General features: G+C 66.1%; 183 protein-coding genes, 2 tRNA genes and 2 pseudogenes (1 of these 187 running past the window's edge). 105 read left to right on the forward strand and 82 right to left on the reverse strand.

What is annotated here, in order from left to right:
- Positions 1-59 precede the first annotated feature (59 nt).
- The 8 genes from F5544_RS31325 to F5544_RS31360 all read left to right on the forward strand — a co-directional run bounded on the left by F5544_RS31325 (position 60) and on the right by F5544_RS31360 (position 8,386).
- Positions 60-1,760 carry an enoyl-CoA hydratase-related protein gene (locus F5544_RS31325; RefSeq protein ID WP_167476516.1) on the forward strand — a complete coding sequence of 567 codons (1,701 nt, stop codon included), beginning with the start codon at positions 60-62 and terminating at the stop codon, positions 1,758-1,760.
- 511 nt (positions 1,761-2,271) lie between these two features.
- Positions 2,272-4,722, forward strand: coding sequence for an ATP-binding protein (locus F5544_RS31330; protein WP_167476517.1), 2,451 nt, complete (start codon positions 2,272-2,274; stop codon positions 4,720-4,722).
- Positions 4,719-5,123, forward strand: coding sequence for a roadblock/LC7 domain-containing protein (locus tag F5544_RS31335; protein WP_167476518.1), 405 nt, complete (start codon positions 4,719-4,721; stop codon positions 5,121-5,123). The genes F5544_RS31330 and F5544_RS31335 overlap by 4 nt, the downstream gene beginning before the upstream one ends.
- Positions 5,124-5,125: 2 nt before the next feature.
- A complete protein-coding gene (locus F5544_RS31340) occupies positions 5,126-5,482 on the forward strand; it encodes a DUF742 domain-containing protein (RefSeq protein ID WP_238846760.1) in 357 nt (118 codons plus the stop codon).
- On the forward strand, positions 5,463-6,056 hold the full coding sequence (locus F5544_RS31345; protein WP_167476520.1) for a GTP-binding protein: 594 nt from the start codon (positions 5,463-5,465) through the stop codon (positions 6,054-6,056). Before F5544_RS31340 ends, F5544_RS31345 begins: the two co-directional genes overlap by 20 nt.
- A 13-nt stretch (positions 6,057-6,069) precedes the next feature.
- On the forward strand, positions 6,070-6,867 hold the full coding sequence (locus F5544_RS31350; RefSeq protein WP_167476521.1) for an MHYT domain-containing protein: 798 nt from the start codon (positions 6,070-6,072) through the stop codon (positions 6,865-6,867).
- Positions 6,868-7,268: 401 nt separating this feature from the next.
- Positions 7,269-7,475: a hypothetical protein gene (locus tag F5544_RS31355; RefSeq protein ID WP_167476522.1), complete on the forward strand. Its 207-nt coding sequence runs from the start codon at positions 7,269-7,271 to the stop codon at positions 7,473-7,475.
- Positions 7,472-8,386, forward strand: coding sequence for a thioesterase domain-containing protein (locus tag F5544_RS31360; protein WP_167476523.1), 915 nt, complete (start codon positions 7,472-7,474; stop codon positions 8,384-8,386). Before F5544_RS31355 ends, F5544_RS31360 begins: the two co-directional genes overlap by 4 nt.
- A gap of 98 nt (positions 8,387-8,484) precedes the next feature.
- Here F5544_RS31360 and F5544_RS31365 read toward each other — a convergent pair whose 3' ends face one another.
- Entirely contained in the window at positions 8,485-9,369 is an 885-nt protein-coding gene (locus tag F5544_RS31365) for a helix-turn-helix domain-containing protein (RefSeq protein ID WP_167476524.1), read from the reverse strand.
- A 595-nt stretch (positions 9,370-9,964) separates the two neighbouring features.
- Between F5544_RS31365 and F5544_RS31370 the strand changes: the two genes are divergently transcribed.
- Positions 9,965-10,993 (forward strand): AraC family transcriptional regulator, encoded by a 1,029-nt coding sequence (locus F5544_RS31370; protein ID WP_167476525.1) that lies wholly within the window; start codon positions 9,965-9,967, stop codon positions 10,991-10,993.
- Between the two features lie 634 nt (positions 10,994-11,627).
- Here F5544_RS31370 and F5544_RS31375 read toward each other — a convergent pair.
- The 8 genes from F5544_RS31375 to F5544_RS31410 form a co-directional block, all read right to left on the reverse strand.
- A complete protein-coding gene (locus F5544_RS31375) occupies positions 11,628-12,314 on the reverse strand; it encodes a hypothetical protein (RefSeq protein WP_428847189.1) in 687 nt (228 codons plus the stop codon).
- A 276-nt stretch (positions 12,315-12,590) separates the two neighbouring features.
- Positions 12,591-13,940 carry a glutamine synthetase family protein gene (locus F5544_RS31380; RefSeq protein ID WP_167476527.1) on the reverse strand — a complete coding sequence of 450 codons (1,350 nt, stop codon included), beginning with the start codon at positions 13,938-13,940 and terminating at the stop codon, positions 12,591-12,593.
- 11 nt (positions 13,941-13,951) lie between these two features.
- Positions 13,952-15,808 (reverse strand): IucA/IucC family protein, encoded by a 1,857-nt coding sequence (locus tag F5544_RS31385; RefSeq protein ID WP_203217383.1) that lies wholly within the window; start codon positions 15,806-15,808, stop codon positions 13,952-13,954.
- A complete protein-coding gene (locus tag F5544_RS31390) occupies positions 15,798-17,015 on the reverse strand; it encodes a hypothetical protein (protein ID WP_167476528.1) in 1,218 nt (405 codons plus the stop codon). The genes F5544_RS31385 and F5544_RS31390 overlap by 11 nt, the downstream gene beginning before the upstream one ends.
- Positions 17,015-18,376 (reverse strand): lysine N(6)-hydroxylase/L-ornithine N(5)-oxygenase family protein, encoded by a 1,362-nt coding sequence (locus F5544_RS31395; protein ID WP_167476529.1) that lies wholly within the window; start codon positions 18,374-18,376, stop codon positions 17,015-17,017. Before F5544_RS31395 ends, F5544_RS31390 begins: the two co-directional genes overlap by 1 nt.
- Positions 18,377-18,393: 17 nt before the next feature.
- A complete protein-coding gene (locus tag F5544_RS31400; protein ID WP_167476530.1) occupies positions 18,394-20,298 on the reverse strand; it encodes an IucA/IucC family protein in 1,905 nt (634 codons plus the stop codon).
- 77 nt (positions 20,299-20,375) lie between these two features.
- Positions 20,376-21,908: a pyridoxal phosphate-dependent decarboxylase family protein gene (locus F5544_RS31405; protein WP_203217385.1), complete on the reverse strand. Its 1,533-nt coding sequence runs from the start codon at positions 21,906-21,908 to the stop codon at positions 20,376-20,378.
- Entirely contained in the window at positions 21,901-23,325 is a 1,425-nt protein-coding gene (locus F5544_RS31410; RefSeq protein ID WP_167476531.1) for a diaminobutyrate--2-oxoglutarate transaminase family protein, read from the reverse strand. Before F5544_RS31410 ends, F5544_RS31405 begins: the two co-directional genes overlap by 8 nt.
- Positions 23,326-23,499: 174 nt before the next feature.
- On the opposite strand from F5544_RS31410, the gene F5544_RS31415 reads away from it, so the two are divergent.
- The 5 genes from F5544_RS31415 (at position 23,500) to F5544_RS31435 (ending at position 28,652) form a co-directional block, all read left to right on the forward strand.
- A complete protein-coding gene (locus F5544_RS31415; protein WP_167476532.1) occupies positions 23,500-24,504 on the forward strand; it encodes a FecCD family ABC transporter permease in 1,005 nt (334 codons plus the stop codon).
- Between the two features lie 101 nt (positions 24,505-24,605).
- Positions 24,606-25,625 (forward strand): FecCD family ABC transporter permease, encoded by a 1,020-nt coding sequence (locus F5544_RS31420; protein WP_167476533.1) that lies wholly within the window; start codon positions 24,606-24,608, stop codon positions 25,623-25,625.
- Complete coding sequence (locus F5544_RS31425) at positions 25,622-26,443, forward strand: ABC transporter ATP-binding protein (RefSeq protein WP_167476534.1); 822 nt, start codon at positions 25,622-25,624, stop codon at positions 26,441-26,443. The genes F5544_RS31420 and F5544_RS31425 overlap by 4 nt, the downstream gene beginning before the upstream one ends.
- 2 nt (positions 26,444-26,445) lie before the next feature.
- A complete protein-coding gene (locus tag F5544_RS31430) occupies positions 26,446-27,420 on the forward strand; it encodes an ABC transporter substrate-binding protein (protein ID WP_167476535.1) in 975 nt (324 codons plus the stop codon).
- A complete protein-coding gene (locus F5544_RS31435; RefSeq protein ID WP_167476536.1) occupies positions 27,420-28,652 on the forward strand; it encodes an alanine racemase in 1,233 nt (410 codons plus the stop codon). Before F5544_RS31430 ends, F5544_RS31435 begins: the two co-directional genes overlap by 1 nt.
- A gap of 94 nt (positions 28,653-28,746) precedes the next feature.
- Here F5544_RS31435 and F5544_RS31440 read toward each other — a convergent pair whose 3' ends face one another.
- Positions 28,747-29,571, reverse strand: a complete 825-nt coding sequence (locus tag F5544_RS31440) for a siderophore-interacting protein (RefSeq protein WP_167476537.1) — start codon at positions 29,569-29,571, stop codon at positions 28,747-28,749.
- Positions 29,572-30,401: 830 nt separating this feature from the next.
- Between F5544_RS31440 and F5544_RS31445 the strand changes: the two genes are divergently transcribed.
- The 7 genes from F5544_RS31445 to F5544_RS31475 all read left to right on the forward strand — a co-directional run bounded on the left by F5544_RS31445 (position 30,402) and on the right by F5544_RS31475 (position 38,032).
- Positions 30,402-31,424: a haloalkane dehalogenase gene (locus F5544_RS31445; protein ID WP_275106979.1), complete on the forward strand. Its 1,023-nt coding sequence runs from the start codon at positions 30,402-30,404 to the stop codon at positions 31,422-31,424.
- 153 nt (positions 31,425-31,577) lie between these two features.
- On the forward strand, positions 31,578-31,982 hold the full coding sequence (locus F5544_RS31450) for a hypothetical protein (protein WP_167476539.1): 405 nt from the start codon (positions 31,578-31,580) through the stop codon (positions 31,980-31,982).
- Between the two features lie 924 nt (positions 31,983-32,906).
- On the forward strand, positions 32,907-33,182 hold the full coding sequence (locus F5544_RS31455) for a hypothetical protein (RefSeq protein WP_167476540.1): 276 nt from the start codon (positions 32,907-32,909) through the stop codon (positions 33,180-33,182).
- A gap of 435 nt (positions 33,183-33,617) precedes the next feature.
- The gene (locus F5544_RS31460; protein ID WP_067578176.1) at positions 33,618-33,821 is read left to right on the forward strand and encodes a cold-shock protein; all 204 of its coding nucleotides are present in this window, start codon (positions 33,618-33,620) and stop codon (positions 33,819-33,821) included.
- 542 nt (positions 33,822-34,363) lie between these two features.
- On the forward strand, positions 34,364-35,290 hold the full coding sequence (locus tag F5544_RS31465) for an alpha/beta fold hydrolase (RefSeq protein WP_238846761.1): 927 nt from the start codon (positions 34,364-34,366) through the stop codon (positions 35,288-35,290).
- Between the two features lie 320 nt (positions 35,291-35,610).
- Entirely contained in the window at positions 35,611-36,579 is a 969-nt protein-coding gene (locus F5544_RS31470; protein ID WP_167476541.1) for an amidohydrolase family protein, read from the forward strand.
- 25 nt (positions 36,580-36,604) lie between these two features.
- Positions 36,605-38,032, forward strand: coding sequence for a glutamate decarboxylase (locus F5544_RS31475; protein WP_167476542.1), 1,428 nt, complete (start codon positions 36,605-36,607; stop codon positions 38,030-38,032).
- Positions 38,033-38,113: 81 nt separating this feature from the next.
- On the opposite strand, the gene F5544_RS31480 is transcribed toward F5544_RS31475, so the two are convergent.
- The 3 genes from F5544_RS31480 to F5544_RS31490 all read right to left on the reverse strand — a co-directional run bounded on the left by F5544_RS31480 (position 38,114) and on the right by F5544_RS31490 (position 42,733).
- Positions 38,114-39,154 (reverse strand): AraC family transcriptional regulator, encoded by a 1,041-nt coding sequence (locus tag F5544_RS31480; protein WP_167476543.1) that lies wholly within the window; start codon positions 39,152-39,154, stop codon positions 38,114-38,116.
- A gap of 232 nt (positions 39,155-39,386) precedes the next feature.
- The gene (locus tag F5544_RS31485; protein ID WP_167476544.1) at positions 39,387-40,931 is read right to left on the reverse strand and encodes an acyl-CoA carboxylase subunit beta; all 1,545 of its coding nucleotides are present in this window, start codon (positions 40,929-40,931) and stop codon (positions 39,387-39,389) included.
- A 278-nt stretch (positions 40,932-41,209) separates the two neighbouring features.
- Positions 41,210-42,733 carry a cellulase family glycosylhydrolase gene (locus tag F5544_RS31490; RefSeq protein WP_167476545.1) on the reverse strand — a complete coding sequence of 508 codons (1,524 nt, stop codon included), beginning with the start codon at positions 42,731-42,733 and terminating at the stop codon, positions 41,210-41,212.
- A gap of 318 nt (positions 42,734-43,051) precedes the next feature.
- On the opposite strand from F5544_RS31490, the gene F5544_RS31495 reads away from it, so the two are divergent.
- The 4 genes from F5544_RS31495 (at position 43,052) to F5544_RS31510 (ending at position 47,969) form a co-directional block, all read left to right on the forward strand.
- Complete coding sequence (locus F5544_RS31495) at positions 43,052-44,335, forward strand: glycosyltransferase (RefSeq protein WP_167476546.1); 1,284 nt, start codon at positions 43,052-43,054, stop codon at positions 44,333-44,335.
- 127 nt (positions 44,336-44,462) lie between these two features.
- A complete protein-coding gene (locus tag F5544_RS31500; protein WP_167476547.1) occupies positions 44,463-46,028 on the forward strand; it encodes an MFS transporter in 1,566 nt (521 codons plus the stop codon).
- Between the two features lie 2 nt (positions 46,029-46,030).
- Positions 46,031-46,966: a UTP--glucose-1-phosphate uridylyltransferase gene (locus F5544_RS31505; protein WP_167476548.1), complete on the forward strand. Its 936-nt coding sequence runs from the start codon at positions 46,031-46,033 to the stop codon at positions 46,964-46,966.
- A 52-nt stretch (positions 46,967-47,018) separates the two neighbouring features.
- Complete coding sequence (locus tag F5544_RS31510; protein WP_167476549.1) at positions 47,019-47,969, forward strand: alpha/beta hydrolase family esterase; 951 nt, start codon at positions 47,019-47,021, stop codon at positions 47,967-47,969.
- A gap of 14 nt (positions 47,970-47,983) precedes the next feature.
- On the opposite strand, the gene F5544_RS31515 is transcribed toward F5544_RS31510, so the two are convergent.
- The gene (locus F5544_RS31515; RefSeq protein WP_167476550.1) at positions 47,984-48,802 is read right to left on the reverse strand and encodes an acyl-CoA thioesterase; all 819 of its coding nucleotides are present in this window, start codon (positions 48,800-48,802) and stop codon (positions 47,984-47,986) included.
- A gap of 411 nt (positions 48,803-49,213) precedes the next feature.
- Positions 49,214-50,218 (reverse strand): Lrp/AsnC family transcriptional regulator, encoded by a 1,005-nt coding sequence (locus tag F5544_RS31520; protein ID WP_167476551.1) that lies wholly within the window; start codon positions 50,216-50,218, stop codon positions 49,214-49,216.
- A 596-nt stretch (positions 50,219-50,814) separates the two neighbouring features.
- Here F5544_RS31520 and F5544_RS31525 point away from each other — a divergent pair.
- On the forward strand, positions 50,815-51,015 hold the full coding sequence (locus tag F5544_RS31525) for a hypothetical protein (protein WP_167476552.1): 201 nt from the start codon (positions 50,815-50,817) through the stop codon (positions 51,013-51,015).
- 38 nt (positions 51,016-51,053) lie between these two features.
- On the opposite strand, the gene F5544_RS31530 is transcribed toward F5544_RS31525, so the two are convergent.
- Together F5544_RS31530 and F5544_RS31535 are read right to left on the reverse strand one after the other, a co-directional pair.
- Positions 51,054-52,271, reverse strand: coding sequence for an FG-GAP repeat domain-containing protein (locus F5544_RS31530; protein ID WP_167476553.1), 1,218 nt, complete (start codon positions 52,269-52,271; stop codon positions 51,054-51,056).
- Positions 52,272-52,308: 37 nt separating this feature from the next.
- Entirely contained in the window at positions 52,309-54,024 is a 1,716-nt protein-coding gene (locus F5544_RS31535; protein WP_167476554.1) for a hypothetical protein, read from the reverse strand.
- A 369-nt stretch (positions 54,025-54,393) separates the two neighbouring features.
- On the opposite strand from F5544_RS31535, the gene F5544_RS31540 reads away from it, so the two are divergent.
- The 3 genes from F5544_RS31540 (at position 54,394) to F5544_RS31550 (ending at position 57,039) form a co-directional block, all read left to right on the forward strand.
- Positions 54,394-56,055 carry a hypothetical protein gene (locus F5544_RS31540; protein ID WP_167476555.1) on the forward strand — a complete coding sequence of 554 codons (1,662 nt, stop codon included), beginning with the start codon at positions 54,394-54,396 and terminating at the stop codon, positions 56,053-56,055.
- A gap of 171 nt (positions 56,056-56,226) precedes the next feature.
- Positions 56,227-56,409 (forward strand): hypothetical protein, encoded by a 183-nt coding sequence (locus tag F5544_RS31545; RefSeq protein WP_167476556.1) that lies wholly within the window; start codon positions 56,227-56,229, stop codon positions 56,407-56,409.
- Between the two features lie 84 nt (positions 56,410-56,493).
- Positions 56,494-57,039: a hypothetical protein gene (locus F5544_RS31550; protein WP_203217387.1), complete on the forward strand. Its 546-nt coding sequence runs from the start codon at positions 56,494-56,496 to the stop codon at positions 57,037-57,039.
- Between the two features lie 502 nt (positions 57,040-57,541).
- On the opposite strand, the gene F5544_RS31555 is transcribed toward F5544_RS31550, so the two are convergent.
- On the reverse strand, positions 57,542-58,471 hold the full coding sequence (locus F5544_RS31555) for an esterase/lipase family protein (RefSeq protein WP_428847082.1): 930 nt from the start codon (positions 58,469-58,471) through the stop codon (positions 57,542-57,544).
- 445 nt (positions 58,472-58,916) lie between these two features.
- On the opposite strand from F5544_RS31555, the gene F5544_RS31560 reads away from it, so the two are divergent.
- From F5544_RS31560 to F5544_RS31575, 5 genes and pseudogenes are all read left to right on the forward strand, one after another.
- Positions 58,917-60,665 (forward strand): hypothetical protein, encoded by a 1,749-nt coding sequence (locus F5544_RS31560; RefSeq protein WP_167476558.1) that lies wholly within the window; start codon positions 58,917-58,919, stop codon positions 60,663-60,665.
- 234 nt (positions 60,666-60,899) lie between these two features.
- Positions 60,900-61,916, forward strand: a complete 1,017-nt coding sequence (locus F5544_RS31565; protein ID WP_167476559.1) for a nitroreductase family deazaflavin-dependent oxidoreductase — start codon at positions 60,900-60,902, stop codon at positions 61,914-61,916.
- A pseudogene (locus F5544_RS47350) lies at positions 61,916-62,323 on the forward strand (alpha/beta fold hydrolase); the annotation flags it as partial. The gene F5544_RS31565 and the pseudogene F5544_RS47350, both read left to right, overlap by 1 nt.
- Before the next feature lie 447 nt (positions 62,324-62,770).
- Positions 62,771-64,303 carry a flavin-containing monooxygenase gene (locus tag F5544_RS46670; protein ID WP_238847506.1) on the forward strand — a complete coding sequence of 511 codons (1,533 nt, stop codon included), beginning with the start codon at positions 62,771-62,773 and terminating at the stop codon, positions 64,301-64,303.
- Positions 64,300-65,817 (forward strand): flavin-containing monooxygenase, encoded by a 1,518-nt coding sequence (locus F5544_RS31575; RefSeq protein WP_203217388.1) that lies wholly within the window; start codon positions 64,300-64,302, stop codon positions 65,815-65,817. Before F5544_RS46670 ends, F5544_RS31575 begins: the two co-directional genes overlap by 4 nt.
- A 190-nt stretch (positions 65,818-66,007) precedes the next feature.
- On the opposite strand, the gene F5544_RS31580 is transcribed toward F5544_RS31575, so the two are convergent.
- Positions 66,008-67,045, reverse strand: coding sequence for an AraC family transcriptional regulator (locus F5544_RS31580; RefSeq protein WP_167476561.1), 1,038 nt, complete (start codon positions 67,043-67,045; stop codon positions 66,008-66,010).
- Between the two features lie 264 nt (positions 67,046-67,309).
- On the opposite strand from F5544_RS31580, the gene F5544_RS31585 reads away from it, so the two are divergent.
- Positions 67,310-68,962, forward strand: coding sequence for a GMC family oxidoreductase (locus F5544_RS31585; protein WP_167476562.1), 1,653 nt, complete (start codon positions 67,310-67,312; stop codon positions 68,960-68,962).
- Between the two features lie 268 nt (positions 68,963-69,230).
- On the opposite strand, the gene F5544_RS31590 is transcribed toward F5544_RS31585, so the two are convergent.
- Positions 69,231-70,181 carry a carboxymuconolactone decarboxylase family protein gene (locus F5544_RS31590; RefSeq protein WP_167476563.1) on the reverse strand — a complete coding sequence of 317 codons (951 nt, stop codon included), beginning with the start codon at positions 70,179-70,181 and terminating at the stop codon, positions 69,231-69,233.
- A 670-nt stretch (positions 70,182-70,851) separates the two neighbouring features.
- Between F5544_RS31590 and F5544_RS47660 the strand changes: the two genes are divergently transcribed.
- The 8 genes from F5544_RS47660 (at position 70,852) to F5544_RS31630 (ending at position 87,028) form a co-directional block, all read left to right on the forward strand.
- The gene (locus F5544_RS47660) at positions 70,852-71,106 is read left to right on the forward strand and encodes an arabinosyltransferase C-terminal domain-containing protein (protein WP_167479603.1); all 255 of its coding nucleotides are present in this window, start codon (positions 70,852-70,854) and stop codon (positions 71,104-71,106) included.
- Between the two features lie 329 nt (positions 71,107-71,435).
- Entirely contained in the window at positions 71,436-72,770 is a 1,335-nt protein-coding gene (gene ccrA, locus F5544_RS31600; RefSeq protein WP_167476564.1) for a crotonyl-CoA carboxylase/reductase, read from the forward strand.
- A gap of 54 nt (positions 72,771-72,824) precedes the next feature.
- Positions 72,825-73,595 (forward strand): maleylpyruvate isomerase family mycothiol-dependent enzyme, encoded by a 771-nt coding sequence (locus tag F5544_RS31605; RefSeq protein WP_167476565.1) that lies wholly within the window; start codon positions 72,825-72,827, stop codon positions 73,593-73,595.
- Between the two features lie 48 nt (positions 73,596-73,643).
- Entirely contained in the window at positions 73,644-75,281 is a 1,638-nt protein-coding gene (locus F5544_RS31610; RefSeq protein ID WP_167476566.1) for a fatty acyl-AMP ligase, read from the forward strand.
- Between the two features lie 64 nt (positions 75,282-75,345).
- The gene (locus F5544_RS31615) at positions 75,346-83,304 is read left to right on the forward strand and encodes a non-ribosomal peptide synthetase/type I polyketide synthase (RefSeq protein ID WP_167476567.1); all 7,959 of its coding nucleotides are present in this window, start codon (positions 75,346-75,348) and stop codon (positions 83,302-83,304) included.
- Positions 83,301-83,849, forward strand: a complete 549-nt coding sequence (locus tag F5544_RS31620; protein ID WP_167476568.1) for a cupin domain-containing protein — start codon at positions 83,301-83,303, stop codon at positions 83,847-83,849. Before F5544_RS31615 ends, F5544_RS31620 begins: the two co-directional genes overlap by 4 nt.
- A gap of 38 nt (positions 83,850-83,887) precedes the next feature.
- Positions 83,888-86,098 (forward strand): MMPL family transporter, encoded by a 2,211-nt coding sequence (locus F5544_RS31625; RefSeq protein ID WP_167476569.1) that lies wholly within the window; start codon positions 83,888-83,890, stop codon positions 86,096-86,098.
- Between the two features lie 15 nt (positions 86,099-86,113).
- Positions 86,114-87,028 (forward strand): nitroreductase family deazaflavin-dependent oxidoreductase, encoded by a 915-nt coding sequence (locus tag F5544_RS31630; RefSeq protein WP_167476570.1) that lies wholly within the window; start codon positions 86,114-86,116, stop codon positions 87,026-87,028.
- A gap of 39 nt (positions 87,029-87,067) precedes the next feature.
- On the opposite strand, the gene F5544_RS31635 is transcribed toward F5544_RS31630, so the two are convergent.
- Together F5544_RS31635 and F5544_RS31640 are read right to left on the reverse strand one after the other, a co-directional pair.
- Positions 87,068-88,189, reverse strand: a complete 1,122-nt coding sequence (locus F5544_RS31635) for a serine hydrolase domain-containing protein (RefSeq protein ID WP_238846763.1) — start codon at positions 88,187-88,189, stop codon at positions 87,068-87,070.
- 154 nt (positions 88,190-88,343) lie between these two features.
- Positions 88,344-88,790, reverse strand: coding sequence for a MarR family winged helix-turn-helix transcriptional regulator (locus F5544_RS31640; protein ID WP_167476571.1), 447 nt, complete (start codon positions 88,788-88,790; stop codon positions 88,344-88,346).
- Between the two features lie 89 nt (positions 88,791-88,879).
- Between F5544_RS31640 and F5544_RS31645 the strand changes: the two genes are divergently transcribed.
- Positions 88,880-89,266, forward strand: coding sequence for a nuclear transport factor 2 family protein (locus F5544_RS31645; protein WP_167476572.1), 387 nt, complete (start codon positions 88,880-88,882; stop codon positions 89,264-89,266).
- 40 nt (positions 89,267-89,306) lie between these two features.
- On the forward strand, positions 89,307-90,848 hold the full coding sequence (locus F5544_RS31650) for an FAD-dependent monooxygenase (protein WP_167476573.1): 1,542 nt from the start codon (positions 89,307-89,309) through the stop codon (positions 90,846-90,848).
- Positions 90,849-90,942: 94 nt separating this feature from the next.
- Here the strand turns inward: F5544_RS31650 and F5544_RS31655 are convergent, their stop codons facing one another.
- Together F5544_RS31655 and F5544_RS31660 are read right to left on the reverse strand one after the other, a co-directional pair.
- Positions 90,943-91,926, reverse strand: a complete 984-nt coding sequence (locus F5544_RS31655) for an aldo/keto reductase (protein WP_167476574.1) — start codon at positions 91,924-91,926, stop codon at positions 90,943-90,945.
- A gap of 35 nt (positions 91,927-91,961) precedes the next feature.
- Positions 91,962-92,330 carry a hypothetical protein gene (locus tag F5544_RS31660; RefSeq protein ID WP_167476575.1) on the reverse strand — a complete coding sequence of 123 codons (369 nt, stop codon included), beginning with the start codon at positions 92,328-92,330 and terminating at the stop codon, positions 91,962-91,964.
- Positions 92,331-92,356: 26 nt separating this feature from the next.
- Here F5544_RS31660 and F5544_RS31665 point away from each other — a divergent pair, with 26 nt between their 5' ends.
- Together F5544_RS31665 and F5544_RS31670 are read left to right on the forward strand one after the other, a co-directional pair.
- Positions 92,357-92,752 carry a hypothetical protein gene (locus F5544_RS31665; RefSeq protein ID WP_167476576.1) on the forward strand — a complete coding sequence of 132 codons (396 nt, stop codon included), beginning with the start codon at positions 92,357-92,359 and terminating at the stop codon, positions 92,750-92,752.
- A 175-nt stretch (positions 92,753-92,927) separates the two neighbouring features.
- Complete coding sequence (locus tag F5544_RS31670) at positions 92,928-93,560, forward strand: DUF4232 domain-containing protein (RefSeq protein ID WP_167476577.1); 633 nt, start codon at positions 92,928-92,930, stop codon at positions 93,558-93,560.
- Here F5544_RS31670 and F5544_RS31675 read toward each other — a convergent pair.
- Complete coding sequence (locus F5544_RS31675; RefSeq protein WP_167476578.1) at positions 93,527-93,892, reverse strand: ArsR/SmtB family transcription factor; 366 nt, start codon at positions 93,890-93,892, stop codon at positions 93,527-93,529. The genes F5544_RS31670 and F5544_RS31675 overlap by 34 nt on opposite strands.
- Positions 93,893-93,973: 81 nt before the next feature.
- On the opposite strand from F5544_RS31675, the gene F5544_RS31680 reads away from it, so the two are divergent.
- From F5544_RS31680 to F5544_RS31690, 3 genes are all read left to right on the forward strand, one after another.
- Entirely contained in the window at positions 93,974-94,360 is a 387-nt protein-coding gene (locus tag F5544_RS31680; RefSeq protein ID WP_167476579.1) for a nuclear transport factor 2 family protein, read from the forward strand.
- Positions 94,361-94,459: 99 nt separating this feature from the next.
- Positions 94,460-95,389 carry an ADP-ribosylglycohydrolase family protein gene (locus F5544_RS31685; RefSeq protein WP_238846764.1) on the forward strand — a complete coding sequence of 310 codons (930 nt, stop codon included), beginning with the start codon at positions 94,460-94,462 and terminating at the stop codon, positions 95,387-95,389.
- Positions 95,390-95,482: 93 nt separating this feature from the next.
- A complete protein-coding gene (locus tag F5544_RS31690; RefSeq protein ID WP_203217389.1) occupies positions 95,483-97,381 on the forward strand; it encodes a beta-galactosidase in 1,899 nt (632 codons plus the stop codon).
- Here the strand turns inward: F5544_RS31690 and F5544_RS31695 are convergent.
- Positions 97,356-99,557 (reverse strand): TIM-barrel domain-containing protein, encoded by a 2,202-nt coding sequence (locus F5544_RS31695; protein ID WP_238846765.1) that lies wholly within the window; start codon positions 99,555-99,557, stop codon positions 97,356-97,358. The genes F5544_RS31690 and F5544_RS31695 overlap by 26 nt on opposite strands.
- Positions 99,558-99,840: 283 nt before the next feature.
- Complete coding sequence (locus tag F5544_RS31700; protein WP_167476581.1) at positions 99,841-100,308, reverse strand: flavodoxin family protein; 468 nt, start codon at positions 100,306-100,308, stop codon at positions 99,841-99,843.
- Between the two features lie 215 nt (positions 100,309-100,523).
- On the opposite strand from F5544_RS31700, the gene F5544_RS31705 reads away from it, so the two are divergent.
- Entirely contained in the window at positions 100,524-101,552 is a 1,029-nt protein-coding gene (locus F5544_RS31705) for an FAD-dependent oxidoreductase (RefSeq protein ID WP_167476582.1), read from the forward strand.
- Positions 101,553-101,711: 159 nt separating this feature from the next.
- Here F5544_RS31705 and F5544_RS31710 read toward each other — a convergent pair whose 3' ends face one another.
- Entirely contained in the window at positions 101,712-103,148 is a 1,437-nt protein-coding gene (locus tag F5544_RS31710; protein ID WP_342760391.1) for a cellulase family glycosylhydrolase, read from the reverse strand.
- Between the two features lie 186 nt (positions 103,149-103,334).
- On the opposite strand from F5544_RS31710, the gene F5544_RS31715 reads away from it, so the two are divergent.
- From F5544_RS31715 to F5544_RS31725, 3 genes are read left to right on the forward strand one after another with little or no spacing between them, the layout of a single operon-like run.
- Positions 103,335-103,961, forward strand: coding sequence for a TetR/AcrR family transcriptional regulator (locus F5544_RS31715; protein ID WP_167476583.1), 627 nt, complete (start codon positions 103,335-103,337; stop codon positions 103,959-103,961).
- Positions 103,962-103,989: 28 nt separating this feature from the next.
- Complete coding sequence (locus tag F5544_RS31720; protein WP_167476584.1) at positions 103,990-104,883, forward strand: ABC transporter ATP-binding protein; 894 nt, start codon at positions 103,990-103,992, stop codon at positions 104,881-104,883.
- A complete protein-coding gene (locus F5544_RS31725) occupies positions 104,883-106,475 on the forward strand; it encodes an ABC transporter permease (protein WP_167476585.1) in 1,593 nt (530 codons plus the stop codon). The genes F5544_RS31720 and F5544_RS31725 overlap by 1 nt, the downstream gene beginning before the upstream one ends.
- Positions 106,476-106,549: 74 nt before the next feature.
- Here the strand turns inward: F5544_RS31725 and F5544_RS31730 are convergent, their stop codons facing one another.
- Positions 106,550-107,239, reverse strand: a complete 690-nt coding sequence (locus tag F5544_RS31730) for a methyltransferase domain-containing protein (protein ID WP_167476586.1) — start codon at positions 107,237-107,239, stop codon at positions 106,550-106,552.
- 28 nt (positions 107,240-107,267) lie between these two features.
- Between F5544_RS31730 and F5544_RS31735 the strand changes: the two genes are divergently transcribed.
- The 4 genes from F5544_RS31735 (at position 107,268) to F5544_RS31750 (ending at position 108,709) form a co-directional block, all read left to right on the forward strand.
- Positions 107,268-107,708: a MerR family transcriptional regulator gene (locus tag F5544_RS31735; protein WP_167476587.1), complete on the forward strand. Its 441-nt coding sequence runs from the start codon at positions 107,268-107,270 to the stop codon at positions 107,706-107,708.
- 67 nt (positions 107,709-107,775) lie between these two features.
- A complete protein-coding gene (locus F5544_RS31740; protein ID WP_167476588.1) occupies positions 107,776-107,928 on the forward strand; it encodes a lasso RiPP family leader peptide-containing protein in 153 nt (50 codons plus the stop codon).
- A gap of 104 nt (positions 107,929-108,032) precedes the next feature.
- Positions 108,033-108,290 (forward strand): lasso peptide biosynthesis PqqD family chaperone, encoded by a 258-nt coding sequence (locus F5544_RS31745; protein WP_167476589.1) that lies wholly within the window; start codon positions 108,033-108,035, stop codon positions 108,288-108,290.
- The gene (locus tag F5544_RS31750; RefSeq protein ID WP_203217392.1) at positions 108,287-108,709 is read left to right on the forward strand and encodes a lasso peptide biosynthesis B2 protein; all 423 of its coding nucleotides are present in this window, start codon (positions 108,287-108,289) and stop codon (positions 108,707-108,709) included. The genes F5544_RS31745 and F5544_RS31750 overlap by 4 nt, the downstream gene beginning before the upstream one ends.
- Here F5544_RS31750 and F5544_RS31755 read toward each other — a convergent pair.
- The 6 genes from F5544_RS31755 to F5544_RS31780 all read right to left on the reverse strand — a co-directional run bounded on the left by F5544_RS31755 (position 108,670) and on the right by F5544_RS31780 (position 114,641).
- Entirely contained in the window at positions 108,670-110,229 is a 1,560-nt protein-coding gene (locus F5544_RS31755) for an asparagine synthase (protein WP_167476590.1), read from the reverse strand. The two genes, F5544_RS31750 and F5544_RS31755, sit on opposite strands and share 40 nt — an antisense overlap.
- Before the next feature lie 343 nt (positions 110,230-110,572).
- On the reverse strand, positions 110,573-111,355 hold the full coding sequence (locus F5544_RS31760) for an FHA domain-containing protein (RefSeq protein ID WP_167476591.1): 783 nt from the start codon (positions 111,353-111,355) through the stop codon (positions 110,573-110,575).
- 106 nt (positions 111,356-111,461) lie between these two features.
- Positions 111,462-113,240 (reverse strand): serine/threonine-protein kinase, encoded by a 1,779-nt coding sequence (locus F5544_RS31765; protein ID WP_167476592.1) that lies wholly within the window; start codon positions 113,238-113,240, stop codon positions 111,462-111,464.
- Positions 113,241-113,460: 220 nt separating this feature from the next.
- The gene (locus F5544_RS31770; protein ID WP_167476593.1) at positions 113,461-113,724 is read right to left on the reverse strand and encodes a hypothetical protein; all 264 of its coding nucleotides are present in this window, start codon (positions 113,722-113,724) and stop codon (positions 113,461-113,463) included.
- Positions 113,725-113,825: 101 nt separating this feature from the next.
- Positions 113,826-114,275 (reverse strand): putative glycolipid-binding domain-containing protein, encoded by a 450-nt coding sequence (locus F5544_RS31775; protein ID WP_167476594.1) that lies wholly within the window; start codon positions 114,273-114,275, stop codon positions 113,826-113,828.
- Between the two features lie 99 nt (positions 114,276-114,374).
- Complete coding sequence (locus tag F5544_RS31780; RefSeq protein ID WP_167476595.1) at positions 114,375-114,641, reverse strand: Clp protease N-terminal domain-containing protein; 267 nt, start codon at positions 114,639-114,641, stop codon at positions 114,375-114,377.
- Between the two features lie 104 nt (positions 114,642-114,745).
- Between F5544_RS31780 and F5544_RS31785 the strand changes: the two genes are divergently transcribed.
- The gene (locus tag F5544_RS31785) at positions 114,746-114,955 is read left to right on the forward strand and encodes a hypothetical protein (protein ID WP_167476596.1); all 210 of its coding nucleotides are present in this window, start codon (positions 114,746-114,748) and stop codon (positions 114,953-114,955) included.
- Between the two features lie 140 nt (positions 114,956-115,095).
- The gene (locus tag F5544_RS31790) at positions 115,096-116,079 is read left to right on the forward strand and encodes a hypothetical protein (protein ID WP_167476597.1); all 984 of its coding nucleotides are present in this window, start codon (positions 115,096-115,098) and stop codon (positions 116,077-116,079) included.
- 43 nt (positions 116,080-116,122) lie between these two features.
- Here the strand turns inward: F5544_RS31790 and pspM are convergent, their stop codons facing one another.
- The 5 genes from pspM to pgsA form a co-directional block, all read right to left on the reverse strand.
- Positions 116,123-116,998: a phage shock envelope stress response protein PspM gene (gene pspM / locus F5544_RS31795; protein ID WP_167476598.1), complete on the reverse strand. Its 876-nt coding sequence runs from the start codon at positions 116,996-116,998 to the stop codon at positions 116,123-116,125.
- Between the two features lie 139 nt (positions 116,999-117,137).
- The gene (locus F5544_RS31800; RefSeq protein ID WP_167476599.1) at positions 117,138-117,962 is read right to left on the reverse strand and encodes a PspA/IM30 family protein; all 825 of its coding nucleotides are present in this window, start codon (positions 117,960-117,962) and stop codon (positions 117,138-117,140) included.
- A 197-nt stretch (positions 117,963-118,159) separates the two neighbouring features.
- Positions 118,160-118,618, reverse strand: a complete 459-nt coding sequence (locus F5544_RS31805; RefSeq protein WP_167476600.1) for a helix-turn-helix domain-containing protein — start codon at positions 118,616-118,618, stop codon at positions 118,160-118,162.
- 119 nt (positions 118,619-118,737) lie between these two features.
- Positions 118,738-119,232: a CinA family protein gene (locus F5544_RS31810; protein ID WP_167476601.1), complete on the reverse strand. Its 495-nt coding sequence runs from the start codon at positions 119,230-119,232 to the stop codon at positions 118,738-118,740.
- Positions 119,229-119,885, reverse strand: coding sequence for a CDP-diacylglycerol--glycerol-3-phosphate 3-phosphatidyltransferase (pgsA, locus tag F5544_RS31815; protein ID WP_167476602.1), 657 nt, complete (start codon positions 119,883-119,885; stop codon positions 119,229-119,231). Before pgsA ends, F5544_RS31810 begins: the two co-directional genes overlap by 4 nt.
- Positions 119,886-120,147: 262 nt before the next feature.
- Between pgsA and F5544_RS31820 the strand changes: the two genes are divergently transcribed.
- The 3 genes from F5544_RS31820 (at position 120,148) to F5544_RS31830 (ending at position 121,622) form a co-directional block, all read left to right on the forward strand.
- Positions 120,148-120,702, forward strand: a complete 555-nt coding sequence (locus tag F5544_RS31820) for an amino-acid N-acetyltransferase (RefSeq protein WP_167476603.1) — start codon at positions 120,148-120,150, stop codon at positions 120,700-120,702.
- A 16-nt stretch (positions 120,703-120,718) separates the two neighbouring features.
- The gene (locus F5544_RS31825; protein ID WP_167476604.1) at positions 120,719-121,003 is read left to right on the forward strand and encodes a YciI family protein; all 285 of its coding nucleotides are present in this window, start codon (positions 120,719-120,721) and stop codon (positions 121,001-121,003) included.
- A gap of 79 nt (positions 121,004-121,082) precedes the next feature.
- Complete coding sequence (locus F5544_RS31830; RefSeq protein ID WP_167476605.1) at positions 121,083-121,622, forward strand: hypothetical protein; 540 nt, start codon at positions 121,083-121,085, stop codon at positions 121,620-121,622.
- Here the strand turns inward: F5544_RS31830 and F5544_RS31835 are convergent.
- Positions 121,616-122,593: a TerC family protein gene (locus F5544_RS31835; RefSeq protein ID WP_167476606.1), complete on the reverse strand. Its 978-nt coding sequence runs from the start codon at positions 122,591-122,593 to the stop codon at positions 121,616-121,618. The genes F5544_RS31830 and F5544_RS31835 overlap by 7 nt on opposite strands.
- Positions 122,594-122,697: 104 nt before the next feature.
- On the opposite strand from F5544_RS31835, the gene F5544_RS31840 reads away from it, so the two are divergent.
- The 3 genes from F5544_RS31840 to F5544_RS31850 all read left to right on the forward strand — a co-directional run bounded on the left by F5544_RS31840 (position 122,698) and on the right by F5544_RS31850 (position 124,060).
- Positions 122,698-123,522 (forward strand): class I SAM-dependent methyltransferase, encoded by an 825-nt coding sequence (locus F5544_RS31840; protein WP_203217393.1) that lies wholly within the window; start codon positions 122,698-122,700, stop codon positions 123,520-123,522.
- Positions 123,523-123,837: 315 nt separating this feature from the next.
- Positions 123,838-123,910: transfer RNA gene (locus F5544_RS31845), tRNA-Trp, on the forward strand.
- Positions 123,911-123,986: 76 nt separating this feature from the next.
- Positions 123,987-124,060 (forward strand) — tRNA-Leu (locus F5544_RS31850).
- A 47-nt stretch (positions 124,061-124,107) separates the two neighbouring features.
- On the opposite strand, the gene F5544_RS31855 is transcribed toward F5544_RS31850, so the two are convergent.
- The 4 genes from F5544_RS31855 to F5544_RS31870 all read right to left on the reverse strand — a co-directional run bounded on the left by F5544_RS31855 (position 124,108) and on the right by F5544_RS31870 (position 128,321).
- Complete coding sequence (locus F5544_RS31855; RefSeq protein WP_167476608.1) at positions 124,108-125,574, reverse strand: GMC family oxidoreductase; 1,467 nt, start codon at positions 125,572-125,574, stop codon at positions 124,108-124,110.
- A 174-nt stretch (positions 125,575-125,748) separates the two neighbouring features.
- Positions 125,749-126,705 carry an alpha/beta hydrolase gene (locus F5544_RS31860; RefSeq protein ID WP_167476609.1) on the reverse strand — a complete coding sequence of 319 codons (957 nt, stop codon included), beginning with the start codon at positions 126,703-126,705 and terminating at the stop codon, positions 125,749-125,751.
- An 85-nt stretch (positions 126,706-126,790) separates the two neighbouring features.
- Complete coding sequence (locus F5544_RS31865; RefSeq protein ID WP_167476610.1) at positions 126,791-127,750, reverse strand: glycoside hydrolase family 5 protein; 960 nt, start codon at positions 127,748-127,750, stop codon at positions 126,791-126,793.
- Complete coding sequence (locus tag F5544_RS31870; protein ID WP_167476611.1) at positions 127,740-128,321, reverse strand: PadR family transcriptional regulator; 582 nt, start codon at positions 128,319-128,321, stop codon at positions 127,740-127,742. The genes F5544_RS31865 and F5544_RS31870 overlap by 11 nt, the downstream gene beginning before the upstream one ends.
- Before the next feature lie 105 nt (positions 128,322-128,426).
- Between F5544_RS31870 and F5544_RS31875 the strand changes: the two genes are divergently transcribed.
- On the forward strand, positions 128,427-128,744 hold the full coding sequence (locus tag F5544_RS31875) for an antibiotic biosynthesis monooxygenase family protein (RefSeq protein WP_203217394.1): 318 nt from the start codon (positions 128,427-128,429) through the stop codon (positions 128,742-128,744).
- 53 nt (positions 128,745-128,797) lie between these two features.
- Here the strand turns inward: F5544_RS31875 and F5544_RS31880 are convergent, their stop codons facing one another.
- Complete coding sequence (locus tag F5544_RS31880; protein ID WP_275106980.1) at positions 128,798-129,238, reverse strand: Lrp/AsnC family transcriptional regulator; 441 nt, start codon at positions 129,236-129,238, stop codon at positions 128,798-128,800.
- Positions 129,239-129,367: 129 nt separating this feature from the next.
- On the opposite strand from F5544_RS31880, the gene F5544_RS31885 reads away from it, so the two are divergent.
- Genes F5544_RS31885 through F5544_RS31895 form a run of 3 tightly spaced genes read left to right on the forward strand, consistent with a single transcriptional unit; the run spans position 129,368 to position 131,696 of the window.
- Positions 129,368-130,249 carry an EamA family transporter gene (locus F5544_RS31885; RefSeq protein ID WP_167476614.1) on the forward strand — a complete coding sequence of 294 codons (882 nt, stop codon included), beginning with the start codon at positions 129,368-129,370 and terminating at the stop codon, positions 130,247-130,249.
- Between the two features lie 9 nt (positions 130,250-130,258).
- Positions 130,259-131,239 (forward strand): aldo/keto reductase, encoded by a 981-nt coding sequence (locus F5544_RS31890; protein ID WP_167476615.1) that lies wholly within the window; start codon positions 130,259-130,261, stop codon positions 131,237-131,239.
- A gap of 37 nt (positions 131,240-131,276) precedes the next feature.
- On the forward strand, positions 131,277-131,696 hold the full coding sequence (locus tag F5544_RS31895) for a nuclear transport factor 2 family protein (protein WP_167476616.1): 420 nt from the start codon (positions 131,277-131,279) through the stop codon (positions 131,694-131,696).
- Positions 131,697-132,007: 311 nt separating this feature from the next.
- Here F5544_RS31895 and F5544_RS31900 read toward each other — a convergent pair whose 3' ends face one another.
- The 7 genes from F5544_RS31900 to F5544_RS31930 all read right to left on the reverse strand — a co-directional run bounded on the left by F5544_RS31900 (position 132,008) and on the right by F5544_RS31930 (position 152,228).
- Positions 132,008-132,661, reverse strand: a complete 654-nt coding sequence (locus F5544_RS31900; protein ID WP_167476617.1) for a response regulator — start codon at positions 132,659-132,661, stop codon at positions 132,008-132,010.
- Between the two features lies 1 nt (position 132,662).
- On the reverse strand, positions 132,663-133,829 hold the full coding sequence (locus tag F5544_RS31905; RefSeq protein ID WP_167476618.1) for a sensor histidine kinase: 1,167 nt from the start codon (positions 133,827-133,829) through the stop codon (positions 132,663-132,665).
- Between the two features lie 5 nt (positions 133,830-133,834).
- The gene (locus F5544_RS31910) at positions 133,835-136,012 is read right to left on the reverse strand and encodes an MMPL family transporter (protein ID WP_167476619.1); all 2,178 of its coding nucleotides are present in this window, start codon (positions 136,010-136,012) and stop codon (positions 133,835-133,837) included.
- A 711-nt stretch (positions 136,013-136,723) separates the two neighbouring features.
- The gene (locus tag F5544_RS31915; RefSeq protein ID WP_167476620.1) at positions 136,724-144,454 is read right to left on the reverse strand and encodes a non-ribosomal peptide synthetase; all 7,731 of its coding nucleotides are present in this window, start codon (positions 144,452-144,454) and stop codon (positions 136,724-136,726) included.
- Positions 144,451-149,919 carry a type I polyketide synthase gene (locus F5544_RS31920; protein ID WP_167476621.1) on the reverse strand — a complete coding sequence of 1,823 codons (5,469 nt, stop codon included), beginning with the start codon at positions 149,917-149,919 and terminating at the stop codon, positions 144,451-144,453. Before F5544_RS31920 ends, F5544_RS31915 begins: the two co-directional genes overlap by 4 nt.
- Positions 149,916-151,955, reverse strand: a complete 2,040-nt coding sequence (locus F5544_RS31925) for an AMP-binding protein (RefSeq protein WP_167476622.1) — start codon at positions 151,953-151,955, stop codon at positions 149,916-149,918. Before F5544_RS31925 ends, F5544_RS31920 begins: the two co-directional genes overlap by 4 nt.
- A gap of 30 nt (positions 151,956-151,985) precedes the next feature.
- A complete protein-coding gene (locus F5544_RS31930; RefSeq protein WP_167476623.1) occupies positions 151,986-152,228 on the reverse strand; it encodes a hypothetical protein in 243 nt (80 codons plus the stop codon).
- Between the two features lie 102 nt (positions 152,229-152,330).
- Here F5544_RS31930 and F5544_RS31935 point away from each other — a divergent pair, with 102 nt between their 5' ends.
- Positions 152,331-152,492 (forward strand): hypothetical protein, encoded by a 162-nt coding sequence (locus F5544_RS31935; RefSeq protein WP_167476624.1) that lies wholly within the window; start codon positions 152,331-152,333, stop codon positions 152,490-152,492.
- Positions 152,493-152,504: 12 nt separating this feature from the next.
- Here F5544_RS31935 and F5544_RS31940 read toward each other — a convergent pair whose 3' ends face one another.
- Entirely contained in the window at positions 152,505-152,828 is a 324-nt protein-coding gene (locus tag F5544_RS31940) for a type IV toxin-antitoxin system AbiEi family antitoxin (protein ID WP_167476625.1), read from the reverse strand.
- A gap of 185 nt (positions 152,829-153,013) precedes the next feature.
- The gene (locus F5544_RS31945; protein ID WP_167476626.1) at positions 153,014-153,970 is read right to left on the reverse strand and encodes a helix-turn-helix transcriptional regulator; all 957 of its coding nucleotides are present in this window, start codon (positions 153,968-153,970) and stop codon (positions 153,014-153,016) included.
- A 152-nt stretch (positions 153,971-154,122) separates the two neighbouring features.
- Between F5544_RS31945 and F5544_RS31950 the strand changes: the two genes are divergently transcribed.
- From F5544_RS31950 to F5544_RS31965, 4 genes are read left to right on the forward strand one after another with little or no spacing between them, the layout of a single operon-like run.
- Complete coding sequence (locus F5544_RS31950) at positions 154,123-154,263, forward strand: hypothetical protein (protein ID WP_167476627.1); 141 nt, start codon at positions 154,123-154,125, stop codon at positions 154,261-154,263.
- A complete protein-coding gene (locus F5544_RS31955; RefSeq protein WP_167476628.1) occupies positions 154,260-155,231 on the forward strand; it encodes a DNA-3-methyladenine glycosylase family protein in 972 nt (323 codons plus the stop codon). Before F5544_RS31950 ends, F5544_RS31955 begins: the two co-directional genes overlap by 4 nt.
- A gap of 31 nt (positions 155,232-155,262) precedes the next feature.
- On the forward strand, positions 155,263-156,204 hold the full coding sequence (locus tag F5544_RS31960; RefSeq protein WP_167476629.1) for a Gfo/Idh/MocA family protein: 942 nt from the start codon (positions 155,263-155,265) through the stop codon (positions 156,202-156,204).
- A 47-nt stretch (positions 156,205-156,251) separates the two neighbouring features.
- Complete coding sequence (locus F5544_RS31965) at positions 156,252-157,061, forward strand: VOC family protein (protein WP_167476630.1); 810 nt, start codon at positions 156,252-156,254, stop codon at positions 157,059-157,061.
- 123 nt (positions 157,062-157,184) lie between these two features.
- Here F5544_RS31965 and F5544_RS31970 read toward each other — a convergent pair whose 3' ends face one another.
- Positions 157,185-158,333: a winged helix DNA-binding domain-containing protein gene (locus tag F5544_RS31970; RefSeq protein WP_167479609.1), complete on the reverse strand. Its 1,149-nt coding sequence runs from the start codon at positions 158,331-158,333 to the stop codon at positions 157,185-157,187.
- A 5-nt stretch (positions 158,334-158,338) separates the two neighbouring features.
- Positions 158,339-158,926, reverse strand: a complete 588-nt coding sequence (locus F5544_RS31975) for a TetR/AcrR family transcriptional regulator (protein WP_167476631.1) — start codon at positions 158,924-158,926, stop codon at positions 158,339-158,341.
- Positions 158,927-159,035: 109 nt separating this feature from the next.
- On the opposite strand from F5544_RS31975, the gene F5544_RS31980 reads away from it, so the two are divergent.
- The 5 genes from F5544_RS31980 to F5544_RS32000 all read left to right on the forward strand — a co-directional run bounded on the left by F5544_RS31980 (position 159,036) and on the right by F5544_RS32000 (position 162,603).
- Positions 159,036-159,425, forward strand: coding sequence for a VOC family protein (locus F5544_RS31980; protein WP_167476632.1), 390 nt, complete (start codon positions 159,036-159,038; stop codon positions 159,423-159,425).
- Positions 159,422-159,820 carry a nuclear transport factor 2 family protein gene (locus F5544_RS31985; protein WP_167476633.1) on the forward strand — a complete coding sequence of 133 codons (399 nt, stop codon included), beginning with the start codon at positions 159,422-159,424 and terminating at the stop codon, positions 159,818-159,820. The genes F5544_RS31980 and F5544_RS31985 overlap by 4 nt, the downstream gene beginning before the upstream one ends.
- Positions 159,821-159,832: 12 nt before the next feature.
- Positions 159,833-160,534: an NADPH-dependent F420 reductase gene (locus F5544_RS31990; protein ID WP_167476634.1), complete on the forward strand. Its 702-nt coding sequence runs from the start codon at positions 159,833-159,835 to the stop codon at positions 160,532-160,534.
- Positions 160,535-160,569: 35 nt separating this feature from the next.
- Positions 160,570-160,959, forward strand: coding sequence for a VOC family protein (locus F5544_RS31995; protein ID WP_167476635.1), 390 nt, complete (start codon positions 160,570-160,572; stop codon positions 160,957-160,959).
- A gap of 294 nt (positions 160,960-161,253) precedes the next feature.
- Positions 161,254-162,603 (forward strand): cytochrome P450, encoded by a 1,350-nt coding sequence (locus F5544_RS32000; RefSeq protein ID WP_238846767.1) that lies wholly within the window; start codon positions 161,254-161,256, stop codon positions 162,601-162,603.
- A 30-nt stretch (positions 162,604-162,633) separates the two neighbouring features.
- Here the strand turns inward: F5544_RS32000 and F5544_RS32005 are convergent, their stop codons facing one another.
- The gene (locus tag F5544_RS32005; RefSeq protein WP_167476636.1) at positions 162,634-163,539 is read right to left on the reverse strand and encodes an LLM class flavin-dependent oxidoreductase; all 906 of its coding nucleotides are present in this window, start codon (positions 163,537-163,539) and stop codon (positions 162,634-162,636) included.
- 136 nt (positions 163,540-163,675) lie between these two features.
- Between F5544_RS32005 and F5544_RS32010 the strand changes: the two genes are divergently transcribed.
- Entirely contained in the window at positions 163,676-165,970 is a 2,295-nt protein-coding gene (locus F5544_RS32010) for an ATP-binding cassette domain-containing protein (protein ID WP_167476637.1), read from the forward strand.
- A 5-nt stretch (positions 165,971-165,975) separates the two neighbouring features.
- Here F5544_RS32010 and F5544_RS32015 read toward each other — a convergent pair whose 3' ends face one another.
- Complete coding sequence (locus F5544_RS32015) at positions 165,976-167,169, reverse strand: phthiocerol/phthiodiolone dimycocerosyl transferase family protein (RefSeq protein ID WP_167476638.1); 1,194 nt, start codon at positions 167,167-167,169, stop codon at positions 165,976-165,978.
- 259 nt (positions 167,170-167,428) lie between these two features.
- Between F5544_RS32015 and F5544_RS32020 the strand changes: the two genes are divergently transcribed.
- A complete protein-coding gene (locus tag F5544_RS32020) occupies positions 167,429-168,160 on the forward strand; it encodes a VOC family protein (RefSeq protein WP_167476639.1) in 732 nt (243 codons plus the stop codon).
- Positions 168,161-168,253: 93 nt separating this feature from the next.
- Positions 168,254-169,252, forward strand: a complete 999-nt coding sequence (locus F5544_RS32025; RefSeq protein ID WP_167476640.1) for a radical SAM protein — start codon at positions 168,254-168,256, stop codon at positions 169,250-169,252.
- Here F5544_RS32025 and F5544_RS32030 read toward each other — a convergent pair.
- On the reverse strand, positions 169,231-169,647 hold the full coding sequence (locus tag F5544_RS32030) for a VOC family protein (RefSeq protein WP_167476641.1): 417 nt from the start codon (positions 169,645-169,647) through the stop codon (positions 169,231-169,233). The genes F5544_RS32025 and F5544_RS32030 overlap by 22 nt on opposite strands.
- Before the next feature lie 108 nt (positions 169,648-169,755).
- Here F5544_RS32030 and F5544_RS32035 point away from each other — a divergent pair, with 108 nt between their 5' ends.
- From F5544_RS32035 to F5544_RS32065, 7 genes are all read left to right on the forward strand, one after another.
- Positions 169,756-170,322 (forward strand): TetR/AcrR family transcriptional regulator, encoded by a 567-nt coding sequence (locus tag F5544_RS32035; RefSeq protein WP_203217395.1) that lies wholly within the window; start codon positions 169,756-169,758, stop codon positions 170,320-170,322.
- Positions 170,323-170,412: 90 nt separating this feature from the next.
- On the forward strand, positions 170,413-171,864 hold the full coding sequence (locus F5544_RS32040; protein WP_167476642.1) for an MFS transporter: 1,452 nt from the start codon (positions 170,413-170,415) through the stop codon (positions 171,862-171,864).
- Between the two features lie 84 nt (positions 171,865-171,948).
- Positions 171,949-173,454: a flavin-containing monooxygenase gene (locus tag F5544_RS32045; protein WP_167479612.1), complete on the forward strand. Its 1,506-nt coding sequence runs from the start codon at positions 171,949-171,951 to the stop codon at positions 173,452-173,454.
- Between the two features lie 28 nt (positions 173,455-173,482).
- On the forward strand, positions 173,483-174,913 hold the full coding sequence (locus F5544_RS32050; protein WP_167476643.1) for an aspartate ammonia-lyase: 1,431 nt from the start codon (positions 173,483-173,485) through the stop codon (positions 174,911-174,913).
- Positions 174,910-175,875 carry an esterase/lipase family protein gene (locus F5544_RS32055; RefSeq protein WP_167476644.1) on the forward strand — a complete coding sequence of 322 codons (966 nt, stop codon included), beginning with the start codon at positions 174,910-174,912 and terminating at the stop codon, positions 175,873-175,875. The genes F5544_RS32050 and F5544_RS32055 overlap by 4 nt, the downstream gene beginning before the upstream one ends.
- 281 nt (positions 175,876-176,156) lie before the next feature.
- The gene (locus tag F5544_RS32060) at positions 176,157-176,573 is read left to right on the forward strand and encodes a VOC family protein (RefSeq protein ID WP_167476645.1); all 417 of its coding nucleotides are present in this window, start codon (positions 176,157-176,159) and stop codon (positions 176,571-176,573) included.
- Between the two features lie 26 nt (positions 176,574-176,599).
- A complete protein-coding gene (locus tag F5544_RS32065) occupies positions 176,600-177,010 on the forward strand; it encodes a VOC family protein (RefSeq protein WP_167476646.1) in 411 nt (136 codons plus the stop codon).
- 47 nt (positions 177,011-177,057) lie between these two features.
- Here F5544_RS32065 and F5544_RS32070 read toward each other — a convergent pair whose 3' ends face one another.
- The 7 genes from F5544_RS32070 to F5544_RS32100 form a co-directional block, all read right to left on the reverse strand.
- On the reverse strand, positions 177,058-177,492 hold the full coding sequence (locus F5544_RS32070; RefSeq protein ID WP_167476647.1) for a cupin: 435 nt from the start codon (positions 177,490-177,492) through the stop codon (positions 177,058-177,060).
- A 65-nt stretch (positions 177,493-177,557) separates the two neighbouring features.
- A complete protein-coding gene (locus F5544_RS32075) occupies positions 177,558-178,751 on the reverse strand; it encodes an FAS1-like dehydratase domain-containing protein (RefSeq protein WP_167476648.1) in 1,194 nt (397 codons plus the stop codon).
- Complete coding sequence (locus tag F5544_RS32080) at positions 178,748-179,860, reverse strand: type III polyketide synthase (protein WP_167476649.1); 1,113 nt, start codon at positions 179,858-179,860, stop codon at positions 178,748-178,750. Before F5544_RS32080 ends, F5544_RS32075 begins: the two co-directional genes overlap by 4 nt.
- Before the next feature lie 14 nt (positions 179,861-179,874).
- A complete protein-coding gene (locus F5544_RS32085) occupies positions 179,875-180,795 on the reverse strand; it encodes a VOC family protein (protein ID WP_167476650.1) in 921 nt (306 codons plus the stop codon).
- A 22-nt stretch (positions 180,796-180,817) separates the two neighbouring features.
- Complete coding sequence (locus F5544_RS32090; protein ID WP_167476651.1) at positions 180,818-181,663, reverse strand: fumarylacetoacetate hydrolase family protein; 846 nt, start codon at positions 181,661-181,663, stop codon at positions 180,818-180,820.
- Between the two features lie 160 nt (positions 181,664-181,823).
- The gene (locus F5544_RS32095) at positions 181,824-182,282 is read right to left on the reverse strand and encodes a MarR family winged helix-turn-helix transcriptional regulator (RefSeq protein ID WP_167476652.1); all 459 of its coding nucleotides are present in this window, start codon (positions 182,280-182,282) and stop codon (positions 181,824-181,826) included.
- Positions 182,283-182,371: 89 nt separating this feature from the next.
- Positions 182,372-183,502, reverse strand: a complete 1,131-nt coding sequence (locus tag F5544_RS32100) for a PucR family transcriptional regulator (RefSeq protein WP_167476653.1) — start codon at positions 183,500-183,502, stop codon at positions 182,372-182,374.
- Between the two features lie 348 nt (positions 183,503-183,850).
- Between F5544_RS32100 and F5544_RS32105 the strand changes: the two genes are divergently transcribed.
- Both F5544_RS32105 and F5544_RS32110 read left to right on the forward strand, forming a co-directional pair.
- The gene (locus tag F5544_RS32105) at positions 183,851-185,344 is read left to right on the forward strand and encodes a long-chain-fatty-acid--CoA ligase (RefSeq protein WP_167476654.1); all 1,494 of its coding nucleotides are present in this window, start codon (positions 183,851-183,853) and stop codon (positions 185,342-185,344) included.
- A gap of 3 nt (positions 185,345-185,347) precedes the next feature.
- The gene (locus tag F5544_RS32110; protein ID WP_167476655.1) at positions 185,348-186,616 is read left to right on the forward strand and encodes an MFS transporter; all 1,269 of its coding nucleotides are present in this window, start codon (positions 185,348-185,350) and stop codon (positions 186,614-186,616) included.
- Here the strand turns inward: F5544_RS32110 and F5544_RS32115 are convergent.
- Positions 186,562-187,152, reverse strand: coding sequence for a TetR/AcrR family transcriptional regulator (locus tag F5544_RS32115; protein ID WP_167476656.1), 591 nt, complete (start codon positions 187,150-187,152; stop codon positions 186,562-186,564). The genes F5544_RS32110 and F5544_RS32115 overlap by 55 nt on opposite strands.
- A gap of 88 nt (positions 187,153-187,240) precedes the next feature.
- Here F5544_RS32115 and F5544_RS32120 point away from each other — a divergent pair, with 88 nt between their 5' ends.
- The 7 genes from F5544_RS32120 (at position 187,241) to F5544_RS32145 (ending at position 194,135) form a co-directional block, all read left to right on the forward strand.
- Complete coding sequence (locus tag F5544_RS32120; protein ID WP_167476657.1) at positions 187,241-188,482, forward strand: alpha/beta hydrolase; 1,242 nt, start codon at positions 187,241-187,243, stop codon at positions 188,480-188,482.
- Positions 188,483-188,552: 70 nt separating this feature from the next.
- Positions 188,553-189,833, forward strand: a complete 1,281-nt coding sequence (locus F5544_RS32125; RefSeq protein ID WP_167476658.1) for a M20 metallopeptidase family protein — start codon at positions 188,553-188,555, stop codon at positions 189,831-189,833.
- Positions 189,834-189,878: 45 nt separating this feature from the next.
- The gene (locus F5544_RS32130; RefSeq protein WP_167476659.1) at positions 189,879-191,237 is read left to right on the forward strand and encodes an aldehyde dehydrogenase family protein; all 1,359 of its coding nucleotides are present in this window, start codon (positions 189,879-189,881) and stop codon (positions 191,235-191,237) included.
- Positions 191,238-191,389: 152 nt separating this feature from the next.
- A complete protein-coding gene (locus tag F5544_RS32135; RefSeq protein ID WP_238846768.1) occupies positions 191,390-192,178 on the forward strand; it encodes a class II aldolase/adducin family protein in 789 nt (262 codons plus the stop codon).
- A 131-nt stretch (positions 192,179-192,309) separates the two neighbouring features.
- Complete coding sequence (locus tag F5544_RS32140; protein ID WP_167476660.1) at positions 192,310-192,600, forward strand: hypothetical protein; 291 nt, start codon at positions 192,310-192,312, stop codon at positions 192,598-192,600.
- 184 nt (positions 192,601-192,784) lie between these two features.
- Positions 192,785-193,138: a hypothetical protein gene (locus tag F5544_RS46680; RefSeq protein ID WP_238846769.1), complete on the forward strand. Its 354-nt coding sequence runs from the start codon at positions 192,785-192,787 to the stop codon at positions 193,136-193,138.
- A 46-nt stretch (positions 193,139-193,184) separates the two neighbouring features.
- The gene (locus F5544_RS32145; RefSeq protein WP_238846770.1) at positions 193,185-194,135 is read left to right on the forward strand and encodes a M23 family metallopeptidase; all 951 of its coding nucleotides are present in this window, start codon (positions 193,185-193,187) and stop codon (positions 194,133-194,135) included.
- A gap of 127 nt (positions 194,136-194,262) precedes the next feature.
- Here F5544_RS32145 and F5544_RS32150 read toward each other — a convergent pair whose 3' ends face one another.
- The 5 genes from F5544_RS32150 to F5544_RS32170 are packed head-to-tail and all read right to left on the reverse strand — an operon-like array spanning position 194,263 to position 199,834.
- A complete protein-coding gene (locus F5544_RS32150; protein WP_167476661.1) occupies positions 194,263-197,772 on the reverse strand; it encodes a phage tail tip lysozyme in 3,510 nt (1,169 codons plus the stop codon).
- A 10-nt stretch (positions 197,773-197,782) separates the two neighbouring features.
- The gene (locus F5544_RS32155) at positions 197,783-198,082 is read right to left on the reverse strand and encodes a hypothetical protein (protein WP_167476662.1); all 300 of its coding nucleotides are present in this window, start codon (positions 198,080-198,082) and stop codon (positions 197,783-197,785) included.
- A complete protein-coding gene (locus tag F5544_RS32160; protein ID WP_167476663.1) occupies positions 198,079-198,609 on the reverse strand; it encodes a hypothetical protein in 531 nt (176 codons plus the stop codon). Before F5544_RS32160 ends, F5544_RS32155 begins: the two co-directional genes overlap by 4 nt.
- Before the next feature lie 35 nt (positions 198,610-198,644).
- Entirely contained in the window at positions 198,645-199,148 is a 504-nt protein-coding gene (locus F5544_RS32165) for a hypothetical protein (protein WP_167476664.1), read from the reverse strand.
- 35 nt (positions 199,149-199,183) lie between these two features.
- Positions 199,184-199,834 (reverse strand): hypothetical protein, encoded by a 651-nt coding sequence (locus F5544_RS32170; protein ID WP_167476665.1) that lies wholly within the window; start codon positions 199,832-199,834, stop codon positions 199,184-199,186.
- A 225-nt stretch (positions 199,835-200,059) separates the two neighbouring features.
- On the opposite strand from F5544_RS32170, the gene F5544_RS47160 reads away from it, so the two are divergent.
- Positions 200,060-200,917 carry a helix-turn-helix transcriptional regulator gene (locus tag F5544_RS47160; RefSeq protein WP_275106981.1) on the forward strand — a complete coding sequence of 286 codons (858 nt, stop codon included), beginning with the start codon at positions 200,060-200,062 and terminating at the stop codon, positions 200,915-200,917.
- A 31-nt stretch (positions 200,918-200,948) separates the two neighbouring features.
- On the opposite strand, the gene F5544_RS32180 is transcribed toward F5544_RS47160, so the two are convergent.
- Entirely contained in the window at positions 200,949-204,605 is a 3,657-nt protein-coding gene (locus F5544_RS32180) for a hypothetical protein (protein WP_167476666.1), read from the reverse strand.
- 10 nt (positions 204,606-204,615) lie between these two features.
- On the opposite strand from F5544_RS32180, the gene F5544_RS32185 reads away from it, so the two are divergent.
- The 3 genes from F5544_RS32185 to gntA all read left to right on the forward strand — a co-directional run bounded on the left by F5544_RS32185 (position 204,616) and on the right by gntA (position 207,219).
- Positions 204,616-204,915 (forward strand): hypothetical protein, encoded by a 300-nt coding sequence (locus F5544_RS32185; RefSeq protein ID WP_167476667.1) that lies wholly within the window; start codon positions 204,616-204,618, stop codon positions 204,913-204,915.
- A gap of 265 nt (positions 204,916-205,180) precedes the next feature.
- The gene (locus tag F5544_RS32190; protein WP_167476668.1) at positions 205,181-206,380 is read left to right on the forward strand and encodes a DUF418 domain-containing protein; all 1,200 of its coding nucleotides are present in this window, start codon (positions 205,181-205,183) and stop codon (positions 206,378-206,380) included.
- 173 nt (positions 206,381-206,553) lie between these two features.
- Positions 206,554-207,219, forward strand: a complete 666-nt coding sequence (gene gntA / locus F5544_RS32195) for a guanitoxin biosynthesis heme-dependent pre-guanitoxin N-hydroxylase GntA (RefSeq protein WP_167476669.1) — start codon at positions 206,554-206,556, stop codon at positions 207,217-207,219.
- Between the two features lie 19 nt (positions 207,220-207,238).
- Here the strand turns inward: gntA and F5544_RS32200 are convergent, their stop codons facing one another.
- The 5 genes from F5544_RS32200 to hemA are packed head-to-tail and all read right to left on the reverse strand — an operon-like array spanning position 207,239 to position 212,831.
- Positions 207,239-208,900, reverse strand: a complete 1,662-nt coding sequence (locus tag F5544_RS32200; RefSeq protein WP_167476670.1) for an MDR family MFS transporter — start codon at positions 208,898-208,900, stop codon at positions 207,239-207,241.
- A 20-nt stretch (positions 208,901-208,920) separates the two neighbouring features.
- Positions 208,921-209,694: a thioesterase II family protein gene (locus tag F5544_RS32205; protein ID WP_167476671.1), complete on the reverse strand. Its 774-nt coding sequence runs from the start codon at positions 209,692-209,694 to the stop codon at positions 208,921-208,923.
- A 21-nt stretch (positions 209,695-209,715) separates the two neighbouring features.
- Entirely contained in the window at positions 209,716-210,051 is a 336-nt protein-coding gene (locus F5544_RS47665; RefSeq protein WP_428847083.1) for a DUF5988 family protein, read from the reverse strand.
- A gap of 5 nt (positions 210,052-210,056) precedes the next feature.
- A complete protein-coding gene (locus tag F5544_RS32210) occupies positions 210,057-211,607 on the reverse strand; it encodes a long-chain-fatty-acid--CoA ligase (protein WP_167476672.1) in 1,551 nt (516 codons plus the stop codon).
- Positions 211,608-211,616: 9 nt separating this feature from the next.
- Positions 211,617-212,831, reverse strand: a complete 1,215-nt coding sequence (gene hemA / locus F5544_RS32215) for a 5-aminolevulinate synthase (RefSeq protein ID WP_167476673.1) — start codon at positions 212,829-212,831, stop codon at positions 211,617-211,619.
- A gap of 388 nt (positions 212,832-213,219) precedes the next feature.
- Between hemA and F5544_RS32220 the strand changes: the two genes are divergently transcribed.
- Positions 213,220-214,290 carry a glycosyltransferase family 4 protein gene (locus F5544_RS32220; RefSeq protein ID WP_167476674.1) on the forward strand — a complete coding sequence of 357 codons (1,071 nt, stop codon included), beginning with the start codon at positions 213,220-213,222 and terminating at the stop codon, positions 214,288-214,290.
- 60 nt (positions 214,291-214,350) lie between these two features.
- Positions 214,351-215,280, forward strand: a complete 930-nt coding sequence (locus F5544_RS32225) for an ACP S-malonyltransferase (protein WP_167476675.1) — start codon at positions 214,351-214,353, stop codon at positions 215,278-215,280.
- Positions 215,281-215,393: 113 nt separating this feature from the next.
- Here F5544_RS32225 and F5544_RS45860 read toward each other — a convergent pair whose 3' ends face one another.
- The 3 genes and pseudogenes from F5544_RS45860 to F5544_RS46695 form a co-directional block, all read right to left on the reverse strand.
- Positions 215,394-221,498 (reverse strand): type I polyketide synthase, encoded by a 6,105-nt coding sequence (locus tag F5544_RS45860; protein ID WP_194252443.1) that lies wholly within the window; start codon positions 221,496-221,498, stop codon positions 215,394-215,396.
- On the reverse strand, positions 221,495-229,390 hold the full coding sequence (locus F5544_RS46690; protein WP_428847190.1) for an SDR family NAD(P)-dependent oxidoreductase: 7,896 nt from the start codon (positions 229,388-229,390) through the stop codon (positions 221,495-221,497). Before F5544_RS46690 ends, F5544_RS45860 begins: the two co-directional genes overlap by 4 nt.
- Positions 229,391-229,408: 18 nt before the next feature.
- Positions 229,409-230,686: pseudogene (locus tag F5544_RS46695) on the reverse strand (type I polyketide synthase) (its annotated part continues 1,235 nt past the right edge of the window); the annotation flags it as partial.

Below are 230,686 nucleotides of genomic sequence, written 5' to 3' on the forward strand. Positions count from 1 at the left end.
GCGACGGCCGCCATCTCATTCGCAACTTATTTCGGCGAATCGCCGGCGGAGAGGTCGCTATGCACCAAAATATCCTGCTTCTCAGCGACGCCGAGAACGGCCTGACAAAGCGAATAGCCCTGGCTTTGCGGCGCGCGGGCCATTCGGTGCGAACCGCCGTCGTGAACGACGGCACGGACATGCACGCCGCCGTTCGAGAGTCGGTGCCGGATCTGATCCTGTGCCCGTATCTGACCAAGCGCATTCCACAAGCGATCTACGACAGAATTCCGACCGTGGTGATCCATCCGGGTCCAGTGGGCGACCGTGGTGGCTCGAGCTTGGATTGGGCCATCAGTCGTGCGGAATCGATCGGGGGTGTTACCGCGCTCGGCGCGGTGGCCGAGTTGGATGCGGGTCCGATCTGGGCCTGGCGGACGTTCACCCTGCCCGAAGCACGGAAATCGGATATATACAACTCCGTCGTCGCGGACGCGGCGGTGGAGTGCGCCCTGGAAACCGCCGGCAAAGTGGGCGATCCGGCGTTCCGGCCGATCGACCAGGCTGTCGCGTATCGACCGGTGGCACACGCTACCGCACGACCGTTGATGCGCCAACGGGACCGCGCCTTCACCTGGTGGGACGGAGCGGAGACGATCCTGCGGCGAATTCGCGCGGCCGACGGTTCACCCGGCGTGCTGTCGGTGATCGCCGATCGCGCCGCGTACTTGTTCGACGCGCACCCCGGCCGCGCCGGCTTGTCCGGCGCCGAACCGGGCCAGTTGCTCGGCCGCCGCCACCATGCGGTCGAAATTGCTTGCGGCGCAGGTGAAAGCATCTGGATCGGGCACATACGGGTCGAGCTCGAGAATGGGTTCTCAGATAAGGCGCCCGCGACGGCAGCGCTGGCGCGTGCGGGCATTCCGCTGAGCACGGTCCCCGTCCGTGCCGCGCTACAGGACTCGTCCTGCCCCGATGTCACCTACCACCGAGACGGGCCCGTCGGCACGATCACCTTCACGGCATACAACGGCGCGATGACAACCGGCCTGTGCCACAGGCTGGCCGCCGCCATCCGCGCCGCGGCCCGGCAGCACACCCGCGTCCTGGTACTTCGCGGACAGACCGGCTCCCCGTTCTCGAATGGCCTACATCTCGGCGCGATCGAACTCGACAAGCGACCGGCGTGGGAGGCCTGGCGCAATCTTCGCGCCATCAACACGGTGTGCCGGGAGATCCTGATGTGTCGATCCCAGCTGACAATCGGGGCATTCTCCGGGTCGGCGGGCGCCGGTGGGGTGATGCTCCCGCTAGGGGCCGATGTTGTCGTCGCCATCGATCGTGCGGTGTTCGACCCGCATTACGCCACAATGGGTTTGACAGGGTCGGAGCTGCACACCTATACGTTGCCCCGACGGGTCGGCGCGGCGACGGCGCGGCGGTTGCTGATCGCCTGCGAACCGATCGATGCGATGGCGGCGCACGAGATCGGCCTCATCGATCAGATCGGCCCGGCAGCCGGTTTCGACGGCTGGCTCGCCGAGTTCGCTCGCGAGTACGCGGAACCCGGCCGGTGGGATACGACCATGCGGCGTAAGCGTGTCCGCCTGAGCCGGGACTTCGCGCGAGTACCGCTGGATGCGTACGAGATTCAGGAGCTCGCCACCATGGCGCAGTGCGTGTTCGACGACCGGTACGACTTCGCAAGGCGACGGCAGTCGTTCCTCGACAAGACCGCCTACTCGGGTTCCCGAGCCGATATCGCACAAAGCGGCGCCTGATCGTTTTCGGCGACATACCCAACTCGGTAAATCGGCCATAATCTATGTGATATAAACCTCGAAAATAAGGTCGATTACAATCGTAGCTACTTAATAGCTATCATCTTAACCATCCGTTCGCCGCCGCACTTATCCAAAATACGCAGCCGCACTTGGCCAGATGCTTGCCTATCCGGAAAAATCGAGCGTTTACCCATCGAATAAGCATGGATCCGAGCTCTTGTGATATAGCACTCACCGGCCTGTTTCACCACTTCCGCATTGCGCTACTTCTGCCACAATCAAATCAATCCATGCAGTAGCGAACTCGCCGCAATAAAGTGATCCCGATGCCTCACACGTTCGACGAGACGCTGACGAACATCGCAACAGGTACACAGCTCGTGATTTTCGAACTCGAAGACGTGGCCGCCGGATGATGACGGATTCCCGAGGAGGCCACGTAAACGTGCCGAAGCGAAGGAATACAGCACCAACACGGCGCCGGGCGTGGTCGCTATCCCACTGGCCGGTGCGCACGAAGATCGCCGCCGCGCTCGCACTGCCGGTGCTGGTCGCGGCGACGCTGGCGGCCGCCAGAGTGCAGACCCAATTGGCCGACGCGGCGCGGTTCACCTCGACCGCCGACCATGTCGGCGTGCTGCCCGCGGCGGTGGACCTCGGCGCGGCGGTCGACGCCTTGGGCGCCACCCGAATCGCCGGGACCGACCCGGCGGCATCCGCTCGAGGGGTGGACGATGCCGCGCACCGGCTCGCCGATCAGATCGCCGATCTCGGCCGCGCCACCGGTCCGCTCGGCGATGCGATCGCCTCGGCCCGGATGCTCACCGATCGACTCAGCTCGGACGCGCACACCGCCGACATCGCCGATCGAGTGGACACCATCAACGCCACACTCCAGCGCGGGGTAGCCGATGCCGTACCGACAGCGGGATCGGAATATCTGAGCCGGTTGAGTGACCGATTCGTCGACGCATGGGACGCGCGCCGCGCCTTCGCGAGTCAGCGAATCCTCTCGGCCGGCACCGACCGTGGCCCGCATTCACAAACCCGGCTCGTCTTCTCGGCCGGCGTCGAAGCCACCGCACTCGGCGAACTCGCCACAGGGGAACCCGCTTCGAGCCCGATCGACACGACACTGCGGGCCAACCGGGCACGGCTGGACGCGCTGTCCAACGGCGCCGATATCGACACACTCGCCGATACCTTCACCGCGGGCGAGGCGAGCTACCGCCAGATCATGGCCGATGCCACCGCGGCGCTGCGGCAAGGGATCACTGATCGAGCCACCGAGTCCAGCACCTCGGCACTGCGCGACACCGCCATCGTCATCGCGGCACTGCTCGGCGCGCTCACGGTTGCCCTGCTGATCGCGCAATCGCTGGTGATCCCGATCCGCCGTCTGCGCGACGGCGCGCTGCGTGCGGCGCGCCACGATCTGCCCAAGATGATCGCGCGTATCCGGGCCGCGGACCCGGATACGCGGCTCCCCGCACCGGTACGCCTTGCCCATAACACCGGCGAGGAGCTCGGCGAGCTCGGCGAAGCCATCGACGACCTGCACCGCCAGGCCATCAAACTGGCCGGCGAGCAGGCCACGATCCGGCGCCAGGTCAACGATATGTTCGAAACGCTGTCACGCCGCAACAAAGCGCTGATCGATCAGCAACTGGGCTTGATCGAGGCACTGGAGCGGGACGAGGAGAACCCGGCCCGGCTACGCAGCCTGTTCCGACTGGACCATCTGGTGACTCGCATGCGCCGAAACGGCAACAACCTGCTGGTGCTCGCCGGAACCACGGCGCGACGCAACCGGACCGGCCCGGTGACCATGACCGAGGTGATCCAGGCCGCGATATCGGAGGTCGAGGAGTATCGAAGGGTCGCGCCGAACGGGGAACTCGACGTCACCGTCGCCGGTGCCATCGCGCCGGATCTCGCGCACATCCTCGCCGAGCTACTCGATAACGCGCTGCGCTTCTCCCCACCGGACAGCCCGGTACGGCTGACCCTCGCATCGGCGATCGATGGCGGTGTGCTCATCGACATCGCCGACGCCGGGCTCGGCATGGCGCCGGACGAGATCGCCGAGATCAACCGGGATCTGGTGACCGGCGGTTCGATCAGCGCCGATACCGCGCGGCGAATGGGCCTGTTCGTTGTCGGGCGGCTGGCGCACCGGCACGATATCGCGGTTCGACTGCGGCCGACCCGTGGCGTCGGCGATCGCACCGGCATTACCGTCGGGGTGCATGTGCCCGCGGCGGCGCTGGTCGAATCGGCTCCGCGACCCGGTCCGGAGATCGGCGCCGCGATCGTCTCCCGGCGGACACCACAGCCTGCTCCGTCACCGGTCGCCATCGCGGCCACGGCTTCGGCCCGAGTGGCGGACCCGCCCGGCCCGGCGACCGCAGCCCGGCACCCAGGCGCCCGCCTGCCCAAAAGGCGCCCCGGGGCGAACGGATTCCCGGTCAGCTCGCCCGAGGCCGTTCCGACGAATTCCACGGAACCACCGCCACCACGCCACCACCGCGAACCGCGGCCCCGCGCAGCCGCTACCACGGCCTTCTTTACCGCCCGGCTATCGGATACCGTTGCGCCGCAACAGGATTCCGACAACGAGCCGACGCCGATCTACCAGCGGCTCGTCTCCGAATGGCTGGCCGACCCGAACGTCCCGCCGGAAGTCCGCAGCACGCGGTGGTCATCGGCCAGCGCCGACGCCGGGTGGGATGCGGCGCGCCAGGCCGCATCCCACCCGGTCGAACGGACGACCGCGGCCGGACTGCCGATCCGCCAGCCCGGCGCCCGCCTGATCCCCGGTTCCGCGGCCGCCGATGATGCGCCATCCACCCGCGATCCCGAACGGATTCGCGCCGGACTCACCGGGCTGCGATCCGGTATCGAGCGAGCCCGCGAGCAGACCGGGGCCACTACCGATGACCCTAGGGAGACCCGATGAACAGCACCGTGCGTGACCTCGACTGGCTGCTGACCAAATTCGTCGCCGAGGTGCCCTCGGTCCGGCACGCCGCCGTCGTATCGGCCGACGGACTGATCACCGCGGCGAGCGCGGACCTGCCGACCGAACAGGCAGACCGGCTCGCCGCCGTCACGGCAGGGCTGGCAAGTCTCGCCACCGGCGTATCGAACCTGTTCGGCGGTGGTGTCGTGCAGCAATCGATCATCGAGATGCAGTACGGCTATCTCCTGCTGATGAGCGCGGGCAGCGGCGCCTTCCTCGCCACGCTCACCACCGGTGGCAGCGATATCGGCCAAGTCGGCTACGACATGGCGTTGCTGGTCGACAGCGTCGGTACCGCGCTCCAGGTGACCGAACGATCCCGCTCGGCCGGTGGATGACCGTGACCGACGAATCGACTCACCCGCCCGACGAACCGCGCCTGGCGCGGCCCTATGCCGTCACCGGCGGCAGAACCGAAGCGGCCGTGGACCTTCCGCTCGAGGCGCTGATCGAAACCATCGCCGCCGGTCCGACGAGCGGATTGCCCGGCACGATCGCCGACCTGTGCGACACCCCGCTGTCGGTCGCCGAGATCGCCACCGCGATCGGGCTGCCCATCGGGGTCACCCGGGTGCTCATCGCCGATCTGATCCTCGCCGGAATCCTGCGCCGACACGACACCCTGGCCGCCGACGCCACGCTGTTCGAGCGTCGCGCTCTGTTGGAAAGGACGCTCGGTGGTCTTCGCGCACTCTGACCGGCCGCGACCCACCGGCCCGGCCCGATCGACCAAGATCGCCGTGGCCGGCGGATTCGGCACCGGCAAAACCACCTTCGTCGGGGCCATCTCCGAAATCGTGCCGGTCCGCACCGAGGCGCTGGTCACCGAGGCCAGCGCCGGAATCGATTCGCTCGCCGGACTTCCGGGCAAGGAATCCACCACGGTGGCCATGGATTTCGGTCGGATCACCATGTCCGACGAGCTCACCCTCTACCTGTTCGGCACGCCCGGCCAGCACCGCTTCTGGTTCATGTGGGACGACATCATCCGCGGCGCGATCGGCGCCGTCGTACTCGTCGATCTGCGGCGAATCGACGAAAGCTTCGCCGCCATCGACTATTTCGAGATGCGTGAACTTCCGTTCATCATCGCGGAGAACGTCTTCCCCGACTCGCCCGAGGTCGACATCGGCGACATCCGGGAGGCGCTCACCGTGTCGAACCAGGTGCCGATTCTGCGAATCGACGCGCGCGACCGCGAATCCGTCAAGCGCGCCCTCATCACTCTTACCCAACACGCACTGAACCGCCTCGCCACTGACCCGATGTGACAGGAGTCCGCCGATGCACCACGACATACACCACTTCGCGATGGGCAGATGGTTACTGCTGCTGGCATATGTGGTCTCGGTAGCCGGGTCCTTCACCGGTCTCGCCTGCACCCGCCGCGCGGTCGCCGCGGGCGATGGCCCCCACCGAACCCGTTGGCTGCTGATCGCCGCCATCTCGATCGGCGGGGTGGGCATCTGGCTCATGCACTTCATCGCGATGCTCGGTTTCACCGTTCCGGGCGTAGCGCTGCGCTACGACCTCTGGTGGACGGCCGGCTCGGCCGCACTGTCGATCTCCGCGGTATTCATCGGGCTGCTCGTACTCGGCCCGACGGTGCGAGCAGGCCGACTGCTCATCGGCGGCCTCATCACCGGGCTGGCCGTCAACCTCATGCACTACACCGGGATGCGGGCCATCCGATTCCAGGGGCGGATCCACTACGACACCCGGCTCGTCGCCCTCTCTGTGCTGATCGCCGTCGTCGCCGCGACAGCCGCGCTGCTGTTCACCCTCATTCTCGAATCGACGCCGCTGCGCTTGATCGGCGGTGCCGTCATGGGTGTCGCCGTGGTCGGCATGCATTACACCGGTATGGCCGCCGTCCGCGTCGAAGTCGATCCGGCGCTCCCGGCACCCGTCGGCATGGCCGTCTTCTCGTTCCTCTTCCCGGTGTTCGTCCTCGGCCTGCTCGGCCTCGCGGTCCCCATCACCGCCCTGCTCACCACGACGCCCGCCGCACCGTCGGCTCGGCCACGTTCGACCGCCCCATCTCGGCGGACATCGCGGGCGCGTTTGCCGAAATCCGCTTGAAAGTCGGCGGCCACCGATGTGACGAAGGTCATCTATCCGACCTTCGGATGGGCGACAATACGGTCGGCCGCCCGTGCGATGTCCGTCTTCGGCTCGCCGGGCTCGATCGAATGTCCGCTCTTTGCGCACATACCGCCCATTCCATGTCCGCATTCCGCTATCGGCCATCGAATCCGGTAAGCACGATGTCTTTACTACGGGCCGCTATTCGGACATTTCCGGCCTCTTTATTCGTTGCCTGTGCAGTTGCCCGGGTATAGCGTGAGTTACACGTCTCCTACATTCGACGATTCTCGATATTGTCGCGGGTTTCACCCTCCGAGGCTCAGCGTTCGGCAAATCGTGCAGGTCCGGAAGTCCCGTTTCGATTTGCCCCGAGATATCGATTGGGGTGAGCCTCCATGAGTAATGCACTCGACGTAAGCGATGCCGTCGACGCAGCATCTCTCACCACGGCGCGAGTACGAGATCGGCCGACCCACGAGATTGCCCGTCAATTGGACCTGCACCCGTCGGAAATCGACGCAGACAAGCCGTTCGATCAATTCGGCTCCGCCGCCATCGACCAGCCGGCTCGGTACCTCGCCGGCGATCGGGAGGCACGGTGAACCTGCCCACCGATCTGCTCCTGCCGCTGACAAGCGATTTCGCGTCACGCACGACAAGTCGACATCCAGCGCCGACAACAGCGCCGATGATGCTGGTGCAGCCCGGCGGATTTCCGGCGAATTCCTTTCGGCGACTCGCACAAAAACTGGCGCCCCGGATCAGCTTGACCGTGGTGGATCTGGACGGAATTCCGGAACACCGCATGGCCACCCTCACCGGGCGGCCATGCCCGCTCACGGTCGACGAAGTGGCCGAGCGGATCCGCGCGGCCCTGGCGAACCGCGGTCTGTTCGCGGCGCCGATGTGGTTGCTTTCCGGCTGGTCGTTCGGCGGCGTGATCGCTTACGCGTTGTACACCGCCCTGCCGATCGGTGAACGACCTCGCGGGCTGCTGCTGCTCGACAGCGTGGCACCGGTTCCGCCGTACCTGCCAGCCGGCGATCGATTGCCGTTCGCGCTGATCCTGCCGTGGTTCGCGTCCTACCTGGGCGCGAGAAGCGGTCGCGCGCTCGACCTGCCCGCGCAGCTGTTCGTCCGCGCCGACGGTGAATCGGGACTCCGGATCGTACTGGACGCCGCGTTGGCGGCCGAGGCGCTGCCACCGGAAACCACGCTGCCGGGGTTGCGGAAGCTCTTCCACGCCTATGTCGACAATGTGCTTCGCCACGTGCGCATGAGTCGAATGTGGCAGCCGCGACCGACATCGGGTCCGATCACCGTAGTGCGACCCGATCGGGGCCTTTTCGGCACCCGCGACGCACTCGGGTGGGAGCGACTCGGCGACAACGTCCAGGTGCGGTGGACATCAGCGAATCACTATTCGCTCCTGAGCGATCGGGTTGCCATCGACGCGATTGCCGATACCGCGCTCGCGTGTTTGTGCGGTATCCGGGCCCGAATGCCGTCGTAGGAGTAAGTGAGCGGCTACCGCAGGATCCGGCATGCGCACCCAGTTCGGAAGACGATCTTGATGCGCCGACTTCCTATGGCGCACAACAGTATCCGATTTCAGCGGCGCAACGTCGCGGATGGCGGCTCACCGTATCGCCGCCGATACAGCGTAGCGAACCGGCCGAGATGAGCGAAGCCGCACTCGGTGGCGATCTCGGAAACCGTTGTGACGCGGTCGTCGGCGGCCAGCAGCACGGAATGTGCCCGCCGCAATCGTATTTCGCGGAGGTACGCGATGGGCGTGGTGTGCAGATACCGGCGAAATCCGGCCTGAATTGTCCGCGTTCCGACGCCGACCGCCTCCGCGATGTCCGCGATGGTCAGTGGTTCGGCGGAGTGCTTCTCGATGAGTTCGGCGGCGCGCCGAATGCTCCTCGGCGCCATCGTGATCGACCGTCTCGACGGTTCGGCCGGACGATCGCGCGGCGGACTGAGCATCAGATGAGCCGTCAGCAACCGTTCCGCTCCCCCGGTGCCGGACTCCGGGCGCTCAGCTCGGGTGGTCATCACCAGACGAACCAGCGTCGGCCACGACTCCGTCCCGCTGTGCTCGATCAGGACTTCGAGGTAGAACAACAGCGGTTCGGCCGGGATTCTGCCGAACCTGCTCAGGAGATAACTCCGCATCAGCTCCGGCGCGAAGCGGACGATCACCACATCCTCCCCGGGGTCCCAGCACATCGAGACCGGTAAGCCGACGCGCGGCACCGAGCTGACGATCGCCGCACAGCGGGGCTCGGCAACTCTCGCGGACTCGCGCAACGGAATTCGCACGCGGTACCAGCACTCGACGCCGCTATGCACCCACTCGGCCGGTTCCAGCGACGCGGACGTGCCGTGGCCTGCGCTCATCGACACCATGCGTAGGCCGCCGAACTCGACCCGGGGAGCCGACGGTCCCGGCGGATAATCCCACAGCACGCTATCGAATATCGTGTCCATTCAAGGGTTCCTGATCGATGGGCCCAGTTATCTACCGGCATCCCCACTTACCACGATCTGCCACAAATCTGCTCTATAGCAATATCTATAAAGTCACACCACCACGCCGCGTCCGGTGGATATCGGTCGCGCCGAACGGATAGTGGTATAAGGAGCGACCACATAGTGTGGTTCGGACTCGGCCCGGTCGCGGCCTTGTCGAAAACGTCCGAGCGCCTGTCGATTATCCGGTCGACAGGCGCTCAGTAGAGGTACACCACCGTTGGCGGCTCTCCAGGAGAAGTCGCCGCCCACTCAACCCGCAGGCACCGGTGCGACCACAGCGGCGACTGCGAAGGGTTTGCACATGGATCCGCGCATCTTCACATTCTCATCGGAGTACGACGAACTCGGTGGCGAAATGCCCACTACTGGTGCGGACAGTGAAACATGATCGCGTGCAGTACACCACTTTTCGTAAGCACCGCCATTTCCCGAGCGTTTCCCGGAGAAAGATCCGACCTGCTCAGCGACTACGATGGCCGGAAGTGCCACATCCGTGTCCGATACGGCCAATTGACAAATCCACTGTCGCACAGAACAATCCGCTCCGGAAATGTCTACTGAAATCCCAGCACCCCTCGCGCAGCTACCGCAGCACCGCTCCGGCAATGGTACGGCGATCCTGGTCGAGGTCGGCGCCGAACGCGGCGTGCCCACCGAACGAATCCTGCGTGGTACCGGTTTGACCGAGTGGGATCTGCGCGATACGACCGTCGACATCGAGCCATGGCAGGAGTTCTCGGCCGGCCGCAATCTTGTTGCGGCAGCGGGCGAACCGGGCCTCGGCCTCATCGCAGGCACTCGCCATCACATCAATTCGTATGGCGTATGGGGTTTCGCGCTTATCAGCAGTCCGACGGTCCGCGATGCCATTCGGGTCGGCTTGCGTTATCTGGCGTTGACCAGTGCCTTCTGCCGGATGACACTGGAAGAGGATGCGGTCGAGGCCCGATTCTGTTTCGATCCGGCCGCGATTCCCGCGGATGTCCGTACGCTCTTCGTCGAGCGCGATACGGCCGCCGCGTTCACCCTGTTTCAGGAAATGCTGCCCGGCGCCGAACCACTGCGCTGGGATTTCGCCTACCCGGCTCCGCGATGCGTCCAGCGTTATCAGGAGACATTCGGCGTGCCAACCGAATTCGAGGTGGCACGCACCTACGCGGTATTGGATCCCGGCCTGCTGGCTTCACCGCTCCCGCGCGCCAACGAACGTATCGCGCGCCGGTACGAGGAGCGGTGCAGACAGCTTCTCGACCGCCGCAATCCCGGCTCTCCGCTACTGAATCGCATCCGAATCCTGCTGCTGCGCACGCCCGATCGCCTTCCGTCCATGGATGACGTCGCCGCACAACTGAACATGGGCACCCGCACGCTGCGTCGCAGGCTCACCGAGGAGGGAACGAGCTTTCGCGGCGTACTCGCCGACTTCCGCATGGAGCTGGCGGAGGAATTACTGCGCACCGGTGTCACCGTCAAGGACGTCGGGCAGCGACTTGGCTACTCCGATCCTGCCAGCTTTCACCGCGCGTTCCGTAGCAGGACGGGGATGGCACCAGGACAGTATGCGCGCCGAATACGGTAAGCCACACTCTGCATCCACTCGGCATGCTCTTCCACGGTTATGCCGCCGACTGATTCGACTGCAACATGGCAAAAAGTAGCAGCGGATTGGCGTCCATTCGCGCGATTTCTCCAAAATTCTGTCGCCTTTCTGTCGAATTCACCCGCGTTCTCCGCCGCTACGGAATCGCCTCCTATCGTCGCAACGTCAGCAATTAGACAGTTCGCGCATCGTGGCATTTACACACTATGGACCCTGTCCGACAAATTCCCATAACGAGGGCGAGAATGTCAGCTTTTCTGCGCACGCAGGGTGACGTTTATCACCGCCGAAATCAGTGACCTACTCGACCGTGGCAAAGCTTCGAAGGCCGACCCGACCGGCTGGAACCCGGAAGGTTGCGACGCACCATGTCAGAACTCTCAGATGCGTCTACGCAAACGCCCAGTACCGCGCAGGTCCGGGTGCTACAGGTTTTCTTGTGAGGCGAAATCGAGGTGGTTACGGACACCGGAAACGAAGCCGGAAGTCATGACAACGAGAAACGTCCGGCGCGGCCACTGCGGAAATGGTAGGGCTGATGCCTTGGTGGCCGGAAGGCCGCAACGCGACTCCGATCCTGGTAGGGACCGGAGTCGACGCTGGGGATTCCGAGTCAGCCGGCCTGCTTGCCCAGTGCGTCGGCGAACAGCAGTGCTGATGCCACTGCGACCGGCCCGCCGACCACTACCGTGCCGACAACGGCGCCGATCGCTCCCAGTGCGGCAGCGGTGACAAGGCATCCGCCCAGAAAGCCAGGAACCGCTAATGTCCCGATCGTGAGACCCGCCAACGCCGCGCCACCGAAGAGCCCGCCGCCGAGACAACCCACCGTTGCCCCGACGACCGTGCCCAACAGCGCGCCGATCGAGACGCCGAGTCCCGATTGGGTGCTGAAGTTCGAGACCGCGTCATTGAACTTGTCCGACTGCGGATCAATGGCAATGTCACGCAAGGCAACCGGGCGGTGCTCCCCCGGTGTCGCGCCGGCCCGGTCCGTGCTGGGCGTCAACAACGCTGTGCCGCCGTTGATTTCGGCCGCGATGGGGTATTTCAGGCCATCCCGCTGATAGGACATCGGAAAGGTGGCGACCAGCCGGCCGTCCGATGTGGTGACCCGCAGCGTGTCATCGACCACGGACAGCGAACCCGAGTCGGTTGTCAGCGCAACCGACTTTCCTTCGATCCTCGCCCGGTAGCCGATGACGTCCGTCCTCAGCTTGTTATCGACCACGCCGACCGGTCCCGCATCACGCGACGGTGCGGCATTGGCACCGGCCGCCGCGACGGTCACCGTGCACATCACCGACGCACACAGGATTGCTGCGGTCCTGTTCCTCATCTATTCCTTCTCCTTATCGGGGGTGCAGGGGCGCTCGGATACGCCCACTGATCGACCGGCCCCAGCGGCCGTTGCCGCTGAGATGCCCTGCCGAAGCTGTCACCGGCGGGACCGGATCGGACGGGCCCGCGAAGCTGGTTCCGCTCGAATCCGCGACGGCGTTCCCGGTCGTGACCGTGGTCCCGGACATCGCCGACTACGGCCGCATGACCGGCGCGAATTGTGTGGGGCGAGTTGTCAGTTCCGCTCGAAACCGCGGACGCGTTCCCAATCGGTAACCGCCGCGTCGAAGGTGGCCAGTTCCAGGCGAGCGGAATTCGCGTAGTGGGCGACGATGTCGTCGCCGAACAGCGTGTGCGCCACCGGACTCGACTCCCACCGGTCGAGCGCCGCGCGCAGCGTGGACGGTAACCGCTCGCCGCCCTCGGACGGCGGCGGCAATTCGAGTTCGTGTTCGATGCCGTACAGTCCAGCGGCGATCATTGCCGCGACCGCCAGATAAGGATTGGCATCGCCTCCGGGCACCCGGTGCTCGAGGCGCAGGCTGTGGCCCGCGCCGAGGACGCGGACCGGGGCGGTGCGGTCGTCACGCCCCCACGAACACGTCACCGGCGCGAACGATCCCGGTTGTAATCGCTTGTAGGAGTTCACGTTCGGAGCGAACAGCAGCATGAGGTCGGCCATGCAGGCCAGCTGTCCGGCGACGAAATGGTCCATCAGCCGCGACATTCCGCCGTCCCGGTCCGGATCGGCGAACACCGCGGCGCCGTCCTCGGCGCGCAGGCTCAGATGCACGTGGCAGGAATTGCCTTCGCCGGCATCGTATTTCGCCATGAACGTGAGTGCCGCCCCGCGCTGCGCGGCGAGTTGCTTGGCGCCGACCTTGTAGAGCACGTGATTATCGCAGGTGGTGAGCGGGTCGTCGTAGCGGAAGACGATCTCGTACTGACCGGGATGGCATTCCGCGCGCGCGGTCTCCACCCGCATCCCCGCGGCGGTCATGGCGCGGGTGATGTCGCGAACCAGCGGAGTCACGCCATCGAGCCCGGTCAGCGCGTAGTCGGCGTTGTAGCGGGTCGCCGGGCGTAGCTCCCGGTAGCCGTGATCGTGGGCATCTTGGTAGGAGTCCCGGAAGACCAAGAACTCCAGTTCGGTACCTGCGAAGGCCCGCAGGCCCATTCCGGCCAGCCGGTCGAGTTGATCGCGCAGGATCCGGCGCGGCGCGACCGGCACCACGGTGCCGTCACGCCAGGTGGCATCGGCCAGCACATAGGCGGTGGCGTCGTCCCAGGGCAGCCGCCGCACCGTGGCGAGATCCGGCCGTAACACGAAATCGCCGAAACCCGCACCGGCCACGTCGATCGCGTAGCCGGGGCCGGTCCGCATATCGATATCGGCGGCGAGCAGATACACGCAGGCGCCGAGACCGTTGTCGATCACCTCGGTCAGGAAGTGATCGGCGGCGATCCGCTGTCCCTTCGGATCGCCGTGCAGCACCGGCAGCGCGAGCACAACCTCCTCCACGCTGCCCGCGATGATGTCGCGGCGCAGCTGATCGATGCTGTATCGAGGTATCTGAACCGACATCGCCGTGCCCCTCATGCTCGCTGATGCAGCGGGTTGTCGACTACGCCGTGGCTGAGGTCGAATTCGCCGTCGCGCTCGGGCCGGTCGTGATCGCCGAAGGCGCGCAACTGTTCCCGGTTGAGCGCGATCCGCTCGAAGGTCGGGGTGAACAGATCGAACAGCGCGAACCGATCGGCCAGTTCCGGAAAACGCCGCTGGTAGGCGAGGACCTCCGTGCGCACCAGATCCCAGAACCGTGCCTCCGGTACGCCGAGGTGGCGGTCGGTGATATCGGCGAGGTAGCGGAAGTGGCCGGTGAAGATCGCGCTCTGGATCGAGTGCAGCAGATCCGGGGCCGCCCACCGATGCAGCACCGCATCGGCAGCAGGCGGCAGATCCGCGTATTCGGGCAGGTCCTCGGTGAGCAGGTTGATGTCCTCGGCGAAATCCTTCACCGCCACCCGCACCGGAATCTCGTTGTCGTCGTACACGATCACGGTGTTCTCGCCGTGCGGGCAGAATGCGATCCCGTATCGGCACAGGTAGTGCAGCAGACCTGGCAGCAGGGCGTGCAAGAAACGGTCCAGCCAAGCGGTCGCCGACAGGCCCGAACGCCGGACGAGTTCCGCGACCAACGCGCCACCGTGTGGATCCTCGTACAACAGAGCGGCCATCGTGCGGGCGCGCTGTCCCGGTTCGAGATACCACGAGACCGGTTCCCGCCACACCGCACCGAGTAGCTCGTGGTACCGATAAGGCGCGCCGGGCACCTGGCCGAACATCGGGTGTGCCACCGCGACCGAGGCCACCTCACCGAGCAGGATGATCCCGCTCTCCGCGTGCAAGAAGGGGTCGGCGGCCCGGATGCGCTGCACCCAGGCAGTGATCACCGGGGCGGCTCGGGTCGGCTCCGCGGCGATGCCGCGCCAAACCAGCGTGTTGCGAATAAGCAAGGCCAGCTTGGTATTTCGCCGCCTCGGCTGATCGACATTGGTGAGCGTGCGGATCGATTGCAGCGGCCGCAACCGATCTTCGGCCTCGCCGAGCGCGATGATCCGCCGGTCGGCCAGGTACGGCGCGAACAGGGTCTGGACCACCTCGTCCCAGTGCCAGGGATGCACCGGCAGCCACACGTAGTCGCCCGGGTCGGTCCGGTCCGCGACCTCGGCCAGGCGTGCGGTCAGCACGGCGCGGAACCGGGCGATCTGCTCGACGCCCAACTCCTCCTCCAGCAGCCGCCGCATGGTCAGCCCCCCGACATCGGCGTAGGTGGCCAGCTCTGGATGCACGGCTATCCAGCGCAATCGCAGCGAACGGCCGGATTCCGGTGTGTAGTGGGCGATATCGGCGGCCGAGAAACCCAGCCGTCCCTTGTTGAGGATCAGGCACGGATGTCCCGTCTGGTATGCCTCCAACTCCTCATAGGGCAGCTCCGCCAACTCGGCGACCGGCAGCACATCGCGCAGCAGCCGGGAGTCGGCGGCCTGGGTGGCGATGAGTTCGCCGACCGCCTCGCACAGGACGGCGCCGTCGAGCCCGAGGATTTCGCGCAGATCCAGCAACAGCTGCTGTGGATCGTCGGCCGTGACGGTATCGCCCCCGAATTCACGTGATACCGAACCGGATTCGATGCGCCAGCTACCGAAGCAGCCGCGCCGGGCGCGGAATCGGTACACCGCGCCGCCGGGGAGGCACAGCCGGTACCCCGCGTCGTCGGAGACCGGGGCGACGACCTGTTCGTAGGCCAGTTCGGCGAGCATCTTGACCACAAGCGCGCGCCCGGCACGCCGCCACAGGGCGGGAGCGAGATTCGGGTATTCCATGGATGGTTCGTGCGGCAGCGGCCGTTCGGCGAGCGCGTCGGAGGGCAGTGAGATTTCAGGAAGCACTGGGTATCTTTCGATCGGTATCGAACTCGGCGGCGCGGCCGGGTGGCCGCCCGCCGAGGCACGGAACAACAAGTGCGGCAGCGAGATACAGCACGCACGCCACGGCGATCGGCAGGCCGAGCCGATGGGAGGCGGCTGTGGCGGCCGCTATAGGAGCAACGAACAGCGCGCCGACCCGGGCGGTTTCGACCACCGTGTATACCGGCCCCGCCGTGCCGGTGGCCGAGAACATCCGCAGATCCAGCGCGACCTGGCCGAGCCCGAGCCCGACGCCGAAGATCAACCGGCCTACCGTCAGCGTGATCGGCTCGGTGGCCAGCGCCTGCACGGCCAGACCGACCGCGGCGGTCACGAAGGTGGCGGGCAGCAGCCGGCCGCCGAGCACCCGATGGGCGCGCCGGGTCCAGGGCATGGCGGCCAGCGCCGCGGCATGCGGGAGCAGGAACAGCAGGGCCGCAATGGCCGTCGTGGCGCCGAGGGTTACCGCGTAGTCGACGAAGAACGGGCGGATCATGCTCCCGGCGATCTCGAAGACCACCGCGAGCGCGGCCACAGTCACGACCGCGCCCAACGTTGCGCTCCGCCGGACCGGTGCCTGCTCGGCGTCGGTGCGCACCGCACCCGTCCGGGTGAGCAGCCGGTAGCACAGCAGCGCCAGCGCACCGTCCAGTAGCGCGAAGGCCGAGATCCCCCACCGGGGATCCGGTAGCGCCAGGACCGCCGCACCGACCAGGGTCGAGGCGACCATCGCGGCGTGGAATACCGCGACATACGCACGCACACCACGGATTCGGTCGCCGCCGTCATAGGTAGAGATCAGCGCCGGATAGGCGAGCAGCAGCGCACTGTTGGTCGCGACCACCGCCGCCGAGACGGCGGTGAAGGTCGCAAGATTCGGTGCGAGGCCGAGTGCCGCGTCGAATATCGCCGAGGCGCACAATCCGGCGAACACCAGCCGGTGCAGCGGCCAGCGCCGGGCCGCCAGTCCCCACAGGGGCAGCGCCGCGAAGCCGATCACGCGGCAGACCCACAGATACGTGCCGGTGGCGGCGAGGTCGTCGGTGGCGAACAGGGCGCGAAACAGCTCCGGATAAAACGGTGTCAGCGCGGTTTCGCCGATCAAGTGCAGGCCGACCACACCGATCAGCACCCGCCGTCCCGCCGCCCGCGTATCGTCCGGCGGCGCAACCACTTCCGGTGCGGCCATCACCGCGCCGAATCGGGCCGGGCACTCGGGGACGGCAGCCGACCGAATCCACCGGACGGGTGAGCACCGGCCCGCGGCGGCCCGAAGGTGGTGAACGCGGTCGTGGCGGGCACCGGTGCGACCGGACGCCCCGCCACCGAGTTGAGAATGGTCGCGGCCCGCCACGCCCCCAGCGTCAGATCGGGCGCGCCCACCCCGTGCGTGTGCATATCCGAGTTCTGCGCGTACAACCCCCCGGTCACACTCGGATCGGTCGTCACCCGATAGTCGCCATCGATGCGGTAGCGGCCCTGAGCGTCCCAATCCACCAGCGCCGCAAGCGGTTCGAGGAAATCCGGGCGGCGCGGTGCATACCCGGCGGCCAGCAGCACCCGGTCGGTGACCACCTCGAATGTCTCCCCGAGCTGAATGTGCTTGCAGCTCAGCGCATATCCGTCAGCCGTGCGCGCGGCCGCGGTGACCTCCATACCCGGGCACATCATGGCATCCGCCCACCCGCCGCCGATCCGCCGGTCGTACAACTCGTCGTAGATGTCGGCGATGGTCTGCGCGCTCATTCCCTTGTACAACTGCCACTGCTGGGGAATCAGCCGCTCGCGCACCGCATCCGGCAGACCGCGGAAGTAGTGGATGTAGTCCGGGGTGAAGTGTTCCAGCCCCAGCTTGGAGTACTCCATCGGCGCGAACGCCGGGGTCCGGGTCAGCCAGCGCAGTCGCCATCCGGTATCCCGTTGTGCCCGCAACAGATCGAGGAATACCTCACCGCCCGACTGTCCCGACCCGATCACCGTCACATCCGTTGCTCCACAGAGACTTTCGCGTCGCATCCGGTACTCGGCCGTGTGAAATACCCGCTCCCCCACCAGATCCGCGAACGGAGCCGGAATCACCGGTTCGGTACCGACCCCGAGCACCACATTGCGGGCCAGTACCCGGCCGCCCGCATGCTCGACCACGAACACCCGCCGCGCACCGTCCCACTCGCACGAGGTCACCCGAGCGTCGAACCGGCACGACGGGAGGGATTCGGCGACCCAGCGGCAGTAGTCGTCGTACTCGGTGCGCGGCACATGCCAGCGCTCGGCGAAGACGAACGGGAACAACCGGTCCCGGGTGCGCAGGTAGTTGAGGAACGACCAGCGACTGGTCGGATCGGCCAGCGTGACCAGGTCGGCGAGAAAGGGCACCTGGAGCGTCGTACCGTCGATCAACATGCCCTCGTGCCACGCGAATCGCGGTCTGCCGTCGAGGAACAACGTGCGCAGCCCGGTGGGCTCGGCGAGTGCGGCCAGCGCCAGGTTGAACGGACCGATGCCGACGCCGACCAGGTCGTAGACGTCGTCGGGTACTGCGGAGGTCATCTCGGGTGATTCGCCTTTCATCCGCGAATATCCGCGACCGGGTTCGGGATTCGCAGATAGATCGACTGGTTGTGGACCGGGCCGTCGAGTTCGTCGCGGCCGTCGACACTGGTCAGAAAGTTGGCTTTGCACGGCAGTTCCGGGGCGTCGAGCCATGACTCGACCACTGCGGGACCGGTTGCCGCAGTGAGGGTTTCGCGCAGCCGCGCCAGTAGGGCGCGCTCGTCGGCCAGCCGCAGCGCGCCGAAGGCTCCGATCAGGCCGAGCAAATTGTTCACCAGCAAGTAGTAGGTGATCCGCTCGTCGACCAGGGCATCATCGAAAACGATAGGCGCGCAGTCGAATCCGGGCAGGATTGCCGCGGTCCGGTCGGCGTGCGACGCGGCCACATAATAGCCCTGGCTGTCGCGATACCATCCGCCGACTGGCCAGCCATCGGTGTCGAGTTCGACCAGCGTGTTCTGATGGTGGGCCTCCAGCGCCAGCCCGTGCCGGGCATACAGCCACAACAGCGGGGTCGCCACGACATCCAGGTAGCGGCCGAACCATTCGATACTGGCCTGCGCCACCGTCTTTCCGCCGCGGGCGGCCAACGCGCCGATGATGTCGGCGAGCCGCGCCGCGCCGATGCCCGGCTGTTCGGCGACGAGTCCGGCAATACAGACCGCGCGGCCGAATCGGCCGGAAGGGTTGTCGCGCACCGCGATCTCGAAACCGCTCTCCCCCGGCACGCCCGGTACGTCGACGGAGATCCACGCCGGATCCCGCAGGATGTGGAAATCCGGATGTGCCCGGCGCAGATCCGCGCTCAACCCGGCATCCAAGAGCCGGGCCGCGGTCACGCCGAGGGCGAGTTCGTCACGCTTGTTATTGCGGCGGGAATTGGTGATGCGCATGCCCAGCGAGAGTTTGAGCATGGCTACGGCCCCGTCCCGATACACCGTGCGCACCGACGAGGTCGGATACCAGTGCGCCCCTACCGGTCCCAGGTCGCACAGCATGCCGCTGTCGAGCAGGCGCCCGACGGCCGGGGTGCCGAGCAGCTGCCGCGCCTGCCACGGATGTGCCGGAACCGGAACGAAATTCGCGGGCACCTCCCCTGCCCCGAACAACCGCCGCACCGTCTGCCACACCGGCTCCGAAGTGGCGCTGTCGCCGATCACGAGATCGGCGTGCGCGGCGAACCAGTGCAGCGCGAACGAGCCGCGCAGTTCGGGTGAGTACGCGGCCAGCTCGGCCTGCGACGCCTCCGGCCTGCTCTTGGCGACCGGATGGAACGGATGCCCCAGCAGCAGAGCCTGTTCCACGGTGAGGAACTCCGGCTGCCCGGCCGATGCGCCGGGCCGCGCCCGGCGCTCGGACAGGTGGGCGGCGATCCGCTGCGCCGAATCCAGCACGCGCGCAACCGCCGCCGCACCGGTGTGCGGCGCACCGCCCAGCCGCCGAGTGGCTTCCCGGATCACCGCCGCCGCGACCAGCGCGACATCGGCGCGCTGCCCGTCGGCGAGCCGGACCACCCCGAACCGATGCCAACCGGTGGCCGACCGGTACAGCACCGGAACACACAGCCGCAACCCGGTCGCAGCCAGCTCCAGTTCGAGCCGGCCCGCCGACGGCACGGCGACCCCGAATTCCCGGACGTAGCAACGAAGTAGCGCCTCGGTCGCCGCGGCATCGGCGGCGCGGACCGGATCGGGATCGTCGAGCGGATCGGCCGCGGTTTCGCGGTCGATGGTCCGGTCACCGACGGCTCCACCGTGCGCGACGCGCCCCGAGCCATCGGTTCGCTCACCTGTCTGCTCCCCGCTTGCGCGCGGCTCCGGTATCACCGGGCAATGCCCCGCCGGCCCGATTGTTCGCTCGACTCCGGCATGACCGAGCGGCTCGGCTGCGCCTTTTGATCGCCCGCTGCGCTCGCTCATACCTCCGCCTCGCAGGCGCTCAGCTCCGGCATGACCGAGCGGCTCGGCTGTGTCTATTGGTCGCTCGCTGCGCTCGCTCACCGGCCCGCCTCCCGGTCGCCTGCGGCGACGACCGCGGCGATGAGGGTGTCGACGTCGGCTCGCGTGGTGTGCGGATTGAGCAGCGTGAATTTCAGTCGCACACCGCCGGATTCGGCGCCGAGGTCGGTGCGTCCGATGATCGCCGTTCCCGTGGCGAGCAGTTCGCGTCGCAGGGCCGCGTTGATCGCGTCGATGGCCGCGGCGTCGGGGTACCGCGGTCCGCGGTATCGGAAGACCACCGTCGAGAGCACCGGCGAAGCGGTCAGCTCGAGCCGGTCGTGTGCGTCGATGCGGTCGGCGGCGTAGCGGGCCAGCTCGTGGCAGGCATCGACGAGCTCCCCGATTCCGTTGCGGCCCAGCGCCGAGAGCGTGACAGCCACCTTGAGCATGTCGGGGCGGCGGGAGGTACGCAGCGAGCGATGCAGCAGGCTCGTGTATCCGGCGTCCTCGTCGTCGGCCGGATTGAGGTATGCGACCTGGCGGGCCAGCGGAGCCAGATCGGCGGATCGCCCGGCCAGGAAGAGGCCCGCGGCGATCGGCTGCCAGCCGAACTTGTGGAAGTCGAGGGCGATCGAATCGGCGCGGGCGATGCCATCGAGCAGGCCGGCCAGGCGCGTGGAGAACAGCGCACCGCCGCCATAGGCGGCATCGACGTGCAACCGGGTTCGGTGCTGCCGGGCCAGTTCGGCGAGTTCCGGCAGCGGATCGATCGAGCCGAAATCGGTGGTGCCCGCCGTCGCGGCGATGACCAGCGGGACGGTGTCGCCGCGGCCCAGCTCCCGCCGCAACACCGACAGGTCCATCCGCTGCCGGTGATCGACCGGTATCGCGACTACCGCCGACTCACCGAGACCCAGCAGGGCGACCGACCGCTGCATCGAAAAGTGCGCCGCCGCCGACGTATACACGCGCATGCGTCCGAGCACCACCGCGGGCAGACCGTCGCGCACGGTATCAACGCCGAATCGCTCGGCCAGCACCGCCTCCCTGGCCAGCAGCAGGCCCATCAAATTCGATTCCGTTCCGCCGGAGGTGAATACGCCACCGGCGGTGTTCGGGTCATAGCCGACCAGTCCGGCCAGCTCGGCGACCAGCCGCGATTCCAGCACGGTCGCCGCGGGCGCCTGATCCCACGAATCGAGGGAGGGATTCAGCACTGAGGCCACCGCGTCCGCGGCCACCGCGACAGCCAAGGGCGGGCAGTGCAGATGCGCCTGGCAGGCAGGGTCGGTGGGATCCACCGATTCGGCAGCCATCACCCGCGCGAACCGGGTCAGTGCCGCGATCTCACCGATGCCCTCGGCGGGGACGAGATCATCCACGGCCGTTCGGATTCGCCGTGCCACCGCGTCCGGGCCGCCTGCGGGCAGCGGTCCCGCGCGCAGGACCGCTGACTCGTCGAGCGCCGTAAGCGCCGCCTCGAGCAGCTGACGCAGCCGGGCCGTATCCGATACTCCACCGGTCAACCGCACGGCCGACCGCGCGAGACCTGTTCGCCGACCTTCGAGGATCGCCGCCTGGTTATCCACGCCGCACCCCGCGTTCGTCGGCGATCGGCCGGTAGCGGCGGTCGGCGGCGGCGACGGCCTCGGCTGTCCGCTCGAAGACGGTGTCGAGTTCAGCCTCGCTGACAGTCAGTGGCGGCAGCAATCGCAGCACCGCGTCGTGGCGGCCGCCGAGCTCCACGATGACGCCGCGCGCCAGGCATTCCGCGCGCACGGCCGCGGCGAGTGCGGAGGCGGCGGGGCGCGCGCCGCAGGCGTCGGCGGCGCCGTCCGGATCGACGAATTCGAGACCGATCATCAGCCCGCGCCCCCGGACGTCGCCGATGCACGCGAATTCGGTTGCCAGCGCACGAAACCGGTCCAGCATGCGCGCGCCGAGCACCGCGGCCCGGCGGTCGAGGCCCTCCGCCGCGACGAACCGCAGGGTCGCGGCGCCCGCGGCCATCGCGAGGGTGTTGCCGCGGAAGGTGCCGATATGCGCACCCGGCGCCCAGCCGTCGTAGTGCCCCCGATAGGCCAGCACCGCCAGCGGCTGACTGCCGCCGATCGCCTTCGACAGCACCATCATGTCCGGGACGACGCCGCTGTGCTGGACCGCCCAATACGTGCCGGTTCGGCCGACGCCGGTCTGCACCTCGTCGGCGATGAGCAGAATGCCGTGGTCGTCGGTGATGCGGCGAATCCGGCGCAACCACTCCGAATCGGCGACGACGACCCCGCCCTCGCCCTGCACCACCTCGAGGATCATCGCCGCAGGCGAGACGACGCCGCCCGCCGGATCGCCCAGCAGCCGCTCGATGTATTCGGCTGAGATCCGGGCGGATTCGGCCCCACCGACGCCGAACGGGCAGCGGTACGGGTCGGGATAGGGCAGGCGCACGACATCGCTGGCGATCCCGGCCACGCGCTCCTTCGGCGCGACGTTCCCGGTCACGGCGAGGGCGCCCGCGGTCATCCCGTGGTAACCGCCGGTGAAGGTGAGCACGGTGCGCCTGCCGGTCACCGTCCGGGCCAGCTTGAGCGCGGCCTCGACGGCGTCGGCACCGGACGGGCCGCAGAAATGGACCCGGGCGTCGCGGGCGAAATCCCCAGGGAGGACGTCGTAGAGCGCGGTGGTGAAGTCGTCCTTCTCGGCTGTCGCCAGGTCCAGAATGTGCAGGGGCGCACCGGAATCCAGGATGCGGCGCAGAGCTTGCACGACCACCGGATGGTTGTGCCCGAGCGCGAGCGTACCCGCCCCGGACAGACAGTCCAGATAGTGGCGGCCGTCCGCGCCTTCGATGTGAATTCCCTTGGCACGCACGGGGACCACTGGGAACGATCGAGCATAGGTGCGCGCCGACGACTCTCTGCGGTCCTGCCGATCGAGAATTTCCGCCATCTCCGGCGATGTGGTAAATGGTTGCACTGTCGAAACAGACAAAATGGACCTTTCCGGCATTTCGGATTAGGTTAGCCTAACTTCGGTGGCGAAGCTAGCGCATGACACGAGCGTTCGCAACAAGGTGAATTCCAGCTTCACCAAGTTGGTTCCAACCGGAACTACCGCTATCCTCTCGACCCCGTGACCCCTCAGCAACCGCTGGGATGTCCTGTGCAGGAAGGTCTTTCATCGATGTCGCGCATGCCGTACCGCACCGTGGCGGTGCTCACCGCACTCGTGGCCTGCCTCGGTGTCGCGGTATTGCTCAGTCTGTTGATCGGGGCACGCGCGATCGATCCCGCAGCGGCGCTCGAGGCGTTGGTCCGCGGCGACGGCTCGCGGGAGGGTCTCGTGATCCGCGATATCCGACTGCCGCGCACCGCGCTCGGGGTGCTGGCCGGAGCCGGTCTGGCGGTCGCCGGGGCCCTGCTGCAGGGACTGACTCGCAATCCGCTGGCCGAACCCGGTGTGCTGGGCGTGAGTTCGGGGGCGGCGTTCGCGGTGGTGCTCGCGATCTACGTCGCGGGAGTCGGCACGCCGCTCGGCACCGCCGGAAGCGCACTGCTCGGCGCCGGGGTCGCGTCGGCTGTGGTCTACGCCGGGTACGCGGGCCGCGGCGCGGTCACGCCGATCCGGCTCGCGCTGATCGGTGCGGCGTTGTCGGTGATGTTGTCGTCGTGGAGCTACACCCTGATGTCGCTCGACAAGCGCACCGCCGACGAGGCCCGGTTCTGGCTGACCGGTTCACTGGCCGGGCGGCCGATGACGGTATCGCTGGCCGTGGCGCCGTTCATCGTCGCCGGGCTGGTGCTGGCCATCGCGCTGGCGCGCCCGCTCAACCTGCTCGCCCTCGGCGACGACGCCGCCACCGCACTCGGAGCACGGCCGGTCCCGGTCCGGGTGATCGGCGGAATCGCGGTGGCGCTACTGGCCGGTGGCGCGGTCGCCGGAGCGGGCCCCATCGCCTTCGTCGGCCTCGCCGTGCCCCATCTGATGCGGCTGCTCCTCGGCCGCGACCATCGAATACTGCTGGCCGGATGTGCGCTGGCCGGGCCGGTATTGCTGCTGGGCGCCGATATCGTCGGGCGGATTCTATTGCGCCCCATGGAGATCGAGGCCGGTATCGTGACCGCGCTGATGGGGGCGCCGGTACTGATCGGACTGGCGATCCGGGCGCGGGCGGGCCGAACGGCGTGACCGCACCACACGACGATCCCGCCGCCGCACCCCGCACATCGGACGCTCCCCATACATCGGACGCCCCGATAAGCCGGATAACCGCCTTGCGCCGTCGTCCGGTGAGTACTCAGGGCAACGCGGTACGCCGACCACGCGTCCTGCGTCGCTATGCCGCGGTCGCAGTGTGCATCGCGCTGCCGCTGGTCGCGATCTGGGCGTTGACGCTTGGCGATATCCCGATCCCGGTGCCCGACGCCGCCGCCGCGGCGCTCGGGCGGGGTGCGCCCGGCGATGTGCTGGTGGTGCAGCAGTGGCGGGCACCTCGGGTGCTCGCCGCCTTGGTGGTGGGCGCGGCGCTGGCCCTGTCCGGTGCGCTACTGCAAGCGCTGCTGCGCAATCCGCTCGCCGCACCCGATGTCCTCGGCGTCACCGATGCCGCGGCGCTGTGCCTGGTGCTCGCCACCGTGGCCGGGCTGCCCGCCGTCGCACTGCCGCCCGCCGCCTTCGCCGGCGCCCTGCTCGCCGCCGGTGCGCTCGTCCTGCTCACCCACCGGCGCGGGCTGGCCGAGGAGACGACGGTGCTCGTCGGTATCGGATTGCACGCCGTATTCGCCGCCGCCACACTGTTTCTCGTCGTCCGCTTCCCCGTCGAGGTGGCCCAGCAGACGGTGCGCTGGACGGTGGGCACACTCTACGCCAGCGCTTGGCCGCAGGCCGGGATCGGACTTGCCGTCCTCGCCGTGCTGACACCGGTCGCGCTGCTGCTGACCCGGCGGCTGGCGGTGCTGCAGTTGGGTGTCGATCTGGCCACCGGGCTGGGGCTTTCGGTGCGTCGCACCCGGTTGGCGGTGACGGCGGTCGCGGTGGCCCTCGCCGCCGTCGCCGTGGCGATCGGCGGCCCCGTCTCCTTCGTCGCGCTGGCCGTGCCGCAGGCAGCACGTCGCCTCGCCGGACCGCTCGGGGTGCACACGCTGCTCCTCAGCGCCGGGCTCGGGGCACTGGTCGTACTCGCCGCCGATATCGCGGCCCAGCACGCGTTCGCGGTCGTGCTGCCGGTCGGCGCGATCACCGCCACCGTCGGCGCACCGATATTTCTCTGGCTGCTCTTGCGGTCACCGCGTCGAAGGGGTGCGAAATGACAAATGTCCGAGACGATCCGAACCGCGCACTGCGTACCGATGGACTCACGCTCGCTTACGACGGCCGCGAGGTGGTGCGCGAACTGAACGCCGCGCTGCCCGATGGTGGATTCACCGCCATCATCGGCCCCAACGGCTGCGGGAAATCCACACTGCTGCGCGGCCTGGCCCGGCTGCTGATGCCGCGGCGCGGCGCGGCCTATCTCGACGGACAACCGATCCATCGATTACCGACCCGGACGGTGGCGCGACGCATCGGACTGCTGCCGCAATCACCGATCGCGCCGGAGGCCATCACCGTCGAGGATCTGGTATGGCGGGGTCGCTACCCGCATCGCCGGCTGCTGCGTGCCGCCGACACCGCCGACCGTGCGGCGGTCGAGGCGGCGCTCACCAGCACCGGACTGCTCGAGCTGCGCGGCCGTCCGGTCGACGAGCTGTCCGGCGGCCAGCGCCAGCGAGCCTGGATCGCCCTTGCTCTGGCCCAGCAGACACCGCTGCTGCTGCTCGACGAGCCAACCACCTACCTGGATCTGCGACACCAACTCGACGTGCTGGACCTGCTCGCACACCTGCATCGAGACGCGGGCCGCACCGTCGTCGCCGTACTGCACGACCTCGATCAGGCCTGCCGCTACGCCACCCACCTGGTCGTACTCGCCGATGGCCGACTCGTCGCCGCGGGCGAACCGGCGCGGATCATGACGGCCGAACTGGTGGAACAGGTATTCGACGTGCCGTGCGAGATCATTCCCGATCCGTTCACCGGCACCCCGATGGTCGTGCCGCGTCCGCGCGGTGCACGAGGAAAGGAATAACCATGGCGCGGTTGCGCTTAGGACGCCGCCGATTCGGGTTGGCGCTGGCCGGTGTGCTCACTGCCGGACTTCTCACCGGATGCGCTGAGGCGCAACAGAATCCGTCAGGACCCTCGGTCACCGTCGAGCATGCGATGGGCCGGACCGTCGTCCCGGCCCATCCGGCACGGGTCGTCGTGCTGGACACCCCGGAACTCGACGCCGTGACCGCACTCGGTGTGCGGCCGGTGGGCGCCGCCGTCGTCGATCCGGGCACACTCGATCTGCCCGGATATCTACGGGCGGAACTGCAGGGCACCGAACGCGTCGGGTCGATGGACGAACCGAGCCTGGAGAAGATCGCGACACTGAAACCGGACTTGATCCTGTCGTCGAAGACCCGGCACGAGCAGATCTACCCGCAGCTGGCGCGGATCGCGCCGACGGTATTCGCCGAAACACCCGGCTATTCGTGGAAGGACAATTTCCGGCTGTACGCCAAGGCGCTCGGCAAGGACAGCGAGGCCGATGCGCTCCTGGCCACTTATCAGCGCAGGGCTACCGGCCTCGGTTCGGCGTTCGCCGCGGCGAACGGCGGTGTGCCGCCGACGGTTTCGGTCGTCCGGTTCATCGACGGACCTACCCGGCTGTATCAGAAGAAGACCTTCAGCGGAGTCGTGCTCTCCGATCTCGGCGTCCGCCGCCCACCCGCCGAAGACGTGGACGACTTCTCCCTCGACGTGGGTCCCGAATTGGCCGACAAGGCCGATGCCGACTACGTGTTCACGATGTCCTACGGAGATCCGGCCAAGTCCCAGCAGCAATCGTTCACCGCGAGCCCGCTCTGGCACACCCTGAATGCCGTCCGCACGCATCGGGTGTTCCCGGTGTCCGACGAGGTGTGGATGCTCGGCATCGGTGTGCAGGGCGCGAACCTGGTCCTCGACGACATCGCGCGTGCCGCGGCCGTCGATCCGATGCGAGGACCGATCCGCTGATGACTATCGAACTGCCCCGCTCGGCCGCGCCGCTGCGCGCGCTGCCCGCGACCACCCTGGCCGCCGCGGTCGTCGAACGCCTGTGCGCCGCCGACCGTCCCGTCAACGCCTATCTTTACGACACCGAACGCGCGGCCGAACGCGCTCGGCGCCTGCGCGCCTGCCTGCCGGACTGGGCGGAGATCTTCTACGCGGTCAAGGCCAACTCCTTCGAGCCGATGCTCACCGCACTCGCCGCGGAGGTCGACGGGTTCGAGGTGGCTTCGGTCCGCGAGATCGAGCTGGCGGGCAAGGCCGCGACCGCCGCGGGCCGCACCGCCCGACTGGTCGCGGCGGGTCCCGCGAAAACCGCCCCGGTGCTGTCCGCGCTGGTGGCCGCGGGCGCCGAGGCGGTCAACGTGGAAAGCGTCGCGGAGCTGTACCGGCTCGACGAGGCGGCGGTCCAGGCCGGGGTGCGGATGCCGGTGGCGCTGCGCGTCAACCCCGACCGGGTACCGGTGACCGGCTCGCTGACCATGGGCGGCGCGGCCACCGTGTTCGGAACACCCGAATCCGATGTGCCCGAGGTACTTTCGGTAGCGGCGACACTGCCGAGCGTGCAGGTGGTCGGCTTCCACATCCACGCCGTCTGCAACAATCTCGACGCTGCCGCGCACGCGGCCTACGTCCGCTGGTGTCTGGACTACAGCACCCGTACCGCCGCCGTGCACGGCATCGAGCTGCGACTGGTCGACACCGGTGGCGGCATCGGCGTCGCCTTCGGTGACGAACAGCCATTCGATCTGGATCGCTTCGGCGACGAGCTCAGCGGCATCCGACCACCGGACGGCGTCCGGGTGCTTTTCGAACCCGGCCGCTGGCCGGTGACCGAATGTGGTTACTACGCAGCCGAAGTCGTCGACATCAAACATGCCTACGGCACCTGGTTCGCTGTATTGCGCGGCGGTATCAACCATTTTCAGCTGCCCACCTCATGGGACATCGTGCACAACTTCACGGTCGTCCCGATCGAACCGTGGACACATCGCTGGCCGCGCCGTGAGCTGATCGACACGCCCGTGACCGTGGTCGGCGAGTTGTGCACGCCCGAGGACACTTTGGCCAGGGACATCACGGTCGACCGAATCCGCATCGGCGACATCGTGGTCTTCCCGAACGCGGGCTCCTACGGCTGGGAATTCGCCATGCCCGAATTCCTCGGCCACCCACCCGCCCCGCGCTGGGTGCTCTGATCCACCGCTCCGATGGCGGGATCGTCTATGTCCCAGGCTGATTCGCGGCCCGTTCCGGTCGATTCGGAACGGGCCGCACGCCCGCCGCGGGAGGTCAGTCCACCGAGCGGCCGAAGCGCCAGTAGCCGGTGAAGGTCACATCCGCCTTGGGGATTCCGCGATCGGCGACGAGATGGCGGCGAACGCCGCCGGCGAGTTTCTGCTCGCCCGCCACGAAGCCGTAGACACCCTGCGAGGGGAGATCCGCCGCACGCACCACGTCGAGGGCCATGCTGCCCACCGGTGCGTGCGGATCGTCGCGCACCAGCCAATTCACCTGCACGCCTTCGGGTTCGCCCAGATCTTGACTGTCATCGGGGTGCGCGATCTCGATGTATGCCGCCCCGTGCTGATCCCGCGGCGCCGATCGCAGCGCACCGGCGATAGCCGCCAGCGCACTCTCGTCACCGGCCAGCAGCGACCACGAACAATGTTGCGGCACTTGGTACATGATGCCCTCATCGAGCAGCCCTACCGGCGCGCCCGGGGTAGCGCCGCTCGCCCAGCCGCAGGCCGGGGTGTGCTCACCGTGCATGGCGAAGTCGATATCGATCTCGGCTGTCTCGCCGAATTGCCCCGCACCGGCGGGCCGGTGCTCGCGCACGGTGTAGTTGCGCACCACCGGCCGCTGCTCCTCGCTCATCATCCGGCACTGCGCCCACCAGAGATCGCCGACCGCCGAGGACGGCAACCGCAGGCCGTGCCTACCCGGCAGGAACAGCCGGAACCATTGATCGAACCCCATCGGAGTGAAGCAGGCCAGACCGGTGCCACCGAGCGTGACACGAACGAAATTCGGGCTGATCCGTTTACTCGCCACCACCTCGGCGGTCAGAATCTGCCGCTCCTCGGGCTTGACGTACTTGGTGCACCTAGCCATGAAGGTTAGGCTAGCAAAACCTAAGTTTTATGCCAGATTCACGATTGTCGCAACGTCGGGGTCATCCCAGGCCCTGCAGCGCCATAGCGCAATATTTTCCTGACCACGCCGCTGCCGATGTCCAGGATCGTGTAGACGGGTGCGCCGATCTGCGCGTTCCACGGTCCCCGCAGGCCACTGGTCTGCCCATTGTCCCAGGTGATGCAGGGCTCGATCGGGCCGTTGACCGAGGTCCAGTTGATCTTGCCCCACAGCTACCGGAGATCGGCGCCGCCGAGACGGTGCCGGAGCGAAAGACGGCGCGGTCACGACGGCGGCCTTGGCAAGCGCGGCGACGGCCTTCCGGCGAACGGACATGTCAGCCACCTTTCACGTTGCGGAAACCGTATGGATGACGCCGATCCGAATAGCGCGCCAGGATGTTTGCCAAGAATTTCCAAACCGTCGACAAAGTATTCAAGACATTCACCGAGCGACGGCTGCCGATTGTGCGCCAACAAGAGTGCCACATTTACCCTCAACGGCCGCGGACGTGCGGCCACCCCCACCCCTCGGCAGGTAGCGACCTCTTGTCGCCTTTCTGCACAACGCGATACCCGACTGGCGTCCATTCGCCGCACCCCCTGAAGGCCCTGTCCACTATTCGGTCATGCTGGACTGCATCGTCGACAAATCGGCAGGGTGAGCCCTATATTTAAAATATTTGCTAATAAATTGCCATGAATGTCAGAGGGTGATATCGCTCGACATCCGCTGAGAGGAGATCTGGTCGATGTTCGCGTCCGTTGCGATTGCCTTGGGTTGCGAGAAAAACGACCATCCTCGAAAAGGTGGGGGAAATCACCGCAACTCCACGGAGACCGACAATTGTTCCTGGAGTTACAGCGGCTGAGACAACACTGGCAGACAGAAAGGCCACAATGGCAGCCGTCGCTGTTCTCGACTCGTTTATGCATTACACCGATACCGGGTTCGGTGATACACCGGTGGTGTTCCTGCACGGAAATCCCACCTCGTCGTATCTCTGGCGGAACGTGATCCCGTATATCGCCGATCACACTCGCTGCCTCGCGCCCGACCTGATCGGTATGGGCGCCTCCGGTAAGCCCGACATCGAGTATCGCTTCGCCGACCACGCCCGGTACCTGGACGCCTGGTTCGAAGGGCTCGGCATCGACCGAGCGGTGATCGTCGGCCACGACTGGGGCGGTGCACTCGGAATGGACTGGGCCGCACGCCATCCCGGCCGGGTTCGGGGAGTCGCGCTGGTCGAGACCTTCCTGCGGCCGATGCACAGTGACGACCTCTCAGCGCCGATGGCCCGGATCTTCGGGCGGCTGCGCGGACCGGAGGGCGAGCGAATGGTGTTGGCGGACAACATGTTCATCGAGTCCGATCTCGCGGCAGTCCCCGGACTTTCGGCAGCCGACCTCGAGATCTATCGGGCACCCTACCCAACGCCGGAATCGCGCAGGCCGATGCTCGCATGGGCCCGCGAATACCCGTTGGACGGCGAACCCGCAGACGTCGTCCAGCGCGTATTCGATTACGACTACTGGATGGACCGAACCCCCGAGGTACCCAAGCTCGTGCTGGCCGGCATGAACAGCGCGACCGACCTGGGCTCACCCAAAGTAATCGGTTGGGCGCGAGCGTACTTCGCCAATGTGGAAGTCGAGTCGATCGGCCCCGCGGGCCATCATGCCCCCGAATACCAGCCCGACGCGATCGGCTCCGTACTCGCACGCTGGCTTCATCGGCACGCACTCACCCCCGCTGGCATCGATCTCGGTAGCTGGATGAACGGGTTTGGGCCGCTAACCTACTCCAACCTCGATCTTCCTCCTTGTTGACGGGCTTGCCCGATCGGTTTCGGCCGATGTTTCCGGCCAGCCGCTCCCGATCCTGCCCACGCCCCGACCCGGTCGATATGTCGGTACATGGTGCCAGCCGACGACCTTGTTCGCCGCGACTACCGTGGTCTGGGACACATCGAATGTTCGTGCGTGGACGTCGAATTCGCGGATGTGCGGGGCCGGACCGAGTGTCCGGCCAGTTACGGCGTGCGGACGCGGCAGGGCGCGTTCACGATCTGGAATCAGCAGCAGGGTCCGGAGTCATTGCTCACCACCAGGATTCGCGGTCTGTCGATCGGGCGTGCGGATCGGCCCGCGCGCGGATCCGGCGTTTTCATCTCCGGCGGCGGCGACGAACGATTCGGTACCCGCGGCCGCGTCGAGGCGGACCTCGTCGAGCTGGGTGAGATCTATATCGACGGCGGAATCGCCACTGGTGCACGGAATCTCATCACATCGGTCGCATCGTTACGACCGGAATCGTGGCCGGTCCGCCTTCCGGGCGCGGGCCAGGGAAGGCATCCGGGCGGCGGACTTCGGACCGCTCACTTATAAGAGCTGGCCTGTCCGGTTCGGGAGCGCGGCATGGGGAAACGGGCCGGATAAACACCAGCACCGCGCCCCATGCCGACGTTCATCACCGGCGGCGGCCGGATGGTGTTCGGCCCGTTGATCTTCCGGCGACCGCCGCCAGGCCATCTCGAATGACCGGAATGCGGTGTACCCGACTCACACCCATATGGAAACTATTCGGTGCGAAACCGGCCAGGGACTGCTGTGCTGATCCTGGCGCTTGTCTGAACTACCCGATCTCCCGAATCCCGGCTGAGACTTGCCATCGCGATGTCAGTGGTCGAAGCTGGCTTCGCCGCTGATGGGCGTATGCCAGGTCGCGCTGCCGCCCCAGAACGGTGCCACGTGCTCGCCCGTGCGGTCGGGTGTGTGTCGGCGCAGTCCTCGCCGGTGGTTTCGGAGAGCAGTTCCCACAACGAGTTCGCGGTGGGTTTGTGGCGGCTGGTCTGCCAGGGGTAGCCGGGGATCTGGTCGCGGAGGTGTGCCAGGGCGCTGGTGTCGATGGTGATGTGTTGACCGATCAGCTGCGAGCAGTCCAGGCCGGGCGGGTGCGGCTTGTGGAGGAAGCAGGGTGATGGCGGCCTCGTCGCTTCTGAGTTGTTCTCCAATCGTGACAAGCGCGTGGTAGAGCGCGGCGATGCCGGGGTTGGTACGCGTGCGCGTCGCCGCGGCCTCGGCGTTGTGGTGATCGGGCCATTGCAGGAGTGGTTCCGGCGCTGCACACACTCGGATTGAGATCGAATGTTGCTGAAGCGGAAAGCGCCGGGTGTAGCACGCTGCGCTGCGGGTGATCGGGGCGTGTCGTGGTCATTGTGGCTATCACCAGTTCGGTGTGCTTTCACCCTGCTCGGGCGTTATTCGGTGGCAGGGTGGGATCGCGGGCAAAATTCCGGTAACACATCAAGTGTGAGCTACGACACTAAGACACAGGGCTATCGCGCACCCAGCACCAGCCCCATCGGTAAGGAATTCATCATGTCCGCATTGTTCAAGGTGGCCGCAGCTACCATGCTCACCGCCGGCGCTCTGGCAGTCATCAGCCCGGTCGCTACCGCGCAGACCGCCGACACCAGCACCACCGTCGACACCAGCACCAGCATCAGCGCCGATTTGTTCTCCGGCCAGGTCGCTACTGACGCCGGCCTCAAAGCCGTCCTCGGCGCCTCAACCGACATCGAATAAGGCCCGGTGGGCCGAGGACGGGTGGCAGCGGAACTGCCCGGCCGAGAGGGCTTGTCCGTCGAGGCAACCCGCTCGGTTGGCAGTTCCGCTTCTGCCTCGGCGCCCGGCCGTCGTGGTCGATGTGGTCGAAAACCGCAGGGTTCAGGGTGGCGGGCTGCTGTGCCATGTCCGGTGGTGGAACCGGTTGACCGCGTGGCGATAGCGGAGCGTGCACCTCGCGCCTTGTATCGGGAGGTACCGACTACCGCAACGGCGCGGTGGTCGTGGGCGCCACGCCCTTGAAGTTCCTGCGGACATGGATGGCACAAGCCATTTCATCTCTGCGCGCTGGCCGAATCGGTGACAATGACACCGTCGGTTCCACCGTCGGCCGGGATCACGCACCAACCGAGCCAGGGCAGACTCGTCCGAACGTAGACAACCGAGGAGAGCAGCATGGCCACCGGAACCGTGAAGTGGTTCAACGCCGAGAAGGGATTCGGCTTCATCGCCCAGGATGGCGGTGGCCCCGACGTCTTCGTGCACTACTCCGCCGTCCAGTCGGCCGGCTTCCGCTCACTGGAGGAAGGCCAACAGGTCACCTTCGACGTCGCCCAAGGGCCCAAGGGTCCGCAGGCCGAGAACGTCACTCCCCAATAAGAAGTTCGCCAGCAGCACTCGGTCGCCTCGACCTGGCGTTAGCACCATCCCCGCGGACAGGCCGAGCCGCCCGGACACCAGCAGCCAGACTCGCCCAGGAAACCGGCGGCGCCGGGGACCGTTCGGTAGCCGCTGCGCCACCGCCGAGGCCACCGTGCCGACGAGGCCGCCGAAGAAGCCGCTGGGTATCGGTCGTCTACCGCGGCCCTTATCTCGATGGCGCCGCACTCCGATCCTCCGGCACATCGTCAATGCGAACCGGATGTATCGGACCGTGGTGCGAGCACACGCCGATTGGCCGAGTCTCGGCGATTCGCCCGGGGTGATGTGGCGTACTTACATTGTTCTGCGGGGATTGTTGTCTTTTGCTCGCGCTGATCGAGATGGTTCGCATCTGTGCGGGCGTTAATTGTCGAATGGAGATGCGTCAGCATCCGAGTCCCGCGAGTATCTGATCTCGAAGAACGCATCGCCGAATTGCACACAGGTACAGGCGAATCGACTCTGCGACGGAGGCATGCATTGACGAAAGAAACCCGATCGTGACCGCAACCCTGCACAGTGTCCGCAGCACAGACGGGACCGAGATCGCATACCAGGTCGCCGGCCCCACCGACGGCCGGGCGCTGGTAATGCTGCACGGCCTGGCAGCGAGTATGGCCGCCTGGGGCTCGGTGATCGACCGGTTCGCGCAGCGATACCGCGTGGTGACGCCGGATCTGCGCGGGCACGGCTACTCGGGTAAGCCGGTGTCCGGCTACGACAATCCGGCCAACTGGGCGGGCGATGTCGCGTCCGTACTGGCGGCGGAGAACATCGCGTCCGGTGCGGTGCTGCTGGGATGGTCCTACGGCGGATTCGTGCTCACAGATTATCTGGCAGAGCGAGGAACCGGCGTGGCGGACGGAGTAGTGTATGTCGATGCCGTCACCGGCACCCCTGGGCATGATATCCAAGGGGCACAGCTCGGTCCGGCAATGCTCGCCGCGGCGCCCGCCATTTTCGACGAGGGCGGCGTGCACCAAATCCGCGCCTATCTCGAGGCTGCCGAGGCCGGTTTCTACGGCGACGTGCCCGGGCCCGACCTGCAACGCCTCGTCGGCTTGAACCTGGTCACCCCACCGCGCGTTCGCGAAGCACTGCTGACTCGACCTCCCCGCGACAACGACGCCACGCTGCGCGCACTTGACGTACCCGCGCTGGTCATCCACGGTCTCGACGACGCGGCGGTTTCGGCGGATACGGCCCGCTATATCGCCGGCAAGGCGATTTCCGATGCGCGCCTGTCCCTCTGGGAGCACACCACACACGCGCCGTTCCTCGAGGCTCCCACCCGCTTCGTCGACGAAGTCACCCACTTCATCGAGAGCCTGCCCGCAAAGGGTCCGGCAGCGACCGTGACATCGGTCACGATGACGACGAACGTCCGTAGTGCGTCACCCCCCGGCGGTCGGACTGCTCAGAGATAGCCGCTGCGCCACCGCCGAGGCCACCGTGGCGACGAGGGGCCGCCGAAGAAGCCGCTGGGTATCGGGCGCGGGATTGTCGTCGCATCGGCCTTGCCGACGTCGCAGTTCTTTTCGAACACCGGGAGCGTGTCTCGCATGCCGGCATGACCTGAGAACTATGCGGTGGATCTGTCCTACATCGTGCTCGGTGCGCGGTCGGATGTCGTATTTCCGGCAGAGCTGGGATCTGCGGCTGCTCGTTCGGGTTCGGGGAGGTAGACCGGAAGGCGATAGTTCGCTGTGTCTTCTTGAACCCGACTACTTGTAGATGGAGTGTGAGAATGACTGTGAATCCGGCGAGTGAACCCCGATACAAGCTCAGCGATGCGCATTTTCATTTGCTCAACTTCATTCAGGCTGACGACGGTCCGGAACGACTCATCGAGGTAATGGATGAGGCCGGGGTCGAAAATATTATGGTCAATGGGATGGGTCTCTGCAAGAAATGGTCGGAGTGGGACCCGGTGGAGCCTTCGTACTATCTCGACGATGATTCGCGGGTTTATCCGTATTCCGTGACCGATGTGCTCGTGCACGAGCGTCTCACCTCGGTAGATGAAGAGCAGCAGAAGCGCTTCCACCCCTTCATCTGCGGTTTCGACGCAACGGACCGTAACGCGGTCGACCACATAAAGCGAATGATCCAGCTTTATCCGGGATTCTGGCAGGGTATCGGCGAGGTGTTCGCACGACACGACGACCTCACCGCGCTGAAGTACGGGGAGCCGGGGCGCGCGGACCATATCGCTCTACATCCGGTATACGACTTCGCCGCGGAGCATGGCATGCCCGTCTCGGTCCACCACGACATCACTTCCGTCTGGCATCACGAGGGCGTGATCTACCTCGGCGAGCTTCGTCGGGCCCTGGAACCGCATCCGCACACCACGTTCATCTGGTGTCATGCCGGGGTCAGTCGGCGTCTCACGGTCTCCCGGCTCCCGGATGTGGTGCGAGAGTTGCTCGGGGAGTTTCCGCAACTTCATCTCGATCTGTCTTGGGTGGTATATGACATCCAATTGGTTCGGCACGGTCGGCCGAATGAGGAATGGCTGAGGCTTATCGAGGATTTCCCCGACCGCTTCATGATCGGTTCGGATACCGTGTCGGACACATCCCAGTACGTGCCGACGATGACACGCTATTACCTCATCCTGGACAGCCTGCGCCCCGAGACCGCCAAAAAAGTTGGCCGAGACAACTTCCTGAGGCTGTTGCCGTCCAGCCGAGTAAAGCTCGATGTGGTATGAATCAACCTATAGCGGAGGAATTCTTATGACCGACACTCGAATGATCGATGATGTATTCGCTTCGAATGAGCTACGGCACGACGCGCCGAAGGTCGGGTGCCCGGAGCACGAAATGCGCCCGGAGGCCGCCTATCAGCTCGTCCATGATGAATTGATGCTCGATGGCGTATCGCGGATGAATCTGGCCACATTCTGTACCACATGGGTGGACGAATTCGCGCGTCGATTGATGTCCGAGACTCTCGATAAGAACATCGTCGACAAGGACGAGTACCCGCAGACGGCGGAACTGGAACAGCGCTGCGTGCACATGCTGGCCGACCTGTGGCACGCGCCGGATCCGTCGACGACCCGAGGCACATCGACGATCGGTTCCAGCGAGGCGGCGATGCTCGGCGGTCTGGCGGCCAAGTTCCGCTGGCGCAAACGCATGCACCAATCGGGGAAGCAGGCCGGTAGGCCGAACATCGTGTGCGGGCCCGTCCAGGTCTGCTGGGAGAAGTTCGCCCGCTACTTCGACGTGGAGCTGCGCCAGATCCCGCTGCGTGCCGGCAAATACCACATGACCGGCGCGGACGCCGCGGCGCACTGTGACGAGAACACGATCATGGTGGTGTCCACGTTCGGTGTCACCTTCACCGGACTCTACGAGAACGTCGAGGAGATCAGCCAGGCGCTGGACCGGCTCGAACGGGATCGCGGCTTGGACATCCCGATCCACGTCGACGCCGCCGGTGGCGGGTTCCTGGCACCGTTCGTGGCACCGAGCGTGATCTGGGACTTCCGGCTGCCACGAGTGAAATCGATCAATTCGTCCGGGCACAAGAATGGGCTGGCGCCGCTCGGCTCGGGCTGGGCGATCTGGCGCGAAGCCGAGGATTTGCCGGAAGAGTTGATCTTCAACGTCGACTATCTGGGTGGCAACATGGCCACCTTCAACCTGAACTTCTCCCGCCCTGGCGGACCGGCCATCACCCAGTACTACGAGCTGATCCGGCTGGGCCGCGAGGGCTACACCCGGCTACAGACGGCGATCTACGAGGTCTGCCGACATTTGGCCCGAGGCATCGCGGACATCGGACCCTTCGAAATGATCCACTCAGGTGATCCCATGCGAGGCATCACCGCGATCTCGTGGCGGCTGCGCGGCATCCAGCCGTTCAATCTCTACGATCTTTCGGACCGTCTCCGCGCCCGTGGCTGGCTGATCGCCGCCTACCCGCTGCCCGCCGATCGTCAAGACGAGGTCATCATGCGTGCGGTGATCCGCCACGGGTTCAGCTTCGACATGGCCGATCTGCTGCTCGAAGACATACGCCGCAGCATCGACCAACTGACCGAACACCCGTGGACCACATCGTTGACGCGGAAAGAGGCAGGATCCTTCACGCACAACGCGGTCGCAAGCGTGCCGACGCCCGATAGCGTCCGGCATAAGGGAAATAGCCGATGACAGCGACCGAAGTGCATGCCACCGAACAGGGGATAGATCGGCACGCACACGGCGGTTGCCGCGAACAGTACGGCTCGCCGGCTATCGTCGGGCCATGGCCACGGGCACCGACGGTCGGTGCTGCCGGAACTCCTGGGGTGGACAACCATTCCAGCGGCGAAAGGCGCGAATGAACGATGCCCCGTCCGCGTAACCCAACCGCAGCGCGACCTGCTCGCTGGTCATATCGGTATGAGCGAGCAATTCCTCGGCCAACAGCTGCCGCACCTCGTCGACGAGTGCACGGAAGGACGTACCTTCCTCGCTGAGCCTGCGAGCCAGCGTACGTGGACTGATGAACAGTTCGGCGGCAACGGCCGCCTGATCGGGTAGTGCTGCGGGGTTGCGCGCCAACACATCTCGCACCGCGCCCGCTGTCCCCTGCCGGGCTCGGCGACGTTCGAGCATGTCGTGGCAGAGCTGCTCGCATGTAGTGCGGGTCCATTCGTCGGCTTGCGGCAACGGGAAGTCCAGATAGGCGCTGGCGAAGGCGATAGCATCCTCGTCGGCATCGAAATCCGGTTCGACACCGAAAATTTCGCGATAGCGGACGACCTCTGCGGGCGCGGAATGCCGATACGTCACCCGTTCAGCGGGCACACCTGCGGCGAACAACTCACGACCGATGGTCTGGATGCCGGATGTGATTCGTTCGGCCAGAAACGGCCGGACATCCAGCGGCACCTCGGCGCCGTCGAATACAAGCTTGCTCTGCTGCGGCCCTTCTTCGAAACGCAGGTGCCCGAATACGAACGCCAAATCCAGATATCCCAGCGCCACCTCGATCACCTGGCGCACAGTCCCGCTGGACAGCAGCGCCAGCCCCCACGGCCCGTACAGCGCGATGTGATATCGCCGTCCGGCCTCGGCGCCGAGGCCTGGCTCGTCGCCGAATCGGCGGAGCAGGTTCCGGATGACCGCCACTTCTTGCCGCGCCGTCACCACCGCGTCACCGTCACGCACCAGCTCGGGTGTCAGGCTCGTCCCGGCGAACAGCTCGGTGGCGCTCATGCCGCGTTCGGCCGCCAGCTGCGCCATGACATGCACGCTGGAGGTGTTCCGCACCAAATCCCAGTCGAACATCAAAACAATCCTGCCTTCCGTACCCCGGACGAACAAATACCGCCACGCGCGAAAACGTCTCGACCGCAAGTGCCGCGGCTCCCGCCGAGGCAACCTTCGATGGACGCTTCAGCGGCTGCCGGAACCGGTCCAACAGCGAGGTCGATCAGGTGTCCGAGCAGTGGCCGGCGCATAGGCGCCGGACCGGCAACGGCACCTCGCTCAACCGCCGTTCGCATCGGACGGTCCGGGCTCACAGCGGCTGAATGAACCGTTTGCGCGGGCTCGGCGCAAATGTCTTGTCCCGCAACAGATCAAGTGCCCTACGAAGCTCTAGTCGAGTCTGCGACGGCTCGATGACGGCATCGATGTAGCCGCGTTCGGCGGCGACCCACGGGGTGGCGACGGTCCGGTTGTAGACGTCGATCATCTCCTGCCGCACCGCGGGGGCGTTCTCGCCCGCCGCCGCGAGTTGTTTACGGCCGATGATGGCGACCGCGCTCTCCGCGCCCATGACCGCGATGCGTGCCGTCGGCCAGGCCAGGTTGATGTCGGCGCCGAGTTGTTTGCACCCCATCACCGCGTACGCGCCGCCGTACGCCTTCCGGATCACGACGGTCGCGATCGGCACGGTGGCCGACATCAAGGCGAAGAAGAACCGCCCACCCCGCTTGATCACGCCGATCTTCTCCTCCTCGACTCCCGGCAGCACTCCGGGCGTGTCGACAACGAAGACCAACGGCAGCCCGAACGCGTCGCACACCTGAATGAAGTGAGCGGCTTTGTCCGAGGCACGAGCGTCGATCGCACCGGACAGGACCAGCGGCTGGTTCGCGACCACGCCGACGGGCCGCCCATTGATCCGGGTGAAGCCGGTGATGATGTTGCGTGCTCGCTGCGCGCCGATCTCATGGAATTCGCCGTCGTCGAAGAGGCGCAGCAGCACGTCGTACATGTCGTAAACCGTGTTGTCCCCGTCGGGGATGATGCGATCGAGCTCACGGTCGGATTCGGTGATTTCCGGTTCCAGCCCCGGGTTGACCAGAGGCGCGTGCTCCGTGCAACTGGACGGCATATAGGAAAGGTAGTCGCGGACCCACTGGAACGCGGCCTGCTCGTCCACGGCCACGTGATGGAGATTGCCGTACTGGGCCTGGTTGTATGCGCCGCCCAGCTCGTCGATGCTCACCTCTTCGCCGGTGGCCTCACGGATCACGTCCGGACCGGTGACGAACATATAGGACTGCTCCGTGGCGACCAGCACGTCGGTGTTGATCGGCGCGTACACCGCGCCCGCGGCGCATTTGCCGAGCATCACCGACACCCGCGGCACCACACCGGACAGCGGTATCTGCGCCTTCGCGATCTGGGCGTACCACGACAGCGAAGTCACGGACTCCTGGATGCGGGCGCCGCCGGAGTCGTTGATCCACACCACCGGACAGCCGACGCGGAGCGCGAACTCCAAGACCCGCACCACCTTTCGGCCGAACATCTCACCGACGGTGCCACCGTGCACGGTCTGATCGTGCGCGACGACCACCACCGGTCTGCCATCGATCCTCCCGTGCCCGGTGACGACGCCGTCGCCGTATAGCGCGTCCGGATTTCCCGGCTGCCGCACGAGCGCGCCGATTTCGACGAACGATCCGCGGTCCAGCAGCATGTCGATGCGGTCGCGGACGCTGGTAATTCCCTTAGCCCGGCGCTTGCTCAGTCCCGCCTCACCGGCCGGCTCGTGCGCGAGTTCGAGGAGCTTGGTCAATTCGGCCAGACGCTCTGCCGTCGTACCTGTCATCGCAGCCCTTTCCCCGTGTGCCGTAGCGTTCCCGGGACCAGCGACATCGATCGCTGGATCTCGACGATCGGCAATCCGCGCGAAACCGTCTGCGGAATTTGATCGTCAGACCAGTTCAACATGGACAGCTGACATACGGCTGAGAAAATTGGGTGAGATAAATTATACTGGCAGTTAACTGTCCAGCCCAGACAACAACCTGTCAGTTAACTGTCCATTCCAGGCAATAATCTGTCCGAATACGCAAATTCGACCGACCAATAATTCCGCCGCAGAATTCAACAGCCCGATTGGTCCGGTCCACCGCCCGCCATGATCGTCACCGACACCTGACCGGCACCGGGGCATGCGGCAATCCGTAGGTCCGCGGCGTTCTGTCCCGATACCTGACGTCCACCGGCGATCCGCACGTGATATCCACCCGGATACGGACGGTGCGGGGCGCTGATGACGGTGATCGCGCCGTCGGGGAATCGTCCGCCGCCGTCGGCTCGCCCGGTATCCCACCGGTAGGTGAACTCCTGCGTGGCGACGTTGTAGTTCCACTCGATCGGGGTGCCGGAGGTCAGCTTCGGATACGGCCGCACCAGCGCGTCCAGATTCGATTCGCGCACGTTGCCCGGCGTGCGCGGCAGGTGCGCGTCCACCACGATCGCCTGGTCGTCCGGATTCTTCGCGACGGTAGCCGGATCGCCGCCGAGATAGGTCCAGTTGAACCAGCCGAGTCGGCCCTGATCGAACAAATCGAGGTTGCCCACCAGCGCGCCCCGATCGCCGGTGGCGCCGAATTCGGTGACCACCGGCGGGATACCGACCGCACCGGAGTAGACCTCGGCCTGGTTGACATCCGATTTCCACTGCGGATCGCAGCCACCGCTTCCGCCGCCCTGCAGCGCCTGGACCACGCAGTACACATTGAATCCGTACACGGTGTTCCCGACCGGGGGCGCGCCGAGATCCGCGGTGGTGCCGTAGTTCGTGGTGATGATGCCGGACAACCAGATCGGAGTATCCGGGTCGGTGGACCGGATCGCGTCGCTGACATTGCGGTTGAAGGCGCGCAGCGAATCCATGATCGGCGGCGGACACACATTCGCCAGACAGGGCAGGAAGGCCGGACCCGCGGGCGGCTGGTTGAGCGGGCCGTAGCCGACAACGCCCGGCTTGCCCTTGAAATACGCCGCTACATGCTGCCACATCCGCAGAAAGCGGGTCTGAATGCCGATGCCGTCCGGACCGGGGGCGTTGGCGAAGAAGTTCTCGGTCGCGTTCCAGAACGCGGGATTGCCCAGGTTGGCCGCCACCAGGTCGTGGGACGTATCGGGTGCGCCGTTGGTCAGCGTCGCCCAGGGCGGTGCGCCCTCACCGCCGATCGCACTCGACCACAGGTCTTGGTGAAACTCGATTTCGACACCGATGCCGTGGTCGTGCAGCACACCGACGGTGCTCGCGATGTCGGCGAGGTATCCGTCGTCGTAGCGGCCGGGCTGGGGTTCGACGGCCTCCCACATGATGGGCATCCGTACCGCGTTGAAGCCCTCGTCGGCGAGCAGCTGGGCGTCGGGTGCGCCGAATCCGGTGGCCGATGGCAGATAGGGCGGCCTTTTGTTCGCCACGTTCTCGCCGTGGAATACGACCACACGACCGGAACTGTCGGTGAACCACTTCCCGGCCCCGCGGATCGGCGTGGCCGCGGTCGTGGTCTGCGGATCCGCGACTCCGTAACCGTTCGGCAGAAATACCATTACTGCCGCGATGGCGACGCCGAGCACAGCCCTTCGGACCACGTGGAGTTGCGGCATGGTGACAACCTAACATCGCGCATTTGCCGGAATGAGCCCACCACACCATCGATCAGGCCTCGATCCGACGCACTCGAAACCGGACCCGGGCCGCAAGTTCGGAGCTGGCCGAGTTAGGCAATTCCCGCGTCAGGCAATCCCGCATCGAAACATACCTTCGGTACGGTTTACCGCTCCATATCCGACGAACGACGATCAATAAACCGAAAGAAATACAACTGAGAAATTCTATTCGACATCCAAGAATTCTCCCAGGTTTTCAGTGAAATGGATTACATCACAAGCCATTTAGATAGCTGGCGATTAGCCTAAGTCGATATGAGCCAAATACTCGTCTTCACGAGACCATCCAAGGGTCACCTTTATCCACTAGTTCCCGTACTGGGTGAATTGTCGGCTCGGGGGCACCGGATCACCGCGGAAACCCTCCCCGGCAGTCAAAATGTCCTGAACCCACTCGGCATCACCGTCCGGGAACTGCCCGAGTCGCTGACCCGGGACGATCTCGACGACGGCGCGCAATCGTCCCCGCAGGCCGCGCTCAGCGCCGCCATGCACGCCCTGGTGCGCCACATCCCGGACGAAATCACGGCCATCGAGGCGGCGGTCGATGCGGTACGACCCGACGCGCTGATCGTCGACATGACATCGATCGGCGCCCAAATTTACGCGGCCGCAAGCGGTTTGCCGTGGGCGTCGTGGTCACCCATGCTGCTGCCGATACCGTCGCGGTGCGTTCCGCCGTTCGGGCCGGGGTTGACGCCGATGCGCGGCCCGCTCGGCCGGATCCGCGACGCGGTCGTGCAGACGAAGATGGATCGGTTGTGGGACGAGGTGCTCCCCCAGATCAATGCCGCACGACTCGACCACCGGCTGCCACCGCTGCGGCACACCTTCGACTATCTGGCGCAACCTCCGCTGATGCTGAACTTCACCGCGCAGCCCTTCGACGACCCGCGCGACGACTGGCCCACTGAAGTCCAGCAAATCGGCCCGGGTCTCTGGGCGCCACCCGCGACCAGGCCGGCTTGGCTCGACGAAATCGATCGGCCGCTGGCCATCGTCACCTGCTCCACCGAATTCCAGGACGACGGCGCCCTGGCACAGATTGCCATGGACGCGCTCTCCGACAGCGGGATGTACACGGTGGTGACCGCGGGCGCGGTGGATCCGTCCTCGTTCTCGGTACCGGCAAACGCCCGCGTCGAGGCGTTCCTGCCGCACCACCTGCTGCTGGACCGCACGGCCGTAGTGGTATCCCACGGCGGTATGGGCATCACCCAAAAGGCTTTGGCCGCAGGCGTTCCCGTATGTGTCGTGCCGTTCGGGCGGGACCAGCGCGAGGTCGCCCGCCGAGTGGTCACCAACAAGGCGGGCGTCTGGGTGCCGAAGAAGAAGCTCACCGTCACGGGGTTACGTGCCGGTATAGAGCGAGCGCAGCGGTGCGCGCCGGGAGCGCGACGGGTAGCGGCCGGATTCGCGGCCGCGGGCGGACCGACCCGGGGCGCGGATCTGCTCGAATACCACTTCGCCGGACGGCTGCGCACGCATCGGCAACCGGAGCCCGAATCACGATCCGTCCCGGATCGAAACGTCGCGTAAGGGTAAGCAGCCGAATCGCTCTTCATCCAATGTGTTGATACACAGCACTATTCGAGCATCGAGTGCCGAATCCGCGGCCCGCCGTGGCCGATTCGGCATGTTCGGCGAACAGAGAGGGGAGGCCGCGATGATCGGCCAACAAAGTCGGCGCCGATGGTGGATCCTCGGGGCAGTCTGCCTCGCCGCACTGCTCATCGGGGTTGCCAACAACATTGTCAATGTCGGACTGCCCGCCATGAGCGCGCAACTCGGCACCACCACCGCGACACTGCAGTGGGTGGTCGACGCCTACATCATGTGCCTGGCCGGACTCCTACTGGTCGGCGGCTATCTCGCGGACCGGTACGGCCGCCGCCGCATGCTGATCATCGGCCTGCTGCTGTTCGCGGCGGCGTCGGCCGGGGCCGCCGCCGCCCACGGTTTCGACGGGCTGGTGGCCGCGCGTGCGGCGATGGGTGTCGCGGCCGCGCTGATCTACCCCGCCACCTTGGCCATCATCGCCTCGGTGTTCACCGACCGCTCGGAGAAGGCGTTCGCCGTCGGGCTGTGGTCGGCGATATCCGGGATAGCGGTCGCCTCCGGTCCGCTGATCGGTGGTCTGCTCCTCGCTCATTTCTGGTGGGGCTCGGTATTTCTGGTCAATCTCCCGCTCGTCGCGATCACCTTGGCCGCAACGGTTTTCGCGGTGCCCGAGTCGCGCAGCGCTACCCGGACACCGCTCGATCTGGTCGGCGCGGGTGCGGCGATAACCGGGATCGCACTGCTGCTGTGGGCGATCATCAGCGGACCGCAGCGCGGCTGGTCCGATCCCCTGGTCGTGGCGGCCTTCCTCGCCGCGAGCATCGTGCTGATCGGCTTCTACTATCGGGAGCGGCGAAACCGGTTCCCGCTCTTGGATGTCCGGCTGTTCGCCAATCCACGTTTCACCGTCGCGAGCTGGTCCATCACGACCGCGTTCTTCGGTCTGGTCGGTTTCAGCTTCATGATCACCTTCTATTTCCAGACCATCCGCGGCTACAGCCCGTTACAGGCGGGGCTCGCCATCGTGCCGTACGCGCTCGTCGTCGCGGCAATGGCGCCGCTCGCCCTTGCGCTCACCCGCCGCATCGGTACGAAATATGTTGTGGTCGCCGGACTTTCGTCGATGAGCGCGGGATTTCTGGTAGCCACTCGAATCGAGCTCGATACACCGTACGACGGTCCGATCCTGCTCGCCATCTGTTTGATGGCCGTCGGGCTGGCGTTCACCACCGGTCCGGCGACGGACGCATTGCTGAACACGGTGCCCCCGGAACGCGCGGGGGTGGCTTCTTCGGTCAACGACACCACCCGTGAGCTCGGCGCCGCACTCGGCGTCGCGGTCCTCGGTTCGCTGCTGAGCTGGACCTTCCGTGCCGATCTCGGTCGCGCCTGGTCGAAACTCGGTGTCCCGCAAGCGGTTATCGAACACGGTCAGACCTCGGCGACCGCGGCGCTGGCACAGGCCGTCGGCGCGCCCGCGACGCACACTGCCCAGCTCGCCTTCATCCACGGTCTGCACGTCGGCGCGTACACCGCCGCCGCCATCGCGGCGGCGGGCGCGGTGCTGGCTCTCGTCATGCTGCCGCATTTCGATCGAATCGAGCGCGGTGCAACAGAATTCGCGGTCTCCGGCGCTCCCGTATCCGCCGAGCCCATCAAATCAGCGAGGTGATCATGTCCACTGTAATCCGCAAGGCCGTCATCCCCGCCGCCGGTGTCGGTTCGCGGCTGCTGCCGTTGACCAAGGCGATCCCCAAGGAAATGCTGCCGGTGGGTGACAAACCGGTCATCGAACACACCGTCCGGGAGCTGATCGACTCCGGCATCACCGATATCACCATCGTTGTCTCCGGCGGAAAGTCGTTGATACAAGAGCACTTCCGGCCCAACGACGCCTTGGTGGAACAGCTGCGGACCGATCGCAAATACGAGCTGGCCGACCTGGTGGAACAGACCGCGGACCTGTCTCGCCGCGGTCACATCACCTATCTCTACCAGCACGGGCCGTACGGCAACGGCACACCGGTGTTGAACGCCGCCCAAGACATCGGCGACGAACCGGTGCTGGTGCTGTGGCCCGACGACGTGTTCGTCGCCGAGGTGCCGCGGGCGCAGCAATTGATCGCCGCCTATGAAGCGACCGGCTGCCCAGTGCTCGCCCTCATGCCGATGCATCCCCTCGACTCCCGGCGCTACGGCGTCCCGATGGTGCGCGAGGACCTGGGCGACGGCCTGTTGCGGATAGACGGTCTGATCGAGAAGCCCGAGCCGCAGTTGGCGCCGTCGGCGTACGCCGCGATCGGCGGCTATGTCCTCACCCCCGGGATCATCGACGAATTGCGGGTGCAGACCGAGCAGTGGCACACCCACCGCACCGGCGAGATCTACCTGACCCACGCCATCAACGCCTACGCGGCACACCACGCCGTCTACGGTCAGGTCATCCGGGGTGCGTGGTATGACACCGGCAACCCCGCCGACTACCTCGTCGCGCAGGTCGCGGCCGCCCTCACGCACCCCGAATACGGACCGCTGCTGCGAAAACTCGTCGGCGATTCCGCGGATGTGCTCGACACCGAGCAATACGCGGGCAATACTGCTGCACAGTGAGGTGATCAGCCAGCGACATCCCGCCTCGGCCCCGATCGTAAGGAGATGTTTCGTGCGCGCCACCGGCCATCGAATCGTCCTCGGCCTCGCCGCTACCGTATTCGCCTCCGCAATGGTGGGATCGACCGCGCCGCGGGCGAATGCGGACGCGTATGTCGAACGCGTCTATACCAATCCGGCGGGCACTCGGCACTATTATCTGCACCTGCCGCCCGGCGATGTCGCCCACAAACCACTCATGATCTTCTTGCCCGGCTGTATCGACCCCGTCGAAGAGAATCGCCCCGCAGTGCTGCCATTGATTCCGCAGTCGGATCGGATGGGTTTCGTCCTCGCGTATCCACTACAGGATCAAGCCGCGAATCCAGGATGGTGCTGGAATCCCTGGAACCCGGACGACAATCAGCGTGATCGGGGCGAACCATCGATCATCGCCGGAATAACCACCTCGCTCATCGACGAATTCAAACTCGATAAAGCCCGCGTCTATATCGGCGGATATTCCGCGGGCGGGGCCATGACGACCGTGATGGCCGCCGCCTATCCCGATCTATACGCGGCCATGGCACCGATGGCGGCCACCCCCTACCGACTCACCGGCGACGGCGAGGCGATCGTCAGCGAGATGGGCCCGCGTGCACGGGCGGTACCCGGTTTCTTCATGCAGAACCTGTTCGACGAGGCGAGCATCTATCCGGTCGGCCGGGTGAATCTGTCCCAATGGCTGCAAGCCGACAACCTGGCCGACCCGGGATCGGTTCCGCCGCAACCGACCTCGACCCAACTGATCGGCCCACCGCAGGGGATCCCCATTCCGACCGTCGTCGAGCACTACCAGAGCCCGGCGGGTTGTGAAATGGCCCAGTTCTGGACGCTGACCCTGTCCGAGCATCAGATCGGCGCGCTGCTGGTGCAGCAACCATGGGGCGATCAGATGCGCGACGACATGATGAATTTCCTGCTGTCGCATTCGATGACTCAGCCGCACCGTTCGTGCGGCTGAGCCCGGTTCGAGTCCTACGCGGCGTCGGCCAGTCGTAGCATCCGCTCCTGGGAGACGCTGGCGACCAGCCTGCCGCCGCGGTCGTACACTTTGCCCTCGACGAATGCCCGACCATCCGCCGCCGACGGCGAAACCTGGTCGAACAGCAGCCATTCGTCCACCCTGCACGGGCGCAGGAACCGGATCCCGAAGTCCAGCGCGACGGTTTGCACCGGGGTGCCCCAATACAGCGCCATCGCCGCGCCGAGCATGGTGATATCCGCGGCATATGTCAATGCGCAAACATGCAGCGTCGGATCCTCCGGCATCGGCGCGCCGTAGCGGATCCACATCTGCTGGCGCGGCTGATCGGCGCCCAGAAACGTGTCGGGAACGCGGCGCACCGACCAGCACGGGTCGAAATCTATCGCCGCGAACCACTCGTAACCCGGGTCACCGGGTTGATAATCGGCCAAGCGCTCCGGACGGGGCGCCGGTGGGCAGGGGAGAGTGTGTTCGACACCACGCGCACCGGTATGAAACGAGGCGTCCAGCGCGATCGTTTCCAACCCCTCCTGCCGGCCGACTACCCGACGTAGCGCGAACGACCGACTGTCCCGAACGGTGACGACATCGAATTCGATATCCGCCTCCGGGTTACCGCGCCGCACGAAATAGTTGTGAATCGAATGCAACGCGAAACCGTCCGGCACACATTGTACGGCCGCCGCAACGGCCTGCGCGGCCAACTCACCGCCGAACGTCCTGGCCATCTCGGTACCCGGATTTCCACGACGCCGGAACATAGCGGCATCTACCCGCTCCACCGTCAGCGTATCGATCAGACGAACCATCTCCACCACCTTCTGTCGCGATTTCCGGCCGTACCGGGAACCGAATTATCGACACGAATGCGCGTCATATGATCTGCCGCATCAGTCGGCATACAAAACAGGGATCGACCACATCGTCTCGCCTGTAGGCCACCTCAGCACCACCCCATGAAACCGCGAGGCGACAACTACACAACCTCATTCTCCGCGCAAAACAGGAGAATGCACAGTATCGATACTCGTGCAGTGAATCACACTTGATCCAGCCAATGCAGACCCTTGCCTATTTCGCCTATTCATTAGCATTTTTCGCCGTCCCGGCTGGACAATATTCAATACATAGCAAACTCTAAGAATTATGCGCTCTTCTAAGGTTGCCGGAAGCTTCGGCAGCGATTTCGATCTCGCCCGACCGGGCCCGTCGGGCTCCCGTCACTTATGGACCCCTACCGTCGGTCGGCGAGCGCCGCGCGCTCGAGCCCACGGGGTCGGCCGTAGATGCCCCGGTCGCTTGATGGTGGCGAGAATCGCCGAGGTCTCCACGTTCGTCACCTCCGGGATCACACCAACCGTATCGGTGACGAAGGCGTAGATGTCGCCGAAGGTGGGCTTGGCGACGGCGAGCAGCAGATTCGCGGGCCCGGTGATCGCCGCCGCACAAAAGACGTCCGGATGCACCGCCAACCGGCGACCGATCGTGTCGAGCGCACCGGGACGCACCGACAACCACAGCAACGATTGCGATTCCAAGCCGACCAGAGACAGATCGAAGATGGTGACCGGGCGCACGACATGTTCATCCAACAGCGTCACCAGCCGTCGACGGGCGGTGTGCGCGGTCACCCCGGCCGCCCCGGCCAGCTCGGTGTAACTGGCCCGGCCATTGCGCGACAGGGCCTCAATGATCGCCTCATCGACATCGAGCAGCTTCACCGGACGCTCCGGTTCGGGCATACCGAAACCCAGATTCAACTCCCCCGGCAGCGGCGGGTGCGCGGGGTCGACGGAGGGAAACACCCGCATCACCCGTTGCGCCTCCCACGTGATCACCGCCGCCGTCGCCGGAATATCCCGTAACAGCAACGCATCTCGCTCCTGCGCGTTGTCCAGATACAGCAGCGCGAAGATCTCACCGCCACCACTGATCACATCAACCGCACGAGTATCCGGCCTGCGCGCAAGAGCTTCCGCGAGCGCACCGACCCGCTCACGAGCGCACTTGAGCCGCAACGTGATCACCCGCAGCTGCGGAAAACAAGCCAGATTACGCATCGCCGACGCACGCACAATCCCCTTCTCATACAGCGGCACCGCACGGCGTACCACGGTGCGCTCCGACAGATCGAGACGCTGCGCCAACTCCCGCCACGACACACGCGGATCCGCAACCAGGGCAGTCACAATCCGGCGATCAGTCTCCTCCAGATGCTGGGACATCTGCTCACAATATCTTCAGCAACTTCAGAGATTCCTAGTAAATCCCCATGTTTTACACCACAGCAAATTTATGGCAAGGGTTGTCGACTCGATTGGCCCGCACGGCATCTCGGATACCGATCGCCGCCGTCATCAGTTGACCTGCGCGATTCAGGCCGTGGCGCAGGAAGGTGTCGAGCGGCTAGCCGCCCGCTTCGCCGGAAACCCCCGGGACAGACGATTTACCCGGTCTGCCAAGAGATTTGCAGGTTCGGCCAGCGAGCCCGGGAAGTCCGCCCAGATACGGAGATCGGCCGGAACGGTGGTCCCGGTCACAGAGATAACCGATGGTTTGCTGAATTAACCTTGTGATCGCCCCGAATTCGGCCAACGGAAAGCCCTATCGCCATCGAGTCGGACATTCGAGAAAGGCACGTCAGCATGTCGATATCGAAAAAGTCCACGGCAGCCACCGCTGTCGCCGCCCGCCAAGGTGTGCTGCCCGTCAACAGCGTCAGCATCAGCTGACCGGCGTCGTGACCGACGCCCCAGCCGGGTATCCGTCCCGCCCGACATCCGAATTATCGAGTCGCACAACCGAAGAAGGGTCGTATCCAATGACACCGAACGATGTGCCCACCCTTGGAGCACGGCGCGTAACGCCAATGGTCTCCGCTACCGCGACCGAGATACGGCAGCGGCTCGGTTTCCGGCGCAACCGGCTCACCGAAACGGAGCTCAGCGCCGTGGCGATGGCCATGGCCGAGGCGATCCATGCGACGAACACCCAGCATTCCGCGAAGTCACCGGGCCGGTAATGCGCAGCCGCAGGCCACCGCGAGTACGTTGGGAAAGCTCACCGATCCTGTTGCCCTTCCGTTTCGAGTGGAAGCCGATTGCGCAGTACCGCAACGGATTCCGACAGCATGCTCATCGAGATCAGATCGTCGTGCCGGTCGTTGTCCAGCCGCGCCGCCTCCGTGCCCTGCGGCCCGAGCCCGACCGTGTGCTGTTCGACGAAACCGAAGGTGCGGTCGCCGTTGTTACGGAAGATCATCGCGGTGGACGGCAGGTATTGCAGTGCGGCGACATCCATCCGGCCGCTGCCGGTGAAATCGCCGACCGCGACCGCACAGGGACCGACCGGGCCGATGGTCAGCTGGGGCGAGCCGAAGTTGCCCTGTCCGTCGCCGTACATCACCGCGAAGCTGAACGCCGCGACATTCGCCGAGATCACGTCGAGATTGCCGTCGCCGTCCATATCGGCGACTTTCAGATCCTCGTCGGGCAGCGGCAGCACGTTCCACCGCGGCGGCAGGAAGCCGCCGTGTCGGTCGTTGAGCAGCACCCAGAAGCCGGTTGTCGGCAGATCGCCGGTGATGATGTCGGCGTAGCCGTCGTGATCGAGGTCGGCGACCAGGACAGTGGAACGGACCAGCCCGGCGGCCAGCCATCGCGGCTCGGCGAAGTGGCCGGTGCCATCGTTGCGCATGATCGCGATCGCGCCCGGTACCGGGACCAGGTTGTTGAACGCGATATCCAGATGTCCCGAATGGTCGAAATCCGCGAGTTGCACCCCGACCGGCAGTCCACCGGTACGGTAGGTGACATCCGGATTCGGATCGCGGGAATAGGCGCGGTCGACGGTGAAATCGCCCTGGCCGTCGTTGACCAGCACCGTGATGCTGAACTGGTTGCTCACCACCAGATCCAGCTTTCCGGTGCCCCGGAGATCGCCTGCCACAACCGAATTCGCACCCACCTCGGTGGGGATGAACTGGGTGCGGCGCAGCCGCCCGTGACCGTCGCCGCGCAGAATCGCGACGCCGCCCGCATATCCGGTCGCGGCAACGGACTGGTTGCCGTCACCGAAGAAGTCGCCGACCGCCAGCGTCTGTGAGGCGTAGGCCGGACCGAGCCCGCCCGCGTAGTACTCGACCGAATCCTCGAACACCGGATCCGGTCCGGACGACCCGGTACCGCTCGAGCCCGTGTCCGGCGTCGCCGTAGCCGATCCGGCCAGCAGCAGCGCACTCACCGCAGCCAACGCGCACAGCCGCCTGTTTATCGACATCCATTGTCTCCCGGATCTATTCGGTCGGTCTCGGATCTCAACTCCGCGGCACGCAGTCGTACCAGGCCGCGCCGGTGGTGTTCTGCAGGAAGATCTGCGGCCGCAGCACCTGTTCGAGGGTGGCGCGATCGGGAATGGTCACGCACCGGCTCGGCCCTGCGTTGCCCTGCGGCGCGTATTCGGTGGCCACGGCCCGCGACAGCCCGTCGAACGGTTGGCTCAACTCATCGCAGGCGGTCTGGTCGCGGTCGGCGCGGCCATGACAGTTGAACCACGCCATCGCGTAATGGACCGACAGCGCAGGCGATTTCACATTGCGTGGCACACCGAGCCAGTTGATCGAGTCGCCGTGGCTGCCGCCCTCGTAGTCGATGAACATGACCGGGTTGGTGCTGCGCGGATCACGCCGGATCAGGTCGTACAGATCCTTGGTGCCGATCGGCCCGTCGGTCGGCTGGAAGAATGGATTCGGTGGGAAGAACCCGTAGGCGTGGAATCCGGGTAGATCGAAATCCGCGGTCTGCAACTGCACCGCCGCCGACGACGGGAACTGGGTGAACCCGGACATGCCGACATAGGAATCGACCCTGGGTAGCGGCCTTCCGTCATAACCATGGCCCTTGTCCTGCCAGTTCAGGTACGAGGACATGCCGACCGAGCCGATCGACTGGCCCCACAGGTTGATGTGGTCGAGGTCCAGCAGGTCCAGCCACGGATCGCGCATGTTCTGGCCCGCGGGCACGTAGGCGGGGTTGATTCGTACCAGCCGTGGATTCTGCAGCCGCACAACATTTCCGATCTCGTTGTTCAGATCGCTGATCGGCACGATGTCCTGTCCGGCGACCCAGCGCACCACGTCCTGGGCGTCCAGGCAGGAACCCGGTGCGAAACACTTCTCCACCGCGAGCAGCGGCGTCAGCAGATCCAGCGCGTTGCCGTCGCTGGCAGGCTGACCCGCCTGGCCGAAGGTGAAGCTGATGAAACCGTTGCGCGCGGCCCCCTGCGCGTACATCGCGACATCGTTCTGCGTCTCCCCCGCACCCGGGAAACCCACTGTCACCGGATACTTTTCCGGACCAGGTCGATCCGGATCGACACCGTCGGGAAAGTACGCCTTGCCCGCGAGCGAGATGCCGCGCGCGTCGACCATCCGGAACTTGCGCACCGTACCCAGTCTGAATACCGCGCCGGAATCGCTCGATGCACACGCGCCTTCGGTGGTCTCGTACCAGACACTGCCGTCGGAGTTGTTGCACGGCAACCGGAAGCGCGCGGTGGCATATTGCGGATCGTCGTAGTCGTCGTCGTGCATCGCGTCATCGATATCGGCGATTCCGAACCGTCCGTTCTGATTCCAATCCGGGGCGTAGGCCGGATGCGGCGGGAACCCCAGGTCGAAAGGCGGTGTGTGCGTCAGCGCGTCCCACAGTTTCTGCGCCGCCGCCAGCGCGGGCGCGGCTCCCTGCGGCGTCCGCCAGGTCTGCGGTTCGGTCAACTCGACGAACGGCCGCGCCAAATGCCCTGCGTTGGTGAGTATTCCGGCCTTCACGAAGTATTCGAGCTGCCCAGGCGTCAATGCGTCGAGGACAGTGCCGCTGAAAACCTCGCCGATCTCGGTGAACACATAGGACGGGTCCGGCGGCTGCGGTACCGGGTAAGGCTCGGCCACGGTCGGCGACAGACCGGCAGCTGCGGCGAGCAATACCGCCGCGGGCAGCGCCATCAGGCCACGAATTCGGCATACGATACGCACCCGACCTCCAACTCCGCCGAGATGAACCGGCCCGCAGACCGATTCGGACCATGCCGTAATTCAATCGGCGAACGGCGCGCACCGGGATCGCGCCGCCAGTCAGTTCATTGACAATCGCGGACAGCGGGCACGAGTACCACGACCGATCGCACATGGCACCGGTTCGCCCGCCGCTCTCCGAGACCGGGTTCTCGCCGAAACGCGCACGGTATCGGTTACCGATGATTCTTGATCCTTCCGGCCACAAGCTGTGCAGTTCCGGCCGTCCCCGGCGACGCACAAAGTAGTGACCGAATCCGACTGTATTTTTAATCCAATTGCTGCGCAAGGATATCCGGGACGGTGGGGCGCACGGGCCAGGAGGTTGTGATGCGTACCGAGGAGGTACTGGAGACCACCGATGGGGTCCGGCTCAGCACGGTGACCCACCGTATCCCGCTGCCGAGCGGCGCACCCGCCCATCCACGCGACTGTGATTACCTGCGGCACTTGCGCATCCGATGCGCCGACGGCCCGGACGATCCCGCGCGCGCCGACACCGTGCTCACCCTGCTGCCCGGCGCGATCGCGGGTGCGCGATCACTACAACCGTTGGGCTGCAACACTGTTCGCAATCTTCAAGCCGCGGGCGTTATCGCCGAGGTGTGGGTGATCGACCGTCGCGCCAACGGCGTCGAGGATCATTCGGGGATCGAAATCGCCATGGCCGAGGGTGATTATCACCTTGCCTTCGACTACTACTACCGCGGCGCGAAGGTCGGCGGGCGGACCTTCGACGGTTTCCGCACCGATCGCGAACTCGGTTTCCTGGCCGGATTCGGAATGGCCCGCACCGTCGCCGACCTGCACGAGGTGCTGTGCCGCGAGATCGCGGACCCGGATGCCCGGGCGAGATCGCTCTTCCTCGGCGGACATTCACTCGGCGGCATCCAGGCGGGCGCCTATGCCGCTTGGGATTTCGGCGGCCGCCCCGGACACGAACAGATCGCCGGACTGGTCGCGCTCGACACCGTCACCCACCTCGACCCGCTCCGGCTGCGCGGGCGCACCCGAGCAGGTCGGCCGCTCGCAGTGGCGACACGACAGTTCGAGCGGGCGCCGATCGCCATGCGGCGCGGACTGATTCCCTGTAGCACAGCCGTCATGAACGGCGGATGGGGCAACCCGGAGGCGTTCGCGCTCATCGCGGCCGTCGCCACCGCCGCGACGCTCGCGCCCGATGCGGAATCCGATATCCTGCGCCTGCTGCCCGACCATGGCACCGCCGCACGCGTCCTGCGCGGCTCCACCGCCCGAACGTGGCGCGAATATCTCACCGGCACACCGAATTACCGCAAACTGCGGTTGACGAACCTGGCGCTGCTCGGTCTCCTCGGCGGTGCACACACCTCGATCAATTGCGCCGTACTCTCGATGAGCTGCGGCACCCTCGACAGCGCCGCGGTGGCCCCGCGCAGTTTCCCGCTCCCGTTCGAGGCCGGTACCCTACCCGGCCTGCGGTCACTGTATCGGGCCGTGCTCGGAACCCAACCACGGTTCAGTCCAACGTCTTTCGACGAGCTGTACCACTGGCGCGATCACGACCGCTGCTGCGCACCCGACGCGCCGACCCAGCTCAGCCGCGGCGGCACACCCGCATGTGTGACCGGCGAAGTGGTCAGCATCGCCGAACTCGCCAGAATCCTCGCGGGCGGCAGGCTCAACGTCTTCGAGGACTACTTCCCGCTGCGCCAGAGCATCGACGCGGCAGCCGTGCTCGGCGGCTGCCGCACCGGCTCGCTGACCCCGATCCGCCACGAATCCGGCTCGGCCCATTTGCCTTCCGTCAGCCTCATGGGCGGCTCCAGCTTCACCCAGCTCCTCGCCCGCTGGGGTGTCTATCCGGACGACGCCCTATGGTTTCCCGGCTATCTGCACTGCGACGTCGCCGCGGGCGCTCATCCGCGCGCCGACGGCGGTCCCGAACCGATCGCCGCCGCCCTCGCCGACTTCGTCCGCACCAACCTGCCTTCGGCACAAATCGCCTCCTGACCGTTCGCGTTCGGCCGGCTCGACCACGGCGTTCTCCTGTGCGCGTAGCTGTCTGCTGTTATAGGTCGCGCCCGGGTGGCGGTGGTTCCCCGCAGAGACAGCGACAAAACGCCGCCGTGATCACCGGCGAACCGCCACTGCCATCGACCCGGCAGCTCCGAAATCGCCAGAATGAAACCCATACCATCGGGCACGTTCGAACAGATCCGCGCCCACCTGGCCGCACAACTACCGGTCGACTGGCAGCAGATCTACACCACCGCCCTGCCGGTCAAGCACCCCCTGACGAGCGCCGAGGACGACGACATGGACTGGGCCCCAAACCCGACGGTTCACTCGGCTTGCTTCGCCTGACAGACCGGCCGTGACGCGAGAGCCGCGCACGGTGGAAGCTGGGGCACGACAAGATCACCACCCAGCCCACCGCCAAGGAACGCCGTGTCCGACTCCCATACGTCCAATTCCGTCCGGCCTACCCGCCGCGGGCTGCTCCTCGCCGCCGTCGCACTCGCGACGCAGCCCGTACCGACCGCCTTCGCCGCGCCCCGCACCGCGACCGGCCCGGTCCGGATCACCGAGGGGCAGGTCGCCGAGGCCGCGCCGGGCCAGCAGATCTTCTACCCCTCAGTCACCAGCTGCCTGACCGTCACCCTGAGTCTGGGCAGCGGAGCCAAGGTCGGTGCGCACGCCAGCCTCTTCCAGGTGCCCGGTGAGCTGCGGTCCGACGCGATCCTGGCCGCTGCCGCGCGGCAGGCGGGAACCCGGCCGATCATCGCCGTCGAGGTGCGGGGAGCCGTCGGCGCCTGGCATCCCTCGTACTTCACCAGGGCCATCGAAAGCTACGGCGACGGTGAACCTGTACCGATCCCGGAGCGGCCCGACCCCGACGGCATCGCCCGCGCAGTGGCCGCCGGGCTCGGTCTGCGGGGGCGCGTCCCGGTGACGGTACGGGATTTGCCCGACGGCGATCAGACGGTGAACTGATCGGCCTGCGCACGTGAGAATACGGGTGCGCCGACGGAATTCCCGGCGGTCCGCACTCGGCGGCAAACGGGGGTTGCCCGGATCGGTCGCCCAGGCCCGGAACGCCGCGGCCTGCGCGGTCGCATCGACCGGGGCACCGAAGATCCGGGTCGGGTCGTCGAGGGTGTCGACCCAGCGGTCGAAGCGAGTCGGACTGCCGATGCGTTCCCGGCTGACCGACGTCCACCGCAGAGCACCGGCTTCGAAGGCGGTGCCAGGTGCCATTTCGTGGCAGCCAATGCTGCCCGAGCCGGCCAGATGAACACCCGTAGTTGGCGTGAAATTCCATGCCGCTCAACGGGATTCGCGGGTCGCAGCGTGGACGACACTCATCGAATTCCCACCAGCGCCCGTCGTGGCAACGGGCCAGCAGCGCCAACCGGGAGAACCGGAACAGCACCCGCAACGGGATAGTTCGACGAACTCGGCTACGTACATGGTTCGCTTGATGGTCTTCAAGGGGTCACCCGGTGAAGGGTGGGATGAACTGGCAGGGCACCGGGCGCGGGTGCGCCGGATCGAGCGCGTTCATGACGAACCCTGCCGCCCGCGGGCTGCCCGCGATCGCCAGGTGCTCGGAGTAGTCCTGGGGGCATCCGTCTTGCACGACGATGTTCGTCGCGTTCGGTGCCAGCACGTAGCCCGACGTATAGGGGACGACGCCCTCGTCGGCGCGGGTCATGATGTTGGTATAGGCGATACCGGGGGCATACACGCCGTCGCTGTTGAGGTCACGCAGGAACGCCGAACCGCGTGCGAACTGGAAGCAGGCCGCGCACGAGACACCGCTCAGTGCGTCGATCGCCGGTCCGGCGCCCAGCCTCCACGCGAAGTCGTGGATGTCGGCGACACCGAATCCGTTGGTGCCCTGCCACGTCGGCGCGAGGGAGATGTATTTGTCGATCTTGGCTGCCCCGCCGAGTCGCTTGGCGTAATAGTTGGGCATCAGCGTGCCCTGGGAGTGACCGACGATGTCGACCTTGCGGGCGCCGGTGGCGGCGAGCACCCGGTCCACGAAAGCGCTCAATTCCGCGGCGCTGTCCTCGATCGGCCGCAGACCGCCGATCGCCGATACCGGCCACGGCAGCGGGTATGCACCGTAGGTCAGTGCGAACACGCAGTACCCCTCGTTCGCGAGCAGGGGGACGTAGGTGCCCCAGTTGGTTTGCCTGCCGCCGGCGGTCCCGTGTACCAGTACCACCGGATCCGGATGCGCGGGGGACGGTCGACAGCTCCAGTCGTTGCTGCCGGGCAGCGAACCACCGGGGTCGGTCAGCTCGCCGGGGACGCCTGCGAAGAAGTTGTAGACGACCGGCAATTGCGCGTACACCGGGCCTGCACCGGCCCCGGACATCACCGCCATCACCATCGTCGCGGCCAGTACAGCAAACATCCGCCAGCGCCTCATCGCGCCCCCAACCTGTCAGCGGTTCAACTAGAACATGTTATCGCGCACCCTACCGTGCGCCCCGCGGCATGGAAAGCTCACGGCCACACCATCATTGCCGCAACATACTCGACGTGCGGCGAGCTGCGGCCAACGGTGCCCGGTGACGACATGCGTGCCTACCTGGCCGAGCATCTCGGCGACCCGGCCGCGGCGTGCTGCGCAGCTCGTCAGCCGTCGAGCCCAGCACTGGATGCTCGTCGTCTGCCGAAGGCCGCAGTCCAAGCCGAACTCGATGCGATACCGAAGCTCCCGACGGCCTACACCTCGAGCACGACCGGCCACGGACTCGACATTTCACGCCGGACTGTGCGCATACCGACCCAGATCGTAGGCGTCGCGCCTAGATTTTCGTCGCCAGCTTGCTCGACCACAGCGACGGTGATCACCGATGACCCCTGTACTGCGCCTCGGACGAGCGTTGATTGCCCTGTGCGCCAGTGGAATTCTGCTGTCGACCGGTACCACCGTCCCGGCCGCCGCCGAACCACCGACCTCGGCCACCGAACTCGATCCGATGTACGCGGTGCTCAACTTCTTCAGCGTCTTCGCGGGCACCCTGCGCGACCTGAACGACCCACGGCTGGCGCAATTCTGGACCGATTTCTACACCAGCCTGCCCAGCCGCGCCGGGCAGAATTTCCAACAACTGCTCGACCCGGCACAGTATCAGGGCCTGGACGGTCCGCAGCGAATGCGGCAGACGGTCCAGCAGATGGTCGACACCACGATCCGCGTGGTGCCGACCATCGGTGGCGCGTCCTTGATTCCGCCGAATCCAGACCTGTTGCCGGACTGGAACAACGACGGTGTCTACGGCGAGGTGGCCGATGCCGTACTGGACAACGACGCACCGCACGACGGACTCACCGCCCGGTTCCGTTTCCCGTGCTTCACCGAGGATTCCACGATCACCTTCCGAACCACCGACGGCGGCTGCGCTCCCGGCGACACCCCCGGCGCGGATTTCGCATATGGTGTGGCACAGAAGTTTTCGGTCGTCGACTCGCGCGGCTTCCGGTTGTCGGGCACCATGTGGCTGCCCCAGGACGCGCTGCGGCCCGGCGACCGGAAGTTCCCGGTGACCGTATTTCCCAGCAGCGGCACTGTGGTGCAGTCGACCACCTACGGCTACACCATGGCGGCGGTCGCCCGCGGCTACATCGGCATCACCTACGACCCGGTCGGTCAGGGCACCAGCGAGGGAACCGCGGTGGATCTGCCCTTGCCCTACGACATCCCGCATTGCGGCGGCGTCGCCGGCTCGTGTCGCGATCTCCAAGATGTGATGCGCTGGGTGGTCGACGACGACATCATCCCCGTCGTCGACCTGAACAATGAACTCGCCAATGCCACCGACGTGTGGCGCGGCATCAACTTCCCCCGGCTCAGCCCGCGACACAACCCCGCATACGCACCGGCGGGCGACAATATCCGCAACCCGCTGCTGGACCGCATCGATATCGATCGAATCGGCATCTGGGGCCAGTCCATGAGCTCGATCGCCGTCACCAACTACCTGTGGTGGATCGGACAAGGCCACGGCGCCGACGGCAGGCCCTTGCCGAAACCCGCTGCGGCAGTGGGTCTTTCCGGCTTCGAACCAACCAACGGCGACATCCCCACCCAGGTACAGACCGCCGACCAGGACTGGCCGGGACTACTCGCGGGCAGTCTGTGGCCGACCAACCCGATCCTCGACCCTACCGACGGGCCGCTCGGTACCAAAGCCTGGTACGACCAGATCCACGTCACCGGCACCGGACATGCCGCGCTGCAATGGCTGACCATCAAGGGCGGCAGTCACGGCGACACCTCCAGCCTCACCATGGTTCCGCACACGCTGCCCGCGCGCAGACTGTCCACCCACTACGCGCTGGACTGGTTCGACTGCTTCATCCAACACGACGGCGGCGCCTGCGCTCGGGTCACGGTTCCCGATCCGGATCTATCCCGGTCCGTGGCCGCCGAAATCGCGCCGCACGGCTCGGCAGGCCCGAGCTATTGCATGAACGTGCCCGATGCGATGGCCCCGGAACAGATACTGTTCACCCCGCTCCGCGACGCACTCAGCGCTGTCTTCGCCCAACTGCCACCACAGCCATGCCTTCCCGGACCTATTCCGCCGCTACTGAATTGACCGCCATTCCCGGCGAGCGCCCTTTCCGATCAGCCACGAAGAATGGTTACGACACCGGTCGGACGCCTGGCGCGATTGGTCAATCAGCTGGCGAAACGGGTCATGTTCGGCGCGGCGGCCGGGTTCCTACGCTCACGTTATCGGGCAACGGCCCGGTGCATTCGCCGCTTCCCCCCGGACAGCGGGATCGGCGCGGCGAGACCGTGTTGTCTCGGTCACCGAAAGGACATCGTCGTGCAGCTGAAATCCGATGTCGCAGCGGGGACCGACGCCGCACCCCACTGGCGTGCCGCCGCGGTCGAGCGCGCGGACGGTCTCGGCGATCCGCGCCACACCAACGTGCCGACCTGGCTCGTCGCCGAGCTCGGCGGGATCCTCGGCGGCGGGGGCCGGATCAAGGTGGTCGAGTTGATGGGGCGCAGCGGGTTGCTGTTCTTCTGCTATCTGCCGTTGGGGATCCGATTGGTGCTGTTCAGCGCGCTTCCCCGGGTCGACTGTGAGCTTGCGACGCTGCGCACGGCCTGGAATGCCGGCGCGCGGTACGAGTGGCATCACCATGTGTATGCCGCGCGGTTCAGCGGGTTGTCGCTGGCGACGGTGCGGCGGGTCTCCGTCGGCCCCGAAGCGACCGGCTGGACGGCCCGGCAGCGGCTACTGTTGCGCGCGGTCGACGAATTACATTCCGAGAGAAGAATTTCCGACCAGACCCGGACCGGACTGGCGCAACACCTCACCACCGCCCAGCTGGTCGATCTGTGCATGCTCGTCGGCCACTACGAAATGCTCGCGATGCTGCTGATCAGCCACGGGATAGAGCCGGAACCGGGCATGTGGCGGCGCGGGCCGTTGCGCTGGCTGCGCGACGTCGACAGCGGTGACGGCATCACACCACGGTGGTTGCCCCGATTCAATCGGATGGTCACCAATCGGATCTCGGGCGTGTTCGCCGGAAAAGTTCCGCTGTACACGGTGATTCACCATATCGGTCGTCGATCGGGCCGGTCGTACACCACTCCGGTTCGCGGTATCCACCGCGACGATCTGCTGATCGTGCCGCTGTTCTACGGCGCGAAGGCCGACTGGGTGCGAAATCTGTTGGCGGCGCGGGGCGGTGCGGCCACCTTCCGGGGGCGTCGGCACAAGCTGCTCGATCCGAAAGTTGTCGATGCCGCGGGTGCTACCGAATTGCCCAGCCCCGCAAGTCGTTACAGCAGGATAGTCCCCGTCTTGGTCGCCGAGGTCACGGACTGATGCAACCTGTGGCCCTGAGTTTTTCCGTGAACGGGCACCGGCTCGTATACGACGTCCGCGGCAGCGGTGATCGTACCGTCGTGCTACTGCCCGGCCTGTTCCTGCCGCGGCGCATGCACGACCGGCTCGCCGACGCCCTCGCCGATGCCGGACTGCGGGTAATCTGCTTGGAGCCTTTGGGTTTCGGCGCGTCCGATCACCCGGTCGGCCACCGCCACTATTCGATGCCGAGGTACGCCGAACAGGTCGTCGCCCTACTGGACGAACTCGGACTGCGGCAGACCGTCTTGTTCGGTACCTCGGCGGGCGCGAATATCGCGCTGGCCACCGCCGCGTACGCCCCGCATCGGTTGTGCGGGCTCATCGTCGAAGCACCGGTGCTGGAACGGGCTCTTCCCGCCTGTGCGGCGGTGGCCGCCCCGGCGATGCTGCTGGGGCGCTACGGCGCACCACTGCTGCGGCCGGTCAGACGCGCGGCCGGTGGCCTCCCGCGTGCCCGTGGCGGTCTGGTGGATCTCGGTTTGTCTTGGCTCGTGCCGGATTCGCGCCGGATGGTCGAGGCCGCGCAGGGCATCATCCGCGGCGGAGTGTTCCTCCCACGCACGGCTCGGCATTCGATCCGCACCAGAACACTGGTGATCGGCCATCGGTTCGACCCCATCCACCCCAGCACCGACGCGCGCGGGCTCGCACGGACGCTGCCGGACGGACACTTTCTGCGCAGCCGATCGATCATCGAGCTGCGCCGCGACCCGAGCAGGCTCGCGCCGACGATCAGCGAGTTCATCGCCGGATGCTGGGGTACGGAATCCGCTGACAAGCCTGTCCGGCACGGTGATTCGGACCAGCCCGCACTGCCCGATCACGAGATCGTCATCGTTGGCGCGGGTTTCGGCGGGATCGGCGCCGCGATCGAACTCCGGAAAGCCGGGTTCGACGATCTGGTGCTGCTGGAGCAGGCCGACGACATCGGCGGAACCTGGCGTGACAACATCTATCCGGGTGTCGCCGTCGACGTTTCCTCGTTCACCTATTCGTTCTCGTACGAGCCGAATCCGAACTGGTCACGGGTCTACGCGCCCGGTCGCGAGCTGAAGGAATATGCCGATCACTGCGTGCGCAAATATCACCTGCGCGACAAAATCCGGTTGCACACCTTGGTCACCGCCGCGGCATTCGACGAAACCAACCACCTCTGGCGGCTCACGCTCGCCGACCAGACTGTGCTGACGGCACGCTACCTCATTGCGGCCGTTGGCATTCTGACCCAACCCAAAATGCCCGACATACCGGGCATCGGCGACTTCGCGGGCAAGTCCCTGCACACGGTGCGCTGGGATCACCGCCACGACCTCACCGGTGCCCGGGTCGCGGTCATCGGCACCGGAGCGACTGCGGTACAGCTGGTTCCGGCCATCGCCGACCGAGTCGCGTCCTTGGCCATATTCCAGCGCACGCCGATCTGGGTGGGACCCAAGCCCGATGTGCCGATCCCGGCGCCCGTGCGCGCGGTGTTTCGCCGGATTCCCGGTGCGCAACAATCGTTTCGCGCGCTCACCACCGCGCTCACCGAGACCGTGATGACCGTCGGTATCGTGCACAACAAGCAGGTTCCGCTGCTGGTGCGGGCCATCGAACAGGTGTGTGCGGCCAATCTGCGCTACCAGGTGCCGGATGGGCGGCTGCGCGAAAAGCTCACGCCGCACTACGGATTCGGCTGTAAGCGGCCGACGTTCTCCAACCACTACTTCCGCACCTTCACCAGAGACCACGTCGAGCTGGTGACCGAACCGATCGAACGGATCACCGAGACCGGCGTCCGCACTCGTGACGGCGTGCACCGCGAGATCGACACGCTCATTCTGGCAACGGGATTCAAGGTATTCGAATACGGCAATGCGCCACCTTTCCCGGTATTCGGCAGTGGCGGAGGCGAGCTCGGTGAATGGTGGGACGAGCATCGCTACCAGGCGTACCAGGGCGCCTCGGTCCCCGGTTACCCGAACCTTTTCCTCATCGCCGGACCGTACGCGTTCACCGGCGGGTCCTACTTCCAGCTGATCGAGAATCAGTCCCGGCACGCGATGCGCTGCGTCGCGCACGCCCGCGACCGCGGCGCGACCCGTGTCGAGATCCGACCGGAAGCCCATCGGCGGTATTTCGAGTACGTCCAGCGTCGGCAGCCGAATACCGTGTTCTACAACAACAACTGCGCGGCGGCGAACAGCTACTACTTCGACAAGCACGGCGACGCACCGATCCTGCGGCCGTCCTCCGCGGTCGAATCCTGGTGGGACAGTCGCACCTTCCGTTTGTCGGATTACGAATTCCGCAGGGCTGCGAGCCTTTCCGAAGAATCCGGAGCCACCGAGGAGGCGGGCGCGTGACGCAGGTCGCCATCGACACGCCCATTCTTGTTGTGGGCGCGGGCTTTTCCGGCCTCGGCGTCGGCGTAAAGCTGGCCGAGGCCGGTTACCACTTCCGGATCGCCGAGCGCACCGACGATATCGGCGGCACCTGGCGGGACAATACCTATCCCGGTGTCGCCGTCGACATCACGTCGTTCAACTACTCGTTCTCCTGGGCGCCGAACCCGCGCTGGTCACGCGTCTACGCACCGGGCGGGGAGCTCAAGGCATACGCCGATCGGCTCGCCTCCGAATACGGTTTGCGGGACCGCATCGTATTCGGCGCCGAGATCACCGAATTGCGTTTCGACGAGCAGGCACATAGGTGGCGGTTCCGCATCGCCGATGGCCGTGTCGGGCGCGCCCGGTTCGTCATCACCGCGGTCGGCGGGCTCACCCAGCCCAAACCACCGGACATTCCCGAGCTGGCGACGTTCGCGGGCAAGACGATGCATACCGCGCGCTGGGACCACGATTACGACCTGACCGGCAGACGGGTCGGCGTGATCGGTACGGGTGCGACCGCGGTGCAACTGGTTCCGGCCATCGCCGATCGGGTCGCGCATCTAGAGGTGTTCCAGCGCACCCCGATCTGGGTGGTGCCCAAATTCGACGCGCCGATTCCGATCCCGCTGCGGCAACTGTTCGAGCGACTGCCCGCGACCCAGTCGACCGTCCGGCTGACGACCGGCGCGCTCACCGAGATGGTCATGGTTGTCGGAGCAACCTACGAACGGCAATTCCCATTGCTGCGCAAGACGATCGAGGCGCTGTGCCGGATGCACCTGCACGTGCAGGTGCCCGATCCGGCATTGCGCCGGCGGCTGACGCCCGCCTACGACTTCCTGTGTAAGCGGCCGACGTTCTCCAACCAGTATCTGCGCGCGTTCACCCGGCCGGACGTCGATCTGGTGACCGAGCCCATCGAACGGATCGTCGAGCACGGCATCCGTACTCGCGACGGAATGCTCCACCCGATCGACACGCTGATTCTCGCGACGGGATTCAAGGTATTCGAGCTCGGCAACACGCCACCGTTCCCGATATACGGCACGGGCGGCGTCGAACTGGGACGGTTCTGGCATGAGCACCGCTACCAGGCGTACGAGGGCGTGACGGTGCCGCGGTTTCCCAACCTGTTCGCGATCCTCGCACCGTATTCGCTGACCGGACCGTCGTATTTCGCGATGATCGAGGCATCGACGGCGCACATCCTGCGACTGCTGCGCGAAGCCGACCGGCGGAGCGCCACCTACGTCGAGATTCGCCAGGGGCCGCACGACGCCTACTTCGCCGATATTCTTCGCCGCCAACGCAATACCGTGTTCCTGGCCGCCAACTGCGCCGCCGCCAACAGCTACTATTTCGACCGACACGGCGACGCACCGATGCTGCGCCCCGCGTCCGGCCCCGAAATGTGGTGGCGGGCACGACATTTCCCGCTGAAGCACTATCGCTTTCGGACCGCGCCTGGCGCGCGGTCACAGCTGTGATCGACTGCGAGTCACCCCCGATCCGCCAGGGCGGGACCGGTGGCCCGCGATGCTGCTGGGGCCGGGCTCGACGACGAGGCGGGTCAGGGCGCCAGCGACGGCACGGCGGCGGATCTGGTGGTGCCCTACAACACCCCGCACTGCTTCGCCTCCGGTCCGTGTCGCGACCTCGAGGACGTGATGCGCTGGGTCAGGCGAATTCCGGAACCGCGGTCCGAGCGCCGTGGCTGCGGAATTCCTGTGGCGGACAACCATTCCAACGCCGGAAAGCGCGAATGAACGAGGCGGCCTCCGCATAACCTAACCGAGCGGCCACCTGCTCGGTGGTCATCCCGGTACGGGCGAGCAACGCCTCGGCCAGCGTTTGCCGCACCTCGTCGAGCAGTGCGCGGAACGAGGTGCCCTCCTCGGCGAGCCGCCGCGACAGCGTGCGCGGACTCATGAACAGTTCCGCGGCGACCGCGGCCTGATCCGGGATATCCCCCGGATCCCGGACCAGCATGGCACGCACCGCACCCGCGATTCCGGCTCGGGACCGCCTGTCCCGCAACAGCTCTCGGCACATCTGCGCACAGGTGTGTCGAGCCCATTCGTTGGCTTGGGGCAGCGGGACAGCCAAATAGGCACTGTCGAACGCTATCTCGTTCACGGGCGCGTCGAATTCCGGTTCGACGCCGAACATTTCGCGATGCCTGCCGGTGTCCGCGGGCGCCCGGTGCCGGAACCGGACACGACGGGCAGGCACGCCGACGGCGAACAGCTCCCGGCCGATCGTCTGGATTCCGGTCAGCACCCGCTCGGTCAGGAAGGGCCGAACATCCGCGGGCACCTCGTAATCGTCGAGCAGCAGCCGCGCCTCGCCACCGGATTCTTCGAAGGTCAACTGGCCGAATGCGAACGCGAGCTCGATGTACCGCAGTGCCACATCGATGGCGTCGCGCAGGGTGCTGCTGCTCAGCAGCGCCAGCCCCCACGGCCCGTACATCGAAATGTGGTAGCGGCCGCCCGCCGCGACGCCGAGGCCCGGTTCGGTGCCGAAGCGCGCGAGCAGGTTCCGGACCACGGCCAGTTCCGCCCGTGCGGTGGCCTCGGCGCTGGGATCGATCACGGATTCGGGTGTCAGCCCGGTGCCCGCCAGACAGGCCGCGGCGGGCATACCCCGCTCCCGAGCCATCAGCATCAGTACGTGCACGCTGGAGGTGTTCCGCAGCAGATCCCAATCGAACATGGCGCACCCAGTCCCCATCGACTTCCAACGATCGACCCCGCGCGAAACGGCGAGTGTCTCAGTCACCTATACCAATCACGGCGGCCGGATATGGGCACAATGACGAAAATACCGGCACCAGCGGTATCGGATACCTGGTCATGGTTGACCTTTCCTGCCACGAGGTGCGCACCAGGAGCCGGTCCGCCGCAACACGCAGAGTCATCGCCGGCGCTGCCCGTATCTTGACTCCAATTGCGGCGCAACGACATCCAGGGACCAACAATGACAGACGCTTTCGACTTCGACTGGTTGGTCGTCGGTTCCGGTTTCGGCGGCAGCGTGGCGGCGCTACGGCTCGCCGAAAAGTGCTACCGGGTCGGCGTGCTGGAGGCCGGACGCCGCTTCGCCGACACCGATTTCGCCGAACGCGCCGGACAGCTGCGGCGATACTACTTCCTGCCCGCGCTCGGCCTGCACGGCATCTTCCGGCCGACACTGTTCAAGGACGTTTTCGTGGTGACCGGCGCCGGGGTCGGCGGCGGCTCGCTCACCTACGCCAACACCCTCTATCGCAGCCGCCCGCGGTTCGCGACGAATCCGCAGTGGGCGCACCTCGCCGACTGGGACGGCGAACTCGCTCCGCACTACGAGATCGCCGAACGCATGCTAGGCGTGACCACCTACGACGAGGACGGCGAGGCGGATTCGCTGCTGCACGAATACGCTTACGAGCACGGATTCGCAGATACCTACGCCCGCAGTCGAGTCGGGGTGTTCCTCGGCAGGCCCGGCGAAACCGTGCCCGATCCGTACTTCGCCGGAGCCGGCCCGGAGCGCACCGGGTGTATCCGGTGCGGCGGCTGCCTGCTCGGCTGCCGGCACAACGCGAAGAACACCCTCGTCAAGAACTACCTGTGGTTCGCCGAACGCCGCGGGACGCGAATCATGGCGGAACGCACGGTGATCGACATCCGGCCGCGCGGATCCGCCGACGGCGCCGATGGTTACACGGTGACCACGGAGCGCACCGGTCGCTGGCTGCGACGCAAGCGACGCAGGCACACCGCACGCGGCGTCGTCATAGCCGCGGGCGCGCTCGGCACCAACCGATTATTGCTGCGCTGCAAGCTGTCCGGCGCACTACCGGGGCTGTCCGATCGGATCGGGCAACTGGTGCGCACCAACAGCGAATCGATCATCGCGATTACCGCGCCGGACGACACCAACGATTTCGCTCGCGGTCTCGCGCTGACCTCCGGTGCGTATCCGGTGCCCGACACCCATATCCAACCGGTCACCTACGGTTCCGGGGGTGACGCCATGTCGCTGCTGACCACACTGGCGATGCCGCGTGGCACTCGGCTCACACGCCCATTCCTATTCGCCGCCAACATAATTCGCCATCCAACCCGGTTTGCCAGGGCCAGCCGGATCCGGCACGCGTCCCGGCGCTCGATGCTGCTCACCACCATGCGATCCGTGGAAGACTCACTCGCGCTGCGGGTCCGGTTCCGGCTACCGACCGGATATCCGGTGCTTACCACCGAACAGGACCCGGAACACCCTATCCCCCGCCATATCCCGGCCGCATATGCTGCCGCCGAGTGGATTGCCGAGAAGATCGGCGGAGTGGTGCAGGCCGCCATACCGGAAGCGCTGCTGTCGATTCCGACCACTGCGCACCTGTTGGGCGGCGCCGTCATCGGCGAGTCCGAGGACCGCGGCGTGGTGAACGCCCGCCATGAGGTCTTCGGCTACCGCAACCTGCTGGTGTGCGACGGCGCGGCGGTACCGGCCAACGTCGGCGTCAACCCGAGCCTCACCATCACCGCCATGGCCGAGCGGGCGATGAGCTTCATCCCGGTCGCACCCGGCGCGACGCAGGCCCCGCCGATCCGGTTCAGCCGGGACACGCACGCGGGCAAGGGGGTGTGATTACCTGCGCCACTTGCGCATCCGATGCGCCGACGGCCCGGACGATCCCGCACTTGCGGACACCGTGATCACACTGCTGCCCGGCGCGACCGCGGGCGCTGGATCGTTACGCGGGCTGGTTCCCGGGTTATCCGCACTTTGATGTCGCGGCGGGCGCACATCCGCGCGCCCGAACCGATCGCCGCCGCCCTCGCCGACTTCATCCGCGCCAACCTGCCCTCGGCCCGGATCGCCCTCCTGACCTCAGCGGCCTGTCCGGCAAGGGCTTTCACGCCCCGACGGTGTTCACGATCATCTCCAATGTGCGGAAATGGCCGACCAGGACACACAATTCCAGCAACTGCCGCTCACTGTAGGTCCGGCGCAATTCCAACCAGGTGTCGTCCGCAATGATGAACTCCCGGTCGAGTTCGCGCACCGCCCGGTCGAGTATCGAATTCGCCTGCGGCTCTTGCCGAGTCATGGCCGCGCCCACCTCGGCCGCGGGAATGGTGGCAATTCCGGACATGGCCCTGCCGAACCAGCGCAGTCCAACTCGCAGCGCCGGATGCCCGCCCAGCGCCGCGTCCGCGCCCGGCAGCCATGGGTTCGCGGCATTCAGCCCGGAAATCGGCACGGCCTTCCCGGCGCGGGAACGCCGTGGTGCGGGGAGGATATTCCGGTCAGGCAGGCCGATGAGCGGCTCGTGCGGCATCCCCGCGCTCTCCTCCAGCAGCCCAAGCAACCGGTAATGCCCAGTGATGAAACAGATTTCGATGAGCTGACGATCCGTGACGCCGACCCGGCGCAACCAGCGCCGGGTCGGCGGCGCGATCACGTGGTGGTCGTGCAGGTCGTCGACCGCCCGCAGCAGCAACCGCTCCCGCGGATTCCAGTGCGCGTCCGACGGCCCCGCCGCGACCGCGTCGAGAAATGCGCGCCCCTTCCTGATCCGCCCCCACAGCGCATGCGCCGACCAGTGGTAGTAGTGCCCGGCATGCCAACTCGCCCGCAGCACAACGAGTTCGATATCGCCGTGCCGCAGTTCGGCAAGCGCCCACTGGCCGTACTCCGCCGGACCTTCCAGCGCGAACAGCGCCGCGAGCAGCCGCGGATGCACGGTGCCGATCCACCAGATCTGCGTCGTGCCCGGCAGGACGTACCGCAACCAGGCGGCCCTGGGAGTTATCCGGCGTTGCCGCGGCTGTGGCCAGCCGAGTCCGCATGACTGTTCACACATCACCGGCTCTTTCACGTCCGAGTTCGACCGCCGCGCTGCGAGCGAGCCTAGACCGCGCGGCGGATCCCGCCGCCCGACGCGACCACCACTGGCGGGGAATGCCAACGCCGCGTCCGATCCGGTCGGTCCCGGCGCGAAAGCCAACGGCACCGAATTGCTGCCGGCGCGGTAATCCCGACACTCCCCCACTGCAGAACGGCGCCTGAACAATCGTGGCCGACCAGACCCCTTCCTGAATCGGTCAGATGGATGACGTACTTGTCTGCTGGCGCTCATCTACCGTGCAGTTTGATTGCCACCAGATTGCTGTCCGATCAAATGGCTCGGCGTGTCGCTGTTTCGACACGCCCACGCAAGCCCATCTGCCGGAGGATCCCGACAGGAAACGATCTTCTTACGAACGTCACGAAGAGCACTTTCGACACCGAGCCGAGCAACGAAATCTACCATGATTTCGTCGAACTGGGACGGGACAGCGCGGGAACTCCACTCCAACTTTGCGTGTCATTTTGATCCGAAACCGCCGGGAATCCCCAGGACACACCGGGCCTCACCGGGACTTCGCAGATCCGCGGAACACGTTGAGCCAGTGTCGATTTCAGCCGAAATGAGCCTTCCACACACCCCTTCGGGAACAAATCAGGGTTGTCCCTGAGGTGGGGACAACGCCCTGGTCAGGGGCTCGGAGCTACCCCGAGACCAGCGAAAATCCCAACTTTGTTCCGATGGTGTCGTTACCGCGGGACAAAGGGTCGAGATCGAATTCGGACGATCCCACTCCGATGGGAGCGTACAAAGTATCGACCGAATCGTCCCGGACGACATCGGGCCGGATGCCGTCGGGCCGGATCCAGCTCGGCGAAACCTTCGGGCCTCACAGATGCACATCGAGCATTATTTCAGCTACCTGAAACATTCACTCTGAAATACACCATTATCATCGATCGGGTAAAAGTTAAAATCATCGTGGACGATATAGTTGACACCGATCGATCGGCGCTGGACATCTCACATCGAACGACTTAGACTGCAATTACTCGGGGAAGATCAAACCAGATGGAAACATGCGGAGTGGGGATCGATAATCATTGTCAGTGGATTGCCCAGAAAAGCTGAACCATAGTACAGGGCGCATCGCATCGCGGACATGTCCGGTCTACTCCATGATTGATATCGACCCTCCTTTCCGTGCGTTCCGATAACTCCCGCATGAAGATTCCCGAGTGTAATTCGGCAGTTCAGTAAAGGGGGGCTATGAAGCACATAGTCGAAATCGTCACCGCAGCAGACGCGGCACCCGAAGACTTCGCAAATATTTCCATTCCCGACCATTTTCGGGGAGTTGTCGTCCGAGCCGACGAAGTCAATATGTTCGACGGTCTGGATACCGCGAGCAAAGATCCGAGAAAATCTTTGCACATACAAGAGGTCCCGACGCCGGAGCCCGGTCCTGGCGAGGTGCTGGTTGCCTCGCTGGCCAGCGCGATAAATTACAACACCGTATGGTCCGCGATTTTCGAGCCTGCGCCGTCCATCGCCTTCGTCAAGCGGTTCGCCCGCATGGCCCCGCAATACGCGAAACACGATCTGCCCTATCAGGTACTCGGGTCGGATCTGGCGGGCGTCGTGCTCCGGGTCGGCCCTGGAGTGCAGCACTGGCGTCCCGGCGACCACGTGGTCGCGACAGCGCAGGTCACCACGTTCGACCTGCCGGATGGGCACGACGACACGATGATGGATCCGACCGGCCGGGCCTGGGGATTCGAAACGAATTACGGCGGCCTGGCGGAATTGTCGGTCGTCAATGCCACCCAGTTGATGCCCAAACCCGCGCACCTGACGTGGGAGGAAGCCGCCTGCTCAACCCTGTGTAATTCCACCGCCTATCGGCAATTGGTCTCGCACAACGGAGCGGCGATGAAACAGGGCGACACCGTGCTGATCTGGGGCGCTGCGGGTGGGCTGGGCGCCTACGCGACGCAGCTGGCGGTGCACGGCGGTGCGATTCCGGTATGCATGGTGTCCAGTCCCGAAAAGGCGGATATCGTGCGCAGCATGGGCGCCGAACTCGTCATCGATCGATCCGCCGAAGGATATCAATTCTGGCACAACGGCGAACCGAATCCGAAGGAGTGGAAGCGGCTGCGCAATCGGATCCGAGAACTGACCGGTGGGCACGATCCGGATATCGTCTTCGAACATCCGGGGCGCGAGACCATCGGCGCCAGCGTATTCGCGGCCCGGCACGGCGGAACCATCGTCACCTGCGCGGCTACAACCGGTTACGATATGTACTACGACAACCGCTATCTCTGGATGTCGTTGAAACGGATCATCGGAACCCATTTCGCCAATTACCGCGAGGCCTGGGAGGCGAATCGGCTCATCGCGCTGGGCAGAATTCATCCGGTATTGTCGGCCGTTTATCAGCTGCCGGAGACCGGCGCCGCCGCATACGAGGTGCACCGCAATCGGCACTGCGGAAAGGTCGGTGTACTGTGCCTGGCGCCGCAGGAGGGTCTCGGGGTGACCGATCCGGAAACCCGGGCGAAGCACGCCGCCGCCATCAATCGATTTCGCAGGAACTGACGTCGAATCAATTGTAGATACGAAAGGGCAGGATCGATGCCGAACACTCCGAAGATGGAAATCGTCCGGGCGGAGCGAGACAACCTGCTCGCGCTGTGTAAGCAGCTGTCGCCCGAGGAGTGGTCGGCGCCCAGCGATTGCGCGGGGTGGACGGTACAGGACGTCATCGCCCACCTGGCGTCGATCGCACACGGTGGACTGGTGCCATGGCAACTGGCCAAGGGCAAGACCGGCGACGAAATCAACGAAAAGATGGTCGCGGCACGGCGCGGACGTTCATCGGCGGAAATTCTGCGGGAATTCGAGCTCTGGACCGGACGGTTCGTCAAGGCGGTCGGATTTCTGCAGCTTCCGGTATTGCGTGATATTCCAGTGCCGCTGCCCGGCATCGGGCGATATCCGATCGGAATGCTGGCGAATTCCACGGTATTCGACGTCTACCTGCATATGCGGTACGACATCCTCACTCCGGTCGGCCCCGTCGACCGGCGGGTTCCCGAACCGCCCGCCGGTGCGGTGGAAACCATCCTCGAATGGATCCGGCTGGGCTTACCGCAGATGTGCCGCGAGAAACTCTTGTGGTTGAAGGATCCGGTGGTGCTGGAGCTGACCGGTCCGGAGGGCGCGGTATGGCGCGTGCAGCCGCGCCCCGGCCGGATCGCCGAGGTGATCCGCGACGATTCCGCGATGGCACCGGCCCGCATCACCACCCGGGCCGACGATTTCATCGTGTGGTCCACCCGCCGCCGCGACTGGCGGGAATTCACCGTGAAATTGGAGGGCGAGATCGCCGAACGCTTCTGCGACAGCGTGCACATCGTGTGATCGAGCACTCCGGCCGCATCAGGCCGATCTCACCAAGAGGGGGACGAATTGAGCAGATTTACCGAGTTGCTTTATGCCAGAGCCGATTCCACGAGTCGCGGCATGGTCACGGGTGAACCGGACGCGCCAATGCGCCGGTCCTGGAACGATATTCACCGGCTCGCCCGGCGTATGGCCGGAACACTCGCGCGCTACGGCGTCGGTCCGGGCGATTCGGTCGGCATACTCGCCGGACTTCCAGCGGACGTGGCACCGGCGACGCAGGCCGTGTGGATCCGCGGCGCTGCGGTGACGATGCTGCATCAACCGACTCCGCGGACCGATCGGACGCAGTGGGGTGCGAATACCCGCCGAATCGCCGACATGATCTCCGCAAAGGTGGTCGTCATCGGAGCACCCTTCGAATGGGCGATCCCGGTCGTCACCAGCTCCGGCGCGACCGCCATCACCATTTCCGAGCTGGCCGCCGGTGCGGAAATCGAACCCGTCGCCGCGGCGGAACACGATATTGCGCTGCAGCAGTTGACATCAGGTTCCACCGGATTTCCGAAAGCAGTTCGGATAACTCATTCGAATCTCTTCCACAATAATGCCGCCATTGCGGATCGATTCGAGCTCGCGACCGACCGCGACGTGCTGATCAGCTGGTTGCCCCTCTTTCACGATATGGGCATGATCGGATTCCTCACCATGCCAATGCAATTGGGACTGGAGACGGTGAACGTCACCCCCATGGACTTTCTCCGCGATCCGACGCTCTGGGCCCGGCTCATCGACACCTACCGCGGCACGATCACCGCCGCACCGAATTTCGCCTATGCGATCCTCGCGCGACAACTCGTCCGACTACCCGAGGATGCGCTCGATCTGCGCAGCATGCGCAGCATGTGGAACGGCGCGGAGCCGGTCGACGCGGACACCATGGCCGCCTTCGCCGAGGCCGGCGGGCGCTTCGGATTGTCGCCGTCGGCGCTCACGCCCTGCTACGGGATGGCCGAAACCACCTTGGCCACCAGCGCGCCCGACTCCCCGACCGGAGTCGTGGTCGACACGGTCGACGCGGACGTGCTGGCCGCCGAGCACCGCGCGCTTCCGGCCTCGACCGGCAATCTTCGCCGACTCGTCACGCTGGGCAGCCTGATCGGCGGAATGACCGGGCGCGTGGTCGACGCGCAGGGCCGCGCACTGCCGGCCAGATCCGTCGGCGTCATCCAGGTCAGCGGCCCATCCGTGGCCGAGGAATATGTGACGGAGCGCGGCACCGTCACCGCACGCACCGCCGACGGCTGGCTCGACACCGGCGATATCGGCTATTTCACCGAAGACGGCGCGGTCGTGGTCTGCGGCCGGATGAAGGACGTCATCATCATCGAGGGCCGGAATATCTATCCGACCGATATCGAACGTGCCGCGGCGACCGTGGCGGGCGTCCGGCCCGGAAATGTGGTCGCGGCCCGGACAGACACCTTCGGCGTCCGGGAAAGTTTCATCGTGACGGCCGAGACGGAGCGGCACGGCGCCGCCGACGATGCGGCGCGCATCGAACGCCAGATCGTGCAGGCCGTATTCGACGAGGTCGGGGTGCGCCCGCTGGAGGTGCGAATCGTCGCACCCGGATCGGTGCCCAAGACCTCGTCCGGCAAATTGCGGCGCTCGCTCACCGTAGCGAGCGCAGATCCCCGCTGAATCAACAACATTCGTCCGTACCGCCGACGGATTTCGCGTGCCGCATAGTTATGGGAGGGCCTCGATGACTGCGCACACATCCGACACCACCGATCTACCGACCGAACAGCCCGACCGGTCCGACATTCAGGACTGGCTGATCACCGAACTGGCCGAGCGGCTCGGCAAACAGCCCGCGGAAGTGGATGTGCACACTCCGTTGACCGCGCTCGGCATCAGCTCCGTCGAGGTCGTCGAGCTGGCGAACGCGCTGTCGGATTGGCTCGCGAAACCCGTTGCACCGGCTCTGATCTGGGATTACCCGACGGTCGCCGAACTGGCTCGGCAGCTGACCGAGGACGAATTCGCCTCGCCCCGAACCGATCACGCACAGGCCAACACGCTCGAGGAGCCGATTGCCATCGTCGGCATGGCCTGTCGCTTCCCCGGCGGCGTGAGCTCGCCCGAACAACTGTGGCAGCTGTTGAACGCGGGCGGCGACGCGATCTCGGAATTCCCCACCGACCGGGGCTGGGATCTGACCAGCCTCTTCGATGACGATCCGGACCACCCGCGAACCTCCTACACCCGACAAGGTGGATTCCTGCACCAAGTCGCCGATTTCGACGCGGCATTCTTCGAAATGAGCCCGCGGGAGGCCCTCGCCACCGATCCCCAACAGCGGCTGTTGCTGGAATTAGCCTGGGAGACATGTGAAAACGCGGGCATCGACCCGAACTCGCTGCGCGGCAGCAGCACCGGCGTATACGTCGGCATCAGCGCGCTCGAACATGCCGGTACTCTGTGGAATTCGCATGCGGCGCTGGTAGAAGGGCACCGAATTCCTGGCGGGCTCGGCAGCATTGTTTCGGGTCGGGTTGCCTACACCTTCGGCCTGGAGGGCCCTGCGATCACGATCGATACCGCCTGTTCCTCGTCGCTGGTCGCCCTGCATCTGGCACGGCAAGCGCTGCGCGACGGCGAGTGCCGGGCCGCATTCGTCGGTGGCGTTTCGGTCCTGACCACGCCGACGGCGTTCATCGAGATCTCGCGGCAGCGTGGTCTTTCGCCCGACGGGCGCTGCAAGGCCTTCGCCGCAGCCGCCGATGGTGTCGGATGGGCCGAGGGCGCGGGATTGATTCTGGTCGAACGACTCTCGGACGCTCAGCGGGCCGGACACCGCGTACTCGCCGTGGTCCGGGGATCCGCGGTGAATCAGGACGGTGCGTCCAACGGACTGTCGGCGCCCCGGGGTGTGGCCCAGCAGAAGGTGATCGGGCAGGCGCTGACGAGCGCGGGTATTCATCCGGACGAGGTCGACGTGGTGGAGGCCCACGGCACCGGAACCACGCTCGGCGATCCGATCGAGGCACAGGCGCTGCTCGCCACCTATGGTCGCAATCGCACCGCGGGCCCGCTGCTGGTCGGATCGATCAAATCGAATATCGGCCACACCCAGGCGGCTGCGGGCATCGCGGGCGTGCTGAAGATGGTGCTGGCGATGCGGCACGACCGGCTGCCGAAATCCCTGCACATCGATCGACCGACGCCGCACGTGGATTGGACATCGGGAACGCTTGCCCTGCTGGACGACTCGCGACCGTGGCCGCGCAACCACCGGCCGCGCCGGGCGGGCGTGTCCTCGTTCGGCGTCAGCGGCACCAATGCGCACGTCATCCTCGAGGAGCCACCGTCGACGCCGCCGCGCCCCGCGACGGGGAGGACCGCCGCGATCCCGTGGCTGCTCTCGGCGAAAAGCCGTGCGGCACTGCGTGCTCAGGCCGACCGGTTGGCGACGTGGGTGGAGGAGAACCCGGAGCCCACGGAAGACGAGATCGCCCGAACCTTGGCAACGGGCCGGGCGCGCCTCGACTACCGTGCGGCAGTGTTCGGCCCCGATCGGCATCGGCTGGTCGCCGAGCTGCGCGCACTCGCGCTGGGGGAACCGTCGGCCGATGTCGTGCAGGGCCGCGTCAGCCCTGGCGAAGTGGCCTTCGTATTCCCCGGACAGGGTTCGCAGTGGCCGGGTATGGCGGTTGAACTCCTCGACATCGCACCGGTTTTCGGCGACAAGGTCGCCCAGTGCGATGCGGCGTTCGCCGGCCTGCTCGACTTCCGGGTCGAGGATGTGCTGCGCGGGGCCGCGGGCGCTCCCGCACTCGAACGCATCGAGGTTGTCCAACCGGTGCTCTTCGCGACGATGGTGGCGCTGGCCGAGCTGTGGCGGTCGTTCGGTGTGACGCCCAGCGCGGTGGTCGGCCACTCACAGGGCGAGATCGCGGCCGCGCACGTGGCGGGCGCGTTGACGCTGCCGGACGCCGCGCGTGTGGTGGCCGTGCGCAGCAGGGTGCTCGCGACGGTGGCCGGTGTCGGCGGGATGGCATCGATCGCGTTGCCATTGGCCGAAATCACCAGGCGGATCGCTGAATTGGGCGACGGCATCTGGATCGCCGCGGTCAACGGACCGGCCGCGGTCGTGGTGACCGGAGCGATGGACCTGCTCGAGCAATTGGTGCAGGACTGTGCGGACGCCGGGGCCCGCACCCGCCTGCTCGGGCTCGGCGGCGCCGGGCATTCACCCGCGGTCGAGCCGGTGCGGGGACAACTGATCGCGGGCATCGCAGGCATCGAACCGCAGTCCTGCCCGATCCAGTTCTATTCGGCCACGGCGGGCGGCCCGATCGACGGCGCCGAGCTCGACGCCGAGTATTGGTACCGCAACGCCAGGCACGCGGTCCACTTCGAACCTGCGGTCCGGTCCATGGTGCAGCGCGAATTTCGCACCTTCGTCGAGGTGAGCCCGCATCCGGTGCTGTCGTCCTCGGTGCAGCAGACCATCGATGACGATCCCACCCGCTACGCTGTCGTCGCCAGCCTGCGCCGCGGCGAGGGCGGGCTCGATCGGTTCGCGCGGTCGCTGGCGGCAGCCCATGTGCACGGCGTTGACGTCGATTGGCGTTCCACCGCCGGCGAACTCGTCACGTTGCCGACGTATGCCTTTCAGCGGCAACGGTTCTGGCTCCCCGCACCGCAAGATGCGGGGAACGAATCCGCGACGGCCGAGCTGGACACGCTCATACCGGCCAATGAACGAATGGCCGCGCTGACACCGCAGAGCGCGGCAGAACTCGTCAAGGCACAGGCCGCAGTGGTGCTCGGACATCATTCGAGCGCGTCGGTGGACGACCAGCTCACCCTCAAGGAACTCGGTTTCACCTCACTCACGGCGCTCGAGCTCCGCAATCGACTCGCCGCCGAATGCGGTGTCGCCATCGAAATGAGTTCGGTGCTCGGTGATCTCACCATCGAGGGCTTCTCCGAATACCTGGCCCGCCGGACCGGGTCAGGCGAACAGGCCGGGGCGATCGAGCAGGTTCGGCCCGATCCGGACAGCAGGCACGAACCCTTCCCACTGACCGAGATCCAGCAGGCCTATCTGATCGGCCGCGGACAGTCCTACGACCTCGGCGGCGTTGCGACGTATTTCTACGCCGAATTCGATATCCCGCAACTGGATCCGGACCGGCTACAGGAAGCGATCCGGCGCACCATCGCGCGCCACGACATGCTCCGGGCGATCGTGCTGCCGGACGGAACCCAGCGCATTCTCGAACAGACCGAACCCTATGTGCTCAACGCCTCGGACCTTTCGGCCATGGACGGTGCGGAGGCGGACGACTTCCTCGCGGCGGTTCGAGCGGAGATGTCGCATCAGGTCCTGCCGACGGATCGGTGGCCGCTGTTCGATATCCGCTGTCACCGGCTCGCATCCGGCGCCTCCCGGGTTCATATCGGGATAGACCTGCTGATCGCCGATGGATACAGCATCTTCCTCCTGCTGCGCGACGGCGTCCGCGCGTATCTGGACGCGTCGAATTTCGCTTCCGCACCGGGGATTTCGTTCCGTGACTATGTGCTGGCCCGGTCGCGGTTCGAGCATTCGGAGGCCTATGCCACGGCCCGGCAGTACTGGCAGAACCGGCTCGGGTCGTTGCCGCAGGCGCCCGATCTTCCGGTTTCCCGGCAGTCCACGCACGCCGGTCTGCGTTATCGGCGGCGGGAGATGTCGCTGGATCACGCTGCCTGGCAACGGTTCCGGGACCGAGCGCAGCAGTTCGGCGTCACCCCATCCGCCCTGGTGTGCACGGCATACGCCGAAATACTCGGCACCTGGAGCGAAAACCAGCACTTCACGCTGAATCTGACGCTCGGCGAACGCCTTCCGCTACATCCGGATGTCGCCGAACTGGTCGGAGACTTCACCTCCACGCTACTGCTGGAGGTCGACTCTTGCGGCACGGACACCGTTGCCGAGAAGGCGCGGCGGCTGCATCGCCAGCTCACCCACGATCTGGACCACAGCAGGTATCCAGGCGTCGCCGTCCAGCGGGACCTCGCCAGGGCCGCCGGTGCGCCGGTCGCGATGCCGGTCGTATTCACCAGTTTCATGGATATCCCACTCGGCGAACGCGATATGGAGATGATCCGGCGCGGCTGGGACAGCCTGGTGTTCTCCGCCAGCCAGACGCCACAGGTGTACCTCGATCACGCCGCCATCGATATCGGCGACGGGCTGCTGCTCGCGTGGGAGACCCCGGACGAGCTGTTCCCAGACGGCGTGCTGGACGAAATGTTCGCCGCCTACCGGGATTTGCTGACGGCGATCGCCGACGGTGCCGACCGGCTGCCACGAACCTCGTTCGCCGCAAGCCAATTCGAACTGCGCGAGCGGGTGAACGACACCGCGGCTCCGATTCCGGACCACCTGCTCCACTCGGCGATCGCCGCCGTGGCGGCGGACCGGCCGGATGCGCCCGCCGTCATCGCGGCCGATTCGACGGTGTCCTACGGCGAGCTCGACCGCCGCGCGAACCAAATCGCCGGGCGGCTGCGTAATCTCGGCGCGCGGCCCGGCATGCTGGTGGCCGTCGTTATGACGAAGGGGTGGCAGCAGGTGGTGGCCACACTCGGCGTCTTGCGTTCGGGCGCAGCGTATTTGCCGATCGATGCGAGCCTGCCGCGGCAGCGCGTGGACCGGCTGCTGGAGCTGGGCGAGATCGCGCTCGCGCTGACCCGAACCGCGGACGACGCGTCCATCGCGTGGCCGGATGACATCCGTCGCCTCGTCGTGGACGACGATTCCGCATGGGAAAACGTCGACGACTCCCCCATCGAGGAGGTCGCGGGACCGGAGGACGTGGCGTACGTGATCTTCACCTCCGGCTCCACCGGAGAACCGAAAGGCGTGACGATCCAGCACCGCGCGGTGGTCAACACCATTGCCGACTGCCTGGCCCGCTTCCGAATCACCGCTGACGACAGGGTCTTCGGATTGTCGTCGCTGAGCTTCGATCTATCGGTATTCGATATCTTCGCCACCCTCGCGGCGGGCGCCGCCCTCGTGCTGCCGGAGCCGGCGGCTCTCCGCGATCCGACGCGATGGGCTGAAGCGATTCGGGCCCATGGGATCTCGATCTGGAATTCGGTCCCCGCGCTGTTCGACCTGCTGATGGACTATGCCGCCGAACGTCCCGACGCACTCGGCCGATCGCTGCGCCTGGCGATGTTGAGCGGTGACTGGATCCCGGTCGAGCTTCCAGCCAGGGCGCGAAAGGTGGTGCCGGACATCGAGATCGCCGGTATGGGCGGTGCGACCGAGGCATCGATCTGGTCGGTGCTGTACCCGATCGGCACCGTCGATCCGACATGGCCGAGCATCCCGTACGGAATGCCGATGGCGAATCAGACCCTGCACATTCTGGACGAGGATCTCGAGCCGCGCCCGGAATGGGTTCCCGGCGATCTGTACATCGGCGGTATCGGCCTGGCACACGGATATTGGCGGGATCCGCAGCGGACCGGCGAACGGTTCCTTATACATCCGCGAACCGGCGAACGGTTGTACCGCACCGGAGATCGCGGCAGGTACCTGCCGGACGGGAATATCGAATTCCTCGGTCGGGTCGATACTCAGATCAAGATCCGCGGCTTCCGCGTCGAACTCGGCGAGATCGAGGCGAATCTGTTGCGGCACCCGGACATCGGAGCGGCGGCGGTCACCGTCGAGGGCGATCGGCGCGGCGCCCGGCAGTTGGTCGCGTACTGCGTCGCCGATCGGGACGGGGTGGATCCGGACAGGCTCCACGAGTACCTCGGCGCGCGCCTCCCGGACTACATGGTGCCCGCGCACTACGTACTGCTCGACAGTATGCCGCTGTCCCCCAACGGGAAGATCGATCGTGGCAGGCTGCGCCGCGCCGAAGCCGAACCGGCGGCGACGAGCATTCCGGCGGCCGGACGGCATGAGGTGGAGAACCTGCTGATCCGGATCTGGCGGGAGGTCCTCGCGGTCTCGGCGGTCGGCCGCGACGACGACCTGTTCCAGTTGGGCGGCGATTCGCTGCTGGCCATGCGGGTGGTCGCGAAGGCGCGGGCGGCGGGCTACCGGATCGACCCCGCGATCATATTCCGCCGCGGAACCCTCGCGGAACTGGCGGCGACCGCGACTCCCGACGCGGGCGGCACGGCCGATCAGGCGCTGAGCGTCGGCGACGTCGAGCTCACGCCGAGCCAATTGTGGTTCCTGGAACACGATTTCGCCGATGCACAGCACTGGAACGGCTTCTGGCCTTTGATCTCGGTCCCCGAACCACTGGATCCGGCTATGCTGGAACAGGCTCTGTACCATGTCCTGCTCCACCACGACGCCCTCCGAGTGGCTCTGCACCGGGACGAAAATGGTTGGCGCGCAACGATCGCCGATGCGGCGGCGGCCGAGGACCCACCGTTCTCGGTGGTCGATCTCTCGGCGTTGCACGGACGCAGGCTCCGGGCCGCCATGGAAACGATGTGCACGGCGATACAGGGAAGCTTCCGGCTATCGAGGGCGCCGATGGTCAAACTCACCTACTTCGACCTCGGACCCGGCCGCGCGGGTCGGCTGCACCTCGCCACCCACTGGGCCGTCATGGACTACTACTCGTCCCGGATCTTCTTCGAGGATCTCCGCTCGGCGTACGCGCAGCTGCGCGACGGCGAGGAGGTCGAATTACCACCCAAGACAACGTCATTGCAGACCTATGCGATGCGGTTGCGCGAACGCGCACAGGCCGAGGACCTGCGCGCCGAACTCCCGCTCTGGACCGACCCGGAGCGGGCCGAGGGCGCGTCGCTGCCCCGCGATTTCGAACACGGACCCAACGATCAGGCCTCCGCACGCCAGCTCGCCTTCATCTTCGGCCCGGAACTGACCGAGGCGGTCACCCAGACCTTGCCGGTGCAGCTCGGGATCGACGTCACCGACGTGCTGTTGACCGCGGTGGGCCGGGCTGTGACCCGCTGGACCGGCGCGAGCTCGCTGCTGGTCGAGGTCGAGGGCCACGGCCGGGCCCAGGACATCGCCGGTGTCGACATCTCGCGCACGATCGGGCGGTGCTCCACGGTCACCCCGATGCATCTGCGGTTCGCCGCGGCGCAGGATCGGCGGGAGGCGCTGCGGTCGGTGGCGGAGCAGGTCCGACGCTATCCACGACAGGGCGCCGGGTACGGCATGCTGCGGTATCTGAGCACGGATCCCGTTGTGCGCGAGGCACTTACCGCTGCCCCAGCGGCACAGGTCCGATTCAACTACTGGGGGCAGGCGAACGAATACCTCGCCGACGCCGTCTGGCCGTTCCAGGAATCCCCCGGCGTGCTGGTCAGCCCGCGCGGCCATCGGGAAACGGTGCTCGACGTATTCGGCGCGACGGTCGAGGGGCGGCTGATTCTCATCCTGGTGTACAGCGCGAATCTACACAGCCCGGTGACCATTCGAGCGGTCGGCGACTATCTCGCGGCGGAACTCGGTGCGCTGGTTGACGATTCGGACGGCCGGGCCGATATCTACGCCCGGCCGACCGTCGTCCCGCTCACCGCGCATCCCGCGTCGCGGGCCATCGGACTCGTTTCCGGCGAGGCCCTGCGCCACGGAGCGAGACTGCGGCGCCGGGCCGGAGCGGCAATCGAACGGATCACCCGCGGCAGCGATCGAAAGGCAACATTGTGAGCATCGTCCCGGACGAGTCGGAAATACTGGAGGATTCGATCTTCGGCTACCGCGTCCGCCTGACGAAACACGGCGACGTGTTGCATATGGAGATATGGGCGGATCCCGGCGGCGGCGCGCCCATCGCACACCGGCATCCCGGCCAGGAGGAGCGATTCGAAATACTCGACGGCGAGGTCACCTTCCGCCGCCGCGGCGAGAAACGGAAAACCGGTCCGGGCGACCGGATCACGATACCGGCCGGCGCGAGTCATTCGTATGTGAACACCGGGAGCGGGATCGCGCACCTGCACGTCGAATTCGAGCCGGCATCCAATATGGATGCATTCTTCCGCGAGGGTCTCGCGATGATGAAGGCTGGGAAGCTCGTGAAAGTCGCCGGCCGACCCGTGCCACGCAATTTCGCGGCGGTGCTCGAAATGGCGGAGTTGTTCGATCGCTTCCGGCACACGATGGCGATCGCGCCACCGGCGCAGAAGGTGATCTCGCTGCTCGCCGATATCGAGCGGCGCCGACGCCTGCGGCAGCGGCGACACGATCGGTGAACAGACGATTCGGCTGAACGCGAGAGGAGTCCTGGACCATGCTCGGTGGATTGGCCAAGTGGATTGTGCGGTTCCCCAAGTGGTTTCTCGGGGCGGCCGCCGTGCTGTTCGTGCTCGCGGCGGTTGTCGCCGCACCGGTCAATTCCGTGCTTGCGGCGGGCGGTTATCAGGATCCGAACTCGGAATCCGCCCGCGCGCAGCGGGTACTGCTGCACGGATTCGATCGCGGCGGGCAATTGGTCATCATCCGACTGCACTCGATCCAGGGCGCCGACGTCGCGGTCGATCCGGCCGCCCGCGCGGCCGCGACCGAAATACTCGACGGTTTGAGCGGTTTCGGTTTCGTCCAGCGACCGGTGCTTTCACTGTGGTCCGATCCGGGAATGGCGAACGCGCTGCAGAGCCGCGACCACAGCTCGGGGCTTATCGCGGCATCGATCACCGGATCGGATAAGGAGGTCGAAACCCGGGCCCAGGTGATCGCCGATCGTTTCAGCGGCACCCGCAACGGTATCGATATCGCGGCGGGCGGACAGCCGCTGGGTTATCAACAGGCCGATGCGCTGGCCAAACAGGATCTCGTTGTGGCGGAGGGCATTGCCGTCGCGATCAGCCTGCTGGTTCTGGTTTGGGTATTCCGCGGCTTGATCGCGGCCGCGGTGCCGGTGGCGATCGGTCTGTCCGCGATTGTCGGCACCGCCGCGTGGCTGCGGGTCATCGCGACCGTGACCGACGTTTCGGTTTTCGCGCTCAACCTCGCTACCGCACTCGGCCTCGCGCTCGCCATCGATTACACGCTGCTGCTGATCAATCGATATCGGGAAGAGGTGGCATCCGGTCGAGCGCGGCCGGACGCGGTCGAGCGGGCGGTGACTACCGCGGGCCGGACGGTACTGTTCTCGGCGATTGTCGTCGCGCTCTCGCTATCCATTCTGGCGATATTTCCGATGTACTTTCTGCGCTCCTTCGCCTATGCCGGACTCGCGGTCGTGGTCTCGGCGGCGGTCGCCGCGATCGCAGTCGCCCCCGCGATGCTCGTGCTGCTCGGCGCTCGCATCGACAGCTTCAATCCGCTGCCGTGGCTGCGGACCCGCAATACCGAGCTCGAACATTCGGTGTGGTACCGGACGACGCAATTCGTCCAACGCCGGGCCGTTGTGGTCGGAATCGCCTGTGTGGCATTGCTGCTCACGCTCGGCATGCCATTCCTGGGTGTGCATTTGAGCTATCCGGACGACCGCGTGTTACCCGCTACCACCTCGACCCGGCAGGTTGCCGACGATATCCGGAATAACTTCGCGCAGAATATTTCGGCATCGATCACCGTCGTCGTCGAGCATGCCGGTACGGCGGACTACGGTCCGGCGTTATCGGCCGTATCCGGTGTCACCGGTGTCATCGGTCCTGCCGGGACCTATTCCGGAGGGCACCCGGTAGGTCCCGGAAATGCGGACGCGGCACGGCCCGGTGTCGAATATCTGACGGTGCTGTCCGACGTCGAACCCTTCTCACGGCAGGCCGACGATCAGTTGACCGCGCTGCATGCCGTTCCCCAACCCACCGGTGCCCGTGTGCTGTTCACCGGGCTCACACAGGAGAACAAGGACAATATCGACGGTATTTTCCGGCTGCTTCCCGTCGTACTCGGCTTGATCGCGCTCACCACCTGCGTGCTCCTGTTCCTGCTGACCGGGAGCGTGCTGCTGCCGTTGAAAGCCCTTGTCATGAACGTGCTTTCGCTCTCGGCCACCTTCGGCGCGCTGGTCTGGATCTTCCAGGACGGCAACCTCGGCGGCCTGGGCACCACTGCGACGGGCGGGCTCGTCGCCAACGTTCCGGTCCTGATGTTCTGCGTGGCATTCGGGCTGTCCATGGACTACGAGGTCTTCCTCCTGGCCCGGATATGCGAGGAGTGGTCCGGGGCGCCGAACGACCGGGCGAGCAATGATGCCGCGGTCGCGCGCGGCCTGGCCCGGACCGGTTATGTGGTGACGGCCGCTGCCGTGCTGATGGCGATCGTCTTCACCGGCTTCGCCACCGCCCAGGTCGCGATCATGCGGATGCTGGGCGTCGGATTGACGCTGGCGGTCCTGATGGACGCGACCGTGATTCGCATGCTGCTCGTTCCGGCGTTCATGCGCTTGGCGGGTCGAGCCAACCGATGGGCTCCCGCGCCCCTGCGCTGGGTCCACACACGCTTCGGAATCAGCGAAGGCGATGCGTCACTTCGGGATTCCGGCTCGAGATGAACTGAAAGGCGCGAAATGTCCACTGACAACGTCGGATTCGAGCTGCCCGATGGCACGGCCTTACGGGTACTCGCCACGGACACCGAACCCGATCAACTCATGATGGAACTTCGGATTCCCAGCCGTGGGCTGCGGCCACCGAAGCATTTTCATCCAAATCAGGTCGACGACATCGAGATCGTGTCCGGGCGGCTGGAACTGTTCGCGGACGGCAAGTGGCACGAGCTCGCGGCGGGCGATCGGTTCACGGTGGAACCGGGGCAGATTCACACCTATCAGAACCCGTTCAACGAGCCGGCGATCCTGCGCAGTAGGCATGCCCCGGTGGACAGTTTCGGTTGCTACCTCCACGAATTGGCGCTACTGGCGGAATCCGGCAAACTGCGCCTCCGGCATCCGATGACGCTGATATATCTCGCCTCCGTACTCGTGCGGCACGACGACTGTCTCCGGCTCGCGGACCCGCTGTCGCGCATCGCCGTGAAAGCCCTTGCGGTCGTGGCTGATCAGGTCGGCCCCTCCCGCGCGCGGCGGGTGGCCCGGTTCAATCGGCAAGTCACCAATCGGCTCGTGGGCCGTTGGGCGGGATCCCTTCCGCCCTGGGCGGTTGTGGTGCATCGCGGCCGCAAGTCCGGAAAGTCCTACCGCACACCGGTATTGGCTCGAGTCGCCGACGGCCGGGTGCTGATCGCCGTGCTCTACGGCGCGCGGACCGATTGGCTGCGGAATATCGCCGCCGCGGGCGGCGGCGAGCTCATCAGATCCGGAAAGCGATACCGCCTCGAGTCCCCGGCCGTGCTCGACCGGCGTGACCGCGACACACTTCCGCCGGTCTCACGGCAGCTCTTCCGCTGGTTCGCGAACGTATTCGCCGCCGACCTGCGTCCGATCCACAACGGCGTGACCACCATCGGGCGCGATGCACACTGACTCGATGCGCACGACCAAGGGTACCGAGTGCACGGCTGCTCACCCACATAGTGCGTGGGTGAGCAAACCGGGGATGTCCTGGGTGGTGGGTGTGCCGGTGTAGGAGAAGGTGACCGCGCGCCCGGCCGTGGCGGCGAAGGAGATGGCGGAGAATCCTCGGACGCCACCTACATGGCCGACAACCTTTGTGCCGCAAGGTAGTTGGGTGTATCCGAGGCCGAGACCGTAGGACATGCCGTCACCGTTGCCCATGTCGACCCCGTTCAGCATCTGTTGTAGTTGGGCCTGCGGTACCACCTGCCCGGCCAGCAGTGCGGTGTAGAAGCGGTTCAGGTCGGCGCCGGTGCTGACCAGCGCGCCCGACGTCCACGGCTGCGACGGCTCGATGCGCGTCACATCGGTGACGGTGCCGTTGATGGTGGCGTAGCCGGTCGGATGCGGGTCGCGCAGACCGGTTTCGCCGGTGGCCGGTAGATAGGTGCCGGATAGACCCAGCGGAGTGAGAATGCGGTCGCGCAGTTCATCGGTGTAGCGGTGTCCGGTCACCGCCTCGATCAGCATGCCGGCGACGATGTAGTTGGTATTGGTGTATTGGAATCGGGTGCCGGGGACGAACTGTGCGGGATGCCGCAAGGCCAGGGCGATCTCCTGGCCGGGGTTGAAGGTGCGGCCGTCCCGTGCCGCGTCGTACTCGTCGGTCTCCGGGGATTCGGTCGCTGTGGGCAGCCCACTTCGATGCCCCAGGATCTGGCGGACAGTGATCGCGCGCCCATCGACACCGTCGCCGATGAGCAGGCCGGGCAGATAGGTGTCGATCGACCGGTCGAGGTCGATCCGGCGTTCGGCCACCAGTTGCAGCGCGATGGCAGCGGTGAACGTCTTGGTTATGCTGCCGGCCCTGACATGTTCGGGAATATCGGTCGGGATCGGCGACCTTGCGGCGATATCGGCGACACCGGAGGCCACGACGGTGTTCACGCCGTTTTCGGTGAGCGTGGCCACCGCCCCGACCGCACCGGAGCGGATCAACGCGTCGAGATCGCCGCGCACCCTGTCGACGGCCGCTGACGGTATCGCGGAGGGCTCGACCGGGCTCGCCGTGCAGGCGGACATCAGCACCGCCGCCGCGCAGACCGGGACGGCAAAAACTTGTAAACGCATGATCAGACGGTAGGAACCCAAGGCCCGCAACCACATTGGACCGCAGTACTGCCCCACCTCGAACTCGAGTATCAGACGATGCCGGGTATTCAAGCCCAGCACGATCCGGATGGCGCGCGGGCGGACTGCGAATCTCGCAGCGGACGAACCGGATTCAGCCGAAGGGTTCCTCGCGGACGAATCGGGTCAGCGCGGCCGCGAACGCGCGGGCCTGGTCGTCGGGCCACGCGGCCAGGTGCCGGTCGAGGCGGCCGGCGAGGCGGCCGCGCATTACCTCGACCACCTGCTCACCGCGATCGGTCAGGCCGAGCAGTGTCGCCCGGGCATCGCCGGGATCCGGTGCGCCCCAAACCAATCCGGCCCGTTTCAGGCGGGTCGCATGGCGACTGGTCACCGATCGATCCAATCCGATCTCGGCGGCGAGCGCGGCCGCGCTGCGCGGACCCCAGCGGGCCAGCCCGCTGAGCACCGGATAGGTCGCGGTGTCCACCGCGGGATCCAGACCCTCGGTGATTTCGGCGTAGATACCCTCCCGGGTTCGCCTGCGCAGCAATTCGGCGATCGCCTCGGCGACCTGCGCGCCAATCCCCTGTTCCGTCATGCCCCCAACAATAGCGTGCATCGTGCACGCATATGAGGTACGGTCGACTGCGTGCACGATGCACGCAAATACTCGGAGGAGACAACATCATGACCAACATCGCCACCGCGCTCACCGACCTGCTGTTCGACCGGCAGATCTCCGTCGACACCGCCTTCGCACGGCACTTCACCACCGACTACCGCCAGCGCACCGACGGCGTCTGGAGCGACAACGCCGAATTCGTCGAGCACATCACCCACCTGCGGGACGTGATCGCCGACGGACGCGTCGAGGTGCACGACGAACTGATCTGCGGCGACCGCTACGCCGACCGGCACACCGTCCACGCCCGCAAAGTCGATGGCAGCGAGGTCGCCTTCGAGGTACTGGTATTCGCCGAACTCGCCGCCGACGGCCGCTTCCAGCAGATCATCGAAACCACCACCATGCTCTCCGGCGGAGCCGAGGATCGGGGGCTCGGCAGTGCTCGATGACAGCAACGACGCCCTACCCACTGGACAAGAGAGATGTGCGATGAGGAATGACACAGGCAGCACAGCCCAGGCGGTCGCCGATGTGGTCGTGGTCGGAGCCGGACCGGTCGGGCTCTGGCTCACCGCCGAACTGCGACTGCGCGGTGTGTCGGTGCTCGTTTTGGAGAAGGCCACGGTGCGCGATCCGCGCTCGCGTGCCGTCGGCATGCAGGCAGGCACATTGGACACCTTCGCCACCCGCGGTGTCGCCGAGCGCTTCATCGAGCGGGGGATGCCGGTTCCCACCGGGCATTTCGGTGCCGCGGGCACGCGGCTCGACTTCCGCCGCGTCGGGGCTCTCCATCCGTTCTCGCTGGCACTGAGCCAATTCGTCACCGAGCAATTGCTGGAAGAGCGCGCCACGTCGATGGGGGCCGAGGTGCGGCGCGGACAGGAGTTGATCTCGCTGACTCAGGACGACGAAGGCGTCGAACTCATCGTCCGTTCCGAAGGTCGGCACGTCACACTGCGCACCGGTTGGGTGGTGGGGTGCGACGGCACTCGCAGTGCCGTCCGCGATGCGGTCGGTATCGGCTTTCCGGGTTCGGACACCACACTGACCGGCTGGCTGGCCGATGTCGTTCTCGAGGATCGGCCCGAGGAGCCGCTCATGGCGCGCAATAGCGCCGGCGTCGTGATCACGGCTCCGATGGGGAACGGTCTGTACCGCCTCGCGGGTATCTCCACGGCGACCATGCGCCACGGCACCGGCGCACCTTTGACGCTGGAGGAGGCGCGGGAGTACACCCGCGCAGTGGTCGGCGATGATCTCGGCATGCATTCGCCCCAGTGGCTGTCCCGGTACGGAAACGCCACTCGGCAGGCCACCGCCTACCGCTCGGGACGGGTTCTGCTCGCCGGAGATGCCGCCCATATGTTTTTCCCCGCCGGAGGGCAAGGCATGAATCTCGGTATCCAGGACGCCACCGATCTCGGCTGGAAGCTGGCGGCGACGGTTCGGGGACGTGCCTCGGCGCGCCTTCTCGACAGTTACGACAGCGAACGGCGCCCGGCCGCGGCGGCGGTCATGGAGAACACCCGAGCCCAAGTCGCACTGTTCTGCGCCGAAACCCCGGAGGAGCTCGCTCTGCGCGACGCCTTCTCCGCAGCTTTGGCGCAACCGGAAACAAACCTTTTGTGGGCCCGGCGAGTGGCCGGTTTCGATGACCCCCGCTACGCCGTCGCCGCCGAAGCCGACGGCAGTCCTGCGCACCCCCTCGCGGGGACACGGCTCGCCGGACTCGCACTGCGCTCGGACACGCCTACGGGACCGGCTCCCCACGCATTGCTCCACGACGGCAGGACAGTGCTGCTGGACCTCGACGGCGAGCACACCTCACTCACCCACTCCGACGACCTCGCATGTCATTCCGCCACCGTCGACCGGGAGACCGCCGCCGAGCCGTGGCACGACATCACCAGCGTGCTGATCCGGCCCGACGCACGGATCGCCTGGGCCAGCACAGACCGCGATCCCCGACGCCGCGCCGAGAACGTTGCGGCCGTCCTGCGTGGTATGTCAGGACACGCGGTTCTCGTCTAGGCCTTGGGGACGACATCGTCGCCCGCGCCTCGGTGGTGTCGATCCCCTCCCGACAGTCGAGTGCCCAGTATTGTTGCCGCACAAGGCAATCGAGCTATCCGAAATAGGTCGGTGTGCGGGTGACGTAGGGCTCTTCCAGGGAGCGGATCTCGGTGTCGGTGAGGTGGATGTCGAGCGCCGCGACGGCCTCGGCGAGGTGGTGCGGCTTGGTGGCGCCGACGATCGGGGCATCGACGACCGGGTTCTTCAGCACCCACGCCAGAGCGACCTGAGCCATGGATATCCCGCGCTGCTGGGCAATTCGCTCGATCGCGTCGACGATCGCCTTGTCGGTATCGAAAATCAGTGGGCGGCCGTCGAAGTCGACATCGCGATTGGCTTCGGCGCGCCGGGTCGAACGGTCGCCCCACGGTTTGGTGGCGCGGCCACCGGCGAGCGGGCTCCACGGAATGCTGCCCACACCCAATTCGCTTAGGAGGCCGAACATTTCGCGCTCCTCCTCGCGGTGCAGCACGCTGTACTGGTCCTGCATGGACACGAACCGCGTCCAGCCACCGTCCTGCGCGGCATGCTGCATCGTGGCGAACTGCCAGGCCCACATCGAGGATGCGCCGAGGTAGCGGGCCTTGCCCGCTGTCACCACATCATGTAGCGCCGCCATCGTCTCCTCGACCGGGGTATATGGGTCGAAGCGATGAATCTGGTAGAGATCGACGTAGTCGGTGCCGAGGCGGGTCAGGGAGGCGTCGATCTGTTCGAAGATCGCCTTGCGGGACAGGCCGGAACCGCCCGGTCCCGCATGCATCGGCAGGCCCAGTTTGGTCGCCAGCACGATGTCGTCGCGACGGGTGTATTTGCGCAGGGCACGTCCGACGATCTGTTCGGAGGTGCCGTTGCCGTACCGATTTGCGGTGTCCCAGAACGTGATACCGAGCTCGACGGCCTGCCGGAAGAACGGTTCGGCGTGCTCTTCGTCCAGCGCCCAGGGGGCGCGCTCGGTCGGGACACCGAAACTCATGCAGCCCAGGGCGATTCGGCTCACCCGCAAACCCGAGGCGCCGAGACGGGTGTACTCCATGGCGTTACTCCTGTCGAGGATATGAACGGCGTGCACTACACGCTATGACCTGGAGTGCGCTCCAGATCAAGGACATTCGACGCGGCCTCGACGAACTCACCCAGGCCGTCCTGCTCGTATGCGCGGTATATCTGCCACTGGAACTCGATCCGGTCGCCACTGTCGTACGCGTCGGCAATGTCGACGAAGTCGGCGAACGGCCACGCGGCGGCCAGCTCCCGCGCGGTGGCGCCACCGAGCCAGGCCGCGGCAGATCCGGTGACCTCCGCCAGCTCGGTCGTGGCGAGCCAGCTCAGATTCGTCGCCCGCAGCTTGTGCCGCACGCGGAACAGGCGTTTGTCCACGAACGGCAGGACAGACACGGCGCGGTCGCGCTTGCTGACCAAGGCATCGAAGCCGATCAACGCGCTGAGATTCGAAGGGGGCTTTGATGTCAGAAATCCAGTCGAAGACGACGCAGGGCAGTGCTATTCGTGCGGGCAGCCCCGATTCCGCGGTGGATCGGGTCGCCGATTTCTATGCGGCCTATATCGATGCGGTCGACGACGGCACCGACGACTTGGGAAATGAGCTGCGCGCTCACTACCTGACCGAGGATCTGCGCCAACGCCTCGCCGCATGGGAAGAGGCCAATCATGCCGACGGCGTACTGCGGGCGCAGGACGTCCCGACCCGTTGGGAGGCCAACTACCACGACTCCGGTGCGGGGCATCTGTTCACAACCGTCACCTTGACCTGGGGCACCGGACCGGATGCCGGGCACACGCGGCTGGCGGTACAGAGCGATCTGTCCACCAAACTCATCTCCGATATCGAGGACGGATAGATCGTTCGCCGCCGTTGGCGGCACTCGATGTGGCGATTCAGGCGTTCCTCGGAACGCTCGGATCCGCGGCCGACCGTATGACTCGGTCCGAGTCCAGCGAGTGCGCGTCTGGTTGACGCGGCAGCACCTCGCCCCTACTGTCCCCCGGCAGAGGAGGTGGGCAAGCATCCATCTCATGACGATGCGGGAGATGGATATGCGACATCCCATGTGGGCAGCGGTGATCGGGTCCGCCGTGCTGGCTCTGGCGGGATGTTCGGGATCGACCGACAAGGCGGCCCCAGCCACGACCACCGCCGGATCCGTCGCACTACCCTCCGGCGTCGATACGCGACAGCAGTCGAAAAGCGATATCCAGTGCGCGGCTTCGGATTTGAAGGTCGGTATTCCCGGTTGGGATGCGAAACAGCCCGTGCCGAGCGTGGTCGTCGCCGAAATCGACTTCACCAACGTTTCCGGTCGCGCATGCACGCTCAACGGATTTCCGGGCGTGGCCTTGGTGGACACGGCGGGGCAGACGAACGATTTCGACCGCGAACAGTTCAAACCGCCGGTACCCGTGACGGTTTCAGCGGGCCAGACCGTCTCGGCGAAGACCTCCGGCGGACTCGGCGTCTACGACCCCGAGCATCCCGACGCCAACGCCACGTCGTTGACCATCGACCCGGCCCGTCTGCTGGTGACGCCGCCGAATACCTCGACAACCGTCAGCTTCCCGTGGCCTTGGCCCGGCCGTAAGGTCGTCGATCTCTTCGGCTCGACACACGCACGTCCCTACGTCTTCCCGGTCGGCGTCGGCGGCAACTGATCATCCGCCGCGGTCGCCTCCGAAGTATCAGCCGCGACAACAACGTCCAACAACCCGGGAAATCGCGCCGCCAGATCGTCGCGACGCAGCGACACCATCAGGTAGCGGCCGTCTCGGCGCTGGCGCACGACACCGCCCTCGCGCAGTATTCGCCAATGGTGGCTGGCGCTGGATTTCGGCACGCTCGCACCGTCCGGCAGTACTGTTCCGCAGCTGCGCTCCTCCCCCGTGGCCAGTGCTCGAACGATCCGCAATCGCAGCGGATGCCCCAGGGCCGCAAGGACATCCGCCAGTTGCAACTGCGCGCGGCCGGGGTGTGGGAGTGGTGGCACTGTTCGATTGTATTCGAACCCACGAACAGTTACAGTTCGATAGTTCCGCAAACTCGAACTATCGAACTGGAGAGTTGACCCGTGACCGTTTCGCCCGATGCCGCCGTAGTGCAGGAATTCCTCCGCGCGGTCGGCGCGAAGGATTGGCCCGCCGCGCGGGCAACACTGAACGAGGACGTGGTGTGGACGCTGCCGGGCACCGGCCCGATCTCCGGCGAGGCCCACGGCCCGACCGCGGTGCTCGACCGGGCGCGGACCATCACCTCGGCCAATGTGACGATCGAACCGCAACATCTGCACCTGGGCTACCGCAGCATCGCGGTCACGGTGCACAACACGGCCCGCCGCGCCGACGCCGAACTCGACGAGTGGCTCGCCATCGTCTTCACCTGCCGGGACGGCCGCATCACCACGATCGACACCCACATTTCCGATGTGCCGATGATGGAACGCTTCTTCGCCGTCTGAACGCCGGTGCCGGACAGCGTCGTTCAGGCGATGGACGCCTCGGCTTCGATGCCTACAGCTGAACACCACGATCCGGCGTTCCGGATACCATCGGTCGTGATGCATGTCGATTTGATGTTCGACTCACTGGATGGGCTGTCCGTGGGGGATGCGCTCGGCGCGGAGTTTCCGATCATGCGGCGGTCGATTCCGGATCTTCGGGCCGGTGACCTGCCGGGCGGGCCGTGGCGGTGGACCGACGACACCGAAATGGCCTGCAGCGTGGTCGCCGAACTCCTCGGCCACGGCGGGATCGATCAGGACCGGCTGGCCGGCGCCTTCGCGAAACGGTTCGACCGCAGCCGCGACTACGGCTTCCTGGCGGCCGACACCTTGCGGCGCATCCGGGATGGTGGGCACTGGCGAACGGCGGCCGGAGCCGCATTCGATCATCAGGGTTCCTGCGGCAACGGTGCGGCCATGCGAGTGGCACCGCTGGGCGCCTACTTCGCCGGCGACCCGAAAAAGATTGCCGCCGAGGCGATCCGATCGGCGCAGGTGACGCATATGCATCCCGAAGGCGTCGCCGGCGCGGTCGCGGTCGCACTCGCGGCCGGTCAGGCCGCCCATGCTCGCATGAGCGGGATTCGGCCCGCCCCAGCGGAATTCATCACCGCCATCCTCGACCGGCTCGACGACGGCGAGACGAGCCGACTGATCCGCCGCGCCCGCGCCCTGCTCGGCTCGTCATTCGAGGAGGCCGCGGCCGAACTCGGCAACGGATCCCGGGTAACCGCGCAGAACACGGTGCCGTTCACGCTGTGGGTAGCGGCAACGCATCTGGGCGACTACCCGACGGCCGTCGCCACCTGCATCGCCGCGGGCGGTGATATCGACACGACCAGCGCCATCGTCGGCGGAATCGTCGCCGCCAACACCGGCGCACCACCGGCCTGGCTCGCCGCGCGAGAACCGTTGCCCGGCTGGCTCGATCCGGTCCGCACCCGACGGCGGAAGAACTCCGGATTCATTCGAAGGTGGTTGTCCTGACATCACCAATTTCCTTGTAACCGAATTCTTTTCGGCAATTCCCCAACCCACTGGGGAATACGGGAATGGCGCATCGGTGTCATCATCCAATAGGTGAATAGACGCCGTTTTCTTGGGATCAGCGCGCTGAGCCCGCTCGCCGCCATGGCCGTCACCGGAACCATCCCCGCGCGGGCGGCGGGACACTCGTTCGGGTTCGCGGCGGATGGGAGCGCATTCCTGCTGGACGGCAAGCCCTTTCAGATACGCAGCGGCGAAATGCATCCGGCCCGCATTCCGGTGGAGTACTGGCGGCATCGAATTCGGATGGCCAAGGCCATGGGAATGAATACGATCGCGCTCTACATCATGTGGAACTATCTCGAGGAGCAAGAGGGCGTCTTCGACTTCACCACGGACAGAAGGGATTTCGAGGGCTTCATCAAGCTGTGCCAGCAAGAGGACATGTGGGTGCTGCTCCGGCCGGGGCCGTATGTCTGCGGCGAGTGGGATCTGGGCGGCATTCCCTCGTATCTGCTGCGCAATGCGGATATCAAGCTACGGGTGAAATCGGCGGACGATCCGCATTACCTGGCCGCGGTACGCCGCTATTTCGATCAACTCATCCCCCGGGTGCGGCCGCTGATGATCGGCAATGGCGGACCGATCCTGATGATCCAGATCGAGAACGAGTACGGGTCGTACGGGAACGATCCCGGATATCCGGCGGAAATAAGGCAACTCTGGGTGGACGGCGGCATCGACGGGCCGTTCTACACCGAGGACGGCCTCGATCAGGTGCGATCCAACCACAGCAATGTCTCTGGCGGCGCGATCGCGCTGAGCGGCGGGAACGCGTCGGCTATCGCCGAGGCGCGCAAGGCTTTTCCGGCGGTACCCGCGATGGCCGGTGAGGTGTATCCCGGCTGGCTCACCCACTGGGGCGATGCCACCTTCCAGGGCGCCGACAGCGATATCTCGGCCGACCTGAAGGCCTTCATGGAGCAGGGCCTGTCCTTCAATATCTATGTGATCCACGGCGGCACCAGCTTCGGCTTCTTCGCCGGCGCCAACGCCGACAATTCATCCGGCAACTACCAGCCCGACATCACCAGCTACGACTATTGCGCGCCCATCACCGAACAAGGAGTGGCCACCGACCGCTATCGCACCTATCGGAACATCATCGGCAGCCATCTCACCACCCCGCTGCCCGATATCCCCGAACCGATTCCGACGCTCCCGGCCGAAACATTCACCCCGGAGCCGTACGCCTCGGTCTGGGACAACCTGCCCGCCGCCCTCCCCGCCGACCAGACCGACGATCCGCGGCCGTTCGAAATGTACGGCCAGAACTTCGGTTTCGCGCTCTACCGCAAACCGTTGACCGGCTATACCGGCGCGACGCTCGATATCAGGTGGGTGCACGACTACGCGACGGTATTCCTGAACGGCAGATATGCGGGCGGCTTCTCCCGCGCCCGGATCCCCGACGAACTCTCCATCGGCCTGAACGTCACCAACAACAACGAGCCGCTCACGCTGCGCGACCCCGGATCGACCGGCTCCGAACCGGTGCTCGACATTCTGGTAGAAGGCATGGGGCGCACCAACTTCGGGCATGCGATGGTCGACAGGAAGGGCATTCTGGAAACCGTTTCGCTGCGCAACGCCGGGCCGCTCACCGGCTGGCAGGTCTTCCTGCTGCCGATGGACGAGCCCTACATCGCGGGCCTCACGCCGACGGTGTCCGATCCGGGCAGGCCCGGATTGTTCTTCGCGGCCACCGTCACGCTGACCACCGTCGCCGACACCTACCTCGACATGTCGGGCTGGACAAAGGGTTTCGTCTACGTCAACGACCGGAATCTGGGCCGCTACTGGACCATCGGCCCGCAGCGGCGGCTGTTCTGCCCCGGCCCATGGCTGCGCGAGGGCGAGAACCGGATCATCGTCTTCGACCTGCATCAGACCGAGGCGAAGCCGATCACCTTCGCGCCGACCCTGTCCTGAAACCGCTGTCCGATCCGCCGGTCAGCCACACCGTCGCACTCGCGGCCGCATCCACCGGGTCGGTTTTGACGTAAACGATTCCGCCGCGGTCGTTTTCGTCATACCACCAGCCGTTGGGAGCGCTGTCGAGATCGGCCTTGCTGGCCCGCTGGGTCAACGCGCCCGCGTCGGTGCGCACCGCATCCGGGGCGGAGCCGGTGTGCACCGCGAGCTCATAACGCCGTGCGGCCGGTTTCCCCTGATACGAACCGACATTCGCGCCGATCGTCACCTCCACCCCGGAGTCGGGCGTTCGCACGGTGAAGTCCTGGGTGGCCTGCTGTCCCTGCTGATAGGCGCGGGTCACCCCGTCGTCCTCGGTGAGCGTGAAGGCGCCTTCGGCCTGCGGATAGACGTCCAGGTCGAGTACGCCGGTGTCCCGGGTCCGCCACGATCGGGTGCCGTCGGGCCACATCGGCACCACCGCCCCGGCGCGGACGAACAGCGGCAGGGTGTCCAGCGGAGCGGAGTAGCCGTCGACCGTGGTCGGGCCCGTCCAGGTGCGACCCGTCCAGTAGTCGATCCAGGTGCCCTCGGGTAGGTAGATCCCGTCCCGCACCTCGGTATCGCTGTACACCGGCGCGACGAGAAAGTCCTTGCCGCAGAGGAATTCGTAGCGCGCCTGATCACCCCAGGTCGCGGGATCGTCCGGATACGCCAGCGCGAGCGGCCGGATCTGGCCGACGCCGGTCCGGTTCGCCTCGACGGCGTAACTGTAGCTGTATGGCAGCAGCCTTTCCTTGAGCTGCAAATACTTTCGGTTGATCGAGGTGTACGGTTCGCCGTAGCGCCACGGTTGTTTGTCGGCGGGCGCCCAGCCGTCCATCGACATGATGGTCGGCAGGAAGGCCTTCCATTGCAAGTCCCTGGTGTAGGTCTGCGGGCTGCCGCCGAAGATCCCGTCGACATCGCCGGTGTTGTAGGCGATTCCGGACATCGCCGAACCGGCGTAGGTCGGGATCTGCCAGCGGATGTAGTCGTAGGAGCCGGACTGATCACCGCTCCACAACACCGCACACCGTTGCGCCCCGGCCCAACTCACCGGTGTCCAGACGAATCCGCGTGCGTCGCTGTTGTCTTCGATACCGCGATGGGCGGTATCACAGCCGTCGAGGGCGAACTGATAGCCGGGACCGACCCAGGCCACATCCAGTTTGCGCACCCGCACCCCGGCCTTGACCTCCTCGTCCTGATGCGGCAGTCCGTTCTCGGTCCACAGGCCCAGCTGCATGCCGTCGTTGCGCAGACCCTCGCCGACCTGCCGCAAATTCTCGTAGCCGCAACCATATCCGTCGTTGACGAGCATCCAGCCGTTGGGAATCTGGTTCTGCACATAACCGTCCGCGATTTTCACCGCATCCATCGTGTGGCGTTCACCGCGGTTGGCATTGTGCAGGTAGCAGTCGGAATCGCCCATCTCCAATCCGTAGATCGGCGGCAGGAACGGGCGGCCGACCAGCGCGGTGTAGGCGGAGATCACCTGCTCGGGGTGGTCGCCGACGACGTAGATCGCGTCGAAGCGGCGCTCCTTGTGGGTGGTGCGCACCGGATCCGCGAAGGCGTATTCGCCGGGCGCGAAGGTGTTGCGCAGCACGCCATATCCGTTGCTGGACAGGTAGAACGGCTGCGAATTCGGTGCGCCGCCGTCGTTCCAGTTGTCGTCGGCGAAGATCTTGATGGTCTGGTCGCCGTGGCTGAATCGGCCGTTCTGTTCGCCGCCGCCGAAGAACTGCTCCTGCTCGCCGCGACCGAGACTCTGAGTGGCGCTGTCCTGGGTCCAGGAAAGCGGGGCCGTCTCGGCCCAGATCTGCCGGGTGTCGGCGGCGTCGTACAGCGCGAAACGCAGCGGGTGTTTGTAGGCGCGCAAGGTCAACTTGTCGGTCGACAATGCCCAATAGTCGCCCCTGTCAACCCTATTCGGAACCGCGGGCGCGGTCCCGGTCGGCAGCACGATCTTGTCGCCCGCCGGATCGGTGAACTGCCCGTCCGGAGCCAAATGCACCCGTACCGCACGGGAATTCGGAAAACTCACCCGCACGGCGGCCGAACCCGCGGACAACGTCGTCATCGAACCGTCGACGACAACACCGGTGAGATCGGTGAGTTGGCCCGCCGAATCGGCGCCGGCCGTAGGCACGGCAACCAAAGTGCCCGCCATCGCCAACAACAAACCAAGAACCAGACGCGCGACTCTCCACACAGGAACCTCACAGGACTTTCACCCGATCAAGCACGACGCGCCTAGATGTACCACCCGAACACCCACCCCTGCACTGGGGAAATCGACTGGGTGACAGGGGTTCCCGCAAACAATCGATGGGCTCGGCGACCTGCGCCGCCGGAAATTCGAGTACGTCACGCAGGATGAGCACGGCGACCTGACGCGGCGGCAGCACCTGCATATCGGCTCGTTCAGCGGTTCAGCGCGCCCGGGTCGCGGTTTCGGCTCGGGAGCGCAACCCCTCGGCGAATGCGTGCGCGGCCGCCAGGTCCTCGGCGTTCGGCCGGTCCTTGTTGACGCCGCCGACGAGTTTGAACGGCGGCATGGTGTCGAGTGCGCGGCAGGAGAACGTGTCGGCCACCTCGAAGCCCTTCCGCTCGACCAGGCGCACGAATGGACGGAACACCGGCGGGAACCCGCTGGTGCTGAAGACGAACGCCCGGCCGCGCTCGGCCTCGGGAAGCGAACGGACGAACTGGCGCAGCCGCGGATGGAATGCCTGGAAGAAGATGCCGGAACCGAATCCGATGAGGTCGTAGTCGGCGAGTTCGGCGATATCGACCTGCTCGGGTTCGACGACGCGGGCCTGCAGCACCTGCCCCATAACGTCGGCGATCTTCCGTGTGTTGCCGTGCGACACGGAGACGCACACGATCAATGCCTTCATGACGATGCTCCATTCATCGGTTCCGGTGTTGCGTCGGCCTGATCCGTCCGAGAGCTTCCTCCACCCCCGACCGGATCGGCCGCATACCTCCAAGACACCACCCGAGCACGGACCGTGACACCAGTGGAATGTGGTTGCGATCACACCAGTACCGGTTCCCGGTGTTGTCCCGATCCGATAGCCTCGCGACTATCGCCAACCCTGGGGAGTAGCGAATGGTCACCGTCATCGGCGGCGGAATCGCGGGCACCACTCTCGCGGGCGCGCTCGCCCGCAACGGTCACCCGGTCACCGTGTACGAACGCCAAAGCCGAACGGGTACAGGCGCTTTCGTCACCCTCGACCAGGTCGCACAGGACACGCTACTCGAACTCGGCATCGCCTCCGCACGACTCGACGAAGCGGCGCACCCGATCTCAGGCGTGCACTATCACTATTTACCCGAATCCCGGCAGATCGCGCCCAATCGCGGCCACCGCCTGTTCACCCGGCCCGACCTGATGCGGCTGCTCACCGAATTCGCCGATACCGCAGGGATTTCCATTCATCATGGATATACCGTCACCGAAATAGACAGTGCCACAGGCACTATTTACAGCGATGGCCGAGCTCTCGGCACCGACGAACTGGTAATCGCCGCGGACGGAATCGATTCCCTCGTCCGCGCCCACATCGAACCCGATCGCGTACCCGTATTCGCGGGCCAGACCGTCATGTACGGGATCAGCGACCATCCGGTCCCCCTGCCCACCGAGCCCGGCGTGCTGCACTTCGACGGCGTCCTCGCCGATACGCCCATGCCGCGCAGCACATTCGGCCACCTGTGGAACGACACCGGCGTCTTCTGGTTCGCCCGCCTGACCCAGGATCCGATTCCGCAGCAGGACATCGGCTTCCACCCGACGGCCGAATTGTCGAGCACCGTACTGGCCACCGCACCATCCGCCGCCGACCTCATCGAAATCATCCTGGCGAACACCTCGACCGTCCACATCTCCAACACCCGCAACGTCCCCTTCGCCGACGCCCGACCCCCGCAACTCCCCGTAATCCTCTGCGGCGACGCCGATCACGCGATAACTCCCGCCGCGGCGAGAGGCGCCCGCGAGGCCATCGAAGACGCCGCCGCCCTGACCCACGCCATCCTCACCGACCGCGACCCCGCCGAAGCCATGTCCACCCGCCGCGCCCAAATCACCACCGACCGCGACCAACTCACCCGCACCTTCCGCACCCGCCGCTGACCCAACGACCCTCACCCGCGCGCAAGACCACACACCCTGCCCCGTCAACGCGTCATCGAAAACCGCGATCCCACCGATCTCCCCGGCGAAGTGATTACCCGGCCCCCGCGTCAACCGCACCGACACAGTGGTATCCGGATTCGACTGTCTGCCAGACGATTACGGAGTGGATGAACCGGGGCGGTTGATGTGGACGGTTACGGGGTCGGGACCGCTGGCCTCGATTGTGGCTGTGCGCGCACCTGGCGGGGATGTGACGGTTCCGTGGTCGGCCCTTATTTCGTATCCGTTCGGGTAAGCCAGGTCGGAGATGTAGATTTCGGTTGGTTTGGTGGATGGGCGCGGGGCGTAGGTGTACGTGAAGGTTCCGTTGGACGGGTCGTAGGACATTTGATGCGGGGTGCCTGCGGTCGCCTGTGGGTACGTGCGAATCAGCTGGGCGCCGAGGTCGCCGGAGAACGGGTCTGGTTTATCGCCGCCGGGGCCGAAGATCGACTGATAGTGCCAGTACTGCCAGCCGATGAAGTGTTCGTCGGCGTGGGTGAGCGTGTTGTGCAGGACGGTTACGTCACCGTCGCCGAATTCGGTGACCAGCGTTGGGATTCCGGTGCGCTGGGTGAAGGAGTCGATATTCGACCAGGTTTTGTCTTGCTGGACCGAGCACAGCCCGCGCAACTCCTCGGGTAGCCCGAGATAGATGGCGAGCTGACTCGGGATGCAGTAGTCGTGCGGTGCGAAGACGATATTCGGCGCGGTGATGGGCGGATTCTTGCCGAGGTTGGTGGGCATCGTCTCGTTCCAGGTCACATTCGGCTCCCAGAACAGCGGGATCGTCGCGTTGGATGTGCGTGCCGCATCGGTGAGCCGCTGCATCGCCGCCTGATATTTGGCGTCGAAATCCGGGCAGCCGTCGGGAAAGCATGCCGTGAATGCCGAACCGGGCCACGGCTCGTTCATCAGCTCGATGCCGAGCACCCCTGGGTGGCCGTTCATCTTGGCGGCCAGAGCGCCCAGCGCGGTGCCGAGATAATCCAACACCCCGTGCGTGTTGTTCCACACCTCGTCCCAGCCGCTGTTCATGCTCGGCATCAGGTAATACAGCGGGAATCCGGGATTCGGCTCCCACGGATCCGGGCGCGCCTCGATCGCCCATTCCGGAAATCCGTTGCCGCCCCAGATCTTCGACAAACCGTCCTGATGATCGTCGAGCAGGGTGTAGATGCCGTGCGCGGCCAGCATATCGACCACCGCCGCGACCCGGTCCAGGAATTCGCCGTCGACAACGCCGCGCGTCGGCATCAACGCCTCGAAGCCGACGCCGAGCCGCACGGTGTTGAAACCGTGCCGCGCCAACAACTCCGCATCCTTTTCGCCGACGGTGAATCCGTCGCCGAGCCGCACGAACGGCGCCTCCTTGTGCACGTTGTTCACGCCGTGCAACAGCACCGTTCGCCCGAATTCATCGATCAGCGCATTCCCCTCGACATGCAGCGCACCGATCGAAGCCGGTGCGGCCTCGGCACCGGCGATGAAGCTCGAGCAGAGCGACAGCACCACCAATACCGGCACGATGAACATTCGCCGCGATATCTTCACGAGATTCCCTTTGGTCGTCCGAGACAAAGAGTGTCTCCCGAACCGGCCGCGGAATCGAAATGTTCTGGGCCGAAAGACAACTGGGGAACGGACCGCCGCGCAACCGCGAAGACCATGGCGTACTACACACGCGTGTAGTAAAGTAACCGTGCGTGTAGCCAGGTACACACACGGATAGGCGACAAGATGGCACCACCCACGGCCCCCGAGGACCTCACCGCGCGCGCCCGCATCCGGGACGCGGCATTCCATCACTTCGGCGAGTACGGCTTCGACGCGGCGACCATCCGGGGCATCGCCGAAACCGCAGGCGTCTCATCGGGTTTGATTCGGCACCACTTCGGCTCCAAGGAGGCGTTGCGCGACGCGTGCGACGCGTACCTGGCCAGGTCACTGGAGCAGATCAATGATCAGGTCGGCGCCGACCCGGCACTGGGCGAGGTCAACTACGTCGCGGTCGGCACGGCGGCCTTCGGGCCCTACCAGCGCTACCTGGCGCGGGCACTCGTCGAAGGACGGGCCGCGCCGTTCTACGACAAACTCGTCGAACTCGCCGAGCACTGGCTCATCGAACTCGACAAGAAGCGCACGGACGCACCCGAGGTGCCCGCCACCGCACGCGCGGCGGTGGGCGCGGCCATGGCGCTGTCGGTCACCGTGCTGCGCGACCACGTGCAGCGCACACTCGGCATCGACCTCACCAGCCGCGAGGGCAGCGATCTGCTCGCGCGGGTACTGCTCGATCTCTACTCGCACCCCTACCTCAGCGTCGAAGAAGCGGCCGCCATTCGCGACCGTTTACCAAAGATCTGAATTCACAACATAATTCGAGAAGGTCACCATGACTGACGCGATTTCGGTCAGCGGTTTGGTCAAGACATTCGGCCACACCCGCGCCCTCGACGGACTCGACCTGCGAGTCCGCACCGGCGAGGTGCACGGCTTCCTCGGCCCGAACGGCGCGGGCAAGAGCACCACCCTGCGGATCCTGCTCGGACTGCTCCGTGCGGACGGGGGCGAGGCGCGGCTGCTCGGCGGCGATCCGTGGCGTGACGCCACCGCCCTGCACCGCAGGCTCGCGTACGTCCCGGGCGATGTCGCGCTGCCGCCATCGCTGTCCGGCGGCGAGATGATAGATCTGCTGCTGCAACTGCGCGGCGGCGCGAATCTCGTTCGGCGACAACAACTCATCGAACGTTTCGACCTCGATCCGCGCACCAGGACCCGCGCCTATTCGAAGGGCAACCGACAGAAGGTCGCGTTGATCGCGGCGCTGGCCGCCGATGTCGAACTGCTGATCCTCGACGAACCGACCTCCGGCCTGGATCCCTTGATGGAGTCGGCATTCCGCGAAACCGTCAACGAGGAGCGGGCACACGGCCGCACCGTGCTGCTGTCCAGCCACATCCTGGCCGAGGTGGAGGCGCTGTGCGATCGGCTGACGCTCATCCGCGACGGCCGCACCGTCGACACCGGAACACTCGCCGAGCTGCGACACCTCTCGCGCACCGCTATCGAGGCCGAATTGACCGGCCCCGCAAGCGAACTCGCTGAGCTACCGGGAGTGCACGAACTGCGCGCAGTCGGCGATCGGGTCTGCTTCGAGGTCGACACCGAACTGCTCGATCCGGTATTGCGCACGCTCGCCGCGATCGGCGTCCGCAGCCTGGTGAGCAGGCCACCGACGTTGGAAGAGCTGTTCCTGCGGTACTACTCGTCGCATGCGGTGCGCTGATGAACGCCGGAACACCGATCCTGTTGCGGGTGGCGCTGCGCCGAGAAGGCCGGATCGCGCCCTGGTGGATCCTGCTCATCGCAGGCGGCGCTCTGGTGATGATCGGCTATATCAACCGGAATATGGGCACGGCGGAGCTGAAACTCACCTACACCACGATGATCAACCACAACGCATTCTTCCGCGCGCTCGGCGGCGGCACCGTCGAACCGGATCTGCCCATGCTCGCCGCCTGGCGCAGCGGTGGATTCCTTTATTTGGCAAGCGGTTTGGCCGCGGCGACCACCGTCATCCGGAACACCCGAGCCGCCGAGGATTCCGGCCAGGCCGAGCTGCTGCGCTCCGGCCCGATCGGACGCTTCGCGATATTGACCGCGGCACTGCTGGTTTCGGATGGTGTCGCGCTGCTCGCCGGTACGGCGACCACCCTCGTTCTGGTCGCCCGCGGCATGCCGGCCATCGGTTCGCTCGCATATGGCGCGGCGATCGCGGCGGCCGGGTTGGTCTTCGGCGCACTCGGAGCCGTCGCCGCCCAGCTGGCGCAAACCGCCCATACCGCAAGGGCTATCGCGCTTTCGGCGCTCGGACTCGCCTATGGCCTGCGCTACGCCGGTGACGCCACCGGCCGGCTGTGGCTGAAATACGTATCCCCCATCGGCTGGAGTCATCTGGTCGACCCGTATCGCGCCGACCGGTGGTGGGCGCTGACACTGTCGTTGGCCGCGGCCGTCGCGCTGGCCGCTCTCGCCTATCGTCTCGCCGGACGACGCGATCTCGGCGCGGGTCTCGTCCCCGAAAGCCGTGGCCCCGCACGGGCTCCCGCACTCCGCGGCCCCATCAGCCTGTCGTGGCGGCTGCATCGCGGCTCGCTCGCGCGGTGGGCGGTCGGCATGACGATCTTCGCGGCGGGCGCGGGCGCGGCGAGCACCCTCGCGAATCAGTTGGCGAACGCACCATCTCCCGCGATCACCCGGCTGCTGGACGCGTTCGGCGCCTCGTCGACTTCCGTGCTGCGAGCCGCGCCGACGCCTATCGTGCTCATCTTCGGCTACGTCGTCGCGCTCTACCCGGTGCTGATGGTGCAGCACATGCGGCGCGCCGAGACCGCGGGCACCGCGGAACTACTCCAGGGCACTCCGATGACCCGGCTCCGTTGGGCCGCAGGCCATCTCGCCGTCACTGCGGCGGGAACCGCGGGGCTGCTCACGGTCTCCGGGTTCGTGTTCGGCGCGATCTTCGCCGCCGTGGTGGGCGAGCCGCGCACGGAACTGCCGGATATCGCCGGTGAATCGCTGGCCGCCGTCCCCGCCGCGCTCCTGGTCGGCGCGATCTGCGCCTGCGCCTACGGTCTCGCGCCGCGGTCGTGCGTGCCCATCGGCTGGATCACCTGGATCGCCGTCGTCGTACTCGGCCGCATCGTCGGACCGCTGTACGGCCTCTGGCACGGAACGGTTTTCGAGCCATTCCACTACATCCCCGACATCGCCTCGGGCGCGGCGTGGCGGCCACTGCCGTTGCTGGTGCCGCTGGCCTGCACCGCGCTGCTGGTGACCGCGGGTCTGATCGGACTGAGCCGCCGCGACTTCGGCTGAACGCCGGTGTGATTCACGGACCGACTATGAATTCGATTGTCCTAAGGTGGAATTCGACTCGACGTGGCCGATATTCAGTCGGCGCGGGTGCCGGAGGCGACGAACATCGGGATGGCTAGAAACAGCCGGTCATTACGAGCCCTTGCGGCTTGTTCGTCGAGCCAGGGGCCTTCGCCGCCGATATTGGCAAGCGTCGGCAGGCCGGTGGTGTCGGTCCACACGATCGTGTGCACCTCGACGGTGACATCGGTGAATCCGTTGTCCAGCAGCAGGTTTCGGTATCTGCGGGCGATACGCGGGTTCGGCAGGCGGTCCGCGCGAGCGTGCACGAGTGCGCGGGTGAGTTCGGGATCGTCGGAGTCGATCACGAAGGTATCCCAGTCCTGGCCGACGAGCACCGCGCGGCCGTTTCTGGCCAGCACCCGGCGGGCCTCGATGACGGCCCGTTCGGGCTCGGCGATGGCGTGCAGCACCTTGTCGGCGCGATAGCCGGTGACCGAGCCGTCGTCGAGCGGCAGCGCGGTGGCATCGGCGAGGTGGAATTCGCTTGCGGGCCAACGTGCTACGGCGATCTCGAGCATTTCCGGATCCAGGTCGACGCCGATGGCGCGCGCCCCTCGGGCGGCCAGCTCGCCGACGGCGCGTCCGCTACCGCAGCCGACGTCGACAACGATTTCGCCAAGGGCTTCATAGGTGCGTTCTCGCAGCTTACGGGCCTGCGGTAGATCGTCGAGCGCATCGAGCAGAGTGAGCAACGTGGACATGGCCGAAATTCTGCGACTTAATGTCGACATGAAGTCAATCGGCGAGGTGGCGGCTCGGTTCGGGTTGCCGACACACGTGCTGCGCCATTGGGAGTCACAAGGACTGCTGTCACCCGCCCGCGCAGGTGACCGCCGCCGCTACACCGACGCGGACCTGCACCGGATAGCGGCGATCCTGATCTCGAAGGAGGCGGGCTTCGGGCTCGCGGATATCCGCACGATGCTGGCCGCCGAATCTTCGCGGGCCCGCGATGAACTCATCACCCGCCACCGCGAGAAGCTGCTGGCCCGAATCGCCCGCGCCCAAGCCGCACTCGACATGATCGAAGGCGGCCCGTGCCCGCACGAGGACATCATGACGTGCCCGCATTTCCAAGGCCTCCTGGCCGCCCGCCTACAGCCGTCCGCCGCAACGGGTTCGGGTCGCGCCGACGCGAATGTCGAAGGACTCCAGACCAACTGGATATAGCGGGGACCCCTCCCGAACCGACGCGGGACGATGACGAGTACGTACCCACGTTGATCGGGAGGTAAAAATGAATGGCGAAACAGTCCAGGCCAAGCAGACATACGAGGCCCCGGCCATTGTCGAACTCGGGGATTTCAACACCGAAACGGCGATGAACACCTGGGGTAACCTCGCCGAAGTTCAGTACCCGTACGTGATTTCCTATCCTCCGAACAGCTGAGGGACTTCGTCGATCAGCTACCTGTGAACACGATTGCGAACACTCCGGGTTCTCCATGCGGGGAATCCGGAGTGCGCTGTACTTCAACACCTTCGGAGGCGTTCGTGAGCAGTGGCGCATTGAAGAAGAGCATTTCCTACGTCGATACCGAGTACGGGCGGGTCATGCTGGACGAGGCGAAAAGTCTTTACTGGCACGCCAATCCGACGGCGGCATTGCTACTGGACGTCCTCGAAGGCGGCGGCGACGCCGAGGAGGCGGCGCGGCGGATCGTCAGTAGGTTCGATATCGACGAGCGGACCGCCATGGCCGATGTTCGCGGCGCGATCGACCAATTGCGCGAGCGGGGACTCCTGTCATGAGTTATGTCCTGCCAGAAGCCCCCGCGTACACGGGATTCGGCGGCAAGATCATCATGGCGCTCGCACTGACTTCGGCCAGGATCCTGAGTAAACAGTCACCGAATCGCCTTCGCGCCCTGCTCGGTAGGGTTGTCGCGACGGCACCGCCGGCAAGCTACGAACAGGCTGCGCTCGCCCGTAATCAGATTCTGACGTTCAGTCCGCGTTGCCGTGCCCATAACGCCTGCCTGCCCCGGTCGATCGCCGTCTTGCTGGTGTGCCGGGCGCGGGGTGTCCGGCCGACGCTGTGCATTGGTGTCGTCGCCGCCCCGCCTTTCAGAGCGCACGCCTGGATCGAGGCCGACGGCGAGATCGTCGGCGAGCCGGTGGACAGTCGCTACTATCGGAAACTGTTCACCGTCCCGAAAACCCTGAACTGATCCCGATTTCTGATGAACAGCGCGAGGTTCGTGAACTCGTTCATCAATGTATCCGGCAGTTCCATTCCCTTCGGGTTCACTGCCGCCGTGAACGCGGCCATATCGATCAGACCTGATTCGCTGAGGCCGGAGCTTTCGCACAAGGTCGATATATCGTGCCGGTGAGCGTTGAACCCCCGCATCACCTGTCCGGTTCCATCCGTTTTGGTGACTCTCCGGAGGAATTCGTCCGGTAGCAGACCACGCATGGCCTCTTTCATGAGCGGCTTCCATTCGACCGGGGTCACCCGCTCTTCCCGCCGCACCGACAGACAGGCTTCCACGACCCGATCGTCCAGCAGCGGCGCCTGATGGCTCACCCCGAACCGCGCACCCAACTGGGCGCTCCCCCGAACTACCCTTGCCGCGTCCCGTATCTCGGAAAGTTCATGGTGCTCAGCCCGATTCACTCCGAGGGGGTCCGCGTCACGCACGGCGCGCAGCATCGCCTCGCGCAACGCGTCCTTGGCGGCGGCCGACAGCCAAGAGGGGAATCGGGGCGTCAGGGACCAGCCGCAAAGTCCGGGTGCCCGCCCGTCGAGCGCATCCTCGATACTTCTGGACAACCATGCCGCGTAACCGCTTCGGTCGCACAGTGCGCGCAGCGTGGCCAGTGGTGAATGTCCCTCGGCGAGCTGCACGGCACGCGCGCGCTGCCAAGCGGACAGCGGTTTGCGGCGGAAGAGGGAATGCTCCCAGCTCGATGAGCCGCAGAACAATTGGTCTCCGCCGAGCCCGTTGAGATGAACTGCCACGCCACGCGCGCTGTCGTATCGGAGCTGATGTTCGATGCGCGGTGCGCACAACAGGCTCTGCGTCGGCTCATCGACACGATCGAGGATATCGAGCAATCCACCGTAGAAGTCCGGCATGTCGTTCGTCGACTCGACGACATGCTCACGCACACCCGGCATGACCGCCAACGCTTTACGTGCCCACAGGAGGTCCTGCCGACCGCCGGGATCGTCGTTGTAGCTGGTTTTCGCGATGACTCCGGACGGGCTCCGGGCAGCGAAGTAGCACAGCGGGGTCGAGTCCAGCCCACCGGAGAGATCGCAGGTGATGAGTCCGCCCACGGCTCGGGCCGCTGTCGCGTCCGCGAGGGCGGACCGCAATCGCGCCGCCCCCTCGGCGCGGGACAACACCGGATCCGGACGCCGCCACCAGGTCTTGGTCGCCCACCCGTGGCCGTCGGTCTCCACCACAAGGCAGTCGTCGGCGGCGACCGCGGTGATCCCGGACCACAACGGGACTTCCGAAAGCGGATACGGAAGGCCGCGCACCAGCCGCATCGCCACCGCGGTGTCGTTCGGCGGCAAACCCGCGAGTTCGGCGAGCATATCCATCCGATCGCTCAGCACGCGGACTCCGCACACGGCGGCGTGGTACACGCGGTGCACCCCGCTGGCCGAGCCCTGAGCGTAAACGCGACCCTCGAACGAGCCGACCACGTGGTAGGCGCCCGCGAAGCGGTTCGACACTTTCTCGAAATCCGGTATGCCGCGCGAACTTTCACATAACCGGCGGAGGTCTTCGGGTGTCGCCGTGGTAGCTCCCAGCAGGGCCAGGCGACGCCGTCCCTCGGCATGAACCGTCACTTGGTCCCGTGGCACCGTCCCGACAATCCACGGTCGACCGGAGGGATGCCTCACCAGGATCGGTATTCCACCGATCCTGGCCGTAACCCGTTGTGGCAGCGCACAATCCGGCATCACCAGGAAGAACGACGGAAGGGATTCTTTCAACACGGCGGTACCCCCACGATCGACGCGGTCCGTTACCCGGACAACAAACCACACACGGTCCGGGACCGGTCCCGGACCGTCATTCGTCGCGAAATTCGAGCAGCCGTAGATCCGGTGGTATCAGGGTGGTGCTGTCGATGAGTTCGCGAATCAGGTTGTGGTTCAAGGTATTGCCGACCGGTTCACCTACCTCTTCGCGAGTCAGGCCCGCGACGCCCTTCGCGGACAGGCGGGCCCGGACCTTCTCGACAACGTGCTCGACACGTTTGGCGGTCCATCCGGCGTCGGGTTGTAGATCGTCGAGGTGAATGGCCGCCTGGCTCCACGCCATCGGCTGCGGATAGGCCTCCTGCAGCAGGTACCGCTGGGCGAGAACGATGAGCACCAGGCGCTCGGTATCGGAGAACCGCCACGTTCGCGGTGGATCGGTGGGGTCGGCGGGGCCGACACCGGTCCGGGACGTATCGGCGCCGGTCACATACAGTTCGAGGAGATGTTCGCGGCGGCCGGACCCGCGAATGAACATCGGGGTGTAGCCGGTGTCCAGGGGCAGCGGGTCCTCGCCGCCGAACAGCATGCGGGAGCCGGGTAGCCGAAGCGGTTGGCGTCCGAGATTGCGGACCCACCAACGATTCTCGTGATGGGTCAGCAGCCCCTGGCAGCGGCTGATCTTGCGGTCGTCGCCGCCGACGCATACGTCGACCTCGGGTCGATTGCGCCCGAACCGAATTCGTCGTCCCGGCGCGGGCCCGGTGGCGACTCCGCCGGTGAGCGCAAGCACGTAGATCGTGTGGGGAGCCGAGTCCGGCACGCCGAATGCCAAACCGCTGTCGTTCCCGGCCAGTTGCCGAAACTCGCTCATATCGGCCTCCTCACGGGTTCGAAACCCGATGATATTCCGGGTGATTCGGGACCGGTCCCCAATTGGCGCTCCGTCCACAGACCGCGCACGGCCGGAGCGAATGCGCCTAATGGGCGGGCAGTTTCGCCGCGACAGCGGTCGCGATCGCGGTGGCGACCTGGCAGCGCCGCTCGGGCGGCTGCGGACCGGTGATCACCACGAGCGCGAGCTCGTATGCCTCGGCCGAATTACCGGTGGTGTAGGTGCGGTGCACGACGGTGACCTGACAGGTGCTGTCGCCGTAGCCGTCGGGCGCGACATACGCCTCATGTCCGGCGAGCGGTTCGGGTTGTCCATTACTGGTATTCACCTGGTCGTTTCGATCGAATCGCACCAGCAGTGAGCCAGGGGTGGTGCTGCTGGTCCACCGGCATTCCCAGTTGCCGAATCCGATCTGCGGGCGCCTGGCCTCCACGCCCGGATACAGCGACAACGACTCCGAGTCGAGCAGCGCGCAGGCATCGGTATGGAACAGCGATTCGGCGGGCGGCAGGGCGGTCCGTCGCGGCAGTGCACCGCGCGAGGCCACATCCACGACGGTCGCGGTCGCCGCATCCGCGATCGCACACAGATCCATCGGCCCGGCACGCGCCCTGACGGCGCCAACGGCGATTTCGTATCGATCGGGCAGCAGTACGGTCCGCTCGCACTTGTTGTCTTGCGCGGGCAACCGCAGCACACCGATCTCGCCGACCGTCTCGACCCGCCCCGACGGGGGTTGCGGCGATGGATTCTGCAACTCGATCCGGGTATCGACCTTGCCGCCGCCCGGCAAGGTGAGAATCAGGTCGCAGCGGTTGAAATTGCCTCCGTCCGCGTCCTTTTCGACGTGACCGCCGAACCGGTCGAATATCGTGGGGTCGGCCAGCATGCAGGGGTCGGCGGTGCGCGGGTCGCCCATCACCGTCGTCGGTTTCCTGATGGTTGCGTGCTGCGATCCTGCGAGCACGATCCAGACCGCGACGGCCACAGCGCAGAAAACCCCGGCGACGGCGAGCATGATGGTTTTCGAATGCCGGATATTCCGCGGCTGGGTTAGCAACGAAGGATGCGCGGCGGCCTCGGCGAGCCGGGTTCGTGCTTGGTCGGCCGTCGGCCGCCGGTCCGGATTGGTCCGCAACATGGCCGACAGGACCGGTGTCAGTGCGCCGGCACGGCTGGGCGCGGAGATATCGCGCTGCGCGGTCCGCCGCATCAGCACCATCGGGTTATCGGAATCACCGAACGGCGAATTCCCCTCTATCGCCGCGAACAGCGTTGCGCCCAAAGAGAATACGTCCGACGCCGGTCCCGGATCGGCCCCGTAGGCGACCTCCGGGGCCATATATCCGGGTGTTCCGGTGAACGCGCCGGTGCGGGTGAGCGTCGCGTCGGCGTACACGGCGCGAGAAACCCCGAAATCGCCGAGTTTGGCATGATCGTCATCGGTGACCAGAACGTTGCTCGGCTTGATGTCGCGGTGCAGGATGCCCGCCGCGTGCACCGCCGCCAAGGCGTGCGCGAGTTGCACACCGATGGTGGCCACCCGGCGCAGCGGTAGCGGGCCGAGTTCCCGAAGGCTGTGCCCGGGAACATATTCCATGACCAGCCACCACTGGCCATCGGCGCGGACGAGATCGAATACGGTGACGATATTCGGATGATTCAGCTGCGCGAGCAGTTTGGCCTCGCGCTCGAGGCGGCCTATCAGCTCGCCACCGTCGGAGCTGTCGGACACCAAGGCGTGCTTGAGAGCGACAACACGGTCCAGTTGCTCGTCGACCGCACACCAGACGACGCCGTGCGCACCGGAGCCGAGCTGCTCACTGAGCCGATAGCGATCGGTGATCAGCTGACCGACGCGCACCCGCCCTCCGTCCGACGCGAACTCGACAGTGCCCACCCTATGCCCGAACTCAGCGGTCAGAAAGGAAATCCGCCAAAGGAATTCGAGGCGGATCCCGGCGTCCGGCGAAAACCCGATGCCCATCCCCCTCTGGTGGGCATCGGTTACGCCACACACTCCAATTCCGACCCGATCACGGGCAAGAGGCGAGTATCACTGCCGCACAACGCCTCCGGAACGGCTAGTCCGTCTTCAACCGCCAGATCACTTCCCGGGTGAGCGGATTGATGTCGCAATACCATGTTCTCCCTTGAACATCGGCCAGTTGTCCGATGTGCGTGCACTCCGGGAAATCATCGTCGTCGGCGGGGCCCAGAAAATACGCCGCCCGCATCGTCACCGCTTGCGTCGATGCCGCGGCCGTCGACAGCCCCATGGCCGCCCCACCGCAGACAAGACCGAACACCGATAAACCTGTCAACACCGCCTTGGATCGAATATTCATCAGAACCCTCCTATCGTGAACCTGTTGGCCAGGCACGTTTCCCGTACCCGCGCAGTCAGGTTCCCCGATTCGCCAGGGAGCGGTCCCGAACCGTTCCTCGATCACGGATGCAGCCGCCGCAAATAGTCCTGATAAGTGGTGACGAAACCGTCCCGGTCGAATTCGATCTCGGCGCGGTAGTCACCCGAAACGTAGCCGACTACGCCGTTGCCGCGCGGAGCGTAGCGCTGCGCGTTGAGACAGGATGTCAGATCTGGGACGGAGACGTAACGCATGGTGTAGTCCCGCGCCACGACGTCCGACAGCAGTCCGTCGCGTATCACGGGCAGCGAGTTGAAGAACGCCGAATGCTGTAGATCGAAGAAGTCGGCCCCATCGAGCCGATGCCGCACCGGCCCGTCACCGATGTCGACGGTCAGTTCCGAACCGGCGAGCTCCCACCGCAGTTCATACACCAACCCGATCTGTGTTCCGCGGGCACGATCCAGGCTTTCCACCTGAACGATCTCCATCCGCGGCTCGTCGATCCCCTGCCACACGAATGTTCGCACGCCCGAGACTAACGCCCAGCCCAATCGATCGCCGCCGCAATCGGATTGCGAACGTTCATCCGTGTTGAACGGCGAGTGTTACCGCGGCCGGTGGCCGGGTCAACTCTCTGGGGGAGGCTTGATGCCCTTGTACCCATCGGAATCCAGGACTCCGCGCAGATCCGCGGCGATCTTGTCGACCCGGCCCTTTTCTCGGGCGATCACCTGGGTCGGGATGGCCCACGGGTCGCCGAGGATCGCCAACTGCACGTGCTCTACACCGACGAAGTCGCAGCCGCGGTTCGCGGCCTCGGTCTCGGCGGCCAGCAGAATCGCTCGCAGGCGTGGGGTATACCGGACGTTCGGCTTGAACAGATCTTCGGTCATTACGTCCACTCCCCTTCGGATAGATTGTGACGTAATCGATCATCCATGGCCGCGCGAGCGAGCGGCACCCGCCAACCCATCGGAAGATGAATTACTGTGGCGGCGTGGAGTTCACGGAGTACGGACCAGGCGATGTCGTCTACTTCCCGGACGGGCCGTTCAACGGTATCTGCGCGGTGGTACGGGAGGTCGACATCCGTAATGCCAAGCTGCGCATCGACTTCGCCGAGGGCACCGTCCACCGCGAGGGAAACGTCCTGCGGGAGCGGCGACACCGGCTGACGGTCGGATTCGACGAGGTCGAGTTGGTATAGCCGGCCCATCGACCGCCGCGATCCGATTCTCCGCCGCACGCCGTCGAAACACGTTTGCCGATAAGGCATTCGAGTCACTGGTTGAACCGACGGATCGGAATTCGGTCGCCGATGCCGGTGAGCCCGGGGACAATCGAGCGATGTCCGATGGTGTGGAGCAAGGCGGCGCCGCAAGCTCGGCGGCATTGCGGCGAGTGCTGACCCAGGTCGGCGGCCGGGCCACATTGGATTCGCTGGTGAATCTGGCCGGGGCCGATCTGACAACGCTGCTGCTGGAGGTCATGCGGCGACGTGCACGCAAGCAGACCGCGCCGGAATTGCTGCGCCGCTACCGTGCGGATCGGTTCGTCTCCCCAGCCGATACTCCGTTTCCGTTGCTACGGGATACCGAACATCGCGTCTTGTCGGCGCTGCCAAGCGAATTCGAGCTTTTGACGTTGTCGCCTGTCGCACCGCTGGGCACCAATTCCGTACCGGCGACCGTCGATCAGAACAAAGTGATCTCGGCTATCCGAGGCACCGAGGTCGCTGCCGACCCGACCAATGCGCTCGCGCTCGAAGCGGCGGTCAGACGAGCGCATCTGCTGTCGAAGGACGCCCGGTCGGCCGATGTGGTCCGGCTGGCGGCGATCCAACGGGTCGTGCGGGCCCAACCGGTTGCTGGGCAGGCGAGTTTCGCGCACTTCACCCTGGCGGGCGTCGTCTCCGCAGGCCGCGATATCGGCAATTCGGCATTCGAACGACACCACGCACTCGAGCATTTGCGTTTCATGGTGGATGCGGTCGGTGGCATCGAGAATGCTCATGTCGAAATCGGGCTTACCTGTCTGGAGGAGCAGTTCGCCGCCGTGGCCGAAACAATCGCCGCGGAATTGTCTCCTCGCCCGGGGATCGTGGTGATCGATGACCCACATCGCACCACCGGGCGAGGCTACTACCACGGGTTCTGCTTCAGAGTGGCGGTCGTGGCCGCGAACCGCAGGCACGAAGTCGGCGACGGAGGGTTCGTCGACTGGACCCGCAAGCTACTCGGAAACCGAAAGGAACGGCTGCTCATCAGCGGCCTCGGCATCGACCGACTAGCGTACTCCGGCCAATTTCGGCCACCTGAACCACCGACGTGAACAACGATGTCCCGCAGTGCGGAATGCGCGACATCCCCCGGAACTAATGCTCCCGCAACGGGATCTGGGCGTGCACAGGGCGGTCTGCGACCTCGGTGAGGGCTTGGGCCCAGCCGTCCAGGCGGTCCGCGGCGTGACGGAGTTCGGCGACGATTCCGTCGAATTGATGTGCCAGGACGGCGCTTTCGGGGACGGCGAGGATCCGGCTCGCGGCGGCGACCACCTGCTCGTATTCGGTGACGCCAGCGTCCAGGCGGGTGACCGTGAGCCGGACGTTGCCGGTGAGGGCGGCGGCCGCGTCGGCGTTGGTGCGGCCGACCATGCCGAGCGCCTGTTCCATCGCGGCGATATCGGCGGCCAGCGCGTGCAGGGCGTTGGCGCCGGAGGCGGCGGTCTCCACCATCTCGGTGAGTTCCTCGACGGGCAGGCGACGCGACCGCGCGATCTGGGTGCTCAACCCATGCAGCGCCCGCTCCGCGCGCAACAGCCGATCGATCGAACCGCGCGCCATCGAACGCAGCGGCGGCCGTTTGCGCGGTATGAACGCGGCCTGCGGCAGGGGCGAACTGCGTAACTGCAGATAGCGGCGGGCGCTCAGCGCGGTGCCGGTGACCAGCGCGACCGCGCCGCCGCCGACCACGACCACCGCCCAGGCCGGGGCCGAAACGATCATCAGCCCAACGGTTCCCACGGTGGTGATGCCGGAGGCGGTGCCGAGTTGGAAGCTGCGGCGGCGGGCCCGCCGCCGCCTGCGCAGTTCGCGCTCCCGCGGATCGGCCCACTTGCGCACCGCGACGAGGGCGTGTTCGCCCATTTCCAACAGACTTTCGGGCAGGGTGCCCGGCTGCTGGGCGAGCGCGGCCTGTGCGCGCACGAGCGCCGACCCCTTGCGACGGCCCCGCGACTGCCTGTCGGTCATGCCTTCATCTCCCACCGGTAGCGCGTGGCTCGGACGTCCCGGAACCCGGCGTGGCCGACGGCCGGCCCGCCGGGGTCCGCGAAGTAATGCCGTCCAGTGAACCAGCCACCACCGACAAAATCACGCCGAACGCGAATCGCTACTGCTGGGCGGCCTGACCCTTGTTCAGTTGCGGCGCGCCGGCCGGGTTCGCCTGCGCCGGGTTGATCGAAGGCTGCCCGCCGCCCGCGGGCAGCGCGTCGCCGCGCATGGAGGCGCGGATCTGCTCCAGCTTGTTGTGCCCGGCCATCTGAATGCTGGCCTGCTGCACCTCGAGCATGCGACCCTGCACCGTGTTCTGCGCGAGTTCCGCGGCGCCGAGCGCATTCGCGTACCGACGCTCAATCTTCTCCCGCACCGCGTCCAGGCTCGGCGTGGTACCGGGCGCCGACAGCGTGGAATCCATCTGCTGCAGCGACGCGGAAACCTGCTCCTGCATCTTGGCCTGCTCCAGCTGGCTGAGCAGCTTGGTGCGCTCGGCCACCTTCTGCTGCAACAGCATGGCGTTCTGCTCGACCGCCTTCTTCGCCTGCGCGGCCGCCTGTAGCGACTGGTCGTGCAGCACCTTCAGGTCCTCGACCGCCTGCTCGGCGGTGACCAGCTGCGCCGCGAAGGCCTCGGCGGCATTGGTGTACTGGATCGCCTTCTCGGTGTCGTTGGCCGCGGCGGCCTGATCGGCGAGCATGACCGCCTGGCGCGCATTGGCATTCAGCTTCTCGACCTCGTCGAGCTGCCGGTTCAGCTTCATCTCCAGCTGACGCTGGTTACCGATGACCGAAGCGGCCTGCTGCGACAGGGCCTGATGCTGGCGCTGGGCTTCTTCGATAGCCTGCTGAATCTGAACCTTCGGATCCGCGTGCTCCTCGATCTTCGAATCGAAGAGGGCCATCAGGTATTTCCAGGCCTTGACGAACGGATTAGCCATCGATTGATCCCGCCTCCATCTGCTGTGCCGCGTTCGCGGCCGGGGTGCGCGACCGTCACGCACCCGCATATGTGCCTATCCTCCACCATGTGGCACCCGGTCCGGGCGAACCCGGCCCAACAGACGCCTAGTGAGAATCTAGCCGTTTTCGGTGGCGGTCCGCAGCGTTGGCCCGGGCCGCCACCGCTCCGGCGACCTCAGTTGTTTCTGACCAGAACCAGCATGTCGTTCCTCGGCGCCGGGATGACGATCCTGGTGTCACCGGCGATGCGCGGCAGCGGGGCCGCGTCCGCCACCGACATGGTCGCCGTGGCCGGGGCCGCAGCGGCATCGGCCGACTCCACCGCGGCCGCCTCGGACTCGCTCGCCTCGGCGGATTCCGGCAGTGCGGCGGCCGCACGCTCGTCCTGGACCGGCAGTCCGTCGGCGCCCGCCATGATGGTGCTCACATCCCAGAGCACCCGCGACAGCGGCACGTCCAACGCCTCGCAGATCGCGGCGAGCAGTTCGCTGGATGCCTCCTTGCGACCCCGCTCCACCTCCGACAGATAACCGAGGCTGACCCGCGCCGAGGTCGAGACCTCGCGCAGCGTCCGGCTCTGGGCGAGACGAGCACGCCGCAGACTGTCCCCGATCGCCTCTCGCAGCAGCGTCATCTCGTTCTCCTTCGCTCCCACTCACCGGGCCCGCGCGGTGTCTGCCAACACCGTGCACGCCGTCCTTTCTGGCACAACGTCGGGCGCGGGCCGGATGGTTCCCGGACGAGCCGACGCACCTATCGCATATCCCGCACGCAACGCAGCAATTCCCGTACCGCGGAATTCGTCGCGCCGATTCTGATCGTCCACCGGTCCCCCGCCAGTTTCAACCGCATGACCTCGCTGTGGCCGGGACCGGCGAGACCGAGGTAGACCGTGCCCGGCGGATGACCGCCCTGTGGATCCGGCCCGGCGACACCGGTCAGCGCGACACCCCAGTCCGCGGCGCACCGAGTTCGCGCGCCGACCGCGAGCTGCTCGGCGGTGCTCGCCGCCACCGGACCCTCCGTCCGGAGCACTTCGTCGCCGACACCGGCCAGACTGTGTTTGAGATCCGTGGCGTACACCACAAGTCCGCCGCGCAGCACCGCGCTGGCGCCGGGCACGCCCGCGATGGTCGCCGAAACCAGCCCCGCGGTGAGCGATTCGGCGGTGGCCACCGTCTGCCGGGCCGCGGCCAGCGCGCGCACCAGTTCGGCGGCGGGCGCGGCGGCGGTGAGCGGATCGGTCATATCCGGCGCCGCCGTGGTCCGGCCAGCCAGACCCGCACCGCCTGGCCGATGTAGTCGAGGCCGGTGAGCACGGTGAGCACCACCGCAACGTACATCAAAACCGTTCCGGCCGTTGCGAATCCGCCCGTCAACGGCAACAGGAGCACCGCGATGGCCAGCGACTGCACCAGCGTTTTGAGCTTGCCGCCGCGCCCGGCCGGAATCACTCCGCGCCGCACGACGGCGAGGCGCAGCAGGGTGATGCCGATCTCCCTGCCGCAGATCACCAGGGTGATCCACCAGGCGACATCGCCGAGCATGGAGAGCCCGATCAGCGCGGCGCCGATCAGCGCCTTGTCCGCGATCGGATCGGCGAGTTTGCCGAAATCGGTGACCAGGCCGTACTTGCGCGCCAATTGCCCGTCGAAGCGGTCGGTGATGGCGGCCAGCCCGAACAGCGCGGCCGCGGCGATCCGCCAACCGGTCTGATGCCCGCCGCCCGCGAACAGCGCGAGCACGAACAGCGGCACGATCGCGATGCGCAGCATCGTCAGCACATTGGCGATATTCAGCAGCGGGACCGTCGGCTCCGGCTGTGCGGTCGGTACGAATGCCGAATGCGCGGAAGCGGTTTCGGTCCACGGCCGATCGATCTCCTCCGGCTGCACGCTCATCCCTCCCCCTCGCTGGCATGCAGTCCGGTAACGATCGGATTCATGTCCGCCCCTGAATCCAGTCGCGCTGCCCGGCGCGATGCGGTGAGCGGAACGACTGGATGTGCGGCACACGATCAGCGTAATAGGCGGACCTGTTCGCAGCCCGCGCCGGGCCGAGCTCCGGTGTGGGGCACTCGCCTGGCGGGAGTCGCCGGCGGACCCGCGCGCGACCGCAGGTCCGCCTGGTGAGCGCGGCCGCCGCGCCGACTAATGTGCTCGCATGACCAATAGGGGACCGTTAGGCGGTTCGACACGCGACACCCATCCGGCGCAACCCAGTTCGGCTCCGGTGGTACGACGCGCGCGAACCTCGGACGTCCCCGAGATCAAGCGACTCATCGACGTGTACGCCGGCCGGATCCTGCTGGAGAAGAACCTGGTCACGCTGTACGAGGCGGTGCAGGAGTTCTGGGTGGCCGAGGTGGACGGCCGGGTGGTGGGCTGCGGCGCGCTGCACGTGCTGTGGGCCGATCTCGGCGAGGTGCGCACGGTGGCCGTGCATCCGGATGTCAAGGGCAAGGGCGTCGGCAAGCTGATCGTGCGCCAACTCGTCGCGGTGGCCAGGGAATTGGAGCTGAAACGGGTCTTCGTGCTGACCTTCGAGGTGGATTTCTTCGGCGGGCACGGCTTCGTCGAGATCGAGGGCACCCCGGTGACCGCCGAGGTGTACGCGGAGATGTGCCGGTCCTACGACACCGGTGTCGCGGAATTCCTCGACCTGAGCTACGTGAAGCCGAACACCCTCGGCAATACTCGAATGCTGCTGAACCTCTGACCGAAAGCGATCCGCCATGCCGATTTTCGCCGTGCACTACGTCTACTCCGACGCGACGATTCCGGGCCGGGACGCCCATCGCCCCGAGCATCGGGCCTGGCTCGCCGGTCTGGTCGAGCCGGGCAGCCTGCTGACCAGCGGCCCGTACCCGGATGGTTCGGGCGCCCTGCTGATCTTCCGGGCCGAGGACGAGGCGGCGCTGCGCGCGCTGCTCGCCGAGGATCCGTTCGCCAAGGCGAACGTGATCGATGACGTTCAGGTGGTCGAGTGGGTTCCGACAATCGGCTGGACCGGCGCCTGACAAGTCGTCAGCAAACATTTAGCGACACACCGGACCCGGTTGCCGCCGCCCGCGCGCGTCAGCGAGCAGACTCGGCGCTGTGCGCAGATCCGCAGCGATTCTCGCGTCGGCGGCGGCCGTGGGCCTGCTGTTGACCGGATGCTCCGGTCGTTCGGCGGATCGCCCCGCCGCGACGGGCTACCCCGCGGCGACCGCGCCGACCGGCCCTGGTCCGGTCGATCCCGCGCACTACAAGAACTCCGGCGGCTACTTCTTCCACAGCGGTGAGATCTTCTGCGCCATCCTCGATGAGGCCGTCGACCAGTCCCGGCATTCGGCGGGCTGTCAGGGCGCGACGCCGGCGCCGCCCGAGATGACCGCCTGCTGGGCCAGCGATCCGGTCGCGGCGGCGCTGGCCGTCGGCGAATCGGCCAGCTATCTTTGCGTTAACCGAGGGTTGTTCGTCGGCCCGCCGGCCGAGGACGGCGCGGATCGAGGCGGTGGGCCGGTTCTGCCCGCCGGATCCAGCCTGAGCGTGCACGGATTCACCTGCCGCGCCGAACACATCGGCGTCAGCTGCCACAACGACGCCAACGGCCGCGGCTTCGATATGGCGCCCGGCTTCAACCGGGTCTACTGAGCCCGTTCGCGGGTCTTCAACAAACTGGCCACCGTCGCGACGACGAGCACGCCGAGGATGACGCCGAGCGAGACCGCCGTACCGATCTCCGGAACCCGAACCGGCGCACCGCCGTTCACGAACGGCAGCGAATTCTCGTGCAGCGCATGCAGTACCAGCTTCACACCGATGAAGGCCAGGATCGCCGACAGCCCGTAGGACAGGTACACCAGCCGTTCCAGCAGCCCGCCGATCAGGAAGTACAGCTGCCGCAATCCCATGAGCGCGAACGCGTTCGCGGTGAACACCAGGTACGGCTGTTGGGTGAGGCCGTAGATCGCCGGGATCGAGTCGAGCGCGAACAGCAGGTCGGCGAAGCCGATCGCCAGGAGGGCGAGCAACAGTGGCGTCACCGCGCGGCGGCCGTCGACGCGGGTGATCAGCCGGTCGCCGTCATAACTCTCGCTGGTGGGCAGTATCCGCTTGGCCAACGCGACGACGCGGCTGTCCCGCTTCTCCTCCTGCTCGACCTCGTGTCCGCTCTCCCGGAGCAGTTTCACCGCCGTGTAGATCAGGAACAGCCCGAAAAGGTAGAACACCCAACTGAACGCACTGATCGCGGCCGCGCCGACGGCGATGAATATCCCGCGCATCACCAGGGCGACCACGATGCCGATCAGCAGCGCCTTCTGCTGGTAGATCCGCGGAACGGCGAAGGTGGACATGATGATCAGGAAGACGAACAGGTTGTCCACCGAGAGCGCCTTCTCGGTGACGAAGCCCGCGTAGTACTCCCCCGCGAAGGTGGCGCCCCATTTCCACGCGACGACGCCGCCGAAGCAGAGCGCGAGTCCGATGTACACCGCCGACCACATCGCCGATTCCCGGAATGTCGGCTCGTGCGGGGTGCGGACGTGGGCGAAGAAGTCGAAGACGAACAGTCCGAGGATCACCACGATGGTGATCGTCCATTCGAGTGCGGTCACCTGCATACCGGCAATCATGCCCGATTTGTCCGTTCCTGGCCGCTTGCGGGATGGTTGCCGACCATAATTTCACATGCGCGACGCCCGCACCCCGTGCCAGAGTGGCCGGCGTGACCGACGACTATCTCCCACTCAACAAGTCCAACTGGGATGGGCGCGCCCCCGCGCACGCGGCGTCGCGCGATTACGCCGTCGAGCGCTTCCTCGACGATCCGGAATTCCGCAGCGGAGTCGTCCGATTCGACGAACCGCTGCTCGGCGATATTCGCGGCCTGCGCGGCGTGCACCTGCAGTGCCACATCGGCACCGACACGATCTCACTGGCCCGCCTCGGCGCCACCATGACCGGACTGGACTTCTCGCCGTCCTCGCTGGAGCAGGCCCGGCTGCTCGCCGAAAAGACCGGGAGCGCAGTCGATTTCGTCGAGGCGAATGTCTACGATGCCGAATCCGTGCTCGGCTCGGCACAATTCGACCTCGTCTACACCGGTATCGGCGCGCTGTGCTGGCTGCCGAGCATCGAACGCTGGGCCCGAACCGTGGCGGGACTGCTGCGCCCGGGCGGCAGGCTGTTCATCCGAGAAGGGCATCCGGTCCTTTGGGCGATCGACGAAACCCGTACCGACGGGCTGGTTCTCGGCTATCCGTACTTCGAAACGCCGGAACCGATGGTGTTCACCGAGGGCGGCACCTACGTCGAGACCGACACCGAACTCGCCCCGAGCACCACACACCAGTGGAATCACGGGCTCGGCGAAATCGTCGGCGCGGTACTGTCCGCCGGAATGACCGTCACCGGACTCACCGAACACCGCAGCGTCCCACATGACGCAATACCCGGACAAATGGCGCGAACCGCCGATGGCGAATGGTATCTCACCGACCGGCCGGAACGTCTTCCGCTGAGCTATACATTGCAGGCCAGCAAACTTTGACGGCGCTGAACGCGGACATATCCAGACAACACCGATAAATCTGTTTCGCACAACGAGATCCGGATGTTACCGTCTATATCCAGGCAACCAACCGGTCCGACAACCCCCGAAAGGCGAGCATCATGACCAGCACGATCCAGCAGCGACCCCGGTCGCTAGATGGTGCCTGGTACCCGCACGTCCAGTCGGCTTCCGCGCTGCTAGTCGGGCAATCCGCCCGCATCCGGAGCGGCCCTTAGGTTCTCGATCACGAGCAGACCTGATGGGGTCACTCCGGCGGCGGAATGCCAAGGAGTGGCCCCTTTTTCATACCCTGCGGACGTAGTTCAACCGGTAGAGCGGCAATCTCCAAAGTTGCGAGTTGGGGGTTCGAGTCCCTCCGTCCGCGCGAAAAAACCGAATAGCGAACAAAAGGCAATACATTGCCGCCACCGATGTTTCGACACGAAAGTATCGAAACACCATCCCTCGTAGCCCAATTGGCAGAGGCGCCGTACTCAGGATGCGGTTGTTGCGAGTTCGAATCTCGCCGAGGGAACGAGCCGGTTGGCATACGCGCCGCTCAGGCGGCGTATTTTGTGGTAGTCAGCCGGAGGATGTTGCGTATGCCAATGTGGCGGCGAACTTTTCGGCCAGCATGAGCGTCGTGAGATTAGTGTTGGCCCGCGGAATGGCCGGCATGGTCGACGCGTCCACCACGTGTAGCCCGTCGATCCCGCGCACCGCGCCGCGAGTGTCGGTCACGGCGGACGGGTCGTCGTCCGGGCCCATCCGGCAGGTGCCGACCGGGTGCTGGTAGGAGGCGGTCTCCGCGCGCACCATGGTCTCGAGGTCGCCGTCCGTCGCACAGGGGGTCAGCATCCGCGCCAGCGGCTCGGTTGCCGCGATCTCGCGCGCGAGCCGCACACCGGTCACCATGCGGGCCAGGTCGTCGGGATGATCCAGTAGGCCGGGCGTGATGGCGGGCCCGCCCGCCCGCAGCCGCACCGCGCCGCGGGAACTCGGGGCGATCAACCCGATCACCATGTGACACAACGACTTTCCCTCCAGGGTCGCCGGTCCCGCGGGAAAGACCTGCAGTTCCGGATCCCGATCGTGCACCGCGCAGGTGAGCAGGTTCTGCAGGGGCGGCGTCGCATCGGCCAGGGTGGTCGTGAAGGGCAACCGCAGCAGCGGATGATCCTGCAGATTGCGCCCGACGCCGGGCAGGTCGACGGCCGTCTCGATTCCGGACTCGCCGAGCTCGGCGGCGGGACCGATGCCCGAGCGCAACAACAGCAGCGGCGATCCGTACGCACCAGCGGCCAGTACGACCCGGTCCGCGTACAGGGTCTCTTCGGGTTCGGCCAATAGCACGCCGGTGGCGCGGGTGCCGTCCAGCAGGATTCGCTCCACCCGGACACCGCCGCGGACGGTGAGATTGGGTCGCGTGCGCGCGGCCGCGAGATAGGTCAGCGCGGTGGATTGGCGGACGCCGTCGAGCTGGTTGAACGGAATCGGCCCGATGCCCTGCGCGTGCGGGGCGTTGTGGTCGTCGATCGCGGTGTATCCGGCGGCCACGCAGGCGTCGGCGAAGGCGCGCTGGACCGGCGTCCACTCGTCCCGGCCGGGGCGGGTGATCGTCACCGCGCCGCTGCCGCCGTGCCACTCGTCGGCGAAGTCCAGATCGCGTTCCACCGCACGGAAATACGGCAGCACGTCGGCGAAACCGAAACCGGGATTGCCGAATTCGGCCCACGAGTCGTAGTCGGAGGGGCGGCCGCGCAACGCCATCGCGTTGTTCGTCGCCGAACTACCGCCCACCACCCGCCCCGCGGCGAGCGGGATGCGCCTGTCGCACAAGTCGGGTTCGCTGAGATACCCCCAGTCGTAAGGAGTTTCGGTGAGATCGGTGATGTCGGTGAGCTCGATGGGCAGCTCGCTCGCTGTCGAGCCGAAATCCGGGCCCGCCTCCAACAGCAGCACCGAGCGGTCCAGCTTCTCGGAGAGTCGATCGGCCAGCACTCCGCCCGCCGAACCGGCACCGATGATGATCACGTCGTACCCCGTCACCGTTACTGTCTCCTTTCTCGAGGATGTGTTGGTACGTCAGTCAAGAGGGGTACCCGGACCTGACGTCAAGGAATCCCTCGCTCCACTCGTCCACTCCCCCAACGCGTTTGGCCCCTCACCGACTACAACGCAAAATCCGCTTCTACGATCAGTTGGCCGCCAAGAAACGGCAGGTCAACACTGTTCCCCTGCATATAGAGCCCCGCCGAGGGCACAGTCGGATCGCGCCGCGCCCGATATGCGTTGGCCGAGGAAGTACGCCGCGCGGTCCAGGGCCTCGTCGGCTTCGTCGAGCACGCCGGTAAATGCCTGGAAGACGTGGGGTACGTCGGCGATGATGTCGAGGATGACGTCCACGCCGGCGGCTCGTGCGCGGGCGGCCAGGCGGGTGGAGTCGTCGAGGAGCATTTCGTTGGTGCCCGCCTGGAGGAGTATCGGGGGGAAGCCGCTCAGGTCGGCCAGGATTGCCGGGCTGAGCAGAGGCTGGTGGGGATCCTGTCCAGCGAGGTACATGGCACCGGTGAGTTCTAGGCTTTCGAGGGTGAACAACGGGTCGCTATCCGCTTTGGTCTCCATACTTTCGCCTGTATGGGTCATGTCGAGCCCGGGAGAGAACGCCACGATCGCGGCGGGCAGCGGCAGGCCGGCGTCGCGGGCCGCGAGGCAGGTGGTGACAGTCAAGCCGCCACCGGCGGAGTCACCGGCGAAGGCAATGGCCGAGGGGGGTGTGCCGCCGTCGAGCAGGGCTCGGTAGGCGCTGAGGCAGTCTTCGATCGCGGCCGGATACGGGTGCTCGGGCGCGAGCCGGTAGTCCAGCGAGAAGGCGCGGAATCCGCTGCGGGTCACCAGGTTCGCGGTGAGCGACATGGCGGTGTCAGGTGAACCGAAAATCCAGCTGCCGCCATGGAAGTAGAGGATCGTCCCGGCTCGCGTGGTGCCCGTCGGTTCCACGAGCACCGCGGGCCGGTCGCCGAGTGTCGTTGTTCGGGTGCGTATCTCGGTCGGCACGTTCATCTGGGCCATGAATGCCCGGAATCCCGCGCGCATCTCCGCAGCCGATCCGAGTTCGGGCTCGATGGGTTGCGGCTGCCGCAGCAGCGCATCGATCTTCGCCCGTTGTTCCCTGCTCATTTGTGCCTTCCTGAGACGTATCTTCAAACTAGGTTGTGTGGCAACCGAATCCGTCGGTATGCCAGTCGCTGCCCGCGATCGTTGGTCAGTGTGGCAGGTCGATCAGTGCCCGCAGCAGCGGTTTGTTCCACTCGCCCGAGACCTGGTCGAACAGGGCATAGGTCGGGCCGAATGACCAAGCGCCCCAAGAAAATCCGTGCTCCTCGGCGAGCTGGCGGTTATAGCTGGTCCAGCTCACCCGCGATCGAAGGTCGGCATAGTGCGTTGCGCCGAACTCGCCGACGAATATCGGGCGCTCGGCTGCGGCGGCCCAGGCGGCGACGGCGTCGAAACCCGCGGCCAGTTCCTCGCGTTGCCGGTCGGTGCCGTCCCAGGTGGTGCCCAACCAGGACAGCGGATCGCCGAAGGGGGTGTCCGCGCCGAGCCACTGTTCGCCCTGCATGGTGAAGGTGATGGGCCAGTACTGATGCACGGTGACGATGAGATTCCGGTCGTGCTCGGGCAGTACGAGGTCGGGCAGGGTGCGCAGATTGTTGTATGCCGCGGGTCCGATGACGACGGCGCGGGCCGCATCCACTTCGCGCAACTCGGTGAGTATGTGGTTCAGGTAGTCGTTCCACAGCGGGTCGAGCGCACCCCTGGGTTCGGCAAATGGTTCCAGCGCAACGGAATCGGGCCGATCCGCGAAGCGTGTGGCCACCTGCCTGGTGATGTGTAGTAGGCGATCCAGGTGGCGTGGGGGTTCGGCGATCAGCTCCGGATCGAGGAAGTTGGTGAGCACCACGGCCAACCCGCGCTCGACTGCCAGGTCCGTCACTTCTGCCACCCCGGCGAGCATTACCGGGTCGATTTCGTGATCCGGTGCGGGCCCGGTGTGCGCGGCCCAGCACAGTCCGATCCGGACGGCACTGAAACCCGCTGCTTCGACGAGATCGAGTTCCTGCTCGCCGAGCGGTACGGTCCAACCCTTTTCGATGTCGGCGCCGAAGTCGGCCGGAAAATTGATGGTGCGGGCGAGGCGGCGGTTGATGTCGTCAATGGACATGGGAGGGTCCCTTCGGCCAGGTGAGGCGGTGGTGTCGGAGGTCGTCGGCGAAGCCGAGCAGCCAGTCGCGTTCGGCGCGGCGCAGGGCTTGGCCGTAGGACTGATCGGTGAGAAAGATGGCCGGCACTTCCCCGAATTCGGCTATCGCCGAATCCAATTCGGTGATTCGGGTGTTGATCCGCGCCGCCCGTTCGGTCACCAGGTCGATGACCTCTGTGTCAGATAGCGCGAACATGAACAGCAGTGCGGTCGTGAACGCGACGTGATCGTGCGCCGGGTCGCTCAGCATGTCGCGCAGCCATTCGGTCAGGCGGGACAGACCGGCGGGCGTGATCCGGTACACGGTCCGCTCCGGGCGATTGCCCGCGCGGGTGGTCTCGACCGGTTCGATCAGTCGTTCGTTCAGCAATCGGGGCAGCGCGTCGTACATCGACGCGTTCTTCAGCCGCAGCACCTGGTCGTGTCCGCGTTCGCGCATGACCGCACGCATGTCATAGACGTGCCGCGGTTGTTCGGCGAGCAATCCGAGCACGGCGATGGTGACGGGGGTCCGCAGCGAGCGCTGTGACATCGGCCTCCTTAGTCGAATTCGTCTAGTCGAGTTCGACTATATTAGCGTGACTACGCGATGTCCACGGCAAACTGCTTGGACACCAAGAGATTTCAGGAGGCGCAAGTGGAAACGACCGTTGAGCTCACCCGATTCACGGTGGCACCCGAGCAGGTGAGCGCCATGCTGGCGGCACGGCCGGCGATGGTGGCCGACTTCGAATCCGACCGCACCGGCTTCCTCGGCGCCCGCCTCATCCGGCTGCCGAACGACGAGTGGCTCGATGTCGTCGAATGGCGCTCGGCCGAGGACTTCGCGGCATCCCGTGCCAAGGGACCGAATCTCCCCGGAATCGCGGCATTCTTCGCGACGCTCGGCGGTCTCGTCAGCGACGAGACCGGAACCCTGGCTCACGCGGGAGAATCGGCCCGCCGCGGGCTCTGAACCGCTCTGGCACAAGGTGATACGCCGACTGCGCAGTCGTCGGCAACGATGCGCTACCGCTTCTCCGCGACAGGGATAGGTAAGGGCCGCCGCGGGACCGGCTCAGAGACGACGATCGAGGTGGTCGTCTGTCCGAACATGAGGAATCCGTCGAGCACCTGTTCCAGCTGGCCGATCGACGGTGCGTGCAGTTTGAGTAGGAAGCAGTCCTCGCCGGTGATGCGGAAGCATTCGACCACCTGCGGTGTATTCTGCGCTGTCGCAATGATTTTGGGGAGCTGACCCGGACCGGGGCGAATGCGAACCAGTGCGGTTACCGGCATGCCGAGGGCGGCGGGATCGACCTCCATTCGGAAGCCGGTGATCACACCGAGTCGTTCCAGCCGCTGCACCCGCTCGGTGACCGCGGGTGCCGACATGCCGACGCGGCGGGCCAGTTCGGACATGGACAGCCGCGGATCGTCGTGCAGTTCGCTCAGCAATCGCACGTTCACCTCGTCAAGCAGTCGCGATTGCTCAGTGAAGGAATCTTGGCCATTCTGCCTTGATTTTCCAGGCAAATCACACCAACTTCCTGGATAGCGCCATTCCAACGCAGGGTGTTGCTTAGGAAGATACTCCGCATGACAACACCGCCCGGGACCGCGGCGAGGCGGACGGCGCCGCGAATGCCGCCACCGGCGTACTTCGGCATCAGCGCGATCTTCCACTACCTCGGCCCGGCCATGGCTGTTCTGCGCTTCGCCCGCCTGGACGCGCTCGGCGTAGCCTGGTTGCGAATTGCCTGCGCCGCAGTGGTGTTCGCGATGTGGCGCAGGCCGTGGCGGCTGATCCGGCGCTGCACACCGGAGCAGCGGCGGGTGCTACTCGCACTCGGTGTGGTGCTCGCGGCCATGAACACGACGTTCTACCTGGCCATCGCGCGGCTGCCGCTGACGACCGTCGGCGGCATCGAATTCCTCGGCACGATCGTGCTCGCCGCGATCGGAGTGCGTAGCCCCCGCAATGGGATCGCCCTCGCGCTCGCCGTCGGCGGGGTGCTCATGCTGACCGAACTCCGTTCCGCCGGTGAGCCGTTGGGATTCGCCTTCGCCTTCGTCAACTGCGGCCTGTTCATGCTCTACGTGGTTCTCGGTCACCGGATCGCCAACACCGGTGCAGGACTTTCCGGAATCGACCAACTCGGCGTCGCGATGCTGACCGCGGCGGTGGTCGCGACCCCGTTCTGCCTCGCTGCTGCCGCACCGGCATGCACCAGACCAGACCTGCTGTTGGCAGGGATCGGTGTCGGCATCTGCTCCTCGGTCATCCCCTATGTGACCGACCAACTCGCCATGGCTCGATTACGCCGCGAGACTTTCGCGCTGATGCTCAGCATGCTGCCCGCGGTCGCGACGGTGATCGGGATCGTGGTGCTCGCCCAGATCCCCACTATCGGGGAACTGATCGGTATCGCGCTGATCGCCGCAGGAGTCGCGGTCCATCGGCAGGTACCCGAAACCTAAGGAGAAATAATGGAATACATCCGGTTGGGCGGCTCCGGCCTCACCGTATCCCGGCTCTGTCTCGGCATGATGAGCTACGGCGATCCCGACTCGTGGGCATGGGTGCTGAGTGAGGATGTCGCGGAACCCATTGTGCGGCAGGCGGTCGAGTCGGGGGTGACCTTCTTCGATACCGCGAATGTGTACTCCGAGGGGGTCAGCGAGCAGGTCACCGGGCGGCTGCTGGCAAAACTATTCCGCCGCCGCGACGACTACGTGCTCGCGACCAAGGTCTACTTCCCGATGGGCTCCGGCCCGAACGATAAAGGCTTGTCCCGCAAGCACATCTTGGCCTCCATCGATGCCTCGCTCGACCGGCTCGGCGTCGATCACGTCGACCTGTACCAGATTCACCGCTGGGACGACGAGACTCCGATCGAGGAGACCATGCACGCGCTGAATGATGTTGTCGCCGCCGGGAAAGCGAGATACATCGGCGCATCCAGCATGTTCGCCTGGCAGTTCGCCAAGGCGCAGCGTGCCGCCGAAAGGCACGGCTGGACGAAGTTCGTATCGATGCAGAATCACTACAACCTCGTCTACCGGGAAGAGGAACGGGAGATGATCCCGCTGTGCCGCGATCAGGGTGTCGGCATCATTCCGTGGAGCCCGCTGGCTCGCGGGCTGCTCACCGGCTCCCGGCAGCGCGGCGGTGTGCAGACCACCGCGCGCTCGGAATCCGACCACATCGCCGCCGCCATGTACACCGACGACGACTTCGACGTGGTCGACGCGGTGGTCGCGATCGCCGCCGAACGCGACCTGCCCCCGGCGCAGATCGCGCTGGCCTGGCTGCTCGGCAGACCTGGAGTGACCGCGCCGATCGTCGGCGCCACCAAGATGAAACACCTGAACGACGCGATCGCGGCGCTGGAGTTACAGCTGAGCGAGAAGGAGGAGGCTGCGTTGGACGCGGTATACCGGCCGCACGGCGTGCTCGGTCACAGCTGATCGCTTCGATCCTGCCGCACATCCGAAAGAAGGCCACATGATCGGCACCACCACAACAGACGCCACCCGAACCACCGTCAATGCCTTTCTCGCCGCTCGCGCCAACGCCGACACCGAGACCCTCACCGCCTTGTTTGCCGACGAGGTCGACTGGCTGCTCGCCGAGAACCCCGTTGTTCCCTGGATCAAGCCGCGCCGAACCGCCGCCGAATGCGCGGCACAGTTCGAGGAGCTGATGGCCTACATCGTTCCGGAGGACGCCCGGGCCAGTATCGACACTTTCCTGGTCGATGGCACAGAAGCCGTTCTGTTCGGACACCTCTCGGGCACGGTGCGCGCCACCGGCAAATCGTTCGAGGGGCCCTTCGCATTGCGCCTGACCGTTGAGGAGGGCCGCATCACCCGCCACCACCTGTACGAGAACAGCGTCTCCATCGCGGCGGCCTGCACCGCGTAGCCCCGGCATGGACCCGAGACGGCAAGGCTCGATGCGCGCTCAGTGCACAGGATCCCGAGTCGGCAGCTGAGTAACGGGCCCCCGAGCACGTGACGAATGACGGTAATCGCCATCCCGGATATCTTGCGCCGCAGTCGATCTCGCCATGCCTACCGCCCCTGTTCCCATCCAGCAGGAGTTTGTGGCGGGTGGTGGGATTTGCAGGATCCGAGGCGTGATTGCCGATGGGAGTAGCTCCTTTCACGGACGGTTGGTCGTGTCGCGGCGAGTGAATGGGCCGCTCTCGCGCACCGTGGCGGGGTGAGTGCCGCTCAGGAATCGGTCCATCGCGCCTCGCGTGTCAACAGGCCGCGGTCGAGGGCGACGACGACGGCGTGGGTTCGGTCGCTGACGTCCAGCTTGGCGAACACTCGTAGGAGGTGGGTCTTCACCGTGGCTTCCGCGATGACGAGCCGTTTGCCGATCTCGGCGTTGGACAGGCCGTCGGATACCGCCGTGAGCACGTCTTTCTCGCGTACTGTCAGCGCAATCTGGGTTGGCCTGCGCATGCGGGCAACCAGTTTTTCGGCGACCCGTGGCGCGAGCACGGTCTCGCCACGGGCGGCGGCGTGGATGGCTTGGACGAGGTGATCGCGTGAGGTGTCTTTGAGCAGGTAGCCGATGGCTCCGGCTTCTACCGCGCGCTCGATCTCGGAATCGGTGTCGAAGGTGGTGAGGATCAGTACCCGGGTTGTGGTCCGAGCGACGATCTCGGTGGTGGCGGCCACGCCGTCGAGAACGGGCATCCGCAGATCGAGCAGTGCCACGTCGGGAGTGAGGTGCTCGACGAGTTCGATTGCGGCGCGGCCATTGTCCGCCTCACCGACGATCTCGATGGTCGGCGCTGCGGCGAGTAGTGCGACGACGCCCGCACGCAACATCGCATGATCGTCGGCGATGACGACACGGAGTGGATTTTCGGTCATGTCACACCGGACAATTCGAGGGAACGGTGGCCAGCACACGAGTGCCGTCGCCGAGAGAACTGGTCACGGTGAGTTCGCCACCGAGTTCGGCGATGCGCTTGCGCATGCCGTCAAGGCCGAACCCTCGGGCATCGGCGGGCGCGAAACCGCGGCCGTCATCGGTGATTTCGAGTTCGATACCGTTCGGGTGCCGGGCGAGGACTACGCCGACCGTCTTAGCGGTGGCGTGTTTGCGGATGTTGGCCAATGACTCCTGGGTGCAACGCAGCAGGGCAATCCGTATCGGCTGATCGCAGTTCAGGTCCGGTAGTTCGGCAGTGACGTCGAGCCCGGTGTCCTCGCTGAATCGGTCGAGGGTGCGGCGCAGGATATCCGCGAGTGCTATCGAAGCAACACCGCTGTGCGGGTCGGCGCTGACGAGAATGCGTGCCTCGGTGAGGTTTTCGCGCGCCGTGCGCTCGATCGAGAGCAGATGTTTGGCGGCCGTGTCCTGGTCGGCGCCGAGACCACTTCGTGCCGCTTGTGCCAGCACGATAATGGAGGCGAAACCCTGCGCCAGGGTGTCGTGGATTTCGCGGGCGATCCGCTCGCGTTCGTCCGCGGCGCCCTGACGCTGGTTCGCCTCGGCCAGCTGGGCCTGGGTGTGTGCCAACTCCGCACCCAGTCGGCGGGCCTGCTCGTCACCGTGCCGGAGAACTCGGTGCAGCCACAGTCCGATCAGGGTGCCGCCCGCATAGCCGAGCACGATGAAAGCGACATTGCCGGTGAAGAACTCCTGCCGGATGAGGGCACCGGTGAGACTGGCCGCCGCGGCGGCACTGGTGAAAGTGACCGCGCGCCGCGTATTCGACGCGTAGATCCAGAATTGCGGCAACGACACAATGAACAACGCGGCGCCACCTTTCAGCAGATAGGACATCGCGCCGAGCACCAGAACGAGCAGACCGAGGAAGACGGCAGGACGCAGCACCGGATCGCGCGAGGTCGCCATCGCCCAGCCGACCACGAGCACGATCACCAGCGCCATCGTCACGTATTTGGTTGCGGGGCCTCGATGCAGCACGGCGAGCACCGGTGGGATCAGACCGAACAGCACCCACAGAGCGGTGTACCACCGATGGAGTACCTGTAGCCGGAATCGGTCGTCGGGCTGCGGCCGTTGCTTCATTCCGCTCAGCCTACGGTTTCCAGCGTGCGGTCGACGGCGGCGAGATGTGGTGTGCGCGACGGCCACCAGGTGCGGTCGCCGAGCACCAGCAGGAGCGCGGGCAGGATCAGGACCCGGATGACGAACGCGTCGAGCAGGACGGCAACCGCGAGGGCGAAGCCCATCTGCTTCATCTCCAAGATGTGCAGCGGAATGAAGGCGGCGAAGACCGTCATCATCACGAAGGCGGCGCTGCTGACCACGCTCGCCGAACCGCCGATGCCGTCGAGCACGGCCCGCCGGGTGGGCACGCCGCGCCGCGCGGCTTCCCTGATCCGGCTGATCACGAACACCTGGTAATCCATCGATAGCCCGAACAGGATCACCAACAGCAGCAGCGGTACCCGGGAACCGATTGTGCCGGTCGAATGAAAGTCGAGCAGACGCTCCGCCCAAGAGTGTTGGAAGGTCAGCGTCAGCAAGCCGAGCGCGGAACTCGCCGAGAGCAGGTTGAGCAGCACGCCGACGAGGCCGAGGACGACGGACCGGAAGGCCAACACTGTCAATAGGAACGTCACCAGCAATAGCGCACCGATGATCAACGGCAGCTGATGTTTCTGATGTTCGGGATAGTCGGCGTACCGGGCCACGTCACCGGTTACCGCGGATTCGACGCCGGGTAGCACGCCGATGGTGGCAGGCAGATATTCGCCGCGGAGCCGGCCGAGGGACGCGCGAGCCGCTGTGTCGCTCACATAGTGGGGCACCGCCAGTTCCAGCAGGCTGACCCGGCGGTCGGGTGAGGTGCGCAGCGTTGCTGTGCCCGCCAGCGCCGGATCCGTATGTGCGCGCCGGGCGAGTTCGCCCAGAGCGGCGGCTACTTCGTCCGCGCGACCGGGTTCGGCGACCACGACTACCTGGTGCATCGACTTCAGTTCCGGGAAGGCCTGATTCAGTCGGTCGAAGGTCCGCATGGCCGCGATGGTGCGCGGGTGGGTCTCCTTGCCCATATCGGTCAAGTCGAGCCCGAGCAGCGGGGTCGCGGCGGCAAGCATGGCGAGGATCGCGACGGCGAGAGTGATCGCGGGGTGTTTCGCGGCTGGCCGCAACAGTTCCGCAGTAATCCGGCCCGGCCCGGCCTTGCGCCGATCGGTTGCGTTGTGCCGCGCCACGATCGCGTCGCGGCGGTCGGCCCGTCTGCCGAGCACGGTGAGCAACGCGGGCAGGGCGGTCAGCGAGCCGAGTACGGCAACTATGGTGACGAGGATCGCGGCGGTGGCGATCGAGGAGAAGATGACATCGTCGGCGAGATACATTGTCGCGCTGGAGATGGCGACCGCGAGCCCGGAGACCACGACGGCCCGGCCGGAGGTGGCGGCGGCCAGGCTCACCATGGCCTGCGTGTCGAGTGCGCCGCGCGCGTGTGCCCGCTCTTCGCGTTCCCGCTTCAGATAGAACAGGGTGTAGTCGACGCCGACCGCCATGCCGATCAACAAGATGATGTTGACGCCGACGCCATTGTCGGGGACCAGGTGTGAGGCCGGCATCGACAGTCCGATGGCTGCCACGATCGCGGAAATCGCCAGCAGCAGCGGCACCAGCGCCATCGCGACGGAGCGGAAGACCACCAGCAAGGTGATCAGGGTGATCGGCAGCGCGATCATTTCGGTACGCGACAAGTCTCGGTCGCGTAGTTCGTCGACCTCGCGGCTGATCGAGGGACCACCGGTCTGCTCGATCCGCAGATTCGGATGGGCGGCTTGCACTTGCGCGGTTTCGGCGCGCAGCGGCAGGACCTGCTTCTTGCCATCGAGCTCGGCGCCGGTCATGGTGATGTCGACCCGGACCGCCCCACCGTCGGCCGAATACACCGGTGCGGCAACGAATTCGACCTCGGACAGCCTCCGCATCCGGTCGCCGATCTCGCGCGCTGCGGCATCGGCAGCGGCCGGATCCAGCCGGTCACCGGGGGGACCCGCGGTGATGAGTACCCGCTCCACCGGCCGCTGCTGCAGTCCACCCCGGGCCGCCATCGCCTCGCCACGGCCTGCCTCGCCAATCCGGAAATCCTCGGTGCCCGCGGCCTTTCCGCCCACTCCGGTACCGATACCGATACACAGCACCACGAACAGCAGCCAGCCCGCGATTGCCAGCCATGGGTGACGAATGCTCCAGCGAGCCAAACCAATCGGGCGATCACGCATGCCATGAATGTTCGTTGTCGCGCCGGTGTCGCCGACAGCCTCGACCGATGGAATGCCGAGTCCACCATTCGGTGGACCCTCGAGGTAGATATTTGTTCGGAGACAGGCGCGGTCGAACGAGGTAGCGGACCCGATCGCCGATGGGTGCAGGTCCTCTGCAGGACTGTTGCTGGTGGTGGAACCGCAAGGTCGTCGGCGTTGCGTCCTCGTGGAACAAGCCGGCCAGTTCGTCCCATTGCTACCTGTGGCGCTGGATCCGGCCGGTCATCAACTCACTGATCGCCTGGCGCCACTAGGAAGTGGCAATGCTGATGACCTCCTAGCGCTTGCCGCTACCCAGGGTGAAAACGGCTTCGATGACCAGTCGGCCAGCAAGAAGATGCTGGTCGGTACTGTTCCCATGCATATAGCGCCCCGCCGAAGAAGCGAACCCGCGACTCGGGCCGGAAACAAGGCTGTCTGTAACCCAGTTTCCGGACCGCTCGGCGCTCGCCTACATCGCGCGTCTCGGCTCGGCGCTGCCTGCAAGTCCGGTTTCTCCGGAGCCGCTGCCGGATCGGCGGCGGATACACCGCGCCACTTCGATGTCGGCTGAAATTTGCGGTTCACGACGGGTAGACGAGGTTGTGGATGCTGTTCGAATCTCGCCGAGGGAACCGAGGACGAAAAAGCCACTGCACCAGCCTCATTCGGAGAGAACCCGGCCAAGGCTCAGGGCGGTGGTAGGAGTCCGGTGTCGATGCAGTGGTCCAGGTATCGGTGCAGCAATTCGCGATCGATCGGGGTACAGCGCAGCGTGCTGGCGGCCAGGCCCCGGACGACATTGGCATTGTGCACCGTACCGAGACTCTCGAAGGACAGTGCTCGGTCGGCATCGTCGGATCGGAGGTCGAGGAAGGCCAGCACGGTGTGATCGGTCGTGGGGTCGGCGGCCAGTGTGTCACGCCATTGGGTGATCGGCCGCGTGGTGAGCGGGAAACCGTATTCGCGGACCCCGGAGAAGATGTCGGCCAGGTTCACCGCGGGCACGGGGGCCAGATTGAATACTCGACCATCCGGCTGTTCGGCGAGTGAAAGCCGGACGATCGCCGGGCCGACGAAGTCCACCGGTGTCCAGACCTCGGAGGCGTCGAGATCGGGGACGGTCCCGGTTCGTATGCTGGCCAAGAGCATTCGCCACAGCAGATCCTTGGTATTGATGATGCCGGTGCCGGTGGCGCCGGTTACGCGCCCGAGCCGGTAGACGGCCACCGGCAGCCCGCGTTCGGCGGCCTGCTGGAGCAGCCGCTCGGATACCCATTTGGTTTGCGGATAGCCATCCCACAGGTCTTCGTGGGCAGGGAGGAACTCCTCGGCCACGTCGGGGCGGATCCGTGCCGGGGCCGCGACGGACAGTGTCGAGACATAATGCACCGGAATCGACCGATGTGCGGCGGCCAGGCGCAGGATCTCGCGTGTCGCAACCACATTCGCCGCCCGCAAACTCGAATAGGTGCGCCCGATGTCGACCACCGCGGCGTTGTGGTAGATCGCATCGCAGCTCACGGACAGCTCGGTGAACTGCTGGTCGTCCAATCCCAAGCGCGGCATGGTGAGGTCGGCGGGCAGCACGACCACGCGGTCGTTCAGCGCATCATCGGACAATCGCTGCCCGGCCAGTGCCCGCTGGATCCTCGCCAGGCCCTGTGCCGCATCGTCGGCCCGGACCAAACAGACCACCTGCGCGTCGGTCTGCGCCAGCAGTGCGGTGAGCAGGTGCGCGCCGACGAAACCTGTTGCGCCGGTGAGGAGTACGCGCCGCAACGGAGACGGGAGGACCGGGGCCGATGCTGATGACACCACATCGTCGGTCAGGATCGCATCGGCCAGCGCCGCGGGAGGTAGGCCGGTGATGCGCCGAGGCGCGGCTCCGGGCTCGCAGTCGAGGGCCGCCGCGAGTCCGGCCACCGTGGGGTGGCGGAACAGCAATGCGACCGGAACATCGCGGCCCAGCGCCGCACCGATCCGGTTCACTGCCTGAATGGTCTGCAACGATTGCCCCCCGAGCTGGAAGAAATCCTCCGTCGTCGACGAGATCCGAACGCCGAGTACTTGTTCCCATACGGTCAGCACCGCGCGTTCCAATTCCGTTGTCGGTGCGGCACCGCTCGACTGCGTCGCTTCGGTGACCAGCGGGGAATTCCGCAGGGCACCCCGGTCCACCTTCCCTGAAGCCGTCCGCGGCAGCCACTCCAGCATGACCACCGAGCCCGGAATCGAGGCGGCGGGCAAGACCGAGCCCAGATACCTTCGAAGTTGTGCCGAGGACGGACAGACCGCCGACGCTGCGGGTACGATATGGGCGGACAGGTGTTTCGCGCCGTCGGCCAGGACACGTCCGACCACCGCGGCCTCGGCCACGCCGGGATGGCCGAGCAGCAGTGTCTCGATCTCGGCCGGATCCACCCGGTGGCCACTGATTTTGAACTGTTCGTCGATCCGGCCGACGAAGACGAGCCGGCCGTCCTCGCCGCGACGGACCAGATCGCCGGTGCGGTATGCGCGCGGCCGTCCCGCCAATTGTGTCAGGGGAGCGAACCGTTCGGAGGTCAGCTCGGGTTGTCGCACGTATTCCCTGGCCAGTCCGGCGCCGATCAGATACAACTCACCGACAGCGTTCGGGGCGGCCGGCTGTCCGTGCTGATCGAGCACCGCCGCGCGCACTCCGGGAAGTGGCACACCTATCGGCACCGTATCTCCGGGTCCGCGGATACCTGCGACATTCAGATCGGCCGCGGTGGCTACCACGGTGGCTTCGGTCGGCCCGTAGGTGTTGAGCAGTCGCACCGAACCACCGGTCATGTTGTTCCACTGGACGACTCGCTCGGGCAGCGCCCCTTCGCCACCGATGATCACCATGCGCACACTGTCAGGCAAGACCGCAAGGCCCGTCGCCAAGGCGTGGGTGAGTTCGTGCCAGAACGCTGTCGGCAGGTCTAGCACACCGATGCGTTGCCGCGCACAGGCGTCGACGAAGTGCGGTATGGATTGCAGCATCTGCGCGGTGCGCACGACGAGGGTGGCGCCGGTCACCAGGGTCAGGAAGATCTCCTCGACGCTGGCGTCGAAATGCAATGGGGCGAACTGCAATACCCGGTCATCGGGCGTCAACCGGTAGCTGTCCCGCGCCCCCGCGACGAAACTCGCCAGGGCACCTCGAGTGATCAGCACTCCGTTGGGGCGACCGGTGGAGCCGGAAGTGTAGATGGCGTAGGCCGCATCATCGGTCCCTGCTGATGAGACAGGCCGGAACGCGCTCACGAAGTCCGAGCCGACCGACGCCGCGCAGTCGACGGACATCGCGTGATCGATCAATATCACGTCCTCGCGGCGGTTTTCGACCAGGTCGACGTACTGCGATGAGGTGATGATCACGCTGGGCTCGGCGTCGGCCAGGATGGCCTCCATCCGGGACCGTGGCCCCACGGGATCCATCGGCAGGTACCCCGCACCCGCCAGCAGTACTCCGACTATCGCCACCACCGCTTCGATGCCGTTCGGCAACAGCACTGCGACAAGCTGGTCAGGGCGCACGCCATGTCGGATCACGTTGCAGGCCAATTGTTGTGCGGCCAACTCGAGTTCCTGGTAGGTCAGCTGCCGCGTTCCGTGTTCGACAGCGATGGCGGTGGGCTGCCGCCGAGCGCATTCGAGGATCAGATCGACCACGGGTCGCGCGGGTACGGACAACGGGCCGCCGTTCAGTACGGCACGGTCGCGTTCGGACGCGGGCAGCGATGGTATCCGATCGATCCGGCGATCGGGGCCGCGGAGCAATTCCAGCACAGCGGTTCGTACTTGGGCGAGTATGCCGTGCACATGCTGCTCGTCGAGAGCGGCGGCGAAGGTGGCACGCAGCACCATCTCGGTCTCCGGAATCACGTACAGCATCAGTGGTGTTCCGGTCGCCTCGTCGAACTGGACGTCGGTGATGGACAGACCCGTCCCCTCGGCGTCCAGATCGTGTGCTGCCGGGTAGTTCTCGAAGACCAGAATGGTGTCGAACAATGTCATCTCGCCGACGGACCGAACCAACCCGCTGCACCTCTCCACCTGGGCCAGGGTCAGGCCGTCGTTGGCGCTGATCCGAAGCTGACGATCCTGGATGCTTCGCAGCCAGGTAGCAACCAGCACCGCCGGATCGACCGGAACCCGTAGCGGCAGCGTATTGATGAACAACCCGACCGCGGACTCCATACCGTCCAGCTCCGCGGACCGTCCGGTGATCGTCACGCCGAACACGACATCGGATTCACCGGTCCACCGTGCCAGGAGCAGCGCCCAGGCTGCCTGGAAGATCGTGTTGACCGTGACACCGAGAGCGATCGCACCTCGACGCACCGCGGCCGTCTCGTCCGCGGTGAACCGCAACTCTCGAGTGCCGTGTCGAAGTGCGCTGTCCTGCAATGGCTTATCCGGAGGCAGCGCCCTGGTGGGTGCGGTGAGACCGGCCAACTCCGTGCGCCAGAACAGCTCCTGCGCGGCGGCCCGTTCGGCGCACATCGCCGCATGCCGTGCCAAGAGAGCCGAATACCGCGGTGGCTCAACGAGTGTGGGTGGTCGACCGTGAAATACCGCGCGGTAGCACGACATCACTTCGCGCAGTACGGTCCCGAGGCTCCAGCCATCGAGTAGGAGGTGATGGTGGGTCCATATCAGCTCGAAGTGCTCGGCGCAGCGCTGCACGAGGGTCCAGCGCATCAGCAAGGGGCCCGCGAGATCCGGAAAACCTTGTTCCCGATCGTTTTCCAACAACTGTGTCAACTGCCGCTCGCCCTCATCCGGGTCGAGTTCGCGCAGATCGACGACGGCGATCGTGACATCGTCCGCCGCGCCGACCTGCTGGACGGGTCGGCCGAGCGAATCGAAGCCGAAGCGCATTCGCAGCGTCTCGTGCCGGTCCAGCACGTGTTGCCAGGCGGTGCGCAGCGCGTCGACCTGCACGGGGCCGCTCAGCCGCAGGCGAATCTGTTCGCAGTACAGCTGCGGTGACTCCTGGGTGACGCAGTGCATCAGCATGGTTTGCTGCATGGGTGAGAATTGTTGGGACCGCGCTGTTTCGGCGTCCCAGTGTGCACCGGGATCGGGTTCGGCCGGCGTGCTCACCGAGGCCATCCCGAGCACCGTGCGATGGGCGAAGATCTGCTCCGGCGTGAGCAGCAGCCCGGCTCGGCGTGCTGCCGCGCTGAGCCTGATGGCCAGCACCGAGTCACCGCCGAGGGCGAAGAAGTCCGCTCCGATACCGATATCCGGTCGGTCGAGGAGTTCCGCGAGCAGACCGCACAGGAGCGTCTGACGCTCGTCGGTGGGGCCCGCCGCGTCGGCGCCGCCATGGCCCGCGGCCATCGCGGCAAGTGCGTTACGGTCGACCTTCCCGTTGCTGCTGAGCGGGAACCGTTCCACCGCAATGATTTCCGGGGGCACCATGTATGCGGGAAGGACCGCCCGGCAGTGCCGGTCGGCGAGCTCGGCCACCTCGGTGCCGGCGTGCCCCTCGGTATCGACGACAATGTAGCCGACGAGGTGTCCGCCGATGGCCAGCACCACGGCGTCGCGGATGGCACCGTGCTCACGCAGCACGGCCTCGATCTCACCGAGTTCGATCCGGTACCCGCCGATCTTGACCTGCTGGTCGGATCGGCCGAGAAATTCGATGAGCCCGTCTGGGTGATACCGTCCGAGGTCCCCGGTGCGGTATAGGCGTCCGAATTCCGGATGGGTGATGAACCGTTCCTCGGTGCGCTCGGTGTCCCGCCAATAGCCCAGCGCCACACCGACTCCGCCGATGTGGAGTTCGCCCGTGACGCCCGGCGGACAGGGGTAACCGGCCTCGTTCAGAATGTGGAACCGCTGGTTGGTCATCGGGCGCCCGTACGGGATGGAGGTCCACTGCGGGTCGACCAGGTGCACGGGATAGCAGATCGACCAGATCGACGCCTCGGTGGCGCCACCGAGACTGATCACCTGCATGGACGGATTCAGTGCCCGGAGTCGGTCGGGCAGGCTCAGTGGTATCCAGTCACCACTCATCAGGCAGATTCGCACCGAACCCAGGGGGATGGTAGGGAGGCGGAGCCGACCGGGGGCGGGTAAGCCCAGCGCATCACGGCTGGTGTGTTCGGCCTCTTCGGCAACCAGCCCCGCCAGCGCGGGGACCGAATTCCACATCGTCACCCGTTCCCGCACAGTCAATTCCAGCCAGTGCGCGGGATCTTTGCGCCCGGTTGCCCGCGGCACGACGATGGCACCACCCGCGGCGAGTACACCGAAGATGTCGTAGACGGACAGGTCGAAGCTGAGCGAGGACAGGGCGAGCACCCGGTCGTTCTCGTCAACGGCGAAGCGCGAGTTCATATCTCGAATGGTGTTGGTCGCGCCGAGATGATCGATGATCACCCCTTTGGGTGTGCCGGTCGAGCCGGAGGTGAAGATCACGTAGGCGAGCCGGTGCGGGTCGGCGGGCAACACCCGGGGTGTCGCCGCGGTCGCACGCAGGGTGGGGACGTCGATATCGAAGACGTGCCCGGAGAATTCCGCCGGTATCACCGCCCGCGTCCCCGGCTGCACCAGCACATGGTCGACGCCACCCAGCCGGAGCAGCTCCGCGATCCGCCGGGCGGGTAGCTCGGCATCCACCGGCAGATAGGCCGCACCGGATTTGCAGACACCGAGTGCGGCCGCGATCTGCTCCCAGCCCTTGCGCATGCAGATCGCCACCAGTTGACCGGGACGAGCCTGCGCACGCTGCAACCAGGCGGCCACGGTGTCGGAGAACTCATCCAATTCCGCGTAGCTGAGCCGGATTCGATCATCGATGATCGCCTCGGCCTGCGGTCGCGCGGCAGCCATGGCCCGGAATCCGTCGTGCAATGCGATATCGGTCGGCAGCGGTCCGGCGGTGTCGTTCCAATCCTCGACAACACGCCGGTACTCCGCGGTCGGCAATATCGGTACCGCGCCGATCGGGCGTTCGGGGGCCTCGAGCAGTTCGTCCAGCAGGACCGTGAAGCGATCGGTGAAACGCCGCACCGTCGACCGATCGAAGAGATCGGTGCTGTACTCCCAGCTTCCGTGCATGCCGTCGGCGGATTCGGCCAGTGACAGGGTGAGATCGAACTGGGCGACGGTGCGCGGCAGTTCCAGTGAGGTGGCGGTCAATTCGGGGGTCAGTGCGATCTCGCCGCCCGCGCCGCCCATCCCCATCGCGGTCAGGCCGCTCATCTCGCGCGAGCGTGCCTGACGCAGCACGAACATCACATCGAACAGGGGCGAGCGGCCCAGATCCCGCGGAATCCGCAACCGCTCCACCAGCATTGGGAACGGCAGCGCCTGGTGGACCAGGGCATCCACGGAGGTCGAACGCACCTGCCGCACCAGATCGGCGAAAGTCGTCGCCGGATTCAGCCGCACCCGCAGCGGCAGCGCGTTATCGAAATAGCCTGCCACCGGGGCCCATTCGGCTTCCGTCCGACCGGTCATCGGTGTGCCGATCAGCAGATCGTGCTGGTTGCTGTGCCGGTGCAGGAAGACGGCGAAGACGGTGAGCAGCGTCTGATAGGTGGTGGCGCCGGTGGCGCGGGCGAATTCGCGCACCCGGTCCGCGGTCCGCGCCTCGATCCGGAATCCGTGCAGCGCCCCACGGAACGACTTGCTCTGCGGCCGCGGCCGATCGGTCGGCAGCTGGAGTACGGGAAGCGGACCGGTGAGCTTGTCCCGCCAGTGCTCCCACAGTCGCTGTCCCTCCGGACCGGCCAGCATTCGGGACTGCCATCTCGTGAACTCCGCGTAGTGCCGGGTCATCGGCGCGAGAACCGGTTCGGTTCCGGCGATTTCGGCCCGGTATAGCGCGGCCAGATCGTTCACCAGCAAAACCAGCGTCCAGAACTCGCCGACGATGTGATGCACCACCAGCAGCGCGACGTGTTCATCCGGGGCGGTGCGATAGATGCCGAGCCGAATGAGCGGACCGGTGGCCAGATCGAAGGGGCGGTCGACCTCGGCGGCAAGGTGTGCCGTGAGCTCCCGTTCGCCCCATCCGGTGGCATCGGTCTCCGATATCCGCAGTGTCTCGGCCGCGATCTCCTCCTGGTGCGGCTCTGCGTGGTCGTCGGTGACGATGCGGGAGCAGAGCACGCGATGGCGCTGCGCGAGCCCGGCCACCGCACGGCGCAACGCGACCCGATCCAGCGGCCCGTGCAGGACCAGCGCCTCACCGAGGTTGTACGCGGTGGCGTCGGGCGCGAGTTGATGCAGGAACCACAGGGCGCGTTGCCCATAGGACAGCGGCCATCGGGGCGTGCGGCGCTGCGCCCGGTCACGCAGGAGCGTGGCCAGCAGTCGCCGCTTCTCGGTCGATGAGAGATGCCGAACCGGATCGGATTCGGCGACTCGGGAATTCGTCATGCCAGCCCCTCGATATCGGCGTCTTCGGCGTATTCGGCCAGGAGTGTGTCCAGTTCCGTTTCCGACAGCTCATCGAGCCGGTCCAGCAGCGCCTCGGGGGCGAGGTTGTCCGGCGACACCGCCGCCGGGTTCTGCAACTGGTCGGTCACGTACTCGGCCAACTCGCGCAGGGTCGGTCCCTGCAGAATGAGCGCGGTCGGCACGCGCATCGAAAAGGCCGATTCGATGCGGTTTTTCAGCTCCAGACCCATCAGCGAGTCCAAACCCAGCGCGGTGAGCGGGGTATTCAGCGCGACCCGCTCCGGTTCGGTGTCGAGGGTCTGTGCCAACCTGGCCCGAAGTTCGGTGCTGATTCGCTCGACCCGCTCCGCGGGATCCGCGTCGAGCAGATCCGCGAGGTCGATCGCGCCGGTGTCCCCGCTCCCGACCGAGTCATCCGGACCGGCCGTTGGGGACGAGGCGCCGAGCAGATCGCCGAGCAATCCGGCCCCGATGCGTCCACCCGCGATGCGTTGCCAGCGTTGCCAATCCGCATCGAGGACGGCCACCACCGCACTGTCGTCCGCGAGGGCACGACTCAGGGCCGCCAGGGCAGCCTGCGGTTCCATCGGCCGCAGACCCACCGCGGTGAGCCGATCCGCCACATGCGAGTCGGCGACCATCCCGGCACCCGCCCACGGCCCCCAGGCGACGCTCACCGCGGGCAGCCCGCTGCCCCGGCGGTACTGCGCCAACCCATCGAGAAATGTGTTGGCCGCGGCATATCCGGACTGACCTGGGGAGCCGAGCACACCGGCGACCGAGGAGCACAGGACGAAGAAGTCCAGGTCCGATGCCGCCGTCGCGCGGTGCAGGTGCCAGCCACCGTCGACCTTCGGGGCCAGTACCGTGGCCACCCGGGGCCAGGTTTGCTGGTGCAGCAGAACATCATTCAGCACGCCCGCGGCATGCACCAGACCGCGCAGCGGCGGGAATTCCCGCCGGATCCGCTCGATGACCTCGTCGGCCTGGTGCGGGTCGGCGACATCGCCTCGCACGTAATGGACCTCGGCGGGCCCGGCGGCCAGTGCCGCGATCGTCGAGCGCCCCTGGTCGGCGAGTTCGGAGCGGCCGTTGAGCAGGATCGTCCTCGCGCCCTGCGCGATCAACCACCGCGCGATGGCGAGGCCGACTCCGCCGAGCCCGCCGGTGATCAGGTAACTGGCGGCCGGCCGGATCCGCACCGCTGCTTCCGAATACGTCCGATCCAGCTCGGCCAGCCGCGGCGTGAACCACGACTGGGCCCGATGTGCCTGTTGCACACCATTTTCCGAACTGATCAGCAGATCGACCAGGGCCTCGGCCTCGCCGGTCACCGAGCCGTCGGGATCGAGGTCCACCAGACCGCCGAAGGTCGTCGGACTTTCCCCGGCCAGCGTCCGCCCCAAACCCCACAAGATGGTTTGGCGGGGATCGATCGGTTCCCGCGTTATTCGCTGCGCGCCCCTGGTGATCAGCCACACCGGCCCATCGGCGGCGGTTGCCCAGCCGTTGAGCATCGGAATAAGGTCGCGGACAAGCGAATTCGCTGTCTCCGCGGGCTCCGCGGCGGCGGATTCGAGCGGAATCAGGTCCAGCGCGGGCAGATACAGTACCCCGCGCCACGGCGCCGCGGCGAGGCTGCGCCAGTGATCGGGATCGGTGATATCGAGCGGTTGCCGCCGGCCGTCCGGGTGGCGCAGTTCCCAGCCCGCGTCGACGGCGGCGATGACCGCGCACGGCTCGCCGCGTTCGGCCAGTATCGCCAGGATCTGAGCGCCGAGGTCACCGCGAGGCGACCACACCAGCCACGAACCGATCCGTTCCGCGCCGGGCCCCGGCTGCGGGGTCGAGGCAGGCTGCCACTGAATGTCGTAGCGGCGCACCGCATGTGGTCCGGTGAGCCCCACCTGCTCGGGCTCCATCGTGGTCAGCCGCACGCCCTCGAACACCAGCACCGGGCGACCGCGCTCATCGTGCACCCGGATATCGGCCAGCACCTGGCAACTGCGCCGCCCTGCCATCCCCCGATGTGAGACCTCCAGGACCTCGATTTCGCCCCATGCCGCCGTCACCGGCCGCCGCGCGAGCACCACCCGCCGGACGGCCAGGGGGACCAGCAGGTTGCCCTGGCTGGTCAGCTCGTGAATCACGGTGTCGGGCAGGGCACCGGCCATCGCTTGGAAACACGCGTCCACGAAACCGGGGACCGCGACCACGTCGGCCGCCACGCCATCGGGCCTGCCCAGCATGAACCGGGTGGACCCCGAATCCGGTCGCACCCAGCGGATCCACTGGAAGGTCGGGCCCAGCCGCAGACCCCGCCGGTCCGCTTCGGCATAGAAATCCGCCCCGTCCATCGCGTCGCCGGGGCGCACCGGGTCGGGCGGCTCGTAGGCGACCGATGAGCACAGCCCGGCCCTGAACCTGGCGTGAATGCTCCAGTGCTGCGGCCGTCCCCCCTCGGCGGGCGCGCTGTGCACCTCGACATCCCAGGAGCCCGGCTCGGTCGGCGTCAGATGGCATTGCGCCAGGTGCTGCTGGTCGCCCGCGAGTACGAGCGGGCGAGTGAAGGCGACGTCGGACAGCTCCAGATCCGCGGTGCTGTTCGCCAGATGCCAGATCGAGCCCGCCGCGGCGGTCAACCAATACGCACCCGGCACGACAACGCGACCGAACAGCCGATGATCACCGAGATCCGATGGCTGGCTCTCGCCCAGTACCTGCTCGAAAACCGCTGCGCCGGAAGGTAACCACACGGGTGTTCCGGCATAGGGAACCGTTGGTCCGGAGGGCGACCCCGGCGTCTCGCTCCGGGCCAGCCGTGCCAAGGTTTGCCGACCGCGTTCGACGAACTTGTTGGGATGGGTGACGCTCTCGAAGGGATAGGTCGGCACGCGACGTATCCGGCCGGGCCGGTCGCGGTGATACTGCGCCCAATCGATTTGCGCACCGAAGGTGTACAGCGTGGCCAGTGCCCGCTGCACCCGTTGCGGCTCCGAGCCGGTGCCGACCATGGCGGGCAGTGCGTGCACCTGCGCCTGCTCGACACCGCGGTGCACCAATCCGGCCAGGACGCCGCCGGGCCCGATCTCGACCATGAGCGTGCAACCCGCGTCGACGAGCGTCTGTGTTCCGGCGGCGAACCGCACCGTTTCGCGGACATGCCGACGCCAGTACGCCGGTTCGCTCAACTCGACGTCGGCGAACTTGCCGGTCAGATCCGAGACGAAGGCGGTGTGCGGCGCACGAGTCACGGCCCGCGCCACCTGCTGTTCGAATTCCGCGAGTACCGGATCCATCAGCGCGGAGTGGAACGCCCGGCCGACCGGGAGCCGGCGGGTCGATACCCCGGCGGCGGACAATCGCGAAATCACCTCACCGACAGCCGGTTCCGCACCGGAGATGGTGACCGCGGCCGGACCGTTGACCGCGGCCACCGCGACCTCACGATCACCGATCGCCTTGCGTACCTCGTCCACCCCGGCGACCACCGCGTACATGGCACCCGGTGCGGTGTGCTGCATGAGCCGCCCGCGGACCGCCACCAAACCGGCGGCGGTATCCAGATCGAAGACACCGGCCGCGCACGCCGCCGCATAGGCGCCGACACTGTGCCCGATCACGGCATCCGGTCGCACCCCCATCGACTGCCACAGGGCGGTGCTCGCGTATTCGAAGGCGAACAGCGCCGGTTGGGCGTACTCGGTGCGGTCGAGCAGCTCGCCGGACCCGAACAGCAGCTCGAGTAGCGGGACGTCGAGATGCTCGCGCAGGGCCTCGGCGCAACGGTCCAGGGCCGCACGGAATATCGGCTCGGCGTGGTACAGCTCCCGCCCCATCCCGGCGCGCTGCGACCCCTGCCCGGAGTACAGAAACGCGATCCGGGCGGGACGGGCGTCGTCGGTGGCGGTCCCGCTCAACTCGGCGAGCCGGCGCGCGGCTTCGGCCGGGTCCCCCGCTACCACGGCGCCCCGGTGCGCGAAATGGGTGCGACCGGCGTTGACCGTCATGGCCATGTCCGGCAACGCGATTCGATCGGTATCCAGTGTCCGGCGGTAGTCCTGCGCCAGTCTCCGCAGACCGGTGTCGGTGCGGGCCGATACGGTGATCACCACGGGCCGGTCCGAGGTCGGCGTCGAGTCCCGGTCGACTGCGGGCGCCTCGAGCACCACGTGGGCATTGGTGCCGGACAAGCCGAAAGAGCTCACCCCGGCGATCCGCGGACCCTCCGACGGCCAGGATTCCGGTGCCGTGGGTATGCGAATCCGAGAGCCGTGCAACCGGATTCGAGAGTTGAGTTCCTTCAGGTTCAGATGCGGTGCGATGACGCCGTTTTCGAAGCACAGGATTGTCTTGACCAGACCCGCCATCCCGGCCGCGGCCTCCAGATGCCCGATATTGGTCTTGACCGACCCGACCAACAGCTCATGGCCGTTCGCTGTCATCGGCCCGAAGACATCACCGAGCGCGTCCAGTTCGATCGCGTCGCCGAGTGGCGTTCCGGTCCCGTGGGCTTCGATATAGCCGACCTCTTCCGGTGTCACCCCGGCACTGGCCAGCGCCTCGCGGATCACCGCCCGCTGCGCCACCCCGTTGGGTGCGATGATGGAGGCGCTGCGACCGTCGTGCTTGACCGCCGACCCGCGAAGCACGGCCAGCACTCGTTCTCCCTCGGACACCTCACGCAGCCGCTTCAGCACCAGCACCCCGCAGCCCTCACCGCGGCCGTATCCGTCGGCGCGGGCATCGAAGGTCTTGCAACGTCCATCCGCCGCGATCATTTTGGCGAGTGAGAGGTTGATCCAGATATCGGGCGACAGCAACAGGCTCACCCCGCCGACCAGTGCCATCCCGCATTCCCCGCGGCGCAGACTATCCGCGGCCAGGTGCAGCGCGACCAGGGACGAGGAACACGCGGTATCCAGGCTCAGCGCCGGGCCCTGCAGATCCAGGGCGTGTGCCAGCCGACCGGATGCCATGCCGTGCAACGTCCCGGGGCCGGTATAGGTCTCGATCATCTCCGGCGCCCCGGCCCAGATCTGCAGATTGAGGAAGTCGGTGCTCGAAACACCCACGAACACACCGGTATTGCTCCCGGCCAGCTGGTCCGCGGGCTGCCCGGCATCCTCCAGGGCCTCCCAGGTGGTTTCCAGCAGTATCCGGAACATCGGGTCGATACATCTGGCTTCCCGTGGCGCGATGCCGAAGAAGTCGGCGTCGAAATCCTCGACACCGTCGAGAAATGAACCGGCACTTGCGTGCGTGCGCCCGGGCCGGTCGGGATCGGGGTGGTAGAACTGCCCGAGCCGATCCGGTGGAAAGGGCCGCACCGCATCCCGGCCCTCGGACAGCAGGGACCAGAATTCGGTGGGTCCCCGTCCCGCCCCGGGAAAACGGCACCCCATTCCGATAATGGCGATCTTCTCCTCGCGACGGTCGATCATCGCGGCGTCCTTTCCGAAAGTGCCAGTACGCCATGCAGATAGCCGGCGAGAGCGTCGATGGTCGGATGATCGAACAGCAGGCCGACCGGCAGCGGGACGCCCAGCTCGGCCTGTACGCGGTTGCGGATCTCCACTGCCGCAACAGAATCGATACCGAGTTCGAGGAACCCGGTCTTGGCTCCGAGGACCGATCCGTGCTCGAGCCGCAGTACGGTGTTGATCCGGTCGGTCAGATAGCGCACCAGCTCGTCGTGCCGTTGCCAGGCGGGACCGCGAGGCGGTGTCCGCAGCCGCGTCGGCTGATCGGCCAGCCGCCACTGCGCGACGACCGCGAGACGGCCGTGCCCGAAATCCGCCCGGCACAGCATGCGCTGCACCTTGCCGCTCGATGTCTTGGGCACGGCCCCCGGTTCGACGAGCGCCACGACCGCCGGCATGACACCATGCTCGGCGCCGACCGCGGACCGGATCACGGCGAGCACATCATCGGGGTCCGCGACCTCGTGGGCGCGCCGCAGCTCCTGCAGCACAACGAGTTCCGGTCGATCGTCCCGGTCGACCGTGAAGGCCGCGGTGCCGCCGGGCCGCAGGGCGGGATGGCAGGCCGCGACGGTCTGCTCGATATCGTGCGGATAGAAATTGCGTCCGTCGATGATGATCAGCTCACTGCGCCGACCGGTGACGAACAGCTCGCCGTCGCGCAGGAATCCCAGGTCTCCCGTACGCAGGAAGCGCATTTCGGGACGGTGGGGCAGGATCGCGCCGAAAGTCTGCGGGCCGTGCTCCGGTTCGGCCCAGTATCCATCGGCGACGCAGGGACCGCCGACCCAGATCTCACCGACCTCATCGGATCGACACGGCCGTCCCGTGTGCGGATTCACTACTCGCACATCATGATCGGGCACCACCGGCCCATTGCCGACCAGCACGCGGGTGCCCGCGCCCTCGCGCAGGCTGATTCGGCCCTGCTCCAGGACGTCGGCATCGACACGTATTTCGCTCGGCCCGTCCGGGCGCTGCCCCCCGGACACCATCAGGGTGCACTCGGCCATGCCATAGCACGGAAACAGACTCCGACTGCGGAATCCCGCGACCGCGAACGCCGCGGCGAAGCTCCGCAGAGTCTGCGCGCGCACCGGTTCGGCACCGCAGAAGGCGACGTCCCAACCGGACAGGTCGAGCCGCTCTCGATCGTGTGGCTCGATCTTGCGTACACAGAGGTCATAGGCGAAGTTCGGGCCTCCCGCGCTGACGCGCATCCTGCCGGAAATTCGCTCGAGCCAGATCGACGGGAAGTGCAGGAAAGTCAGCGGCGACATCAGCTCGCAGGTCATTCCGAGATGGAGGGGTTGCAGAATGCCACCGATCAACCCCATATCGTGATAGGGCGGTAACCAGGTCACCACGTGGCAGTTCCGGTCGTGTCGCATGGCGTGCCGAATGAGCTCGCTATTGGCCACCAGATTGCGCTGGGTCACTCGGACACCGCGCGGGGCACGGGTGCTGCCCGACGTGTACTGCAGGAATGCGAGGTCATCCGATGTCGACCGCAGCGGACGCCAGTCCGCGGCCGCACTGTCCGGCACGATATCGGTTGCGCACCAACGTAACTGCGACCGATTGCCCCGAGGCAGCAACGTGTCCGCGACGGCGTGCGCCTCGCTGGTGGTGAGTACCAGGGATATCTGCGCATCCTCGACGATCCCCAGCAGGCGGGACAGCGACCGAGGAGATCGCCCCACCTCCGGAGGATAGGCGGGTACCGCGGTGACACCGGCGTACTGGCAGCCCAGAAAAGCCGCGACGTACTCCAGGGACGGTGGGTACAACAGCAGCACCCGATCACCCGGCAGACACTGATCCTGCAACGCCGAGGCGATCGCCCTCGCTCGGCGATCCAGCTGACCGTATGTCCAGTGCACATCGAATTCCGAAGCCCCGCTGACAAAAGTCAATGACCTTTGCTCAGGAGTGTTCTCGGCATGGTGGCGAATCACGTCGACGAATGACGTCTTATCCGTAATCGTCAGGCTCAAGACAACATCCCCAATCTGCGGCCTTATACGCTATTTCGACAGCCGTTCGAGATCGAACAATAGAATCGCGATGAAACCAGCGCCCGAGTAGTCGAATACTCGATTTCCAGAAATGGTGCCCGGTCGGTATTTCAGTCCGGTAATTCGTGGACCGGCTGCCGTTGGCCCCGCGCACGCCGACAGTATTTTGTGGACATCGGCGGCCGATGCGAGTGCGAAGTTCGACGCGTCGGCGCTCTTGCGCCACGCCATCGTGTCGATTACCGAATTCATGATCGCACCTTTCGAACAGGTGGTGCTCCCTCCTCGTCGCAAAGCGAGGTCAGCGCTACTCAAGGCTCGTTCCAGGAGCGATATCCGGCAATCGCCGTTCCGTTGAACGGACCCACCAGCATCGGCGTCGCCAGCGCATCCCTCGTGACCGCCGTCGGAATCGGCGTCGGCTACGCCCTCGGCGGTGACGACGACGATGTCACCAGTAACAGATGGGAGATCAGGTGGTCGCGCCCGACCTGCTCCAGCGCAACTCCGAATTGAACTGCGACACTGTCACGTTCGTCGATATTCACGCCCCACCCAACTTTTCGCACGCCGAAGCGCCGCACCCGAACGCTGATCCACAGCGAGCTGTGCGAGTCTCGACGAATCACTACGGCGGTAGAGCGTCTCGATGGCCGAACGAATCTCCACCTCGGCATTGCCCAACTCCGGGCGCCGGGCAAGATCGAGCACGGTCTGTTCCGGCGTAGTCACCAGCGCTGGTCCCAGTGTCGTTTCGACGCGCTCAGCGTCGAGTGCGTCGGTGTCACGACGGACAATACGAAGCTGTACCGAGCGGTCGGTCACCACTACTTCCCGGACGGCAAAACGCAATTGACCACCTAGGCCTTCACCTTCGCGGGCGGCCTGACCGCGGCCCTGCTCGCTCGCGAGCTCGGGAACGGACCGGTCGAGGGAATGCGAGCCTTCCTGAGCATGTAGCGAAAGGTGGTGGTGGACAGCGAATTCGGCGGAGTGACCGATTAGGTGGATCCGGCTGTTCGGATCGGCGACAGACCCTATTTCGTCGTTGCCGCCAAGGCACGTTCGGCGATGGTGTGCAGGAGCGGGATTAGTTCTGGGGAGTCGAGCAGGGTGTAGGGCGTCGGGAGGGTGGCGATGTTGTAGGCGACGTATTGCGGGGCGTCCGGGTATGTCGTCAGGACGCAGGTGTTTTCGTCGGCGGGTTCGAGAACGCCTGCGCGGGCGGCGATTCGGTTGGTGGCATGTTCGATCGGCTCGTGGATGAGGACGCGGGCGCTGACGGTGCCGGTGCGTTGCAGGGAGCGGGTGAGCCAGGTGGCGGCGTCCATTCCGTCGGGAAGTTCGCGGGGTGGAACACGGACGGCGGTGCGGTGGATGGTGCTGACGCGGTCGAGGCGGAAGGTGCGCCAGTCGGCGCGGTCGAGGTCGTAGGCGATGAGGTACCAGCGGCGGCCGGCGGCGACGAGCTGGTGCGGTTCGGCGTGGCGTTTGGTGATGTCGTCGCCGGATTTGGTGTAGGTGAAGCGGATTTTTTCGTTGGCGGCGCAGGAGGCGGCGAGCGCGGACAGGACTTCGGGGTCGATGGCCGGGCTGTCGGCGGCGGGCAGGACATCGGCGCGGGACAGGTCGGCGAGGCGGCGGCGCAGGCGGCTCGGCAGGACCTGTTCGAGTTTGGCGATGGCGCGCAGGGAGGCGTCCCCGATGCCGGTGACCGCGGCGTTGGCGCCGGTGCGCAGGCCGATGGCGATCGCGATGGCTTCCTCGTCGTCGAGGACGAGCGGTGGCATGGCGGTGCCCGCCGCGAGCCGATAGCCACCGATATTGCCCTGGGTGGCGTGGACCGGGTAGCCGAGGTCACGGAGCCGTTCGACATCGCGGCGGATGGTGCGCGGCGTGACGCCCAGCCGGTCGGCCAGCTCCACGCCGGTCCACTCGCGTGGGGACTGCAGCAGCGACAGCAGTTGCAGGAGTCGGCCGGACGGATCTCGCATGGTTCAATCCTGAACCTCATACAGGACATCTATTGACCTATTGATCCTACGGCGTGGCGGATCACACGTCCGGGACAAATAGGACTTTCGATGACCTATTGGACTCCTACCGTGTGTCTGGTCGACAAACCGGCGCACAAAGGAGTGAAACCATGGCGGTGCTGCAGCTGTTCACCCCGATGCTGTACGTGAGAGACTCGCTCGAAGCGATCGCATTCTACGGCGACATATTCGGTCGCACCGAAATCGCGGGCCGCGCCTGGGAATCCAACGCGTACACCGGCCAGCAGTGAACCCACTGTCACTCACGGTGCGGGCGACCTTCACCCTGCGGCCGCCCGCACCATTCGACTTCGCCACCACCACCGCCAAACCGTCGACCTTGCCCGATCCGACCACGGCGGACGAGCCGGGCACACATTGGCAGACCATGCGATGGAACGGGCAGATACTCGGAATCCGATTGGACGACAACGGTACTCGTGATGCTCCGGAGGTAGTCGGCACGCTGTTCGCCGATCGCTCACTGCCCCCACCGCTGGTCGAGTCGGTGGCACGGGAATTGCGGTGGCGCTACGACCTGGACACCGATCTGTCGTGGTTCTGCCACCATTTCGCCGACGACGCTGCGCTGGCCGGGCCGATCGAGCGGCTCGGCGGCATGCGGATCGGGACCGCGTTCTCGCTCTACGAGTGGGTGAGTGTGCTGGCGCTGTTGCAGATGGCGACGGCGGGCCGCACCGCCACGATGGTGCGGTCGGTGTTCGATGCCTACGGCAGCACGGTCGAGTTCGACGGCAAGACCTTGGCCGCGTTCTGGGAGCCGAAGGCGATCGCCGCGGCGGGTGAGCAGCCGTTGCGGGCGCTGAAGCTCGGGTATCGCGCCAAATCCCTTGTCCGGATCGCGCATTCGATCCTCGATGACGATTTCGACGAGGACGGGATCCGGGCGATGGATCGACAGCAGGCGCGAGCGAAGCTGCTGAAGCTCTACGGTGTCGGCCCGGCGTCGGTGGGTTATCTGTTGTTTCAGACCTTCCACCATTACGACGCATTCGATGTCGTGCCGCCGTGGGAGACGAAACTGTATTCGCGGCTGCTCTACGACACCGAAGACGTTGCGGCCAAAGACATTCTGACCGATATGACGCGCCGCTACGGGCGTTGGCGCGCATTGGCCGGTGCCTATCTGCTCGAAGACCTGTTCCTCCGCCACCGGAGCGAGCCCATCGACTGGCTGGCCGCGGAAATACGCATGTGACAACGAATCCAACTCTGCGAACGGGATTTTCATGAAGATAGCTTTGCTCGGAACCGGTTTCGGACAGGCACACGCCGCCGTCTACGCCGCGCGCGACGACGTCGAGGTGACGGTATTCGGTCGCCGCGCGGACGTGCTGGGCGAAGTGGCCGACCGTTTCGGCTTCACGACCACCACCGACCTGAACTCGGTATTCACCGATCCGGCAATAGAACTCGTCGATATCTGCCTGCCGACCCGGCTGCACGCCGAAATGGTGCTGCGCGCCCTCGCCGCGGGCAAGCATGTGCTCACCGAGTTGCCGCTGGCCGCCGATCTGACCGAAGCGCGCGAGGTGGCCGCGGCCGCGGCGGTGAGTGACCGGCAGGTGTTCGTCGACATGTATGACCGTTTCCTGCCCGCCAATCAACTGCTCTTCGACGCGGCCGCCAGCAAAACCTATGGCCGATTGCGGCAACTGGTGGTCGAGCAGGCGACAGCGCTGCTTTGGCCGGGCGTCAGCATCGGCGTGCATGCCATTCCGATCGAGATGATGCACGGAGATCTCGACATCATCGTCCAAACCCTCGGCGCTCCAGACGGTCTCGAGGCCATCGCGGCTGCGGGTGGTCCCGACACCGGCGTGGTCGAGGCGATCCTGGACTACCCGGATGCGATCGCCCGCTGCTCGGCTTCATCACTGATGCCGATGCCGTACGGGTCGCGCGGCGGTTATCGGGCGACATTCGAAAACGGTGTGCTGGAGGCCACTTTCACGCAGGGATTCGACGGTAAACCGTCAGCCGCCGTAACCACATACACAGCTGATGGCGAGCACCGCACCGAACTGCCTGCAGCCGACCCGTATACGGCGATGATCGATCACGTCCTGGCCTGCCTGCGCGGCGAGGTCGTCAATCGGATCGCTCCCGCCAGCGTTCTGGACACCCTCGCGGTGACCTTGGGCATCGACGCCATCGTCAATTCCCGTTGAGCCGCACCGAAATCCGGACGCGGCAATCGAATACAGGAGGTATACCGATGTACGCACTGTCACCGGGCCAGGTCGTCTGGTTCGAGTTCGGCACCCGCGATGCCGAGCCGATTCAAAAGTTCTATTCCGAATTGCTCGGCTGGACATACGAACTCGATCCGGATTCGTCCATCGACGGCCGCCGCTACATCCGGATCATCGCGCCGGGGGCACCGTTCCCGATGGGGGCGATCCACGAAACCGCTTCTGCCATCGAACAGATCAACGTCTCGATCCTGTCCGCGGATGTCGCCGCCGACGTGGACCGCTTGACGAAGCTGGGCGCGTCGGTCATCGTGCCCGCCACCCAGGTCGCCGATGTCACCTGGTTCGCCGTGCTCACCGATCCGCGCGGCAACCCCTTCTCGCTGTTCTCCCGGTCGACCAGCGAGCGATTCGAGGAACGAATGCAGACCGGTGAGCAGGCCATCGCGGAGTCCGCGTCCAAACCACTGCGCGGATCGATGGCATGGTTCGAAATCGGTTCCACCGACCCCGACGCCACGGAGCGCTTCTACACCGAAGCGTTCGGCTGGCGCTTCGAATTCGACAAGGATGCGGGCGGTAAGCAGTACTACAACATCTTCACCGGCAACCAGTGGCCGTCCGGCGGCATGTACGACCTGCGCCCCGATGGACCCGAATATCTCGTACCGTCCTTCCTCGTCGGCGATGTCGCGGAGCTGAGCGAGGCAGCCGAGAAGCTCGGCGGGGTAATCGAATTCGGCCCCGATACCAATCCCGACGGCCTCGTCTACGCCCGCCTGGTCGATCCGAGCGGCAACCGTTTCGAGCTGTTCTCCAACCCCGGAATGTGATTCACCACGAACCCGCGGGAGCCATGGCAGCGAGCTGAGGCGCACGCGCTCCCGCCGACGAACCCACCGGCAGCGGCGCCGGGTAGGGGTGATCGTGGTGCGGTGATGGGGACCGCACCACGATCACGATCCGGCGAGTTCGCGTTCCAACGGCGTGCGATAGGCGGGCGTGAATCGACGGCCATCGAGATAGGTTGCGATGCGGTCGATTTCGACCTCGATGGCTCGACGGGCGGCACGGCCGGGATCATCGAGCAGGTGCGTGGCCAATGTACCGTCGGCCCTTTGCGCCCAACCGCCGACGATACGACCGTTCCACCAGATGGTCGGGCCGATATTGCCCATGCGATCGAACAGGGCAGGAACGTGTGCCGGATCCAAGTAGAAATCGCGGTGCCGCCACCCCATCGGCGTCGGATCCAGCGCGGGCAGCATGGCCGCCGACGGATCAGGCTCGTCGATCGACTCCAGGTGGCTCGGCAACCCGTGCCCATGTTGGCCGTCATCGAAAAGAACCTCGATAGTCTCGGTGTCTCGCAACGCTTTTCGGGTTTCGGTGACCGTCCATCCGGTCCACCACTTCAGATCCGCGACCGTACCGGGACCGAAAATCGACAACCACTGCCGGGCCAATTCCACTCTGGCCTCGTCGACTGCGATGTCGGGCAACTCCGGTCCGGCGGTCCAGGCATGCTGGTTGCTGGTCCAGCCGCCGCGCCGTTCGGCGCGCACGACCCGGCCGTCCGCGGCCATCGCGAACAGCACCTCGGCCGCGAGACTGCGCCTCGACTCGTACGGCTTACCCGCCGACACCACGAATTGCCGCTGCAACAAAGGGATTTCAGCAGCGAGCTCGCGAGTGGTCACGGTGCCGCGCACCCGCAGCACCGTGAGCACCTCCTCGAGGATTCCGGCGAGCATGCCGTGATCGTCATCGAGGAACCGCGCCAGGCCCGCCGCCCTGGCCGCGCCGTGTACGCGGCTGATCGCGGCGAACAGCGTTGGCGCCAGCGCCGCCGACACGACGAAAAGTGTGCCGCGCATGGCGGTCATGCGCAGCAATCGGGACCGGTCGTACAGCGACCGTTCGATCTCCTGATGCGATGGCTCCGCCAATCGTGCTGCGGCGGAAAGATATACGGTCGCGGGATCGGTGGCGTGCAAGGCGAGTACGCGATCGACCACCGCATCGGTCGAGATATTCCGTGCGTCCGGTGCAGGCAGGTGCCGGGTCGTCAGCAACGCCCGGCGGTGCGCATCGGAGATCGGCATCCCGGTCACGCGATCGTTTCCTCGTCCACCCGGAGCACATGGCGCAGCACGGCCGCGACCGCGGCCCGGTCAGGCGGGCCGCCTTGGGCCAAGCCGTTGAGGATCAGCCCCGTCATCGCGTGCATCCCGGCGGCCGCGGTGACCGGGTCGAAGTACCGGCCCAGTGCCGTCGTCGACAGCTCGACGAACCGATCCGAATGCGGGCGCAGCGCCGGTCGCCGCGCGGCCGCCGCGTAGAGCTCGAATTCGAGCAGTTCGCGTTCCCGATGGTCACCGAAGCAGCGCAGGACCGCGTCGGTGAGCGCCGCGCACACCTGCCCCGGCGTGGCGTCACCGTGTTCGGCGGCCCAGTCGGCCAAGTAGTCGGCGTAGCGTTGCACGGCCAATTCCAGTGCGGCGCCGATGAGATCGTCGCGATCGGCGAAGTAGTAGGTGGTCGAACCGAGCGGTACACCTGCCGCCTCGGCGGCGGCGCGATGGGTAAGTCCCTCGATACCGCGCTCGGCGATCACCGTCATAGCCGCGGCGGCGATGTGGTCCCGGCGGCGAACGCCGTGCCGCGCGGCTCGGCCGCCTTCCTCGATATGTGACACCCGTCTCCCTTGTCTCGACGAAAATCGGTCTGTACATCAGTACAGTACATGTGTACATTCAATTCAGCTACCGACCTGCAACTCGAAGACAGGTTCGAAAGGAGGCTCCTTGAACGCCATCGCACCCAATATCGGCGTGACCGACATGCGGGCCACGATCGCCTTCTACACTCGGCTCGGATTCACTGCTCTGCCCGCGACGGGCGGACCGAGGGTGTTGCTCTACGACGGCGACTTCGCGCTGATGCTGACGCCGGAAAAGGCGCTCCGCGGCTGGCTGAAACCGCATCAGGACGCACCGGTGGGCATGTTCGGAATCCTCTACCTCGGCGTCGACGACTTCGAGCGCACCGTCGAGAACTGGCGGCCGCACGTCGAGGTAGTCAAAGACGTCGCGCGCACCGCCGCCGGAGGACCACCGGCGTTCTACTTCCGCGATCCGGACGGCTACGTCATCGGCGTCAGCCCCAAACAACAGATCCGAAAGGAACAGGCATGAATATCGTCGACGTCGCGGCACGCTGGGCACGGCAGTATGAACAAGCGTGGGGTGCAATGGATCTCGCACGAATGGGCCAGCGCTATGCACCAGACTGCGTCGGCCAACACCCCTTCCAGGACGTGGTGAAAGGCCGTGACGCACGGGTGGCGAATCTGGCCCGCATCTTCCCCACCGTCGAACGCTACGAGGTGCGCTTCGGCACGCCCTATACCCGCGACAACAGCTCCGCGGTCGAATACTGGGTCACCAGCTACGGCATCGATGGCTCCGAGCTCACCCTCGCCGGCGTCAGCCTGCAGGAGCACACCGCCGACGGCTCGGCCACCAATGTGCGCGACTACCTGCTCATGCAACCCGGCATTCACACCCCACCCATCACCTGGAACAAGTAGAAGGGATCACTCATGAAGATCGCCGTACTCGGCACCGGCGGCGGCGCCCGCTGCCACACCGCCAAACTCCTCGAACTCGGACACGATGTGTACGTCGGTACCCGCAACCCCGAAGCAACCCTCGGAAATACCGAGCCGGACCAGATGGGCAACCCGCCGTACCGGGACTGGGCCGCCGAACACCCAGGCGCCACCCTCGACACCTTCGGGGCCGCCGCCGCGGCGGCCGATGTGGTGATCAGCGGTATCGCGGGCGGGCACGCCGTTGCCACCCTCGGTGCGATCCGCGAGAATCTGAGCGGGAAAACGCTCATCGACTACGCGGTCCCCTACGTCTATGACCACGATTCGGCCCACAAATGGCCCACCCCTTGGGGATTCATGCCGCTGCTGGATCCGGCCGACAGCGACAGCCTCGCCGAACAGATCCAGCGCGCTCTTCCCGACACCCGGGTCGTGAAAAGCTTCGTCACCCAGGAGCAGGAGACCGTCGTCGACCCGAAATCGGTCGGCGGCGGGGACCACACCATGTTCGTCGCAGGCGATCATGATGACGCGAAAGACGTTGCCATCCAGATACTTCGAGAGTACGGCTGGACGAACATCCTCGATCTCGGCTCGCTGGTCACCGCACGAGGATTGGAAATGTACGCGCACTTCCACGCCGCCGTCGGACTGGCCCTCGGGCGCACCTTCGGCGTGAAGATCGTCTGACTCAACCACTTTCACCATTTGGAAGGAGCACGACAATGACGTTCGCACCTTGCCTCAGCGTAAAGGACACCTCGGCCAGCCTGGATTTCTACAAGACTCTCGGATTCGAATTCGATTCCAGCACATCGCATCCCGGTGACGACATTCACATGATGTTCTACGACGGCCAGTTCTGCGCGATGATCTACCTCAACGATGACCTGAAGACCTGGCTGCCGGTTCTCGCCGACACGCCCATCGGCTGCGCGGGCATGTATTACCTCGGCGTCGACGATCTCGAGGCAACCTTCGCCCACATTTCCAAACACGCCGAAATCGTGAAACCCATTACCAAGGAACCGAACAACGGCCAAACCATGTTCTATTTCCGCGACCTCGACGGGTACGTCATCGGCGTCAATCAGAACCAACCGGCGCCGAACTGAGCGAGGGGTGACTGGGTCCGGACCCACCCGGACCGGACCCCGTCGAGAGCTGGTAAAACCACCCGCGCTATCCGGGGTATGGCGATCCGAATAGCTGAATACAATTTTCGGCGATTGTCGTTCCACCGCTCACTCGTGAACAACCGTTACTATAGTTCTGGTTTTCTTGTTGACAAGCTCGGTGCGGAGAGTTCGCGCCGAGCGATCCGAATAGCGCTTCAACCGTAGGAAATCCGGCCAGATCTTCGAATCGAGACTGAAAGTCACGTATCGGCCTATTCGAGAGGAGTGCGGGTGGTGGACAATGCTCGTGCCACGATCCCCCAGGCGCCCGGAGCTCTTCCGATCATCGGTCACGCACGTCAATTCCTGAGTGCCCCATTGCGATTCGTTTCCGAACTACCCCGTTACGGCGATGTGGTGCGGATGCGGCTCGGACCGAGTCGAGTCGATTTCGTCTGCGATCCGGCGCTCACCAACACGGTGCTGCGCGACGATGCCACCTTCGACCGCGGTGGCGTCCTGTTCGACCGGGTGCGTGAGATCGTCGGTGAGGGGCTTGGCAATTGTCCACACAGTGAGCACCGCTGGCAGCGGCTGATGTTGCAGCCCGTGTTCACGCCCGCGAAGGTTCGTGAGTATGTGCCGCTCATGGCCGAGCAGATCGATGCCGTCACCCGGGGTTGGCGGGACAGCCAGGTGCTCGACGTGCTGGCGGAGACATCCCTGATCACCTCGAAAACCCTTGTGGCCACGCTTCTTTCGAGTTCACTGCCGGAATCCGTTTCCCGCGCGGCCCATGACGATCTCCAGGTCATCACCAATGCCGTAACCCGTCGCATGCTGATGCCTCGGGTGTTGGACCGGCTGCCGACACCGGGAAAACGCCGCTACGACCGTGCCCGGAAATGCCTGCGCGACACGGTAACCGCGATCGTCGACGATCGCCGCAGCAACGCCGACGACCGCGACGACCTGATCTCGACGCTGCTGGCCGCCCGCCATCCCACCGGGCGGCCGCTGACCGATACCGAGATCTTCGACCAGGTGGTCTCGTTCTTCCTGGCGGGCACCGAGACCACCGCCGACGTGCTGGCCTGGGCCGCGCACCTGGTGTCCACCGATCCCGGCATACAAGCCCGGCTACACGCCGAGGTCGATACGCTCCCTGCCGAATTCGCTGTTACCGCCGAGGATCTCGACAGGCTCGAGTTGACCGGCCGAATCATCACCGAGACGCTACGGATGTACCCGCCGCTGTGGTTCCTCACCCGCACGGTGACCGCGGACACCGAACTCGGCTCGAATGTCATCCCTGCGGGCAGCACCGTCGCCTACAGCGCCTATCTCCTGCACCACCGTCCCGATCTCTACGAACACCCCGACCGATTCGACCCCGACCGGTGGCTACCCGAGCGAGCCGCGGGCATCCCCCGCAACGCTTCCATCCCCTTCGGCACCGGACGCCGCAAATGTATCGGCGACGGGTTCGCGGTCGCCGAAACGACCCTCGCCCTGGCCACCATGATCCGTCGCTGGCAGCTGGAACCCCTTGCGGGCCAGCATGTCCGGCCCGCCCGGGTCGGCATGCTCCGGCCGCATGCCCTCCGGATCCGCGTCCGATCGCGGCCTGCCGCGCGTTGACGGCCGCGGTGACCGCGCCCGACGGCCCGGCTACGGCCGCGGTGGCCCCTGTTCGATGCGACGCAGCGTGGCGTCGGCGTTCTCCAGGGTCGAGTTGTAGGGCATGGCCTCGTTCCACCAGGTCACTCCGGCCTCGGCCAGCGGGCCGACGATATCCGCGGCTCGGTCCAGGTCGGTCGGGCCGCCGAGCACCAGATCTATTGGGACGGATTGTGTTGTCGCGCTCCGGATTTCATCGATCCGGTGGCGCCAGGTGCGGACGGTGCGCGGGGCGGGGAGCCGGAAGCCCGGTGCGGGGAGGGCGCCGTCGCAGCGTGCGATGCGGGCCATGACGTGCGGGTTCTTCCAGTCGCCGCCGACCCAGATCGGGATCCGGGGCCGCTGGATCGGGGTGTAGGGGAAGTCGATGTCGTCGATGGTGATGTGGCGACCGTGGTAGGTGACCGGTTTGCCGGTGACGATCAGGTCGAGGGCATCGAGGCTTTCGTCGAGGATCGCGGCGAGCGTGGCCCGCGAGGTGGGTTCGCCGAACGCGCCGTATTCGTCGGGGATCGGATCGCCGGAGCCGACCCCCAGGATCATCCGGCCCTCGGTCAGATGGTCGAGAGTGGTTATCTCCTTGGCCAGCTTGTGGATTCGGCGGCGCGGCAGCGGGGTGACCGCGGTGCCGAACCGGATGCGGGTGGTGACCATCCCGGCCGCGGCGAGCAGGATCCACGGGTCGGCGATGCGGGAGTGCCGCCATTTCTCGCCGACGAGCGCGTCCCAGGTCAGCAGCCCGTCCCAGCCCGCCGCCTCGACCGCCTGCGCGCAGCGGGCGAAGACCCGGGGTTCGGCGAAATCGCCGAAGTTCGGGATGGTGAACGCGTATCGGATGTCCTCGCCCGGTCGCACGCCGGTGGCCGTGGCGTCGATGGGATTCGTGCGAACTGTCATGTGCTCGTTCCTTGTTCGGCTACCAAGTGGCTGCCGTCACGCTAGAGCGGTATTAGGTCGTTAACCGACCTATTGGCGCTCTAGCGTCGCGGGTCGGACGTCACCGTGGCGTCGACTCGGACCGGAAGGATTTCGCATGGCCGAGCGCTCGCAGGTCGCTCATCCCGCGCAGTGGATCGTGCTGGAGGGCGCGCGCGAACACAATCTACGGAACGTGTCGGTGCGGATTCCGAAGAATACGATCACCGTCTTCACCGGCGTCTCGGGGTCGGGGAAATCGTCGCTGGTATTCGCCACCATCGCGGTCGAATCCCAGCGGCAGCTCAACGAGACCTTCACCACCTTCGTGCGAAATCGGTTGCCACGCTATGAGAAACCGGATGCCGACCGGATCGCGGGCCTGAGCACAGCGGTGGTGGTCGACCAGACGCCGATCGGCGGCAACGCCCGCTCGACCGTCGGAACGGTCACCGACATCTACTCGATCATCAGGGTGCTGTTCTCCCGCGCCGGGAAACCGTCCGCGGGCATGGCCACCATGTACTCGTTCAATACCCCGGAGGGCGCATGCCCGCGGTGCGCCGGACTCGGCCGGGCCACCACCGTCGACCTCGACGCGATGATCGACAAGTCGTTATCGCTTAATCAAGGGGCGCTTCGGTTTCCGCTGTTCGCCGTAGGAATGGTGCAGTGGCACATGTTCGCCCAATCGGGGCTGTTCGACCTGGACAAGCCGCTGGAACGGTATACGGAAGCCGAATGGCGACACCTGATCGACGGTTCCGACACCGAGATCAAAATCCGCACCAAGGGCGGCGCGAGCACCACCTACGAGGGGCTGGTGGACAAGTTCAACCGGCTCTATCTCAACCGGGACCTTTCGACCTTATCGGAGCGGACGCGAAAAGCGGTGGAGCAGTTCACAACCCAGGGATTGTGCCCACTGTGCCGGGGTGCGCGGCTGAATCAGGCGGCGTTGCGCACCGAGATCGACGGGTACACCATCGCGGACTACTCGGCCATGGAGGTCGCCGAGCTCATCGAGATTCTCGGCAAGATCGATCATCCACTCGGCACGCCGCTGGCCGAGCAGGCCATCACCGGATTGCGCCGGCTGGCCGATATCGGTTTGGGCTATCTGACACTCGGCCGGGAGACGCCGACCCTGTCCGGCGGTGAGGCCCAGCGCTTGAAGATGGTCCGCTTCCTCGGCTCCGCACTGACTGGGATGACCTACATCTTCGACGAGCCCAGCGTCGGGCTGCATCCCCGCGACGTGGGTCGAATGAACAAGCTGTTGCGGGAATTACGCGATAACGGCAATACGGTGCTCGTCGTCGAGCACGACCGCGACGTGATCGCCATCGCCGACCATGTCATCGATATGGGCCCGGCGGCCGGTCGGCACGGTGGCCTGATCGTCTACGAAGGCGATTACCGCGGCTTGTGCGGGGCCGATACGGCGACCGGCCGGGCGCTGCGCCGCGAACGCCCCATGAAGACCGAATTCCGCACCCCCACCGGATATTTGCGGGTCGAGGGAGCCGACCTGCACAACCTTCGCGATATTGCCGTCGATATCCCCACCGGTGTGCTGACGGTGTTCACCGGCGTCGCGGGCTCCGGTAAATCCACGCTGGTGTCGGAGGTGTTCGCCGCCGAGCATCCGGAAGCCGTCGTGGTCGACCAGGGCGGTCTCGGCTCGTCGCCGCGCTCGACCCCGGCCAGTCACCTCGGGGTGATGGACGGTATCCGAAAAGCGTTCGCACAGGCCAACTCCGTCGACGCGGGCCGGTTCAGCTTCAACAGCACGGGCGCCTGCCGAACCTGCGGCGGCCGCGGCGAGGTCACCGCCGATATGGCGTTCATGGACCCGGTCACCACCCGCTGCGAACGCTGCCGGGGTACCCGTTACGACCCCGACGTGCTGGAATACACCTTGCGCGGCAAGAATATCGTGCAGGTGCTCGGCCTCACGGCCGAGGAAGCGGCGCGGTTCTTCACCGAATCGACCGTGCGCCAGCGCATCAGCACCCTGGTGGCGGTCGGCCTCGGCTATCTCACACTGGGACAGCCGCTTTCGACATTGTCCGGCGGGGAACGCCAACGGTTGAAACTCGCCGGTGAGCTCGAAAAGTCCGGTGGCATCTACATCCTGGACGAACCGACCACCGGACTGCACATGTCCGATATCGACACCTTGCTGAAGCTACTCGACCGGATCGTCGACGCGGGCAATACCGTGCTCGTCATCGAACACGATCTCGATGTCATCGAACACGCCGACCACATCATCGATCTCGGCCCGGACGGCGGTCGGCACGGCGGCCGTGTCGTCTTCCAAGGCACGCCGGTCGAGTTGCTCGCGGCGGCGAATTCGCATACCGCCGACTATCTTCGGCGTGATCTCGGATATGACCTCGCGGAGTGACCGAGTCAGGTGCCGGTGATGCCGCCCAGCTCGGCGGCCACCGCGGCCAGCTTCTGTTGTGCGAACAGCAGTTCGACGGGGTCGTTGGCACCGATATGGATGCCGAGGCGTCCGGCGAAGCCGGTGATGACGTAGAAGGGTGGCACCGGCATCCGCACCGGTGGGCAGAAGGCGGCCGGACGGAACTCCAGCGCCACCAGCTCGACCGGCAGCCGGAACTCCGGGATACGGCCCCAGTTCGAGGAATTCACGATCGGGTAGCTGGTCTGCTCCAGTTCCGGTGGAAGCCCCGGGATACGGGCCCGGCGCTGCACGGTCCCGTCGGACAGATCGGCGGTGCCACGGTCAGTGATGTCGCGGGCGAGGTCTGCGAGGTCAGCTCGATCCGAACGTGCTTGGAAGAGAACGGTTCCCAGCATTGTCGTGCCACCGAGCACGGCAACCGGTGGGACCAGTCGGTGGCGCAGGTCGGCCGCGTACAGGTAGACGATCTCGGAGACCGCGACACCGCGCCGGGTGGATTCGGCGCGCAGAATGGCCGCGGATATCAGGCCGTTGACGGTCAGCCCGTGCTGTCGGACATACGCGAGCATCCGGTCCGTCGCATCGGATTCGAAGCGGTGGTGGGCGAAGATCGCGGGCTTGTCCGAGATCGGGAGAACGGTCCCGGTAGACCGCACCGACGCACCTCCGCCCGCCGCCGGGAACCCGCGATCGGTCAGCACCTGCTCCAAAGACTCCGGGTAACAGTGGTTTTCGAGTCCGACACGCGTCGATTCGTACAGATCCGTATAGAGCGACCACAGCTCGTCGAAGATCGCCAGCGAGTGGTGTGCGTCGGCAATACCGTGATGGGTCAGCAGGGTGACCGATGTTCGGTCGCCATCGCGGACCAGATGCAGTCCGGCCAATGCGCGGGCGGGATCCATTTCCGAGCCGGCCAATGGTTGGTCGATGTCCCCGCGCACGGTGGTGATCTCGGCCGCGTCGCCGGACGCGACCAGGAGGTATTCGTCGCCCTCGGATCGCAGCCTGGTGGCCAATATCGGAATCGACCGTCGCAGTAGTTGGAACGCGAGCCGCAAACACCCCTGATCCAGCGGCCCATCGACGATCAGCGAATACCCGGTGAAACCGCCCATCTGGACGAAGGCCGCCTCGGTCGGCGCCAGCGGGCGCACGATGCTGTCACTGCACATGGTGCCTCTCCTGCCATTTCCGTTGTTCCGCAACAAGTTCGGGCCCGCACGCACGGGTCGGCAATGATCTCCGGCTGTGAAATTACTTCGGCAATAGGTCCGCCAACGACCTGGTTGCCGATCAATTGCCGAATGACGCACATCACATTCCCCGGCCATCCAATAGGACCGTCAAGGACCTATTGATTTCTTACTTTGATGTCCATCAGCTATTACCGACACCGAAGACACGAAGCAGGCTCACCGAGGAGGTATCGCGATGGACGCAACATCAACCGGTCAGGTCAGCTGGTTCGAGTTCCTGACCCCCGATCCGACGGTGCTGGAGAAGTTCTACGGGCAGCTGCTCGGCTGGACCTTCGAATCCGGCCCCGGCGGCACCGACGTGCGCATTCTCGCGCCGGGAGCCGCGTCACCGATGGGCACGCTCGTCGAAACCGATTCCGGCGGCGACCATCTCCGGGTTGCCATCTCCTCCGCCGACATCGCCGCCGATGTCGCGAAGCTGGTCGCGCTCGGTGCGTCGTTGGCCGGACCGGTAACCGAGCGCTCCGCACTTCTGGCCGACCCGCGTGGCAACGCCTTCACCCTGGCCTCCGGCCCGCAATCCGCGCCCGAATTCCCGCCGCGGCACGGTTCGCTGGCGTGGTTCGAACTCGGTACCACCGAGCCGAAGTCCGTCGCAGCCTTCTACACCGAGGCTTTCGGGTGGCGCTTCGAATTCGACGAGAACGCGGGCGCGCAGTACTACAACATCTTCACCGGTCCGCAGTGGCCGACCGGCGGCATGTACGACCTGCAACCCGACGGCCCGGAATACCTCATTCCCGCTTACCTGGTCGGCGATGTACCAACCCTCAGCGAGGTTGCCGAAACACTCGGCGGCGTCGTCGAATTCGGCCCCGCCGGCTGCCCCGACGGCCTGCTCTACAGCCGCGTCATCGACCCCAACGGCAACCGCTTCGAGATCTTCTCCGCCCCAGGTATGTGACCGTGCGGCATTCGGCGCCGGGTTCCCCGGAACACGGCGCCGAATATTGTGTACGGATCGGGAATTCGAATCCGCGGCGCAGGCGGACCGTGAATGTCCTATTGGGGCGCGACGATCGGCGGTATGGCCCACCTGTTCGATATCGAATCCGAGGAGCACGAGGTCGCACCGTTCGGCGGCATGACCTTTCACGAGGTGTGTGCCAAGACGCTGCTCAACCGGCTGCCCGGCGCGGCGGCCGGAGGCACGGCATGGACTTTGAATCCCTATCGCGGCTGCGCGCACGCGTGCACGTATTGCTTCGCGCGGACCGGGCACAAACACCTGGGATTCGGGATCGGCGAGGATTTCAGCCGTCAGATCGTGGTGAAAATCAATGCCGCGGAGGTGCTGCGCGCGGAGCTGCGGCGCGGGCGGGCGCGCGGGGATTGGGTGATGGTCGGCACCTCCACCGATTGCTATCAGCGGGCCGAGGCCAGATATCGGCTCATGCCCGGTATCTGGCGGGCGCTCGCCGACCATCGGGTCAACTTCACCACGACGACGAAAAGCGCGCTGCTGCTGCGCGATATCGAATTATTCGCCCAGGCGGCCGAGCGCGCGCACGTACTGGTGATGGTCTCGCTGGGGTCGCTCGATGACCGGGTCCGGCGCGCCTTCGAGCCCGCCGCCGCGCCGCCGAAGGCGCGGTTGAATGTGATCCGGGCCCTGCGGGCTGCCGGTGTTCCCGCTGGAGTGCTGATCGCGCCGATCATCCCGCACGCGGGCGACCACCCCGCGGCACTGGACGCGCTCGTCGATGCCTGCGTGGAAGCCGGTGCGGCGGTGGTGTTTCCGGATGTCATGCGGATCAAAGCGGCGCTGCGGCCGTGGTTCCTCGACCAGGCCGCCGCGGGACTGCCGCCTCGGCTCGCGCGACAACTGACCGATAGTTACGGGCGTCGTCGCGCCATGCCCGACGACTATGTCGAGCGCGTCACCGGGCATGTCCTCGCCCGTGCTCGCGGGCACGGACTGCCAGTCTGGCAGGACTACATCGACGAACGCAGCGGCAGACAGCCGGACCCTGCTCACCAATTGCGGTTGTTATGAACAGTTTTCATGGCGATACGGTTGATTTTCCGTTGGGCCGCAGGCATTTTCGGGCTGATGCCGATCCGGTACCCGTTGGGATCGCGAAAGCAGAACATCGGTGAACCAGCGGACCCCTGTTCGATCCGCGTTACGAACGGCCGCATCCGACGCACAGTCCCCTGATAATCGTCCACCGCGATCCGCACCCACCCGAACAGCCTGATCCGCCTGACCGCGGCGGGGATCCGGCCACCTGCGGCGCCCCCTCTGACCAGTGTCAACATCACCGCACCGTCGAACACCAACGCGATCGGACCGTCGGCGGTGGGCAGCACGGCGAAGCCGAGCCTGCGATAGAAGGCGATCGTGTCGGTCATATCGACGACGGCGACGCAGGGCGCGGCGGTGTCCACCTGTTCCTCCTCGGATCGCGAGCGTTGCCAAAGAGTTGCCTGGTGGTCAATGTACGCTTGCGCTGTACATCAGTACACATCTGGATGCCGAGCACGATGAAGGACCGCATGCCGCCAGTAGCCCGCCGCCGCCACGCCGACAAACCACGCCGGGAGGTCATCGCGGAAGCCGCCGAGCGCGTGCTCGCCAAGCGGGGCGTGGAGGGTTTGACCCACCGCGCGGCCGCGGAAGAGGCGGGTGTTCCGCTGGGCTCGACGACCTATTACTTCGCGGATCGCGACGATCTGATCGGCGCGGCGGTGGAACGGATGGTCGACCGCTACGCCGCCTACCTCGACGATTGGGCGGCCGAACACGGTGCGGATACGCCGTATCAGGTGGTGGAATCGCTGGTCGACGCGGTCATGCGGTGCTTCGGGGAGCAGCGCGAGCAGCAGACCTTCGAATTCGAGCTGTACGTCGCGGCGGCTCGGCGACCGGGCCTACGCCCCGTGGCGGATCGGTTCACCGAGCTGTCGATGTCCGCATTGGCGCCACATCTGGAGCCCGTCGCGGCGCGGGCGGCAATCACCGCGATGACCGGTTTGATCCTGCACGGCATGGCCGCGCAAACCTCGCCCGACCGGGCGGAAGTCGCCGCGGTGCTGCACTACGCGGTGCGAACATCGCCATAGCAGGCCGTAGAGGATTTGTGCCCCAGATCACACGGCAACCATCCGGCTAATAGGATCTCGAGTGACCTAATGGGCTCATAGCTTCTCCGCATGACTATCGCAGACATCACCCGAGAACGTGCGAAGGCCGACCCCCGGCGGTGGTTGGCTCTGGTCGTCCTCTTGGCGGCGGCTTTCATGGACGCGGTGGATGTGACCGTGGTGCACATCGCCATCCCGAATCTGGTCCGCGATATCGGCGCCACCTCGGCGCAGGTGCAGTGGATCACCGGCGGCTACGCGCTGGCATTCGCGCTCGGACTGATCACCGGCGGCAGGCTGGGCGACATGTTCGGCCGCAAGCGGGTCTTCCTGTTCGGTGTCGCGGCGTTCACCCTGACCTCACTCATCTGCGGCATTGCCAGCGGACCCGAGATGCTGCTCGTCGGCCGGGTGCTGCAGGGCGCGAGCGCGGCAATGATGGTGCCACAAGTACTTTCGATCGCGCACGTCACCTTCGCCGAGGAGGAACGCGCCAAGGTATTCGGTATCTACGGCTCGGTGCTCGGCCTCGGCACCGTCGCCGGGCCGCTGATCGGCGCGACCCTGGTCGAATCGAATCTGTTCGATTTGCATTGGCGGCCGATCTTTTTGGTGAATCTCCCATTGGGCATCCTCGGGCTGATCGCGGGTGCGCTCGTGGTGCGCGAGTCGAAGTCCGAGCACGCGACGAAGCTGGACCTGCCGGGCGTCGCGCTGGTCACCACCGGTTTGTTCATGCTGATGTTGCCGCTCACCCAGGGACGCGAATTGGATTGGCCCGCATGGTCGATCGCGATGCTGATCGGCTCGGTGCCGGTGCTCGCACTGTTCCTGGCCTACGAGTGGCGGCTCGCGCGCCGCGGCGGTCAGCCGCTGGTGCCGCTGACACTGTTCCGTGCGCGGACATTCTCCGCCGGGTTGGCCGTGCAGCTGTGCTTCGGGCTCGGCTCCGGGGTGTTCTTCCTCGCCTGGATCCTCTACATGCAGATCGGGCTCGGCTGGTCGCCGATCAAGACCGGACTCGCGGGCATCCCGCTCTCGATCGCGTTGATGGCCGGTGCCGCGGTGTCGACCCAGGTGCTCGTCCCGCGCTTCGGGCGCACCGTACTCCAGTTCGGCGGGCTCATCGCCGCGTGCGGCGCGGTGCTGTACCACGTGCTCGTCACGCACGACGGCGCCGAAATGACGGTGGCGCAGACCATGATTCCCGCGTGCCTGCTCGGTCTGGGATTCGGGTTGATCATCGCACCGCTTGCCGATCTCACCCTGTCCACCGTCCCGCACGAGCACGCCGGATCGGCATCCGGGCTCTTCAACACCCTCACCCAACTCGGTCAAGCCCTCGGCATCGGCATCTCCTCGCTGGTGTTCTTCGGCCGCCTCGACGCGGGTGACAGCATGCCCACCGCGTTCGGCTACTCGCTGTGGTATGTCGCAGCCGGATTCGTCATCGCGTTCGTGCTGCTGTTCGCACTGCCCAGGGCACTGCGCCCGGCCCCAGAGGCCGCACCGGCCGTCTGATAACCCCGTTCCGGCACTCCGCAGGAGGTCGTCATGCACAGCAACGACATGCTGATCACCTTGCTCGACCGCGTCACCTCGAATATCACCCGCCGCCAGCCATCGGTGGCCGTCATCGGCGCGGGCATGTCGGGCCTGTGCATGGCGATCACCCTGCGGCAGGCCGGAATCCGTGACATCACCATCTACGAGAAGGCCAACGAGGTCGGCGGCACCTGGCGCGACAACGTCTACCCCGGCCTCACCTGTGACATACCGTCGCACTTCTATCAATACAGCTTCGCCCCGAAAAGCGATTGGACACAACTCTTTTCGACCGGTGCCGAGATCCAGGACTATCTGCGTCGGATCACCGACCGCTTCGAATTGCGGCCGCACATCCGGTTCGGCACCGAGATCATCGAAGCGCGCTTCACCGGCGATCGCTGGCAGGTGCACACCGCCGGTGGGGCGATCGCGCACTTCGATTTCCTCATCGCCGCGACCGGTGTGCTTCGCGTGCCGCGTCTACCGAATATCACCGGACTCACCACTTTCGACGGACCCGTCCTACATTCGGCCGACTGGGATCCGTCGGCGGATCTGGCGGGCAAGCGGGTCGCGGTGATCGGCACCGGATCAAGCGGAGTACAGATCATGTGCGGCCTGGCCGATACCGCAGACCACCTAACCCTATTCCAGCGCAGCGCCAATTGGGTTCTCACACTGCCGAATCCGCGCTTCCCACGCTTGGTCACAGCCGCGCACCGGCGTTGGCCCGCGCTCGGCCGCCTCGGCTACCGCGCCGGTGCAGGGGTGCTCGGATTCTTCGCCCGCGCGGTAATCGAGCCAGGTTGGCGTCGAACGCTGCTGGACACCGCCGTGCGCGCCGATCTGCGCAGGATTCGCGACACGAGGCTGCGCCGCACGCTCACCCCCGATCATCGGCCAATGTGCCGCAGACTGATCTTCTCCGATCGTTTTCATCGAATTATCCAGCGCCCCAATGTATCCGTGATCGATACCGGCATCGATTACGTCACCTTGCGCGGCGTCGTCACCACCGACGGCACGCTGCACGAGGTCGACGCGATCGTGCTGGCCACCGGCTTCGACGCACACGCCTACCTGCGTCCGATGCGACTCATCGGCGCCAAAGGCCGCACACTCGAAACCGCTTGGCGCAACGGACCGAAGGCGCATCTGACCGTCGCGCTACCCGGATTCCCGAACTTCTTCATGCTGCTGGGACCGCACAGCCCGATCGGCAACTACTCCCTGATGGCCGTCGCCGAAACCCAGGCCAGGCACATCCTCGGCTGGATCGAACGGTGGCGCGACGAGCGGTTCGATACCGTCGCGCCCACCTATCGCGCCACCGCCGCCTACAACGCCGACCTCCGCGCCGCCCTCCCCCGAACCGTGTGGGCGACAGGATGTTCCAGCTGGTACCTCGGCCCCGACGGACTACCCGAGCTGTGGCCGTTCACACCGGCCGAACACCGCAGGCGCCTGGACGCGGTGCCGGATCCACGCGACTACGACCTGCGCCGCACCCTCCGCACTGCCCGGTCCGGCGCGCTACCGGCCATCACCAACAGCCACCCATAGCCTCACCGACTCGACGAAAGGAACGCTGATGACACAGCCGATTCCGCACTTGTCGAACGCATTTCGGATCGAGCACGACCTCCTCGGCGATGTCACCGTCCCCACCGCGGCCTACTACGGCGCACACACCGCCCGAGCGCTGACCAACTTCCGGATCAGCGGCGTACCCATCTCGGCGTATCCCCGACTCATCACCGCGCTCGCGACGGTCAAACAGGCGGCCGCCACCGCCAATCGCGATCTCGGGGTCCTCGACGGCGCCATCGCCGAGGCGATCATCCGCGCCTGCCGCGACATCCGCGACGGCGAACGACACGACCAATTCGTCGTCGACTCCATCCAGGGCGGCGCGGGCACCTCGACCAATATGAACGCCAACGAGGTGATCGCCAACCAGGCACTGGAATACCTCGGCAGAGCCAAAGGCGACTACGAGATCGTGCATCCGCTCGACCACGTCAACCTCGGGCAGAGCACCAACGACGTCTACCCCACCGCGGTGAAACTCGCCCTCGACGGTGCCATCACCGACCTTCGCATCGAAATAGCCTCGCTACGAACGGAATTCGCACACAAGGCGATCGAGTTCAACGATCTGCTCACCATCGGCCGCACACAGCTCCAGGACGCGGTCCCGATCACCCTCGGGCAGGAATTCGCCGCATACGCCGTCACCATCGCCGAGGACGAGGCGCGGCTCGACGAGGCCCGGCTGCTGCTGCACGAGCTCAACCTCGGCGGCACCGCCATCGGCACCGCGCTCAACGCCCATCCCGGCTACCGGCAGCGCGCGGTCGCCGAACTGCGCACGCTCACCGGCATCGAAACCCTCATCAGCGCACCGGATCTCATCGAGGCAACGCAGGATGCCGGTGTCTTCGTGCAACTTTCGGGAGTACTCAAGCGGGTCGCCGTCAAACTCTCCAAGCTCTGCAACGACCTGCGCCTGCTGTCCTCGGGACCACGCGCCGGATTCGGTGAAATCACCCTTCCCGCAAGGCAAGCCGGGTCGAGCATCATGCCGGGAAAGATCAACCCCGTCATCCCGGAGGTCGTCAACCAGATCGCCTTCGAGGTCATCGGTCACGATCTGACCGTGACCATGGCCGCCGAAGCCGGCCAACTCCAGCTCAACGCCTTCGAACCCATCATCGCCCGCGCCCTGTTCGACGGCATCGATCACCTCACCGCGGGCGTGCGCGCCCTCACCACCCATTGCGTCCCCGGCATCACCGCCAATATCGCCCGTCTCGCCGAACTCGTCGCCGATTCCGTCGGCATCGCCACCGGCCTCACTCCGCACATCGGCTACACCAACGCCACCGAGATCGCCTACCAAGCCCTCCAAAAGGGCTGCGGCGTAGTCGAACTCGTCCTCGAACGCGGCCTGCTCAACCCCTCCCGGCTCGACGAGATCCTCTCACCCGCCCACCTGACCGGAAAGGAGTTCACCCAATGAACACGTTCCGTTGCGGGCTGACCAGCCTCGGTGAGTGCGCCGCGGCCTCCCTCCTCGCGCTCGCCGCGGTACTCGCCAGACCCGGCACCGCCGTGTCGGACCCGCTGCCGGTGCCGTACTCGGTCGCGGCGATCGTATCGGCCACCCTTACTGCCATCCCGCCCTACACCCCGCCGGGAGCCAACGAGTGGTCCTGCATCCCACACGACCCACACCCGCGACCAATCGTGTTGGTACACGGCCTGTTCGGCAATGCGGCCAACAGTTGGCCGATGTTCGCGCCGCTACTGGCGAACGAGGGATACTGCGTCTTCACCCTGACCTACGGCGTATATCCCGGCGACACCGGCAAACTCGCCGGAGTCGGCGGACGGGCACCAATCGACCGGTCGATCGATGAACTGCGTGAATTCATCGAAAACGTCCGGCAGACAACCGGATCCGTATCGGTCGACATCCTCAGCTGGTCCGAGGGAACGGTCGTCACCGCCGGATACATTCAATTCCGCGGCGGCGCCGACGCCGTACACCGCGTGGTCGCTATGGCACCGCTGTGGAACGGCACGGCAGTCGCCGACCCGCTGCGGGCACAGCTCACCGCTATGGGCGCGCTCGGTGCGACATACCAGGTACTCGATCCGGCATGCGCCGCATGCACCGAATTGCTGAGCGGCTCCGAATTCGTCCGGCAACTGCGGGACAGCGGCGTCTACACCCCGAACGTCGGGTACACCAATATCGTCACCACCACCGACATGCAGGTGCAGCCGTACACCAGCGGCATCCGCGGCGCACCGAACGCCACCAACATCGTCTTGCAGGACATCTGCCCGGTGGACCTGTCCGGACACCTGTCGCTCGGCGTCGATCCCACCGTCGCGGGCCTCGCCCTCAGTGCCCTGGACCCGGTGGGCCACTACAGAATTCCCTGCACACCAGCACTCGCACCGCCCGGCATCTGATCCACGGGAGTTGCCATGACCGTCACGACCCATGCTGTTCACCCTGAAAGGACCTTGCGGGAAAGGATCTCGACCGATGACCGAACTTCTGTCCCGATCGTCCGGCCCGCTGTTAAGCTCATTTGGCAAATGCTCAGCAATACACGTTCTTCCGTTTCATCCCGTCTCGGCGTGGACCTATGGGACATTCAGTGTCCTATTGGCGTCCTAGCGTGATCGCGTGGAAGGGCTTCGTTTCGCCTTCACGCTGCCTCGTTGTCGCACAGAAGGGATCGAGCGTCATGCCTACCGAAACCTATCCGCGGTTCATGCCGCTGCTGTACATCGAAAGCTCTGAGGAGGCACTGGCCTTCTACACCGATGTGTTCGACTTGGAAGAGATCGTCGAACGCAGGTTCCCGTATAACCAGGCCCCCGGTGGTGAGCACCTTCGCGGACTGGCCTATTCCAAGCTGCAGTTCAAAGACGGCACCGCCATGAGCGTGGCCGAACGCCAAGAATGGGACCGGCCAGGCGACACCATCCATGTCGGTCTCAACTACGACGATCCCAAGGAGCAGAAGGCCGCGTTCGACAAACTCGCCGACGGCGGCACCGTCGTCACGGCACTGGACAAAGTGGTCTGGGACCCCAATCAGATTTACGGCATGGTCCGTGACCGTTACGGCGTCACCTGGGAAACCAACTGCTACGTGTGACCGTGGCCGACCACGAGGGGAACAACATGACGACAAAGTTCAATCCCTACGTTATTTTCTGGGGCAACGCGCGGGAGGCGATGGAGTTCTATCGGAGTGTCTTCGGTGGCACCTTGACCCTGACCACCTACGGTGAGCTCGGCCGCCAGCACCCAGACGGCGCCGACAAGATCGTCCATAGCGTCCTCGCCACCGATATCGGGTTCACGTTCATGGGCGCCGATGCCCCACCCGAGATTCCGCAAGCGTCTTCCACCAAAATCGCGCTGTTCATGAGTGGATCCGACGCGGACATACGCGGCTATTGGAAACAGCTGTCCGACGGCGGCACCGTGTTGGATCCCCTGGCAAAACAGGATTGGGGCAACGAAAAGGGAGCGTGCATGGACAGCTTCGGCACCACCTGGCTGGTTGAGATCGTCGAGCCGCGGTCCTGAGCCTTTCATAGACACGACATCCCAGCACAAGGCCGGGCAGCAGCTACTCATTCGAAGGCACAGCCCGGATTCGGCGCATCCTCGGCCAGCGGGCTACCGGCGGGCAGCACATAGAGGACTTCCAACACCAGTGGCTCACTGCCCAGGTTGCGACCGAGGTGGACGTAGCCGGGCCCGCCGGCCTCCACGACGATCGAACCGGGCGAATAGATTCCATCTACGGCGCAGCTGGAGTTGTAATGGGTCAGCGTGCCGTCGCGTACCACGCCGTAGATCGTGGCGTCGTGGAAGTGCCAGCCGGTCGAACCGCCCGGCGCGAGAGTGATCTCGCGCAAGACGTAATCCCAGCCACCAATCGTGGTGCGCGCCAAGCTGTTTCCCGTGACTCCCACCGCGGGCGTTGCCAGCGCCGGAGCCGATGTCACGGCGAGAGCCGCAGGCACAACGAAACCCGCGACGACCTTGGCGATCAAACTTCTCATCGTCGAACCACCTTTCTCGTCCCGAGTGGTGATCTAGGGCGTCGGCCCGAGCCGACATCCGGTTGTCAGGCCACGAAGCGGCTGGGCAGGGCGACTCTGACCGTCGCGTGCGCGTAGGTGGTGCCGTCCAGTGTCCGGGAAACCACCTCGAGGTCCACGACGCGGTGCTCGTTGTCGGTGAGCTTGTTCGTTACCTGGGCCGTCGTTCGGCTGACCTCGCCGAGCAGCAGGGGCGAACGCAACTGGGTGTCGGCTTGCACAACGAATCCGAAGTCGGACATCCAGTTGGTCACCGGATGCAGCAGCATCATTTCCATGTGCGTGCCGAAGGCCAGCGCGTACGGCATGCCCGACTGTTGGGCGATGGTGTCCTGGAGGTGCCAGTCGATGGGATGGTGGGGATGTCCGGTGTCGGGGTCGCCGGGGCGGCGGCCGAGATCGGGTGCGATCTCCTGCCATTTTGCGGCGAATCCCGAGCACAGACCCAATGCGCCGGCGAACGCGGCGGCGTCCGATACGTCGTAGGGTCCTTTCAGGATGGCGGGGATGGACTCGCCGATGTCGACGTCTTCCCAGTATCGGGGGTGCGCTCCCCTGCGGGCTTCGCCGGAAAGCTCACGTTCGTAGTCGCGGCGGATGGCGTCGAGTTCGTCCGATGTGTACTTGCGCCGTCGGCGGCCGGAGAAATCGGGGCCACCTGTCGCGGCGGCCGCGGGATCGGGACGCGCCGCGGTGGCGACTTGCCGACCTGTCACCGTGCAGACGGTGCGGCCGTGTTGGTTGCGGTAGGAGCGTTCAGAAGTCTGTACGAACAGACGGTACGATTTTCCGGGCCGCGTCTTCTCCTCGATGCCGTGCCAGGTGTCTTCGGCGGTCAACGTGTCGCCCGGCCGGAATGGCTCGAAGTAGCGGCGAAAGGCCCCGGCCTGCATGGCATTCCACCCGGGAACCTGTGGCGGCTTCGGTTTCGAGGGCGATTCCCCGAAGCACGCTTCGAAGACCGGAGGTGCGATCACCGAACCCCACGGAGATGCCGCGGCATACCGCGGGTCGCTCCATAGGGGGTTCATATCCCCATCGGCCCGGGCGAACTGTCGGATAAGCTCCTCCGTCACCCGAGTGCGAACCAGCGGAAACGAATACGGACCCTCGGTGAAAAGAGGCGCGGGCGCCGACCGTCCCCGGTGGGCGTTGAGGTCGGATACGAAGCTTTCGATCCGGCTTTCCCAGGTGGCGAGATCGAACGGGCGGTCGGTCATCGACGCCTCCTCTCGGGTGATCGTCGATCGTCGTGGGTGTTCCACCAGCGCCCGAGCAGAGCCTCGGTGGTGAACCCGGGGCCGAAGGCGACCATGAGGCCGGGAGCGTGCCGGACCGGACGGTAGATGTCGTGATGTCGGCGGAGTACGTCGAAGACGCTGACGCTGGCGGTATTGCCGATCTCGCGCATGCTGTCCCGGCTGGGCTCGAGGGTGCCGGGTATCAGTCCGAGTCCGTGTTCGACGGTATCCATGATGCGGGGCCCGCCGGTGTGGGAGATACAGAATCCCAGTTGATCACCGGATATGCCGTGCTCATGGAGAAAGGCTCGCAGGTGGGGGATGGCCTGTGTGGCGGTGCGGCGGACACGGGGGTCGGTCCGGAAGTGCAGGCCGTTCTCGGAGGTTTGTCCGGCGATCACCTCCTGCGTCCCGGGCAGCAGCCATTGCCGACTGTCCACGATCTGGAATCCCGGAGTGGCCGGGGCGCGGCCGCGGACCACGGTGGCCGCGGCGGCGTCGCCGAAGATCCCGTTGGAGATGAAGTCGCTCAGCGAGTGGTGGGCGGGTTGACAGTTCAGCGAGCTGAGCTCGACGGCGACGGTGAGGACCGTGGCGTCTGGGTGGGCCTGTAGGAAATGGAAGGCTTCGGCCAGGGCGGCGGCTCCGGCCGCGCATCCGAGTTGCTGGATCGGGAGGCGTCGCACGTCCGGGCGGCATCCAAGTTCCTGGGCGATATATGCGTCGGGGCCGGGCAGCATATACCCGGTGCTGGATACCACGATCAGGTAATCGATCTCCTGGGCGGTGATCTCGGCGGCGGCCAGCGCCTGGCGGGCAGCCTCGGCGCCCAGCCGGACCGCCTCGACCGCGTAGCGGGCGTTACGGGCGCCGAAGGGTTCGGCCAGCAGTCGCTCGAGCGGCACCACGAAATGGCGCGTCCGGACACCGGAGTGGCGCATCAGGTCCACACCGCGGTCCAGATCCGGGACTCCGGCGAAGTGCTCGCTCAGGATGGAGATGATCTCCTCTTGCTTGACGACGTGATCGGGTAGCACGACCGACGGGCGGTGCACCACAACCGGAATCGCGGGACGCGGCATGGTCATAGCTACCCCTTTCGTCAACTCTGGTGGGCGCCGGTCATGAGGGCGGCCAGGTCCTCGGGCGCGATCCAGGAGGGCGGGGGCGGCGGACCCCAGGCGTACATGCTGGTGGCCGCGTCGAAGGTGTCGGGTGTCCAGAGTTGGTCGTCGATGATGCTGTCCATGTCGGAGTAGTACTCGGTGAAATTGCCCGCGGGGTCTCGCAGGTACCAGAAGAAGTTGGATCCGATGAGGTGGCGTCCGAGCCCCCAGATGTGCCGTTCGGGGTGCTCGGCCAGCATGGCGGTGGCGCCGCGACCTACCTCGTCGACGTCGTCGACCTGCCAGGACGTGTGGTGGAGGAATGCGACCGGTGCGGCTTGGACGAGCAGGTTGTGGTGGTCGGTGGAGCAGCGCAGGAACGCGCCGGCGTCCTTGATCAGATCACTGGTCAGGAAGCCGAGACCGTCGCGGAAGAAGCCGATGGTGGTGTCGAGGTCGGGGGTGCCGAGGACGGCGTGGCCGAGTTTGCGAGGCCGGACCGGGCTCGAGCGCAACACACCGGGGGCGCGGGTACCGACTCGCTCCAGCCGACCCGGCCCGTTGTAGGGAGTGGGCGGGACGGGTCGTTGGTCCAGCCGGGGTAGAACTTCCAGAACCGCCCGCGTTCCCGTGACCGGCTCGACGGCGGTGAGGGTCGCGGCGTCGAGGTGACACGGCACGGCGAGGCGGGCCAGGCGGGCCGCCTCCGAATGCAGGTCGTCGGCGGAATCGACGCCGACGCGCAGTTCCACCAGCCGCCGCCGGGGCGCCGGGATCAGCCGCAGTTGGCGGCCGCCGTCGCGGGTGTGGAACCAGCCGCCCGCCGCGGGCGTCAAACCGAAATCGGTGTAATAGTCGGCGGTTTCGGTGATATTGGGAACCCCGATGGTGACGGAGCTCAGCTGATGTAATGCCATGGCGCCTCCTCGTCGAGTGGATTCAGCAGGAAACGAAGTGCTGGTACAGCTCTCCGATGCCCTCGATGTGGCTGACGAGTTCGTCTCCGGGGGCCAGCCAGCGCTGCGGTTCGCGGCCGAGTCCGACGCCGGCCGGTGTGCCGGTGAACAACAGATCTCCGGGTAACAGAGGCAGCCGCGCCGAGAGCCGAGCGATCAGTGTCGGCACGGAGAAGATCATGTCGCTCGTGCGGGCCTGCTGGACCCGTTCACCGTTGAGGATGGCCCAGATCCCGAGGTCTCCCGGGTTGTCGAATTCGTCGGGGGTAACCAGCCACGGCCCGGTGGGCGTGAAACCGGGCAGGGATTTGCCGAGGCTGAATTGTGGTACCGGACCGGCGAGTTGCGAGATTCGCTCGGAGATGTCTTGTCCCACCATCACTCCGGCGATGTGGTCCCAGGCTTCGGTCTCGGTGACATTGCGGCAGCGGGCGCCGATGACCACGACCAGTTCCGTCTCCCAGTCGGTGTGACCACCCGAGGGCAGCACGACATCGGTCACCGGGCCGGTGATGCTCGTGACGAATTTGGTGAACACCGGGGGCAGTCCCTCGGGGACGGGCAGTCCCGATTCCGCCGCGTGGTCTCGGTAGTTCAGGCCGACGGCGAAGACCTGCCGCGGCGTGGGCACCGGTGCACCCAATGCGGTTGCCGGAAACGGAGTTCCCTTGGGAAGTTCGGCCGAGGCGGCCCACTCCCGGAAGGCCGCCCAGTCCTCATAGACGGCCTGGGGATCCGCGCTGAAGCGGCCCATGCTGGCGTGCTGGACATCCACTGCCCCGCCTTCGACGAGGAGAACCAGTCGCCGGTGCAGGTTCGCGATCCGCATTGCATCCTCCCTACGTCGTCATGACAGGTCGGGAACAACACGAATCAAATTAGCTTCCGAGAGAGATTCTTACAAGAAAGCTGCATTGAAAGATACTGTGATCCGCATCGCTCCCGAGACCGAAACGGCGAAGGACTTCGCGCGTCGAAACGCCCGGTTCTCAGGGTTGATCGGCGAGCGCGGTTCGCAGACCGCGCAGGGTGCGCTCCAGGTCGCGGGCCTGGTTGGCCGTGAGATTGTCGACAAGGTAGCGGTGCAGGTCTGGGACATGCACCGCGAGCCCCTTTCGCAGGGCCGCGAGGCCGGCATCGGTGATCGCGATCAGGGTCGCGCGGCGATCGGAGGGATCGGGGCGGCGTTCGACGAGTCCCGCCCGCTCGATGCGGTCGACCAGCTTGGTGGTGCCGCCGGAGCTGAACGAGGTCATGCTTGCCAGTTCGGTCGGCCGCAACTGCTGCTCGGGCGAGCGGGCGAGCCGCAGCAGGACCTCGAACCAGATTCCCGACAGTCCGGTCACCTTGGTGATATTGCCGTCGAGCCGGCGTTGCAGCTCGGCTTGCACCTCCAGCAGCAGACCCCACAGCGTGACGGCGTCATCGACCTCGAGTTCTTTGCCCACGCTCACATTCTGCATCAATCTTCCGGGAAAGCATCTTTGGAAGATGTATCGTCCTGGGCAGATAACGGTGACCATGCGGCCCGCCCGTTTCAGGACTGGGTGAGCCAGTGTTGGAGCGCCCACCATTGCCGGGTGGTGTCGGCGACGGTGGCGTGGTCGGCTCCGGTCAGGGCGTGGCCGGTGAGTTCGGTGAACCTCCGAAGCCGGTATTTGACGGTGTTGGTGTGGATGTGAAGCGCGGCGGCGGCGGGTTCGATCCGGCCGCGGTGGTCGAGGTAGGCCCGTGCGGTCTCGGCGAGATCGCGATGGAAGGAGTCGCCGGGGTCGAGATTGCCGAGTAGGTGCGCGGCGAGGATCGCGCCCAATTCCGGTTCGGCGTGGGTCGCGGTGAGTAGGGCGAGATCGGTGAGCCGGTGCAGTCCGGCCAGCCCCGCCGCATGGCCCGCCTGCAATGCCCGGCGGGCAAGCGGGTAGAGCGCGGCCACCTCTGCGGGCCTGGCCGCGGGAGTGGCGACGAGCAGTGGCCGGTTATGGTCGAGCGCTGGTAGCCGGGCCACCAGTGCGGCCAGCCGCCCGTCGACCAGCCCGCACAGACCCGGACCGGTTGCGGTCAGCGCGGTAGTCAGCTGCTGAGCGAGGGTCGGATCGCTGATGTCGCTGACCACGCAGTGGTAGACCGCCGACGCGGTGAGGGGTGCGCATGAGGTGGTCTGCTCGCCGTGCAAAAGCTGTCGTAGCGTTTGCGTTTCGCGGTCGGTTCGGGTGCGCGCCATACCCAGCTCGGTCTCGCGGTGGGCGTGCACGGTGCGATGCAATACCTCGGTGCTGATCCGGTCGAGGTGCACGACGGTATCGAGCACCGCCTGCAGGGGTACCGCCAGCTGCTGCCCCTGGTCGATGATCATCTCGATCAGCGACGAGCGCCCGGCCTGCACCCCGTCGAGCAGTGCCTCCACCGGCACGCCCTGCCGGGCACGCTCCGAGCCCAGGCGCTCGGCCGCGGCCAGGACCTGCCCGCTCGGCGCGCTGTCGGCGGTGACGATACCGTCCACCAAAACCTCGGCGTGCCTGCGAACTTCATCCTCCGGCAGCGCGGCCACCGCCGCCGAGGACGCACGAGAGGCCCGCACCACGGCCTGGACGATGACATGGGCCACGGCCGGGTCGCGGGTGCGTTCGATCAGTCGGATCCGGGCGCGGTCGATGTCCGGCTCTTCCATGGTCACTCCCGTCAGCCACTGTCGATTTCGGACAACCAACGGCATCACCGCTGTCCCGAAGCAGCCTAGATGAGCGCCCGTCGCACGTGTTTCAGTTGCTCATCGCTGAAACAGCTGGTGGACAAGGAGTTTCGATGTCGGAAACCGACAGTTCCGCGCCTACCCACACCGGCATCGTGTCGAACGGCACAGTCGGGCACCGGGCGCCCGTTGCGGATCGGATTTCCGCGAAGACGACGACTCCGCTGCTGACACCGAATCCGGATCATGTGCGGGCGTCGGAGGGGACCGCCCGACCCCGCAGCCGGTGTGAACGAACTGTCGTCACTTGTCTTCCGGAGGGAAAACATGCCCAATGTCGCTGATCGGTTCCGGCAACATGCCGCGAGCCGTCCCGACGGTATCGCCGTGCGTACCGCGTCCGAGTGCATCACCTATGGTGAGCTGGCTCGCCGCAGTGCCGCGTACGGCGGCATGCTGCGTGATGCGGCGGTCGGCGTCGGTGATCGGGTGCTGCTGGTGGCGCCGACGGTTCCCGAATTCGTTGTCGCATATCTGGGTGTCCAGCTCATCGGCGCGATCGCCATCACGGTGAACACGATGGCGACCGCACCCGAAATCGGTTACGTGCTCGATGATTCCGGCGCCCGGATGGTCGTCGCCTGGCACGACGCGCAGGACGCGGCCCAACGCGCCGCCGCCGAGCGGAGCCTTCCCGTCCGTGTCCTCACACCGGGCACGGATGCCGAGCGGCCGATGATCGAACCTGTATCGCGACACAGCACCGACACGGCGGTACTGCTCTATACCTCCGGCACCACCGGCAAACCCAAAGGCGTCGAGCTCACTGTCGGCAACCTGCTCGAGTCGGCGCGAGTTTTCGCGGATTTGTTCGAGCTCACTCCCGAGCAGCGATTCGGCACCGGGTTACCGCTGTTCCATGTATTCGGTCAGACCGCGTGCCTGCTGCCCGTCCTGCATGCGGGCTGCTCGCTGTCGGTGTTGTCGCCGTTCGATCCGCGCGCACTCGTCGATATGATCCGCGCGCACCGGCTCACCGTCGTCGCCGGCGTACCGACGATGTGGAATGCCTTGCTGCACAACACTGATGGCTACGGACGCAACGAATTCGCCAGCCTGAGACTGGCATTGTCGGGCGGTGCCGCCTTGCCCGGTGAGGTGATCCACGCTTTCTCGAAACGCTTCGGCTGCACCATCATCGAAGGTTACGGACTCACCGAATCGGCCTCCGTGGCCACATTCAACCGGCCCGATGACGAGCAGCGGGTGGGATCGGTCGGCCCGGCGCTGCCGGGGACAGCGGTAGAGATTCGCGACCCGGACGGCGCGGCGCTCCCGGCCGAGGCGGTCGGTGAGGTCTTTCTGAGCGGGCCCACCGTCATGAAGGGCTATTGGAATCGCCCCGAAGCCACCGCCGACATCCTGGCCGACGGCTGGTTGCGGACCGGGGATCTGGGTCGGCTCGATGTCGACGGACATCTCCACATCGTCGGCCGCGCAAAGGATCTCATCATCCGCGGCGGATACAACGTGTACCCGACGGAAGTCGAGGAGGTGCTCTACCGGCATCCCGACATCGTCGAGGTGGCGGTCATCGGGGTGCCGCACGACCACTACGGCGAGGAGGTGGCCGCCGTTGTCGCCACCGCACCGGGGGTACACCTCGATCCAGAAGCGTTGCGGGCGTGGGCGAAACAGCAATTGTCCGCCTACAAGGTGCCGCACCGTTTCGCCTTCGTCGACGAACTCCCCAAGGGCGCCACCGGGAAGATTCTCAAACGTGCCATCGATCGGGAGCAGTTGTTCCGCGAGGGGACCTGAAAGATGTTGCGCACCACTCGAATCGCCGTTTTACTACTGTTCGCGGCGTGGACCGTCGATTACGTCGACCGGATCGTGATCAATTACGCGCTCGCGCCGATCGGACATGATCTCCGGCTGAACCACGCCCAGCAGGGTTTGGTTGTCTCGATGTTCTTCCTGGCCTACGCGGCGATGCAGTTGCCGGGCGGACTGCTCGCCGACCGGTACGGCGCGCTGACGATGGGCACGATCGGACTGATCGGATGGTCGATCTTCACCGGCCTGACCGCACTGGCATGGTCGTTCTCCGCGCTGCTCGCGATGCGCTTCCTGTTCGGTCTGGTGCAGGGCGTATTCCCCGCCGCCGCCTACAAGGCGATAGCCGAGCGCAGCGTGCCCGAACAACGAACCTCCGCCAGCGGCTGGATCAACTCCGCCAACGCCGTCGGCATGCTGCTCGCGGCGGTGATCGCCGGGACCGTGCTGCCGGCCTGGGGGTGGCGGGCCATGTTCGCGGTCATCTCGACGCTAGGGCTGCTGATGACGCTGGCCTGGCGCCGATGGATGCCGCAACCATTGCCCCACAACGATATCGGCGCCGCACAACGGCCGTCCGACCACCGAGCGGCGCGATCGATCCGACGCTCCCCCGCGCTCATCGGCTTCGCCCTGATGTACTTCGGCTTCAACGCGCTGATGTGGGGCCTCAGCGCATGGATCCCGACCTACCTCAGCGAGGAGCGCGGCCTGACGCTGAGCCGGATCGCGTTGACCGTGCTCCCGTCGACGGCACTCGGAGCGGTCGGCGTGGTCGTCGGCGCCCGGCTCTCGGATCGGCTGGGTGGTCGGCCGCGACTGATCGTGGTGCCCGCGATGACGGTCGTCGCGGCACTGCTGTTCGTCCTGCCGCGTACCGGGTCCACCGTCGTATTCGGGGTGGTCGCGGCGGCGCTCACCGCAGTGGCCGGGCTGTGTTACATGCCCGCGTTCTCGGTCGTGCTGCGCGCACTCCCGAGCACACTCATCGGATCAGCATCGGCCGTGATCCTGTTCGGTGGCCAATTGGCCGGCGTAGTCGCCCCGGCCGTGTTCGGAGTGATCATCGACCGCGCCTCCTACACAACGGCATTCGAAGCGCTGGTGATTGCCGCGTTGATGACCGTCATCGCCGCGGTCTGCGTTCCACAGACCGCGCGGGCGTTCCGCGCGGCCGTCCCCGCGCCGGAGGAGACATTTCACCGAGGTCCGGGTGACGAGTTGGCCGGATCGCTGGACCAGGAGTTCCGATAGATGACCCAGATGGCACGGGCGGTGTCGTCGGGGTCGGGCGTCGGCTCGGTGTGGATATAGCCGTGAACGACGCCGATCAGGGCACCGGCGACATAGTCGGCGAATATCCGGTGCGGCACCTCGGCGAGGGCGCCGGGCTTGGCGATGGTGTCGTGGAGGGCTTCGGTGAGGCGGCCGCGCAGGACGTCGGCGAAGCGGGCGCTGCCCTGTGGGCCGAGCATCCGCCGATACAACTCGATCCGGGAGTGGATGTGCCGGAACAGCATTCGCACGGCTTCGGGCGGCTCGTCGGTGGTATGGGCGACGCCGATCGCGGCCCGAGCGGCTCCGGTGATCTCGTCCAGGGTGTCGCCGAGCGCGGCGATCAGCAGATCGTCGCGGTCTCGGTAGTGGTCGTAGAAGGTCACCCGACTGACCTCGGCGCGCTCGGTGATGTCGGTGATCGAGATGGCGTCGAGGTCCTTCTCCTGCGCCAGATCCAGGATCGCCTCGGCCAGCAGCCGACGGGTGCGCACGATGCGCCGGTCCAGTGACATCGATCTCCGCCCTTCACATTCAACGACAGGTGTTGGCTATTCTACAGCTGTCGTTAAACGACACATGTCGTCTATTGAGGAGAACCCGATGAAGCCAACCGAATCAGCGACCGATCGGGACGTCACAGGCACGCCGGACATGTCACCTGCCGAGGGTCGGAATCGGTGGCCGCGCGGCCGCTGGGGCCGCCGACTGCTGGCCGGTGTGACCGGGATATGGGCCGTGATCGTCGTGCTCGCGGTGGCGGTCGTGGTATCGCCCACCCTGCCCAACCACATGACCTGGGTGTTGTCGGTGCTGGTCACCTCGTTCTCGCTGTATTTGGTGATCCCCGCGCTCATCGGAGTGGTGCTGGCACTGCTCGTGCGGCGGATGCGGTGGCGCAGGACGACCGCGGGTGTGGCGCTGATCAGCGTCCTGGCGTTGGCCGGTGCGGTCGTGCCGTGGGTCAGCGCTGCGCAGGTGGCCGCCGCCAACCAGGTCCCGTTATCGCTGTCGGCCTACTTCGGCTCCGGTCCCGCGACGAAGCCGCCGACGGCCACCGAGGTGTATGCCACAGTGGACGATCAACCGCTGCGCCTGGACGTGCGCAAGCCCGACAAACCCGCGCCAGGTGCGCCCGCGCTGGTGTTCGTGCACGGCGGCTCCTGGATGCATGGGGGACGCAATCAGGCTCCGGAGCAGATCCAGTGGTTCGTCGACCGCGGATACACGGTGTTCGACATCGAATACCGGTTGTCGCCGTCACCGCTGTGGATCAAGCAGACCTCCGATGTGAAGTGCGCGATCGGCTGGGTCGCCCAACACGCCGACCGCTACGCCATCGACCCGAACAACATCACCGTCGCCGGGCTCTCCGCCGGGGCGAACCTGTCGCTGCTGGCCGCCTATACCGTCGGCACCGGGAAGTTCCCGCCGTCGTGCCAGGTCGCGGAACATCCTGTGCGCGCGGTGATTTCGTTCTACGGTCCGACCGACACCGGCCGCTTGATGGTCGACAGCGGCATGCCGTCCGTCGCCGGCCCGACAGAGTCCGCCGTGTTCGGTGGCGCCCCGGCCGCAACACCTCAGGCATACCTCGCGACCTCCCCGCTCACCTATGTGCGACCCGGCCTGCCCCCCACCCTGCAACTACAAGGCGCCAGCGATCACGTTGTGCCCCACGGCCAGGCCACCGCGCTCGACGAACGGCTCACCGCCGTCGGCGTACCCCACCACACGGTCCTGCTGCCCTACGCCGAACACGCCTACAACCTTCACCTCGGCAGTTGGCCCGGCCAGATCAGCAATGGGGTCCTCGACCAGTTCCTGACCGCCCACACCCGTTGAACCCCACCGCTATCGCGTCGCCGAGCCCCAGCGGTGTAAACGACGGTCTCGCAGAAAGATCGAGGAAGTCATGACCGACAGCCTGTACGAGGACTTGGATCGGTTGACCGGGCAGATCGAGCCGCAAGTGCTCGCCTGGCGGCAACACCTGCATCAATACCCGGAGCTGTCGAACCGCGAGCGCAACACGGCGGCGTTCATCGCCGACCACCTGAACACCTTGGGGCTGAACGAGGTTCGGACCGGGATCGCCGGACACGGCGTGGTGGGTGTGCTGCGCGGTGGGACGCGGGGCGACCGGGTGATGGCGCTGCGAGCCGATATCGACGCGCTGCCGGTGAAGGAGAACTCCGGCGTGCCCTTCGCCTCGACCGTGATCGACGCCGACTATCCGGGCGGACCGTTCCCGGTGGCACACGCCTGCGGGCACGACTGCCACACCGCGATGCTGATGGGCGCCGCTAGCGTCCTATCCCGAGTGCGAGAACGACTTTCGGGCACGGTGTTGTTCGTATTCCAGCCTGCCGAGGAAGGTGCACCGGCAGGAGAACGCGGTGGCGCGGCGCGAATGCTGGCCGAGAACGCGCTCGCCGACCCGGCCCCGACGATGGTCTACGGCCACCACGTGTCACCGTATCCCCTTGGGCACGTGGGGTTTCGGGCCGGGAACCAGTTCGCCGCCTCGTGCATGGTCGAGATCACGGTGTCCGGTAAACAGGTGCACGGCTCCACACCCTGGCGGGGCATCGATCCGATGCCCGCGGCCGCGGACATCATCTCGGCGATGGGCCAGCTCTACCGGCAGCTGGACGCCTTCGCTCCGGTCACCATCTCCATCGGACACATCGAAGACGTGGGCCGGTTCAACATCATCGGCGAGACGGTCACCCTGTGGGGCACTATCCGCAGCCTCTCCCGGACGACCATGGACCAGGCCGAGCAGCTGGTCACCCGCACCGCCGACCACATCGCACGCGCCTACGGCTGCACCGCGAAAACCACCTTCCGGCAACCGGTTCCACCGGTGCACAACCAGCCGCGATGGGTCGATGCGGCGCTACCCACTCTCGGCAGGGTCGTCGGAGCCGACAGGCTCGTCGAGATCACCCCCACCCTCGGCTATGACGACGTGTCCTATTTCGTCGACGCCTACGGCGGTCTGTACGTATTTCTCGGCGCGCAGGACACCCACCTGGTCGACGGTTGGCCCGAGCCCCTCCCCGGTGGGCGGGGCATGGCCGTCAACCACAACCCCGCCTTCTACGCCGACGACTCGATCCTGGCCACCGGCATACGACTGCACACCCACATCACCGTCGACCACCTGACCGGGCGGATCACCGTCTCCTGACGGCTCGGCCCGCTGGACGGCACAAGCACTATCGATAGGAAACATATGACAACCACCCAGGTGATCAACCCGGCAACCGAACAGGTGATCACGACGGTCGAGATGGCCGATCTTGCCGCCACCGACGCCGCTATCGAACGCGCCCACCGGGCGTGGGCAGGCTGGCGGACAATCGCACCGGGCGATCGAGCCCGATTGCTGCGGCGCTTCGCCGAGGCCGTCGACGCCGACCTGGACCATTTGGCCGAGCTGGAGGTCGCCAACGCGGGCCACCCCATCACCGTCGCGCGCTTGGAGGCGGCCAATGTCCGCGACGTGCTCCAGTACGCCGCCGGAATGCCCGAACGCCTACTGGGCCAACAGATTCCGGTTGACGGCGGCATCGACATCACCTTCCACGAACCCTTGGGCGTGGTCGGTGTGATCGCGGCGTGGAACTTTCCGATGCCCATCGCGGCCTGGGGGTTCGCGCCCGCACTCGCCGCAGGCAACACCGTGGTGCTGAAACCAGCTGAGCTGACCCCGCTTACCGCACTTCGCCTGGGCGAGCTCGCCCGGCAGGCGGGCCTGCCCGAGGGTGTTTTCCAGGTCCTGCCCGGCGAAGGCCCGGTAGTGGGGCAACGCTTCGTCACCCATCCCGCCGTGCGCAAGGTCGTGTTCACCGGCTCCACCGGGGTCGGCAAGCGGATCATGGCGGGCTGCGCCGAACAGGTCAAACGAGTCACCCTCGAATTGGGCGGCAAGAGCCCCAATATCGTCTTCGCCGATGCGGATCTGGAGCGTGCGGCCGCGGCCGCACCATACGGCGTCTTCATGAACTCGGGCCAGGACTGCTGCGCACGCTCGCGAATTCTGGTGCAGCGCAGCGTCTTCGATCGATTCCTGGAATTGCTCGAGCCAGCGGTGCGGCGCTTCCGGGTCGGTGATCCATTGGACGAAACCACCGAGGCGGGCCCGCTGATCTCGGCCGCGCATCGCGAGCGAGTCGCCGGATTCGTCGATCCGGCCGCGGTGGCATTCACCGGCGAACGGCCCGACGGACCCGGATTCTGGTATCCGCCAACGGTTGTCCTGCCTTCCGGCCCCACCGAACGGGTATTCACCGAGGAGATCTTCGGACCCGTTGCCGCGGTGCTGCCGTTCGACGACGAGGCCGAGGCCATTCACCTCACCAACGACACCGAATTCGGACTGGCCGGGTCCGTCTGGACCCGCGACCTCGGCCGGGCATTGCGGGTATCCCGCGCCGTCGAGGCGGGCAATCTATCGGTGAATTCGCATCTCTCGACACGGTATTCGACCCCGTTCGGTGGATCCAAACAGTCCGGCCTCGGCCGCGAACTCGGTCCAGACGCCGCACTCGCGTTCACCGAAACCAAGAACGTCTTCATCGCCACCGATTGACCCGTGACGCAGGGGAGCCACCGAATCGTCGTTGTCGGTTTAAGACAATCCAGAGAGTCATTACTGTCCGCCATCAGCCTAGATAGAGACAGGCTGTGGGTGATGTAGTTGAACAAGGACAATGAAAATGGTTGCGACATAAGGAGGTTCCGATGACGGACGACATGGCATTCTTCGCGAGAACTCTCGAGGGCACGCCGATGCCGCCTTCATTCGACACCGTGGCGGAAGAACGTCGGCACCGTAAAGAACGGCTGGCCGCCGCGTTCCGGCTATTCGGCAAATTCGGGTTCGAGGAAGGCGTGGCGGGACACATCACCGCCCGCGACCCGGAACTGACCGATCACTTCTGGGTCAACCCGTTCGGCCTGTCGTTCAAGCACATTCGGGTCAGCGACCTGATCCTGGTCAACCACAACGGCGACGTGGTCGAGGGCGCGCGCACGGTCAACGAAGCCGCCTTCGCCATCCACTCCCAGGTCCACCAGGCCCGCCCGGACATCGTCGCCGCCTGCCACAGCCACTCCATCTACGGGCGGGCACTGTCGACCCTCGGCCGAAAGCTGGAGCCGCTCACCCAGGACGCCTGCGCCTTCTACCAGGACCACGGATTGTTCGAGGACTACGCGGGCGTGGTCACCGACCTGGAGGAGGGCAAACGCATCGGCGTCGCCCTCGGCGACTACAAGGCGGTGATCCTGCGCAACCACGGACTGCTCACCGTCGGCGACACCGTCGACGCCGCCGCGTGGTGGTACATCACCATGGAGCGCTCCTGCCAGGTCCAACTCCTGGCCACCGCCGCCGGACAGCCGATACCCATCGACCCCGACAACGCGGCACTGGCCCACCGCCAGGTCGGCAGCAACCTCGCCGGATGGCTCCAATTCCAGCCGCTGTACCAGCAGATCACCCGTGAACAACCCGACCTGTTCGACTGACAGCACCCAAACCCGTGCTCGGCCAAGGCATCACGACCGCCGCAGTGGCCGAGCCGGACTGATGCCGAGCAGCCGTAGGCGGTTCACTCGCAGCTTCCCGCGGCTGCTCGACCCCAGAGAGTCGAGGCGAGATGCGAAAGAAGTTGGCGCCCAACGGGTTCTGTGACGAGCGGTTCACCGGTGTGCGCGAGGCTTTCGAGGCGTCCCTGAATCACAGCGAGGGCGAGCAATCCGACGGCCACGATCCGATCCTGGGCGGGCCGGTCCGATTCGGTATGGGCTACGAATTGGCCTCCGCCCAAACGCCGCTGCCCAACCGCATCACCGCGGTCTCCGACCACAGGCCGACCGCGCGGAATAGGCCACCGGAACCACGAAGTGACCACGGCGAGGCCGGGTTTCGCGAGGGGATCGACGCATAGTTTCTCTTTGAACCCGAAGTACCGTAAAACACCCGGCAAGCGTCAACCCACCAACACGCGGAAGTCGGCAATTCGGCCGATTCCTACCGAAGTCATACTAGTCTCAGTTAATATTTTGCAGCTTGTTTGTTTGTGGAAGTGCAGGCGCCATTGGACACCGGTCCACGCTGGTGAAGGATGACAGGTGACCAGCCTGTGCACGGCTACGGAGACGGCGAGTAAGGATTCCGGCACCGGGCACAATCAACTGAAAATTGGCTACACGCCAAATGAGTTGCGCTATCCGGCAGCCAAGCCGGACAATTTCGCGCCTACACCCACAATACTGGCCGCCATCTCGGCCAATTTATTTGTTTTCCGGAAGTCATTGGTTTGCCTCTGCTATGGAAGCGGGTGCATCTACGGTGATGATCACGGAATGGCCGGTACGACGGTTGCTGATAGCCGCAACGAGCGGTTTGGTGGTAGTCGTCATTGCCGAAGTGCTGATCGGGCGCGAACTCCGATCTCGATGGACGTGTGCCCAGTCGGTTCCTGAATCCGATCAGGGGCGGCCGGGCCGGGCCGCTGTCGATCCATGGCACGTGGGCACCGATGGCCACGAACCCGTCGATACCGGCTTGTCCGCGTCGGCGCTCGTCGGCTCCGAGATCAACTACAACCTCTGGATTACCTTCGATGCGCCCTTCGGCAGCGGCGCTGACGGCACCCGACTCGATGACTCATCGGATTCGTGGGCAGGGTTGAAAACGGCCGAGCCCGGTGCCGCGGCGGCGAGTCGCGCCACGCGAAAGGACCGGCGTCCGGGTAAACACCGGCTACCTCCGCCGCCGGGCGCGCTCAAAGGCCGCACCGCGGTTGTCGCGGTGGCGGCAGGCGCTGCCGTTGCCGCGGGGCAGACAGGGATCGCGACGTCGGCCTATCATTCGCGCGCCGTCGATCGTCAGGGCGGTCCGGCCGATGCGATCGCGGCACAGACCCCTATCGCGACCGACACATCCCTGTCCGACGCGACATCTCCGCAGGTTCTGAATGTCGGCGCGGCAACCGATCTCACCCAATTCGATGGCATCCTGCGTAACGGCGAGCAGTTCGCGGCGGATCTCGCCGCGGCCTCCTCGGCGAAGCTCCCTCCACTGTGGGCCAAGTTCGCCGAGGGCACGCTCACCTCCGGATTCGGCCAACGCTGGGGAGCGATGCACCCGGGCGTCGACGTCGCGGGCGCTTTCGGCTCGCCGATCCGTGCAGTGGCCGACGGAGTAGTACTTGAGGCCGGCCCGGCGAACGGGTTCGGACTGTGGGTGCGGGTGGGCCACGATGACGGAACCGTCACCGTATACGGTCACGTCGACGCCATCACGGTGGAGGCCGGGCAGCGGGTGACGGCTGGTGATCAGATCGCCACAATGGGCAACCGCGGATTCTCCACCGGAACCCACGTCCATTTCGAGGTCTGGAAGTACGGTTCCGACAAAATCGATCCCATCCCCTGGCTGGCCTCACGCGGCATCGACCTCGGCCCCGAACGCGACTGACCAGCGGTGATTCCTTGGCGCGCCAACTCCTCACCCTTCACTCTCGTCGGTGAGGATCATGCTGAATCCAATTTCCATATGACTCTCCCGAATTCGTGGAACCCGACAGGTAAGTCACCCACAGTCGTCATCGTCCAGCGGGGCTTCGTGCGGTGTTGAAGATGCGTAGTGCTTGACCCGCGAGCCTCCTGCGGGCTGCCAAGACCTTCTGCGCGGCCGGGTCCGTGATCGGCCGGAGTTTGCCCTCCGGGGTGAGCATCGATCGGGGTACCTCGAAGCGGCGGAGAATCACGTCGGAAGCAGTGTCCGCCGAGGAGGCACGCGCCACTTGATCGAATATCTTGGCGTAGCTGGTCCGCAATTCGTGGACGAGGTATGCCACCTGCGCGGTCATATCGAAGAGTATGTCGGCGCCTCGATTCTGGAATTGGAACAGCCCGCTGCGTCGTGATTTCGAGGTCCACTGCGCCAGCCCGATACCGGGGGCCCGAGGGCCTTGCGTCGCAGAGCGGTTCATGACTTGTTCGGCGGTGAATTCCCGCACCTTCCCCGATCTGTCGGGCGCGGTCATCGGAGAGTTGGGCTTGCTGCGTTCGACCCTGTTCGGAATCACACCGGACTCCGCCGTGAGATTGCCGACGACACCCGCGGCGCCTTCCGGGCTGAACCCGTGCACATCCACCAGAAGTGTCATGACCCGGAGGATCCGCTGCTCCACGGTGGCCGCCGCCCAATTGACGATCTCACCGCGCGCACCCACCTGCACAGCGAGTTGACGCACTCGGGGATCGGCTCGGGTGACCTCGCCGTCGATGCACAGCAGTGGGTCCTCGTCCTTGGCTTCGACTCGCCGGCTCATCGACCTGGCACAGAAAATCGCACCGGCTATCAGCAGCGCATTGTGTCCGGGATCGGCCGTGAGCGGATCGATTCCGACGCGTCCCAGGCTTTGCCATGTCCGGACCAGTCCCCATTCGTTATCGCTGAGTGGGCCACTGTCCCGGTCGGCCGGCGGATTGCTCGTACTCGCTTCCCAGTCGGGTTCGAGTTCCGCGAATTCCTCGTACTCCTCGAAGTCCTCGGCGGACTCGGTTCCGAAATCCTCGAAGTCCTCGACGAATTCGGTCTCGAACTCTTCGACGGTGGCCCATGCGTCCTCGCCTGTGCCGCGCGACCCGAAGCCCGCTGTCCGGCGTCCGCGCGTTCCGCCCGACTCGAGCCGGATGTTGCGCATGCGCAGGACCGCCTGTCCCGCAAGGCCGTACCCGCGCTGATCGCTGATGCGCCTGGCCCAGTGCTCATTCCGTCGGTGAGGACGGTGGCCGCCCTCGACGACCCAGGCGTAATGCCCGGGCAGACGACCCTCCAACTGCCATCCGAGCGCGTAAGCCGCGCCGGCGGAAACGGGACGACCGTTCACCAGCACGGACAGCGAGGCACTGCGCTCGCCGGCGTGGCCGCGAATCAGCAGATCACCCGGGCGCAGCGTGGTGATCCGCCGTCGTGAGTCGGCGACACATTCCAGGTATCGGTTCAACTCGATGGCGGTGAAGGGATCGAGCTTCAGTACGAACGCATTGAACAACTCCTGGGGTGTGGTCTTCAGGGCACGGAGCACCGCATCGGGATTCGGGAGCCGTGCCGGCTGAGCGGTGGCGCGCGATCCTCCACCGTCGGGTGGACCGGATGGCCACCTTCGACGAGGCGGCGGCAACGGTGGTTCCGCGATCGGTTCATCCGGCGGCGGCGTCGGTCCGGCAACGGATTTGGCTGGTTCGGGCTCGGCGCCCGCTGGGGTGTCCGGCGGCGATGCCACGGGCTCGGCGACGGCTGAAGTATCCGGCGGGGGTGCGGGGGCAGCGTCCGAGGCGACGGACGGATCGAGGGCGTCGAGTTCTTCCATGGGTTTCTCCGCAGTAGGCGACTGGACGAGGTCGGAATCGGTGAGGGCCGTGGCGAGGTCGAGGTAGCCGTTGCCCGCGCGCAAGGTGTCGTCCGCCCCGTAGGGACGGCAGCTCGTGAGTAGGTGGCGGCGCAGTTGCCCGGCCGGAGCGCTCCCGCCGAATTGCTCGAGGAGACAGGCGACAGCCCCGGTGACATGGGGCGCGGCCATGCTTGTTCCGCTCATGCGGGTGAAAAGTGCTGGCTCACCGGGAATTTCGCTACTCGAACGGCTGCGGGCGACCAGCACGTCACGTCCGGGGGCCAGCAGATCGGGTTTGTGGCGACCGTCGACCGTCGGACCGCTGCTGCTGAAATCGGTTGCGGGCCAACCGGGGCTGTGCTGGTCGTAGGCGCCGACGGTGAGGGTGCGCAGGCCGTTGCAGATCGATCCGGTGGTGGTCGTCACGGCTGCGATATCGACGGGGAAGTGCAGCTGATCGCGTCGGATCGGCTCGCGTTCGGCCCAGGCGTGGTAACGACCGTCGACCACATCGATCCCGCGTAGCACGATGTGCCAGACCCCGTCCGGTGCATCTGGCTCGAGGCGGATCAGCACCTCGTTGCGGGCATTGTTCGGATCGCCGGTGCGATGCGCGATCCGCGCCATGTCCGCACCGTCGATCGTCAGCGTGTCGCTGTCACCGGGGCGAGTGAATATGCGGGGTTCATCCTGCGGGGCACACAGGCCCACCGTGATCCGGTCCAGGCCCGAATACCAGAGGTCCACCTCGTGTGCCACCGAAGATGCGTTGGTGCACAACGGAATTCGTGCTTCCGAACCGGCCAGCAGCTGCCCTTCGACATGGGTGGACGTCTGAAAGTAGTTGCCGCACGATTGCACGACCATGCGGCCGGGCCCTGCGAGCACCGCGGCGTCGAGGGCCTGCTCGACCAGTGTGCTGCCGTCGTGCGGGCCGCCATGGCGACCCATGCTCAGATTGATCACCCACGGCCGCTCACCCGCGACGCGCTGGATGAAGTCGATGGCCTCCACCAGCGCGACGGAATCGCCCAGATCCTGTGGGCCGTCCGGACCCCAGGTCGACAGGTGGACGAAGACGAGCGCCGCGGTCGGGGCGACCCCGGAGATCCCGCCGCACGGCGATCCCGCGGCAATGGAGGTCGTCGCGGTGCCGTGTGCCCCGATCCCCAGATCCGACAGCGCGGGGTCATATCCGAGGGTGGCGACGGGATCCGGGCTGGTGAGGGCGGCGTCGATCTCGGCGGCGGTGTGAATTCGCCCGTAGCCGAACCGGTTCGGCGCACTCGGGTCGGGCCCGGGCTGCTGGTTCCAGAGGGCCAGCAGGCGGGTACGGCCATCCGAGGTGCGGAAGGCCGGGTGGGTGAAGTCCAGCCCCCAGTCGACCACCCCGACGACCACACCGCGACCGGACACGACCGGATCCGACGGTCGCCGGCCGTCGGTGTCGAGCACCGCGAGATCGGCGATCCCGGCCGAATCGGTGAAAACATCGGGCCGATACAAGCGAGGTGCCTTGACGCTCAACACATCTGGGTGTGCACGCAGCTCCGCGACGGCAATGCGGGGCAGTCGGACCGTCGCGATCGGCCCGAAACGTGAGACCACCCGGACCGCCTCGGGTAGCGCCGCCCCGCCGCCGAGCCGCACCAGCACCGACACCTCGTCATCCGGGCCGCCGAACTCGATCAGCTGCCGGAGGGCCGGATCCATGGCACAACCGTCAGCTCGGCGTCGGCGTGGTACCGCGGCCGCCGCGCCCGCCGCCCTTCGGCACGGGTGGTTCCGGTGCGGATTTCGGCGACTCCGGTGGCGTCGAAGTCGGTGGGGGCGACTCGGGTGCCGCCACGACGGCTGTGCTCGGCTGCGACTGTTGTCCGGCAACCGTGGCGATGAGGACCAGGCCAAGGGGGCTGCTTCCCATCAGGCCGCCCAGCAGTTCGAGCTGGCTGGCTTGATCTCGGTCCTTCATATCGCGGGTAAGTGCGGTGGCGAGGACAAACCCCAACACGTTGAACGTCACTGCTGTCTCCCCAGCGCACCGGACAAAGCCAGCACCATGATCATCATGGTGGTGCTGTCACTCGAGCCGAGCAGTCCACCGCCGCTGCCGCTTTGACCGCCGCTGCTGCCGAATCCGCCGAGCAACAGGATCGGGAGCAGCGCACCGAGGGTCGAATTGGTGCCTTTGAACGCGTTGGTGAGCAGCGGCAGCAGGATGATCGCGTCGCGGGCGGTGGACAGGTCCTGTCGGATCGTCTTCAGTTGGCCGCCTTGGCGTTTCACATCCCGTCCGAGCGTGGTCACGCTGGCGTTGACCCGCTTGATCGCCGCGCCGTTGCGATTGATATAGCCATCCAGTCGCTGAACCGCCATCTGGAATTGCGCCTGGGTCACCGGCCTGCTGGTCGGACGTGGCGGTGGCAATGTGGCGCGCGGCAGGCTTATGCGGCGTGGCTGCCACGCCTCATCGGACGCCTCGTCCGATTCGTCCATCCCCTCGTCGTATTCGTAGTCGTATTCGTAGTCGATGGCTTCATCAACCGACATGGCGTGCGGTCCTTTCAGTGCAATTTCTCTGGGTTCTATTGCTGCGCAAATGGTTTCGGCGAGGATTGGGCTGTGGTCGTGTCGATCCGCGGTCGATCCGAGATGGCACGTGGAAATCGCCGTCGCACAGCGGGTTCGATGAATTCCGCGAACAGCGTCGGGTCCGGGAACCTCCCGCCGGGCCTGCCCCGGCCGCGGCACCGCGGGCAGTCGGCCGCGTCACCCCAGCACCGTGGGCACGCGCCGAGCGCGTCCGCGAGGGCACGGTTGCGTCGCCGCAACACCTCGACCTCGTCGTACAGGCGCTCCAGTACATCGGCGACCACGGGGTCCGACTGCTCGACAACCTGCGGTTCGGACAGCTGCGCCTGCTCCATGGCCTGGCGTTGCCGCAACGCCGAGATGACTTGCGCGGCAACCGGATCGTCACCGACAGCCTGCTGCACCAGCTCCGGCAAATTCAGCCCGGCTCCGGCATCGGCGTCACCCGACAACCGTGCCAACAGGATTCGCTGCAACTCGTCCTGATCTATTGTCACGAGAACTCCGGAAGAATGTTGAACGGATCTGGTAATCAGTAACTTTCGAACGGCGGGTCGGCGTAGAACGCGGCCTCCGCCTCGTCGTAGACCTCATCGAGCCACGACTCGTCGACGTCGTCGGTGTACGAGCCGTTCACCTCGACCGGAAGCAGTTGGGCGTACAGGAGTTCGGCGCGCACTTCCGGGCTGGCGCGGTCGAACGCTGCACCGACGTAATCCTCGCCTTCATAGGGAGCGATCGTCTCGGATTCGACCGATGCCCTATTCGCCAGCAAACTCAACAGATTCGTGATCGCCGCGACCGGCACCGAGGTCCCGGCCGCGGTGGGCAGCGTCGGCGAACCGATGTTGCCGAGCAGCATCGACCCCAGCGCCTGCTGTGTCGTCGGACTGCCGAGGGCGCCCAGCAATTGAATCAATGCCGGCAGCGACGCATCGGTAGGCCGAGGCGCCCGCCTCCGCCGCGCCGGGCGAGGTCGTGCGCTCACGGGCGCGGCCGACGCCGGGGCCGCCCCTCCGGAGAGCGCGCTCGTCGCGCCACCGAGTAGTGCACCGCCCAACATGCCCCACGGGCCCAGCGACGCGCCCGCCGCCGCGCCGGAAACAGCGCCGCCCGCCGCTTTCGCCACGACCGGTGCGACAGCCTTCGCCGCACTACTGAGCGCGCCGCCGACATCGTCCAAAAACCTTCGACATCCTCGAGTTCGACCTCGGGACCGAATCGACCGCGCACCACCGCTTCGGCTTGCGTGCGAGGGAGATGGCGGTACTCGGGCGCCAGCGCACGCGTCAATCTGGGACAGGTCTGCTGCCAATCTGTCATCGAAACCCCCGGTGAAGAAACGCCGGCGACCTATGTCGCCTGACCACGCCTGCCGTGGGTCATCGCGTCCAGGTTCGAGCACACCATGAGTCAGGACACGGTCGCTATCGGCAAAAATGCGTATTCCGATACGTTCACCGCAACCCCGCGCGAATACTTGTTCGTGGGGTATTTATCCGATTCAGATCTGCGTCGCTTCGCGTTGTTCACGACCACACTGGAGCAGATCACTCGTCCAGACTCCGAGCTCGATGAGCTGCACGTTCTCGTCCTCGAAGCGATGCGGGCGTTGCTGCCTTGCGACGTACTCAGTTACAACAAGATCGTCACCGGCGGTCCGAACACGATCCTGATCCAGCCGGATGATGTGATGGGACCGGTAGAGCAGGAGATATTCGAAGCCCTCTTACCGACCCATCCGATCATCAACCACATTCGCGCCACCGGTGACACCACGGCAATTCGCTTCAGCGATGTCATCCGCTCCGCCGAACTCGCCCGCAACCCGCTTTACACCGAGTTCTTCTGCAGGCTCGGTTTGCACTACCAGTTGGCTTTCAGTACCGATTTCGGCGACGGAATCGTTGTCGGGATAGCCGCGAACCGATGCGGCTCGGACTTCTCCGACACCGACCGCGTGCTGGCCGATCTCGCCCGCGGCCAACTAGTGCACGTGCACCGCGCGGCCGACCTGCGGGCAAAACTCGAGGCTGTCCCGGACAACTCGCACAGTCGGGCTCGCCTCGGCCTCACCCCTCGCGAGCATCAGGTGCTGGAACTCGTGGCCGATGGCTGCACCAACATGACGATCGCTCGACGGCTCGACATTTCCCGCCGTACCGTCGATAAGCACCTGGACCACATCCGCGCAAAACTCGCGGTGCCCAACCGGACAGCCGCCGCCCTTGCCGCCTTCCCCACTCGGATACGGGAATCGGAGTAGGTAACAGAACACTTACGCGCGGCGGTTCGACTCAGTGGCACGGCGGTTGGTAGGGCAATCCGGGCAGGGTCTGCTCCCAGGTGCTCGTGTCGAGCACCATTCGAGTGACGGAGCAGATCCGTTGGATCTCGTGGTCGACCTCCAGGTCCCAGACGAGTAGACCCTCGTCATAGCCGCTGACCGCCAAATAGTCACCCGTCGAGTCGAATTCCACCTGCCTTCTCGGTCCGATCGATCGGACACCCGACAGCACAATCGCCGACGGATGTGTGCGATCGGAAAAGTCCCACAATCGGACCTCCCCGTCGAAGGAGCCCGATGCCAGCCGCTTCCCGTCGGGGCTGAAATCGAGTGAGTCGATTGCGGAGTTGTATCCGGTGAGCTGATCGCCGACGGCGACCGGCTCGGCATGTTGGCTGACATCCCATATCCGGGCGGTTTTGTCCGCGCCCGCGGAGATCAATGTCTGCCCATCGGGGCTCAGCGCGAGGCTTTCGATCGAACCGGTGCCTGCCTGCAGGGTGTCGCCTATTTGGCGGGGTCGGCCGGGCTCCGACATATCCCACATCTTCACCGCACCGATGCTGTCCGCGGTGTAGAGCATCCTGCCGTCGGGACAGAATCGCATACTGGTGATCCAGCCCGACGACACCTGGCGGGGAGCTCCCACCGGTACTGGGGCCCTGGGATCGGCGATATTCCAGACTTGGATCGAATGCTCGTCGTGGCTGGTGACCAGCAGCGGCGATTTCGGACTGAATACCGCCTTGGAATCGAAATGACTGAACAGCGGAATCGTGCTGATCAACTGTAGCTTCGTCGGATCGGATATATCGTACAACCGGAATTCGAACGGGCTCTGGTTGAGGACGACGAACATCCGACCGCGCGGATCGACTGCGCTGTCTATTATTCGGGTGCCCGTGTGAAATTCGCCCAGCCGGCGCGTCGCGTGTGGGTCGTGGATATCCCAGGTCTGCACCTTTCCCTTACCCGATGTGGTGACCAGAACCTTGGTCTGCGGATCGAATGTCGAGGTGTCGACCGCACCGGCCGGACTGAACGGAGCTCCGGGCAACGACCACAAACGGACAACCCCGTCCTGACTACCGGTGGCGACCGTCCGCTGATCCGGACTGATCGCGACGGCGAAGACGCCGCCCCGCCGGCCCGCCAAGGGGCTTCCTATTATTTGGACACGCGCATCCGCGACATTCCACAATTTCGCGGTGCCGTCGGTGCCAGCGGTAACCAGGGTTTTCCCGCCCGGGCCGAAGGCCAATGACCATATTTTCCCATTGTGCGCCACCAATGGCGCCAGGTTCGGACGGGGCGCCGCGGGATCGGTCATATCCCATATCGCCACGACCCCGTCATCGCTACCCGCCGCCAGTTTTCGGCCGTCCGCGCTGAAGGCGACGGAGTGCGGTATCGCGGTGAATCCACCGAGTGGCGGACCTGTCGGCACCGGATCGGCCGGATCGGTGACATTCCACAATTGCACCGTCCGATCGTCGCTGGCGGTCGCCAACACCCGGCCGTCCGGGCTGAAGGCCACCGATCGGACCGAGCCGTCTTGTTTGGAGATCCGGTGCACCAGGGCCGGACGGGCCGGATCGGCGATATTCCACAGCGCCACCGTGTGGTCGTCGTTGGCGGCCGCGAGCGTACGACCGTCCGGGCTGAAAACCACGTTATATATCGCGCCGTTGCCGCCGGACATCGGGTCGGCCAATAATTGCGGCCGCGTCGGATCGTCCACATTCCACAACCGGACCAGGTGATCCTCCCCGCCGATGGCGAGTATCCTGCCGTCCGGGCTGAATTGCGCCGCGGATGCGAAACCTCGAATTCCGGTGATGGGACCGCAAGTCGGTGCGGGATTTCGTGGATCCCGGGTATTCCACAGATGGACGGTGCCATTTCCATAGGCCGCCGCCAGCAGTCCGCGCGAGGAGAACGCGGTATTCAGAACCGGACTGTCGGGGCCGCGGAGGGGGGTCGCGAGGGCCGCGGTTTGCGTGCTCAGCAGCCGCGCCGTGACGTCCGGATCGCCGGGTCGGAGCCGGTACGCGACCAGATTCAGCTGAGCCGACAGCGACGGATCGACATCCTGCAGACTGTCCGCCTTGGCCAGCACCTCCTGGAAAATGGCCTCGGCGCGCTGAATTTCCGCGGTCCGGCTCCTGTCGAAGAAACCTACGGTCACCACCAGCAGGAAAACTCCGAGTATCGCCATCAGCGATTTGGTGACCCTCGCCCGGCGCTCCGCTTTGACCCGCTCCGCGCGGGATGCCCGCAGGAACTTCTTGCCGGTGTCGGACACCAGGCAGTCGGAATGCTCCTGCGCCGATTCGAGCCGGACGCCACGGTAGAGCAACGACTCGTCGTGATTTGTCGCGACCCACTGCGCCGCATCGGTTTCCAGCTGCCGCCGGACCAGATATCCGGCCCGGTCCTCGTCGATCCACTGCCGCAGCCGCGGCCAGGCGTCCAATACGATCTCATGGGCCAGGCACACCGAATCGCCGTCGATGGTGATCAACCGCGCTCCGGTCAGCGTTTCCAGGACGGCCTCCGCCACGGCGACATTTTCGACGGAATTCAACAATTCCGCGCGGGCGACGATCCGCCGGGTATCGCGGGAACTGCGCCCGATCGTCACCAGGCTCAGCAGGATTTGTTTGGCGATTCCCTGCTGCGATTCGGTCAAGATATCCCAGGCATTTTCGGCCGTCGTCGCCACCGAGCCCATCACACCGCCGGAGCGGCGATATCCGTCCACGGTCAGCCGCTTGCCCTCGCGCTTCTGCCAAACCGCCTCCATGACATGCGATAACAGCGGTAATGTGCCCGCGCCTGCGACCGTGCCGGACCGATGTGCGCCGATTCCGCAGAGCTCGGTGATCACCAATTCCTGCAGACCGGGTTCGAGTACCAGCCCGGCCAGTTCCGCCGGGCCGGCGATCGCATCGCGCAGCTCGTCCAGTCGCATCGAATCGAGCACATAGCTGTGCCGGTTCAGCGCGCCCGCCAGCATCGGGTAGTCGAGGCAGCGCGCATAGAAATCGGCCCGGACCGCGATGATCGCGATGGATGCGTGGTCCGGCCGTCGGACCACGGCGCGTTCGAGGGCGGCGAGAAAGGCGTCGCGCTCATCGTCGTCGTCGCATGCGGTGAAAAGCTCTTCGAACTGATCCACGATCAGCAGTCGCTGCCGATCCGGCGCCCATTCGTCCAATTCCGCCGAGGCCGAATCCTCGCACACCGGTGGGGCCGATTCGTCGTCGCGGCCGAGCGCCGTTCGCAACGCGGCCAACGGTTTTCCGCCCGGCCGCATGGTCGCTATCGCCCATTCGTTCGCGGATTCGGCGATGGCCGGGATCAGACCCGCCGCCAATAGCGATGATTTTCCCGCACCCGACGCACCCACCAGCACGATGAGCCCGGAGCGGTCCGCACCGAGGACGATTTCCGCCACCAGCCCGAGCAACGCCTCCGTCGCACGTTTGCGGCCGAAATACAATTCGGCATCCTCGCGCCGATACGATTGCAGACCCAGATACGGTGTGGCCACACTGTTCTTGACCGGCTTCGGGGCCACCGCATTCGAATCGAGCCACAGGTCGCGCCACTGCCGCATATCGAGCAGCGACTGTTCCGCCGTGTACCCCTGCCTTCTGGCCATATTGATCAATGTGGCCAGCACCGGTGCGAGCGATTCGAATCGAGCGGGCACGTTCCGGCCTGCCGCCCAGTCGCTGATCCGCTGCGACGACAGCGTGATCGCCCGGCCCTTGTTGTTCTGTTTATTGCTGGTTTGCTCTACCAGCGCATTGGCCATTATGGCCACGCGCCTCATCGAAGGATCGCCCGCCGCCGAGAACAGCTCAGTGAATTTCTGTGCGAAAAGCTTTCTCGGCGATGCCTCCCTTAACCCGTCCAATGCAAAATGCCCCCATATCGAGCCGATTTGCCCCCGGCTCGCCGAACCGTGAAACTACGTCAGCGCGAGAACAACACTGGTCTCGACATTCGGTCGAACTGGTCGGTCGGTACCGATAGTAGCAGCCACCTCCGATCCGCGTGCGCCGAAAACGTCTCGTATTGTCCAGGGCCCCTTGGCATTTGGGTTCGGTATCCCGGACGCGTCCGGTCCAGGTTCTGGAACGGGTGGATGGACGGCAGCGGATGGAATGTCAAACCAGGAGTAGTACTTCCGAAGGATACGGCCCCGCGACCGACGTCGGGATAGTCGGGTGCATGACCGATTCGATCGCCACTGCGGGACCGAACACCACCGACAACCAACCGACCCGGCCGACCGCGCGACGGGTGGTGGCGCTCGACGTGCTGCGCGGCATCGCGATTCTCGGCACCCTCGGCACCAACATCTGGATCGTCACCCATCGAGAAGGGATGCTGGGCTACATCCACGAGCTGCAGCAGCCCGCACACGGCTGGCTGTGGCTCGAGCGGGTGCTGCAGCAATCCGTGCAGGGCAAATACCTCGGCCTGCTCACCATCATGTTCGGCATCGGGCTGGCCATCCAGCAGCGCTCCGCACAGCGTGCCGGACGGCGCTGGCCCGGGAGCTACCCGTGGCGCGCCATCCTGCTGCTCCTCGACGGCCTGCTCAACTTCCTGTTCGTCGCCGAATACGACGTGCTGATGGGCTATGCGGTGACCGGCCTGATCGTCTCCTTCATCCTCGCGACGAGTGAACGCGCACAACGGCGTTGGCTGATCACCGCGGCGGCCGTCCACTTCGCGCTGCTGACCGTGATGGCGCTCGGGATGATCTTCGCCCTCAACCTGGACTCCGGGGGCCACAAGCCGCTGGATCCGAATCCCTATGCGACCGGTTCGTTCTGGGATCTCGTCGTATTCCGGGTGCAGCACATCGATTCGTTCCGGTTCGAACCGATATTCATCTCCGCGATGTCGCTCGCGCTGTTCCTGACCGGCGCGCTGCTGTACCGTGCGGGCGTCTTCCTGCCCGAGGGCGCACGGCTGCGTAAGCGGCTGATGATCATCGGTTTCGGCATCGCCACACCGATCGACCTGCTCATCGGCATACTCGGCAGCGGCGATATGTTCGTCTTCTGCCGCTACGGCACCGCGGCATTCGTCTCGTTCGGCATCCTCGCGCTGGTAGCGGAGTTCTATGTGCGGCGTCCCCGGCTCGGGTTCGCCGGCCGCAGGCTCACCGAGATCGGGCGGACCGCGTTGAGCTGCTACATCCTACAGAACCTGATCGCATCGTTCCTGTGCTACGGCTGGGGACTCGGCCTCGCCAAGGACGTATCGGACGATGCCCGCGTGCCGTTCACGGTCGGCATCTTCCTGCTGGTCGCGCTGATAATCGCCACCTCCGCGCACTTCTGGCTGCGCCGGTTCGAGCGCGGTCCGGTCGAATGGTTGTGGAACCGCAGCTATCGCGCCCTGGCTCGCGAGCAGTAGCACCGGCCCGGTAGTAGACAGACAACCCGGCGGCCATGGGGTCGCCGGGTTTTGTCGTGTCGCGCCCGGCCATTTCCATTCCTTGGGGCCAGTAGGGGTTGAAGCACTCCCCGCACCACCGAAAAATCGAAATCGACTCGTCCGCAATTCGCGAAATACCGGAAGGCAGCAGCATGGAATCTGCGACCAAAGCCCAGGCCCGTGCCGAACTGGACGAGTTCATTCAAAGTAAGCCGTTCAGCTGTCTCGGCGCACGAGCGGCGCTCAAGCGCGACACGATAACGCACGGGCATTATCGGGAACTCGGCGACGCGGAATCGGCCCGGGAACACCACCGCGATCTCGCAGAATACGCGCGCGGGCTGCCCGGCACGCTGTCCGACAAGAGCTTCAAGACATTCGTGGCGACCTTCGACGCACCCGGTCTGCTGGACGAACCGGAGTTCGAGCGACTGCTATGGCAGCATCTGCAGCTCGTCCACGATATCGATATCCAGGAACACACCCCGGACACGCGATTCTCCAGCGATCCCGCCGAGGCCACCTTCGGATTCCCGACGGCCGGGCACGCATTTTTCGTCGTCGGCCTGCATCCGGGTTCGTCGCGGGCCAGCAGGCGTTTCACCAGAATCGCGGCCGCGTTCAATTCGAATGTTCAGTTCGTCCTGATGGGCGAAACATTCGACCGTATGCAGGAGAAGATCCGGGGCCGGGAAGTGACCAACAACGGTTCGGTCAACCCGAGCTTCACCACCTACGAGTACACGCAACCCGCACGGCATTTCTCGGGTCGGTTCACCGAACAGGACTGGAAATGCCCGTTCGAGCCGCGCGGCTGATCCGGCCGGGCCGGCGGGCTCAGGCTCGCTCCGCGTCCCCGGCCTCTTCGGCCTCCTCGGCGAGCAGCTGCGACACGCTCCGGTCCCGCAGCGGGACCTCTTTCATGCGCAGTGCCAGCGCACAGGTCAGCACCATGACGCCCGCGCCGAGCAGGAATACCAGATTGATGGACGAGGCGAAGCCCTCGCGGAACGGCCTGGCCAGCGCCTGATCCATGGTGTCGAGGAACGACGAATCCGACGGGATCCGCTGCGCGCCGTTCAGGAAGTCGAAAAGCGGTGCGTTGCGCGGCATCTCGGCCACCGCCGGATCGTGTGTCGCGGCGGCGAAGTCCTGTTCGGTGGTGGCCCGCCGCAGTGCGGACGCGATACTGCCGCGCAATGTCCCGAACATCAGCGACAGGAACAGCGCCACACCGAGGGCGCTGGCCATCTGCCTGATGAAGGTCAGTGAGGCGGTGGCCGCACTGGTGTCCCGGGCGGGCACGGCGTTCTGCGCGGCCATGGTGATCGCCTGGGTACAGCTGCCGACGCCGATGCCGAACAGCACGACGAGCAGAACCGGCACCCACATCGGCGTGTCGACGCCGACGAAACCGAAGCCGACCATGCCGACCGTGGTGACCGCGGCGCCGACCACCGGCAGCATCTTGTAGCGCCCGCGGCGCGAGATGATCGCCCCGGAGGCGATCGTGGCGATTATGACGCCCAGCATCATCGGCAGCATGATCAGGCCGGACAGGATCGGCCTGGCCCCGCGCACCAGCTGAAGATAAAGCGGCACAAGGGATATCGCGCCGAACATGCCGACGCCGACCGTCGCGGCGATCAGGACCGACATCCGATAGGTCTGCACCCGGAACAGGCGCAGCGGGATCAGCGCCGCATCACCGGCCCGCCGCTGCACCACGAGGAATACCGACAATCCGAGCAGACCGATCACCAGGCAGGCCACGAAAAGCGGTGAGCCCCAACCCCAATCGCGTCCGCTCTCGAACAACATCAGTATCGGCGCGACGGCGACCAGGATCGTCACGCCACCCCAGTAGTCGACCTTGGTGGTCTGACGGTAGTGCTTTACGTTGAGCGCCTTGACGATCACGGCCAGCGCGACGAGTCCGATCGGCAGGTTGACCAGGAAGATCCAGCGCCAGCCCGCGATGCCCAGAAAGCTGGAGGCCCCGGCGAACAGACCGCCGACGGCCGGGCCGAGCACGCTCGCCGATACCCACACCGCCAGGAAATAGCCCTGGTACCGCGCGCGATCCCGCGGCGCCATGATGTCCGCGCTGATCGTGTACGGCAGGGTGACCAGTCCGCCCGCGCCGAGGCCCTGGATCGCCCTGAAGGCCGCGAGCTGATACATCGACTGAGCGAAAGCGCAGGTCAGCGAGCCGACCAGGAATAGGACGATCGCGATCAGGTAGAGCGGTTTGCGGCCGTAGATATCGGCGAGCCTGCCGTAGATCGGCCCCGATACGGTTTCGGTGACCAGGAAGGCGGTGGTCGCCCAGGCCAGCAGGTCGAGTCCGCCCAGGCCGTCGGCGATCGTCTTGAGCGAGGTGCTCATCACGGTCACGTCCAGCGCGGACAGGAATATCCCGGCCATGAGTCCCGGCAGCACCGCGAGTACGAGTCGGTGGTTGCGCGCGTCATCCGCCCGCGGTTCCGAGATGCTCATGGACAGCCTTTTCTGGATGATCAGCAGGGTCGCGCGGTGCGGGAAAGTGTGGACAGCTCGGCGGCCACCAAGTCGATGACCTGCGCCGCCGCCCCGTTCAGATAGAAGTGGCCACCTGGAAAGGTGTGCAGGTCGAATTCGCCCGTGGTGTGTTCCCGCCAGGCACGGGCATCTTCGATATCGACCCGGGGATCGCTGGTACCGACCAGCGCGTGAATCGGGACGGACAGCGGCGGCCGCGGTTGGTAGCGATACCGCTCGATGGCCCGGTAGTCGGCGCGGATGGCGGGCAGCATGGCGCGCAGCAGTTCGTCGTCGTCGAGCAGTTGCCGGTCGGTGCCGCTGAGCGCGCGGATCTCGGCCAGCAGGCCGTCGTCGTCGCGCAGGTGGACGGTCTCCGCCCGGTGCCGCGACGGCGCCCGCCGCCCGGAAACGAACAGCATCGGCGGCGGCGCGCCCGCGTGCTGGAATCGCTGCGCGATCTCGAAGCCCAGCGTCGCCCCCATGCTGTGCCCGAATATCGCCAGCGGCCGGTCCGCCGCCCACGGCCGTAACCGTTCGGCGACGAGATCGGCCAATTCGGCTATGTCTTCGATGCAGGCTTCTTTCCGCCGATCCTGGCGACCCGGATATTGCACCGCCAACACCTCGACCGCCGGCCCCAATGCCTTGGACATCGGGAAATAGAAACTCGCCGAGCCACCGGCATGCGGCAGACAGGCGAGCCGCACCTCGGCGGCGGGCGCCGGATGATACCGGCGCACCCACGAATCAACGGTCGGCTCATCCCGCATTATCCGGCTCCATCACACCACCTACTCCGCGAACTTGGTACGGCCACACCATTTGAACACGGGTAATGAACCGATTTCGTGCGCGGCGAATTCGCCACTGTTCACGAAATGCTCGTACCCACCGCCGAACTGGACTTTGATCTTGTCCGTCGGATCTTCGACCTCTCGGATTCGCTCCCGGTCGGGGAATTTCGCAGGTCCGCCTACCAACATGACTTTTGTGGGTTGCATAGTCTCCCACCCCTTCTGTGACATCGCGCCATATTCCGCGCTCTCACAGTATTGTCCCATAATTCTCGATTTACGCGACGGTAAACGATGAAAATTCCGGATAGAATTACATCGCGCGCGAGACATTATGCTCACCTCGAGTGGACGGGTCGAGCGAAAAGGTTGACGAGTTCACGTTTGAGCACCTTCCCGCTCGGGCCCATCGGAAAAGCGTCGACGAATTTCACCAGGCGCGGATATTTGTGACCGGCCAGCCGGGCCCGGCTCCACGACACGATCTGCTCGGCCAGTTCCTCATCAGGCAGCCGGCCGCGCGCGCAGCACACCACGGCGCAGACCTCCTCGCCGAGCCGGTCGTCGGGGACGCCGATCACCGCGACCTGCCCCACCGCGGGATGGCGGACCAGCACCTCTTCGACCTCGCGCGGATAGACGTTGTATCCGCCGCGCACCAGCATGTCCTTCTTGCGATCGACGATCGACAGATAACCGTCGGCATCCTTGACGCCGAGGTCACCCGAGCGGAACCAACCGTCGACCAGCACCTCGGCGGTCGCGGACGGACGATTCAGATAACCGGCCATGATGTTGTGACCGCGGATCACGATCTCGCCCACCACCCCGGCCGGCACCAGCTCGATCCGGTCGGCCACCTCGGCCTCGGCGATTTCCACCTGCACACCCCAGATCGGCCGACCGACGGTACCGGGTTTCACCGGCCAGGACCGCTGGTTGTACGCGACCACCGGCGATGCCTCGGTGAGGCCGTAACCCTCATAGACGGGACAGCCGAAGGTTTGCTGGAACGCGTCCAATACGGCCACCGGAAGTGCGGCGCCGCCGGAGAAGGCGCGGTCGAGCCGGGGCACCGGCACACCGGTCGTCACCGCCTCGAGCAGGGTGTAGTACATCGTCGGCACGCCCATGAAGACCGTGCACCGCTCGGTGACCATGAGCTCCAACGCGGGCCCCGCCTCGAATTTCGGCATCAGCACCATGGTCGCGCCGGCCCGGAAACAGGTGTTCATGCCGCAGATCTGGCCGAACGTGTGGAACAGCGGCAGGCAGCCGAGCAGCACATCGTCCTCGTCGAAATCGAATGGCGCGAGCATGGTGGTGCTGACGTTCATCACCACATTGAGCTGGGTGATCATCGCGCCCTTCGGCCGCCCGGTGGTGCCCGAGGTGTACAGCACGAGCGCCAGATCGTCCGGGCGGCGCGGTAGGTAGTCCGGTATGGGTCGCGCGTCGCGGGCGAGTACGTCCAGCCGCGGGTGGCCGGTGTCCGCGGATTCGCCCGTGGTCAACAGCTCGACCCCGGCGAGCCGCGCGCCTGTCGACCCGGCGTCGAGCATCGCCGCATCGCAGATCAGGAGTCGGACCGCCGCGTCGCGGAGCACGTACTCGATATCGTCGCCGCTGGACAGCCCGTGCACCGGTACCAGCACCGCCCCGGCGGCCAACGCCCCGAAGTAGATCATCGGGAACCGCGGCGAATTCGGCAGCAGCAACGCGACCCGGTCACCCGGTTGGATACCGCGGTCCCGCAACGCCGCGGCATACCGGCGCGCCTGGTCCCAGAGCTCACCGTAGGTGACCCGGGCGCCCTCGAAGATCACCGCGGGGTGATCGGGGCGCCGGGCGGCCGAATCGGCGAGTATGGCAGCGACCGAAATGAACATGGTGACGGCCTAGTCGTGCAGCCGGGTCAGGTCCAGATCCCGCCACGCCTGGTCTAGCGCCTCGACCATCTTCCGCACATCGTTCGACATGTGCACCGCCGACGGTGCGATGCGCAGGATCTCCTCGCCGACCCGCACGCTGGGCGCGTTGATCGCCTGGATGTAGATGCCGTGCTGCTCGAGCAGGATCTGGGACAGCTTGCGGCACTTCTCGTCGTCACCGACCAGCACCGAGACGATATGCGACTGATCGGACAGATACGGGATACCGCATTCGGTGAGCAGGCCGTGCAGCAGCCGTGCGTTGGCGGCCAGCGCGGTGCGCTCGGTATCCGACGACCGCAGGTGCCGCACGGCGGCCAGACCCGCCGCGGCGACCGCCGGCGGCAGCGCCGTCGTGAAGATGAACGGCCGCGAGTGCGTGCGGATCGAACCGATCAGATCGGACGGACCCGCGACATAGCCGCCCACCGTGCCGAAACCCTTGGCCAGGGTGCCCATCACCATGGTGAACCGGTCGGCGATGCCTTCCCGCGCGGCGATTCCGGCGCCCTCGGGGCCGTACATCCCGACCGCGTGCACCTCATCGATGTAGGTGATGGCGTTGTACCGATCGGCGAGGTCGGCCAGCTCGGCGAGCGGCGCGACATCGCCGTTCATCGAGTAGACGGATTCGAAGACGATCAGCTTGGGCCGATCGGCCGGCGCCGCGGCGAGCAGCTCGGCCAGGTGCCGCGCGTCGTTGTGCCGGAAGACGCGCTTCTCGGCGCCGCTGTGCCGGAGGCCGTCGATGATGGACGCGTGGTTCTTCTCGTCGGAGAAGACGATGCCGTTGTCCAGCCGCCCGGCCAGCACGGTGAGCGCACCGTCGTTGGCGGTGTATCCGGAGGTGAACAGCAGCGCCTCTTCCTTGCCGTGCAGTTCGGCGAGTTCCTGTTCCAGCAGCACGTGATTGCGGTTGGTTCCGGCGATATTGCGCGAGCCGCCCGCACCGGCGCCGAATTCGTCGACCGCATGCTTCATCGCCGCGAGTACGGCCGGGTTCTGTCCCATCGCGAGATAATCATTGCTACACCACACGCTGACTTCGCCGAGATGGCCGTACCGACCGTAGGTATTGGCCGCCGGAAAACGACCGGCGCGACGACCGATCTCCAAGAACTCCCGCTCCCGGATTTCGGAATCAAGGGGATTGCGTGTCAACAATTCCGTGTTCTCGGTCATTCGAATAAACTCGCTCTCTGCGTTGGCGGCGGCCTTCGCGACCGACAATCCGCCGGGGATTTGATCACACCCAAATCGTTGAATAAACGTATGAAGCCGCGAAGCGGACCGACAACCCCTAGCCGCCCCTAACGAGCGCAAATGTGCCGCATCGCACGTGGTGGGAGGACATCCAACCGCCGGTCATCAACCCGTGGTTGTAATCAGGAGGGAAATCTTTGTCAACCCGTGGTTGTAGCGGGTAGGGGAAATTCATTTTCCGCTCGAGTCGTGATAATCATCCATGGATGAGTCCATCGACCGATGTTCCCCCTCGCTATCGCGAAGTACCGTCGATAGACCGTTTGATCACCGACGATGTGTTCCATTCCGAGGAGCAGAGAACGCAATGCGTATCCTCACGTTGTCCCGGGAATGCACCCTCGACGATGAAGGACATGGCACGCCCGCGCACGCGCTGGCAACGGAGTTGCGCAGGCTGGGGCACGAAGTCGCCGTGCTGCAGGGCGATGCGGCCTCCGCCGCCCCGGACGCGCAGCCGGCGGGCGCCTTCTTCACGGGCCGGTGGCTGCCCGATCTGGTGCACGCGCTGGATATGCGGATCGGCCCGGCGGCCGCGCGGCTCGCGGACGCGGCCGGTGTCCCGCTGGTGGTCAGCGTGCCCGCGGCAGACGAGCACACCGGATCATTCGGCGCCGTCGACCCGATGCGGCGCGCGCTCGCGCACCGCGCCGACCTGCTGATCGCGTGCTCGTCTGCCGAGCGGCAGGAAATCGCCGCGGCCTATCGGCTGGATCCGGCCGCGATCGAGGTCCTCCCCGACGGCGTCGACGTGCGGGTCTGGCACAAGATGCCGGTCGCGTCCGAATGGGCCCGGCAGCTGTACAACCCGGACAATTCCCCGCTGCTGCTCACCTTCGACACGCTGGAGCAGACGACCGGCGTCCAGGATCTCCTATCGGCACTGCCGCTGATCCGCAACGCGCATCCGGGCACCCGGCTGGTGGTGGCGGGCGACGGCAGTTACCGGGGAATACTGTCCGAACAGGTGCGGCGGAGCGGTCTCGCGGCGGTGACAACCTTCGTCGGCGACCTGAACCTGCCCGACCTGCGGGCCGCTATCGGCGCCGCGGACGTCATCGTGCTGCCCCGATCGCCCGACCCGGCCGGATCGGCGGCGCTGTGGGCGGCCGCGGTCGGCACGCCGCTGGTCGCGGCGCGCTCCGGTGTGCTGGCCGAGGTGGTCGTCGACGGCCGCACCGGGCGGCTGTTCGGGCCGGGCAGCGTCGCCGAACTGTCCGCTGCGGTGTGTGCGGAACTCGACGATCCGGCGCTGGCGGAGGAACACGCCAAGGCGGCCAGAGCCAGGCTGGACGCCGAATTCAGCTGGCGCGCGGTCGCCGAACGCGCGGCCGGGTTGTATAGCGCCACGGTGCGCCGGAACCATAAGGGACGGTAGGGGTATCCACGGCACCGGCCCGGTAAGTAGCGTCGGGAGTGAACCGCTGGGTCCACGCCGATGATGGGCAAGACAATGACGGGCAAATCCGCATTCATTTTTCCGGGCAAGGGAATTGTCCCTTACCGGGATATCCGGAAATTCCTGCTGCTCGATCCGATGGCTCGGCGCAGACTCGCCATTGCCGACGAGGTGGTCGGCTATCGGGTATTGAACCGGTACAGCGAGGACGACGACCACTCCGAGGCCGCGCAAGTGGCATTCATGGTCGCCTGCGTCGCGCTCGCCGACTGGATCTCGGAAACGTCCGGTATCGATCCGGTGACATGTGTCGGGCCGAGTTTCGGACAGCGGGCATTGACCGCATATGCCGAAATTCTGCCGTTTCCGGAAGCGGTGCGGCTCACGGCCGAATTGGCCCGGGCCGAGCAGGATTATTTCGCGAAGTCGTATACCGACGCGGTCACCCATTGTTTCGTCCGCGTTCCCGAGGACGGCTGGCGGCAGGCGCTCGCCGAGCTGACGGCGGCCGGGAAGTGGTCCGAGCTCTCGGCCATCGTGGACGAGGGGTTCTATTTCATATCGGTGCGTGAGCCGGATCTGCCCTGGCTGGTGGACCGGGTGCGCGCCGCGGGCGGGTATTCGATGGGCACGATGCGCCCGGCCGTACACGCCAGATCCTTTACCGAACTGCGGCACCGCATGAGCGCCGTGCTGGCCGATTTCGAGCTGTCCGCACCGCGACTGCCGGTGCTCGCCGACCAGGACGGCGCGACGGTGGAGACCACGGCGGCCGCGTACACCATGCTGCTGGACGGTTTCGACCAACCCATCAACTGGCCGAAGGTGGTCGGCGCGTTGGCCGAGCAGGATGTGCGCAGCCTGTATTTTCTGGGGCCGGACAAGCTTTTCCACCGGGTCGACTGTGTGCGCAGGGCGTTCGACGTCACGCATATCGACGTCACGACGCCACTGCGACCGCAGGCCTAGGGCGTCCGGTACCCAACTACCACGTCTCATCGAAGCGCGGTGTGCCGCCGGGGCGGCGTGATACCAGATGCGGTGCCGGGCAGCCGTTTTCGGCGCCCGGCACTGCCGTCGTCTCAGCCGCGGGCGAGCCAGTCCCTGACGAGTTCCGCGGTGCTGTGCGCATGCCTGCCGAGCATGCTGAAGTGGTCGCCGGGCGTGTCCAGCACGCTGTGCGGCAGCGGCCAGCTCGCCCGCTCCGCCATGCCCGGCAGTGATTCGCTCGCCCGCACCAGCAGGGTCGGCGCCTGTATCGCGGTCGGCCGCCAATCGTCGAAGAGCCTGAAGTAGGTGGTCATCGCCATCAGCCGCGCGTCGGTGATCAGGCCGAAGCGGCCGTCCCCGTCGGACATCGCGTCGCCCAGCCTGCCCTCGATACCGGAGAACGAGGCGGCGTTCATCGGATAGGTGTCCAACAGGATCAACGCAGACACCGGGTTGCCGTCGCGCTCCATGCGCGCTGCGAGTTCGTTCGCCACCGGCCCGCCCGAGGAGTGCGCCAGCAGCACCGGCGGTTCTCCGGCGGCCAGTTCCAGCAACGGGCCGATCTGGGCCTCGACCAGCGCGGCAACGCTTTCCGGCAGGGCCTCGTCCGCCTCGAATCCGGGGAGCGTCAGCGACGATACGTTCCGGTGGTCGCGGAACGCGGCGGCGAATCGGGCGTAATCCCGCGGACCGGACATCGCGAGCATGGCTGGCACACAGACCACGCCCGGTCCTTCGTCGCCGCGCGCCATACGGACGATCTCCGGACGCTGCCGCGCCGCGGCCGCGATATCGAACAACGGCCGGAAGCGCGCGGCGGCGGTGATCGACGCGACCAGTTCGGCCACCGCGCCGAGCTCGGCGGCCTTGGCGAACAGCGGGGCGAATGTGCCTGAGGATCCGCGCTCGGCGGGCGCGTCCGCCGAGCCGCCGATGACGCGGTCCAGCTCCGTACCCAGGTGCGCGGCCAGCGCGGCGACGGTCGGATTATCGAATACCGCCGTGCTGCCCAGCCGGACGCCGGTGGCCTGGTACAGCCGGTTGCGCAGATCCAATGCGGCCAGCGAATCGACACCGAGCTCGAATATCACCGTGTCGCGGCCGATCGCACCGTTGTCGGCGTGCCCGAGCACCGCGGCGAGTTGGGTGGTGACCAGGTCGAGCAGTGCCTTGCCACGGTCCGGTGCGGGCAGTGCGGCGAGCCGGGCGCGCACGCCCGCCGGATCGCCCGCGGTCGCGGCGGTCTGCCGCCGGATCAGCCCGCGCAACAGCGGCGGAATCGACGCGTCCGGGTCGGCGCCGAGCACCTTGCGCAGGCGGGCGAGGTCGAGCCGCATCGCCACTGGGATGTCCACACCGCTGTCCAGTGCGGCGTCGAACAGTGCCATGGCCTCCGGGCCGGACAGCGCGATCATGCCCGAGGCCGCGAGCGCACCGACATTCGCGTTCCGGGTCATCTCGCTGGTTTGCGCCCATAAGCCCCATGCGATGGACACGCCCTGCCCGCCCCGGGCGCGGCGAGTGCGGATCAGGCCGTCGACGAATCCGTTCGCGGCGGCATACGCGGACTGTCCCGGATTACCGAAAATCCCTGCCGCCGAAGAGAATGCGATCAGCGGCACCGTGCCCGGCAGCAGCTCGTCCAGGTGCGCCAGGCCATCCACCTTGGCGGCGAGCGTGGTGTCCAAGTGCTCCGCGGTGATGGTTTCCACCGTGCCGTCTCGCAGCGCGGCGGCCGCGTGCACCACCGCCGCGACAGGGTATTCGGACAACAGTTCCGACAATGCGGCACGATCGGCGACGTCGCAGGCGACCGCGTGCACCGTCGCGCCGAGTTCGGTGAGCTCGGCCACCAGAGCATCGGCTCCCTCGGCCCGCGCACCCCGGCGCGAAACGAGCAGCACTCGATGGGCGCCGTACTCGGCTACCAGATGCCGCGCGGTCGCGGCACCGACCACGCCGAACGCACCCGTGACGAGCAGCCAACCGGCCGCCACGGCGCTGCGCAGCGAGACCGGCTCGGCGGACCGGCCGGATACCCTGGCCAATCGAGCGGCGTGCGGGACGCCGTCGCGGAACCAGAGCTGCTCCTCGTCGGTGGTGAGCGCCGCGGACAGGTTGTCGGGCACGCTCTCGCCGATCGTCAGCACCAGGAATCGGCCCGGATGTTCGGCCTGCACCGAACGCAGTAGGGCGCAGGCTGCGGCGGTCACCGGGTCGTCGCCGGTTTCGTCGCGGAAAACCAGCACCAGGCGAGAATTGGCGAGCCGGTCGTCGGACAGCCAGGCGCGGAGGCGGTCGAGCAGCACGCCGAGCACGGCACGCACCGCGCCGGCGGTATCGCAGCACACCAGCACATTGGACGGAATATCTTGCGCGCCAATATCTTCCATGGTGTCAATGGACCGGCCGCCGAGACCGAACAGATCTGCGCCGAGCACAACGAAGTCATCGACGGGCTGTCCGATGCGGACCGGGGTCCAATCGATCCGGAACAGCTGGCCGCGGGTGATCGCCCCGGTGTCCATCGCGCGGAGCGCGAGCCGCTCGACCGAGAGTACGGGGTGGTTGTATTCGTCTGTCGCGGTGATGGATACGGCGTTTTCGCCCGCCGGGCTGATTCGGCAACGCAGGCTGGTCGTCCGAGTCGCGTTCAGCCGCACACCGTTCCAGGCGAATGGTAGATGCGGTTGCGCGGAGTTGGCGGTGAATTCGCCGAAGGCTATGCCGTGCAGGATCGCATCGAGCAGAGCCGGATGAGCGGTGAACCCGCCGGGCTCGATGCCATCGGGTAGTCCGACCTCGACCCAGACCTGGTCGTCGTGCCGCCAGGCGGCTCGCAGACCTTGGAAGACTGGACCGTATTCCAGACCCGCAGCGGCGAAACCGTCATACAAGCCAACGACATCCACCGTCTCGGCTCCCGATGGCGGCCACTCCAATGCAGCGTCGACTCCATCCATCGCGCCGTTTCCGGTGATGTCGGTCGCAGTGGTCAAGGTGCCGGTGGCATGGGTGGTCCAATCACCGTCGTCACCGGCGGGGCGGGTGTGTATCGCCACCACGGCCGAGTCGGCTTCGATCAAACCGGCCTCGGCCGTGGCGGATTCGGCTGGGTCCTGGCCGATGACCACCCGGACGTCCAACGGCGCGTCGGTGGGGACGATCACGGGAAGCTGTAACATCAACTCCGACAACACATTCCATCCCAGCTGCCGGGCCGCGGTCATTACCCATTCGAGCAGTCCGGTGCCGGGGATCACTGCCGATCCGGCCACGGTGTGGTCTGACCACCAGGGCTGTCTGGTCAGGTTCAGCTGACCGGTCAACACCGTAATCGGAAGTGTGCCGGGCACTTCCACTACGGCACCCAATACCGGATGGGTCAACATCTGCTGACCGACCTGACGAACATCGCCGCCGGTATTTCCGCGCTGCACCCAGTAGCGGCGGCGGTCGAAGGCGTAGGTGGGCAGGATGTGTGCTGGGATCGGTTCGACCTTGGGGATCAGCGTGTCCCATCGGACCGGGAGGCCGTGTGTCCATGCCTGTGCTGCCGATCGCATGAAGCCAGCGGTGCTGGGTTGGTCGCGACGGAGGGTTTCGATTGCCACACCGGCGATTTGCTCGGCCTCGAAGGTGTCGATGATCGCGGTGGTCAGTACCGGATGCGGGGTGATCTCCATGAAACGCGTGAAACCCTGGCTCACCAGAGAGTGAACAGCGTCGTGGAAGCGCACGGTGGATCGGAGATTGTCCACCCAATAGGCGGCATCCAGCTTCGCACCGGTCACCCAATCATCGGTAACCGTCGACCACATCGGGATTTCGCCCTCGCCAGCGGTAATCCCGGCAAGATCTGTGAGTAGCCGGTCCCGGATCGTATCGACCTGCGGAGAATGCGAGGCATAGTCGACCGGGAGCCAGCGAGCCCGCAGGCCTTCGGCCTCAGCCGCAATCACCAACTCCGCCAACGCATCCCGATCTCCCGAGACCACCGTGGCACCGGGGCCGTTGACCACCGCCACCGCCACCCGATCCGACCACCGTGCTGTCAGCTCCTGCACACGCTGCGCCCCCGCCGCGATCGATACCATGCCACCACGGCCCGACAACTCCTCGGCGATCACCCGACTCCGCGCAACCACCAACCAGAACGCATCCCGCAGCGTGAGCATCCCCGCCACATGCGCCGCGGCGATCTCGCCCTGCGAATGCCCCACCACCACATCAGGATTCACACCGATGGCCTGCCAGGTTCGCGCCAGGCCCACCATCACCGCGAACAGCACCGGCTGTACTACATCGACCCGACCCAACAACGCCTCGTCGATCAGCGCCTCCGAGACGGACACCCCGCGCCACTCCCGCAGCAACTCATCGCACTCGGCGATGGTATCGGCGAACACCGGACAGGTCTCGAGCAACTCACGACCCATCCCGGTCCACTGACTCCCCTGACCCGCGAACACCCACACCACACGACCCGACACCACCGAACCCGAAACCGGCTCAGCCAACACCGAATTCAGTCCATCGGCAACCGAATCACCATCAACGGGAACCAAAGCCACCGCACGCGAATCCAACCCAGCACGACGCAGCAATGCCCGCGCCACCGCGGCCGCATCCAATCCGTCCTGTTCGGCACTCCACTGCGACAGCGCAGCCAATTGACCCCGCAATGCCGCCTCGCCACGCGCCGATACCGGCCACGGCACCACCGACGCCCGCACTACCAGCCCGCCGTCGCCGACCGGCTCCGGAACAAGCTCCGACCCGGGCTCCGGGTCAGGTGCCTGCTCCAAGATCACGTGCGCATTGGTACCACTGATCCCGAACGACGAAATACCCACTCGCCGGGGATGATCCGTCTCCGGCCACGCCCGCGCCTCGGTCAACAACGACACCGCACCCGACGACCAATCCACATGCGAGGACGGCGAATCCACATGCAACGTCTTCGGCAACACCCCAAACCGCATCGCCTGCACCATTTTGATAATGCCGCCCACGCCCGCTGCGGCCTGCGTGTGGCCGATATTGGATTTCAGCGATCCCAACCACAACGGGCGACTCGGATCTCGTTCCCTGCCATAGGTGGCCAACAACGCTTGCGCCTCGATCGGATCACCCAAAGACGTTCCGGTGCCGTGGCCTTCGACCGCGTCGACTTCCGACGGACCAAGACCGGCCGCGGCTAGCGCCGCCCGGATCACCCGCTGCTGCGACGGACCATTCGGCGCGGTCAAACCATTCGACGCACCATCCTGATTCACCGCCGAACCACGCACCACCGCCAACACCGGATGTCCGAGCCGCTGCGCATCCGACAATCGCTCCACCAACAGCAACCCGACGCCCTCGGCCCACGTCGTACCGTCCGCGGCCGCCGCGAACGCCTTGCATCGGCCGTCGGGCGCAGTGCCACCCTGCCTTGCGAATTCGACGAATGCGACCGGGCTGAACATGACCGCCACGCCCCCGGCCAGCGCCAGATCGCATTCCCCGTTGCGCAATGCCTGCACGGCCATATGCAATGTCACCAGCGATGACGAACACGCGGTATCGATCGTGACCGCCGGACCCTCCAAACCGAACACGTACGAAATCCGGCCCGAGGCCACACTTCCCGACGTCCCGGTGCTCAAGTAACCGCTGATCTCGGCGGGGATCTTGTCCGCTCCGGAGACATAGTCGTGATACATCAGCCCGGCGAAGACGCCGGTTCGACTGCCCCGCAACGAAGTCGGATCCAGCCCTGCCCGCTCGAACACCTCCCACGCCGTCTCCAGCAGCAACCGCTGCTGCGGATCCATCGCCAGCGCCTCACGCGGCGAGATACCGAACGCGCCCGCGTCGAAATCGGCTACGCCGTCGAGGAATCCGCCGAGCGGCGATTCGGCGCTTTCCGGTAGATCGCCCTCGAAGAGGCCGGACAGATCGGCGTCACGATCGTCCGGGAATCTGGAGATGGCGTCTCGGCCCTCGGATACCAACTGCCACAGGTCTTCTGGCGAGCGCACCCCGCCCGGGTAGCGACAGCCCATCGCCACGATGGCGATCGGCTCGGTGCTCTTCGCCTCCACATCGCGCAATTGCTGCCGGGTCCGGTGCAGATCGGCGGTCACCTGCTTCAGGAAATATCTGAGCTTTTCTTCGTTGCCCGCACCGCGTTCGGTTTTCTGTTCGGTCATGAGATTCCCAGCTCCTTGCCAATGAACTCGAACATCTCCTCGTCGGAGGCGGAATCCAGGCGTTCCCCCAGGTTTTCCGCGCCATCCGCGTCGGATACCAATATCGACAGCGCGTGCTGCAGCTGCTTGCGGAGTTGTCCGGCGGTTTCGGCGTCCGGTCGATTCGCGGACAGCCGCGCGATCAGCCGCTCCATGTCGGCGAGCACACCACCGGCCGCGTCCGGTTCCGTGGCCAACTCCCCGATCAGGAAGTCCGCGACGGCGGCCGAATTCGGATAGTCGAAGACCAAGGTGGTCGGCAGCGGCACTCCGGCGGCGGCGACGAGCTGGTTGCGCAGTTCGACCGCGGCGAGCGAGTCGAACCCGAGCTCGGTGAACGCCTGCTCCGGTCCGATATTCGCGGCGGCCGCATGCCCGAGCACGGCGGCGACCCGCCCCCGGACGAATTCGAGCATGATCGCCGCGCGTTCCTCGTCGCCGGCCTCGGCCAGTCGCTGCCGCAACTCCGCGTGCCCGGCCCGCGCATGCGGGATCGGCGCGCGAACCAGCCCGCGCAGCAGCGGCGGGATTCCGCCCGGCCCGGCCGCGGCGAGCACGGCGCCGACATTCAGGCCGACCGGGAGCAGCAGCGGTTCAGCACCGGACAGCGCCAGGTCGAGCAGCTCCAAACCGTCCGCATCGGACAGCGCGCGGACGCCGGATGCGCTCATCCTGGCCTGTGCCCGGTCGTCGAGCTCTGCGCCGAGGCCCGCCTCCCACAGGCCCCAGGCCAGCGAAAGGGTCGGCCGGCCCGCGGCGTGCCTGCGCTGCGCGAAGGCGTCCAGGAAGGCGTTGGCCGCGGCGTAGTTCGCCTGGCCGGGATTGCCGAATGTGCCTGCGGCGGAAGAGAACAGCACGAGCTGCGTGCCTTCGTCGACGAGCTCGTCGAGGTTCAGCGCCGCATCGACCTTGGGCCGGAGCACGCGGTCGAGCCGTTGCGCGGTCAGCTGCGTGACGGTGCAGTCGTCGAGTACGCCCGCGGTGTGTACGACGGCGGTGATCTCGTGGCCGGCCAGCAGACCGGCGAGCGCGTCTCGATCGGCCACGTCACAGGCGGCCATCGTCACCTCGGCGCCCAGCTCGGCGAGCTCCGTCCGCAACTGTTCGGCGCCCGGCGCGTCCGGACCTCGTCGGCTCGCCAGCACCAGCGACCGTGCACCGTGCGCGGTGATCAGATGTCGCGCCACCGCGGCGCCCAAGGTGCCGGTGGCGCCCGTCACCAGTACCGTGCCCTCGGCTCGCAGACCGGACCCGGCGGGGCGGACTCGCGCCCGCGTCAACCGCGGCGCCGACACGATACCGTCGCGGACCGCGAGTTCGGGTTCGTCGCTCGCCAATGCCGTTGGCAGCATGGACGTGTCGGTGATATCGGCCAGGACGAAGCGGCCCGGATGCTCCGACTGGGCGGAGCGGACCAGACCCCATACCGCGGCCTGCGCCGGATCGGGCGATTCGACGGCCACCGCGCCCTGGGTGACCAGCACCATCCTGCTGTCGGCGAACCGATCGTCGGCCAGCCAGGTGCGCACCAGCTCGAGTGCCCGGTGTACGTAATCGGCTTGCGGCACACCGGATTCGGGCTGACACGAGACGAGCACGACCTCCGGGACCACGCCGGACTCCGCGAGATCCGACAGCGTGGCATGGTGTTCGCCCGTGGCGGGGAGCAGTGCCGATTCGTCCGATCCGACCACGGCCCACGTGGGTGTCGGACCTGCCGGTCCGGTCGGCACGGGCACCCATTCCAGGGCGAACATCGACCGGTGGCCGCCGTCGGCGCGGGCGAGTTGGTCGGCGCTGACCGCGCGGAATTCGAGCATGCCGATTTCGAGTAGCGGGCTTCCGTTGTCGTCGAACAGGCTCATGGACACCGCATCCGGCCCGGCCGGTGTGATCCGCAGCCGGGCCCGGGTGGCTCCGCCGGCGTGCAGGCGAACATCCGACCAGGCGAACGGCAGCCGCACCGCATCCGTCGCGGCCTCCATGAACCCCCCGAGCGCAATGGCGTGCAGCGCCGAGTCGACCAGCGCCGGATGCATACCGAATCCCGTTGCGCCCTCGTAATTTTCGGGCAGCGCGAGCTCGGCCAGCACATCCGAACCGGCGCGCCATGCCGCGCGCAGGCACTGGAACAGCGGCCCGTACTCCAGGCCGGTCGCCGCGAGCTCGGTGTAGAGATCCGCGAGATCGAGCGGTTCGGCGGTATCGGTGTGCCACGACGGCACCGGAGCGGGTTCGATCGATTCCGGGGCGAGCACTCCGCTCGCGTGCCGCAGCCACGATTGCGGCTCGTCCGCATCCGCGCCGTCGGATCTGCTGTGCACCAACACCTGCCGCCGCCCGTCCGCATCCGGCGTCGCCACGGTGACGTGCATGTCGACCGGGTCGTCACCGAGCACCAGCGGCAGTTCCAGGGTGAGTCCGGCGATCACCGGGCAACCGACCTGCGCTCCGGCATGGCGGGCGAGCTCGATGAATGCGGTGCCGGGGAGCAGCACGGTGCCGTGCACCGCGTGCTCGGCCAGCCACGAATGGGTGCGCAGCGACAGTCGGCCGGTGAACACCGTCTCGCCACTGCCCGGCAGCACCAGCTGCGCACCCAGCAATGGATGCCCCGCCGCGCGCTGACCGAACCCGGCGGGATCGCCTCCGGCGGAGACACCTTCGAGCCAATAGCGGGTGTGTTGGAAGGCGTATGTCGGGAGTTCCACGGTTTGTGACCGGTCGCCGCCGATAACCGCCGACATATCGACGTCGACGCCATCTGTCCAGAGTGCCGTGGCCGCCGTAATCGCCGTCATAGTTTCGTCGCGGTCGGCCCGCAGCACCGGTACCGATACCGCGTTCGCATCCGAAACACTTTCTGCGGCAAGGGCGGTCAGCACGGAGTCCGGGCCGAGTTCGACAAACCTTGTCACACCGAGACTTTCGGCCTCGCGTACCGCATCGGCGAACCGCACCGGTTCCCGAACCTGCCCCACCCAATAGCGAGGATCAGCCACCTCAGCCGACGAACCGGTTACCGTGGACACGAACGAAATCCGCGGCTCAGCGAACTCCAGCGACCCGGCCACCTCAGCGAACGACTCCAGCATCGGCTCCATCCGCGCCGAATGAAACGCATGACTCACCGCAAGAGACTTGGTCCGACGACCTTGCCCCGCGAACACTGCCGCGATCCGATTCACCGGCTCCTCATCACCGGAAATCACCACCCCCGCAGGAGAATTCACCGCCGCAAGCGACACACCCGCTACCAGCAACGGCACCACCTCCACCTCGGCAGCCTGAATCGCCACCATCGCCCCACCCTCGGGAAGCCGCTGCATCAACCGACCCCGCGCAGCCACCAAAGCCACCGCATCCCGCATCGACAACACACCAGCCACATACGCCGCAGCGAACTCCCCGATCGAATGCCCGATCACCACATCCGCCGTTATCTCCCACGACCGCAGCAACTCGAACAACGCCACCTCGACCGCGAAAATCGCACACTGCGCAAACTCGGTACGGCCCAATGCTTCTGGGTCGGAATCGATCACCTCCCGCAACGGACGATCCAAATGCTTGTCGAATTCGGCACACACCTCATCGAAGGCACTCGCAAAGACCGGGAACGCCTTGGACAGTTCTCGGCCCATACCCACACGCTGACTGCCCTGACCGGTGAAGAGAAAAGCCAGCTTGCCGTCCGAACCGGTCGAACGTGTCGGAATCGTGCCGTCGGCGATCGCCGAGATACCCTCGCGCAGTTGCGTTTCGGTGCCGACTACCGCCGCACGCCAGCCGAATGCCGTCCGCGTGGTCGCCAACGACCATGCCACCTGCGCTGCCGATATCTCCGGTTCGGCCATCAACCAATCTCGCAACCGCGCCGCCTGCGCCGCCACCGCCGCGGCCGACCGACCCGACACCAGCCACGGCAACACCCGATCGGCACCGCCGGTTGGTTGTACCGGTTCGGAAGCCGGTTCCGGTTCGGGAGCCTGCTCCAGGATCACGTGTGCGTTCGTCCCACTGATCCCGAATGACGAAACAGCCGCTCGCCGTGGACGATTCGTCTCCGGCCACGGTTGGGCCTCGGTCAACAACGACACCGCGCCCGACGACCAATCCACATGCGAGGACGGCGAATCCACATGCAACGTCTTCGGCAACACCCCAAACCGCATCGCCTGCACCATCTTGATAATGCCGCCGACACCCGCCGCAGCCTGAGCATGCCCGATATTGGATTTCAACGAGCCCAACCACAACGGATGATCGGCACTCCGGTCCTTTCCATAGGTGGCCAATAGGGCTTGCGCCTCGATCGGATCACCCAAAGACGTTCCGGTGCCGTGCCCTTCGACCGCATCCACCTCCGACGCCGCCAGACCAGCGGCGGCCAACGCAGCCCGGATCACCCGCTGCTGCGACGGACCATTCGGCGCGGTCAAACCATTCGACGCACCATCCTGATTCACCGCCGAACCACGCACCACCGCCAATATCGGATGACCATTCGCGCGCGCGTCCGATAGCCGCTCGACCAAGAGCATGCCAACGCCCTCGGCCCATGAAGTCCCGTCCGCATCGTCGGAAAACGACTTGCACCGACCATCTGCCGCCAAACCGCGCTGCCGCGAAAAGTCCACGAACGTATCCGGCGTCGCCATCACCGTCACCCCGCCCGCCAACGCCAAATCACATTCACCGCTACGCAACGATTGCACCGCCAAATGCAACCCCACCAACGACGACGAACACGCCGTATCCACCGTCACCGCCGGCCCCTCCAACCCGAAGACATACGCCAACCGGCCCGACACCACACTCCCCGAATTACCCACCCCCAAATAACCCTCCACATCCTCCGGAACCGCACCCAACCGCGACGCATAATCGTGGTACATCACCCCGGCGAATACGCCGGTTCGACTGCCCCGCAACGAAGTTGGATCCAACCCGGCCCGCTCGAACGTCTCCCACGAAACCTCCAGCAACAACCGCTGCTGCGGGTCCATCGCCAACGCCTCCCGCGGCGAGACCCGAAAGAACTCCGCATCGAAACCGGCAGCCTGGTCCAAGAACCCGCCATGCCGCGTATAACTCCGCCCCGGCCTACCCGGCACCGGATCGAACAGCCCCTCCACATCCCACCCACGATCATCCGGAAATTCCGAAATACCTTCCCGCCCCTCCGAAACCAAACCCCACAAACCCTCCGGCGACCACACACCACCCGGAAAACGACAACCCATACCCACAATCGCAATAGGCTCGTCCGATACCGCGGTCGTAGTGGTCACCGCCGTGGGCCGAGCGGTGTCCCGCAATTCCGCCAATAAATGCCGAGCCAGGTCCACCGGGGTCGGATAGTCGAATACCAGGGTCGAGGGCAGCCGCAGCCCGGTGCCGGTCTGCAGCGCGGTGCGCAGTTCCAGCGCGGCCAGCGAATCGAATCCGAGTTCCTGGAAGCTGCGATCCGCGGCCACCGCCGCCGCCCCCGCATGCCCCAGCACTCCGGCGACCTGCCCGCACACCAGGTCCAGCACGACCCGCAGTGCCTCGGTCTCGTCGGCCGCGGCGATCAGTCCGCGCAGCCGACCCGCACCACCGGATCCGGCGGCGGTCCGGCGCGACGATGCCGGAATCAGGCCACGAAACAGCGGCGGCACCTGATCGCCGAACCTCGACCGCAGCCCCGGCAGCTCCAACTTCACCGGAAGTGCCACGGCCATACCGGAATTCATCACCGTGTCCAGCAGGCGCAGCCCCTCGTCGACGGACAGCGCGGCCACACCGGACCGGTGGCCGTCCGCGCCCATACCGGTTTCGGTTTCCCACAATCCCCATGCCAGCGACACCGCGGGCAGCCCATGGGCGCGGCGATGCTGTGCCAAACCGTCCAGAAACGCGTTGGCCGCCGCATAGTTCGCCTGTCCCGGACTGCCCAAAGTGCCTGCCGCCGAGGAGAACAGCACGAATTCCGCCTGCGGGCACAGCTCGTGCAGGTGCCACGCCGCCACCGCTTTGGCCCGCAGCACCGAGTCGAGCCGCTCCGGCGACATCGACTCGATCACACCGTCGTCCAGCACACCGGCCGCATGCACCACGGTGGTCACGGTCTCCCCGGCGATCGCTCGGCCGAGCGCGTCCCGGTCGGCCACATCGCAGGCGACCAGGCGCACCTCCGCACCGAGGGCGGTCAATCGAGCGGCCAATTCCTTTGCCTCCGGCGCTCGTTCACCGCGTCGGGACAGCAGCAGCAATCGCCGGGCGCCGTGCGCGGTGACCAGATGTTCGGACACGTGCGCGCCCAGTGCACCGGTGCCACCCGTGATCACGACCGTGCCGTCGAGCGGTGCCGTCTCGGCGGTCGCGACGGCGCGCACCCTGGCCAACCGCGGCACCCACACCATGCCGTCACGCGCGGCGAGCTCCGTTTCGCCGAACCCGATCAAACGCTGCCACTCGCCCGCCTCAGCACCGTCGACCAGCACGAACCGGCCGGGATGCTCCGACTCCGCCGACCGCACCAGACCCCACACCGCGGCCTGCGCCGGATCGACGTCCGCACCATCGACCGATACCGCGCCTTCGGTCAGCATCACCAGCCGGGAATCGGCGAACTCCTTGCGCGCCAACCACTCTCGCACCCACTCCAAGACCTGGCCGGTGACCGTCCGCACCGGACCCGCCGGGCACCGAACACCCACCGCGGCCGGTACCGCACCGGTCAGCCGATCCAGCCCGGTGCACTCCACGGCATCCGACGCCGCCGCATCGATACTCGGCAACCGGATCCACTCCACCCGGTACAGCGTGTCCTGGGCGCGGGTGAACTGGTCGGCCGCCACGGGCCGCACCGCCAGCGCACCGACCGACGCCACGGGCGCACCGTCCGCATCGAAAAGGTCCACCGCCAAGGCATTTTCGCCGCGCGGGCGCAGCCGTACTCGGGCGGCGCGCACGCCGGCCGTGTGCACGGCCACCGCCGTCCAAGAGAACGGCAACCGGATCTGCTCGTCGGCGGCGAGCAGCGACATCGGGTGCAGTGCGGCGTCCAGCAGGGCCGGATGCACGCCGAACGCACCGACATCCGTACCTTCGTCGAGTTCGATCTCGGCGAAAAGCTCTGCACCACTGTGCCATACGGCCGTCACACCGCGAAAGACCGGACCGTAATCCAGACCGGCGACCGCGAGTTCGGCGTACAGGTCGTCCGTGGGGAGTTGGGTGGCACCCTGCGGGGGCCAACTGGTTGGCCCGGCAGCGGGCCGCTGGATCGCCGGATCGAGTCGACCGGTGGCGTGCCGGAACCACTCGTCATCTTCGGATTCCTCGCGGGAATAGAAGGCGATAGGCCGGGCGCCGTCCTCTTCCGGCACACCCACCACGATCTGCAGTTGCCGACCGCCCTGCTCCGGCAACACCACCGGCGCCTCCACCGTCAGCTCGCCCACCGCCGGGCAGCCGAGCCGCCCTCCGGCATGGAGGGCGAGTTCGACGAATGCGGTGCCCGGGAGCACCGCGGTGCCGTGCACGGCATGCTGGGCCAGCCACGACTGAATGCTCGGTGACAACCGGCCGGTGAACACCGTCTCGCCGCTGCCCGGCAGCACCAGCTGCGCACCCAGCAATGGATGCTCGGCCGGGCACTGGCCCAGCCCAGCCGGATCACCGCCGCCGGAAACACCCTCGAGCCAGAAACGGTTGTGCTGGAAAGGATATGTCGGCAAATCGATCCGCCGCGCGGTGGGCACCAATGCCCGCATATCGAGTTCGGTGCCGTCGGCCCACAATGCCGTGGCCGCCGATATCGCCGTTACCGCCTCATCGCGATCGGCCCGCAGCACCGGAACCATTATCACGTTCTCACTCGAAACACAATCTGCCGCAAGAGCACTCAATACCGCATCCGGACCGAGCTCGACAAACCTTGTCACACCGAGACTTTCGGCTCGGCGTACCGCATCGGCGAACCGCACCGGCTCCCGAACCTGCCCCACCCAATAACCCGGCCCGGCCACATCGACCGAATCGTCACCAGTCACCGTGGACACGAATGAAATCCGTGGCTCAGCGAACTCCATCGACCCGGCCACCTCAGCGAACGACTCCAGCATCGGCTCCATCCGCGCCGAATGAAACGCATGACTAACGGCGAGGGCCTTGGTCCGGCGACCTTGCTCGGCGAACACCGCCGCGATCCGGCCAACCGGCTCCTCATCACCGGAAATCACCACCCCCGCAGGAGAATTCACCGCTGCAAGCGACACGCCTGCCTCCAGCAGCGGCAGCACCTCCGCCTCGGCAGCCTGGATCGCCACCATCGCCCCACCCTCAGGAAGCCGCTGCATCAACCTACCCGCGCAGCCACCAAAGCCACCGCATCCGACAACGACAACACACCAGCCGCATACGCCGCAGCAAACTCCCCGATCGAATGCCCAACCACCACATCCGCCGCAATCCCCCACGACCCCAACAACTCGAACAACCCCACCTCGACCGCAAAAATCCCACACTGCGCAAACTCCGTACGACCCAACGCTTCCAGGTCCGAATCGATCACTTCGCGCAATGGACGGTCCAAGTGCTTGTCGAACTCGGCACACACCTCATCGAAGGCCTGGGCGAAAACCGGAAACGCCTCGGACAGCTCCCGACCCATACCCACACGCTGACTACCCTGACCGGTGAACAAGAAGGCTGTCTTGCCAACAGAACGGCTGATCCCGCGTACCACGCGCGCGTCACGACCGCCCGAGACCAAAGTATCCAACCCGGACAGCAATTCGTCGCGCTCCAATGCGACCACGGCACTGCGGTGGGACAGCGATGTCCGGCTGGTCAGCAATGAATGCGCCGTATCCGCCACCGACATCTCGGGGTCGGCGATGAGGCGATCCCGGAGCCGAACAGCCAGCGCGGTGAGCGCGGCGTCCGAACCCGCGGACAGCACCACCGGCACCGGACGCTCCAGCGGCAACGGCTCGACAGGTTCCGGTTCGGGAGCCTGCTCCAAGATCACGTGCGCGTTCGTCCCACTGACGCCGAATGACGAAACAGCCGCTCGCCGTGGACGATTCGTCTCCGGCCACGCCCGCGCCTCGGTCAACAACGACACCGCACCCGACGACCAGTCCACATGCGACGAC

Origin of the sequence: Nocardia arthritidis (genome assembly GCF_011801145.1) — a bacterium.
Taxonomy (GTDB): Bacteria; Actinomycetota; Actinomycetes; order Mycobacteriales; family Mycobacteriaceae; genus Nocardia; species Nocardia arthritidis_A.

What these genes read in the sequence shown, in the direction of transcription:
- F5544_RS31325 (WP_167476516.1), top strand. Translation starts at nt 60, where the DNA reads ATGCACCAAAATATCCTGCTTCTCAGCGACGCCGAGAACGGCCTGACA.
- F5544_RS31335 (WP_167476518.1), top strand. Translation starts at nt 4,719, where the DNA reads ATGAACAGCACCGTGCGTGACCTCGACTGGCTGCTGACCAAATTCGTC.
- F5544_RS31350 (WP_167476521.1), top strand. Translation starts at nt 6,070, where the DNA reads ATGCACCACGACATACACCACTTCGCGATGGGCAGATGGTTACTGCTG.
- F5544_RS31355 (WP_167476522.1), top strand. Translation starts at nt 7,269, where the DNA reads ATGAGTAATGCACTCGACGTAAGCGATGCCGTCGACGCAGCATCTCTC.
- F5544_RS31365 (WP_167476524.1), bottom strand. Translation starts at nt 9,369, where the DNA reads ATGGACACGATATTCGATAGCGTGCTGTGGGATTATCCGCCGGGACCG.
- F5544_RS31370 (WP_167476525.1), top strand. Translation starts at nt 9,965, where the DNA reads ATGTCTACTGAAATCCCAGCACCCCTCGCGCAGCTACCGCAGCACCGC.
- F5544_RS31375 (WP_428847189.1), bottom strand. Translation starts at nt 12,314, where the DNA reads ATGTGCACGGTGACCGTCGCGGCGGCCGGTGCCAATGCCGCACCGTCG.
- F5544_RS31380 (WP_167476527.1), bottom strand. Translation starts at nt 13,940, where the DNA reads ATGTCGGTTCAGATACCTCGATACAGCATCGATCAGCTGCGCCGCGAC.
- F5544_RS31390 (WP_167476528.1), bottom strand. Translation starts at nt 17,015, where the DNA reads ATGGCCGCACCGGAAGTGGTTGCGCCGCCGGACGATACGCGGGCGGCG.
- F5544_RS31395 (WP_167476529.1), bottom strand. Translation starts at nt 18,376, where the DNA reads ATGACCTCCGCAGTACCCGACGACGTCTACGACCTGGTCGGCGTCGGC.
- F5544_RS31400 (WP_167476530.1), bottom strand. Translation starts at nt 20,298, where the DNA reads ATGAGCGAGCGCAGCGGGCGATCAAAAGGCGCAGCCGAGCCGCTCGGT.
- F5544_RS31410 (WP_167476531.1), bottom strand. Translation starts at nt 23,325, where the DNA reads ATGCCGGAAAGGTCCATTTTGTCTGTTTCGACAGTGCAACCATTTACC.
- F5544_RS31415 (WP_167476532.1), top strand. Translation starts at nt 23,500, where the DNA reads ATGTCGCGCATGCCGTACCGCACCGTGGCGGTGCTCACCGCACTCGTG.
- F5544_RS31425 (WP_167476534.1), top strand. Translation starts at nt 25,622, where the DNA reads ATGACAAATGTCCGAGACGATCCGAACCGCGCACTGCGTACCGATGGA.
- F5544_RS31430 (WP_167476535.1), top strand. Translation starts at nt 26,446, where the DNA reads ATGGCGCGGTTGCGCTTAGGACGCCGCCGATTCGGGTTGGCGCTGGCC.
- F5544_RS31435 (WP_167476536.1), top strand. Translation starts at nt 27,420, where the DNA reads ATGACTATCGAACTGCCCCGCTCGGCCGCGCCGCTGCGCGCGCTGCCC.
- F5544_RS31440 (WP_167476537.1), bottom strand. Translation starts at nt 29,571, where the DNA reads ATGGCTAGGTGCACCAAGTACGTCAAGCCCGAGGAGCGGCAGATTCTG.
- F5544_RS31460 (WP_067578176.1), top strand. Translation starts at nt 33,618, where the DNA reads ATGGCCACCGGAACCGTGAAGTGGTTCAACGCCGAGAAGGGATTCGGC.
- F5544_RS31470 (WP_167476541.1), top strand. Translation starts at nt 35,611, where the DNA reads ATGACTGTGAATCCGGCGAGTGAACCCCGATACAAGCTCAGCGATGCG.
- F5544_RS31475 (WP_167476542.1), top strand. Translation starts at nt 36,605, where the DNA reads ATGACCGACACTCGAATGATCGATGATGTATTCGCTTCGAATGAGCTA.
- F5544_RS31480 (WP_167476543.1), bottom strand. Translation starts at nt 39,154, where the DNA reads ATGTTCGACTGGGATTTGGTGCGGAACACCTCCAGCGTGCATGTCATG.
- F5544_RS31485 (WP_167476544.1), bottom strand. Translation starts at nt 40,931, where the DNA reads ATGACAGGTACGACGGCAGAGCGTCTGGCCGAATTGACCAAGCTCCTC.
- F5544_RS31490 (WP_167476545.1), bottom strand. Translation starts at nt 42,733, where the DNA reads ATGCCGCAACTCCACGTGGTCCGAAGGGCTGTGCTCGGCGTCGCCATC.
- F5544_RS31495 (WP_167476546.1), top strand. Translation starts at nt 43,052, where the DNA reads ATGAGCCAAATACTCGTCTTCACGAGACCATCCAAGGGTCACCTTTAT.
- F5544_RS31500 (WP_167476547.1), top strand. Translation starts at nt 44,463, where the DNA reads ATGATCGGCCAACAAAGTCGGCGCCGATGGTGGATCCTCGGGGCAGTC.
- F5544_RS31505 (WP_167476548.1), top strand. Translation starts at nt 46,031, where the DNA reads ATGTCCACTGTAATCCGCAAGGCCGTCATCCCCGCCGCCGGTGTCGGT.
- F5544_RS31515 (WP_167476550.1), bottom strand. Translation starts at nt 48,802, where the DNA reads ATGGTTCGTCTGATCGATACGCTGACGGTGGAGCGGGTAGATGCCGCT.
- F5544_RS31520 (WP_167476551.1), bottom strand. Translation starts at nt 50,218, where the DNA reads ATGTCCCAGCATCTGGAGGAGACTGATCGCCGGATTGTGACTGCCCTG.
- F5544_RS31525 (WP_167476552.1), top strand. Translation starts at nt 50,815, where the DNA reads ATGACACCGAACGATGTGCCCACCCTTGGAGCACGGCGCGTAACGCCA.
- F5544_RS31530 (WP_167476553.1), bottom strand. Translation starts at nt 52,271, where the DNA reads ATGTCGATAAACAGGCGGCTGTGCGCGTTGGCTGCGGTGAGTGCGCTG.
- F5544_RS31540 (WP_167476555.1), top strand. Translation starts at nt 54,394, where the DNA reads ATGCGTACCGAGGAGGTACTGGAGACCACCGATGGGGTCCGGCTCAGC.
- F5544_RS31545 (WP_167476556.1), top strand. Translation starts at nt 56,227, where the DNA reads ATGAAACCCATACCATCGGGCACGTTCGAACAGATCCGCGCCCACCTG.
- F5544_RS31555 (WP_428847082.1), bottom strand. Translation starts at nt 58,471, where the DNA reads ATGTTTGCTGTACTGGCCGCGACGATGGTGATGGCGGTGATGTCCGGG.
- F5544_RS31560 (WP_167476558.1), top strand. Translation starts at nt 58,917, where the DNA reads ATGACCCCTGTACTGCGCCTCGGACGAGCGTTGATTGCCCTGTGCGCC.
- F5544_RS31580 (WP_167476561.1), bottom strand. Translation starts at nt 67,045, where the DNA reads ATGTTCGATTGGGATCTGCTGCGGAACACCTCCAGCGTGCACGTACTG.
- F5544_RS31585 (WP_167476562.1), top strand. Translation starts at nt 67,310, where the DNA reads ATGACAGACGCTTTCGACTTCGACTGGTTGGTCGTCGGTTCCGGTTTC.
- F5544_RS31590 (WP_167476563.1), bottom strand. Translation starts at nt 70,181, where the DNA reads ATGTGTGAACAGTCATGCGGACTCGGCTGGCCACAGCCGCGGCAACGC.
- ccrA (WP_167476564.1), top strand. Translation starts at nt 71,436, where the DNA reads ATGAAGCACATAGTCGAAATCGTCACCGCAGCAGACGCGGCACCCGAA.
- F5544_RS31605 (WP_167476565.1), top strand. Translation starts at nt 72,825, where the DNA reads ATGGAAATCGTCCGGGCGGAGCGAGACAACCTGCTCGCGCTGTGTAAG.
- F5544_RS31615 (WP_167476567.1), top strand. Translation starts at nt 75,346, where the DNA reads ATGACTGCGCACACATCCGACACCACCGATCTACCGACCGAACAGCCC.
- F5544_RS31625 (WP_167476569.1), top strand. Translation starts at nt 83,888, where the DNA reads ATGCTCGGTGGATTGGCCAAGTGGATTGTGCGGTTCCCCAAGTGGTTT.
- F5544_RS31630 (WP_167476570.1), top strand. Translation starts at nt 86,114, where the DNA reads ATGTCCACTGACAACGTCGGATTCGAGCTGCCCGATGGCACGGCCTTA.
- F5544_RS31635 (WP_238846763.1), bottom strand. Translation starts at nt 88,189, where the DNA reads ATGCGTTTACAAGTTTTTGCCGTCCCGGTCTGCGCGGCGGCGGTGCTG.
- F5544_RS31640 (WP_167476571.1), bottom strand. Translation starts at nt 88,790, where the DNA reads ATGACGGAACAGGGGATTGGCGCGCAGGTCGCCGAGGCGATCGCCGAA.
- F5544_RS31645 (WP_167476572.1), top strand. Translation starts at nt 88,880, where the DNA reads ATGACCAACATCGCCACCGCGCTCACCGACCTGCTGTTCGACCGGCAG.
- F5544_RS31650 (WP_167476573.1), top strand. Translation starts at nt 89,307, where the DNA reads ATGAGGAATGACACAGGCAGCACAGCCCAGGCGGTCGCCGATGTGGTC.
- F5544_RS31655 (WP_167476574.1), bottom strand. Translation starts at nt 91,926, where the DNA reads ATGGAGTACACCCGTCTCGGCGCCTCGGGTTTGCGGGTGAGCCGAATC.
- F5544_RS31665 (WP_167476576.1), top strand. Translation starts at nt 92,357, where the DNA reads ATGTCAGAAATCCAGTCGAAGACGACGCAGGGCAGTGCTATTCGTGCG.
- F5544_RS31670 (WP_167476577.1), top strand. Translation starts at nt 92,928, where the DNA reads ATGACGATGCGGGAGATGGATATGCGACATCCCATGTGGGCAGCGGTG.
- F5544_RS31685 (WP_238846764.1), top strand. Translation starts at nt 94,460, where the DNA reads ATGCATGTCGATTTGATGTTCGACTCACTGGATGGGCTGTCCGTGGGG.
- F5544_RS31700 (WP_167476581.1), bottom strand. Translation starts at nt 100,308, where the DNA reads ATGAAGGCATTGATCGTGTGCGTCTCCGTGTCGCACGGCAACACACGG.
- F5544_RS31705 (WP_167476582.1), top strand. Translation starts at nt 100,524, where the DNA reads ATGGTCACCGTCATCGGCGGCGGAATCGCGGGCACCACTCTCGCGGGC.
- F5544_RS31715 (WP_167476583.1), top strand. Translation starts at nt 103,335, where the DNA reads ATGGCACCACCCACGGCCCCCGAGGACCTCACCGCGCGCGCCCGCATC.
- F5544_RS31720 (WP_167476584.1), top strand. Translation starts at nt 103,990, where the DNA reads ATGACTGACGCGATTTCGGTCAGCGGTTTGGTCAAGACATTCGGCCAC.
- F5544_RS31725 (WP_167476585.1), top strand. Translation starts at nt 104,883, where the DNA reads ATGAACGCCGGAACACCGATCCTGTTGCGGGTGGCGCTGCGCCGAGAA.
- F5544_RS31730 (WP_167476586.1), bottom strand. Translation starts at nt 107,239, where the DNA reads ATGTCCACGTTGCTCACTCTGCTCGATGCGCTCGACGATCTACCGCAG.
- F5544_RS31735 (WP_167476587.1), top strand. Translation starts at nt 107,268, where the DNA reads ATGAAGTCAATCGGCGAGGTGGCGGCTCGGTTCGGGTTGCCGACACAC.
- F5544_RS31740 (WP_167476588.1), top strand. Translation starts at nt 107,776, where the DNA reads ATGAATGGCGAAACAGTCCAGGCCAAGCAGACATACGAGGCCCCGGCC.
- F5544_RS31750 (WP_203217392.1), top strand. Translation starts at nt 108,287, where the DNA reads ATGAGTTATGTCCTGCCAGAAGCCCCCGCGTACACGGGATTCGGCGGC.
- F5544_RS31760 (WP_167476591.1), bottom strand. Translation starts at nt 111,355, where the DNA reads ATGAGCGAGTTTCGGCAACTGGCCGGGAACGACAGCGGTTTGGCATTC.
- F5544_RS31770 (WP_167476593.1), bottom strand. Translation starts at nt 113,724, where the DNA reads ATGAATATTCGATCCAAGGCGGTGTTGACAGGTTTATCGGTGTTCGGT.
- F5544_RS31780 (WP_167476595.1), bottom strand. Translation starts at nt 114,641, where the DNA reads ATGACCGAAGATCTGTTCAAGCCGAACGTCCGGTATACCCCACGCCTG.
- F5544_RS31790 (WP_167476597.1), top strand. Translation starts at nt 115,096, where the DNA reads ATGTCCGATGGTGTGGAGCAAGGCGGCGCCGCAAGCTCGGCGGCATTG.
- pspM (WP_167476598.1), bottom strand. Translation starts at nt 116,998, where the DNA reads ATGACCGACAGGCAGTCGCGGGGCCGTCGCAAGGGGTCGGCGCTCGTG.
- F5544_RS31800 (WP_167476599.1), bottom strand. Translation starts at nt 117,962, where the DNA reads ATGGCTAATCCGTTCGTCAAGGCCTGGAAATACCTGATGGCCCTCTTC.
- F5544_RS31805 (WP_167476600.1), bottom strand. Translation starts at nt 118,618, where the DNA reads ATGACGCTGCTGCGAGAGGCGATCGGGGACAGTCTGCGGCGTGCTCGT.
- F5544_RS31810 (WP_167476601.1), bottom strand. Translation starts at nt 119,232, where the DNA reads ATGACCGATCCGCTCACCGCCGCCGCGCCCGCCGCCGAACTGGTGCGC.
- pgsA (WP_167476602.1), bottom strand. Translation starts at nt 119,885, where the DNA reads ATGAGCGTGCAGCCGGAGGAGATCGATCGGCCGTGGACCGAAACCGCT.
- F5544_RS31820 (WP_167476603.1), top strand. Translation starts at nt 120,148, where the DNA reads ATGACCAATAGGGGACCGTTAGGCGGTTCGACACGCGACACCCATCCG.
- F5544_RS31825 (WP_167476604.1), top strand. Translation starts at nt 120,719, where the DNA reads ATGCCGATTTTCGCCGTGCACTACGTCTACTCCGACGCGACGATTCCG.
- F5544_RS31835 (WP_167476606.1), bottom strand. Translation starts at nt 122,593, where the DNA reads ATGCAGGTGACCGCACTCGAATGGACGATCACCATCGTGGTGATCCTC.
- F5544_RS31860 (WP_167476609.1), bottom strand. Translation starts at nt 126,705, where the DNA reads ATGAGCAGGGAACAACGGGCGAAGATCGATGCGCTGCTGCGGCAGCCG.
- F5544_RS31865 (WP_167476610.1), bottom strand. Translation starts at nt 127,750, where the DNA reads ATGTCCATTGACGACATCAACCGCCGCCTCGCCCGCACCATCAATTTT.
- F5544_RS31870 (WP_167476611.1), bottom strand. Translation starts at nt 128,321, where the DNA reads ATGTCACAGCGCTCGCTGCGGACCCCCGTCACCATCGCCGTGCTCGGA.
- F5544_RS31885 (WP_167476614.1), top strand. Translation starts at nt 129,368, where the DNA reads ATGACAACACCGCCCGGGACCGCGGCGAGGCGGACGGCGCCGCGAATG.
- F5544_RS31890 (WP_167476615.1), top strand. Translation starts at nt 130,259, where the DNA reads ATGGAATACATCCGGTTGGGCGGCTCCGGCCTCACCGTATCCCGGCTC.
- F5544_RS31895 (WP_167476616.1), top strand. Translation starts at nt 131,277, where the DNA reads ATGATCGGCACCACCACAACAGACGCCACCCGAACCACCGTCAATGCC.
- F5544_RS31900 (WP_167476617.1), bottom strand. Translation starts at nt 132,661, where the DNA reads ATGACCGAAAATCCACTCCGTGTCGTCATCGCCGACGATCATGCGATG.
- F5544_RS31905 (WP_167476618.1), bottom strand. Translation starts at nt 133,829, where the DNA reads ATGAAGCAACGGCCGCAGCCCGACGACCGATTCCGGCTACAGGTACTC.
- F5544_RS31910 (WP_167476619.1), bottom strand. Translation starts at nt 136,012, where the DNA reads ATGCGTGATCGCCCGATTGGTTTGGCTCGCTGGAGCATTCGTCACCCA.
- F5544_RS31915 (WP_167476620.1), bottom strand. Translation starts at nt 144,454, where the DNA reads ATGACGAATTCCCGAGTCGCCGAATCCGATCCGGTTCGGCATCTCTCA.
- F5544_RS31920 (WP_167476621.1), bottom strand. Translation starts at nt 149,919, where the DNA reads ATGATCGACCGTCGCGAGGAGAAGATCGCCATTATCGGAATGGGGTGC.
- F5544_RS31930 (WP_167476623.1), bottom strand. Translation starts at nt 152,228, where the DNA reads ATGAATTCGGTAATCGACACGATGGCGTGGCGCAAGAGCGCCGACGCG.
- F5544_RS31945 (WP_167476626.1), bottom strand. Translation starts at nt 153,970, where the DNA reads ATGCGAGATCCGTCCGGCCGACTCCTGCAACTGCTGTCGCTGCTGCAG.
- F5544_RS31950 (WP_167476627.1), top strand. Translation starts at nt 154,123, where the DNA reads ATGGCGGTGCTGCAGCTGTTCACCCCGATGCTGTACGTGAGAGACTCG.
- F5544_RS31960 (WP_167476629.1), top strand. Translation starts at nt 155,263, where the DNA reads ATGAAGATAGCTTTGCTCGGAACCGGTTTCGGACAGGCACACGCCGCC.
- F5544_RS31965 (WP_167476630.1), top strand. Translation starts at nt 156,252, where the DNA reads ATGTACGCACTGTCACCGGGCCAGGTCGTCTGGTTCGAGTTCGGCACC.
- F5544_RS31970 (WP_167479609.1), bottom strand. Translation starts at nt 158,333, where the DNA reads ATGCCGATCTCCGATGCGCACCGCCGGGCGTTGCTGACGACCCGGCAC.
- F5544_RS31985 (WP_167476633.1), top strand. Translation starts at nt 159,422, where the DNA reads ATGAATATCGTCGACGTCGCGGCACGCTGGGCACGGCAGTATGAACAA.
- F5544_RS31990 (WP_167476634.1), top strand. Translation starts at nt 159,833, where the DNA reads ATGAAGATCGCCGTACTCGGCACCGGCGGCGGCGCCCGCTGCCACACC.
- F5544_RS31995 (WP_167476635.1), top strand. Translation starts at nt 160,570, where the DNA reads ATGACGTTCGCACCTTGCCTCAGCGTAAAGGACACCTCGGCCAGCCTG.
- F5544_RS32005 (WP_167476636.1), bottom strand. Translation starts at nt 163,539, where the DNA reads ATGACAGTTCGCACGAATCCCATCGACGCCACGGCCACCGGCGTGCGA.
- F5544_RS32010 (WP_167476637.1), top strand. Translation starts at nt 163,676, where the DNA reads ATGGCCGAGCGCTCGCAGGTCGCTCATCCCGCGCAGTGGATCGTGCTG.
- F5544_RS32015 (WP_167476638.1), bottom strand. Translation starts at nt 167,169, where the DNA reads ATGTGCAGTGACAGCATCGTGCGCCCGCTGGCGCCGACCGAGGCGGCC.
- F5544_RS32020 (WP_167476639.1), top strand. Translation starts at nt 167,429, where the DNA reads ATGGACGCAACATCAACCGGTCAGGTCAGCTGGTTCGAGTTCCTGACC.
- F5544_RS32025 (WP_167476640.1), top strand. Translation starts at nt 168,254, where the DNA reads ATGTCCTATTGGGGCGCGACGATCGGCGGTATGGCCCACCTGTTCGAT.
- F5544_RS32035 (WP_203217395.1), top strand. Translation starts at nt 169,756, where the DNA reads ATGCCGCCAGTAGCCCGCCGCCGCCACGCCGACAAACCACGCCGGGAG.
- F5544_RS32040 (WP_167476642.1), top strand. Translation starts at nt 170,413, where the DNA reads ATGACTATCGCAGACATCACCCGAGAACGTGCGAAGGCCGACCCCCGG.
- F5544_RS32050 (WP_167476643.1), top strand. Translation starts at nt 173,483, where the DNA reads ATGACACAGCCGATTCCGCACTTGTCGAACGCATTTCGGATCGAGCAC.
- F5544_RS32055 (WP_167476644.1), top strand. Translation starts at nt 174,910, where the DNA reads ATGAACACGTTCCGTTGCGGGCTGACCAGCCTCGGTGAGTGCGCCGCG.
- F5544_RS32060 (WP_167476645.1), top strand. Translation starts at nt 176,157, where the DNA reads ATGCCTACCGAAACCTATCCGCGGTTCATGCCGCTGCTGTACATCGAA.
- F5544_RS32065 (WP_167476646.1), top strand. Translation starts at nt 176,600, where the DNA reads ATGACGACAAAGTTCAATCCCTACGTTATTTTCTGGGGCAACGCGCGG.
- F5544_RS32070 (WP_167476647.1), bottom strand. Translation starts at nt 177,492, where the DNA reads ATGAGAAGTTTGATCGCCAAGGTCGTCGCGGGTTTCGTTGTGCCTGCG.
- F5544_RS32075 (WP_167476648.1), bottom strand. Translation starts at nt 178,751, where the DNA reads ATGACCGACCGCCCGTTCGATCTCGCCACCTGGGAAAGCCGGATCGAA.
- F5544_RS32080 (WP_167476649.1), bottom strand. Translation starts at nt 179,860, where the DNA reads ATGACCATGCCGCGTCCCGCGATTCCGGTTGTGGTGCACCGCCCGTCG.
- F5544_RS32085 (WP_167476650.1), bottom strand. Translation starts at nt 180,795, where the DNA reads ATGGCATTACATCAGCTGAGCTCCGTCACCATCGGGGTTCCCAATATC.
- F5544_RS32090 (WP_167476651.1), bottom strand. Translation starts at nt 181,663, where the DNA reads ATGCGGATCGCGAACCTGCACCGGCGACTGGTTCTCCTCGTCGAAGGC.
- F5544_RS32100 (WP_167476653.1), bottom strand. Translation starts at nt 183,502, where the DNA reads ATGGAAGAGCCGGACATCGACCGCGCCCGGATCCGACTGATCGAACGC.
- F5544_RS32105 (WP_167476654.1), top strand. Translation starts at nt 183,851, where the DNA reads ATGCCCAATGTCGCTGATCGGTTCCGGCAACATGCCGCGAGCCGTCCC.
- F5544_RS32110 (WP_167476655.1), top strand. Translation starts at nt 185,348, where the DNA reads ATGTTGCGCACCACTCGAATCGCCGTTTTACTACTGTTCGCGGCGTGG.
- F5544_RS32115 (WP_167476656.1), bottom strand. Translation starts at nt 187,152, where the DNA reads ATGTCACTGGACCGGCGCATCGTGCGCACCCGTCGGCTGCTGGCCGAG.
- F5544_RS32120 (WP_167476657.1), top strand. Translation starts at nt 187,241, where the DNA reads ATGAAGCCAACCGAATCAGCGACCGATCGGGACGTCACAGGCACGCCG.
- F5544_RS32125 (WP_167476658.1), top strand. Translation starts at nt 188,553, where the DNA reads ATGACCGACAGCCTGTACGAGGACTTGGATCGGTTGACCGGGCAGATC.
- F5544_RS32130 (WP_167476659.1), top strand. Translation starts at nt 189,879, where the DNA reads ATGACAACCACCCAGGTGATCAACCCGGCAACCGAACAGGTGATCACG.
- F5544_RS32135 (WP_238846768.1), top strand. Translation starts at nt 191,390, where the DNA reads ATGACGGACGACATGGCATTCTTCGCGAGAACTCTCGAGGGCACGCCG.
- F5544_RS32140 (WP_167476660.1), top strand. Translation starts at nt 192,310, where the DNA reads ATGCGAAAGAAGTTGGCGCCCAACGGGTTCTGTGACGAGCGGTTCACC.
- F5544_RS32150 (WP_167476661.1), bottom strand. Translation starts at nt 197,772, where the DNA reads ATGGATCCGGCCCTCCGGCAGCTGATCGAGTTCGGCGGCCCGGATGAC.
- F5544_RS32160 (WP_167476663.1), bottom strand. Translation starts at nt 198,609, where the DNA reads ATGTCGGTTGATGAAGCCATCGACTACGAATACGACTACGAATACGAC.
- F5544_RS47160 (WP_275106981.1), top strand. Translation starts at nt 200,060, where the DNA reads ATGAGTCAGGACACGGTCGCTATCGGCAAAAATGCGTATTCCGATACG.
- F5544_RS32180 (WP_167476666.1), bottom strand. Translation starts at nt 204,605, where the DNA reads ATGGCCAGAAGGCAGGGGTACACGGCGGAACAGTCGCTGCTCGATATG.
- F5544_RS32190 (WP_167476668.1), top strand. Translation starts at nt 205,181, where the DNA reads ATGACCGATTCGATCGCCACTGCGGGACCGAACACCACCGACAACCAA.
- gntA (WP_167476669.1), top strand. Translation starts at nt 206,554, where the DNA reads ATGGAATCTGCGACCAAAGCCCAGGCCCGTGCCGAACTGGACGAGTTC.
- F5544_RS32200 (WP_167476670.1), bottom strand. Translation starts at nt 208,900, where the DNA reads ATGAGCATCTCGGAACCGCGGGCGGATGACGCGCGCAACCACCGACTC.
- F5544_RS32205 (WP_167476671.1), bottom strand. Translation starts at nt 209,694, where the DNA reads ATGCGGGATGAGCCGACCGTTGATTCGTGGGTGCGCCGGTATCATCCG.
- F5544_RS47665 (WP_428847083.1), bottom strand. Translation starts at nt 210,051, where the DNA reads ATGTCTCGCGCGCGATGTAATTCTATCCGGAATTTTCATCGTTTACCG.
- F5544_RS32210 (WP_167476672.1), bottom strand. Translation starts at nt 211,607, where the DNA reads ATGTTCATTTCGGTCGCTGCCATACTCGCCGATTCGGCCGCCCGGCGC.
- hemA (WP_167476673.1), bottom strand. Translation starts at nt 212,831, where the DNA reads ATGACCGAGAACACGGAATTGTTGACACGCAATCCCCTTGATTCCGAA.
- F5544_RS32220 (WP_167476674.1), top strand. Translation starts at nt 213,220, where the DNA reads ATGCGTATCCTCACGTTGTCCCGGGAATGCACCCTCGACGATGAAGGA.
- F5544_RS32225 (WP_167476675.1), top strand. Translation starts at nt 214,351, where the DNA reads ATGATGGGCAAGACAATGACGGGCAAATCCGCATTCATTTTTCCGGGC.
- F5544_RS45860 (WP_194252443.1), bottom strand. Translation starts at nt 221,498, where the DNA reads ATGACCGAACAGAAAACCGAACGCGGTGCGGGCAACGAAGAAAAGCTC.
- F5544_RS46690 (WP_428847190.1), bottom strand. Translation starts at nt 229,390, where the DNA reads ATGGTTCCGGTGCTGCGGGCCGATCGCGATGAGGCGGTAACGGCGATA.